This is a genomic window from Pseudomonas gingeri (assembly GCF_013385425.1).
Lineage (GTDB): Bacteria > Pseudomonadota > Gammaproteobacteria > Pseudomonadales > Pseudomonadaceae > Aquipseudomonas > Aquipseudomonas gingeri_D.
The window spans coordinates 1-230,686 of record NZ_JACAQA010000015.1 but is presented as its reverse complement, the minus strand read 5'-3'; the positions used below and the strand labels follow the sequence as shown (position 1 = coordinate 230,686).

Here is a 230,686-nt window from a genome sequence, read left to right as displayed (position 1 = left end):
GGGCTCCACCAACCCGACACACGGCGCCTTGCAGCGCTTGATCTGGTATTGCAGGCAGGGCCGGGTGCGGTTCTTGTAGTAGCTGTCCTCGCACTGGCGGACCAGAAAGGTCTTTTGCAGCAGGCTCAGGCTCTCACGAATCGCCCCAGCGCTCGGGTAAGGCCCGAAATACTTGCCCTTGGCTTTCTTGGCCCCACGATGAATGCTCAGCCGCGGGTAGTCGCCGTCCGAGAGAAACACATAGGGATAGGATTTATCGTCGCGCAGCAGGATGTTGTAGGGCGGCCGCCACTCCTTGATCAGCGTCTGTTCCAGCAGCAGTGCCTCGGTTTCATTGGCGGTGATGGTGGTTTCCACCTGGGCGATACGCCCCACCAATGCCGCCGTCTTCGGCGCCAGGCCGGTCTTGCGGAAGTAACTGGCCAGACGCTTCTTCAGGTTCTTGGCTTTGCCCACATAAAGCAGGCGCGCGTCGCCGTCGAACATGCGGTAGACACCGGGGCGGCCACTGCAGGTCGACAGGAAGGCACTGGAATCGAACAGGTCAGTCATTGTCAGCCGGCATCGACCATGCCGTGGCGAACCGCCAGAAGCGTCAACTCGACATCACTGCTGACCGACAGCTTCTCGAAAATCCGATAGCGGTAGGTATTCACGGTTTTCGGCGACAGGCACAGTTTGTCGGAGATGATCTGGACTTTCTGGCAGCCGACGATCATCAACGCAATCTGGATTTCACGCTCGGACAAGGCGTCGAACGGCGAGTCACTGGCCGGCTGGAAGGACTTGAGCGCCAACTGCTGGGCAATCTGCGGGCTGATGTAGCGTTGCCCGGAAAACACCAGGCGAATCGCCTGGACCATTTCCGCCAGGCCCGCGCCCTTGGTCAGGTAACCGGCCGCTCCGGCCTGCAACAAGCGGGTCGGGAACGGATCTTCTTCGCAGACGGTCACCGCCACCACTTTGATGTCCGGATGACTGCGCAGCAATTTGCGCGTGGCCTCCAGGCCGCCGATGCCAGGCATCTTGACGTCCATCAGGACGACATCGGGTTTGAGCTCCCGCGTCTTGAGCAACGCCTCCTCTCCCGATTCCGCCTGTCCCACGACCTGCAGACCGTCGATATCCGCCAACATCCGCGTAATGCCTGTACGCACAAGATCATGGTCATCGACTACTAGCACCCTAATCAAGCAGACACCTCACGAATTTGGTCTTATCAGGTTATTGACCACCTTAGCAAAAAACCACAGGCCTGACCTAGTTACAAGCGTCACATAAGAGTATCAACGCGCTATAAGCGCTTGCCGGACGGCAAGCGCGTTTCGTCAGGAATGAAATGACTCAGGAGTCACTGGAGCCTGCACGGCCGTTTGGCCCATAAGGCCCGGCGGTTTCAGCCAAGGTAGTGGTCAGTCGATGGATCGCGTCCTGATCTTCCTTTTGCAGCACTCGATAGTTGCCCAATACTTTTTCTTCTACCTGGCTGAGATTGTCCAGTTGCATCGGTGTCGGTTGCCCGGTCAGTACGTAAAGCACATCGACGCCCCGTGCGGCCACACGGGACAAATAGTCAGCCTTCGGTGCGCGGTCACCGCTTTCATATTTGCCCTGTGCGTTGGCCTCAACGCCTCCGATTTCACCAAAAGCCTTCTGCGACAGACCCAGCCGCTCTCTCTCTTGCCGCAATCGCGAACCAATTCCACTCATTTGGATGTAAGATCCCATTTTAAACACCCTTAGGGGTGATATACTCAACAAGCATTAAACACATTTGAACGGTTTTGAACTATGCCCGGTATCCGCACCGCTGCACAAGCCAAGGCTTGGCTGGAACACCAAGGAAAATCGGTTCAGGAGTTTGCGCGCGAGCATGGCGTCGACCCGGCAACCACCTATCAAGTGCTCGCTGGGCGAAAAAAGGGACGGCGTGGGGAAGCCCATAAGGTCGCGGTCCTATTGGGCATGAAGGATGGAATCATCCCATCCGACACCGACAAGTCGAGTGAGTAATTCCCGACTTCTTAAGCCCAGTATGCGCCTCGTGTGGCGATATATAGGACAATTCTCAAACTATCGTCAGTAATTACCAGACGTCGGTCTTGAAGCAGTGAGACTCATGCGCAAAAAGCACTCGTCCTCACCGACTACAGCCAGGCCCTGACGCAGATACAGCCGCTGCGCGGGGTTGCTCTTGAACACGGTCAGGCGTAACTCACGACGCCCCTCTCTGAAGGCGATTTCCCGTGCCTGCCGGATCAGCCAACCGCCCAGGCCCTGGCCTCGGCCCGCCTCGATCAGCTGTAACTCACGGATGTACAACGCTCGGGCATCGCGACTGAAGCTGACAAAACCCAGCACCTGCTCGCCATCACACAACAGCTCGTTCTGGCGCCCGGCCCAGGCCTGGTCAAAGGCTTCGTCCAACCAAAGCAGATTGTACTCACAGTAGTAAGCCATCATGTTCTGGCGCGTGAGCTCCCGGGCGAATGCCAGGTCCGCGCCCAAGGCCGGGCGAAAACGCCAGTGCCCGCTCACAAGCCCGTCACCGACACCACCTCCCCGGACCATTGGCCGGCGACACGTCGTCCGATCACCAACACATCCCCTTCCCCCTCTGTCACCACCACCCGCTGCCCGCCAGCCGCCCAGAGCGCGCTCCGCCCCGCCGACTGCCAGCCGCCCGTCATACCGCCATGGTTGGCCATCAACACCGCCATGCCGTGGTCCCGGGCATAGCCCTGCAACAAGGCCGTATCGGGTCCATAACCGTTCTCAGTGATCAATACACTGGCGGCGTAAAGGTTAGCCTCAGATTGCGCGGCCTGTAGCGGATGACTAGCGTGGGAAAAGTCAGCACAAACCGCAAGAGCAATACGCTCATCGACGATTGTCAACAGCTCACCGCCGCTTCCAGGGATAAATGCGACTTCTTCACCATCGTGTAGATGTTGCTTGCTGTAGACCTGCAAGGAACCGTCGGCACCGAATGTCAGTGCCCCGATCAGCACCGGGCCGCCGGCGAACAGGCGTATCGGCATGCCTACTACGGTCACCAGCTTCAGCTCTCGGGCCAGCTCGCGCAACGGTGCCAGTACCGGGTCGTCCGGGGTAATCGCCAACTCGGCCGCGAGGCGGCGTTCATAGCCGGTCAACGACAATTCGGGGAACAGCAGAAACGCCACGCCACGCTCCGCGGCCTGGCGCATGAACACCAGGTGTCGAGCGATATTGGCCTGCAGATCTCCGGCAATCGAAACGGCTTGGGCGGCGGCAAGGGTAAACACGCTCATGATTCAGTCCTGACAATCAGATCGGAAATATCCGTCGAGTGTGTCATAAAGACCTGTCACATTTAAGCGATAGAGCCTGCTCTCGGGTTCCCATAGAATTTTCTGATTGAACAGGGCGATACCGCTCTAGTAAGCTCGGCGACATTCACACGGAGTTGCACCATGCACCTGACTCAATCCGCCCATCGCCACACCGCCAGCGCCTCGCGCTCGGTTACGGCTGCCCGGATGAGCACGGTCGGCACCCGCGCAAGCTTTTATTTTGGGTATTGGTTTAGCCACTGGCGCGCCTGATACCCAACCGGCGCCCACTGAATACAGGGGTCGCCTACCAGAGAATTCTCAACCCCCGGTCGGCCTCCCGACCGGGGGTTTTGTTTTTCCAGGCTCCACATTTTGCAACCGACTTTTTAAATCAAGGAATACCGACATGAACAACTCCACCTATTACCGCTACGACATCACCGGCGCCTGGCGATTTAGCAGCCTCCGCTCGGGACAGCACGCCGCCTCCGAACGGTCACGCACAGGTGGCACGCACACACTCACAGCCAGTCCGGCTGATTGTCGAACACCCCAGTAGGGCCGCGCGCGGGAAGCACCCGCCGCCAGCCCAGGAAGCCCGAACATGAATTCTTCTCTCTGCGCCCTGCCGTCCTCCGTCCTGCCATCGGCCAACGAGCCGTTGACCCAACGCCTGCCCAGCGCGTTGCAACTCAAGCAGCACCTGCCCCTCAATGCCAGCCTCGGCGAACAGGTCGAGCGCCACCGCCGCGCCGTGCGCGCCATCCTCAACGGTGAAGACCCACGCCTGCTGGTGATCGTCGGCCCCTGCTCGATCCATGATCCGCAATCGGCCCTGGAATACGCCGGCCGACTGGCCGACCTGGCAAGCGAGGTCAGCGACCAGATGCTCCTGGTGATGCGCGCCTACATCGAGAAACCCCGGACCACGGTGGGCTGGAAAGGCCTGGCCTACGACCCGCACCTGGATGGCAGCGATGACATGGCCGGCGGCCTGGCGCTGTCCCGTGAACTGATGCGCGAGATACTGCGCCTGGGCCTGCCGATTGCCACCGAACTGCTGCAACCTATGGCCGCCGGTTATGTCGATGACCTGCTGAGCTGGGTCGCCATTGGCGCGCGGACCACGGAGTCGCAGATCCATCGGGAAATGGCCAGCGGCCTGGCGATGCCGGTGGGGTTCAAGAATGGCACCGACGGCAGTGTCGGGATCGCGGCGGATGCGATGCGTTCGGCGGCCCATGCCCATCGGCATTTCGGCGTCGACAGCCAGGGCCACCCGGCGATCATCCAGACGGCGGGCAACCCGGACACGCACTTGGTGCTGCGTGGCGGCCATCGCGGGCCGAACTACGACGCCCATAGTGTGGCGCAGGTACGGGCCGGCCTGGCCAAGCAGTCGATTGCGCCGCGGATCATGGTCGATTGCAGCCACGCCAACAGCGGCAAGGACCCACTGCGCCAGCCGGCGGTGTTCGCCGATGTACTGGAGCAGCGTTTGCGGGGCGATCGTTCGCTGGTCGGGATGATGATTGAGAGTCATTTGTTCGAAGGCTGCCAGGCACTGAGCCCGAACCTGCGCTATGGCGTTTCGATCACCGATGGCTGTCTGGGTTGGGAGGCGACCGAGGAATTGCTGCGCGGAGCGGCCGAACAGTTGCGTGAGCAGCAGGTGGCGGAGGTTGTCGGCGCCTGAAACCTTGTGGCGAGCAGGCCTGCCCGCTCGCCACAGGTCCGACACACCGCGCCGCCGGGAACTTTTGCCAGGAAAATCCGGCCTGATTCCGGTAATCTCGACACTTTCTAGAAAGGAGCATCACCCCATGGCCAAAGCCACTGCCCGTCACATCCTGGTTGCCAGCGAAGCCAAGTGCAACGAACTCAAGGCCCAGATCGAAGGCGGCGCCGATTTCGCCGAGATCGCCAAAGCGAACTCCACCTGCCCGTCCAGCCGCGACGGCGGCAACCTGGGCTCGTTCGGCCCGGGCCAGATGGTCAAGGAGTTCGACACCGTGGTCTTCAGCGCCCCGGTCAATACCGTGCAAGGCCCGGTGAAAACCCAGTTCGGTTACCACCTGCTGGAAGTGACCAGTCGTCAGGACTGATCCTGCCCGCTTCTGTGGCGAGGGGCTTGCCCCCTCGCCATGGTGCATGTTCCTGCTGATACTCCGAACCGGCTTCTAAGGCTGAAGATGCGACTGGCCCTATCCCTGCTACTCACCGCCCTGACCCTGCTTCCCGGCTTGTCCGCCAACGCCGCCCCGCCACAGCACGCGCTGACCGTCTACGGCGAACCGGCCAAATACCCCGCCGGCTTCAGCCATTTCAACTACGCCAACCCCCGCGCGCCCAAGGGCGGCAGCCTGCGCCGCTCGGCCATCGAGATCGGCCAGTACGACCATATCCTGCCCTATGTCGACAAAGGCACCGGCGTCACCCAGATCGACGGCTGGATCTACTCGCCATTGGCCGTGCGTTCCCTCGACGAGCCCTACACCGTCTATGGCCTGGTGGCGGAAAAAATGCAGCGCAGCGATGACGGCCTGTCCCTGCGCTTCTACCTGAACCCCAAGGCCCGTTTCGCCGACGGCACGCCGATCACCGCCGAAGACGTGCGCTACACCTACAACCTGCTGATGACCCAGGGCAGCCTCAGCTACCGCATGCAGTTCGAAGCGGTGAAAGACGTCGAGGTCGAGTCACCGACCCAGGTCCGCTTCGACTTCAAGAACAACGACAACCGCTCGCTGCCACTGGATATCGCCAGCCTGCCGGTGCTGCCGGAACACTGGTGGAAAACCCGCGACTTCGCCGACGGCGGCGGCTACGAAGCCCCCCTGGGCAGCGGCCCCTACAAGGTGAGCAAGATCGACTCCGGGCGCAGCATCACCTTCGAGCGCAACCCCGACTGGTGGGGCAAGGACCTGCCGGTCAGCCGCGGCCTCTACAACTTCGACCGTTTCTCCCTCGAATACTTCGGCGACACCGATGTCGCCCGCCAGGTCCTGCGCGGCGGCGCCTATGACTACAATCGCGAGTTTTCCGCCACCGGCTATTCCATCGGCTACGACAGCCCGGCCCTCACCGACGGCCGCCTGCAAAAGGCCCACCTGGCCCAGGAAGCGCCGCAATCCGCGCAGGGCTATCTGTTCAACCTGCAAAAGCCGATGTTCCAGGACCGCCGTGTGCGCGAAGCCCTGGCCATGCTCTGGGACTTCGAGTGGAGCAACCGGCAGATGATGCGCAACATGTACATCCGCCAGCAGAGCTTCTTCTCCAACACCGCCCTGGCCGCGCGGCAGTTGCCCGACAAGGCGGAACTGGCGATCCTCGAACCGCTGCGCGGACAGATTCCCGACGAAGTCTTCACCCAGGTCTTCGAAGCGCCGAAAACCGACGCCAGCGGCAATCTGCGGGACAAACAGCTAAAGGCCCTGGCCCTGTTGGAACAGGCCGGCTGGAAACCCGACGGCGACCGCCTGGTCAACGCCCAGGGCGAACCGCTGACCTTCACCTTTCTCAACGCACAGAACGGTATCGAGCGATTGCTGTTGCCATATAAACGCAACCTGGCGCAGATCGGCATCCGCATGGATATCCGCCGCATCGACGCCTCGCAGTACGTCAACCGCCTCAAGGCCCGCGACTACGACATGATCGTCAGCGGCTACCCGGTCACCACCTCGCCGGGCATCGAGCTGTACAACTACTTCGGCTCCGCGGCGGCCAACGACCCCGGCTCGAGCAACTTCATGGCCCTGAAGAACCCGGCCGTGGACACCTTGATCAACGGCCTGATCAAAGCCGATACCCAGGCGCAGATGCTCAGCTACGCCCATGCCCTGGACCGGGTGCTGCAATGGAACTACTACTGGATTCCCAACTATTACCCGCCGGGCACCTCGACGGTCTGGTGGAACCGTTTCGGTTACCCCAAGGAGCAGGCCAGCAATGACCCCGCCGTGGAAACCTGGTGGGAAGTCAGCACGACCCCGCTGACCAACGAACAGATGACCGCCGAGCTGATCAAGCGCGGCAGTTCCGGAGGACAGCACTGATGCTGGCGTACACCCTGCGGCGCTTGCTGCTGATCATTCCGACGCTGATGATGATCCTGCTGGTCAACTTCGTCATCGTCCAGGCCGCGCCCGGCGGCCCGGTGGAACAGGCCATCGCCCGCTTGCAGGGCATCGGCGGCGCGGGTGCCGGCGCCCTCGGCGGTGGTGGCGATGCGGTGCAAAGCGCCTCGCGGGCCAGCCGTGGCCTGGACCCCAAGCTGATCGCCGATATCGAGCGCCAGTACGGTTTCGACAAACCGGCCCCCGAGCGCTTCTGGCTGATGCTCAAGCACTACGCCAGCCTGGACTTCGGCAAGAGCTTCTTTCGAGGTGCCCAGGTCACCGACCTGATCCTGGAAAAAATGCCGGTGACCATTCCCCTGGGGCTCTGGGCCACGCTGATCACCTACCTGGTGTCGATTCCCCTGGGCATCCGCAAGGCGACCCGCCACGGCAGCCGCTTCGATGTCTGGAGCAGCACCGCCATCGTCATCGGCTACGCCATGCCGGCGTTCCTCTTCGCCATGCTGTTGATCGTCGCCTTCGCCGGCGGCACCTCGCTGAACTGGTTCCCGGTGCGTGGACTGGTATCGGAAAACTTCGACCAGCTGTCGACCCTGGGCAAGATCGCCGACTACTTCTGGCACCTGGTGCTGCCGGTCACTTCGCTGGTGATCGGCGGCTTCGCCACCCTGACCATACTGACCAAGAACTCCTTTCTCAATGAGATCACCCGCCAGTACGTGGTCACGGCCCGGGCCAAGGGCCTGAGCGAACGCCGGGTGCTCTACGGCCATGTGTTCCGCAACGCGATGTTGCTGGTGGTCTCGGGTATTCCCCAGGCCTTTATCAGCGTGTTCTTCGCCGGCTCCTTGCTGATCGAGGTGATTTTCTCCCTCGACGGCCTCGGCCGCATGAGCTACGAAGCGGCGGTGTCGCGGGACTATCCGGTGGTGTTCGGTTCGCTGTTCATCTTCACCCTGTTCGGCCTGCTGATAAAACTGGTCGGCGACCTCTGCTACACCCTGGTCGACCCGCGTATCGATTTTGCCGCGAGGAATGCCTGATGCTCAGACTCTCGCCCGTGAGCCGGCGTCGGCTCGACCGCTTCAAGGCCAATCGCCGGGGCTGGTGGTCGCTGTGGCTGTTCGCCGCGCTGTTCGTCCTGAGCCTGGGGGGCGAGCTGATCGCCAACGACAAGCCGCTGGTGCTCAACTACCAGGGCTCGCTGTATTTCCCGGTGTTCAAGCGCTACACCGAACAGGAATTCGGCGGCCAACTGCCCTTCCAGGCCGACTATCGCAGCGACTACGTACGCCAGCTGATCACCAAGGATGGCGGCTGGATGCTGTTCCCGCCGATCCCCTTCAGTGCCGACACGCCCAACTATGACCTCAACAAACCGGCCCCCAGCCCACCCACCACGGTGAACTGGCTGGGCACCGACGACCAGGCCCGGGACGTGCTCGCGCGGGTGATCTTCGGTGCCCGAGTGTCGATTCTCTTCGCCCTTGCCCTGACCGCCGTCAGCGCCCTGATCGGTATTGCCGCCGGTGCCCTGCAGGGCTACTACGGCGGCTGGATCGACTTGCTCGGCCAGCGCCTGCTGGAAGTCTGGTCGGGCCTGCCGGTGCTGTACCTGCTGATCATCCTGTCCGGCTTCGTCGAACCGAATTTCTGGTGGTTGCTCGGCATCATGGCGCTGTTTTCCTGGCTGGCCCTGGTGGACGTGGTACGTGCCGAATTCCTCCGTGGGCGCAACCTGGAATACGTCAAGGCCGCCCGAGCCCTGGGTCTGACCGACCGCAAGATCATCCTGCGGCATATCCTGCCCAATGCCATGAACGCCACCCTGAGCTACCTGCCGTTTATCCTCACCGGGGCGATTTCGACCCTGACGGCCCTGGACTTCCTCGGCTTCGGCATGCCCGCCGGCAGCGCCTCCCTGGGCGAATTGATCGGCCAGGGCAAACAGAACCTGCAAGCACCCTGGCTCGGTTTCACCGCCTTCTTCACCCTGGCGCTGATCCTCTCGCTGCTGGTGTTTATCGGCGAGGCGCTACGCGATGCCTTCGACCCCCGCTCATGAACCAGGCGCCCGCGATGACCGACAACCTGATTGAAATCCGCCAGCTCAACGTCGCCTTCAACGGCCAGCCGGCGGTGCGCAACCTGTGCCTGGATATCCGTGCCGGCGAATGCCTGGCCCTGGTGGGCGAGTCCGGCTCGGGCAAATCGGTCACCGCGCACTCGATCCTGCAACTGCTCCCGCGCAGCGGCTGCCAGGCCGACGGCAGCGTGCGTTATCGCGGCCAGGAACTGCTGGGGGCCGATGACGGCACCTTGCGCAGCATCCGTGGCGACCGCATCGCGATGATCTTCCAGGAACCGATGACCTCCCTCAACCCGCTGCACAGCGTGGAAAAGCAGATCGGCGAAACCCTGCTGCTGCACAAGGGCATGGGCGGCAAGGCGGCCCAGGCACGGATTCTCGAACTGCTGGAACTGGTGGGCATCCAGAAACCCCGGGAACGCCTCAAGGCCTACCCCCATCAACTCTCCGGCGGGCAACGCCAGCGGGTGATGATCGCCATGGCCCTGGCCTGCGAGCCGGAGCTGCTGATCGCCGACGAACCGACCACCGCCCTCGACGTGACGGTGCAGCGCAAGATCCTGCTGCTGCTCAAATCCCTGCAACAGCGCCTGGGCATGTCGCTGCTGCTGATCAGCCACGACCTCAACCTGGTGCGCAGCATCGCCCAGCGGGTCTGCGTGATGAAGGCCGGGGAAATTGTCGAACAGGCGGACTGCGAAACCCTGTTCAACCACCCCGCGCATCCCTACAGCCGCGTGCTGCTGGACGCCGAGCCGGCGGGCCAGCCACTGCCGCTGGACGACAACGAGGTGGTGTTGCAGGCCGAGGGCATGCGCGTGCGCTTCCAGGTCGGCGGCGGACTGTTCCGACGCAAGGAATACCTGCAGGCGGTGGACGGCATCAGTCTCAGTGTGCAGCGCGGCAAGACCCTGGGCATTGTCGGCGAGTCCGGCTCCGGCAAGTCGACCCTCGGCCAGGCGATCCTGCGTCTGCTGGATTCCAAGGGCAGCATCCGTTTCCAGGGCACGGCCCTCGACGGCCTGAACCAGAAGCAACTGCGGCCCTGGCGCAAACAGATGCAGGTGGTCTTCCAGGATCCGTTCGGCAGCCTCAGCCCACGCATGTCGGTGGCGCAGATCATCAGCGAGGGCCTGGAGGTGCACTGCGCCAACACCCCCGCTGAATGCGACGCCCTGGTGATCCGGGCACTGGAGGAAGTCGGTCTCGACCCGCAAAGCCGCCACCGCTATCCCCATGAGTTTTCCGGCGGCCAGCGCCAGCGCATCGCCATTGCCCGCGCCCTGGTGCTCAAGCCGGCGCTGATCCTGCTGGACGAACCGACTTCGGCGCTGGACCGCACGGTGCAGAAACAGGTGGTCGCCCTGCTCCGCGATCTCCAGGAAAAACACGGCCTGACCTACCTGTTTATCAGCCATGACCTGTCGGTGGTGCGCGCCCTGGCCCACGACCTGATCGTGATCAAGGACGGCCAGGTGGTCGAACACGGCGCCACCTGCGCGGTGTTCGATGAGCCGCAGCATCCCTATACTCGAGAACTGCTCGCCGCTACCCTGCTGACCCCGACCTGATCGATCGCCGCCCGCCGGCAATGGACGAACCTGCCATGACCGACACCGAAAGCCTCAAGGACTACCAGCAGGTTCGCCTGCTGGCGATTCGTTCGCTGTTCGAAATCATCGAGCAATCCAGCGAAGGCACGGTGATCGTCGACCGCGATGCCAATATCGTCTGGATGAACGAGCGTTATGCCCGGCGTTTCGGCCTGGCCAATGCCAGCGAAGCCATCGGCCGCGCTTGCGAAAGCGTGATCCCGAGCAGCCTGCTGCGCGAGGTGGTGCGCACCGGCCAGCCGATCCTGCTGGATCTGCAGGACACCCCCAAGGAGCCTCTGGTGGTCATGCGCCTGCCGATCCACGATGCCGCCGGGACGGTGATCGGCGCCATCGGCTTCGCCCTGTTCGACGAGCTGCATAGCCTGTCGCCCGTGCTCAAGCGCTACCAGGGCATGCAGGCCGAGTTGGCGTCAACACGCTCGCTGCTGCGCTCGCGGCAGACCAAATACAACTTTGCCCATTTTATCGGCACCAGCGCCGCGAGCCTGGAGGTCAAGCGCCGGGCCCGGCGTGGCGCCAGCAGCGACTCACCGGTCCTGCTGCTGGGGGAAACCGGCACCGGCAAGGAACTGCTCGCCCAGGCCATCCACAGTGCTTCGCCACGGGCGCACAAGGCCTTTGTCAGCATCAACAGTGCGGCGATTCCGGAGACCTTGCTGGAGGCCGAGTTCTTTGGCACCGCGCCAGGGGCCTTTACCGGCGCGGATCGCAAGGGCCGTCCCGGCAAGCTGCAGATCGCCCAGGGCGGCACGCTGTTTCTCGATGAGATCGGCGATATGCCGTTGCCCCTGCAAAGCAAGTTGTTGCGGGTGTTGCAGGAGAAGGAGTTCGAGCCGGTGGGTTCCAACGAGGTGCTGCGCAGCGATGTGCGGGTGATCGCCGCTACCTCCACTGACCTTGAGGCGGCGATCCAGCGCGGTGAATTTCGCGCGGATTTGTATTACCGGCTCAATGTCCTGCCGATTCAGGTGCCGCCTTTGCGTGAGCGTCTGGAAGATCTGCCGGCGTTGAGCGAGGCGATTCTCGAAGAGCTGCGCAGCCATCATGAGCTGGCGGCCGAGGCCCTGGAGTTGCTGGGCCGGCACGCCTGGCCGGGGAATGTCCGCGAGTTGCGCAATGTGCTGGAGCGGGCGGCGCTGTTGAGTGACGCACAGGTGTTGAGTGCGGCGGATATTCGTGGGGCGATTGGTACGTTCAAACCGTTGCAGCGGCCGCCGGAGCGGACCATGGAGCCGCTGGGCAACGAGACGTTCAGCGCGGCCCGGGAGCGTTTTGATCGGCAATTGATCGAGGCGACGTTGGCGCAGTGTGCCGGAAAGGTAGAAGACGCCGCGAGCAGGCTGGGCCTGGGAAGATCGACCCTGTACAAGAAAATGCTTGCCTTGGGTCTCTCGCATTCTCAATAGCGAGACACAATTCCCAATATGGAGATACTCTCCTGTGGGAGCGGAGCTTGCCCGCGAAGAACGATAACGCGCTCCCCCTGAAAGACCGCGCCGCCTGCATTCGCGGGCAAGCTCCGCTCCCACAGGAAATCAGCGACCCTGATAACGGGGAACACTCTCACGATCGATTCGAGAGGCAGATCGTCTCACTTCAGAGACAAGCCCATGAGACATCATTACAAAAAAACAATAAATCCCTTTTATTTCAATAACTTAAATAAATGGCACAGAACTCGCAAACCCCACAGGAGATTCAGACCTAACCTACAAAAATAACAATTTGGAGACACACCATGAGTGTGATCATCGCCCTCGCGGCGCTGGCATTACTGATGCTGGCCGCCTACCGTGGCTACAGCGTCATCCTGTTTGCCCCCATCGCCGCCCTCGGCGCCGTCCTGCTCACCGACCCTTCCGCCGTCGCCCCCGCCTTTACCGGGGTGTTCATGGAAAAGATGGTCGGTTTCGTCAAACTCTACTTCCCGGTCTTCCTGCTCGGCGCAGTATTCGGCAAGCTGATCGAGCTGTCCGGTTTCTCGCGCTCCATCGTCGCCGCCGCCATCCGCCTGTTCGGCACCCGCCAGGCGATGCTGGTGATCGTGCTGGTCTGCGCCCTGCTCACCTACGGCGGCGTCTCGCTGTTCGTGGTGGTGTTCGCGGTCTACCCCTTCGCCGCCGAGATGTTCCGCCAGAGCAATATCCCCAAGCGCCTGATGCCGGCGACCATTGCCCTCGGCGCGTTCTCCTTCACCATGGATGCCCTGCCCGGCACGCCACAGATCCAGAACATCATTCCCAGCACCTTTTTCAATACCACTGCCTGGGCCGCACCCTGGCTGGGGCTGATCGGCACGATCTTCGTGTTCTGCGCCGGCATGCTGTTCCTCCAACGCCAGCGCAACAAGGCCCAGCGCGCCGGCGAAGGCTACGGCACCGAACTGCGCAACGAGCCGGAAACCGCCGAGGACATCCGCCTGCCCAACCCCTGGATCGCCCTCTCGCCACTGTTGCTGGTGGGCATCATGAACCTGCTGTTCACCCAGTGGATTCCGCTCTGGTACGGCAAGACCCACACCCTCAGCCTGGCGGGCATGGCCACGCCGGTACAGACCGATATCGCCAAGATCACCGCTATCTGGGCGGTGCAGGCCGCTCTGTTGGTGGGCATCATCATGGTCCTGATCTTCGGCTTCCGGACCATTCGCGGCAAGCTCGCCGAAGGCAGTAAAAGCGCGGTGGGCGGTGCCCTGCTGGCGGCGATGAACACCGCCTCGGAATACGGTTTCGGCGCGGTCATCGCCTCGCTGCCGGGTTTCCTGGTGCTGGCCGACTGGCTCAAGAGCATTCCCAATCCGCTGGTCAACGAAGCCATTACCGTCACCCTGCTGGCCGGGATCACCGGCTCGGCTTCCGGCGGCATGAGCATCGCCCTGGCGGCGATGTCCGACAGTTTTATCAGCGCCGCCCATGCCGCGAATATCCCGCTGGAAGTCCTGCACCGGGTCGCGGCCATGGCCAGCGGCGGCATGGACACCCTGCCCCATAACGGCGCGGTGATCACCCTGCTGGCCGTCACCGGGCTGACCCACCGGGAAGCCTATAAAGATATTTTCTGCATTACCCTGATCAAGACCGTGGCGGTCTTCGTGGTGATCGCCACCTTCTATGCCACCGGCATCGTGTGAGGAATCGACTATGAGTCTCAAAGGTAAAACCGCCCTGGTCACCGGCTCCACCAGCGGCATCGGCCTGGGCATCGCCCTGGGCCTGGCCCGGGCCGGGGCTGACGTGGTGCTCAACGGCTTCGGTGATGCCGGTGCGGTCATCGCCGAGGTCCAGCAGTTTGGTGGCCGGGTCGGCCATCACCCGGCCGATGTCAGCGACCCGGCGCAGATCGCCGAGATGTTCGCCTACGCCGAGCGCGAGTTCGGCGGGGTGGATATCCTGGTCAACAATGCCGGCATCCAGCATGTCGCCACCGTGGAAGAGTTCCCGGTGGAGCGCTGGGATGCGATTATCGCCATCAACCTGTCGTCGGTGTTCCACAGTACACGCCTGGCGCTACCGGGGATGCGCGCCAAGGGCTGGGGGCGGATCGTCAATATCGCCTCGGTGCATGGGCAGGTCGGTTCCGTGGGCAAGGCCGCCTATGTCGCGGCCAAGCACGGGGTGATCGGCCTGACCAAGGTGGTGGGCCTGGAAACCGCCACCAGCAATGTCACCTGCAATGCCATCTGCCCGGGCTGGGTGCTCACCCCGCTGGTGCAGAAACAGATCGACGACCGTGCCGCCGGCGGGGTCGATCCGCAACAGGCGCAACACGATCTGCTGGCGGAGAAACAGCCATCGCTGGAGTTTGTCACCCCGGCGCACCTGGGCGAGCTGGTGCTGTTCCTGTGCAGCGAGGCCGGTAGCCAGGTGCGCGGCGCGGCGTGGAATATCGATGGCGGCTGGTTGGCACAATAGTTGATTGCCTGACACCCGCTCTCGAAAACACCACCACACCTGTAGGAGCAGGGCTTGCCCGCGAAGCTTTTGGCGTTCTCGCGGCCCCCTTCGCGAGCAAGCTCAGCTCCCACAATGATCGTGCGCTGCCAAAGATCGGTTAGAAAAAAACAAGGTAAAGACCATGGCCGAAGTCCTCTGGCGCCCCGGCGCCGAGCGTGTCAGCAAGACCCGGATCGAAGCGTTCCGGCGCTTCGTCAATCATCGCCACGACCTGCAACTGGACGACTACCCCGCCCTGCACCGCTTCAGCATTGAGCGCCGGGAGGACTTCTGGCAGGCCATCGTCGACTTCTTCGACGTCGAATTCCATAGCCCGGCCAGCGCGGTACTGCACGAAGGCCCGCAGATGCCCAGCGCCCAGTGGTTCCCCGGGGCCACCCTGAACTTCGCCGAACACCTGCTGCGCCGCCGCGACGAGCACCTGGCGGTGGTCGCCGTCAGCGAAGACGGACGCCGGGAGACCCTGACCCACGGCGAACTCGCCGCCCAGGTCGCGGGTTTGCAAAAAAGCCTGCGGGCCGCCGGTGTCGGCTTCGGCGACCGGGTCGCCGCCTGCATGCCCAACACCTGGCAAACCCTGGTGGGCATGCTCGCCACCACCAGCCTCGGGGCGATCTGGTCCTGCTCCTCGCCGGACTTCGGCACCCAGGGCGTGATCGACCGCTTCGGCCAGATCGAACCCAAGGTGCTGATCACCTGCGCCGGCTATCGTTATGCCGGCAAGCTGATCGACCAGACCGCCAAGCTCAACGAAATCCTCGAACGCCTGCCCGGCTTGCAGCAACTGGTGATCGTCCCTTACGCCCGTCCCGAAGCGCGCGCCGAAGACTTCCGCACCCAGGCCAACGTGTCGCTATGGAACAACTTCTACCAGGCCGGCGGCGATCCCGAATTCACGCCCGTGCCGTTTGCTCATCCGCTCTACATCCTCTATTCCAGCGGCACCACCGGGGTGCCCAAGTGCATCGTTCACAGCACCGGCGGGGTTTTGCTGCAACACCTCAAGGAGCACGGCCTGCATGTCGACCTGGGCCGTGACGACTGCCTGTTCTACTACACCACCTGTGGCTGGATGATGTGGAACTGGCTGGTCTCGGGCCTCGCGGTCGGCGCCACCCTGGTGCTCTACGACGGCTCGCCGTTCCACCCCGGCCCGCAACGCCTGCTGGACCTGATCGACAGCGAAGGCATCAGTGCCTTCGGCACCAGCCCCAAATACCTCGCCGCCCTGGAGGACGCCGGGCTCGTACCACGCCAGAGCCATCGGCTGGACAGTTTGAAAACCCTGCTGTGCACCGGCTCACCGTTGTCGCTGCGCAGCTACGACTACGTCTATCGCCAGATCAAGGAGGAGCTCTGCCTGTCCTCCATGTCCGGCGGAACCGATATCGTTTCCTGCTTCGTCAGCGGAAACCCGACACTGCCCGTGGTGCGTGGCCGGATGCAGAGCAAGAGCCTGGGCATGGCGGTGGAGGTCTGGGACGACAACGGCCAGCCGGTGCTCGATGCCAAAGGCGAGCTGGTCTGCACCCGGCACTTTCCGGCCATACCGGTGGGTTTGTGGAACGACCCCCTGGGCGAGAAGCTCAAGGCCTCCTATTTCAGCCAGTTTCCCGGAGTCTGGGCCCAGGGCGACTATGCCGAAGAATTCGCCGACGGCGGGATGGTGATCCATGGTCGCTCCGACGCCGTGCTCAACCCCGGCGGCGTGCGCATCGGCACGGCGGAAATCTATCGGCAGGTGGAAAAGGTTGAACCGGTGCTGGAGAGCATCGCCATCGGCCAGCAATGGCAGAGCGATGTGCGGGTGGTGCTGTTCGTCCGTCTGCGCGAGGGCGTCGAACTGGACGAGGCCCTGGAGCAACAGATCCGCCAGGTGATCCGCGCCAACACCACGCCACGACATGTGCCGGCGAAGATCCTCGCGGTCACGGACATTCCGCGCACCCTCAGCGGCAAGATCGTGGAACTGGCGGTGCGTAACGTAGTGCACGGGTTGGCGGTGAAAAACACCGACGCCCTGGCCAATCCCGAGGCGCTGGAGCAGTTCAGGGACAGGCCGCAGTTGCGTGACTGATGCCTCCTGTAGGAGCGAGCTTGCTCGCGATGGTCGTCAACGATAACGCTGAGCACCTGATACCCCACAGTGCCTGGGCTACCATCGCGAGCAAGCTCGCTCCTACAGAAAAGCTCACAGTGTTTGCAGCGAGATATTACCGATCGTCGGTGCCGACCCGGGGTTGGGATCGCCCACCGGCACCAGCGTGACCGCGGGCGCATCGGTGAGGGTACCGACCTTGAGCAGTTTCTGCATCTGTTCGCTGACCAGGAAGGCCACGTCTTTGGACCCTGCATGATGACCACCATGCATCGCCTGGTTACCCACTCCGAACATGCTGATGGAGCCCACCCGGTACTCAGGGTCCGGCGCGGCACCTGCCGGCAGTCCCAGATACACGTCATAGCTGTTGCCCGGCTCGCTGGCGGCCGCAATCGCCTCGAACGACAAGGCATATTCACGGATCGCCGGCTGGGCCTTCAACTGCAAGGCAAAGCTGCGGGCCGCCGGTTGCGCGGCGTTGGTGCTGGTACTGAGCGAGTGGGTCACCAGGGCCACCGTCGTCGCCTTGCCACCCAGACTTATAGCATTGGCTGTGGCGGACGGCGTGGCGGCCACCAGGCTTTGCGCCTGCAACTGGAATTTCTTCTGCGTCGTGGCGAACTGCAGGCTTGCCTTGGGCCGCTGCGGATACTCCGAATAGACGTAAGGGTACGGGCAGGTCGTCGTATCGAGCACCTGGCTGACCTTGGTGGTCACGGCCTTGCCCGCCTTGTCGGCAAACACCCAGGACTCACCGAGGAACTTGCTGTCACTCGGGTTTTTCCCGCCGCTTCGGTTCCAGCCGGCCCAGATGCGGTCGATATTGGCGTGGTGAACCCAGAAGATCGGGTCGTAGGCCGCCCATGGCACCGCGCCCATCCCCAAGCTGTTGCCCACGTCACCGTGAAGACTGCCGTGTGGGTTGTTGTCGATGTTGTTGCAGAAACCGAATTTTCCACTGTAGTCCGACCACTTCATGCAGGACAGATCGAGCGGCGAACCATTATTCACCACCGGCTTGCCGGCATTCGAATTGGGATTGCGGTCCGGGCGATAGAGCGAACCGAACACCGGGTCATCCTTGAGCAGGAACTGCTTGGGCATCACGCTGTAATTGTTGCCCGCAGCACTGTACGGCCCGGTATAGTCCCAGAACGGAAGGGTAAATTTCGGTTCCCCCGAGACTTCACGAATGATCTGCTCGAAATACAGGACATACATCCGGTGCCAGGGCAGGAAAGCGTCGTTGTTGCCGCTGGAGTGGGGCTCGCAGGTCCACCACATGGACTGGGCCAAGGCTTTCTGAGGGCTGCTGCCACTGCCGAAGACCTCGGTGATGGTCTGTGCTTTCGGATACTTGGAGGGCATCGCGTGGGTGTACCACTGAAACGTCCAGGACAGCGGATCAGTAGTCGGCTTGGCCATCATCTTCTTCACGGCGGCGGCGTAGACCCTCAACATCTTGTCCCCTTCCGGGGAGAGCACGTTATACCGCACCAGAGCCTGGGTTGAACCCGCCCAGGCTTTTTGCATCAAGCCCAGCGGCAACATTGCCATCCCACCGCCCAACGCACCCGCTTGCAGCAATTTCCTTCGACTGATAGTCATACTTCACTCCTTGACAGTACTAATTGACTTCCCAAATCAACAGCAAGGTCAGATTAGCAGCGAGTGAATATTCCTCAATGAAAGTTGGAACTTTTACATCAGTGCGGAGTCTCGACGATCGACACTGCCTCGATCCTTGGCTTGCGGCCTTGTTCCTCAATGGCCACGGGGATCAGTGTCAGGGTGGGCAGCGCCGCCAACCGTCCGGCTTTGCGCAGACGCTCAAGGGCTTCGTCGAGCAGGAAAGCCACCTCTTTGGGGCGCTGGTTATCGAAGTGGTCGGGGGCCCCATAGAAGCTCACATCGCCGAGATACCCCGGGTCCGAGTCATCGGGTTGCACGTTCGGCGGCAGATTCAGGTAAAGCCGGTAACCGGCCGCCGGTGCTTCGAGCGCCCAGATCCCGGACAACGCCAACGCCAATGGCCGCGCCCCTTTCCAGGCAAGCAAACCGCCCTTCTGCGCGCCGCCACTGGAACGCAACGCCACCTCGGTTCGCACCGCCCCCAACTCGACAGGCTGTTGCGCGCGATAGAGCACGTTTTCCGCCCAGCTGTTGGAAGACAGCAACAACAGCATTGCAGCCAGCGCTTTGAGTCGCCACATGATTCGTTCTCCGCCACCCATCCCTCTTCACTATGGCACTGCCACAGCGTCAGCAGGACATTGCAGCCCAACGGTCAGCCCCGGTAACGCAACACCACTGCCCTGAAACTGCCGAACAACGAATGGCCGGCCACCAGGATCCGCCCATCGTCCTGCACCGCCAGGCTGGTGACAGTGTCCAGGCTGTGGCCCAGGCTCGTGCGCACCCAGCCGCGCCCACCGGCGAAGTCCCGGTCCAGTTGGCCGTCGGCCAGGTAACGCGCCAGTACAAAGTCCGAGCCAAAGCCCATCAGCGTCGAGCCCGCCACCAGAATCGATCCGTCGGCCTGGACCACGAGGTCGGCCCAAAGACTGCCCGGGGTATCGAGCTCAAGCATCGCCGCATCCGTATCATTAAAACCGAAGTCCATGCCGCCGTGGGCGCTGAACCCCTGCAAGGCACCGCGCATGGGATTGAAACGGTTACCAACACAGAGCAGTCGCCCTTCATTGCCAACCGCCAGGTTTGTTACCAGGGAGCTGGCCCCGGCAAAGCCGAACGAGAGAAACCCCAGGTCGCCGAAGTCATGATCGAGACGACCGTCGACCTCGTAGCGCACCATCAGTCCCAACTGGGGAAAGCCCACCGAGCCACCCACCAGGATCTTGCCGTCGGCCTGGACCCGGACGCAGCTCAGCCAGGAGTTCATCAACAAATGCCGCACCACGACAAACCCCCGCCCGTTGAACGCCGGGTCCAGGGTGCCGTCGGGCTGAAGACGGATCAATAATCCGACATAATCGGCGAAGGTGTAGGTGTGGTTGGCGATCAGCAGGATCTTGCCGTCCTCCTGCACCACGCCCGCGCAGGCCTCGACGCCCGGCAGCCCGGGTGGTAACCAGCCGTCCCGCGGGCCCTCGGCGAGGCCGCCGGGCAAGCGCAGCACCTTCACGCCCTGGTCGCCGAAGGTCGGATCCAGGCATCCATCGGCGTCAAACCGCGCCACGCCCGGCAAGGTATGCTCGTCGCCCAGGTAGTGCAGGCCGAACAGCAGGATGCGTCCATCGGCGAGCAACTGCACGCTACTGGCCATGGCCTCGATACCGGCTTGGAAGCTACCGCAGACAAAACCGCCGTCACCGAAGGAAGCGTCCGGCGCTCCATCCTCATGCAGGCGGGCCAGACCAAAACGGCAACCGTCGGCAAAACCCACTTTGAGTGCCACCAGGACCTTGCCATCGGCACAGGCCACTACGTCATTGGCCAGGCTCGACAGACAACCGGGGAACTGCAACCTGACCGTACCCGACTGCCCAAACGTCGAATCCGCTTCGCCCGCCGGGCCAAGTCGATAGCCTCGCAGTTCCTCCAGTATCATGAGCGGGTCCTCCCTGGGAGTGGCGCCCTTCCATACCGTGCCGGCAGGTGGGGCTGCCGGCTATTCAATCGTTCATCGCCGCGCCCCACAACTGTCAGAAATGACAGTTCTACCGTTTTTCCGAGCCAGAACACTGACTTTGCAGCCCTTTTTCATTTCCCCGGGCATCCGAAACACTTTCAGGTCAAGAACAGGCTAGGCAGCAGCCTGTTGCACGCGGCGCGCCGACAAGGTCACGGCACGTACCGAAGCCCCCGCGTCCAACCCCAGCGCCCTGGCGGTCCGGGCCTCGACCACCAGGGTTCCGGCAGCAACCCGAGCGGGCGCAGCCGCAATCCGGCACTCGGCGAACTGGCGATTGTGGATCAGGTAAGGCTCGGCCTGCTCGCCGGGCGTGCCAATGCTCAGTACCAGCACCTGGCTGTCGCGCACGGCGCGAATCTCATCGGTGGCACACTCGATCAACGGCCCGCCGTCGAAGATGTCGACGTAGTCCTTGAAACCGAACCCTTCGGCCTTGAGCATGCCCAGCGCCGGCTCGGTATTGGGATGAACCCGACCAATCACCGCCTGCGCGGCTTTGGGTAGCAGGCAGGTGGGCAGCGGGAACTTGGGCATCAGCTCGGCGATAAAGGTCTTGTTGCCCTGGCCGGTAAGAAAGTCGGCATCGGCAAAATCCATCTTGAAAAAGTGTCGCCCCAGGCCTTCCCAGAATGGCGAGATGCCCTGCTCGTCTGAGTAACCGCGCATCTCGGCGATCACCTTGTCGCCGAAGCATTCGCGGAATTCGGCGAGGAACAAGAAGCGCGCCTTGGACAACAGCCGGCCGTTCAGGCCCTCGCGATGCTTGGCGCCGAGAAACAACGAGCACAGTTCGGAATGACCGGTCATGTCGTTGCCCAGGAACAGGGTCGGCAGATGCTGGTTGATCGACAGGTTTTTCGACGCGGCAACCAACAGGCCGACCCGGTAGTTGTACCAGGGTTCGCGCAGGCCGACCGCGCCGGCCAGGGCGCAGATACCCACGACTTCGCCTTCGGCGGCCTCAAGGACGAACAGGTAGTCGGCATCGCCCCGCTCGGCAACGCCGGCGAAGGTTTTCTGCGCCCACTCCAGCCGATGTTGCAGGCGCTGCGGGTCGGCGGGCAAGGTGGTCAGGCCGGCGCCGGCGCTTTGCGCCAGGGACAACAGGGCCGGAAGGTCGGACAGGCGAGCGGGGCGAACAATCATCGGGCGCACTCCACGGTGACAGGATGTCGGGGCAGGAATACTTCGGCCAGCATGCAGCGGGCACTGCCGCCGCCAATGCGTTCTATGGTGTCGATCTTGACCGGCAAGGGCGTGGCATGGCGTTCGACTTGTCGTCGCTGCCCGGCATCGAGCGCCGCCCAGGCCGTGCGCGACATCACCAGCAGCGGTTCGCCCCGGCGGCTGTGCACTTCCAGCATATTGCCGGCGAAGGACTCCAACTGGCTCCAGTCCAGGGTCAGGACTTCCTTACCGCTGGACTCCAGGCGCTGACGCAGGCCATCGCGTTCGGCCCGATCGCTGACGGCCTGCAGGCACGCCACGGCCAGGTGCCGGCCGACGCTCATCATCACATTGGTGTGGTAGATCGGCACCCCGGCCCGGTCCACGGCATTGAACCCGTAGAGCTCATAGCCCAGGTGATCGAGCACCGGCTGCAACGCCGCGGCATGGGTGCGGGTGGAGTATCCGGCGTAACAGATCCGCTGCTCACGATCGAAGACCATGCTGCCTGTGCCTTCGAGAAACAGGCCCTGGGCCTCCAGGCCGGAAAAGTCCACGCAGTGCAGCACCTGATGCTGCTCACGCAGCCAGTCGAGCACCCCCTTGTTGCGCTCCAGGCGGCGGTTATGCCCTTGCATCGGATAGATCACCAGGGTGCCGTCGGGATGACTGCTCCAGCAGTTGTTGGGAAAGATCGAATCCGGGGTATGCGGCAAGGCGCGGTCGTGGTGCACCAGGACCTCGACATCGTGTGCGCGCAAGACCGCGACATACTGGTCGAATTCCTCAAGGGCCTGCTGCTGAACGTTTTCGTCGAGCAGGGCCTGCTGCTGGAAACGGTTGTTGGCGGCGGTATCGGGATTGAAGGCGAAGCTCGCCGGACGAACCATCAAGACGGTGTGGGTGGTTTGCATGGGCACGAATTCAATGAGGGGTTGAGGTGCTCATTGTCTGTTCGAGACGGGGAAAAACCCGGTTGATAAGGCAGTGGCGAAGGCTGGAAACGGCTGAAAGATTTGCGTGGTGCAGCAGAATCGGCGAGCGGATGAAACACCTCACAAGAGTGACATTCAGCGCCGCTCTTTAGGGCCTCTTCGCGGGCAAGCTCCGCTCCCACAGGATCTCGGTTGTATGCCGACTTTGAGCATGACACCGACATTGTGGGAGCGGAGCTTGTCGGAACGCCGCACCGCCGCGAAGAACGATAACGCGGTCCCCCGCCAGACACCATTGGCTATTCCATCGAGATCTTGACCATGGCCAGTTCAGGGTGACTGACCAGCTTGTCGATATGCAGCTCCGGGTCTTCCAGCCAGGTTTCCGTCAGGACCCGGTAATGCTCCATGTCGCGGCAACGCATGCGCAGGCTGTAGTCGAACGCGCCGCTGATCAAGCGACACTCCAGCACCTGGGGGCAGGCCCTGGTCTTGGCCTCGAAGGCCTTCTGCGCCGCCCGCCCGCTCTGGTTCGACAACGCCACCAGCACCAGCAGCGACAACCCCGCCGAGAGTTTTTTCTCGTCGATAATCGCCCCATAGCCGCGAATCACACCCAGCTGTTCCAGCTTGCGCACCCGTTCCAGGCAAGGCCGGGGGGTCAGGTGCACACGCTCGGAGAGCTTCTGGTAGGTGATACGCCCATCGTGGCGCAGCACCTCGATAATTGCCTGGTCGATACGATCCAGAACGATCGACAGGTCACGAACATCCGCCATAAATGGCTTGCCTCACTTCAAACGGCCAGAAAGAAACTGTTGTAGACGCTCGCTTTGCGGATTGTCGAGCATCCGGGCATCGCCCTGCTCTTCGACCCGACCTTGATGGAGGAACAGCACCTGGCTGGAGACCTGCCGGGCAAAGCCCATCTCGTGCGTTACCATGAGCATTGTACGACCTTCCTCGGCCAACGCCTGAATCACTTTCAAGACCTCGCCCACCAACTCCGGATCCAGCGCCGAGGTCGGCTCGTCGAACAGCAGGATCTGCGGCTCCATGGCCAGGGCCCGGGCAATCGCCACCCGTTGCTGCTGGCCACCGGAGAGAAACGCCGGATGCTGCCCGGCCACCCGCTGGGGCAAGCCGACCTTGTCGAGATAGGCCCGGGCCCGCTCCTCGGCGTCCTTGCGAGTCACGCCCAAGACCCGGCACGGTGCCAGGACAATGTTCTCCAGCACCGTCAGGTGGCTCCACAGGTTGAAATGCTGGAACACCATGGCCAGGCGGGTGCGCAGGCGCTGCAACTGCGCCGGGCTGCTGACCTTCATCCCGCCCGGCGCCGGATGGGTGGCGATCAACTCGCCGTCCAGCTCGATGCGACCTTCGTCGGCACGTTCGAGAAAGTTGATGCAGCGCAGCATTGTACTTTTGCCCGAGCCGCTGGCGCCGATCATGCTCACCACATCGCCGGAGCGGGCCTGGAGCGATACGCCCTTGAGGACTTCGTTATCGCCGAAGCGCTTGTAGAGGTTTTCGATATTCAATTGGTACATGAAAGCTCCCGGGCCAAGCCCTGGAAAAATGGGAGAAACACGCCCCTGTAGGAGCTGGCTTGCCGGCGATGAGGCCAGTGAGTCCAGCGTTGAATTCGAGGACGCCATCGCCGGCAAGCCAGCTCCTACAGGTTGTACGGTGTTTGCAAGATGGATTGGCTCAGTGCGCCGGACCGAGGAAGCCCAACCAGCGCCGTTCCGCCAGCCGGAACACACCCACCAGCCCGAAGGACAAGCCCAGATAAAGCAGCCCGGCAATGCCGAAGGCCTGGAAGGTCATGAAGGTGGCGGAGTTGGCGTCCCGGGCGACCTTGAGGATGTCCGGGATGGTCGCGGTGAACGCCACCGAAGTCGCATGCAACATCAGGATCACTTCATTGCCGTAGTACGGCAGCGCCCGGCGCAACGCCGACGGCAGGATCAAGCGCACGGCCAGGCGCCAGCCGCTCAGGCCATAGGCGTGGGCCGCCTCGATTTCACCGTAGGGAATGCTGCGAATCGCCCCGGCGAAAATCTCCACGGTGTAGGCACAGGTGTTGAGCACGAACGCCAGCAAGGTGCAGTTCATCGCATCGCGGAAAAAAGCTTCCAGCAAGGGTTGTTCACGAACCACCGCCATGCCGTAGACCCCGCTGTAGCAGATCAACAGCTGGATATAGAGCGGCGTGCCGCGAAAAACATAGGTGAAAGCCTGCACCGGCCAGCGCAACAACGGGTTGCGCGACACCCGCAGCAACGCCAACGGCAACGACAGCACAAAACCGATGGCGATGCTCGCGCACAACAACCACAGGGTCATGGCCAGGCCCGTCAGGCCCTCACCGTCAGTGAACAGGAAAGGTTGCCAGTATTCCCGGAACAACTCGATCATCGCGCCGACTCCCGCACACCGAGGTTGAAACGCCGCTCCAGACAACGCAGCACGTAGTTCGAAGCGCTGGTGATCAGCAGGTAGAGCAGCGCTGCCAGCACCAGGAAATACATCATGTTGAAGGTACTTTTACCCGCGTCCTGGGCGACCTTGACCAGATCGGCGAGGCCGATGATCGACACCAGCGCCGTGGCCTTGAGCAAAACCAGCCAGTTATTGCCCAGGCTCGGCAAGGCGAAACGCATCATCTGCGGGAAGACCACGCAGCGAAACCGCTGCCAGGCGCTCAGCCCATAAGCCGTCGCGGCCTCGGTCTGGCCCTGGGGAACGCTCAGGATCGCGCCACGAAAGGTCTCTGTGAAATAGGCGCCGTAGATAAAGCCCAGGGTCACGACACCCGCCACGAAGGGATCGATTTCCAGATAGGGCCAGCCCATGGCCTCGGTCAGATGGCTGAGCCAACCCTGCAGGCTGTAGAAAATCAGCAGCATCAGCACCAGGTCCGGAACACCGCGGACCAGGGTGGTATAGAGGGTCGCCGGCAGATTGAGCAGCCGCAGCGGCGACAACCTGGCCGTGGCACCGAGCAAGCCCAGGATCATGCTCACCAGCAGCGACAGCGCCGAGAGCTGGGCGGTGACCCACACCCCATGCAGCAGCAGCGGGCCATAGCCTTGCAGGCTGGAAGCATCCAGGCCGAAGAATTCGAGAAAGGTCGTCACATCGATCACCCGTCTTCCAGCGCCACGACCCGCCGCCGCACGGCCAGCAGCCGTACGGGGGTCATGGTCGCCGGGATCAGTTGTTGTAGAGGTCCAGGTCGCCGAAGTATTTCTTCTGCAGTTGGGCGTAGATGCCCTTCTCGTGCAGCGCCTTGATCGCGCCGTTGAGCATACCCTTGAGCTCGTCATTGCCTTGGCGCACACCGATGGCAATGTCCGTCGGAATCATCGGATCACTGATCCCCACGCTGTTCTGGAAGGCCGCGCCCTGGGGCGACTTGAGGAAGCTCATCTCGGCTTGCAGCTTGTCCTGGATCGAGCCGTCGAGACGGCCGTAGACCAGGTCGGCATAGACCTGATCCTGATTCTGGTAGGCGCGGATCTTCACCCCGCCCGGCGCCAGACGCGCCTTGGCGTAGGCTTCCTGGATGGTGCCCTGCATATAGCCGATGGTCTTGCCCTTCAGGGATTCGGCGGTCGGTTGCAGCCCCGAGTCCTTGCGGGTGACGATGGCCGTCGGGCCGGCGTAGAGCTTGTCGGTGAAGTCGATCTGCTTCTTGCGTGGTTCGGTGACGGTCATCGACGACTCGATGGCGTCGAACTTGCCGGCCTTGAGTGCCGGAATCAGGCCGTCGAAATCATTGCTGACCCAGACGCACTTGAGTTTCAGCTCGGTGCAGATGGCATTGCCCAGATCGATACCGAAGCCCTGCACGCCACCTTCGGCGGTGCTCGATTCAAAGGGTGGGTAAGACGGATTGGTGCCAAAGCGCAGCTCTTTCCATTCCTTGGCGCTTGCGCCGCCACAGCAAAGCGCCAACGCCAGCACAGGTAAGGTCAGCCATGTATGAGTCATCTTCAGAGTCCCGGATTATTTGGAGTTATTGCGGGCCGGCACGGGCCGACACACTTTTGGACAGGGGCAGAGAATGGTCGCGGCCGATGCCGCGTGATCGTTCTTGTTGTTATTGAATAAGCCCGGATCCGCAAGGATCGGGGCTTGTCCTCTTGCGGCCGTTCGGGGAACGTCACCGCAAGGAGGCCAGAATGCCAACTCGAGGCATCGGGCGGGTGTCGTAAGGTGGCGCCGAAACAGCCGGAAAAAGCCCGTGACGGGGCGGTCACAGCCGATCCTGTTGCGACGCGCTGTCCGAAGGCGGCGTTATTCGCTTTGAGGCCCAGGCACGACTAAGGTCTAGAGACGGCGTATACGCGCAGACTCGACCCAGGCAAAAACGCAGATTCGACCTGCGAATATTCGGGTTGTACACGGCAAATTTGCACTGCTACGATCGGGTATCGTTCGCCCGCCGAACACATCAAAAAAGACAATAAAAGCAGGGAGTTAGCAATGACTGCTCGGGTTTCATCCTCCGCCACCCCGGACCTCGACACCACCGGCGCCGATGTCCTGGCCGACGTGCGCAACCATATCGGTCACCTGACCCTCAACCGCCCCGCCGGCCTCAACGCCCTGACCCTGGACATGATCCGCGCCCTGCAGCAGCAGCTCGACGCCTGGGCCCACGACCCCGAGGTGAACGCGGTGGTCTTGCGCGGTGCCGGTGAGCGGGCCTTTTGTGCCGGCGGCGATATCCGTTCGCTGTATGACAGCTACCAGAGCGGTGGGCGCCTGCACGAAGATTTCTTCGTCGAGGAATACGCCCTGGACCTGGCGCTCCACCACTACCGCAAACCGGTGCTGGCGCTGATGGACGGCTTTGTCCTCGGTGGCGGCATGGGCCTGGTACAAGGCGCCGACCTGCGGGTGGTCACCGAGCGCAGTCGCCTGGCCATGCCGGAAGTCGCCATCGGCTATTTCCCGGATGTCGGCGGCAGTCATTTCCTGCCGCGTATTCCCGGCGAACTGGGCATCTACCTGGGGGTCGCCGGCGTACAGATCCGCGCCGCCGACGCCCTCTACTGCGACCTGGCCGACTGGTACCTGACCAGCGACAAACTGGCCCAACTGGACGAACGCCTCGACCGCTTGCAGTGGCACGAAACACCGCTCAAGGACCTCCAGGGCCTGCTGGCCAAACTCGCCGTGCAAACCCTGCCCGATGCGCCGCTCGACGCGTTGCGCCCGGCCATCGACCACTTCTTCGCCCTGCCGGATGTCCCGAGCATGGTTGAGCAACTGCGCGAAGTGACCGTCGCCGACAGCCATGAATGGGCTCGGGAAACCGCCGACCTGCTGGAGAGCCGCTCGCCCCTGGCCATGGCCGTCACCCTGGAAATGCTCCGCCGTGGCCGCCACCTGAGCCTGGAGGACTGTTTCGCCCTGGAACTGCACCTGGATCGCCAGTGGTTCGACCGTGGCGACCTGATGGAAGGCGTGCGCGCCCTGCTGATCGACAAGGACAAGTCCCCGCGCTGGAACCCACCGACCTTGCGCGAACTGGACGCCGAACAGGTCGCCAGCTTTTTCCATGGCCTCGACACGAGCGGGAACTGAAGCATGCACGATATCGAACTGAGCGAAGAACAAGTGATGATCCGCGACATGGCCCGGGACTTCGCCCGCGGCGAGATCGCGCCCCATGCCCAGGCCTGGGAAAAGGCCGGCTGGATCGACGACGGCCTGGTCGCCAAGATGGGCGAGTTGGGCCTGCTGGGCATGGTGGTGCCCGAGGAATGGGGCGGCACCTATGTCGACTACGTGGCCTACGCCCTGGCCGTGGAAGAAATTTCCGCCGGTGACGGTGCCACCGGCGCCCTGATGAGCATTCACAACTCGGTCGGCTGCGGACCGGTCCTCAACTACGGCAGCCAGGCCCAGAAAGAAACCTGGCTGGAACGCCTCGCCACCGGCCAGGCCATCGGCTGCTTCTGCCTCACCGAACCCCAGGCCGGCTCCGAGGCCCACAACCTGCGGACCCGTGCCGAACTGAAGGACGGCGAGTGGGTGATCAATGGCGCCAAGCAGTTTGTCAGCAACGGCAAGCGCGCCGAGCTGGCGATTGTATTTGCCGTCACTGATCCTGAGTTGGGCAAGAAAGGCCTCTCGGCATTCCTGGTGCCCACCGATACGCCGGGTTTTATCGTTGATCGTACCGAACACAAAATGGGCATTCGCGCCTCCGACACATGCGCGGTGACCCTCAATCAATGCCGCGTGCCTGAAGCCAACCTGCTGGGCGAACGCGGCAAGGGCCTGGCCATTGCCCTGTCGAACCTGGAAGGCGGTCGTATCGGTATCGCCGCCCAGGCGCTGGGCATTGCCCGGGCCGCATTCGAAGCGGCGCTGGCCTATGCCCGGGAACGGGTGCAGTTCGACAAGCCGATTATCGAGCACCAGAGCATCGCCAACCTGCTGGCCGACATGCACACCCGGATCAATGCCTCACGCCTGCTGATCCTGCACGCGGCGCGCCTGCGCAGTGCCGGGCGGCCGTGTTTGTCGGAGGCTTCACAGGCCAAGCTGTTTGCCTCGGAAATGGCCGAGAAGGTCTGCTCCTCGGCCATGCAGATTCATGGTGGCTATGGCTACCTGGAAGATTATCCGGTGGAGCGCTATTACCGGGATGCGCGGATCACCCAGATCTATGAAGGATCGAGCGAGATTCAGCGGATGCTGATCGCGCGGGAACTGAAGCACTACCTGGTGTAACTGCAGAGCACGGCCTTATGGCGAGCGGGCAAGCCCGCTCGCCACACTCACCCACCCTACCCAATCATCCTGCGACTCAACTGTCCTTGAACTGCGCCTCACGCTTGGCGATAAACGCCGCCATGCCTTCCTTCTGATCCTGGGTGGCGAACGCCGCGTGGAATACCCGGCGCTCGAAACGCACACCTTCCGACAGGCTGACCTCGAAGGCGCGGTTGACGCTTTCCTTGACCATCATGCTGATCGGCACCGATTTGCTGGCAATCAGCGCCGCGACCTTCAGCGCTTCCTCAAGCAGCTCATCGGTCGGCACGATCCGCGCCACGATCCCGCAACGCTCGGCTTCCACCGCATCGATAAAGCGCCCGGTCAGACACATTTCCATGGCCTTGGCCTTGCCCACCGCGCGGGTCAGGCGCTGGGTGCCGCCCATGCCCGGCAGCACGCCGAGGTTGATTTCCGGCTGGCCGAACTTGGCGTTGTCAGCGGCCAGGATAAAGTCACACATCAGGGCCAGCTCGCAACCGCCGCCCAAGGCAAAACCGGACACCGCGGCGATAATCGGCTTGCGCCGGTTGGCCACCCGGTCGCTGTCGCTGAACAGGTCGTCGAGGTAGATCCGCGGGTAGGTCAGCTCGGCCATTTCCTTGATATCGGCCCCGGCCGCAAAGGCTTTTCTCGAGCCGGTCAAGACGATGCAACCGATGTTCGGATCGGCTTCCAGGGCGTCCAGCGCCTGGTTCAGTTCGCTGACGATCTGCGCGTTCAGGGCGTTGAGCGCCTGGGGGCGGCTCAGGGTAATCAGGCCGACACGGTCCTTGATGTCCAGCAGAATGGTTTCATAACTCATCGATAGATTCCTTGATCACAGGTTGCGCGAAATGACCATGCGCTGAATGTCACTGGTGCCTTCGTAAATCTGGCAGACCCGCACGTCGCGGTAGATCCGCTCCAACGGGAAGTCGCTCAAATAGCCATAGCCACCCAGGGTTTGCAAGGCTTGGGAGCAGACCTTCTCGGCCATTTCCGACGCGAACAGCTTGGCCATGGAGGCCTCCACCAGCGCCGGCTTGCCGCTGTCACGCAGGGCGGCGGCGTAATGCACCATCTGCCGGGCCACGGCGATCTGGGTGGCCATGTCCGCCAGGCGGAACGCCACGGCCTGGTGCTCGATCAGTGCCTTGCCGAAGCTTTCCCGCTCGCGGGCATAGTCGCGGGCGGCCTCGAAGGCAGCCCGGGCCATGCCCACCGATTGCGCGGCGATACCGACCCGGCCACCTTCCAGGTTGGCCAGGGCGATGCGGTAACCCTCGCCCTCCTCGCCCAAGCGGTTGGCCACGGGCACCTTCACGTCTTCGAAGAGAATCTGGCAGGTGTCGGAGGCATGCTGGCCGAGCTTGTCCTCGACCCGGGCGACGATATAGCCCGGCGAGTCGGTGGGCACGATAAAGGCACTGATACCGCGCTTGCCCGCGGCCGGATCGGTCACGGCGAAGACGATCACCACCCCGGCGTTCTGCCCGGAGGTGATGAACTGCTTGCAGCCGTTGAGCACGTAGTGGTCGCCCTCAAGCCTGGCGCGAGTCTTCAGGCCGCTGGCATCGGAGCCTGCTTGCGGCTCGGTCAGGGCGAAGGCGCCGAGCATGGCACCGCTGGCCAGTGGTGGCAGGAAACGGGCTTTCTGTTCCTCGGTACCGAACTTGAGGATCGGCACGCAGCCGACCGAATTGTGCACACTCATGATGGTCGAGCAGGCACCGTCGCCAGCGGCGATTTCTTCCAGGGCCATGGCATAGGCCAGGTAGCCGGTGTCGCAGCCGCCCCACTGCTCCGGGACCAGCATGCCGAAAAAACCCAACCCGGCCATTTCGCCGATGGCCTCCTTCGGAAAGCGGTGCTCGCGGTCCCATTCGGCGGCGAAGGGTTTCAGGCGTTCCTGGGAAAAATCCCGAGCCGCTTCGGCGATCTGTTGTTGTTCATCGGTGGGTAGCATGGGAACTCCTAGTACAGGCACTCGACGGCCATGGCCGTGGCTTCACCGCCGCCGATGCAAATGGCCGCGACCCCGCGCTTCAGGCCGTTCTGGCGCAGGGCCGAGAGCAGGCTCACCAGAATCCGCGCGCCGGACGCACCGATCGGATGGCCCAGGGCACAGGCGCCGCCGTGGACGTTGACCTTGTCGTGGTGCAGTTCCAGCTTTTGCATGGTCACCAGGGTGACCACGGCGAAGGCTTCGTTGATTTCAAAGCGATCGACCTGATCCAGGGACCAGCCGGTTTTTTTCATCAGTTTCTGGATCGCACCCACCGGCGCCACCGGGAACAGGCCCGGGGTATCAGCGAACGCCGCATGCCCGCGAATCACAGCCAAGGGCGTGAGTCCACGTTTCTGCGCTTCGGACTGACGCATCAGCACCAACGCCGCCGCGCCGTCGGAAATCGAACTGGAGTTCGCCGCCGTGACCGTACCGCCCGGACGGAACGCCGGCTTCAGGCTGGCGATCTTGTCCAGCTTGGCCTTGGGCGGCTGTTCGTCGTCGCTGATCAGCCGCTGCTCCTTGCCCACGGTAACCGTCAGCGGCACGATTTCCGCGCGGAAACGGCCCTCGCTGATCGCGGCTTGCGCACGGGTCAGTGAGGCCACGGCAAAGGCGTCCTGGGTTTCACGGCTGAAACCGTGGGTCTCGGCGCAGTCCTCGGCGAAGGTGCCCATCAGGCGCCCCTTGTCGTAGGCATCTTCCAGGCCGTCGAGGAACATATGGTCGAGCACCTGGCCGTGGCCCATGCGGTAGCCGCTACGGGCACGGTCCAGCAGGTATGGCGCGTTGGACATGCTTTCCATGCCGCCGGCCACCACCACCTCGGCGCTGCCGGCCACCAGCATGTCGTGGGCGAGGATGGTCGCCTCCATGCCGGAACCGCACATCTTGTTCAGGGTGGTGCAGCGGGTCGACTTGTCCAGCCCGGCGCCGAGGGCCGCCTGGCGAGCCGGGGCCTGGCCGAGACCGGCGGACAGCACGCAGCCGAACAGCACGTGCTCGACTTCGTCCGGCGCCAGTTCCGCGCGCTCGACGGCGGCACGGATCGCGGCGGCGCCCAGTTGCGGCGCGCTGAGGCTTTTCAGGTCGCCCTGGAAGCCGCCCATGGGGGTGCGTACGGCACTGACGATAACAATGGGATCGTTGCTGGTCATGATCGTTTCTCCTATTTCGCGGCCATGCGCAAGGCGCCGTCGAGACGGATCACCTCGCCATTGAGCATGCTGTTTTCAATGATATGCCGTACCAGTGCGGCGTACTCGCCGGGCTTGCCCAGGCGCGGCGGGAACGGCACGCCGGCCGCGAGCGAAGCGCGGACTTCCGGGGTCATGCCGGCCATCATCGGGGTTTCGAAAATGCCTGGGGCGATGGTCATGACGCGGATGCCGAAACGTGCCAGTTCACGGGCCGCCGGCAGGGTCAGGCTGACAATGGCGCCCTTGGACGCGGCGTAGGCGGCCTGACCGATCTGGCCGTCATAGGCGGCGGCGGAGGCAGTATTGATGATCACCCCGCGCTCGCCGTCGGCATTCGCCTCGGTTTCGGCAATGGCCGCGGCAGCCAGGCGCAGCAGGTTGAAGCTGCCGATCAGGTTGACATTGATCACCTGGCTGAAGCTTTCCAGCAGGTGCGGGCCGTTCTTGCCGAGGATCTTCTCGCCGCGCACGATACCGGCGCAGTTGACCAGGCCATGCAAGCCGCCAAAGGCTTCGACCGCAGCCTGTACCGCCGCCTGGGCCTGGGCTTCCTGGGTGATGTCCGCGACCACGCTACGGGCTTGCGCACCGAGCTTTTTTGCCTGGGCGGCGACGGCCTCGGCATTGAGGTCCACCAGCATCACCCTGGCGCCGGCGGCCACCAGCATTTCAGCGGTGGCCGCACCGAGGCCGGAAGCCCCGCCGCTGACCATGAAAGCCTTGTCTTGAATGTCCATTGCAGTGTCCTTCGTTAAAACCGTCAATAATTCTGATGAACCTGTATTCAGGTCGCAGCCTGAGCCTTGGCGATTTCCTGATTGCGCAAGATAAAACGCTGCAACTTGCCGCTCGGGGTCTTGGGCAGTTCGTCGACGAATTCGATTTCCCGTGGATAGGCATGGGCCGCCAGGCGCTTGCGCACATGCAGGCGCAACTCCTCGGCCAGCTGCGGCTCGGCACGGTAGCGCGCACTGAGCACGACAAAGGCCTTCACCACCTCGGTGCGCTCCGGGCAAGGCTTGCCGACCACCGCCGCCTCCACCACCGCCGGGTGCTCCACCAGGGCGCTTTCGACATCGAACGGGCCGACCCGATAGCCCGAAGTGGTAATCACATCATCGCTACGCCCTACAAAGCTGATGCTGCCGTCCGGATTCAGTTCCACGGTGTCACCGCTGAGGTAGTACTGGCCAACGAAAGCCTTGGTCTCGAACCCCTGGTAGCCGTTGAACCAGAACATCGGCGATTGGGAACGATCCAGCGCGAGAATCCCCGGCTGCCCGACATCCAACTCGCGCTGCTGCTCATCCAGCACCACGATGCGATGCCCGGGCGAGGCGAACCCCGCCGAGCCGATATGCACCGGATGCTCAAGGCCGTGGTGATTGCACAGCACCATGCCCATTTCGGTCTGGCCGTAATGGTCGAGAATGGTCACCCCCAGGTTATCGGCGAACCAGCGGATCACCTCCGGGTTCAGCGGCTCGCCGGCGCTGCTGACCACCCGCAGGCGGCCCTTGACCTTGCTGGCGAACGCTTCGCCGGCGGCAATCAGCAACCGGTAGGCGGTAGGTGATCCGGTGAGGTTGGTGATGCCGTATTTCTCGATGATCCGGCAGGTGCTTTCCACCGTGAACGGGCCATCGTAGAAGGTGATCGGGTGACCCATGCCCAGCGGCCCGGTGATGCCGAAATACAGGCCATAAGCCCAGCCCGGATCGGCGACATTCCAGAACGCATCTTCAGGGCGCAGGTCAACTGCATCGCGGGTGTAGTTCTGGAACGCGATGATCGCCTTGAGCGGCACCTCCAGGGGTTTCGCCGGGCCGGTGGTGCCCGAGGTGAACATCAGCAGAAATGGGTCTTCACCGGTGAGCAGCACCGGTTCGCAGTAAGCCGGGTAGTTGTCCAGTTCGGCCCAGAAGCTGAAATCACCACGCACGATGCCCTGCCCCTTGGGGCCGCCGACCGTGACAATGGCCGGGCAGTCGGCGACTTCACTGAGTTTGTCGCGGTTAACGACGTCGGTGACTACCAGCTTGGCCCCGGAGCCGCCCAGGCGGTGTTCGATGGACTTGGGGCCAAAAGCGGTAAACAGCGGCTGGTAGACGGCGCCGATGCGCCAGGTGGCGAACAGCGTGATCAAGAGTTCGACATTGCGCGGCAACAGCGCGGCGACCTTGTCGCCACGGCGCACGCCCTGGGTGAGCAGGAAGTTGGCGAAACGCGCGGCCTTGTCCTGTAATTCACTGAACGTGTAGATCGCACTGCTGCCGTCGCGGCCTTCCCAGAACAGCGCGATGCGCCCCGGCAAGGCATACCGGTCGCAGCATTCGACACAGGCGTTGAGCGCCGTCAATGTCCCTTTCAGGCCCGCTTGGGCCGCTTGCTGATAATCGAAGTCCGCAGTGGCAGTCTGATAGTCGCGCATGTCCAGAATCTCTCGGTCTTGTTATTGGAAGGAACCGTAGAAAAATCCTGGAAATAGTCGCGCTGTCAGGGACTTGGGACAATGGTCAAAGCTTTCAACCTGATTGACTGGTTTGGCCAATAAGCGGCCTAGTGCACCTCGTTGAGGATCAGGCTGCGGTAATGCCCCGGGTTGGACCCGGACCATTTGCGAAAGGCCTTGTAGAACGAACTGGCGTCGGCGAAGCCCAGCCGGGTGGCGATCTCGGCGAAGCTGATCGACGGCTCCGCCAGCCAGGCAATCGCCCACTCCTTGCGCACGCTGTCCTTGAGGCCCTGGTAGGTCTGCCCTTCTTCCGCCAGCCGCCGGCGCAGGGTCGAGGCCGACATGCACAATTGCACGGCCAGCCCTTCGGTTTCCGGCCAGTCTTCAGCCGGCTGTTGGCGCAGGTCCTGCTTGATCCGGCTGGCCAGGCTCTGGGCATCGCGGTATTTGACCAGGATATTGGCCGGCGCCAGCGCCAGGAAGCGTTGCAGTTCCTCGGCACTGCGCTTGATCGGCAGGTCCAGGCAGTCGGCGGAAAAGATCATCCGGGTGCGCGGCCGGTCAAAACGCAGGTTCTCGGAAAACATCACCCGATAGTCCTCGCAGTAATCCGGCTCGGCGCAGCGCAGCTCGATGGCCAGGATCGGGATACGCCGCCCGGCCAGCCAGCAGGCCACGCCGTGGACGATCATCCAGTAGGCGAAATAGGTAAACGGCCGTCGCCCCTCGCCTTCCGGCTCCAGCAGGACAATTTCCGCCAGGCTTTGCTGGCGCACCAGTTGAGCCGGCAGACGCTCAAGCATCAACGACAGGAAATCCAGCACCGAGTCCAGCCCGGCCGTCACCGTCGGCTGCGCCATGCCGGCGCGGCACAGGTAGGCGAAACTGCCGGCGCGCAGCTTGCGCGGGTCCATGCCGAAGAATTCATCATCGTTGCGCCGCGCCAACAGGCGCCACAAACGCGCATAGTCACTGGCTGGCACCCGGGCATCAGGCTGTTCCAGCAGCGTCGAGTCGATCCCGACCTTGTCCAGCACCTGCACGGTGTCCGCACCGGGGGCGCAACTCTGCAACAGTGCCTCGTGCACCAGATGGATGGAGATCGTGTCTTTTTCCGACATTGGCCGTCACTCAAGCCCTGTGCTGATCCGTGTGCCGCTATCTTAACAGTGCCGCGACCCAACACACTTCATGAACAAGCGCACCACGCTTTACGCCTTGCCCCCTGCGCTGTGGGTCTTAGGATGTACACAACAATCATAAGGAGTCACTCCATGTTCGCCGGATTCCAGAAAGACCAGCGCCACGTCAACGGTGTGGACATTGCCTACCGCATCGGCGGCAGCGGACCGGGCCTGCTCCTGCTGCACGGCCACCCGCAGACGCATGTCATCTGGCACAAGATCGCAGGCGACTTGGCCAAGCACTTCACCGTGGTCGCCGCCGACCTGCGCGGCTATGGCGACAGCGCCCGGCCAGCAGCCGACGAACAGCACCTCAACTACTCCAAGCGCGAGATGGGTCGCGACGGCGTGGCCCTGATGGACTCCCTGGGTTTCAGCGAGTTCTCGGTCCTCGCCCACGACCGCGGCGCCCGCGTTGCCCATCGCCTGGCCCTCGACCATCCCCAGGTGGTGCAACGCATGGTGTTGCTGGATATCGCCCCGACCCTGTCGATGTACACCCAGACCGACGAAGCCTTTGCCCGCGCCTACTGGCATTGGTTCTTCCTGATCCGTCCGGCACCGCTGCCGGAAACCCTGATCGAAGCCAACCCGGAACAATACCTGCGCAGCGTGATGGGCAGCCGCAGTGCCGGCCTCAAGCCCTTTACCGGCGAAGCCTTCAGCGAATACCTGCGCTGCATCAGCCTGCCCGGTAGCGCCCGGGGCATCTGCGAAGACTACCGCGCCAGCGCCACCGTCGACCTGGAACACGACCGCGCCGACCTCGAGGCCGGACGCCAGTTGAATATGCCGCTGCTGGCGCTCTGGGGCGCCGAAGGCACTGTCGGCCGTTGCTTCAATCCGCTGCACGAATGGCAGCAGGTGGCTACCGATGTACGCGGCAAGGCCCTGCCCGGCGGGCACTACCTGGCCGAAGAAATCCCGGAACAGCTGCTCGGCGAAGTCCTGACCTTCCTGCGCTGAACAGCCTGACGCAAAGGACCTGATCCACCCCTTCCCCCTGGGCCGCCGCCAACGACCCAGGACGGGATCGGCTTGCCCAAAAACTGTGACGAGATAATAACAATGACAATCCGCAAACTGCTGGGAACCCTGTATATCCAGGTGGTCATCGCCATCGTGCTGGGGGTGCTGATCGGCAACCACTGGCCGCAGACCGGCATCGACCTCAAGCCCCTGGGCGACGGTTTCATCAAACTGATCAAGATGATCATCGGCCCGATCATCTTCTGCACCGTGGTCTCCGGTATCACCAGCATGCACGACGTGAAACAGGTCGGGCGGGTTGGCGGCAAGGCCCTGCTGTATTTCGAAATCGTCTCCACCTTCGCCCTGGCGATCGGCCTGGTGGCGGCCCATGCCCTGCATCCCGGCTCGGGTTTCAACGTCGACGTGAAAACCCTCGACACCTCGGCCATCGCCAACTTTGTCGGCCAGGCCCAGCATGGCGAAGGCATCACCGGCTTCCTGCTGCATGTGATCCCCACCACCTTCTTCGACGCCTTCTCCCAGGGCGAGATCCTGCCGGTGCTGTTCGTCTCGATCCTGTTCGGCCTGGCGCTGGTGATGGTCGGTGAAAAGGCCCGTCCGCTGGTCGGCGTGATCCACCAGGCCAGCGAGGTGTTCTTCCGTATTGTCGGTATGATTGCCCGGGTGGCACCGATCGGCGCGTTCGGCGCGATGGCCTTCACCATCGGCAAATACGGCCTGGGCTCGCTGCTGCCGCTGATGAAGCTGGTCGGCACCTTCTACCTGACCGCCTTCATCTTCATTACCTGCGTACTGGGCAGCATCGCCCGTTATGCCGGTTTCAGCATCTTCCGCCTGCTGGGCTACATCAAGTCGGAACTGCTGATCGTGCTCGGCACCAGTTCGTCGGAGTCGGCCCTGCCGCAGCTGATCCAGAAGCTGGAAAGCCTGGGTTGCTCCAAGGGCGTGGTGGGTATCGTGGTGCCCACCGGCTACACCTTCAACCTCGACGGCACCAATATCTACATGACCCTGGCGGTCATGTTCCTGGCCCAGGCGACCAATATCGACCTGACCCTGGAGCAGCAACTGACCCTGCTGGCGGTGACGATGCTCACCTCCAAGGGCGCCGGTGCGGTGGTCGGTGCGGGGTTTGTCGCCCTGGCCGCGAGCCTGGCGGTGGTGCCGACCGTACCGGTGGCGGCGATGGTGCTGATCCTCGGGGTGGACCGCTTTATGGCCGAGTGTCGCTCCCTGACCAATATCATCGGCAACGCCGTCGCCTCGCTGGTGGTGGCCGCCTGGGAAGGCGAACTGGACCGCAGCAAGATGGCACCGATTGCCCTCAGGCGCGGGCGCAAGGCATTGGCCGAGGCCGATACCACGGCGCTCAAATAATCCACGCAACGCCGCGGATCCTTGTAGGAGCTGGGCTTGCCCGCGAAGCTTTTGGCGATCCTGATGGCCTCTTCGCTGGCAAGCCATGCTCCTACAGAAGGCCCGCAGCCTTCGAGCTCGCGACGATCCTCGGCCCTGCCCATCCAATGCTATTCTGGCGGCTCCTGCCGCCAGCGTTCGTTGCTTTTCCCATGAGCCAAAAGAAAGACACCGTGCCCCTGCCCGAAGACCTGCGCGTATTCCTCACCGTTATCCGCAAGGCCGGCTTTGCCGCCGCCGCCGATGAACTGGGACTGTCGCCCGCCTACGTCAGCAAACGTATCCAGATCCTCGAAACCACCCTCGCCACCCGCCTGCTGCACCGCACCAGCCGACGTATCGCCCTGACCGAGGACGGCGAGCGAGTGCAACGCTGGGCCGTGCGTATTCTCGAAGATTTCCAGCAACTCAACGACGAACTCTCCGAAGCCCACGACAGCCCCAGCGGCCGCCTGCACCTGTGCAGCAGCTTCGGTTTCGGGCGCAATCATGTGGCTCCGGCGCTGTCGCTTCTGGCAGAGCGTTACCCGGACCTGGAGATCCGCCTGGACCTGTTCGACCGCGTGGTGGACATCGTCAGCGAAGGTTTCGACCTGGAAATCCGCGTGGGCGACGATATTCCCGGCCAGCATATCGGCCGGCGCCTGGTGAGCAATCGCCGGGTACTCTGCGCGGCACCGGCCTACCTGGAACGGCGTGGCACACCGCAGCAGTTGAGCGACCTGGAGCAACACGATTGCCTGGTGCTCAAGGAGCGTGACAACGCCTTCGGTATCTGGAATCTGGAGCGCGACGGCAGCCAGGACAGCGTGCGGGTGCGCGGCCCGTTGTCGTCCAACAGCGGTGAGATTGTCTTGCAATGGGCATTGGATGGACGCGGCATCCTGCTGCGCTCGCTGTGGGACGTCAAACCGCTGCTGGAACAGGGGCGACTGGTGCGGGTGCTGCACGACTACACCCAGAGCGCGAATGTCTGGGCGGTGTACCCGACGCGGCTGGCGTATTCGGGGAAATTGCGGGTGTGTGTGGAGTTCTTGCAGGAGCATTTTCGACAGCTGTCGATCTAGCTGCCGTCGGGACTCACCACATGACTCTCATGTGATGAGTCCCCTGAATCGGTGAACCGGCCCCGGCTCAGCTCAACCAGGGATTGGCCTGCAAATGCGCCCGCTCGAACGCCCTGATCTCCTCACTGCGCTGCAAGGTGCTGCCAATGGCATCCAACCCCAGCATCAATGCCGTCTTGCGCAACGTATCGATCTGGAACTCGATCACACTGCCATCCTGCAAACGGATCTGCTGACTCTCAAGGTCAATGGTGATCTCGGCACTCTGCGGCTGGCTCACCACCTGCCCCAGGCGCTGCGCCGTCGCCTCGTCCAGGGTGATCAACAGCACCCCGTTGCGCTGGCAGTTATCGTAGAAAATCCCGGCGAAACTGCTGCCGATCAATGCCCGGATCCCCACTTGCTTCAAACCCCACACCGCATGTTCACGGCTGGAACCGCAACCGAAGTTCGGCCCCACCACCATGAAGCTGGCACCTTTCCAGGCCGGCTGATTCAGCACGAACTCAGGATTGGGTTCACCCGACGGCAACACCCGCAGGTCGAAGAACAAACCACGGTCCAACCCGTTGCGATCGATCCCCTTGAGAAACTGCTTGGGCATGATCACATCGGTGTCGATATTGGCCGCCAGCATCGGCGCGGCCTTGCCGGTGACTTGGGAAAACGGCTGCATGCTCATGGCCTTGGCTCCAGATGGCGAATATCGGTCAGGTGTCCGGCAATGGCTGCCGCGGCCACCATCGCAGGGCTCATCAAATGCGTACGAGCCCCGGCACCCTGGCGCCCTTCGAAATTGCGGTTGGTGCTGGAGGCGCAGCGGTCGCCCGGCTCCAGCACGTCATCGTTCATCGCCAGGCACATCGAGCAACCCGATTGCCGCCACTCGAAGCCGGCGTCGATAAACACCGCCGCCAAACCTTCGGCCTCGGCCTGATCACGCACCTGGGTCGAGCCCGGCACGATCATCGCCCGCACATGCTTGGCCACGTGTTGACCACGCACCACACGGGCCGCGTCACGCAGGTCCTCGATCCGCGCATTGGTGCAGGAACCGATAAACGCATGGCTGATCACGATCTCGTTCAGCGGCATGCCGGCTTCCAACCCCATGTAATTCAGGGCGCGGCGCATGTCCTGGCGCAGGATCAGGTCGCTGATGTCTTGCGGGTCCGGCACGTTCGCCCCGATGGGCGCGGCCTGGTCCGGGCTGGTGCCCCAGGTGACCATGGGTTCCAGTGCGCTGGCATCCAGTTCGACTTCACGGTCGAACTGCGCGCCGGCATCCGTGTGCAGCTCCCGCCAACGGGTCACGGCCTGCTCCCACAGTGCGCCCTTGGGTGCCCGGGGTTTGTCCTTGAGGTAGGCGAAGACTTTCTCGTCGGGTGCCATAAAGGCCCCACGCGCGCCCGCCTCCACCGCCATATTGCAGATGGTCATGCGCGCCTCGACGCTCAGGGCATCAATGGTCGAGCCGCGGAACTCGATGGCATAACCGGTGGCCCCGGAAGCGCCGATCTTGCCGATCAGCGCCATGATCACGTCCTTGGATGTCAGGCCCGGCGCCAGTTCGCCGCTGACCGTTACTCGCATCGTTTTCAGGCGCTTATAGACCAGCGTCTGCGACGCCAGCAGATGTTCGATCTCCGAGGTGCCAATACCGAAGCCGAACGCCCCCAGGGCCCCATAGGTGGTGGTGTGGCTGTCACCGGCGGCGACCACCATGCCCGGCAGGATAAACCCCTGCTCCGGAGCGATCACATGCTCGATACCCTGGCGTTTGTCGAGCACATCGAACAGTTCGATACCGAAGTCGGCGCAGTTTTCGGCCAGGTACGACACCTGGCGGGCACCGCCGGCGTCCGGCATGGCGGCGACGCGCTTGGGCGCGGTGGGGTTGACATGGTCGACCACGGCCAGCGCGGTTTCCGCGCGCCAGACACCGCGCCTGGCTTCCCGCAGGCCGCTGAAGGCTTGCGGGCTGGTGTATTCGTTGATGACCTGACGATCGATATACAGCAGGACATGGCCCTGGTCATCGAGGCGACACACCGTATGGGAATCGATGTGCTTGTCGTAGAGGGTTCTTGTTTGAGTCATGGGGGCGCTCGCAGAAATGAAAGTACGCGAGGCTGTCGGATCACGGGCAGGCCGACAGGCGTCACCGTCATCATAGGCGGCGGGAACGGACCATCAATGGCGGGAGGGTGATGGCTGGGAACATGGATCGTGTTTGATCGGCGCTTGCGTTGCGCAAGCGCCTGGCCGACGAAGACGGCCATCAATACCGCAAGGGTTTCAGACTTTCGTATTGATCGACATGCTGGCGCCGGAACTGGCGAACTGCTGCAGGTTCAGCAGCACGTTAATCGCCTTCTTGTATTCCGGGATCATATGGTTGGAGAACTGGTCATTGGAGCTGCCGCTTTGCAGCGTGCTGATCTGGCTGGCGAAATAGTCCAGCGCGTTGAATTTCTCGCCCGACTTGCCTTTCGCCCCGGCGCTGGACAGCAGGCCGGCGGTGGTGGCGCTGATCAGGCCATTCTCCTGGAGGATACTGCTGTACTTGGCCAACTGATCCGGAGTGACCGATTTCGGGTCGAAGCCCTGGAACTGCGACTGCAGCTTGTCCTTCTGCATCTTCGTGGTGTCGAGGGCGGTCGGGTCCCTCGGGATGTTGTTGAGCACCTGCTTGTTCTTGATTTCCTGCAGGTTGGCGTTCTTCGCATCGGAGGCCTTGCGCTCAAAGACCCGGGTGCTGAGCGCCGTGGCCCAGGCGACTACTGATCCGCCGCTCATGCCCGACCTCCGGCCATACGGGCGCGGGTGGTGTCACCGTGCTGCTGAGGTCCTTTCAAGGCGAGCATATGCAGTGTCCTGTCAAAGAGAGAGAAAAGAGATGATTCCAGTCATGTAACATGAATGTACAAATATACAATCTTTGTTACAGATCGCCCATCGAAAAGATGTATTGGAATTGTGGGGAGGCCTGAGACCGTCAACGGACGCCTGGACCTCGGCAGGCGCCCGTGGAAACAGGAAGCGCTGATTACGTCCGATTAATGGAAACGCCACCATCGACCATCAAACACGATCCCGTGGTGAAACTCGATGCTGCAGAGGCGAGGTAGAGCGCTGATCGCGCAATCTCCTCTGGCAGTGCCAGGCGCTTTAGCGCATGTAGTCCTTCGACGAAGGCACGGGCTTGCGGGGTATTGGTAGCGGCGCGCCCCATAGGAGTATCCGTGCCTCCCGGTAGAAGGGCATTGGCTCGGATGCCATGCAATCCATACTCGACAGCGATTACTTGCATCAGGCCGATCAGCCCGGCCTTGCTGGCCGCATAGGCTCCCATTCCCGGGAAGCCGGCGGTGTGGCCAACGAAGGTCGATGTAAATATGATGGAACCGCCGCCGCGCTTTAGCATCGCTGGGATCTGATATTTCGCCCCCAGAAACGCACTGGTCAGGTTTGTATCGAGAATGGCATTCCAGACATCAGCTGAAATGTCGGGAACCGATGCACTCTCCCCTGTCGAACCGGCGTTGTTGAAGGCAATATCGAGCCCGCCAAAACGACCGACGGCGATCGCCACCAATGTTTGCGCGAGTTTCTCGTCTTTGATGTTTCCTGCGACGGCAATCGCTTCGCCTCCGCCATTTTCAATCTCGGCGACAAGTGAGTCCAACTCGACTTGACGGCGCGCCGTTACGACGACTTTCGCGCCCTCCTTCGCGAATAACTTTGCCGTCTCGTAGCCAATGCCTGAACTCGCACCCGTTACAATTGCCACTTTTCCTGATAACTGTTTCATTTTCCAAGCCTTGCATCAATTCCATTTCGGAACCTCAGCCTAGTGACGCAGCGCTCTGCGACCTATCCGTTTCTTGCTGTCACATTCAGCGATCTCTTTCATCTTGTCGCCCTCCCGATAAGGATCAAAATGTTAAAAAGGGGGCAGTTCGAGCCTTTCAGCGCACCGTTGTGCACGACCAAGCCAGGCTTGAATCGTGCCCCCTTATTTACCGCTGGCCTCAGTCCGTGCCGTACTTCGGCGAGCGCGGCCCATACAACAAACCTGCCGGATGCCCGGCGGACAACAGCCGCTGGCTGGTGATCCCGGCAATGGGATGGCTGACGTCGTTGGCACTGTTGATGATCTGCTTGACCGCTGCGGTGATCAACGCACCGACCAGACCGCCGCCACTGTTGTTATTCCCCTCCTCGCTGGAAGCCGTGGCGCTACCGGTCCAGAGCGCGGTCCCGGTCTTGAGGTCCACCAGCCTGGCACTGGCCGTCACGATGGTCGCGCTGCTGATCACCCGGTACTGCGTACCGTACTGGGTCACCGTGATGTACAAGGCCGCATCCGCGCCGAAAATTTCCTTCAGCTTTGCCGGCGAAGTGTTGTGGATGTCGGTTGGCGTGTTCAGGCCGTTCTGCTGGAAAGTTTCATCCACCAGCGCCACCGGCATGACGTAATAACCGGCTTCCGCCAGCGGGAATGTCACCTGGGACAACAGGCTGTAGGTGGCCTTGATATCCGGAGATTCGTTCAGGGGTGGTAATACCAGGATCGTCCTTGGGCGAGCCTGCTTGTAGGCCGAATAATCCACCGTCTTGGGGGCTGCGCAACCACCCAGCAGACTCACCAGCAGCAGAGCGGCCAGAGCACTCAGAAAACGCGAATTCATTGCTTGATCCCCTTCTTGGCGTTGCTCAACAGAAAGTCCATGTAAGCCGTCGATTCAGGGAACAATGCTTTCTCGGTCTGGAACTGCTGCACCATCTGGTCGTCCTTACCAAGGCTGCCGTAGAGCATGCCCAGGTGGGCGTGATAACCCGGCGGCGCGGCTCGATTGGTGGCCTTGATCTTCTGCAAGTCGGCTTCCAGGGCCTCGACTTGCGCCTCCTTGGCCTCACCGTTGAAGTACTGGTAAACCTGAGGCTGATAGCCTTCCCACTGATACAGCGTCTTGACCTGCGGAGCGCAGCCCGCCAACAAGGCGCCGCCTGCTGCTATTGCCGCGATGTAACCTAGCAAACCGAACTTTTTACCCATGACGCGTGAAGCTCCCTGTTTTTGTTGTAGAGGTACTTATGGCCGGCCCGGTTTCCAGGTGCCGCTGTCGATCGCCTGAACCATCTTGTTCACGGCTTCGCGCATGGCCAGGTCCAGGACCTTGCCATTGAGGGTCGAGTCGTAGCTGGCAGTCCCGCCGAAACCGATGACTTCGCGGTTGGACAGCGCGTACTCACCCGCGCCCTGGCTGGAATACACCACTTCCGAGGTGACGATATTGACGATATTCAGAGCGACCTTGGCGTAGGCCACCTGGGTCTTGCCGCGCCCGAGAATGCCGAACAACTGGCGATCGCCGGTTTCCTTGCGGCCGAACTCGGTGACGTCGCCGGTGACCACAAAATCCGCGCCCTTGAGTTTCTGCGACTGGGACTTGATGTTCGCTTCCTGCTGGATCTCCGCCAGGTTGTCGCGGTCCAGCACGCTGAAGCGGTTGGTCTGCTGCAAATGGGTGATCAGGATGGTCTTGGCCTGGCCGCCGAGACGGTCGACACCATCGGAAAAGATCCCGCGCATATAGCTGGAACGGTTATCGAACTTGCCGACAGCGATGGGGGTACGCACACCGGCGTAGGCCTGGTTGGCGGTTTCCACTTGCTGCACCGGCAAGGCTCGGGAACTCTCGGTGGCACAACCACCGATGGAGGTCAGCGTGATCGCTGCCATCCCGAAAATGGCGACCTGTGAGATTTTTTTCATGCAGCACACTCCTGGGGAAAATCGGATCTGGGGATATTGGGAAACAGGCGGACAAAAATTTCAGGCGAACAGCAAGGCAACGGCCTTCACCGTGGGCGAAGCCGGACCTGTGATCATCAAGGGGTTATCGCCGGAGGCTGCTGAAAGCGCTCCAGGGTTTTGAACGGGGGGATTGCGAAGAAACGAAGAGACTCGGGTAACGGCACGGCATGGCCGCGGGGGACCTCATCCCGAGGGTGGAAACACACATGTTCATTCCTTGAAACATTTGATATCAAATTAGTGGCCGCATCATAAAGTGGCGGCTATGAGGCGTCAAGAAACCGGAAAACCGAACCCGGATCAAGCGCATAAGCCGAGTAAGGCCATTTCCGACAAGTGCCGACGATATCTTCCACAAGCGTTTTTATGCTGCGCGCAATTGCGATCAAGGCGCACAGGAAAGACAACTCCCTTTCCCTTGAGTGAAATTTCCTAGAAAATCCAACTCGCTTGCGCCTGCCTATTCCGCTGGCTAGTCTCCTCCTTGTCACTGCTCATCAGTGATCGGGTTTAGTCGCCCGCGAAACTACGGCGCACAGCGCCATCCTTGAGACGGGCGCTTTTTTATCGCCTGCACTTTATGGTGGTCGTGCGCAGGGCACCTTAGGGTGCGCCGGTTCCCTAGTTTCCGGTCGACTAACCTGCGCGCGGCCGCCACCCCATCGTTTAGTCGCGATCAGCGGCGGCTCCAATCAAACTAGGGAGTTATGCGATATGTTCAAGATCACACCCAACCCGCCCGCCTTATCCAGTGCCGAGGCTATCGATCCGCAGGCGGCCGATCGGGCTTTTGCTCATTACAACCTGATGCCTGGGACAAAGGCGAAATCCGCCCGTGCGACATCGATGCAAGACTTGTTGCCTGAAGCGCAAAGCCATGAAGACGCCTTGGTCAACGCGTACTCCATACTGCAATCCGCTGCGGCCACGGCCTATGAGAACGCTGACAACCAGACCGGCGCCAATCGCAAGGTGGCGATGGGTGTGGTGCACTTGATTGAACTGGCGCAATTGTGGGTGGATTCGGTGCTGGATAAGCGTATGGCTAACGTCAGTGGGTGACGTTGTGTAGAAGGCTGGACGGGGAGTCAGGCTCCCCGTTTTGTGCTTCTTTTTGACATTTACTCATCGTAGACCAAGACCAGCCCTTCTTAATTCTTCTGATTTAATTCAGGTGTTTGGCCGTCAAGTAAGTGCCATTAAAATTTATCCCACTTTCCCACTTTCCCCAAAGGTCTAGTCGTTGAATTGGTAACAACATCCTGATCATAGACGTCAGAACGGGCAAAGCCCAGCCGTCCCTCTTGCAAGACATTACCCCTTCAGATGTACGTCGGTCCTCAAGGGGTGAGATCAGGACGAATGGGCATCCGGAGAACGTTCGGAAGCACCATTCAATTCCGTTTTTTTTGCATAAAAAAATGCAAATAAAAACGCATATCAATACGACACGCCACCTCCTGTCAATATATTTTCAATCACAACTTTATCAGCACACCGAAAAACAACCTCTAACTCATGACTCTCGTCATCAACCCACCCAAGAACCGAATCTCTTAGAATTTCTAAATACACTTTTAGATCATCCTCAGGCAGCTGCGGAAGAGATTCATGCACAAGGACAATCTTATGAAACTTAATCCACTCCAAATCTCTCAAACAGTCATACAGCGCATCCCAATTAAACCCAAAATACCCTGGAAACCAAAGCAGATAATACAACGATCTTAACAGTTCACCTGTCAAGCCAATGCGAGGGTCGATCCGAACATAAAAAACCTCAGCAGCATCATATGAGGGTGCGTTTTCCGTAAAGTTGAATGGTGTCATTTTTATCAACCTCAATTTTTAATCGGAATAAATGTTTTGTAGTGATCTGCAGTGTAATACATTTCACCGCTTCCCCCTACAATCACTCGCTGAGGCCCTGGCCCTGAGACGCCTGGGGTTGGGTGCACATATTCCGTATAGTAACCTATCGGTTTTGGCGGTAGATCTCCAGCCCGATTCTGAAATATGGAACCATCATTTCGGTGAGGGAACGTGCCACCTGAGCTTATTCGATCCAAGGTCGGACCAAGGTCAACAGTCCCCTGAAAAACCTGCCCTGTCTTCTGATCAACAACTTTTACGCTATCAATAAAGCGAACTGCTTCTTTTGTACCAGATACACTCGGGGGCCTCATTCCGCCAAGCGTTGCACCAAGAAGGACTGCGCCCAACGCATTCTTAAAGCGAGAACCATCACCCTCTGAAAGAGTAGACAGCTCGGCCGCGATGGTATTCTGTGCCGCGAGATTATTTCCGGTTATAAGATACCCGATTATAAGCGCCTGATCACCTTTCCCCTGCCTAGCCAAGTCATGGGCATACGCTAGAAGCGCTGGATCATCAGCCGCTAACTGCGCGGATAAACGCTCACAAAAACCTGGATTTTTCTGACATAGATCGGGTAACTCTTTATTCCTAGCCTCATCCAGCTCGGCATAACGCTCACGGACCTTGTTTTTTCCCTCATCAGTTGTTTGCTCATCGACCTCACGGATCATTTGCTCAGCTTCGTGATGGAGCAACCAGTTGTATTGCGTAGCGTTTTTCGCAATCCAAGCGCCCTTATCCAGCGAGCTAGCATCTGCATCCTTCTGCGTGGCGGCTGCCAGGACACCTACAATCTGCGAACTCATGGTCAACAGGTTTTTATCGCCGTTGACCAGACTATTCAGGTGCGAAACCAACGCCTCATTGGCACCGGCCGCCAAGGCTCCTGTCGCAAAATCTCCGCCAGTTGCCTGTGACAGCAACCCACCCACCATCGCGTGGATGACAACTTTCTGTGGTGTACCATCGGCAATCGCCCCTTTGGTGTAATCACCCACAGCATTGAAGCTGGCAGCCGCCAAGGTATTGAACAACGCGCCCTGCAGCGCATCGCCCATGTCTCCGCCCTGCCCCAGGGCTTTACTCAACAGTGTTGAGGTGCTGGATTGCAGAGTCTGGTTCGCAGCAAATTGCCCAACACCCGTCCACGTATTGAGAGGAGGACCAATAATTTTCCCTGTTATCGGATCAGTCTTGGTCCCCGTCCAACCATCGAAGTACTTCGCGGTCAGCCCAGCCGTCAGCCCCGAGATGACATATCCCTTGAGGGCATCGGATGAGGTGACATCCTTGAATACCGCGCCCAGGTTTCCGCCATTGTTGATAAAACTGGTGGCCGCGTTTGTTGCAGCACCGGTGGCTATAGCGCCCGCGGCTGCGGAGAGAGCTCCCGCAGTACTTGCGCTGATCGTCCCTGCGCTGACCGCCGCCGAGGTCGCGGTGCCCATCGCCCCCATTGCGGCAGGCCCGACAACAGCCGCCATGACAATAGCAATGATCAACTGCGAAGCCGGCCCAAGTCCCGAATTGCTGTATTGGTAGGAGTCGTGAATTTCCTTCACCAGGTGCCAATCCACGTCACCGCGCTTCTCGGCGTCCTTGAGCCAGGCCATTTGCGGATCAGCCTTCACCATCGCATCGATGGTCTGGCTGACTGACTGCTGGTTAACCTGCTTGAGGTCGATCTTCAGCCCTTCGACAGCCTTGATAGTGATGTTGCCAGCGGCCACCATCTGGGTCTGACGCAAGGTTTCATCGGTCTTGCCGCTGCCTTTGGAAGAAACCCAGAAAGCATTGTTATTGGTCTTCTCGTGACTCTCCTGATGAAGATCCTTCTGCCCTTCGAAGGTAATAGCCCCACCGCTCTCGATGGCCAGATCCTTACCACTTTCAAGCTTGGCCACCTGATAGTGTTGGGAGTCGCCACTTTTGAGCGTCAGATCGCCCCCCGTCTTGATCTCGCTCCCGACATTGGTCACCTGGGTGACCTCATCGTGCTGGGTTTTCTTGCGGCCCCAACTACCCTTTTTCTTCATGTCATACAGCGAGTAGTCGCTGTTTTGCGCGGACAGCAGATCCAGCTTGTCACCCGCCACCAGATAGGCCTCATTACCCGCAGAGACCTTGCTTGCGATCAGCCCCAGATCCTTACCCGCACTGAGATTGACACCCCCCCCAGCCTGGACAGTCGTTGCTACCTGAGCGACATGGTCACGCTGAGTGGTTTCCTTTCTGCTTTTGGATAAGTAATGACTCTCATCCGCCGCCGAGGTCAGCGTCAGGTTCTCGGTCGCTGCCATGGAGATATCGCGCTTGGCATCGATCTGACCGGCGACAACCGTGAGATCCCGTCCAGCCGTCATTTGCAGGTCACGCCCCGCATTGACTGTCGACGCCGTCTGGGTAACGGAACTATCGTTCGCCCCCCGGCCATAGTTCGTGGACGTGTGACTCTCAGTCGCCGCGATATTGATATCGCGCCCAGCACTGATCGAAGTATCAGCACCGCTCCGCAGCACACTGCCGCTGTTGCTGACGTCACGCCCAGCCTTCACGGTAAGATTGTTCGCCGCTTCGATACGCGCGGCGTTGTCGAGCAATTCGCGGTGTGTGCTGACAAAACCCGCAGCCTGGTTGATACCGGTGACATCGCGCTGGTTGAGCACATCGCCGGTGACGGCCGTCACACCCACATCGCGCCCGGCAATGATCCCGCCCGATTTGTTGACAATGTTGTTACTCGCCAAGGCATCCAGACGATTGCTCGCCTCAACCAAGCCGGTGTTAAGCAAATCCTTGCCCGCCACCGCTGACAGGTTGTTGCTGGCACGCAAGGTCCCGCTGTTTTCCAGGTTCGCTCCGGCGATCAGGGTGACATCCGCGCCTTGAATCAAAGCGCCATTTGGCGCCAGGCGATTGGTGGCCTGGGCCAGGTAGAGCACCGGCACCAATACTTCTTCACCGTTGACGACCTGCGTTTCCATCCAGACGATGTCGTGGGTCAGGGCCGCGACCTGCTGCGCAGTCAAGCTCACGCCAACCGACAGATTGAGCTGCTGCTTACTGCTGATGGCGTTGTCCATCAGGTACTTGAACAGCTTCTCATCCGAGGTCTGGCCGTCGATAAAGCGTTGCCCGGTACGCGCAACCACTGCCTGCTGAATCAGCTTCTGCTCATAGAAACCATCGCCCAGGCGCTTGGCGCTTTCATCGGGCTTGTAGCCCAAACCAGCCAACAGGTAGTCCGAGCTCATAAACTGCTTGAGGTCGGTCAACACCGGGTTGGTTTCGATCAGGTACTTCTGCGGACTGGTCTTGCCCGAGGTATCCGGCAAGCCCTGGACACGTGCCAGGCTCTGGCCACCGCTGGCGGCAACCGCGCCATCAGCACTGGATAGCGGGACGCTACGTGCTTGAACATCCGTTGTACCTGCCTGACGCTGGGCGATACCGATGGAGGTGCCCACGACGCTCCAGCCCGGCACTACGGCGCCTTGCTGAGCGGAACCACTCTGCCCGCTCAAGCGGAATAGACCGTTCTGCCCGGTGGGCAAGCTGAAGCCCGGCAGTGCGAGCGGGTTCACCTGCTGCTGGGCAAGGTCCGGAGGTAGTTGAGCATTGAGTCGGACCGCAACGGGCGCACCTGTGCCCGCCACCTGGGTACCCTGGACCTTATTGGCCCCCGCACTGAACCCGTAGTCCTGGTGAATAACGCTATTGTTCAGATCCTGGGTTGCGCTGATCGAGACATTGCCAGCCGCCTGGATAACGGCACTGCGGCCCGAGCCGGCGCCATCCTTGGCGACTTCGACGTCGCTGAGCAAAACCAGGGATTGCAGTCGATCAGGCAACGGCGCCAGGTTGTTACGGTCATACTGCGAAGTTGGGATCTGCTGGTATGCATAACTGAAATCAACGCCGGTCACTACTTGGCCGGTGACAGAATCCTTGAACCGGACTTCCTCAATGGTGTCACCGTCGCGCCCACCTTCACGATGGCGATAGTTCTCCGGGATCGCGATACTCAGGCCACCGGAGCCATTGATGTAGTAGATGTTCGGAAAGTCGGGATTGTTTCTTTGGTTGTAAGCAATCACCTCACCGAAGAATGGCACGGTGAACCCACGCCAGAGCTCTATTTCCTGATAGCTACGGGTTCGTTCGATGGTACCGCCAACCGCACCGACGTTTTTCAGGTTGTCAGCCTGGATGGAAATATTGCCGCCGGCACTGATGGTGCTTTTGCTATTGAGAAAGTTGCCACCGCGAAAAACAAAGTCGCTGCCCGCCGAAAGCGACGCGGAGGCACTGGTGTCGTTGTCCTGCCCTTCGTAAACCTCACGAACGACGGTGCTGAAAATATAGTCGTGCCCCCAGCATTTGGTGCAGTTGTAGGCGATGGCACCCGAGACCAACGTGCGCCCCATACTGAAACTCTCAGTGCGGTTCTCGAAGTTGGCGGCATTGATGCTGAACTTGCCGGTGCTTTCCATCGCCCCGGAGATATTGATGACCTCGGTCGCCTGCGCCGCACCGCCATAGCCGTCGATACTGACCGCGCCAAAGCTGTAGAGCTGGGCCGAATGGTTGGTGAAACTGTTGACCTGCAACGCCGTGTCGCCGCCGCTGAAGATCAGGCCGCCCTGGTTCAACAGGGTGGGCGTGCTCAGCAACAGGTTGCCGTTGCTGCCCAAGGTTCCGTAATTATTGATTGAGCCGGCATTGACGCTCATGCCGCCAGCCGATGTGATGCGGCCGTAGTTATTCAACTGACCGCCGACATTGATCGTGGTATCGCCACCACCGGCAACACTGGCGGTGTTGCCCAGGCTCACCTGCGCAGCACTCAGCCCCAAAGTACTCAGGCTGGTGTAGCGTCCGTTACCGCTGTAGTTGCCACTCAGGGTCAAACTGGCCGCGCCATCGCTGGCAATCAACCCATCATTGTTCCAGTTGACGCCAGTGCCGGTGAAGCTGTCTGTGGCAAGCAGTTGCCCGCTGCCGGTCTGGGTCAGGTTCTTGACATTGACCGTCAGCCGCCCGACCTGGATCACACTGCTGTTGGTCCAGTCATCAGCCGTCAAGGTCAGGCCACCACGGGTCACCAAGCTACCGCCGGCCCTGATGAGATTGACCGTGGCGGTGTCGAAGATGCCGGTACCGGTGTGCAGCACGCTGCCACCCTGGTTCATGAAACTGCCGACGCCCAGGGTCAGATCGCTGTTGGCGGTTTCCAGCTTGCCGTTGCTGTTGTCAAACAACCCGCCGATCTGGAATTCGGTCTTGCCGCTGCCGCCCAGTGCACGTAGCTGGCCGGTCTGGTTATCCAGGCTGGCGGCAGTGATCGAAAGAGTGCTGTCGCTCTCGATAATGCCCAAACGGTTGTTCAGGGCGCCCGCGAGCTTCATATTGATCTGGTGACCGGAGATCTGGCCGTCGTTATCACCACTGTTATCGAAGTTGTTGCCCGAGACCTGGACCAGCCCATTGGCATGGATCGCGCCATTACGGTTGTCGAAGTCCCCTGCCCCGGTATCGACCAGCGCATCACCCGTTAGCGCGGCGATGCGGCCACCGTAGTTATCGAGTCCGCCCCAGGCTTGCAGGTCCAGGCGCTGGGCCTGAATCAGGCCGCCCTGGCGGTTGTTGTGCAGGTCGTAGCCGTTTTTCAGTACACCAACGACTCGGGTTGTCAGTGCACCACTGATGCTCGACAGCAGACCACCACGGCTGTCGAGGTTGGCCGCCTTGATGAACAGATCACCGTCCTGGGCAATCACCTTGCCGCTCTGGTTGTCGATATCGCCACTGACATCAAGGCTGAGCGCGCCCTTGCCTTGCAACGAGCCCTTGCCGTTGCCAAGGCTGGTAGCGCTCAGTTGCAGGTCGCCGTTACGGCTGGCGATCAAACCGCCATTGCCGTTCTGTACAGAACCCGTCGAGGTGATCAGCAATGTGTCGTTGGCACTGACAAGGCCGCCATTGCTGCTATCCAAGCCACCGGTGAGCAAGGTCAACAGACCTTGGCTGGAGAGCTCACCTCCCTGGTTATTGATCTGCGTGCTGCGTTGCACCACCAACGGGCCGACGCCGGAGAGCTTTCCTTTGGTGTTGGTCAATGCACCGAGCAGATCGAGGGTGACCGCGGCACCGCTACTCAGGGTGCCGTTGCTGTTGTCGAGGTCGGTACCGGTGAAAGTCAGCGCCTGTTTCGCCTGAACCGTGCCGCCGTTGCTCAGGGCCATGGCGTTCAGCGTCAGCAGCGTGCCGGCGTCGATCAGGCCACCTTGGCCGTTATTCAACAGGCCGGTGACCGTCAGGCTCTGAGCGCCCGCACTGGAAAGCGTACCGGCGCTGTTATCAAGACTACCCGCCTTGATGGTCAAGGCTTGCTGACTGGCCAGTGCGCCTGCGTTGCTGTTGAGCAGCGCACCGCTGAGCGTCACATCAACGTTACCGCTACGGCTGGAAACCGTGCCGCTGTTGCGGTTATCGAGCGAGCCCGCGTTGAGCGTCACGCCCTGCCAGCCCGATAGCAGGCCGCCGCTCTGGTTGATCAGGCTATCGGCCGTCAGGGCCAACTGGTTGTTGCTGATCAGCTTGCCGGAATTGCTGTTATCCAGCGTGCGCGCCGTCAAGTTCAGGCTTTGCGCACTGGTAACCTCGCCACTTTGGTTATTCAGGTCGCGCAGACGATTGATGCTCAACTGACCATCAGTGGTGACATGGCCGGTGGCGTTGTTCAGATCACCCGTTGCCGCACCGAAATCGAGGGCAATGGCGCTGCCCAGCAGACTACCGCCCTGGTTGTTGAGGCTGGCGCTGTTAATGGTCAGGCCATTGGTGGCGCTGATCAGGCCCAGACTCTGGTTGATCAGTTGACCGTCGATAGTCAGCTCCAGCCCGGCACGGCTGCTCAGGGTGCCGGTGGTGTTATCCAGGCTGCCCGCCCGCACATCAACGGCTGCGGCGGCGATCATGCCCTTGATATTGCTCAGGGCCTGGTCGATACGCAGGGTCAGGGCCTGGTTGCTCAACAACTTGCCGCTGTCGTTGTTCAGGCTAGCGGCGGCGAGGGTAAAGGCCTGGGCGCTGGAGATTTCGCCGCCCTGGTTGTTCACGCCCTTGAGGTTGTTCAACACCAGCAGCGGCGCGTTGATCAGGCCGCCCTGGTTGTTCAGTTGACCGTGATTGAGGTCCAGGGTCAGCGACGCATCGCCTTTCAGCGAACCGCCTTGCTGGTCCAGACCGGTGACGCTGGCGGTCAGGTCCTTGGCGCCGATACGGCCACCGTCCTGGTTGGTCAATTGGGCGGTGGTCAGATCAAGGCGATTGCCACTGCTGAGGAAACCGCTGTGGCTATTGTCGAAGGCACCCGTAGTGATCGACACCGGGCCCTGGCCGCTGATCGTGCCGCTCTGACGGTTGTCGAGACTGGCGCTGTGCAGGTCGATACCGCCGTCAGTCACCAGTCGACCACCCTGGTTGATCAATGCACCATCGCTGGTGAGGCTCAATTGGCCGGCACTGGAGAAACTGCCGCCCGAGTTATCCAGGCTGGCAGCGTGAGCCGTCAGGGTGCCTTCGCTGCTGATCAGGCCGGAGAGCTGATTGGTCAGGGCACCGTCGAGGGTGATCACCAGACCCGACTGCGCGCTCACTTTACCGCCGCTGTTATCCAGGCTGCTGCCGGTCAGCGTGGTGCTGCCCTGGCTGACCAACTGGCCCAGGCTCTGGTTGATCACTTGCGCGACCTTGAGGCCCAGCGCTGTGTCGGAAAGGACCTTGCCGCCTTCGCTGTTGTTCAGGTACTGACCGTTGAGGTTGACCGCCTGCACGCTGGAGATTTCCCCCGCGCGGTTGTCGATATTGCCGACGTTCAGGGTCAGCCGTTTTTTCGCCGAGATCAGCGCCGCATTGCGGTTGTCCAGGGTGCTGCCGGTCAGGGTCAGGTTGCCGTCGGTGACCAGCGCGCCATCCTGCTGGTTGAAGGTGGTGACGTTGGCGGTCAGGTCGCCCTGGCTGGAGATTCGGCCCTTGGCGTTGTCCACGGTGTCGGCGGTCAGGTTCAACGGGCCATCGGTGATAACCGAGCCGCCGGTGTTATCCAGATGGGTAGCGGTCAGGCCGAGGCTTTGCTGCGCGGTGATGCGCCCCTTCTGGGTGTTGTCGAGGGACTGGCCCTTGAAGGTGAAGCTATTGTTCGAACCCAGGCGACCGTTCTGGTTGTTCACCGCGCCCGTGGCGGTAATGTCCAGAACGTTATTGGCCATGACCAGGCCGGTGAGGTTGTCCAGGGAACCCAGGATCAACGTGGTGTTGCCTTGGCTGGAGACTTCACCCGCGTTGTTGTTCAGATGACCGAGGTTGGCGATCAAGGCATTCTGGCCTTTGATCAGGCCGCCCTGGGCGTTGAGCACGGTGTCAGCCGTCAGATTCAGACGATCAGCGCCAAGGACTCGACCTTTGCTCTGGTTGTCGAGGGTGCCAGCGCTGACGGTGGTTTGCCGTTGACCGCTCAGGGTGCCGCCCTGGTTACTCAGGGTTTGCGTGGCCGTGACACTCAAGTCACGGCTGGCGATGATGCTCTGGCCGTTGTTGGTCACGTTCTGCGCAGTGATGCTGACGTCAGCGAGCGCATTACGGGTTTTGTCGGCATTGACCCCGGCTTCAATAATGCCGTTGTTGGTCAGTTGCCCCCCGCTGTTCAGCGTGATGCGGTCCTTGGCCACCAGATTGTTCTGGCTGGTCAGATCGCCCTGGGTTTTAACATCCAGGGTCGTACCGGCGTACATCGGCCCTTTGGCTTCAAGACTGGCAGCGTTGACATTGATCGCCCCGATCGCCCCCGTCTCGACCATGCTCAGATGACCATTGGCATCGAGCTGGATATCGCCCCCGCTGGCGACCATCTTGCCGTCGAGCTTGACCCCCACACCGGCTTCGGTACCGACCAGCCGGATAGCCCCCGCGTACATACCGCCCAACGCCGAGGAGTCGATGGCCAGTTGCGGTGCATCCGCCGGATTGGCCGCACGCGCCGTCGCCTTGAGCGTCTTGGCATCCACATCGTTGGCACCGGCAATAATTGCCAGCTTCTTCGCATTGATCTCGGCATTGAGCTTGGCCGAGCGGGTGATGATTTCGAACTGGTCGATATTGCTGGCGTTGAGGCCGGCGCCGTCGATGGACACGCTGCCCCGATCAACCTGATACCCCGTGAGCTGGCCGTTGGTAATCACCGGCTTGCCCGTGGTCAAGGTCGCCTGCGGGGTATTGATAAAGCCGCAACCGTTGCAACTGATGCCATAGGGGTTGGCCACGATCACATGAGCCGACTGCCCCGCCACTTCGGTATAACCGCGCAACTGGCTCGGGCTGGCGCCATTCACCTCGTTGAGAATGATATTGGCCGCCGTGCCGTTGAGGTTCTGGTTACCCAGAATAATCCCGCCCAGTTGCGTCGACTGGGTCCGCGCGGTGGCGTTGTTGAGAATGACCCCGTTGGTCCCGACGCTGTAATCGGTGAACTGGTTATGCGACAGCCCCTGGGCATTCGGCGCGGCAATATTGACGATGGGTACGCCATTGCCCGCCTGCCCGAGCATCGTACCCGGCGCATTGACCACAATCCCGTCCGCCTGAACCAGCAACGGCTGCCAGAACATCGCGTTCGCCAGAATGAACGCCAGCCCGCGCTTGGGCAGTCCCCAAAAGTGCTCACGGTTTTTCAGGGCAGCAGAAGGCTGGCCCACGAGGAAGGCAAACTGACGAACATCCATGTCGGGATCTCGATGCAACGAAGGCAATGAATTGAGTTAAAAAAGCACGGCACCTCACGCCCGAGCGAACCGCTCATTGAGCAGCACCAGGTCAGGGCATGGATCGATACGGGGCTTGAGCAGGCGCTCGCAAATGCGAGTCAGCACCTTGCAGGTCGATGGTCTTGATGGAGAAACGGCGCCGTGCCTGCCTCCATATCGCAAATCCTTTTGGATGGCCTTGTGCCATCAACGGGCGCGATCATAGGGTGGCCATTTAATGGCGTCAATGAAATGTACCAATTTATTTCAATGTAGATACATAGCTTCTGAAGGGGGAATGTCCCCCTCCATCCGTTACGCCGGAATTTTTAGCGCCTTCTTGTACGATCGTACCTAAAGCTCGCTCAACCCAAGCCGATAACCGAACGAAGCCCTGACTCGATCAGGTGACCGAATAATAAAAGCCGCTTTGCAAGGACAGGTCCTATGCCTATGTTCCGCACGATCCAAGCCCGCTACACGCTGTTTCTGGTCCTGTTCGTCCTGCTGCTGTTCGTCCTGACCGTGGTCGGCATCAGCCAGTTGGTCGCGCCCACGTTGCGCAAGACCGAGGAACAGGTCGTACTCAACCGCGTGGCCGAAGTGGCCGAGCAGATCAAGAACGAGTTGAACAAGGTCCAGGCCCAACAGCGCAGCATCACCCAGACCATTCCCCTGCTCGACAGCGACACCATCGACAAGGTCCTGCCTGGCCTGGTGGATCAGTACGGTGAACTGAAGGTCTTCGGCGGCGGCATCTGGCCCCTGCCCGGCCAGCGCACGCCGGGGCGGAACAAGCACAGCACCTTCTGGCACCGCGATGCCAACGGCCAGTTGAAGGTCAATACCTTCTGGAACAGCGCCGAAGCGCCCAACTATTACGAGCAGCCCTGGTACAAGGGCGGCATGGCCACCCCGCGCGGCCAATGCGCCTGGGCAGCCGCCTACAAGGATGACGCCAGCCAGGAGCCACGCACCAACTGCGCCATGGCCATCCAGCGCGACGGCGTGCCCTACGGCGTCTCCACCATCGACGTGACCCTGGGCTTTTTCAACGACCTGGTGGCGCGCAAGGAAAAAGACATCGGCGGTGAAATGCTGATCGTCGAAGCCGACGGCAAGATCATCAGCAACAGCACCCATATCAACAGCCCGGTGGTGCTCAAGAACATCAGCGACCTGGCCGGCAGCTCGGCCTTCGCCGCGCAGGTCAAGAGCGCCCTGCAGAACCGTGACGCCGCGTCCCACCGCGTGGAATTCAACAACGACGGCGTGACCAGCACCTTCTTCATGCGCCCCATCGAAGGCACCCCCTGGTTCCTCGCCACCGCCCTGCCGACCCAGTTGATCACCGCCCAGCGCGATGACGTGCTCAATACCCTGGCCCTGCTGCAGATCCCGATGATCGTGCTGCTGGTACTGTTGCAGGTGTATGCCATCCGCCAGTTGATCAACCGGATGCGCGCGCTCAAGACCAATATCGACGCATTGTCCGCCGGCGATGCCGACCTGACCCGACGCATCACCATCCGCGCCGAGGATGAGCTGGGGGCCATCGGTCACTCGGTGAACCGCTTTATCGTCTACCTGCAGAACATGATCGGCGAAGTCACCCAGGCCACCGGCGACATGGCCTCCAGCCTGGACAAGCTGCAACAGACCTCGGCCCATACCAACCAGATCCTCACCCGTCACGCCTCGGAAACCGAGCAGACGGTCACCGCCATCACCGAGATGAGCGCCACCGCCGACACCGTGGCCGAGAATGCCGCCGAAACCGCGGCCTTCACCCAGCGCGCCAACGAACACGCCGACCGTTCGCGGGTGGTGGTAGGCGAGGCTTCCAGCAGCGTGGTCGCGCTGATCGACGAAGTGTCCAGCGCCACCCACAAGGTCGAGAGCATGCAGCAGGACGCCCAGCGCATCACCGAGATTCTCGGGGTGATCGGCGCCATTGCCGGGCAGACCAACCTGCTCGCCCTGAACGCCGCCATCGAAGCCGCCCGCGCCGGCGAGCAGGGTCGCGGCTTCGCGGTGGTGGCCGACGAGGTTCGCGCCCTTGCCGCCCGGACCCAGGCCAGCACCTCGGAAATCAACGAGATGCTGACCCGCCTGACCCAGGGCGTCAGTTCGTCGGTAGCGGCCATGGAAAATACCCAGGCCAGCTGTCAGTCCGCGGCCGACGCCACGGCGCGGGTCAACGCCGGGCTCGATGAAATGGCCGGCTCCGTCAGCCATATCAACAGCCTCAGCACCCAGATCGCCACGGCCGCCGAACAGCAGAGTTCGGTGACCGAAGAGATCAACCGCAGCATGGTGCAGATCCGTCATATGGTCGAAGAACTGGTCCAGAGCGGCCATGCCACCGATGACAACACCCGCAGCCTGCTGGACGCCAACAACCGTGTCAGCGCGTTGATGGGCCGCTTCAAGGTCAAGTAAACCCCTGCCGGTCGTGCCTGCCTCTGGGGGGGCACGACCGCCGGTCTTGTACCGACTTTGTACATCACGAAATATTTTGTATCACCTATGCTCATCATTGTTTCCGCCCTTTAACAAGGAACGCAGTCGGAGCAGAGCCATGGGACAACCTTCTTTCCAGCCTTATGCCAAGACGCTCAGCAACGAAATCCATATAGAAGCCGAGATCGAGACGGTCTACGCCTACGTGACCCAGCCCGATCACTGGCATGAATGGCACCCCACCTCCGTCAGCGCCGATAACAGCATCCATGGCCCCTTGCCCAAGGATCATCGCTTCACCGAAATCATCGACCTGCTGGGTTTACGGATCGAGATGAACTATCGGGTGGTCATCGCCGATGCTCCGGTTGAGTTCAAGATGGCTTTCACCTCCCCGGTGGTCGATGGCTGCATTTATTACAGCCTGCACCGTGACGGTTATGGCACGCAGTTCACCCGTACCCTGCAATACATCACCGAACTGAACCTGAGCGGTTTACATGCGCGCATGGTCGAGCTCTCGACCCGGGCGATGGGCAACCTCAAACACTTGCTGGAAACCCCGCGACGCTCCACCGCCTGACACCTCACAACCCTGTGCACAGCGATTTTGTGGGAGCTGGCTTGCCAGCGATGAGGCCCTCAAGTCTTGCGTTGCATCCACCGACGCCATCGCCGGCAAGCCGGGCTCCTACAGGTTCTGCGGTGGTTTTCGGTAAATACGTTAATCCAGGGTTAATCGCCGATCACCAGCATCGGTCCGATTCTTATGGAGATCCGATATGTCGAATGCCCGCGCGCTCATGCTTGGCGGCCTGTTCCTGGCCGCGTCCCTGCCTGTCCTGTCCCATGCCGCCGAAGGCCCGGCCTATGGCCCGGAACTACAAGGTTTCGAATACCCTTACCCGGTTGAGCATTTCGCCTTCCAATCCCAGGGCAAGTCCCTGCAGATGGGCTACATGGATGTCCCGCCCAGCGGCAAAGCCAATGGCCAGAACATTGTGCTGATGCACGGCAAGAACTTCTGCGGGGCCACCTGGGACTCGTCGATCAAGGCCCTGAGCGCCGCCGGCTACCGGGTGATCGCCCCGGACCAGATCGGTTTCTGCACCTCCAGCAAACCTGACAACTACCAGTACAGCTTCCAGCAGCTGGCCAATAACACCCATGCCCTGCTGGAAAAACTCGGTATCGAGAAAACCCTGATCCTGGGTCACTCCACCGGCGGCATGCTCGCTACTCGCTATGCCCTGCTCTACCCGCAGCAGGTCGAACGCCTGGCGCTGGTCAACCCCATCGGCCTGGAAGACTGGAAAGCCCTGGGCGTACCCTATCGCAGCGTCGACCAATGGAACGAGCGCGAACTGAAGCTCAACGCCGAGGGCATCCGCAATTACGAACGCAACACCTACTACGCCGGGCACTGGAAACCCGAGTTCGACCGCTGGGTCGATATGCTCGCCGGCCTGAACAAAGGCCCCGGTCACGTCGCGGTCGCCTGGAACTCGGCGCTGATCTACGACATGATCTTCACCCAGCCGGTCTACTACGAGTTCAAGGACCTGAAGATGCCCACCCTGTTGCTGATCGGCACCGCCGACACCACGGCCATCGGCAGCGATATCGCGCCGCCCGAGGTCAAGGCCAAAATCGGTCACTACGACGTACTCGGCAAACAGGTGGCGAAACTGATCCCGCGCTCGACCCTGGTGGAATTCCCGGGCCTGGGTCACGCCCCGCAGATGGAAGAACCGGCGCGTTTCCACAAGGCCCTGCTCGAGTGGCTGGCCAGCCAACAATAATGAGGAAAGAGTGAATGACCCTACAGATCGCGGTAATCGATGACTGGCAAGGCGTGGCCGCCGAGGCGGTGGACTGGAGTGCCTTGAATGCCGTGGGCCAGGTCAGCTTTCTCCACGACTACCCGGCCGATACCGCGACCATGGCCGAGCGCCTGGGCGGTTTCGAGGTGATCTGCGTGATGCGCGAACGCAGCCCGTTCAACGAGGCCCTGCTGCGCCAACTGCCGCGCCTGAAGCTGCTGGTGACCGGCGGCATGCGCAACGCCGCCCTCGATATCAAGGCCGCCAACACCCTGGGCATCCAGGTCTGTGGCACCGACAGCTACAAGCAGGCCGCGCCGGAGCTGACCTGGGCGCTGATCATGGCCGCCAACCGCAACCTGCTCAAGGAGGCCAACTCCTTGCGCGCCGGGCACTGGCAGCAAGGCCTGGGCGGCGACCTGTATGGCAAGACCCTGGGCATTCTCGGCCTGGGCAGCATCGGCCAGCGCATTGCCGGCTACGGCAAGGCCTTCGGCATGCGGGTCATCGCCTGGAGCGAGAATCTCACCGCCGAACGCGCCGCCGAATCCGGCGTGGAGTACGTCAGCAAAGCTGAACTGTTCAAGCAGGCCGACCTGCTCTCCGTGCACCTGGTGCTGAGCGAGCGTTCCCGTGGCCTGGTGGACGCCGAGGCCCTGGGCTGGATGAAACCGTCGGCCTACCTGATCAACACCGCGCGCGGGCCGATCGTCGACGAACAGGCGCTGATCGCCGCCCTTGAACAAGGCCGGCTGGCCGGGGCCGCCCTGGACGTCTTCGAACAGGAACCTTTGCCCGCCAACCATCCGTTCCGCACCCTGGACAATGTCCTGGCTACGCCCCATGTCGGCTATGTCAGCCAGAACAACTACCGGCTGTTCTACAGCCAGATGATCGAGGACATCCAGGACTGGGCCGCCGGACAGCCAATCCGCCTGCTGAGTTAAACGCGCGACGGCCTGGGTGGCGCAGTTGCTGCCCAGTCACCAGCGCACCATTCTAGAGCACCCGAACTTCGACCCCGCGCCAGTAGCGTGCAGCCGTTCCGGGGCAGCCCTCGCGGATCGCCTGTGACATAGATCAAATGCACCGCACTTTCCCAACATTCGTCTAAACAACGCCCTCCACGGCGGCAACATCTCTCCTACACTGACTTTCGGGCTTGCTGACCGCTCAGTCATTTTGATGAAAAAAAGTCGAAACTTCTGAAACCGCGGTCGGTCAGGTTAAAGGTAGGGCGTCTGTTCCGGGTGTTTGGCGGGCAGGCGCTTCCCCACTCTTTCTTGCCTCCGTGCGACGTGCCTGCTTCGCCCAGTCGCCCGGAACCGGTGTGTCCGACCAAAGGAAGCGGTTTGGGCACGCTGTATGAAAGAAAGGAAGAACCAGATCAAATAAGACGGGAGAGACACATGATCAGCGCTGCGTTGGAAACTCAGGGAGAGCATTTGAATCAGGCCAGCGAAGCGGTCCCCGTGTCAGCCCCCTTGGCGGGAGGAAAGCCTGTGTTGACGGCCCCCGCTGTCAATCCCAACAAGAAAAAGGTGCTGTTCGTCACCTCCGAGTTCGCCGACCTGGTCAAGACCGGCGGCCTGGGCGACGTGTCCGCCGCCCTGCCGCGGGCCATGCATCACCTGCACGATGTGCGGGTACTGATCCCCGGTTATCCGCAGGTGATGAACAGCGATAACCCGATTCATATCATCGGCGAACTGGGGGGCCATGCCGCACTGCCGCCGTGCAAGATCGGCCGCATGGACCTGCCCGACGGCCTGGTGATCTACGTGCTGATCTGCCCCGAGCTGTTTGAGCGGGAAGGCACGCCCTATGGCGCCAATAACGGGCGCGACTGGCCGGACAACCATATCCGCTTCGCCCGCCTGGGCCTGGCCGCCGCCGATATCGCCGCCAACCTGGCACAGATCCACTGGACCCCGGACCTGGTCCATGCCCACGACTGGCCCGCCGGCCTGGCCCCGGCCTATATGCACTGGCGCGGCCAGCGTACCCCGACCCTGTTCACCATTCACAACCTTGCTTATCAGGGCGTGGTCAGCCTTGCCTGCTGCCCGGAACTGGGGATCCCACCCCATGCCCTGCAACAGGAAGGCATGGAGTTCTACGGCAAGCTGTCGTTCCTCAAGGCCGGCATGGCCTACTCCAGCCATATCACCACGGTGAGCGCCACCTACGCCCAGGAAATCACCACGCCGCAATTCGGCTGTGGCCTGGACGGTTTCCTGGCCAGCAAGACCCACCAGGGCCTGCTCAGCGGCATTCCCAACGGCATCGACGAAAGCTGGGATGCCGCCACCGACAGCCATCTGGTCCACCCCTTCAGTCCGGGCGACTGGGAAGGCAAGGCGGTCAACGCCGCCCATGTGCGCAATCTGTTCGGCCTCGATCCCTCGACCGGGCCACTGTTTGCCGTGGTCTCGCGGCTGGTCTACCAGAAGGGCCTGGACCTGACCGAAGCGGTCAGCGAAATGATCGTCGCCGAAGGCGGCCAGATCGCAATCATCGGCCGTGGCGAACCGGAAGAGGAACAGGCCATGCGCCAACTGGCCCTGCGTTTTCCAGGCCGGATCGGGGTGCGCATCGGCTTCAACGAAACCGATGCCCGACGCATGTTCGCCGGCAGCGATTTCCTGCTGATGCCCTCGCGTTATGAACCCTGTGGCCTGAGCCAGATGTACGCCCAGCGCTTCGGCTCGCTGCCGGTGGCGCGTAACACCGGCGGGCTGGCCGACACCATCGAGAACGGTGTCACCGGCTTCCTGTTCGACGAGTCCACCGTGGAAAGCTATGCCCAGGCGCTGCGCCGGGCGTTCAAGGTGTTCGCCTATCGGCCATTGCTCAACGCCATGCGCTGCCGGGCCATGGCCGCGCCGTTCAACTGGTGCAAGGCGGTGGAACCCTACGCCGAGCTGTACCAGAACCTGGTGACCAAGTCCCGGAGCAGGTCGGGCCAGCACTGAGGAGGTCTTCATAGATGCCGTTACGGACTCTGGAAACCTGGCCTCATGGCGCGACCCTGCTGGACGCCGAGCACACCCGCTTCGCGCTGTGGGCACCGGACGCTTACTACGTCAGCGTCGAACTGGACGATGGCCGCTCACTGGCCATGCTACCGCAGCACGACGGCTGGTTTGTCCTCGAGGCCCGCTGCCCGGCCGGCAGCCAATACCACTTCCATATCGACGGCGAGCGGCGGGTGCCCGACCCGGCCTCGCGGTGCCAGGTCGGCGATGTGCACGGGCCGAGCCAGGTGGTCGATTCCCTGGCCTACCACTGGCAGCACAAGGACTGGCAGGGGCGGCCCTGGCACGAGGCGGTGATCTACGAGCTGCACGTCGGCGTCCTCGGCGGCTATCGCCAGGTCGAAAACCAACTGGCACGCCTGGCCGAACTGGGGGTGACCGCCATTGAACTGATGCCCCTGGGTCAGTTCCCCGGCGAGCGCAACTGGGGCTACGACGGCGTGCTGCCCTATGCGCCGCATGCCGCCTATGGTTCGCCCGAAGACCTCAAGCACCTGATCGACACGGCCCATGGGCACGGCCTGATGGTGCTGCTGGACGTGGTCTACAACCACTTCGGACCGGACGGCAATTACCTCGGCCAATACGCCAAGGACTTCTTTCGCGACGACCAGCAGACCCCCTGGGGCGCGGCGATCGATTTTCGCCGCCGCGAAGTCCGCGATTTTTTTATCGACAACGCCTTGATGTGGCTGCTGGAGTATCGTTTCGACGGCTTGCGCCTGGATGCCGTACACGCCATCAACGACAGCACCCTGCTCCACGAACTGGCACAGGCGGTTCGCCGCCAGGTGGACCCGACACGACACGTGTGGCTGACCCTGGAAAACGAACGCAACCAGGCCAGCCTGCTGGAAGAGTCCTTTGACGCCCAGTGGAACGACGACGGCCATAACGCCCTGCACGTCCTGCTGACCGGCGAGACCGACGCCTATTACGCCGACTATGCCCGGGAAACCACCACCAAGCTGGCCCGCTGCCTGAGCCAGGGCTTCGTCTTCCAGGGCCATCCCGACCGCCACGGCCATAGTCGTGGCGAACCCAGCGCACACCTGCCACCCAGTGCCTTCGTGCTGTTCCTGCAGAACCACGACCAGATCGGCAACCGGGCCCTGGGCGAACGGCTCAACCAGCTCTGCCCGGCCCCGGCCCTGCGGGCGGCCACGGTGCTGCTGCTGTTGTCGCCGATGATCCCGTTGCTGTTCATGGGCGAGGAAACCGCTGCCCGTGAACCCTTCCTGTTTTTCACCGATCACCACGGTGAACTGGCCGACGCGGTGCGCGAAGGCCGGCGCGCGGAGTTCGCCGATTTCCCGGCCTTTGCCGACCCCGCGCGCCGGGCGCATATTCCCGACCCGAACGCCGCCGTCAGCTTCAACGACTCGCGCCCCGACCTGAACGACGCCAGCGACGACTTCAACCGCCAGGCCACCGTGCGCCTCTACCGCCAGCTACTGGAACTGCGCCACCGTGAAATCATCCCCCGGCTCCCCGGTGCCCAGGCCCTGGGCAGCGATGTCCTGGCCGACGGCGCCCTCAGCGCGCGCTGGCGGATGGGTGACGGCAGCCTGCTGCGCATCGACCTCAACCTCAGTGCCGAGTCCGTCGGCCATCACCCACCCAGCCAAGCCCGTTTAGTGTTCGAAAGCACCGCCGGCGCCAGTCGCCAATTGGATGAAGGTCATCTGGCCCCCTACTGCGCGCTGGTTACCCTGACCCCCGGGGACGTCCTGCAGTCACCCACCGGAGAGCACCCATGAACGACGCGCAACTGGAAATACTCGCCAGCCGGGCCGGCCTGGCCGTCGATTGGATCGACGCCAATGGCCGACCACAGAAAGTCCGGCCCGAGGTCTTGCGCAAGGTCCTGGCTGGGCTTGGCCATCCCGCCGACACGGAACAGGCCATCGAGAACAGCCTGCTGGAACTGCAACTCGTCCAGCAACACAAATACCTGCCGCCGCTGCTGACCGTGGACGTCGGCAAGAGCCTGGACCTGGCCCACTATTTCGCCGCCGACACCGCTTGCGAAGTACATCTGGAAAACGGCACGGTCCTGCACTTGCACCTGGACCAGGACGCGGTGCTGCCGGGCAAGATCCCGGTGGGCTACCAGACGGTGCATATCGCCGGCCAGCACTTCACCCTCGCCGTGGCCCCGGCCCAATGCCACAGCGTGGCGGCGGCCACCGATAGCGCGACACCTCGCGCCTGGGGCCTGACGGTCCAGCTGTATGCCCTGCAACGCGTCGGCGACGGCGGTTTCGGCGACACCCTGGCCCTGGAGAGCCTGGTCCGCGCCGCCGGCGAACGCGGCGCCGACGCCCTGGCAATCAGCCCGATGCACGCCATGTTCAGCTGCGACCCGCAACGCTACAGCCCCTATTCGCCGTCCAGCCGGCTGTTTCTCAACAGCCTTTATGCGGCGCCGGAAGCGATTCTTGGCGAACAGGCCCTGCGCCAGGCCATCGACACCACGGGACTGGCCGATGAACTGCGGCAACTGGAAGCGCTGCCGCTGATCGACTGGCCCCGTGCTGCCCGCGCCAAGCAACGCCTGTTACGCGCGCTATACGACGACTTTCGCCTCGGCCCCCACCCGCTCGCCACGGACTTCGCGCACTTTCGCCAGGTCGGCGGCGAGGCCCTGGAAAATCACTGTCGCTTCGAAGCCCTGCAAGCGGCCTGCACCGCCCGCGGCGAAAGCACCGACTGGCGACACTGGCCCACGGCCTGGCACCATCCCGACAACCCGGCCCTCGCCACCTTCGCCGAGGAGCAGGCCGAGGAGATCGGCTTCTACGCCTTCAGCCAATGGCTGATCGCTCGCAACCTTGAGCGCGCGCAAAACGCCGCCCGGGACAGCGGCATGGGCATCGGCCTGATCGCCGACCTTGCCGTCGGTGCCGACGGCGGTGGCAGCCAGGCCTGGAGCCGGCAGGACGAACTACTCGCCGAACTCACCGTCGGCGCACCGCCGGATATCCTCAACCGCGCCGGGCAAAGCTGGGGCATCTCGGCTTTCGCCCCGGAGGGCTTGAAGCGCCATGGTTTCCGTGCCTTTATCGAAATGCTGCGGGCCAACTTCGCCCATGCCGGCGGCCTGCGCATCGACCATGTGATGGGCCTGCAACGGCTCTGGGTGATCCCCCTCGGTTCACCACCGAGCGACGGTGCCTACCTGTATTACCCGGTGGACGACCTGCTGCGCCTGCTGACCCTGGAGTCCGCGCGCCACCAGGCGGTGGTGCTTGGCGAAGACCTCGGCACGGTGCCCGAGGGCCTGCGGGAAAAACTCGGTGCCCGGGCAATCCTCGGCATGCGCGTGCTGCTGTTCGAGCAGGACTACGACCATCGTTTCCGCCCCATACTCGACTGGCCGGACGACGCCCTGGCCATCACCAGCACCCACGACCTGCCGACCCTCAACGGCTGGTGGCATGCCCGGGATATCGACTGGAATATCCAGCTCGGGCTGATCGATGATGCCACCGCCGATCACTGGCGCGAAACCCGCGCACGCGAACGCGAGGGGTTGCGTCGCGCCTTGAGCAACGACCCACAGAATTTCCGCGACGAATCCCACGAGACCGACCAGGTCCTCGACGCCAGCGTGCGTTTCCTCGGTCATACCCGCGCGCCCCTGGTGCTGCTGCCGCTGGAGGACGCCCTGGGTGTCGAGGAACAGGCCAACCTGCCCGGCACCCTCGACAGCCACCCCAACTGGCGTCGGCGCCTGCCGGGCGACAGCGGCCAGTTGCTCGATGATGTGGATGCTGCCCGACGTCTCGAACTGCTGGCCTGCGCCCGTCTCCAGGCCGCCGAGCGTGATCGATGAAGCCAGCCTTGCGTGCAACGGTACGTCTGCAGTTTCACAAAGGCTTCAGCCTGGATGCCGCCGTAGCGCTGGTGCCCTACTTCGCCCGACTGGGCATCAGCCATGTCTATGCCTCGCCGCTGCTCACCGCGCGCGACGGCTCCCTGCACGGCTACGACGTGGTCGACCCGACCCGGGTCAACCTACAGTTGGGTGGCGAAGCAGCGTTGCGGCGCCTGGTACACGCCCTGCGCCAGCACGATATGGGCCTGATCCTCGATATCGTCTCCAACCATATGGCCGTCGGTGGCGCGGACAATCCCTGGTGGCTGGACCTGCTGGAATGGGGCCGGCTGAGCCCCTACAGCGAGTTCTTCGATATCCAGTGGCACTCGCCCGATCCGTTGCTCGAAGGGCAATTGCTCATGCCGTTCCTCGGCAGCGACTACGGCGTGGCCTTGCAGGAAGGCAGCATCCCCCTGTGCTTCGATGCCGAGCATGGCGGTTTTCATATCGAGCATTACCAGCATCGCTTTCCCATCTGTCCCCGGGACTACGCGCAGATACTGGCCAACCTGCCCGAACTGGAAACCCTGGCCGGGCACTTCAAGGCCCTGAACAACCTGCCCGACGCCTATGCCCAGGCGCAGCTCCTGCGCGCCGAACTGGCGCAACGCCGCGACCTGCATGACGCCATCGAGCAGAACCTCGCCCGCTATGATTCACGCCAACCCGAAGGTTTCCAGCGCCTGCACCGGCTGCTGGAGCGCCAGCACTATCGCCTCGCCAGTTGGCGCACCGCCGCCGACGATATCAATTGGCGGCGCTTCTTCGATGTCAACGAACTGGGCGGCCTGCGGGTCGAGCGCCCGGCGGTGTTCGAGGCCACCCACCAGAAAATCTTCCAGCTGATCGAGGACGGCCTGGTGGACGGCCTGCGCATCGACCATATCGACGGGCTCGCCGATCCGCGCGGTTATTGCCGCAAGCTGCGCCGACGGGTCGACCGTCTGGTCCCCGGGGAACACCTGCCGATCTATGTGGAGAAAATCCTCGGCCAGGGCGAAAGCCTGCACCGCGACTGGCAGGTGGACGGCACCACCGGTTACGAATTCATGGACCAGTTGTCGCTGCTGCAACACGATAGCCGTGGCGAACAACGCTTGCCCGAACTCTGGAGTCGCCTCAGCGAACGCCCCGGCGAGTTTGCCGAGGAGGCCAAGCTGGCCCGTCAGCAGATCCTCGCAGGCTCTCTGGCCGGGGATTTCGAAAGCGTGGCCCAGGCCCTGCTGCAAGTGGCCCGGGACGACCTGATGAGCCGCGACCTGACCCTCGGCGCGATTCGCCGGGCCTTGCAGGCACTGATCGTGCACTACCCGGTGTACCGCACCTATATCAATGCCCAGGGTCGCCCGGCCGAGGACGAGGTGTTTTTCCAGCAAGCCCTGGCCGGGGCCCGCACCACCCTCGGCGAGGCCGACTGGCCGGTGCTCGACTACCTGCAACAGTGGCTCGGCGGACAACCCTGGCGCCAGCGCCCACCGGGCCGTCAGCGCAAATTGCTCAAGCATGCCTGCGTACGCTTCCAGCAACTGACCTCGCCGACGGCGGCCAAGGCCGTGGAAGACACTGCGTTCTATCGCTCGGCGGTGCTGCTCTCGCGCAACGACGTGGGTTTCTCCACCGAACGCTTCAGCGCGCCCGTGGAAGACTTTCACACGGCCAACCGAACGCGCCTGAAACACTTCCCGGACAACCTGTTGACCAGCGCCACCCATGACCACAAGCGCGGTGAAGACAGCCGCGCGCGCCTGGCGGTGCTCAGTGAAGTCGGCCCGTGGTACGTTGAACAGGTGCAAGGCTATCGCAAGTTGGCCCAAGTGCTGCGTAGCGATCCCCAGGCCCCGTCGGCGGCGGACGAGCTGATCCTCTATCAGGCATTGCTGGGCAGTTGGCCGCTGACGCTGTCGAGCGACAATTCGGCCGGACTGCGGGATTACGCCGAACGTCTCTGGCAATGGCAGAACAAGGCGCTGCGCGAAGCCAAGCTGCACAGCAGCTGGAGCGCACCGAACGAAGCCTACGAGCAGGCCTGCCGCGACTTTCTCGAAGCGCTGCTGACCCGCCCCGTCGGCCTGCCACTGCGCCGGGCCCTGGTCGCCACGCTGGAAAAAATCGCACCAGCCGGCGCGCTCAACAGTCTGGCCCAGTGTTTGCTGCGCATGACCGTACCGGGTGTGCCGGACCTGTACCAGGGCAACGAGTTCTGGGACTTCAGCCTGGTGGACCCGGACAATCGCCGGCCGGTGGATTTCACCGCCCGGCAACAGGCGCTGCAACACTCGACATCGCCCAAGGCGCTGTTGACGGACTGGCGCAGCGGGCGGCTCAAACAGGCCTTGATCGCCCGTACGCTGGCGGTTCGGGCCGAACACGGGAGGGTCTTCAGTCGCGGCGATTACCAGCCGTTGGACGTGCTCGGCGAGCAGGCCGAATACGTAGTGGCCTTTATGCGCAGTACACCGACGCAGCGGGCCATTGTGATCGTACCCAGGCTGGCGGCCGGACTGCTGGCCAGCGATCAACTGCCGTGGGTACCGGCACCGGTTTGGGGCGATACGCGGGTCAAACTGCCGTTCGCCGCACCGGGCGGCAAATTAAAGGGACTTTTCTCGATGTGCGCAGTCACACCCCATAACGAGCTGATGGTTGGTGCGGCACTCGGAGATTTCCCGGTCAATCTCTTTACCCAAAATTGAGTTCAGGAGCATGGCGATGAGTACCGACGAAAAACGTATCCGTGAGTTTGCTTATCAGATCTGGGAATCGGAGGGCCGCCCCGAGGGTGAGGAGGCCCGGCATTGGGAGATGGCGCGCAAGCTGGCGGAAGCCGAGGCACTGGCGCCGAAAAAGCCGACAGCGGCCAAACCCGCCGCCAAGCCCAAGGTCGCCAGCAAGCCGGCGGCGGCCCCGAAAGCAGCGCCCAAGCCCGCGACCGCCACCAGCAAACCGACCGCCGAAAAGAAACCACGAGCACCACGCAAGCCGTCAGCCAGTTGAGCCATGCACGGTATTGAAGACAGCACACCCCTGTAGGAGCAGGGCTTGCCCGCGAAGGCGTCCGGATGCTCGACGCAAGACTCAAGGGCCTCTTCGCGGGCAAGCCCTGCTCCTACAGGTACGTGGTGTTTGCTGGATCGTATTGCCAGCATGACCCTTCGGTTCGTACACCGCCCCACCGAACACACCCGCAGGAGCGCCCATGACCAAGCCGAAAAAGCCCGACCCCACGCCCGAAGCCCAACCCTCGCGAATTCGCGAGGGCCTGCCCTTCCCGCTGGGCGCCACCTGGGATGGCCTGGGGGTCAACTTCGCACTGTTTTCCGCCAACGCCACCAAGGTCGAACTGTGTCTGTTCGACGACAGTGGTGAAGTCGAACTGGAACGCATCGAACTGCCCGAGTACACCGACGAAATCTTCCACGGCTACCTGCCCGACGCCCATCCCGGACTGATCTACGGCTACCGGGTGTACGGTCCCTACGACCCGCAGAACGGCCATCGCTTCAACCCCAACAAACTGCTGATCGACCCTTATGCCAAGCAGTTGGTCGGCCAGTTGAAATGGTCCGAGGCACTGTTCGGCTATACCATCGGCCACCCCGACGCCGACCTCAGCTTCGACGAACGCGACAGCGCGCCCTTCGTGCCCAAGAGCAAGGTCATCGATCCGGCACACACCTGGGGCCACGACCAGCGGGTCAATGTGCCCTGGGAACGCACCCTGCTCTATGAAACCCATGTGCGCGGCATCAGCATGCGCCACCCGGCGGTGCCAGAGGCGGTGCGCGGCACCTTCGCCGGGCTGATGGTCGACGAAGTGCTGGAGCATATCCGCAAGCTCGGGGTGTCCTCGGTGGAACTGCTGCCGATCCACGCCTTCGTCAACGACCAGCACCTGCTGCAAAAAGGCATGACCAACTACTGGGGCTACAACAGCATCGCCTTCTTCGCCCCCGACCCGCGCTACCTGGCCAGCGGCAAGATCGCCGAATTCAAGGAAATGGTCGCGCATCTGCACGAAGCCGGCCTGGAAGTGATCCTCGACGTGGTCTACAACCACACCGCCGAAGGCAACGAGCAAGGCCCGACCCTGTCCATGCGCGGCATCGACAATGCCTCCTACTACCGCCTGATGCCCGACGACAAGCGCTTCTACATCAACGACTCGGGCACCGGCAACACCCTGGACCTGAGCCATCCCTGCGTGTTGCAGATGGTCACCGACTCGCTGCGCTACTGGGCCACGGAAATGCACGTGGACGGTTTCCGCTTCGACCTGGCAACCATCCTCGGGCGTTATCACGATGGTTTCAACGAACGCCACAGTTTCCTCGTCGCCTGTCGCCAGGACCCGGTGCTGAGCCAGCTCAAGCTTATTGCCGAACCCTGGGACTGCGGCCCCGGCGGCTATCAGGTCGGCGGCTTCCCGCCGGGCTGGGCCGAGTGGAACGACCGTTTCCGCGACACCGTGCGCGCATTCTGGAAAGGCGACGACGGCCAGCTCGCCGACTTCGCCAAACGCATGACTGCCTCCGGCGACCTGTTCGACCAGCGCGGTCGACGCCCCTACACCTCGATCAACTTCGTCACCGCCCATGACGGCTTCACCTTGCACGACCTGGTGTCGTACAACGACAAGCACAACGAAGCCAACGACGAAAACAACCAGGACGGCACCAGCAACAACCTGTCCTGGAACCACGGCGTCGAAGGGCCCACCGATGATCCGGCGATCAATGCCTTGCGCCTGCGGCAGATGCGCAACTTCTTCGCCACCCTGCTGCTGGCCCAGGGCACGCCGATGATCGTCGCCGGCGACGAGTTCGCCCGCACCCAGCACGGCAACAACAACGCCTATTGCCAGGACAGCGAAATCGGCTGGGTCAACTGGACCCTGGACGACGACGGCAAGTCGCTGCTCAAGTTCGTCAAGCGCCTGGTCAAGCTGCGCCTGGCCTATCCCATCCTGCGCCGCGGACGCTTCCTGGTCGGCGACTACAACGAACAATTGGGGATCAAGGACGTCACCTGGCTGACACCGGACGGCCAGGAAATGACCACCGACCACTGGCACGACGGCAACAGCCGCAGCCTGGGCATGTTGCTCGACGGCCGCGCCCAGGTGTCCGGGATTTCCCGTACCGGTGCCGATGCAACCTTGCTGATTGCCGTCAATGCCCACCACGACGGCGTCAATTTCCGCCTGCCGGAAGTGCCGCAAGGTCTGGACTGGACGTGCGTAATCGACACCAACGACCCGCAGGTCAAGGGTCAGGAGCGTTTCGCCTTCAACAGCGAATACACCCTCACCGGACGCTCGCTGGTGATGTTTGAATTACAACGTGACGAAGAAAACTGACGTTTTTTCAGCAATAAAAGTCGCATTCCGGTCTGTATGGGCGATACTCACCCACGCATTACCGGGTCGCCAGGCGACACCGAACGCATCAGGGCTGATGGAGGATGCGTGCAAGTCCACACAAGGAAGTGACAAATATCATGAGAATCCAAGCTGCACGCAACGAAGTTGCACCGCTGATCTGGAACTCGCGGCAGTTGGCCCGTGTCCCGACCATTGGCCTGCACCGCCTGATCCGGCCCGGCGCCCGGGTGGTCGTGATCGCCCCTCATCCCGGTGACGAAGTGCATTGTTGCGGCGGCCTGCTGCAACTGCTCGCCACCCTCGAACATCCGCTGCTGTTGATCTCGATTACCGACGGCAGCGCCCTCTACCCTGGCTCCACCCTGTGGCCTTCGAGCCGCCTGAGCGTGGTCTGTCCCCAGGAAAGTGCCGAAGCCCTGCGCCGCCTGGGCCTGGAACTGCACCGGCTGAAATGGATTCGCGGCGGCTTTCGCCATGGCGCACTGGAGCAACAGGAACAGCCGCTGAGTCAATTCCTGCGGCGCTACCTGCGCTCGGGCGATGTGGTGCTGACCACCTGGCGTGAAGACGGTATTGCCGATCATGACAGCGTTGGCCGGGCCGCCGCCCAGGCCTGCGCCGCCAGCGGTGCCACACTGTTGGAGATACCCGTGCATGCCTGGTTCCGGCCCTTGCGCGACGAAGGCCTGCTCCCCTGGCATCGGGCGCGCAAGATTCGCCTCGACACCTGGGGCATCGCCCGCAAGCTGCATGCCGCGCACGCCTACCACAGCCACCTGCAAGGCGATCCGGAACTGGGGCTGCCACCGGTCCTGGTACCGGCCCTGCTCGAACGGGCACGGCAACCGTTCGAGATAGTGTTTATCTGAGAAACACGGGAAAAGCGCCTCTTCCGGGGCTTGCTCAGATCCAGCCTGAATAGACTAAATAGCCGATTGATCAATGACTTGAAAAACCTGATCAAACCAATCTATTTATTCGCTATTTTCTTGACGTCGACCTGCACCTCTCCTTAGCTACAAGTGACTACCCCCGGTTTTAAAACCCAAGGGGCAAGCCTTCGGCCCCCCGCCAAAGCGGGTCGCCGAGGGTTTGCCTCGATGATTTCGGCCGTCCCTCGTTCGGGGGCAGGAGAGACGCTAATGCAGGTATTTATGCGACAGCAAGGAACACCCGATGAAAACGTTCATGGCCCACCCCAACCTGAGGATGACGGTTTATACGGTTTCGACCGCCCTTTTGCTGTGCTCCGCCCTGGAGCTGCAAGCGGCGCCTTTCGAAGAGGACTTCCAACCTTCATACCAGGGCGACACACCCTTGCCCTTGCCACTGGGCCAATTACCCATACTGAGCAACAGCGGCCCATTACCGGGTTGGCGGTTCGCCGGCATCGTCCCGAACATCGGTAATCCCGATCCGACGGTTCACTTCCTCGACCGTACCCTGGGCCAGGGTGAGATCGGTAACCTCGATCCACTGTTTTCCGGCGCTTTTGGCGACCTGCTGATTGTTCCCGGCCTCTACAGCAATCACAGCGGTGGCCAGACACTGACGGCCGGGGTCTTTACCGGGAGCAGCGGCCCACTGGATCGGGTTGACGCTTTTGTCACGGCACCTCGTGATCCGCGCATGGATGGCCTGAGCCCCCAAGGGAACAATCTCGGGGCCTTCTGGAGCCTGACCGGACAACAGGGCTGGCACGTCAACCTGACGGCCATGAACAATCAGACCACGGTTTATACCCGCTCCGACCAGGGCACCTTGCAAGGCCAGGCATCGCGGCAAATGACGTTTTCGCTGGAGGGAGGGTTCCCGATCGGACTGGGCCAGCACTGGATCATCGAACCCCAGGCCCAGGTGGTCAACCAGCAAGGTAGCGTGGACATGCTCGGACAGGCGACTACCTCCGACCCTTCGCTCTGGAGCGGTCGGATCGGCGCCCGTCTCAATGGCAGCTATGAAGTGAACGGCCTGCCGCTGGAACCCTACCTGCGCACCAACTTCTGGCATACGTTCGGCAGCGGCAGCCCGGTGAGCCTGGAGCCGGTCGACAAGATCGCCATGAGTCGCAACAGCTCCACCGTGGAACTGGGACTGGGCCTGGTGGCCAAGGTGTCGCCGACGGTCAGCCTGTATGTCAGCGCGGACTACAGCGGCACCTCCGATGACACCGGTTTGAACGGCATCATCGGCAACGTCGGGGTGCGAATGCGCTGGTAGGCGCTAGCCCTCCGGCCGCAACATCAGCACCGCCAGTGGCGGCAGGTTCAGCACCAGCGACACGGCCTGGCCATGGCTGGCGTGGTCTTCGGTGAAGGCCCCGCCGCCATTGCCATAGTTGGAGCCGGCATACATCGCCGCATCGCTGTTGATCACTTCCTTCCACTGCCCGGCAAAGGGCACGCCGACCCGATAGGCCTCACGCGGCACCGGGGTGAAGTTGGCGACCACCAGCAACGGCCGCCCTTCCCGACTCCAGCGCAGCCAGGCATAGACGCTGTTGGTCGCATCGTCGCCGATCAACCACTGGAAGCCCTGGGGCACATCGTCCTGGTCATACAGCGCCGGTTCCTCGCGGTACAAGCGGTTCAGGTCGCTCACCAGCTTCTGCACCCCGAGGTGCTCGGAATACTGCAGCAGATACCAGTCCAGCTGCTGATCGTGATTCCACTCGCGCCACTGACCGAACTCGCACCCCATGAACAGCAGCTTCTTGCCCGGATGCCCCCACATGAAACTCAGGTAGGCCCGCAGGTTGGCGAACTTCTGCCAGCGATCGCCGGGCATCTTGTCGATCAGCGAATGCTTGCCGTGCACCACCTCGTCATGGGAAATCGGCAGGATAAAACGCTCGGACCAGGCATACACCAGGCCGAAGCTCAGTTCGTTGTGATGGTGGGCGCGGTACACCGGGTCCTGCTGGATGTAGTGCAGCGAATCGTGCATCCAGCCCATGTTCCATTTGTAAGCGAACCCGAGCCCGCCCTGCTGGGTGCCCTGGCTCACCCCCGGCCAGGCCGTGGACTCCTCGGCGATCACCAGGGCACCGGGGGCTTCCAGGGCCACCACATCGTTGAGATGACGCACGAAATCGATGGCCTCGAGGTTTTCCCGGCCACCGTAACGGTTCGGCACCCACTCGCCGGCCTTGCGCGAATAGTCGCGATAGAGCATTGACGCCACCGCATCCACCCGCAGGCCGTCGACATGGAAATGCTTGAGCCAGTGCAACGCCGAAGCCAGCATAAAGCCGTGGACCTCGGTGCGCCCGAGGTTGTAGATCAGGGTGTCCCAGTCCTGGTGAAAACCTTCCAACGGGTTGCCGTACTCATACAAGGCGGTGCCGTCGAACTGCGCCAGGCCATGGGTATCGGTAGGAAAATGCGCCGGTACCCAGTCGAGGATCACGCCGATTTCAGCCCGATGGCAGGCGTCGACAAAGGCGGCGAAGTCATCCGGGCTGCCATACCGCGCACTCGGCGCGAACTGCGACAGCGGCTGATAACCCCAGGAGCCGCCGAACGGATGCTCCATGATCGGCATCAGTTCGATATGGGTGAAACCCAACTGCCGGACATAGGGAATCAGCCGCTCGGCCAGCTCGCCCCAGCTGTACTGGCGGGACACTTCGCCGACTTCGTCGATCTCGCACTGCCAGGAACCGGCATGCAGCTCATAGATCGACAGCGGCGCGTCATGCCGATGCCGGGCGCCGCGCGATTCCATCCAGGCCTGGTCCTGCCAGTCGATGCGCAGGGGCGAAGCGACGCGCGAAGCCGTGTCCGGTGGCAACTGGGTGGCCAGGGCCATGGGATCGGCCTTGAGCGGCAGGATCGCGTCCTTGCCGAGAATCTCGTACTTGTAGGCCTCGCCCGGATGCAGACGCGGCACAAAGATTTCCCAGACGCCGCTGGGGTGGCGCAGGCGCATCGGATGCCGACGCCCATCCCAGATATTGAAGTCGCCGACCACCGAAACCCGCCGGGCATTCGGCGCCCAGACCGCGAAACGCACGCCGTCGACGCCGTCGACCTGGGTCACCTGGGCGCCGAGACAGCTGCTCAGGTCACGGTGGTTGCCTTCGGCGAACAGGTAGAGGTCCATCTCCCCGAGCAACGGTCCGAAGCTGTAGGGGTCCTCGCAGATCTGCTCCCCCGCTGCCCACTGGATGCGCAACAGATAGGGCTGGCGCTGGGCGAAGTGACCGACAAACAAGCCCGGCACCTCGGTGCTGTCGAGACTGCCCAGGACCTCCTCGCTGTCGCGGGCCAAGGCCTGGACGCCCAGGGCACCGGGCAGGAAGGCGCGGATATACTGCCCTCCGACATCGTCGTCATGGGGGCCGAGGATGGCAAACGGGTCCTGGTGTTCGGCCCGTACCAGGGCCTCGATATCCTTCTTCGCGGGCAATGCACGGTTCACCGGTTTACCTTGTTCCTTGCTCAAACTCATCACTGCTCTCCACCGGACAAGGTTTTCACTTCACTCAACAACCCGCTCAAACCATGCAACGGCACGCTGAGCCAGGCAGGGCGGTTTTCCGCCTCATAGACAATTTCATACGCGGCCTTCTCCAGGCTGAACAGGGTCAGGGCCGCTTCTTCGCCGGCCGGATCCTGCCATGCCTGAACAAGATTAGCCGTCGCCCGCCGATATGCCTGGATAAAGGCCTTGCGGGCGTCTATCAGATAACGCTGGGTGACGCGTCGACTGGCCGGCCCGACAGCCCCCGACGATTCAAGGACCGTGGCGCTGTTGTAGGCCATGGCCGCAGCGTAGTCGAACGAACGCAACACACCACTGACATCTTTGTAAGGGCTGTGTTTGCCGCGACGCTCCTGCAACGAACGGGCCGGCTCCCCTTCGAAGTCGATCAGGTAGGCATCGCCCTGTACCACCAGCACCTGGCCCAGATGCAGGTCGCCATGGACCCGCAGGCGCAGACCGCCCACCACCTGGCCGGCCAATTTCTGAATATAGTCAAGAACGGCTTTTTTCTGCTCCAGCAGACGGCCCACCAGCGCCCGCTCATTCTCCGGCAACGCGTGCTGGTGCTGCTTGAGCAAACGCAAGGCATGCTCCATCTGACTGCAGATCGTCTTGCTCCAATGCTGCGCATCCTTGGCCGTACTCGCCTGGGCACTGAAGGCCGGGTCGACGGTGGGCGCCGCGAGCACCAGGTGCATCTCGCCCAGGCGCTGGCCGAGCAAGCCGGCGAAATCCGCCAGTTCACCGAGGGCGTTGAAATGTTGCTCATGGTCCGAAACGGCGTCGGCCAATTCATCGCGGATCGCCCGCTCCAGATTATTCTGGGTCCAGCTCCAGGCATCGCCCTGGTTGTTGAGCATCCCTTGGGCAATCATCAGCAGGCTGTCTTCGCCCTTGGCATCACGACGCACCACCGACCCCAGCAACGGCGAAATATGCTGGAAACCGGCAGCGGTAAGGTAGGCGCTCATTTCCAGTTCCGGGTGCACACCGGCACTGACCTTGCGGATCAGCTTGAGCATGATCCGCTCGGCCACCACCACCGAACTGTTGGACTGCTCGGACGACAGGTAACGCACCGCCATGTCGGCGGACAGCTCCAGGGCCTTGAGTTCGGGTTCGGCCTGGAAGTGCAGCTCGCCATCGCTGCCGACCAATACCGTGTCGCCGCGCATGCCTTCGATGACCGCGCGGATAAAAGGCTCAAGATTGAATGCATCAGTGATCAGGCCCACTTGCCGCCCCCGGCGGACCCGGGCCATGGCCAACTGTTGCGGTAATGCGGCACTGGTCTGGTCCTCGGCCAGAAACCCGAACGGCAACTGGTAACGACTGCTCTGGCCATCCGCCGTGACTTCGACTTCAGCGAGCAGCACGGGGTGCTGCGGGTCACCGAAACGCACGCCATAGACCAGGCGCACCTGTTCGAGCGCCGTATCCTTGCCGGCGAACCAGCGCCGCTTGGGCAGCCATTCCGGCAGGATCGTCTGCTCCAGGGCCTTGCGCGAAGGGCTTTCCAGCAGTTCTTCCATGCGGTGTTTCAGCACCAGGGTGGTGAAGTCCGGCAGGCTCTGCACCGGCTCCACGTGCCAGCTGGGCATTTGCGTTTCCGTGGCGAGCAGGAACCAGTAGAAACCATAGGGTGGCAGGGTCAGCAGGAAATTGAGCTGGCCGATGGGCGGGAACGCATTGCCGCCGAGCATCTCCACCGGCACCCGGCCGGCGAACGCGGACAGCTCCAGCTCTGCCGCCTGGGCGGTGCGGGACACGTTGGCGACACAGAGAATGATCTCGTTCTTGCCGTCGGGCCCGGTGTATTCGCGGGTATAGGCGAGGATGCGGCGGTTGTTCGGCGAGAGCATTTTCAGGCTGCCGCGGCCAAAGGCTTTCTGCTGCTTGCGCACCGCCAGCAGGCGGCGGGTCCAGTTCAGCAGCGAATGGGGGTCGCCGGCCTGGGTCTCGACGTTCACCGACTGATAACCGTAGAGCGGGTCCATGATCGGCGGCAGCACCAGGCTGGCCGGGTCGGCGCGGGAGAAGCCGCCGTTGCGGTCGATGGACCATTGCATCGGCGTGCGCACGCCATCGCGGTCGCCCAGGTAGATATTGTCGCCCATGCCGATTTCATCGCCGTAGTACAGGGTCGGCGTGCCCGGCATCGACAGCAGCAGGCTGTTGAGCAGTTCGATGCGGCGGCGGTCGCGCTCCATCAGCGGTGCCAGGCGTCGACGGATACCGAGGTTGATCCGCGCCCGGCGGTCGGCGGCGTAGTAGTTCCAGAGGTAGTCGCGCTCACGGTCGGTGACCATTTCCAGGGTCAGCTCATCGTGGTTGCGCAAGAAGATCGCCCACTGGCAATTGGCGGGGATTTCCGGGGTCTGGCGCAGGATATCGGTGATCGGGAAGCGATCCTCCTGGGCCAATGCCATGTACATGCGCGGCATCAGCGGAAAGTGGAAGGCCATATGGCATTCGTCGCCGTCGTCGCCTCTTTTGTCACCGAAGTACAGCTGGGTGTCTTCCGGCCACTGGTTGGCTTCGGCCAGCAGCATGCGATCGGGATAATGCGCATCGATTTCGGCACGGATCTTCTTGAGCACCTGGTGGGTCTCGGGCAGGTTCTCGTTGTGGGTGCCGTCACGCTCGATCAGGTAGGGAATGGCGTCCAGGCGCAGGCCGTCGATGCCCAGGTCGAGCCAGTAGCGCATCACTGCCAGCACCGCTTGCAACACCGGCGGATGGTCGAAGTTCAGGTCCGGCTGGTGGGAATAGAAGCGGTGCCAGAAGTACTGGCCGGCCACCGGGTCCCAGGTCCAGTTGGACTTCTCGGTGTCGAGGAAGATGATCCGGGTGTCGGTGTATTTGTCGTCGGTGTCGGACCAGACGTAGAAGTTGCGGGCGCTGGAACCGGGCTTGGCCAGGCGCGCGCGCTGGAACCAGGGGTGCTGGTCGGAGGTGTGGTTGATCACCAGTTCGGCGATGACCCGCAGGCCGCGCTTGTGGGCTTCGGCGATAAAGCGCTTGGCATCGGCCATAGTCCCGTAGTCGCTGTGCACGCCACGGTATTCGGCGATGTCGTAGCCATCGTCGCGGCGTGGCGAGGGGTAGAACGGCAGCAGCCAGATGGTGTTCACGCCGAGGTCGGCGATGTAGTCGAGCTTGGCGATCAGGCCGGGAAAGTCGCCGATGCCATCGTTGTTCGAGTCGAAGAAGGATTTGACGTGTACCTGGTAGATCACCGCGTCCTTGTACCAGAGCGGGTCGTCGATAAAGCTGGCTGGGCGGCTTTTTTTCGCCATGGGTCACTCCTTGGAATTCATTGTGGCGAGGGGACACAGCGTCAGATCCTGGTGATCCGCCAGATCCCGAACGGCTGGTGCCACGGCTCGATACGCATCCACTGGGTCTTGCCGTACCAGGTCCAGGTGTGGCCGTTCATCAGGTCTTCGCCACGGGTGGCGGCATCATCCGCCAGGCCGAATTCCCACAAGGGCAATTCGAAGTGCGCTTCCTGGGCGTTATGGGGATCAAGGCTGACCGCCACCAGGATGAAACTTTCCAGGTCCGCCGTGCGCTTGCCGAAATACAGGATGTTGTCGTTCCAGGCGTTGTAGACCTGCAACCCCAGGTGCGTCTGCAAGGCCGGGTGCTGGCGACGGATACGATTGAGCTGGGCGATCTCGGCGATGATGTTGCCCGGAGCGCTGAAGTCCCGTGGACGGATCTCGTATTTCTCCGAATCCAGGTACTCCTCCCTGCCCGGCAAGGCCGCCGACTCGCACAGCTCGAATCCCGAGTACATGCCCCAGAGCCCCGAGCCCATGGTGGCCAGCGCTGCGCGGATAAGGAATCCCGCACGCCCGGAATGGTGGAGAAAGGCCGGGTTGATATCCGGCGTGTTGACGAAGAAATTCGGCCGGAAGCAATCACGCCAGGGCGACTGGTTCAGCTCGGTGAAATAGGTGGTCAGTTCAGCCTTGGTGTTGCGCCAGGTGAAATAGGTGTAGCTCTGGGAATAGCCGATCTTGCCCAGGCGCGCCATCATTGCCGGCGTGGTGAACGCCTCGGCGAGAAAGATCACCTCGGGATGGACGCCGCGCACATCGGCGATCAACCACTGCCAGAACGGCAGCGGCTTGGTGTGGGGGTTGTCGACACGAAAGATCTTCACCCCCTCCGCGACCCAGCCCAGGACGATATCCCGCAGCTCGACCCAGAGGCTGGGAATCGCCTCGGCGGCATAAAAATCGACGTTGACGATGTCCTGGTATTTTTTCGGTGGGTTCTCCGCGTACTTGATGCTGCCGTCCGGCCGCCAGTTGAACCAGCCCGGATGCTCCTGCAACCAGGGATGGTCCTGGGAGCACTGGATGGCGAAATCCAGGGCGATTTCCAGGCCGTGCTCGGCCGCGGCACTGACCAACCGGCGAAAATCCTCGCGACTGCCCAGTTGTGAATGAATCGCCTCGTGCCCACCCTCCTCGCTGCCAATGGCATAAGGGCTGCCCGGATCGTCGGGGCCGGCAACCAGGGCATTGTTCGGGCCCTTGCGGTAGCTGCGACCGATAGGATGGATCGGCGGGAAATACAGCACGTCGAAGCCCATGTCACGAATCATCGGCAGGCGACTGTGCACATCATTGAAGGTGCCGTGACGGGACGCCCGGTCGGTGACCGAACGGGGAAACAGTTCGTACCAGCTGGCGAACTGCGCCAGGCTGCGCTCCACCTCCAGCGGATAGTCGTAGCTGCGGCTGAGGTAGGCATGGTGATCGGCCTTGCGCATCAACCGCGCCGTGGTGGCCTTGAGAAAGCGCTCGACCTGGCCATCGTTCGACAGATGCAGCAATTCCTCATGCAAGGCCGTCAGGCCCATGGCCACCTCTTCATGACTGCGTTCGATGGCGTGCAGCACTTGCGCCCGCCCTTCCTGCAATTCGAGATCGATGGGCACACCGGCGACGAATTTCTTCTCCAGTTCGTAGCAGAAGCTGGCGAACTGATCGATCCAGGCCTCGATCCGATAGACATAGCGCCCCTGGTCGCCGACCCGCAAGCGGCCCTGCCAGGCATTGTTGCCTTTATCGGTCATCGCGGTGCGTTGCCAGTCGGCGTCGCCCAGGTTTTTCCAGGCCAACAGCACGGCCAGCTTGTCGTGGCCGTCGGCAAACACCTTGGCGCTCACCACCAGTTCCTGCCCCGCCACCGCCTTGACCGCGAACTGCCCGCCATCGACGGTAGGCACCACGTCTTCGATGGCGATGCGCGGCAGCAGCAAGGCCTGGGACAAGGGCAGGACTTCGGTGCCCTCCTCGTCCAACGGTTTATCAGCTGACATCGAGCATCACTCCTTACGCCCCATGGACGCTCTACTCTGCGTAATCTGCATGGCAACCGGCTTCATCCTGAAACAAGGTCACTTCAGTTCGGAGCCTACTGCCGGAATAAAAGTTCAGACCGATTTATCGGGAAACTCCACTCGTCATAAAGCGGGAGTCAAAAGCACTCGGGCAGGGTCCACCGTTATACGGAGTGCCCTGACACATAACAGGGCGCCTATCTGAAGCACGCATAAAGGAGGCCAGCTTCATGAATATTCCGATTCCGGCAGAAACGCCCGATCCCAATATCGACAAACCGACCCTGCCACCAACGGAGCCACAGCCGATCCCCGAGCAGGAACCGCCGGGCAGCACGCCGCCGCCCAGGATCGATCCACCGACGACCATGCCCCCGGTGATCGCCTGAAGCGGCGCGCCTGAAGCATAGACGGGAATGTCGCCCCAACCGCGCCGTCCCCTGAACATAAGGAGAGCACCATGCCCGTGCATATCGAATCCTCGAACCAGACCTGTGCCCTGGAGCAAGGCGATGTCCGCCTCCACGGGCCGGTCAGCGCCGTGCGCATCAGTACCGACGACGATAAAAGCATGTCCCGCGCCGAACTGGACGGTCGGTTCATCTGGATTACCGAAGCGCAAGCCGACGCCCTGACCGTCGCCGGTGCCTTCGACGGCCGCCATCATGTGAAGGCCAGTGACGGTGATTCGGTGATTTGATTGACCTGTGTCAGCACCGGCGCCCGGCATTTACGCCCGGCGCCACAGGGCACGATGGCAGGGAGCGGCACGGGGTAGGACAAGCTGTCGCAGGCCCTCACCCACGCCTATCTGATCCGCTTTTTATTCAAATACCTGAGTCTGTTATGCAAACAGTTCGCTCGGCATAGTGCCCAGGCCTGATGGAGGCTGACGAGCGAAAGACCATGAGCGAGAGAATCCCCGTCCAGAGTGTTGAAACCTTTGAGCCTTTGCGTCCAAAGATGAAGGCCAAATCTACCGACCAACTGATCCATACCCGCAGCTTCAGCGGACTGTTTCGTAACCTGCGCCTGGGTGGCGCGGGTTTTCTGTTCCTGCTGTTTTTCGGCACCGTGTGGCTGAACTGGGGCGGCCGCCAGGCGGTGCTCTGGGACCTCGCCGAAAGCCGCTTCCATATCTTCGGTGCGACCTTCTGGCCCCAGGACTTTATCCTGCTCTCGGCCCTGCTGATCATCTGCGCCTTCGGCCTGTTCGCCATCACCGTGTTCGCCGGGCGGGTCTGGTGCGGTTATACCTGCCCGCAAAGCTCCTGGACCTGGCTGTTCATGTGGTGCGAGAAAGTCACCGAGGGCGAGCGCAACCAGCGCATCAAACTGCAAGCCGCGCCCTGGGGCCCGAACAAACTGGCCCGGCGCGCGGCCAAACACACGCTGTGGCTGGGTATCAGCCTGCTGACCGGGCTGACCTTTGTCGGTTACTTCACGCCGATCCGGCCACTGGCCCAGGAACTGATGACCCTGCAGATCGGTGGCGTCAGCCTGTTCTGGGTGCTGTTCTTCACCGCCGCCACCTACATCAACGCCGGCTGGCTGCGGGAAGCGGTGTGCATGCATATGTGCCCCTATGCGCGGTTCCAGAGCGTGATGTTCGACAAGGACACCCTGACCATCTCCTACGACCCCGCCCGAGGTGAAAACCGGGGGCCGCGCAAACGTGATGTGGCGCCGGCCAGTGTCGGCCTGGGGGACTGCATCGACTGCCAGATGTGCGTGCAGGTCTGCCCCACCGGCATCGATATCCGCGACGGCTTGCAGATGGAATGCATCGGCTGTGCGGCGTGCATCGACGCCTGTGATTCGATCATGGACAAGATGGGCTACGCCCGTGGCCTGGTGAGCTACACCTCCGAGCATCAGTTGCAGGGTGGCAAGACCCATCTGCTGCGCCCACGGCTGATCGGCTACAGCGCCGTGCTGCTGATCATGATCGGTGCGCTGGCCCTGGCTCTGGTGGAACGGCCCATGGTCTCGCTGGACGTAAGCAAGGACCGTGGGCTGTTCCGGGAAAACAGCCAGGGGCAGATCGAGAATATCTACAGCCTCAAGGTCATCAACAAGACCCAGCAGCCCCAGCGCTATCGCCTGGAGCTACTGGACAGCGAGGGCTTCCAGTTGCAGGGCAAGACCGAACTGAACCTGGCGGCGGGCGAAATCGCCGACCTGCCGGTGTCGGTGGCGATGCTCGGCGACAGGCCGAAAAGCAGCTCGCAGGAGCTGAGTTTCAAGGTGGTCGACAGCGACGAGCCCGAGGTCTACAGCGTGGCGAAGAGCCGCTTTGTCGCCCCGCTGAACCGTTGATGCCTTAGAATCCCGAACGCCGATGCCGATCAACCCGAACGCCAGAGTTGCCATGAAACGCTACGAAAAATTCGCCGACGACATCGCTGAACTGATCCGCACCGGCGTCCTCGGCCCCGGCCAGCGCGTGCCGTCGGTGCGTTATGCCAGCCAGACCTACGGGGTCAGCCCGTCCACCGTGTTCCAGGCCTACTACCTGCTAGAACGCCGCGGCCTGATCCGTGCCCGACCGCGCTCCGGCTACTTCGTCAACGCCCACACGCCGAGCTCGTTCTCGGAGCCGGCGATCAGCAGCCAGGTCAGCGAGTCCACCGAGGTCGATGTCAGCGAACTGGTGTTCTCGGTGCTGGACTCCATCAAGGACCCCGCCACCGTGCCCTTCGGCTCGGCCTTCCCGAGCCCGACGCTGTTTCCCCTGCAACGCCTGTCCCGTTCCCTGGCCAGCTCCAGCCGCGAGATGGACCCGCGCATGGTGGTCACCGACCTGTCGCCGGGCAACCCGCAACTGCGCCGGCAGATCGCCCTGCGTTATATGGTCGGCGGGCTGATGCTGCCCATGGAGGAACTGCTGATCACCAACGGTGCCCTGGAAGCGTTGAACCTGTGCCTGCAAGCCGTCACCGAGCCCGGCGACCTGGTGGCCATCGAGGCTCCGGCCTTCTATGCCTGCCTGCAGGTGCTGGAACGGCTCAAGCTCAAGGCGGTGGAGATCCCGGTGCATCCGCGCGACGGCATCGACCTCGGGGTGCTGGCCCAGACCCTGGAGCGCCATCCGATCAAGGCCTGCTGGTGCATGACCAGTTTCCAGAACCCCTTGGGCGCGACGCTGCCCGAGACGAAGAAGCAGGAGTTGGTGGAACTGCTGCGTCTGCATCAGGTGCCGCTGATCGAGGACGATGTCTACGCCGAGCTCTATTACGGCCAGCAGGCGCCAAAACCGGCCAAGGCCTTCGACACCGAAGGCCTGGTGATGCACTGCGGCTCCTTTTCCAAGAGCCTGGCGCCGGGTTATCGCATCGGCTGGGTGGCGGCGGGACGTTATGCGCAGAAGGTCGAACGGCTCAAGCTGATGACCTCGCTGTGCGCCTCGATGCCGGCCCAGGCGGCCCTGGCCGACTATCTGCAAAACGGCGGCTACGACCGGCACCTGCGCAAACTGCGTTATGCCCTGGAGGAACAGCAGAGCGCCATGCTGGCGGCGATTGCCCGCTATTTCCCGGCGCAGACCCGGGTCAGCCAGCCGAGCGGCGGTTACTTCCTGTGGCTGGAACTGCCGGAACAGATGGATTCGCTGAAACTGTTCCAGATCGCCCTGGCCCAGGGCATCAGCATCGCCCCGGGGCCGATCTTTTCGCCGACCCGGCGCTTTCGCAACTGCATCCGCCTGAATTACGGCAGCCCGTGGAGCGAGGTGTCGGAGCAGGCGATGGAGACCCTGGGACGGATTGTGCGGTCGTTGCTGGAGCAGTGAGCCGTATTATTGCGCCAAGGGCCAGTGCATCAGATACGCCGCGCCGGTCACCCGAATCATTGGATGCGGCACGATCTGACATTCGCCAACGATCGTAAAACCATGACGCTGATAGAAACGGCAGGCACCTGTATTCATTGCATAGTCGATCAGGCTCAGGCCCTTGAGCTCAAGCGCCCGGCAGCGCTGGCGGGCATATTCAAGAAAGCGCGCGCCCAGGCCCTGGTTACGCCAGCCCTCGTGCAAGGCCAGGCTGGAGATGTAGAGGGTGTCGGGAATCTCCAGATCGGCATACGGCGCCAGCACCGGATCGCTGCTCGGCGTTGCCTGCGGATCTTCAAACATCGGATAGCTGTGCAACATGCCGATAACCTGGCCATTCGCATCGGCCATCCAGCAGTTCTCATAGGAAAAATCCACACCCTCGCGGGCATAACGCCGCTCGCCGACATCCAGCAAGGACTCATCGCCTTCAGCCAACTGGCTCCAGATATAGTCGCAGGCCCCTTCCGAGGAAATCTGGAACAGGCGGGCAATCTCGCGGGCGTCCGAGCGTAGCGCAGGACGAAAGATAACGGTCATTCGGGGGTCCCTGTAACGGGCCAGGTAAAGCCCTGGCAGCAGCGTTACAGTGTGCGGTGTCTACTCGACGGGGCGTTGTGCCCGAGCGACATGCCTGGCGCAAAAACCGACTTAGCGTCCACCTGCCAGATCGATAAAGGTCCCGGTGGCATAGGAGGCCTTGTCCGAGAGCAGCCAGATAATCGCTTCGGCTACTTCTTCGGCGCGACCGCCACGGCCCATGGGAATGGCCGATTCCAGCTTGCTGACCCGGTCGGCATCGCCGCTCAGGGCGTGGAACTCGGTATAGATATAACCAGGACGCACGCCATTGACGCGAATGCCCTCGCCCGCCAGCTCCTTGGACAACCCCAGGGTGAAGGTGTCTACCGCGCCCTTGGAGGCGGCGTAATCCACGTATTCGTTGGGCGAGCCTAGACGCGCCGCCGCCGAGGATACATTGACGATATTGCCGCCCTGGCCACCATGGCGTGGCGACATGCGCCGCACCGCATGCTTGGCGCAGAGGATCGGCCCGAGGGTGTTGACCTTCAGGGTCTGCAGGATACGGAATTCGGACATTTCATCGACCCGAGACTTGTGCCCGACGGTCCCGGCATTATTGACCAGGGCGGTGACCGGCCCCAACTCGGCGTCCACCCGGTTGAACAGGCGGATCACCTCGTCCTCGGTACTGACATCGGCGCGCACGGCAATGGCCACGGCACCCAGCCCGCGCACCTGTTCCAGCACCCGCAGGGCCGACTCCTCGTCCGCCAGGTAGTTGATACAGATGCGATACCCCTGTTGCGCGGCGAGCAGCGCGGTGGCGGCGCCGATACCACGACTGCCGCCGGTGATGACGATGACTTTGTCCATGAACCCGTTCCCTCGTTCAACCTGTAACTTGCCGCAAAAGCATACCTGTCGACGGCCTTATTTGTGTAGTCGCCAAAGGTCGCAAGCGCGGTACTAAACGCTTACATAGACCCAGGCATCCAGACCGGAGGCCAGACGGACCAAGACGCGTTTGTAGTCGGAGACTTCATAGGCATCCGCCGCCGCCAGCTCTTCGGTGCTGATCTGGAACACCATGCCGCTCACGCTGTCCTCGGGGCTGCCGGGACGGACGATGGGATGGTGGGTCTTGCCGCTGGTGGCGAGGACCTGGGGGTCGGTGATCTCGACCCAGGATTGAGCATAGCCGAGCATGCGGTCGGCGCTGCCCGCCAGTTCGCGCCCGAAATTGGACAGTTGCACAGCCTTGTCCTGCAAGGTGCCGTAGGAAAACAGCAGTACCGGTGTTGCCGTAAAATCGGTCATGAAGGCCTCGTCTGTCAAAGAGGTGAGACAGTCTAAACGCTCCGCGCCCGGATGCCGAGTCGGTCAGCCCAACTCCCGCAAATACGCCCAGGGATAGATGCCCTGCTGGTGCCCGTCATCGAACACCAGCTGGACACCATAGCCCTGACCGAGCTTACTGGTCAGTTGGTATTATCAGGTGTTGATACCGTAGTTTCAGTTGGAACTGCGCATTGAGCCGAGCAAGATACTCAGCAGTCTTGGAGTCGAGTTCTGGCTCGGCAACAATAATCAGCTCATCCGCCTCGAAACCGTGTTCGGAATCTACATAGGCATATTCGAGCAACTGCCCAAGGGCCTCACGCACCGCGCCCAATGCTGTGTGGCTTACCTTGATTTCATAGATAAGGCAGCCGGCCCCCGGCCGAGTGACCAGCATATCTGCGTATCCACCCGAACCTGTAGGGCGCTCACACCAGACCTGTTCCTTGGGGTATATCTGGCACAACTGCTTGTACAGCGCCTCCTGGAGATCGTTGTGCCGCAGACGTATTTTGCGAACACTGGCCGGTAATTCTGCGTATGCACTTGAGGGTCTCGGTTTGTAATCTGGCGCAGCCCCCTCAGGCTCCCCCACTTGTCTATACCCCCTTATCTGATCGAGCACGAACCAGGGAAACATGTTGCGTTGCAAGTCATCATTGAAGCACCACAGGCTGTCCAGATGCTGGCTCAACCAACGCGCTTTGAACGCCCAGTTCTCACTGTCCAGCGTTGCTAATCCAGTGTGGACACGAAACCATTCCAGCGCCTTGTCCAGAACTGTCGCGTCTACCGTTGTCGGATAAAACTCAGGATGCAGCGTGGCAAATGCACGAGCGATCAACAGGCGTGGAATGGCCTTGAGTTCACCCGTTTGCCTCCATTTGGTAAAACGTTCGACGATGGCGTCAAAACATTCGGGACTTGCGTCTTCGGCTATCGTTTCAATCACTGCAAGCAGCTTGTCTTTCAGCGCATCAATGAGCGCGAATGAAGGCATTCCTGAGCCGGCGTTACTGACATTGTTGTCCTTGGTCTTCCAGACAAGATCAAAAATATCTTCTGTCTGCCCGCGGGCAATAGCCTCGCGAACCAAGTCTACAGTCTGCTGGTAACGCGGTTTCCATGACAGGTAAAAATCCAGGTCCGGCGCATTGAATCCCTCGAACATTCGCCGCGCGACATCATCCGCCACCGGCGGCGACCCATCCTCGATATCCACTGAGGAGATATCAAGAAAACCTAAGGCCTGGCCCGCTAAACGGGAACGAGCCGCGAACACTGCGGCCTCAGAAAAGAACTCAGGGAACCGATCAAGCACGGTTTCAAAACTCAACTCTTGCGAACCGGCCTTCTCCAATGCGGCGAAACCACTGGATGGTCGACGTAGTGCAAGCGCCTCAACAGCTGGCAGCGGACCGAGTTTGGCGAACAGACCTCTGATCCTGTTGGCAGGAGATGACCGCCCTTTAAGCCGAGTCATCTCTTCTTCGTAGGCATAAAGCGCGAAGGCGATAGCTTGCTCGACGGGGCTGACAAAACCTTCCTCTGCAGCTTTGAGCTCCTTTGCCCGACTCAATGCCTGAGTCTCAATCAAAGTATTGCCTCGCCACTGGGCATTGCCCGCCAAGACCAAAGCATCCTTTGAGGTTTTCAAGCGTGCGACACGCTGGTCCATTGATGGATCTTCCCTTAAGAGCAACTGAAGCGGCAGATTGCCATCTTATCCAAAGCAGCGTCTATGGTTAGACGAACAAGTTATTTACGAAGTGACATTAGGTACTTATAGGCTATAAGAACCGGACCACCGGCCCCGCCCTTCTCACTGCTGTCTTTGCGAGGTGTCCATGGTCGCCCTGGTTCCCGGCATTACCCGTTCCCGCTTATTGCTTTCAGCACTGGCCATTGCCTTGTCCCTGGCCGCCGCCACCGTCGACGCCAACGAAACCCTGCGCATCGGCTACCAGAAATCCTCGACCCTGATCACCTTGCTCAAGAGCCAGGGCACCCTGGAGAAAGCCCTGGCCAAGGAGCATATCGACGTCAGCTGGCACGAGTTCCCCAGCGGCCTGCCCCTGCTCGAATCGTTGAACGTGGGCAATGTCGATATCAGTGCCGACGTCGCCGATACGGTGCCGGTGTTTGCCCAGGCGGCCAAGGCCCGACTGACCTACTTCGCCCAGGAGGCGGCATCCCCCGAAGCCCAGGCGATCGTGGTCAAGAGCGACTCGCCGATCAAGACCCTGGCCGATCTCAAGGGCAAGAAAATCGCGGTGACCAAGGCCGCCGGCAGCCATTACCTGCTGATCGCGGCACTGACCAAGGCCGGGTTGAAGTTCAGCGATATCACGCCCGCCTACCTGACTCCCGCCGACGGACGCGCCGCGTTCGAAAACGCCAAGGTCGATGCCTGGGTCGCCTGGGAACCCTTCCTCAGCGGCGTCCAACGACAACTGCCGACCCGCACCCTGGCCGACGGCCAGGGCCTGGCAAACTACAAACGTTATTACCTGGCGAGCACGCCCTACGCCCAGTCCCATCCGCAAGTCCTGAAGCAGGTGTTTGCCGAACTGCAAAAGTCCGGGGCCTGGATCAAGACCCATCCCAAAGACGCCGCCGAGATCCTCGGCCCGCTGTGGGGCAACCTGGATGCGCCAACGGTCGAGGCCGCCAACCGCCATCGCAGCTATGACGTGCAGGCGGTCACGGCCGACCAGTTGAGCGAACAGCAGCAGATCGCCGATGCGTTCCTCGCGGCCGGTCTGCTACCGCAGAAGATCAACACCCGGGACGTCGGTATCTGGCAACCCTGATCAGGCGAACACACGACCTCGCACCAGGACAGCAGACTGATTACGACACTCAATCGAGTGATCGGGGGACAGGAATGCGTTGCTGCGGATCATAGAAAAACTGCTCCTCGGCAATACGCTCGCCCTCCCAACGCTGGTGGGCGATTTCCTCCATGCGGGTCACGCTGCCGTCGGCCCATTCGAAGCGGAAAATCCAGCGAATGGCTACATGATCGCCATTGAGAAAGGCCGGGCGTACGCAAGTCGAGCTCATGGAGCGCACCCTGGACATCATCGCCCGCTCCTTGGCGACATGAAAGTCACGCCCGACTCGCGGCGGCTCCTGGTTCTCTTGCAGGGAAGCATCGGCGGTGTAGAAGGCTTCGACCGCTTCGGCGTGGGCATTGGCCTCGACCTGGGCGATAAAGCGTTCGAGGGTTTCAAGGCTCGGCATGGTCAGCTCCTGGCTGGGGTGATCGGCATTCATCACCCCAGCGAGGCTAAGGTCGGCGAGCGGCGATGGAAAGGTCCATTCCGACCGATCTGTGCGGTACCAATCGGCTAACGCCGCCAGACCACACAGCCCAGTGCACTCAGGGCTATCGCCAGGCCGGCCAGGGAATACACCCAACTGGCCGAGGCCACCGGCAACAGCACCCCTGCCAGCAACGGTCCGACACCGGCACCGATATCACGCCACACCGCATTCGACGCCAGGGCCTGGACCCGTCCGCCCCCCGGATTGCGCTCGGCCACCAGGGTCACCACCAGCGGCAGTTGCAACGCCCGCAGAATCAGCACGGCGCCGGCACCAAGGATCAGCCAGTGGCTGCCGAAAGCGGCCAGGGCCAGGCCGCTGAGGATCGAGAACAGCAGCAACATGCGCACCACGCCATAACTGTCGGCCAGGCGACCGCCCACAGGACTGAGGAACATTTCCGAGGCATAACGCAAGGCCATCAATAGCCCGGCAATGATCACCGCATTGCCACCCAATACCGCGGAGGCCTGCAAAGACAAACCGAAGATAAACAGCCCATCCAGCGCCACGCCCTCGACAAAGGACCATATCGCCACGCTGTCCGGCCGCTTGAAGCGCCGCCCGGAAGGTGCTGCCAGTTCATGCCCCACCGTCGGCAGCCCACGCGCCACCCACAGCCCGATCAGCGATGCGCCGGATAGCAGCAGGAAAATCAGCCGAGGCCCGAAGTGCAGGCTCAACCAGCCACCCACGGCCAGCGCGAGCATCGGGCCGATGGCGATCACTCCCCGCGAACGCCCCGCCCGGCGCGCGGCACCGCTGGGTTCCAGGGTCGCCAGCACCTGGGTGGACAGGTTCATCGCGGCAAAGGCCAGGCCCCAGACCAGGCGCAGCAGCAATAACCAGCCGAAGCCGGAAATCAGCGAGTTACCCACGGCACAGAACGCACTGCCCCCGGCCGCCAGCATCAGGGTCGAGCGGTCGCCGTGGCGGGCGTAATAACGCAGCACATAGCTGTAACCGAAGATCCGCACCAGTCGGTTGGCCGCCAGCAACACCCCGGCCTGGGCCAGGGTCACGCCAAAGGCCTGGGTGTTCATCGGCAGCAACAGGTAAAGCAGTACGTCGCTGGGCAGGCACAGGGCCAGGACGGTGGCGGAACGGCGGGAGGCGGAATCGGTCGGGTGAGCAGCCACGGCAGGCATCTGGGACGGGTCTCCGCAGGGGGAAGAAGCCCACCAGCATGCCGGGTTGAAACAATCGCTGACAATATTTTTGTGCAATCTGTTTGCGGTGTTGCTGGAGCAACAGCGCTTCAACAGAGTGTTCACAAGACAACACCCATCCGTACTGCCCCTCCCAACGGTCTGAACGCTCGACTGCAGGAGCTAGCTTGCTGGCGATAGCGACTGATCAGACGCCGCAAGCCTCGCTAGCCCCATCGCCGGCAAGCCAGCGCCTGCAGGTCCGCATTCCAGGCAACTGGCACAGAGCCTGCATTATTCCTTTTAAGCAGCTCATCGGAGTCATGACTGCTTATTCCGAAATAAGCACCGCAGTCCCTCTCCCTGGAGCACCCGATGAAATCCCTCAATCCGATCACCCAGGTCGCCCGCCTGCTGGCCGCCGCCGCGGCGCTGGCGCTGGGCCTGCAACCCCTGGCCCAGGCCACCGAAACCGTCCCGGCCGAAGTCCACCTGGACTATGCCTATTACTCCCCCGTCAGCCTGGTGCTCAAGCATTTCGGCTGGCTGGAAAAAGCCCTGCCCCAGACCAAGGTCACCTGGGTCTTCAGCCAGGGCAGCAACCGTTCCCTGGAATACCTGAACAGCGGCGGCGTCGACTTTGCCTCCTCGGCCAGTCTGGCGGCGGTGCTCAGCCGCGCCAACGGCAGTCCGATCAAATCGGTCTATGTCTACAGCCGCGCCGAATGGACCGCGCTGCTGGTGCGCAAGGACTCGCCCTACAAGACCCTCGCCGACCTCAAGGGCAAGAAGATCGCCGCCACCAAGGGCACCGATCCGTATCTCTTTACCTTGCGCAGCCTGCAACAGGCCGGCTTGAGCAAAGACGACGTGGAACTGGTCCACCTGCAACACCCGGACGGTCGCACCGCCCTGGAAAAAGGTGATGTCGACGCCTGGGCCGGGCTCGACCCGCACATGGCCGCCAGCCAGATCCAGGCCGGCTCCCGCCTGCTCTATCGCAATCCTGCCTTCAACAGCTACGGCGTGATCAGCGTCACCGAGACCTACGCCAAGGAACATCCGAAAGCCATTGAAACGGTGTTAGCCGCCTATGAAAAAGCCCGTGACTGGGCACTGCACAATCCCCAGGAACTGGCCCAATTGCTGGCAACCGAGTCCGGCCTGCCGCTGGACGTCGCCCAGTTGCAACTGTCACGTACCGACCTGAGCAATGCCCGCCTCGGCCCGCCGGACCTGGCGTCGTCAAAAGCGGCAGCGCCGATCCTGGTGTCCGAGGAACTGGTGCGCCGTGGCGTCAACGTCGATCAAGTGATCGACCAGTTGATCGACACCCGTTTCAACAATGCCGCTGTCGCCCAGCAGTGAATCGCCTCGCCCAGGGTCCGCGTCAGGAGTGCCCATGACCAGCAAGAGCAAATCCCTCCCCGCACTCCTCCCGATATCCGCGCGCGGCCCCCTGCGCGCGCGCCGCTGGAAACGCAATCTCAAGGGCCTGGCCGTGCCGGTGGCGATTATTGTCGTGCTGGAAGTGGTGGTACGGGTCGGCTGGATACCGTCCTACCAGATGCCAGCGCCTAGCGAAATCGTCCTGACCCTGCGGGACCTGGCCGAAGGCGCCTTGTGGAAACATATCAGCGCCAGCCTGCTGCGGGTATTGCTCGGCTTTGCCATCGGCACCAGCCTGGCCCTGGTGTTTGCCGCCTGGGTCGGCTTGAGCCGGGAAGCCGAAGCCTACCTGGAGCCCACCTTCGCCGGCTTGCGCTCGATCCCGAGCCTGGCCTGGGTGCCGCTGCTGTTGTTGTGGCTGGGCATCGACGAAACCTCGAAAATCGTGCTGATTGCCATCGGTGCGTTTTTCCCGGTGTACCTCAATGGCGTGGCGGCCATTCGCGACATCGACCGCAAGCTGGTGGAAGTCGGGCAAATGCTCGGATTCAGTCGTTATCGCCTGGTCCGTCGCATCCTCCTGCCCGCCGCCCTGCCCGGCCTGTTCACCGGTCTGCGCAGCGGCATGAGCCTGGCCTGGATGTTTCTGGTGGCGGCCGAGCTGATCGCCGCGACCAAGGGCCTGGGCTATCTGCTCAGTGATGGTCGGGAAACCTCACGGCCGGATATCGTGCTGGCGGCCATCATCGTCCTGGCGGTGCTGGGCAAATTGAGCGACGGCGTACTGGCGGGCCTGGAAAGACGCTTCCTGGCCTGGCGCGATACCTTCACAGGCGAAGACGCGGAGCGACGGACATGAGCGAGACCTTGTTGCACATTCATGTGGAACGCAAGACGTTCGCCCGGCACAGGGTGCTGGAACACCTGAGCCTTGAGCTGGCGGCCGGGGAAACCGTGAGCCTGCTGGGCCCCAGCGGCTGCGGCAAAAGCACCTTGTTGCGGATCGTCGCCGGGCTGGAGAAGGACTTTCAAGGCACGCTGCAACAACACACCGCGGAGATCGCCTTCGTGTTCCAGGAACCCCGGCTGATGCCCTGGCTGACGGTGGAACAGAACATCGGTTTCAGCGAAGACGACCACTACGACCGGGCCTGGGTCGCGCAACTGATCGAGGAAGTCGGGCTCGGCGGTTTCGCCCAGGCGCTGCCCAAGGCCCTCTCCGGCGGCATGGCCCAGCGCGTGGCGATTGCCCGGGGATTGTATTCCAAACCACGGATCCTGCTGCTCGACGAACCCTTCAGCGCGGTGGATGCCTTCACCCGGATGAAACTGCAGGATCTGTTGTTGCAACTGGCCGACCGCCACGCCATCGCCCTGTTGCTGGTGACCCACGATATCGACGAGGCGCTGTACCTGAGTGACCGGGTATTGGTCATGGGCAACCGTCCCGGCTCGATTCGTCAGGAACTGTCGGTGAAGCTGGCCCACCCCCGTGATCGACGGACGCCATTGCTGGCAGAGCTCAGGGCCCGTGCCCTGACCGAGCTGCAGCAGGCCCATGTGATCTAGCCCAATGGGCTATCAATGATAGGGCCTCGGGTGCCAGAGAACGGCAAGTTACTGCCCTTACTGTCCGGCCTTAATATCCAACGGATATAAACTTCGCTCTTTTTAAACCTGTCACTTTTGACAGTAGACGGCCAACCTCTATCGGCACTAACTTGCTCAGGGTCGGATAACCGACCCTACTCCTGATTATGCCTATAAAAGGACATTGCCATGGAACCCTCCATTCTCTATCTTCCCAAAAAAGGACATTCCCCCCAGCACGCTGGCAGATTCGTCTGGCGCATTGATAACGGGCCAGAGACTTACGCAGAAAGAACGAGTTTCGGCTTGGGCGAGTTCCCCCCTGGTTCGGGTCAGAGGTACTGGGTGCTTTCCGGCTCGACGGGAACACCCGAGCAAGAAAACTACTTCTACTTCCAAATCATCATCGACTACCAACGAGGCCCTTTCGAGAATATAACGCTCAAGTTGGGTGATCATAAGTTGCTATCGATGGGCCATACCTATTCGATTCCTGCGCCGGAAGGTTTTTATGGTGTCCAGACGGTTGCAGCCGACGCCGGAGAAACGACACTGTCTCTCGATCTGGAAACAGGGACGATCGACGGTCGATTTGAAAGTGTCTATCGAGCGTTGCGCCTGGCTCCAAAAGGGCACTTCAGGATGACAAGAGATAATCTGCAAGTATGAACGAGCACATCAGCAAGCACCGTTGATCAAGAGCTCCCCGGCCAAAAAAAGCGGGCTCGACTTACTCCCGGAGCGGAGTGCCCGCCCTTTCGTTTCGCTCATTTGTATCGACCTACTTACAATCACCCTACCCCCCACGGGCTAAACAAGCGCCTCCTCTGGCACTTTCCGACAAATCGACGGAAGATCGACTTCACCGATCCAGTCCCGTCGTCCAAACCTTTTGGCGGATCAACCGTCAATAAAGCCCCGAAAGCGGGCGCTTCTTGGTATCGTGTGCGCCGATTTAAATAGCCACCTATACATTTTCTCTCTTAGCAGCTCCGTTCATATTCAATTTTCTTTGCACAACACAGGTTCCTCATGACCGATCCCATTCATATCAAGGATCACGAGAACGAAAAGCGCCTGGTCAACAAGCGCTTGCTGGCCTGCGGCATCCTGGTCCTGGGGCTGGCCGGCAGCCTGGTCGCCCGCCTGTATTTCCTCCAGGTGACCGAGTTTTCCTATAACTCCACCGTCTCGGAAAACAACCGCGTCCACGTCCTGCCGATCCCGCCGGAACGCGGGTTCATCCTCGATCGCAACGGCCAGGTGCTTGCCGACAACCAGCCCAGCTTCAACATGACCCTGACCCGCGAACGCGCCGGTGATGTCGGCCAAGTGCTGGACACGGTGATGAACGTGCTCAACCTGCCGGAAGAAGACCGGTCGATGTTCACCAAGGTCCTCAAGCAGTCGCGCCATCCGTTCGAGCCGGTGACCCTGCTCTATGAACTGACCGAACAGCAGATCGCCCTGCTGGCGGTAAACGAGTTCAAGCTGCCGGGCATCGAGGTCGAGCCGCAGTTTGTCCGTCATTACCCGTTGGGCGATCACTTCGCCCATTCGGTGGGTTACGTCGGGCGGATCAACGAAAAGGAAAGCAAGCAGCTGGACCCGGTGGAATACCGGGGCACCCAGTCCATCGGCAAGACCGGCATCGAGCGGTTCTACGAAAACGAACTGCACGGCCATGTCGGCTACGAGGAAGTCGAGACCAACGCCCAGGGCCGGGTGATGCGGGTGCTCAAGCACACCGATCCGATTCCCGGCAAGAACATCGTCCTGAGCCTCGATATCAATCTGCAGGAAGCCGCCGAGAAGGCCCTCGGAGACCGTCGTGGCGCAGTGGTCGCCATCGATCCGAAGACCGGCGAAGTGCTGGCGATGGTCAGTAAGCCGAGCTTCGATCCGAACCTGTTCGTCACCGGAATCCGCGCCAAGGACTATTCGGCCCTGCGCGATTCCCTCGACCGTCCGCTGTTCAACCGCGCCCTGCGCGGGCTCTACGCGCCGGGCTCGACCATCAAGCCGGAAGTGGCCATCGCCGGCCTGGACAGCGGGGTTATCTCCCCCAGCACCCGGGTGTTCGACCCCGGTTACTTCCAGTTGCCCAATGTCGAGCACAAATACCGCAACTGGAACCACAGCGGCGACGGCTGGGTCGACCTGAACGCGGCGATCATGCGTTCCAACGACACCTACTTCTATGACCTGGCGAGCAAGCTGGGCATCGACCGCCTGCACGATTACCTGAACAAGTTCGGCGTCGGCCAGAAGGTCTCCCTGGACATGTTCGAGGAATCGCCGGGGCTGATGCCGTCACGCGAGTGGAAACGCACGACCCGGCGCCAGGCCTGGTTCCCCGGAGAGACGGTGATCCTCGGCATCGGCCAGGGTTATATGCAGGTCACGCCGCTGCAACTGGCCCAGGCCACGACCCTGATCGCCAACAAGGGCGTGTGGAATCGTCCGCACCTGGCCCGGAGCATCGGCCAGGTGGCGCCGGTGGACCAGAATCCGATTCCCAATATCGTGCTGCATGACCCCCGGCAGTGGGAACAGGTCAACTACGCCATGCAGTTGGTGATGCACGATCCGCGCGGTATCGCCCGGGCGGCAGCGGTGGGTGCGCAGTATCGCATTGCCGGCAAGAGCGGCACGGCGCAGGTGGTGGCGATCAAGCAGGGGGAGCGTTATGACCGCTTGAAGACCTCGGAGCGTAATCGCGACAACGCCTTGTTCGTCGGTTTTGCCCCGGCGGAAGACCCGCAGATCGTGATTTCGGTGATGATCGAGAACGGCGAGGCCGGTGGCCGGGTCGCCGGGCCCGTGGTGCGGGAGATTCTTGATGCCTGGCTGCTGGACAAGGATGGGAAGCTCAAGCCGGAGTATGCGCGGCCGCTCAAGCCCCATGAGGATCCGAAGGTTTAGTTGAGTCTGCTGGCCTCTTCGCGGGCAAGCTCCGCTCCCACACTGTTCGAGTCGAACTCAAATAATGCGTACGACACAGAACCTGTGGGAGCGGAGCTTGTCGGGACGCCGCACCGCCGCGAAGAGGCCTTCAAGAACACCCTCACTCATCAGGCCGCAGCCCCCCGCCGATAAAACGCCAACACCCCGCCCAAGGTCATCAACAAACCACCCGTCACCCGGTTGAACGCCCGCAGATGTCCGCCCTGCAAGCGACTCAACAAGCGCGCCCCGCACAACGCGTAAAACAACATGATGCTGACATTGAGCAAGGTCAGCACCATGGCCAGCAGCGCATATTGCGGCAACTGCGGCTGTGTACTGTCGATAAATTGCGGCAGGAACGCCGACATGAACAGCAGCGCCTTGGGATTGGTCAGCGCCACCACGAAACAGCGCATGAACAAGCCGACGGAGCGCTTCGAACCCTGCTCAACCGGCAGTTCGGCCAGGGTCCCGGTCGAACGAAACATCTTCCAGCCCAGCCAGACCAGATACGCCGCCCCCAGCCACTTCACAGCCTGGAACAACGTCTCGCTGGCCTGCAGCAAAATCCCCAGGCCACAGGCCACCGCCGTCACCAGCAGCGCATCGGCCAACACCGCCCCGCCCATGCCCCAGGCCGCCGCCCGCACACCGTGGTTGGAACCGTTGTGCAAAGCCAGCAGCACCGTCGGGCCGGGCATGGCGATGATCGCCGCCGAGCTGATCAGGAACAGGAGCAACGTTGCCAGCGTCATGAAGGTCGCCTTGAAAATGAAAAATAAGCGTCATTCTGCGGCCAGCCCCGCCGCGCTTCAACCGCCGATACGCCAGCCCGTCGTTTGCGCTGGACGCGACTAAGCTGTTTCGTGATAAAACAGGCTCAAGCACTGAAGCGTTTCAGCGTCCTTTCCATCAGACAGGGTGATCGCCCCATGACCGACCAGAAGCTGCTCGACTCACTGTTTCCCGCCGCCGCGGACATCCCGGAAAAGTACCGATTCGAAGGCCAGCTGGAGCAACGCGAATACCTGGTCAATGGCACCTTGCGCACGTGGGACGGCCCGCTGGCCCAGGTGCGTAGCCCGGTGTACCTCGCCACCGCCCACGGTGATGAGCAGGTGATCCTCGGCAGCACGCCGCTGCTCGATGCCGAGACCGCCCTCACCGCCCTCGACGCCGCGGTTCACGCCTATGACCGCGGCCAGGGCGAATGGCCGACAATGCGCGTGGCCGAGCGCATCCAGCATGTCGAAACCTTTCTGCGGCGCATGCGCGTCCAGCGCGAAGCAGTGGTCAAGCTGCTGATGTGGGAGATCGGCAAGAACCTCAAGGATTCCGAGAAGGAATTCGACCGCACCTGCGACTACATCGTCGACACCATCAATGCGCTGAAAGAACTCGACCGCCGTTCCAGCCGCTTCGAGCTGGAGCAGGACACCCTCGGCCAGATCCGCCGCGTGCCCATGGGCGTGGCCCTGTGCATGGGCCCCTACAACTACCCGCTGAACGAAACCTTCACCACCCTGATCCCGGCACTGATCATGGGCAACACCGTGGTATTCAAGCCGGCCAAGCTCGGCGTGCTGCTGATTCGCCCGCTGCTGGAGGCCTTCCGCGACAGCTTCCCGGCCGGGGTGATCAACGTGATCTATGGCAGCGGCCGGGAAACCGTCAGTGCGCTGATGGCCAGCGGCAAGATCGATATCTTCGCCTTTATCGGCACCAACAAGGCCGCCAGCGACCTGAAGAAACTCCATCCCAAGCCCCACCGCCTGCGCGCGGCCCTGGGCCTGGATGCGAAAAACCCGGCCATCGTGCTGCCCGAGGTCGACCTGGACAACGCGGTCAACGAATGCGTCACCGGCTCATTGTCGTTCAACGGCCAACGCTGCACCGCGCTGAAGATCCTGTTCGTGCACGAGGACGTGATCGAAGGTTTTATCGAGAAATTCAACCGCAAGGTGCAAAGCCTGGTGCCGGGCATGCCCTGGGACAATGGCGTGGCGCTGACGCCCCTGCCGGAAGCCGGCAAGATCGACTACCTCAAGGCCCTGGTGGCCGATGCCCAGGACAAGGGCGCCAGGGTGATCAACCCCAATGGCGGCCAGACCCGCGCCTCGTTCTTCTACCCGGCGGTGTTGTACCCGGTGAATGCCGGAATGCGCGTGTACCAGGAAGAACAGTTCGGCCCGGTGGTGCCCATCGTGCCCTACCGGGATCTGGAAACCGTGATCGACTATGTGCTGGAGTCGGATTTCGGCCAGCAGTTGAGCATTTTCGGCACCGATCCCGCCCAGGTCGGCCGGCTGGTGGACACCTTCGCCAACCAGGTCGGACGGATCAATATCAATGCCCAGTGCCAGCGCGGCCCGGACACCTACCCGTTCAACGGACGCAAGAACTCGGCCGAAGGTACGCTCTCGGTGCACGATGCCTTGCGGGTGTTTTCGATCCGCACCCTGGTGGCCACCAAGTTCCAGGACAGCAACAAGGCGCTGATCAGCGATATCATCCATAACCGCGAGTCGACCTTCCTGACCACCGATTACATCTTCTGACGCCACCCGGGCGGCGCGGCCTGGAAACCGCCCCCCCCTGTAGGAGCCGGCTTGCCGGCGATCCAGGCGACGCGCTCTGATAGCAAACCGCGTCGCTTCTATCGCCAGCAAGCCAGCTCCTACAGGGGCGCAATGGCACGGGATTTTCATGCCTGGGCTAGGGCTGCCGAGCGCTCTGATCTATCATTGCTCCTCAGGCTGCCCGCGCCCGCCATTATTTTCATAAGAAATCCATGCCACGCATCGACCTCCGCCGATTGATCCTGTTGCTGTCGCTTTCCGCCGTCACCCTGACGGCCGGCAATCTTTTCTTCGCCAGCTACCAGACCCAGCGCAACTTCCTGATGGAACAGACCCTGGAAGCCAATCGGATCTATGCCCTGAAGCTGGCCAACACCACCAACAACTTCCTCAAGTCGACCCAGCAGCAACTGGCCTTCAGCAGCGAACTGCTCCCCGCGATCTGGGACCAGCCGGACCAACTGTGGCAGGAAGCGCACCGATTGCGCCGCCAGACCGGCAGCTTCAACTCGGTGATCGTCATCCGCGCGGACGGCAAGATCATCGCCTCCTCGCCCACCTCGATGAACCTGACCGGCACCTTTTCCGCAAGCGAAGGCTTTCGCCAGGCCAGCCTGGCGCGCCAACCCTATATTTCCAGCCCCTATGTCGGGGCCAACAATCACCTGATGATCCAGATCTCGCATCCGATCTTCGACGGTGATGGCAACTACCTCGGCTACCTGGGCGCCGGTATCTACCTCAACGAACCGAACATCCTCCACTCACTGCTGGGCGAACAATACTACCGTGACGGCTCCTACCTCTATGTGGTCGACCCCCAGGGCCAGTTGATCTATCACCAGGACCCGGCGCGGGTCGGCGACGTGATCAAGGGCAACCCGGCCATCGACGCGGTGATCGCCGGCGAAACCGGCAGCCTGAGGTTGAAAAACTCCAAGGGCGTCGACATGCTCACCGGCTATGCCCCGGTGCCGCGGATCGGCTGGGGCGTGATCAGCCAGCGGCCTACCGCCATCACTCTGGAAGGCCTGCAGCGGTTGATGCTGGAAGTCGCCGGTTACGCCGTGCCGCTGTTGCTCCTGTCGTTGCTGGGTATCTGGTGGATTTCGACACTGATCAGCAAACCGCTCTGGCAACTGGCCAATACCACGCAGTATTGGGGTTCATCTACCGCCGCCCAGTCGGTGAGCAAGGTGCGGGCCTGGTACTACGAAGCCGCCCAGCTGAAGAACACCATGCAGAAAGCGTTGATGTCACTGCACCAGCAGTTGGGCAAGCTCAACCAGGAAAGCGTCACCGACCCTCTGACCAGCCTGACCAACCGCCGTGGCCTGCAATTGATCCTCGACGACTGGGAAAGCCGCCGCCAGCCGTTCTCGCTGATCGCCCTGGATATCGACCACTTCAAGCAGGTCAACGACAGCTACGGGCACAGCGCCGGCGACCTGGTGCTGCAACACCTGGCCCAGCAGATCCGCCGCCACTCCCGGGAAAGCGACGTGCTCTGCCGCCAGGGTGGCGAGGAGTTCCTTATGCTGCTGCCCTCCACGCCACTGGCCCAGGCGGCCCTGGTGGCCGAGCGTTTGCGGGCGACGATGGCCTATACCGAAAGCCCGAACGGCATCCCGGTGACCATCTCCCTGGGCGTGGCCGGCTGGCCCCAGGGCGGGCAGACCGTGAGCCAGGTGCTCCAGGCGGCGGACCAGGCCCTCTATCGGGCCAAGGATAGCGGGCGCAACCGAGTGGTGCGCAGCGATGACGAGATCCCACCGGATATGCCGAACAGTTAGACTGACGCCCCCTGGCGACACGCATCGGACCGCCGTCCCAGGCCACGAACACCCGACGCTTTCGGGGATTTCTTTCGAGTTTGACCACCAGCATGACCTTCAACTTCGACACGCTGATCGACCGCCGCGACACTGGCAGCACCAAGTGGAGCCGCTACCCGGCCGACGTCCTGCCCATGTGGGTGGCCGATATGGACCTGCCAGTGGCGGACGCGATCACCGCAGCCCTGCACAAACGCCTGGAACACCCGCAACTGGGTTACAGCGTGGCCCAGGACGCCCTGCGCCTGGCCATCGTCGCCGACCTCCGGGCCAAGTACGCCTGGTACGTGGAGCCCCAGGAGCTGATTTTCCTCCCAGGGGTCGAACCGGGTTTCAACATGGCGCTGCGCGCGTTTGTGCAACCGGGCCAGAACGTCGTGGTGCAGACGCCCAACTACCGCCCGCTGCGCCTGGCGCCGGGTCACTGGAACCTGCCGAAAGTCGAGCTGGCGTTCGAGCGCGATGTCCAGGGTGACTATGTCACGCCCTTCGGTGCCCTGCGTACCGCCTTGCAAGGCGGCGGCGCGCTGCTGCTGAGCAACCCGCACAACCCGCTGGGCAAGGTCTTCCCCCGGGAAGAACTGCAACAGGTGGCGGATATCTGCCTGGAACAGGGCGCGCTGATTATCAGCGACGAGATCCATGCCGACCTCTGCTTCGATGGCCGTCGTCATGTACCGATCGCCTCCCTGAGCCCGGAGATCGCCAGGCGCACCATCACCCTGATGTCGGCGAGCAAGGCCTATAACATCGCCGGGCTGAAGACTGCTTACGCCATTGTCCAGGATCCGGCGGTACGCGAGCGCTTCAACGCGGCACGCGGGGGGATGGTCGACAGCGTCAATGCCCTGGGGCTGGAAGCCACCTGCACGGCCTACACCGAGTGCGGGCCGTGGCTCGCTGGCCTGGTGCAATACCTGCAGGCCAACCGCGACTACCTGCAACACGCGGTGGAAACCCGGTTGCCGGGTGTGGTCCTGCACCCGGCTCAAGGGACTTACCTGGCCTGGCTCGATTGCAGCGCGTTGGGGCTTGCGGACCCGTACCGGTTTTTCCTCGAAGAGGCCAAGGTGGGGTTGAGCGCGGGGATCGAGTTTGGCGACGACGCGCAGCAGTTCGTGCGCTTGAACTTCGGTTGCCCGAGGGCCTTGCTGGAGGAAGGCATCAGCCGGATGGAGCAGAGTTTGCGTCGGCGCTGAAAGCGCGATGCCGGCCAACTACGGAAATGGGCTCTTGAAGACACCACACAACCTGTAGGAGCCGGCTTGCTGGCGATGCGATCCGATGGTCGACATCGCCGTCGCCTGGAATACCGCCATCGCCAGCAAGCCGGCTCCTACAGGGACCGTGTTCAGACCTGGCTGAACGGGGTCAGGCGTGCTTTTTCAAACGCGGCTTGGCCGCCTTGGGAAAATACGGTGGCTTGACCAGCAGCGTGGGCGCGGGCCTCACGGACTTGACCTCAGCCGCCTCGACCGGCACCTCCCCACCAAACTCCGCCACATAGGCCGTCTGGCCGCAACGCAGCCGATTGTTGATCGGAAACTCATCCCCGTTGTCGTAAATGTACGCATCCTTCATAGCCATCTCCTCATCAACATAATGGATCCCCACCGGCAAATCCCCGGCGGCTTCAAAAATATTGAGCGTAGTCGACCGGCAGCGACACGCAGCCCCTGGCGCAAGGTTCCGACGAATGACCACCCGGTCACGAAACTTTCATTTTCCTGGCCGGGCCTTTCACGCCGATTTCACTTCTGCCCCTCTAGGATGGATTCACTCCTCGTTTCAACTTGATTCAGCTCGCCTTCGTTGCGGGCTTTTTTTTGCCCGCGCAACCGGTCGAACCACAGGTAGACCACCGGCGTGGTGTAGAGCGTCAGCAGTTGCGACACCGCCAACCCGCCGACAATGGCGATCCCCAGGGGCTGACGCAATTCCGAACCCGCGCCATGCCCGAAGGCCAGGGGCACGGCACCGAGCAACGCCGCCAGCGACGTCATCAGGATCGGCCGCAGGCGCAGCAGGCAGGCTTCATGCACCGCCTCTCGCGGCGCCATGCCACCACGCTCGGCCTCCAGGGTGAAGTCGACGATCATGATCGCGTTCTTCTTGACGATGCCGATCAGCAGAATGATCCCGATCATGCCCAGCACCGACAGGTCCTGCCCGCAGATGATCAACGCCAACAAGGCGCCGAAGCCGGCCGAGGGCAAGGTGGAAATGATCGTCAGCGGATGGATGGCGTTTTCATAGAGCACCCCGAGGACGATATAGACCGTCAGGATCGCCGCCAGGATCAGCCAGGGTTGCGACTTGAGCGAATCCTTGAACGCCTGGGCGGTGCCCTGGAAACTCCCCGACACCGTGTCCGGCAGGCCCACCGCCAGCGAAGCCTTCTCGATGGCGTTGACCGCATCGCTCAAGGCCTGCCCCGGGGCCAGGTCGAACGACAGGGTAATGGCCGGGAACACACCCTGGTGGTTGATGATGATCGGCGCCAGCTCGTTGCGGATACTCGCCAGCATATCCAGCGGCACCATCTCTCCGGAGGTGGAACGCACATACAGGTGCTTGAGAGTGTCGATGGACATCTGCCAGCGCGGATCGAGTTCGAGAATGACGTGGTTCTGGTCCAGTTGGGTGAACATGGTAGCGATCTGCCGTTGGCCGAAGGCGTCATAGAGCACGTCGTCGATCGCCTGCACATTGACCCCCAACCGCGCCGCCGAGGGCCGGTCGATCACCAGGGTCGCCTGGGGGGCGGCGCGCTGTTGGTCGGAGGTGACGTTGCGTAGTTGCGGCAACTGTTTGAGACGGTCCAGCAGCAACCCGCTCCAATGGTCCAGCTCCTGGCTGTCCGGGTCCTGCAAGGTGTACTGGTACTGGGTCTTGCTGGCCCGGCCGCCGATCTGGATATCCTGGTTGGCCTGCAGGAACAGCTTGATGCCCTGGACCTTGTCGAGGGCCGGCTGCAAGCGCGCGATCACCTGCTGGGCGCTGGCCGTGCGCTGGTCGAACGGCTTGAGGTTGACCATCACCCGGCCCTGGCTGACCGTCGGGTTGGGGCCGATCCAGTAATAGGCCTTGGCCACCGCCGGGTCGGCGCTGACGATATCGGCCAGCAGCGCAACGCGCTGGCGCATGGCCTCCGGCGAGATATCCGAGGCGGCTTCGGCGACGCCCTGGATCAGGCCGGTGTCCTGCTGCGGGAAAAAGCCCTTGGGGATATACAGGTAGAGCATGGCCGTGGCGACGAAGGTGGCGACCGCCACGGCCAGGGTCAGGCGCTGGTGATCGAGCACCCACTCCAGGCTGCGTCGGTAGCCCTCGTGAATCCGGTTGTAGACCGCCTCGCAGGCATCGCCGAAACGGCTCGGGCGCGACTCGTGTTCCGGCTTGAGCAACCAGGCGCAGAGCATCGGTGTCACGGTCAGGGAGACCACGCCGGACATCAGGATCGCCACGCTGACCGTCACCGCGAACTCACGCATCAGCCGCCCGACGATGCCGCCCATCAACAGGATCGGCAGGAACACCGCGATCAGCGACACGGTCATCGAGACAATGGTGAAACCCACCTCGCGCAAACCGTCCACCGCCGCCTGGATCCGCGACTTGCCCATTTCCAGGTGGCGGACGATGTTTTCCATGACCACGATGGCGTCGTCCACCACGAAGCCGACGGCAATCGCCAGGCCCATGATCGACAGGTTGTCCAGGCTGTAGCCCAGCAGGTACATCACGGCAAAGGTCGCCACCAGCGACAGCGGGATGGTCAGGGTCGGGATCAGGGTCGCCGTGGCCTTGCGCAGGAACACGAAGATCACCACGACCACCAGGGCGATGGACAGCAGCAAGGTGAACTGCACGTCGTTGACCGAGGCATTGATGGTCTGGGTGCGGTCGCCGACCACCTGGACCTGCACATCCCGGGGCAAGGACGCGGTCAGGGCCGGCAGGCTGGCCTTGATATTGGCGATGGTCGACAGCACGTTGAAGCCCGGCTGCTTGTGGATGTCGACGATCACCGTCGGCTGGCCGTCGATACCGGCGGCCTGCTGGGTGTCCTCGGCACCATCGATGACCCGGCCCAGGTCGCCGAGCTTGATCGGCACCCCGGCCTTGTAGGCCACCACCAGTTCGCGATAACCCTTGGGGTCGAGCAGTTGGTCGGTGGCATCGAGGGTCACCGAGCGATACTGGCCGTTGAGGTTGCCCTTGGGTTGATCGAGGGTGCTGAGACCGACGATGCTGCGCACTTCCTCCAGGGTCAGGCCACGGGCCGCCAGGGCATCCGGGTCGATCTGGATGCGCACCGCCGGCTTCTGCTCGCCATGGAAATCCACCAGGCCGACGCCGGGCATCTGCGACAGGCGCTGGGCCAGGTAGTTGTCGGCGTAGCGATCCAGCTCCGGCAAGGTCCGCGTCGGCGAGGTCAGGGCCAGGGACAGCACGGTGAACTCCGCCGGGTTGACCTTGTTGAAGGTCGGCGTGCTGGTCATGGTTTTCGGCAAGGTCGCGCTGGCGGTGTTGATCGCCGTCTGCACGTCCTGGGCCGCGCCGTCGATATTACGCGACAGGTCGAACTGCAGGACGATCTGGGTCTTGCCCGAGGAACTCGAGGAGGTCATCGAGGTGACCTGGGGCACGGCGGCGAAGGCCCGTTCCAGCGGCGTCGCCACCGAGGTCGCCATGGTTTCGGCGCTGGCCCCGGAGAGCTTGGCGGTGACCTGGATGGTGGGAAAGTCCACCGTCGGCAACGGCGCCACCGGCAGTTGAAAATAGGCAAAAGTGCCCAGCAGCATCACCCCCAGGGCCAGCAGGCACAGGCCCGTGCGGCGCTGGATCAGACCGGCGAGCAGGTTCATGGCTTGCCTCCGGCGCTGCCGCTCAACGCCACCTCAGGTGCCGCCGGGTCCGTATCCAGGCTGACCGGCTTGACCTTGAGCCCGGGGGCGATCCGCGACTGGCCCTGGACCACCACCACTTCACCCGGCGCCAGGCCGTCCTTGATCCACTGCTGGCCGTCGACCACCGTCGCCGCCGTCACCTGCCGTGGCTCGACCCGCTGGTCGGCATTGACCACATAGACGAAGTCGCCCTTCTGCCCTTGCTGCACCGCATTGGCCGGCACCACGGTGACGGCCTTCTGGGTATTCACCAGCAGACGCGCGCCCACCAGTTGGCCGGGCCAGAGTTGCTGGCCGGCATTGTGAAATTGCGCCTTGAGCTGGATCTGCCCGCTGGCGGCGATCACCTGGCTGTCGATAAAGCTCAGGGAGCCGCTCGCCAGTTGCTGATGGCCGTCGCGGCTCATGGCGAGCACCTGCAAGGGGGCCACGGCGTTTTCCTTGAGGATCCGCGCCAGGTCGTCCTGGGACACCGCGAAGGCCACCGAGATCGGGTCCATCTGCGTCAGGGTCACCAGGCCCGTGGCATCGGTGCCGTGGACAATCGAACCGACGTCCAGCAGGCGTTGCCCGGTCCGGCCGGTGAACGGCGCGTCGATCCGGGTGAAAGCCAGTTGCAGGCGGGCATTCTCCAGGGCCGCCTGGTCGGCCTGGACCGTGGCCTGCTGGGCCGCCAACTGGGCCCGATAGGTATCGACATCCTGGGTCGGGCCGGCCTTGGCCGCTGCCAGCTTGCTGGCCCGGTCGAGATTGACCTTGAGGTTGGCCAACTGCGCCTGGTCCTTGCTGACCAGCGCCTGGGCCTGGGCCACCTGCGCCTGGTAGACCCGTGGATCGATCTGCGCCAACTGACTGCCGGCGTTGACCATCTGGCCTTCGGTAAACAGGACTTTCTGCAGCTCGCCGTCGACCCGCACCCGCACATTGACGGTGTTGAGGGGCTGGACGTTGCCGATGGCGTCGATCCAGATCGGCAGATCCTTTTGCCCCGCCGCCTGCATCACCACCGGGATAGCGCTATCAACAGGAGCTGTCGGTGCCGCCTGGACGCGGTCGATCCATTGGGTCTTGATCAACAGCGAAGCGCCGAGCATGGCGACGACCAGCAGGCCGAGGCGCAGACGACGAGGTTGGGATGGCGCCTGGGGTGAGTGCTTCATGGCTGAACGACCTGAAAGGGAGAAGAAGGAGTGGCGGCGGCCAGGGTCGGCGCGCTGAAATCGCCGCCGATGGCACGAAACAGGCCGACGGCGGCCTGCAGATGCTGGAGGCGCACCTGGAGCAGGCTGTCTTCGGCCTGGTACTGGGTGCGCTCGACCACCAGCAGCGTCTGGAAATCGGTGGAGCCGAGGCGGTAACGAACCTGGGCCAGGCGCGCGGCTTCGCGGGCGGAGCCGACGGCGGCCTGGTTCAGGCTGTAGGCCTGGTCCAGTTGCCGCGCTGCGCTGAGCTGGGTTTCCACATCACGCAGGGCTTCGATGATCGAGGCGCGATAGCTGGCGGTCAGTTCCTGCACATGGGCCTGGTCGGCGTGCAGTTGTCCGGTCAGTTGGCCGCCGCTGAACACCGGCTGGGTCAGGTTGCCGACGATGCTCCAGATATGCCCGCCGGCCAGGGTGTCGATACCACCGAGCAGGTCCAGGGAAAGGTTGGGCAGGAACGCTGCCCGGGCCACGCCGACGTCGTAGTTGGCTGAAACCAGGCGCGCTTCTGCGGCCTGGATATCCGGGCGTTGGCGCACCAGGCCGACGGGCAGGCCGACCTTGGGTTGTGGCACCTGGAGGGCGTCGAGCCCGGTTTGCTGGACCTCGAAGCCTTCAGGCGGCACGCCCACCAGTGTCGCCAGTTGATACTTGGCCGCGTCGAGCTGCTGTTGCAACAGCGGCACGGCGGCCTGGAAGGTTTGCTGGGCATTGCGCTGCTGTTCGACTTCCAGGCTCGACACCGCGCCCTGGCTGGCCTGCACCTGCACCAGATCGAGGACTTGGCTGGCGTCGGCGGCGATGGACTGGGCCAGGCGCACGCGGTCCTGCAGCGAGAGGACCTGGAAGTAGGTGTCGGCGATGCTCGCGCCGAGGGTCATGCGCAGGGTCTGGGCATCGAATTGGCTGGCATTGGCCAGGGCCTGGGAGGAATCGGCGGTGGCCCGTTGCTTGCCCCAGAAGTCCACCTCGTAGGTGGCTTCGGCGAAGACGCTGGATTTTTTCGTGCTGCCGTAATTGTTCTGGCGCTGGTAGTTGCCGCCCAGGGACAGGTTGGGGTATTGCCCGGCACCGGCCACCTGGGCAATGGCCCGGGCCTGGTCGACCCGGCTCACGGCAGCCTTGAGGCTGTAGTTGTCGTTCAGGCCACGGGCAATCAGGCCATCGAGCTCGGCACTGTGGAACTCACGCCACCAAGGGCCGCCTGCCGCATCGACTGAAGCGGCGGACGGGTCCTTGGCCGACCACTGCGGGGCCAGGGGCAAGGCCGGCTGCTGGTAGCCCGGCACCAGCGAGCAGCCACTCAACAGCGTCAGGCCGACCAAGGCCAGGGCGCGGAACAGTCGGCTTGGGGCCTGAGGTGGATGAAAAACCTCGAATCTCGGCGTGAGACGCATCTACGGAATATCTCCAGAACCTGTGTGGCAGAGCCATCGATCAGATTCCGAAGCTATCAGGCAGAGGCCCGCGTCCCGTTCCTCCAAAGCTAAATTTTAGTTTAGGTAAATATCATGTGAACGCGGTTCCTTGTAGGAGCCAGCTTGCTGGCGATGGACGTCAACGATAACGCGGGGCATCTGATACCCAGCGGAGCCTGGACGACCATCGCGAGCAAGCTCGCTCCTACAGAGGAGGCGTTGACCGCAGTGGCGCATCAAGGGGGTCTTCGTCGTCCTGTAGCAACCGGTACCCAACCCCCGGCACGGTCTGGATCAACGAATGGCTGAAGCCGGCATCCAGTTTGCGGCGCAACCGATAGATGTGTTTGTCGATCACGTTGTCGATGGGGTCGAAGTCATAGTCCCAGGCACTCTCCAGCAGCATGCTGCGGGTCACCACTTCATCGCAGTGGCGCATCAGCTTTTCCAGGATCAGCGACTCGCGCTGCTGCAGGACAATGACCTGCCCTTCACGGGTCGCGGTGCGGGCGGCACAATCCAGTTGCAGGCGGCCGACCCGCAAGGTCCGCGACAATCCCACCACCGGATCACGGCCACGCTGCAAGGTTTCGAGCCGGGCAAGCACCTCGACAAAGGCATAGGGCTTGGCCAGGTAATCATCACACCCGGCGCGCAAGCCTTCGACCCGCTGGGCGGTGGAATCCAGGGCGCTGAGCATCAGCACCGGCGTGCGCAAGCCCTGGCGCCGCAGTTCCTGGACCAACGCAAGACCGTCCAGCCCCGGCAGTTTGCGGTCGACGATCAAGGCGTCGTAGATCCCTTCCAGGGCCATGTCCAGGCCACTGCGGCCATCGTCGACGGTATCGGTGACGTGCCCGCTTTCATTGAGACCACGCACCAGGTAGCTGGCTGCCTTGGCGTCATCCTCGATGACCAGGATTCTCAAGACCGGCTCCGCGCTGGTTCAGCTAAACTTTTTTTCATATTGACGCGACCTTTCAGATAAACCCGGTTTGGCACACTATGCCGGTCGACCAGCCAAGCACGATTCACTGGCCAGCCAGACTCCTCCGGGGTCCATGCAAGACTACCACCCTCTCTCATTCTGCGAAGTGCCCATGACCCATGTTCTGGTCGTCGAGGACGACCCCGCCACTGCCCGGGAGATCGAAGCCGCCCTGCAAGACCACGGCTTCGATGTCACCCACGTCGATAACGGTCGGGAAGGCCTGGTGCGCGCCATCAGCGACAGCTACGACGTTATCGTTCTCGACCGCATGCTCCCCGGTGCCCTCGATGGCCTGGGCATGCTCACCGCCTTGCGCGCTTCGGGTATCGCCACGCCGGTGCTGATCCTCAGCGCCCTCAGCGCGCTCGACGAACGGGTGCGTGGCCTGCGGGCCGGCGGTGACGACTACCTGACCAAGCCCTTCGAGTTCATCGAGCTGACCGCCCGCCTCGATGCCTTGAGCCGCCGCCGGGTCGCTCCCAGCGAGGAACGGGTCAACCGCCTGCGGGTCGGCAACCTGGAGCTGGATCTGCTCAAGCGCAGTGTCAAGCGCGGCGAACGGATGGTCGAGCTGTTGCCCCGGGAATACGCCCTGCTCGAATACCTGGTGCAACACGCCGAACAGGTGGTGACACGGACCATGCTGTTCGAGGCCGTGTGGAACTACGCCTATGACGAACGCACCAATGTCATTGAAGTGCATATGGGCCGTTTGCGCCGCAAGGTCGATGGCGACGGCGAGGAACCGATGATCCATACCATTCGCGGGGCAGGCTATGTTCTACGCTCACCTGCGTGAAATCCCCCGCACCATCAGTTTCCGCACGGCGCTGATGTCCCTGGCGCTGTTCAGTTGCTCGTTCCTCGCGCTGTTCGGTTATATCTATTGGCAAACCGCCGGCTACCTGATGGCCGAGGTCGATACCGCCCTTTATCGGCAGATCGACAACCGTAGCGCGCAGCCCGAAGACCTGCGCCTGGCGGAAATCCGCAAGCACTCCGAACAGGATATCGACGGTCGCCTGCCCCACGGCCTCTATGATGCCCAAGGCCAGCTGATTGCCGGACCGGTCATTGAAATGCCGGCCTTCAAGGGCTACGACAAACCCGCCGAATTCAACTGGAAGCAGCCGCAAAAAAAGAGCCGGCCGATCCGCTTCGTCATGCATCGCCTGGACAATGGCCAGACCCTGATGGTGGCCCAGGATATCCATGACCTCAGCGAGTTCGACGAGTTGCTGGTCAACGCGATGGTCTCCGGCGGCTCGCTGCTGCTGCTGGTGGGCCTGCTCGGGGCGGTCGGGCTGGGCTACGCGGCGCGCCGACGGCTGGATGTGCTGACCCGTTCCATCGAACGCATCGTCAAGGGCCACCTCAACGAGCGCCTGCCGACCCGTGGCAACCGTGACGATATCGACCGTATCGCCACTGTAGTGAATCAGATGCTTGACGAGCTGGAGCGCCTGATGAGCGAGGTCAAGGGGGTCTGCGACGATATCGCCCACGACTTGCGCACGCCCCTCACCCGCTTGCTCGCGGGCCTGGAACGGGCCCAGCGCCGGCACCTGCGCGAGGAGGAATACCAGGCGGCCATCGACAACGCCATCGAGGATGCCCAGGGTTTGCTGTCGACCTTCCGCGCGCTGTTGCGGATTTCCGAGATCGAAGCCAGCGCCCGGCGCAGCAGCTTTGCCGAGATCGACCTGAACCGTATCGCCGCCGATGCGGCCGAGTTTTTCGAGCCCTTGGCCGAAGAGCGTGGTATCGAACTGACCTTGAATTGCGCGCCCGCGCCCTGCCTGATTTTCGGCGATGCGCAGTTGCTGTTCGATGCAACCTGCAACCTGCTGGACAACGCCATCAAGTTTTCGCCTGACCACAGCCAGGTACAGGTGACGGTGATGGACGCTCCGGACAGACGCGGCCTGTGCGTGATGGATAATGGCCCGGGAATTCCCGAAGCCGAGCGCGAGGCGGTGTTCCGGCGGCTGTACCGTTCCGAATCCAGTCGGCATACGGCGGGCAACGGGCTGGGGTTGAGCATGGTGGCGGCGGTGGCGCGGCTGCATGATATGCGCCTTGAGGTGCGGGATGCCCAGCCGGGTTGCCGAATCGAGTTGATGGTCAGCGCCTGATTACGGGAGGCGTTGCAGCAATTGCTCGAACGCGGCCAGCACCTGCTGCGGCTTCTCCAACATCACCTGGTGCCCGCATGCCTCCAGCACCTGGAACTGTGCATCCGGCAACTGCCGCGCCAGCGCCTCACCACCGCTGGCCGGGGTCAGGCCGTCGCTGTCGCCGGCCAGGACCTGGACCGGCAACCTCAGTTGCGCCACCCGCTCGGCCTCGGGCCACTGCACACCCTGCACCAGCCCCTTGAACACATACAGCCGATTACGCTCGGTCAACTTCTCCTCATGCGCCAGCAAGCGCGGGTCGACGGACGGATGCCAGGCCCGCTCGCGAAATCCCTTGGCCAACACCGGCCGGATCAGCTCCAGTATCCAGGCCGGCAACGCCAGCAAGCCGCCGCGACTCAAGGGCCGATGCAGTTGCGTGCCGAGCAGCAAGGCGCCACTGACCGAATTCACCTGCAACAACGCGCTGAGGGTCAACCCGGTGCCAAAGGAGTGGGCCACGATCAGGTTGCGCTCACCTCCGAAACGCCGCAGCAGCTCCACGACATCCGCCACCAATTCCTTCCAGGCATAGGCCGCCGCCCGCCGCGGCTTGTCGCTCTCGCCATGACCCAGCAGATCCCAGGCCACCAGGCTGTAGCCCTGCTCGCCGAGGGCTTGCCATTGCTCACGCCACTGATCCTTGTTGCCCCCCGCGCCATGGCAGAAAAACACCACGGTCGCGGCTTTCTCCGTTCCCGGACGATGGGCCACGCTGAGGCGTCGCCCGGGACGGACTTCCAGCCGTTCACCCCGCACCACGGGCAGATGACTAAAGGATCGAAACTCGGTCATGGGTGTGACAGTCCTGTGCAAGAGAAAAAGGGTGCACTCACAGTGCCTCGGCCATCGCCGGTTCGGTGGAAGTATCGGGCAGCGCCAACGCGGCGGCCCCGAGCAAGGTCCGGGTGTAAGGATGTTGCGGTTCGGCAAACAAGCGGGCCGTATCGCCCTGCTCGACAATCCGTCCGCCCTGCATCACCGCGATGCGGTCGCACAGACGGGCCGCGACCCGCAGGTCATGGGTAATAAACACCAGGCTCAGGCGGAACTGCCGTTGCAGGGCCTCCAGCAGTTCAAGAATCTGGACCTGGACCAGGGCATCCAGGGCCGAGACGCACTCGTCGGCAATCAGGATCTTCGGCCGTACGGCCAGGGCTCGGGCTATACCGATGCGTTGCCGCTGACCGCCGGAAAACTCATGGGGAAAACGCTCGAACGCTACGGCGGGCAAACCGACCTGCTCCAGCAACTCGCGGGCCCGCCGGGCCGACTCCGCCCGGGAAACGCCCTGGGCCAAGGGGCCGGTCATAACGATCTGCCCCACTGTCTGGCGTGGGTTGAGCGAGGCAAAGGGGTCCTGGAAAATCATCTGGATCTCACCGCGCATCGGCCGCAGCCGGCCCTGGGACAGGTTCGCCACCTCATGCCCCTGCCACTCCAGGCTGCCGGCGTCCGGTTGCAGCAGGCGTACCAGGCAGCGACCCAGGGTCGACTTGCCGGAACCCGACTCGCCGACGATGCCCAGGGTCTCGCCTTCACGCAGGTGCAGGTCGAGCCCGGCCAAGGCCTGGGTCTGGCGGCGACTCCACCAACCGCCACGACCGACGAAGTGCTTTTCCAACTGTCGCGCGCCAAGGACCTCGGGCGCCTCGGCCAATAACGGGCGCGGCGCCAGCGGCTGCGCCGTGACCGCCGCCAATAGACGCTGGGTATACGCTTCGCGGGGCGCCTCGAGCACCTGTCGGGCCGACCCCTGCTCGATCACATGGCCGCGCTCCAGCACCAGCACGCGGTCGGCAATCGCCCGCACCACGGCAAAATCGTGGGTGATAAACACTATCGCCATGCCCTTGTCACGCTGGATACGACGCAACAGGTCGAGGATCTGCGCCTGGGTGGTCACATCCAGCGCCGAGGTCGGTTCGTCGGCGATCAGCAGGTCCGGATCGAAGACCAGGGCCATGGCGATCACCACCCGCTGGCGCTGACCGCCGGACAGCTCGAAGGGATAGGCCCGCCGTAGCCGGATCGGATCAGGCAGGCCGACATAACCGAGCAGGTCGAGCACCCGCCGCTCGCGCACCCGGGCCGAGCGCTCGCCATGGGCACGCAGGGTTTCATCGATCTGTCGGCCGATGCTCAACAAGGGATTAAGCGCACTCATCGGCTCCTGGAACACCATACTGAGGGTCCGGCCGCGCAACTGACGCATCCCCTCCTCGTCACGGCCGGCCAGGTCCTCGCCGCGAAAACGCAAGGTTCCGCTCTCGACACGCAAGGGGGCTGGCAGCAGGCGCAACAACGCCTTGGCCAGCATGGATTTTCCGGAACCCGACTCCCCCACCAGGCACAGGCACTCCCCCGCCACCAGCGACAACGACAGGTCATACAGCGCATGGCTGCGATCGGCGCCCGCGGGCAAGGCGATACGCAGTCGCTCGATGCTCAACAACGGTGTGCGGTCCTGGCTCATGGGTTGACTCCCTGCCGACGGGTCGGCTCAAAGGCCACCCGCAGTCCTTCGCCCACGCGATTGACCGCCAGCACGCAGAGCAGGATTGCCAGGCCCGGCAGCAAGCTCATCCACCAGGCTTCGCGCAGCAGCCCGCGCGAGGCATTGATCATGTAGCCCCAACTCATGGCATCGGGATCGCCGAGGCCGAGAAACGCCAACGCGGCCTCGGTGAGAATCGCCGTCGCCATCACGAAGGTCAGGGTCACCAGCAAAGGCGCCAGGGCATTGGGCAGGATCTGCCGGGTGATGATCGCCAGCGGCGACTGCCCCAAAACCTGGGCCGCCTGGACAAACTCGCGCTGGCGCAGGCTGAGGAATTCGCCACGTACCAGGCGCGCTACTCCTGGCCAGGCCACCAGGGTGATCGCCAGCACAATGGAGCCCAGCGAGGGTTCCAGTACCGCCACCAGGATCACCGCCAGCACCAGTTGCGGAATGATCTGGAAGAACTCCGCGATACGCATCAGCACACCATCGAGCCAACCACCGAAATAGCCGGCGACCGCGCCCACCAGGGCGCCCACCAGCAAGGTCGCCAGGCTCGAAAGGACGGCCACCGCCAGGGACACCCGGGCGCCGTACAACAAGCCGCTGCCGAGATCGCGCCCAAGCATATCGCTGCCCAGCCAATGGGCCGGGTCCTGGAACGGTGCCAACAGCGGCGTGGTGTTCATCTCCCAGGGCGTACTGTCGGTCAGCCAGGGCGCGGCCAGCGCCAGCAGGCTCAGCAACAGCAGGAAACCGGCGCCGATCAGCGCCGAAGGTTGTGCGAGAAAACGTCGAATCACTGAAACCTCATTCATCAGGACTGACCCTGGGCGCCGATACGCGGGTCCAGCAGCCGGCAGGCCAGATCGGTCAACAGGTTGAAACCGACCACCAGCGTCGAGATCACCAGGAAGCCGCCCATCAACACGCCGTAGTCACGTTGCGCCAGGGCGTCGTACATCAGCCGACCGATGCCCGGCCAGGAATAGACCACCTCCACCAGCAAGGCGCCGCTGGCCAGTTGTCCCAGTTGCAGGCCGGCAAAGGTCACCACCGGCAGCAGCGCATTACGCAGGACATGGGCCCAGAGAATGCGCCGTGGGGTCAGGCCCTTGGCCCGGGCGGTGTAGACATATTCCTGGCCCAGCGCTTCAAGGGTCGCGGCGCGGGTCAGATGGATATACAGGGCCAGGAACAGAAAACTCAGGGACAGGCACGGCAGCAGCAGATGGCGCAGCCGATCCGCCAGCCAGGCCCAGCCGTGGAAGTCCGCGGCCACGGTCTCCAGGCCAAAGGCCGGCAACCAGTCAAGGTGTACGGAAAACAACAGGATCAGCAGCATCGCCAGCCAGAAGGTCGGCACGGCGTAGAGCAGCAAAGCGCCTTGGGAAATCAGCCCGTCCAACCAGGGCCGGCGCTCCCGGCTACGGGCCGCGAGCACGCCGAGGGCGATCCCCGCCAGGGACGAGAGCAGGAACGCCGAGCCCATCAGCGCCAGGGTGGCGGGCAGGCGCTCGGCGATCAGCGACCAGACCGAGGTCTGGTTGCGGTAGGAATACCCCAGGTCCAGGTGCGCGACCTGCCCCAGGTAGATCAACAGTTGCCGGGCCAGCGGCTGGTCCAGGCCCATGTCATGCCGCAGGTTGTCGATATAGTGCACATCGTCGACGCCGGCCTCGCCGGCCATCAGCAAGGCCGGATCGCCAGGGGTCAGGCGGATCAGCAGGAAGCTCAGCACCAGCACCCCGAGGATCATCAGCAGCGCCCGACTCAAGCGGGCGCCGAGGAAGCGCAACAGGTTCATGGCGCCGGGCCGTCGAGGTAGACGCTTTCATCGTCCTCGTTGAGGCTGGTGGCGGTTTGCAGCAGGTTCTTGACCTGGCTGTGGAACAGCGTCGGGTAGCGCATTTCGAAGATCGGCGCGATGGGCAGGTCGATGTTCAGCTGGTTTTCCAGGCGGCTGTAGACCTGGCGGCGCTGCTCGCCTTCCGGGGTGTCGGCGACCTGATTCCACAAGGCATCGGCCTGCGGGCTGTTGTAACCGCTGACATTGGCAAACGGTGAGGTCTTGAGGATGTAGTCCGAGCGATAGAGGTAGGCGGTGGTCAGGTAGGGGTCGCCGATCTGGAAGATGAAGTTGTAGGTCAGGTCGAAGTCCCAGTCGCTGACCCGCTGGAACCAGGTGGCGGCATCCGAGGTGACTACCTGGACCTTGAAGCCCAGGGGTTGCAGGGCCTGCTTGGTGTATTCGGCCAGGCGCTCCCAGGCGCCGCCCTTCTCACCGTTGAGCAGGCGGATACGCACCGCGCCGACATCCACGCCGGACTCGGCGATCAGCGCCTTGGCCTTCTTCAGGTCATAGCTGTACTGCGGCAGGTTCGGGTCGTGATACGGCGTGGTGGAAACAAACGGCCCCTGGGCGACCTTGCCGGAACCGAAGAAAATATTGTCGACGATAAACTGCCGGTTCAGCGCATAGAGGATCGCCTGGCGCACCTTGGGATTGTTCAGCGGTGGCTTGCGGGTGTTGATCTGCAGAAAGGTCAGGCCGGCATACAGCTCCCAGCCTTTCTCCGAAGACTGCACGCCGGGCAAGGCGGTCAGGCGCTTGAGATCGGAGTAGTCGGCGTCGCCGCTGCGCAGTGCCTGGATATCCCCGCGTTCGAACGCCGCGGCCCGGGACGAGGCATCGGGAATCACGTGGAAGACGATGCCGTCGAGGTGCGGCAGGTCTTTTTTCCAGTAGTCCTTGTTCTTGCCCAGCTTGATATAGGCGCCGCGTTTCCATTCTTCGAAGACAAACGGCCCGGTGCCCACGGGCTTGAGGTTGTAGGGGTTGTTGCGAAAATCCGAGCCCTCGTAGAGGTGCCGGGGCACCACGGGGCGCAGGCCGCTGCCCAGGGAAGAGAGCAAGGGGGCAAAGGGTTTCTTCAGGTGGAAGACCACCTGCAACGGCCCCGTGGCCTCGATGGAGGTCACATAGTCGGTAAAGATCCCGCCCAGACGTTTGTCCACCTCCGGGTAGAAGGTCTGGAAGCTGAACACCACGTCGGCCGAGGTGAAGGGCTGGCCGTCATGCCAATGCACGCCGTCCTGCAGGTCGAAGGTGTAGGTCAGGCCGTCGGGGGCAATCGTCCAGCTTTTTGCCAGCACCGGCTTGGGCTGGAGCGCGGTGTCGTAGGTGAGCAGACTCTGGAGGATCTTGCCGCTGACGTACTGGGTCGAGACGTGGCTGACCACCCCATGCATCAACGACGGCGGCTCCGGCTGGGCCACCAGGTTCAGTACGCCGCCCTCCCGGGGCTCGGCCTGGACGCTGCCGGCCAGGATCAACGCACCAGCCGCAAGGCCGAGCAACACCCGGCGCAGGGGCCGGGTGCGAGACGAATGGGTCGGGGTGAGATCAGGCATGGCGGGCTCCGCAGAAAAGATTCATCAGGCAGGCAACCACGGACAGGCGCCCGGCCCTTTGAAGCGGTTTAGCAAGGCCTGTGCCAGGGCCTGGAAGGGGGGTCTTTTGCGGGCTTTTAGCGGTTTTCGAGGGCACTGGCGCTGATGAAAAAACCACAGCCACTGGCCCGACTGTGGAAAAAGCAGCAGCCGTCACGATCCTGTAGGAGCCGTCTTGCTGGTGATGGCGTCCGTATGATCGGTGCAAGGTTCGAGGGCCTCTTCGCGGGCAAGCCCTGCTCCTACAGTCTGATCTCGTACACAAAATCGGTGAACGACTACGTACTGTAGGAGCAGGGCTTGCCTGCGAAGACGTCAGTCCTGACGATGCATGACTTGAGGGATAGGCCTCCTGTGCAGGACTGGCACAAGCCTTGCGAGACCCGCTGCCTTCGAACCACCGAGTCTCAAGAGCATGTCACTGGATTACCTGGGCAACCCCCTCGACACCGAGCACACCGCGACCCGCGAAGGCATCGACGCGTTCATCGGCGGTTTTCTCGGCTACCACCCTCGCGCCGAGTCGATCCTCGCCACCGCCGACGCCGATCCGCAGTCACGCCTGGCCAATGCCTTCGCCGGCATCCTGCTGATGTTCAGCGAATCCCCCGAAGGCCCGGTCCTGGCCGAACGCTACCGGCAGCGGGCAAGCGCCACCCCCGCCGGACATGCCCGGGCCGACCTATACCTGGCCCTGCTGCGCGCCTGGATCGCCGACGACCTGGGGCAAGTGCTCGGCCTCGGCGAACAACTGCTGGAACGCTTTCCCCGGGACCTGTTCGCCGCCAAGCTCACCCAATACGTGGAGTTCAATCGCGGCAACTGGCCGGCGTTGTTGCGCATCGCCCTCAAGGCCCGCGACGCGGCGCCGGATATCGCCCATAGCCACGGCCTGCTGGCCTTCGCCTATGAACAATGCCACCTGCTGGACGACGCCGAAGCCGCCGCCCGCCAGGCCCTTGCCCTGCAAGCCGACGAGCCCTGGGCCCAACACGCCCTGGCCCATGTGCTGCTGACCCGGGGCCGGATCGAGGAAGGCATCGACTTCATGGAAAACGTGAAGGACCATTGGCAGGGCCTCAACTCCTTCATGTACACCCACAACTGGTGGCATCTGGCGCTGTTCTACCTGGCCCGCGGCCATGAGCAACGCGCCCTGGAGATTTATGACCGACATGTCTGGGGCATCCTGCCGGAGTACTCCCAGGATCAGGTCGGCGCGGTATCGCTGCTGACCCGCCTGGAGCTGACCGGCATCGATATCGGTGAACGCTGGCAGGCGCTGGCACCCTATCTGCAGAAACGCACGGAGGATACGGTGCAACCCTTCCTCAGCGTGCAGTATCTGTACGGCCTGGCCAGAGCCGGAAAACCTGAAGCCGATCATCTGCTTGAGTCACTGCTGGCCCACGCCTCCAGGGCGCCGGCGTTCAGCCGCACGACCTGGGCCGAGGTGACGGTGCCATTGGCGCAAGGCTTGCTGGCCCAGGCCCGGGGTGATTGGGAACTGGCTATGCAGCGGCTGAGTGGTGTGCTGCCACGGCTCAACGATATCGGCGGCAGTCACGCACAGCGGGATCTGTTCGCGCAAATCGAACTCGACGCCCGCCTGCGCGGCGGGGACTGGCGGGCGGCACAGCAGACGTTGGAACTGCGCCGTGGCTACGACCCGCTGGATGTCCCGACCAACCGCCATCTGGAACAGGTTTACACCGAACTCGGGCTGCCTGTGCAAGCCAGCCAGGCCCGAGAGCGAATCAAGCAGGTAATGGCAACACAAGTAATTCCTGGCTGAACGCGATCCACTGTGGGAGCTGGCTTGCCAGCTCCCACAAGGTTCGTGACATGCTCAAGATCCCAGACCTACAGGCCATTCGGCGCCTCGCGCCGGGCTTCGAAAACACCCCGGGCAATCGCCCGCGCCACGCAATCGGCGGCGGCGCTGCCGAGGCAGCCGATCTGCACCTGGCGACGCGGCCCGTCCACCAGCTCGACCGCGCCGGAAGCCATGGCAAACACCGTGTCGCCATCAAACGGCAGATGCGCCGGGCGCACCGCGCGGGCAATGCCGTCCTGGGCCATGATCGCCACGCGCTTGCACTCGGCGGTGGTCAACCGGGCATTGCAGGCCACCGCCACCAAGGTGGTATTGGCCCCGGCCTGCAACCGCCCCATGGAATCCAGCCGGGACAGTTCCGGCATCGGATCGCTGGCGTCCATCGGTGCCCCCGGACGCACACCACCAAACTCCCCGGCGATCTCCCAGGGCCAGGCCCAGAACGTCTCGCCATCCGGCATATAGACGGAGCCGATCGGATTGGCGACCACCAGCGCCGCCACCACCCAACCATCACCCAGCACCAGCGATGCCGAACCCAGTCCGCCCTTGAGCACCCCGGCCATAGCCCCCCGCCCCGCTCCCACCGAGCCCTGGGCAAAGTCTTGCGAGGCGTTTTGCAGCGCCTCGAAACCCAGCCGGCGATAAGGCGGCTCCAATCCCCAGTCCTTGTCCCCGCCGTTGGCCAGATCGTGCAGCACCGCCGCAGGAACAATGGGAATCGCTGGCGCACCAGGCTTGAGATGCAAACCCACTGCCTGCTGCGACAACGCCGCCGCCACCGCATCCGCCGCCCCCAGGCCGAACACCGAGCCGCCGGCAAACACCAGCGCATGCAGTTGCCCGACCATGTTTTCCGGCTCCAGGGCCGCCGACTCGCGACCGCCCGGACCACCGCCGCGAATATCGATGCTCGCCGTCCAGGCGCCGTCGGTACGAATCACCGTCACACCAGTGTCGACATGCTCATCGGTGGCATGCCCGACAGACACGCCCGGCACATCGGTGAGCAGATTGCGGGAACCCGGTTGTGGCATAAAAAACTTCCTGACAAGTGGTTGGCTTCCATAGTGGAGCGTGATCGCAACGGTCCAGCAAAGCCTGTGCCACCACTCCCGCACCCGACTTCATTAGCGCCCCCTCCCGTACCACTGTTGCTAACCCACCAGCACCCCCGGGCGACTGCTGGAAAACCAACAACCCACACCCCCGAACCTCCGGCCACGGGCGCGCTGTAGAAAAACCAACAGCCTGAATCGCCGCTGCTAGAAAAACACCAGCCATTGCCCGACAAACGAGCTAACTACTTGTTTAAAAAGGCTTTTAAAGAATGGCACAGGCTTTGCTCTACAGCCCTGACCAGAGCTTGAGACCGCAGGCCGCCCCCCCCGGCCCGGCAACAAGCCGCCACTGACCTCACTGGCGACGCCCCACACACCCGTCGCCTCACCCGCCACGATCGCCCCCCACCAGGGCGCAGAGCGGGGACCACACTGGAGCGATTCACATCATGAGTTCAACACGTGCCGCCAACCGGCGCCCCACCCGCAACACCTTCACCCACAGCCTGCTGTTCCTGGCCGTGTGCGAGGCACTGAGCTACAGCAGCCTGACCCTGGCCGCCGACACCACCAGCGATAACCCCCTGGACACCGTGGTGGTCATCGGCAACCGTGGCCAGGCCCGCACCCTGGCCGACAGCCCGGCGCCGGTGGACGTGATTTCCTCCAAGCAGTTGCTCGCCACCGGCCAGGGCGATCTCACCGCCGCCCTGAACAAGGTGCTGCCCTCGCTGAACCAGCCGACCTCCTCCGGCTTCGGCTCGACCTCGGTGGTGCGCCCCATCAGCCTGCGCGGCCTCAACGGCGACCAGGTGCTGGTGCTGGTCAACGGCAAGCGCCGCCACAACAGCGCACTGCTGAACAACGGCACCTACCTCAACTCCGGCTCGCAACCGGTGGACCTGGACATGATCCCCACCGCCCTGGTGGACCATGTCGAAGTGCTGCGCGACGGCGCCTCCGCGCAATACGGCTCGGACGCCATCGGCGGCGTGATCAATATCGTGCTCAAGCAGACCGACCATGGCGGCAGCCTCAGCACCCGCTACGGCCAGAACTTTGAAAACGGCGACGGCGCCACCACCCGGCAAACCGGCGACCTGGGGCTGTCACTGCCCAACGACGGCTTTATCAACCTGGCCCTGGACGTGAAGAAACAGAACACCTCCGACCGCTCCGACGACGCGCCCTACACCGACAGCGCCGGCAACACCAGCGAGCGCCATACCTACTACGGCACCGGCCTGCCCCAGGCGCGCAACTTCAGCTTCGGCTACAACGCCGAACTGCCGGTGGACGATGCCCTGACCCTCTATTCGTTCTCCACCTACACCCGGCGCAACTCGGAAAAACCCCTGGCCTTCCACCAGCCGGCGAGCTTCGACGGGATCGCCACGCCGTTCCCGGAGGGCATCGAAGACACCCTGCGGTTTATCGAAAACGACTTCCAGGTGGCCTTCGGCGGCAAGGGCAAGGCCGCCGGCTGGGACTACGACCTGTCCAGCACCTACGGCCAGGATCATGCCGAGGCCACCCTGCGCCACACCTATAACCTGAGCTTCGGCCCGGACTCGCCGACCTCGGTGGACACCGGGGCCAAGACCTTCAGCCAATGGACCAACAACCTCGACCTGACCCGCGCCTTCGACCTCGGCCTGGCCAAGCCGACGCAGATTTCCTGGGGCCTGGAACAACGCTTCGAGAGCTACAAGATCGGCAAGGGCGACTATGACTCCTATGCCCTCGGCGACTTCAGCACCGGTGCCAGCGGCGCGCCGATTGCGCCGGGAACCATTTCCGGTGCCGGCACCACCCCGGCCGACGCCGCGGAGAAAAGCCGCACCAGCGTGGCCGGCTATGGCGAGATCGGCCAGGACCTGACCGACAAGTGGCACGTCGACCTCGCCGGGCGCTACGAGCACTACAACGACGGTTCGGGCACCACCACCAACGGCAAGTTCTCCACCCGTTACCAGTTGACCCCGATCCTCGCCGTGCGCGGCACCTTCAGCACCGGCTTCCGCGCGCCGTCGCTGTCGCAGCAGATCTACAGCTCGACCTCGCAGACCAGCGTCAACGGCAACCTGTTCGACTACCGCAATGTCGCGGTGGATTCGACGGTGGCCAAAGCCCTCGGCGCCACCACCCTGAAACCGGAGAAGTCGACCAACATCGGCTTCGGCCTGACCCTGCAACCGATCGACAACGCCAGCGTCACCCTGGATGCCTACCAGATCAAGATCAAGGACCGCATCGCCCAGACCGGCTACCTGGGCGGCACCCCGCAGATCGAGGCGATCCTCGCGGCGGCCGGGCTGCCGACCAACCAGGCGGTGACCTACTTCACCAACGCCCTCGACACCACCACCCGCGGCGTCGACCTGGTCGGCGACTACCGGCAGGACATCGGTGCCTACGGCAACCTGCGCTACACCCTGGGCTTCAACTGGAACACCACCGCAATCGACGCCATCCACGCCTCCGACGCCGCCCAGCAGGCCTTGGGCCCGGACGGCGGTTACGACCGCCAGCGCCAGGGCAACCTCAAGCACGGCCTGCCGGATTCCAAGCTGTTGCTGGGCACCGTCTGGAGCATCGACAAGTTCGAGATCGGCCTGAACCTGACCCGCTATGGCGAGTACACCCAGTACGGCACCGCGGCGATCTACGACCGCAGTTTCTCGGCGGCCTGGATCACCGACCTGAACGTCGACTACCACCTGACCAAGAGCTTGACCCTCAATGCCGGGGCCAACAACGTCTTCAACCTGTACCCGGAACGCACCAACCTGCCCAGTGCCTCGGGGGCCTACCCCTACGGCAACTTCTCGCCCTACGGCACCACGGGCGGCTACTGGTACACCGGCCTGACCTACAACTTCTGACCGTCCTGGCGGCACGCGCGGCCCGATGGCCCGGCGCCGCCACCTTGTTTACCGGGAGCCTGCAATGACCCGTCGTACCGATCAACTCAAGCTCGGCGCCTTTCTCGCCAACAGCGGCCATCATCTCGCCGCCTGGCGTCATCCCCTGGGCCAGGCCGATGCCAGCCTGGATTTCGAGCACTTCAAGGCGATTGCCGAAACCGCCGAACGCGGCAAGTTCGACGCGCTGTTCGTCGCCGATGTGGTTGCGCTCTGGGGTCATCATCACGATGCCCTGAGCCGCTGCGCCCGGGCCGAACACTTCGAACCGCTGACCCTGATGTCCGCCCTCGCGGCCGTCACCCGCCATATCGGCCTGATCGCCACCGCGACCACCAGCTACAACGAGCCCTACCATATCGCCCGCAAGTTCGCCTCCCTCGACCACCTGTCCAAGGGCCGCGCGGCCTGGAACCTGGTGACTTCGGTGGTCTCCGACGAGGCCTGGAATTTCGGCCGGGAAAGCCATATCGACCACGGCGACCGCTATCAGCGCGCCGAGGAATTCCACGATGTGGTCAAGGGCCTGTGGGACAGTTGGGACGATGACGCGTTCGTCCGCGATGCAGGAACGCGGGCTGTTCCGCCGCGAATACGAAGGCCGCACCCTGCGGGAAAACCTCGGGCTGCCGCGTCCGGCCAACCGGTTCAGCCGATCATGGGCGGCGAGCGCCCCATCGAGGGTAGGATGAGTGAATTCGGGCGGCGGGTCTGCGCCCCTTTGACGGAGCCCGTGCATGGCCCTTGAGTTCAGCTGGCAGTTGCCCTTGTGCGACACCGACGGTACCACCTCCTGGGCGCGCCATCCCGCGCAGTGGATTCAACTGGCCCAGGCCGTGGAATACGCCGGCCTTGATGGGCTCTGGGTGCCCGGTGGCGCGCAGTGCGCCGACAGCCTCGGCGTGGCGGCGACCTTGTGCGCCCACACCCGTCGGGTCCACCTGACGGTCAGCGTACCGCCCGAAGTCATGTTGCCGGCGGCCCTCGCCGCCACCGTACAAAGCCTGCAATCGATCAGCGCCAATCGCGTGCGCCTGCACCTGCCCGACGGCGAACAAGGCAGCCTGCGCCAGGTGTTCGGTGAATGGCTCAACCGTGACCAGCGCCATGAACGTATCGGCGAGTACCTGGACATCCTCACGCAGCTGCTGGCCCCCGCCGGCAGCGAGTTCCACTACAACGGACGCTACTTCCAGCTGGAGAGCGCCGGCGTCGCGCGGCGCCAGCTCCCGGCCCCCCCGATCATCCTCGACGACTCTCAGGACAGCGCGCTGATCGCCGGCCACGCCCGAACCTGCCTGCTGCGCAGCCGGGCGCCGAACCCACTGCAACAGGAGATCCAGCGCTTGCGCGCCGATGCCCCGGGCCTTGGCTTCGTCTGCTCCTTCGGCCTGCTGTTCAGGGACACCGAGGAGGAAGCCTGGGAAGCGGCGGCGGCCCACCTGGAAACCCTGGGGATCAAGCCCCCGGACAGCGCCCCGTCGTTGCTCCGGCTCACCCGCGAGCACCAGCCGGTGCGGCACTTCGAGCTGCACCCCAATCTCTGGCAACCACGTGCCGATCAGCCGGTGTTTATCGTCGGCACGCCGCATCAGGTCGCTACCCGGCTACAGGAGCTGCACGGCCTGGGCATCGAACAGATCATCCTGGTCGGTCAGCCGGCAGTGCATGAAGTCCTGCGCTTCGGCGAACAGATCCTGCCGTTGCTTACCGCCCAAGGCCTGCGCAAGGAGCGCACCCAGCATGCCGAATGATCCACGCCAGAACATCAAGATCGACTGGTTCCTGCCCACCAACGGCGACGGTCGCCACCTGACCAGCAGCGGCCTGCCCAAAGTCGGGTTGTTCCAGCAGGGCGAACGAGCGCCGACCCTCGACTACCTGCGCCAGATCGTCCGCGCCGCCGAATACGGCGGCTTCGACGCGATCATGGTGCCCACCGCCAGCGGCTTCGAAGATCCCTGGCTGATCACTGCGGTGCTGGCCCAGGAAGTGCGGCGGCTGAAATTCCTGCTGACCTTGCGCCCGGGCCTGGAGCTGCCCGCCTACACCGCCCATCGCGCCGCGACCCTGCAGTTGCTCAGCGATAACCGCCTGGCTCTGCATGTGGTCAGCGGCTCCAGCCGTTTCGAGCAGCGTTCGCTGGGGGATTTTCTGGAGCACGATGAACGTTATGCGCGGACCGCCGAGTTTCTCGAAGTGTTCCAGGCAGTCTGGGCGGGCAACGGCCAGCCCCATCACGGACGCTACTACCGCAGCGTCAACGCCTCGCCGATTGCCCCTGCGGCGCCCGCCCCGGCGATCTATTTCGGCGGCGCGTCCGAGGCCGCGGAACGGGTCGGCGCGGCCCATGCACAGACCCACCTGATGTGGTGCGAGCCGCCCTTGCTGATTGCCGAGCGTATCCGCCGGATGCGCGAACTGGCGGCGGCCCAGGGGCGGACCTTGCGCTTTGGTTTGCGCCTGCATATTTTCGCCGCGCCCACCGACGATGCGGCCTGGGCCCATGTCGAACGGTTGCTGGCGGAGATTCCCAAGGACGCCATCGACCGCGCCCAAGTACAGATGGCCGCGTATGAGTCCGTCGGGCAGACGCGCCAGACGCGCTTGGCCGAAGGTCGCGGGCGCGGCGCCCGGGAGCTGGAGGTGTCGGCCAATCTGTGGGCTGGTGTGGGTCTGGTGCGTGGCGGTGCCGGAACGGCCCTGGTGGGGAGCTATGAACAGGTGGCGGAACGGATCGAGGAGTATCACCAGTTGGGCGTCGACAGTTTTATCCTGTCGGGCTTTCCGCATCTGGAAGAGGTGATTCATCTGGGGGCTGAGTTGTTGCCGCTATTGCGGCGTATCTCAAGCAGGAGCGTCGAGCAGCGCACGGTCCTGTAGGCGCCCTGATTGGATCTTCGGTCGTATGCAAACTCTCGGTTCGACACCGTCCTGTAGGAGCCGGGCTTGCCAGCGAAGAGGGCCTTGAAATCGCCACAAGCTTCGCGGGCAAGCCCGGCTCCTACAGGTTTGTGGTGTTTTCAAAAAGGGGATCAGGGCTTGGCGCGGCCCTTGAGCATGCCGTGATTGACCAGCAAGGTGCGCATGGCATTACGGGTAATGCCCAGCAGTTCGGCGGTGCGCAGCTGGTTGAAGCCGCAAAAGGCAAACGCCTCGCGCACCAGCAGGTCCTCGATATCATGCAACAGGGTTTCCCCCGGCACTTCGAACAGGCGCAGCAACTGCTCGCGAATCACTTCCTGGGGGACCCGCGACACGCCTGTACTGCTCGCCACATGCCGACCACTCAAACCTGCGGAAAACTTCAGGTGTTCAGGCCGGATCGGCTTGTCGCCGGCCACCAGCAAGGCCAGGTGCACGACGTTTTCCAGCTCGCGGATATTCCCCGGCCAGGGATACTCGAGCAGCGCCTGGGTGGCCGCCTCGGAGAGCATCGGCTCGGCAATCTTCAGCCGTTGGCTGTAGAGTTTTCGAAAATGTTCAACCAGCGGCAGGATATCCAGCGGGCGCTCGCGCAAGGGCAGGACCTGCACCTGGGCCACGTTGATCCGATAAAACAGGTCGAGACGGAAATTACCCGCCTCCACCGCCTGCTCCAGGTCGATATTGGTCGCCGTCACCAGGCGGATATTGATCTTGATCGGCTTGCGCGAACCGACGCGCACGATCTCCTGCTCCTGCAGGGCACGCAGCAGCTTGACCTGCAACGGCAATGGCAGATCGCCGATCTCGTCGAGAAACAAGGTGCCGCCATCGGCCTCTTCAAACCAGCCGACCCGACGCCCCACCGCACCGGAAAACGCCCCGGCTTCATGGCCGAAGAATTCGCTTTCGGCGAGGGTTTCGCTGATGGCGCCGCAGTTCACCGCGACAAAAGCCCCGGTCCGCCCGCTGGAGGAATGGATATAGCGCGCCACCAGTTCCTTGCCGGTGCCGGTTTCGCCATTGATCAGCACCGGTGCGTCACTGGGACCGACGCGCTGCAGATAGTCGAGCAACTGCCGCGAGCGCGGATCGGCGAAGACCAGCGCCTTGGCCCGTATCGACAGGGAATCCTTGTCGCCCCGGGGCAAGGTCAGGATCGGACTGGGCAGCCCTTCAAGCGTGCTCATGAAAATGCACCGCGACGTCAGAGCTTGGCGATCGAGACTTCGGTGGATTTGACGAAGGCGATTACTTCACTGCCTACCGCCAATTCGAGGTCGCGTACCGAACGCGTGGTGATCACCGAGGTGACAATCCCCGACGCGGTCTGCACGTCGATCTCGGACAGCACCTCGCCAATGAGGATTTCCTTGATGACGCCGCGGAACTGGTTACGAACGTTGATCGCTTTGATCGTCATGGGGCTGTTTCCTTTTCGTGGTGGGCGGTGCACCTGGGCTTCAGGTGCTGGAGGCTAAAATGCGCCAGCCCTGCAACTTATAAAAGGAATTAATAATAATGATTTTATTCGATTAAGATATAAGAAAGGGAAAGCTGGCAGGTTTCATTGAGTCGTCACCCCAGAGGTGTAAAATCGATATCCCAGCGCGGCGGCCCATTAAAGTCCCCTGCGCCCCTGCGGAGAGCGCATGAAGAAGGTTATCGCGTTGGTATCGGGCTTGCCCCTGATGCTGGCGCTGAGTGGTTTTACCACCCGGCAACACCCAGGCGACCAGGTCACGCTGGACGACTACACACGCCACAAGATCGAGTTCATCGAAACCCGGATCCTCAAGCACGCCGGCCATGAGCAGGGCGAACGGATCAAGAATATCTCCGCCAACTTCCTCGGCACGCCTTATGTGGCGCATATGCTGGTCGGCTCCGCGACCGCGCCGGAACAACTGGTGATCGACTTCCGCGGCCTGGATTGCTTCACCTATCTGGATTACGTCGAGGCCCTGCGCAAATCCGACAGCCTGCCGCGCTTCGTCGAAAACCTGGTGCGCACCCGTTACGCCGAGGGCAAGGTCAGCTACACCGAGCGCAGGCACTTCTTCACCGACTGGGCCCACACCCAGCCCCTCAATGCCCGGGATGTGACGACCCAGGCGAGCCCCAGGGCGACCACCGTCACCAAGATCCTCAATGCGCAAGGGGACGGCAGCGGCGGCACGCTGATCCCGTCGGTGGGCACGGTCAAGCGCGCCATCACCTACATCCCCAGCGAGTGGATCGACGACGCCGTGGTCAGCCGCCTGAAAACCGGTGACTACATCGGCATCTACACCCCGGCCGAAGGGCTCGACGTCACCCACACCGGCATCTTCATCATGACCGACAAAGGCCCGGTGCTGCGCAATGCCTCCGCCCGCGAAGCCAACCACAAGGTGGTGGATTCGCCGTTCATGGATTACGTCAAGAAAACCCCGGGCATCGTGGTCCTCAGAGCGATCTGACCACCTCAGCCCGACGACGTCAGGCCACTGGCGCAGATAAAATCGATGAACGCGCGCAACTTGGGTGTCAGGTAGCGACTCGACGGCCAGACCACCTGCATCTGTAGCGTACGCAGGATCCGTCCCGGCAGTATCGACTCCAGCTCTCCGGCCGCCAGGGCCTCGCGCACGGCGAACTCGGGCACGCAGGCAATGCCCAGGCCCTGCCGGGCGCTATGGATCAGCATGTCCAGGTTGTTGCAGACCATGGTCTCCGGCACCTTCAGCTCGGCCCCCGCGACCAGTCCCTCCAACGGCCACTTCTCCAGCTTGCCGGTGGAGGGCATCCGATAATGCAGGCACTGGTGCTCCAGCAGTTGCTCCACCGCCTGCGGGTAGCCCCTGGCGGCGAAATACCCCGGTGCGCCGACCAGATGAAACGCGAAACTGCCCAGCTTCCGCGCCATTAACCGCGAATCGTGCAGTTGCCCGGTACGCACCACGGCGTCAAAGCTCTCCTCGACCACGTCCACCAGGCGATCGGTGAAGTCCAGCTCCAGGCGGATTTCCGGGTACTCGCGCATGAACGACGACAACTGCATAAACAGCACATTGCCCTGCAACGGCAGGCTGATGCGCAACTTGCCCCGTGGCGCATCGCTGGAGCTGGACAGTTCCTGCTCGGCCGCCTCCAGTTCGTTGAGCACCCGCCGGCAGCGCTCCAGAAACAGCGCGCCTTCAGCGGTCAAGTTGAGGCTGCGGGTATTGCGATGGAACAACCGCGCACTGAGCTTGTGTTCCAGGCGGGCAATGCTTTTGCCCACGGCCGAGGCGGACACCCCGAGCAAGCGGCCGGCGGCGACAAAGCTGCGACTTTCGGCGACCTGCACGAACACGGTGATGCCATTGAGCTTATCCATCACTCATTCCCTTGATTAAGGACAAAAAGGTCCGTGTAGCCCGGAATTGTAACTTCTTTTTCCCTGATCGGCCCCGCCCTACCATCGATTCATCAGCTTGACCCATCCACCATCCGGGGCCCGATATGACCGTCAACGAACCGCTACGCTCACTGCAATCCCTTCGTCCTGTCGAGACAACCCGCCTGGCGTCGCGCATCGACGCCGTGCTCGAACAGACCCTGCATGACCGGCGCCTGGTCGGTGCCGTAGTCCTGGTCGCCCATCGCGGACAACTGGTCTATCAGCGCGCGGCCGGCCTGGCCGACCGTGAGGCCAGGCTGCCAATGCACCTGGACGCCCTGTTTCGCCTGTCCTCGGTCTCCAAGCCGATCACCTCGGTGGCGGCCCTGGCGTTGATCGCCCAGGGCCGTATCAACCTGGACGACAACATCACCCACTGGCTGCCGCACTTCAAGCCGACCCTGGCCGACGGCACCCCGGCGTTGATCACCGTACGCCAATTGCTGACCCACACCGCCGGTTTCACCTACGGTTTCCTGGAGAGCGATCAAGGCGGCCCTTATCTCGAGGCCGGCGTCTCCGACGGCATGGACCGTACCGAACTCTCGCTGGAAGAAAACCTGCATCGCCTGGGCCAGGCCCCGCTGCTCTACAAACCGGGGAGTCAGTGGGGCTACTCGATTGCCACCGATGTGCTGGGCGGGGTAATCGCCGCCGCCCACGGCACCTCGCTGGCCGAGGCGGTGGAGCAGTTGGTCGCCCGCCCGCTGGGCTGGCGCGATAGCGGGTTCCGGGTGACCGACGTCGACCGCCTGAGCCCGGCCTATCTCAATGACCAGCCACAGCCACGGCGCATGCAGGGGCTGGAAGTGGTCCCGGTGTTTGAAGGCACCGCCGGCATCCGGCTGGACCCGGACCGCGCCCTGGACACCCAGGCCTATGACTCCGGCGGTTCGGGCATGGTCGGCAGCGCCGGGGAGTTTCTCCAGCTTCTGGAAACCCTGCGCAAAGGCGGCGCGCCGCTGCTGCCCAAGCACCTGGTGGCGGAAATGGGCAGCAGCCAGACCGGCGACCTGGAACTGGCCAACTGGCCGGGACGCGGCTTCGGCCTCGGCTTCACGGTACTCAAGGATCCGGCCGCCGCGCAGACCGTCGAATCCGTCGGCACCTGGCGCCTGGGCGGTGCCTACGGACACTCCTGGTTCGTCGACCCGGCCCAGGAGTTGACGGTGGTGGCGTTTACCAACACCGCCTTCGAAGGCATGTTCGGGCAATTCACCGTCGACCTCTGCAACGCGGTCTACGGCCTATAACAACGGGCCGGGGCTGGTGCCACGAGCAGTACCCCGCGCATCAAAACCTGGAATCACTCTGATGAAAATCCTCCACCCGATCTACTTCCTCGCCCTGGGCCTGTTCGGCGTCTACACCCTTGAGTTCGGCGTGGTCGGTATCCTGCCGATGATCATCGAACGTTTTACCATCAGCGCTTCCCAAGCAGGCCTGCTGGTGGGACTGTTCGCCTTGATCATCGCGGTGTTCGGCCCGGTCATGGTGTTGCTGCTCTCGCGCTTCAACCGCAAACACATGCTCAGTCTGGCGCTGTTCGTGTTCGCCGGTACCAGCGTGCTATCAGCCTACGCCCCGAACGTCGAATCGCTGATGCTGCTGCGTATCATCCCGGCGTTGTTCCACCCCGTGTACTTCTCGCTGGCATTCGTCGCCGCCACCGCGCTGTACCCGCCCGAGGAGTCGACACGGGCCGCGGCCAAAGCGTTTGTCGGCACCAGCATGGGCATGGTTTTGGGAGTGCCGCTGACCACCCTGATCGCCGCGCAGTTTTCCTATGAGACTTCGTTCCTGTTTTGCGCGGCAGTCAACTGCATCGCCGGCCTGGGGATCATTGCGCAATTGCCGGATGCCCCGGGCAAGGCGAACGCGTCCTACAAGGAACAACTGGCGATCCTGCGCAAGTTCCCGCTGTGGCTGAATATCACCGCCTCGACCCTGATCTTTGCCGCGATGTTTTCCGTGTACAGCTACTCGGCCGAGTACCTGGCCAAGGAAGCGGGCATGAGCGCACAGTGGATCAGTATCCTGCTGGTGGTATTCGGCATCGGTGGAGTCGCCGGCAACTTGTATGCCGGCAAGCTGATCGGCCAGAACATGGTGCGTACCACCCTGCTCCATCCGATCCTGCTGGCCGGCGCCTATGGCCTGCTGTACCTGTTCGCCAGTCCATCCCTGCCGGCCATGCTGCTGATCGTGCTGATCTGGGGCGCAACCCATACCAGCGGGCTGATCGTCACGCAGATCTGGCTCACGTCCGAGGCACCGGAGGCACCTGAGTTCGCCACCGGTCTCTACATTTCCTTCATCAATCTGGGCGTGAGTCTCGGTTCCACGACCGGCGGCTGGTTCCTGGCTCGCCTGGGCTTGCGGGGAACCCTGTACAGCGGTTGCCTGTTTGCCGGGCTGGCCGTGCTGATCATCGCGATAAAAGTGCTGTTCTTCAGCGGTGCTGCCAAAAGGGGGGCGCATCCGTCGCAGCAGACTGAGTGACGCATCGCTGCGTGGCCATTGACTGATGGGACTTTCGGACAGCGAGCCACCCACCGGGAGGTGGGCTGGCCTGTTACAGGGCATTGATGGAACTCGGACCAAGGGGGAATCGGTCTGCTTGGGGCGCCTAGATCTGGAAATGCTTGACCAGGGTATTGAGTTCGGTGGCCAGGTGGGCCAGGGACTGCGACGCGGCGGTGGTCTGGTTCGAACCTTCGGAAGACTGGATCGATAACTCGCGGATATTCAGCAGGTTGCGATCCACCGAGCGGGCGACATGGGCCTGTTCGTCGGCGGCGGTGGTGATAACCAGGTTGCGGTTATTGATCTCGTCATTCGCCTCGACGATTTCCGCCAGCGCGGTCTTGGCCGCTTCGGCGAGCTCCAGGGTCTGCCGGGTCATGTTGCTGCTGTTGTGCATGCCACTCACGGCAGTGGCGGTACCGGTCTGGATGCTGCCGATCATCTCTTCGATTTCCCGGGTCGACTGCGCGGTCCGATGGGCCAGGGCCCGTACTTCATCCGCCACCACCGCAAAGCCACGACCGGCCTCACCGGCGCGCGCCGCTTCAATGGCGGCATTGAGCGCCAGCAGGTTGGTCTGCTCGGCGATGGTACGAATCACATCGAGGACCTTGCCGATGCCTTGGGCCTGCGCCGCCAGTCCGCCGATCTGCTCGGAGCTGACCTCGACGCCACGGGTCAGCGCGACAATCGCCGTCACCGCCTCGACCATCCGCTGCTGCCCCTTCAGTGCAATGGTCCGGGACTCCTGGGACAGGTCCGAGGTGGACGAGGCGTTCCTGGCCACCTCTTCAATGGCGCTGGTCATCTCGGTCACCGCGGTGGCGGCCTGTTCGATTTCCCCATGCTGCTGTTGCAGGTCACGACTGCCCTCGGCCGTCACCGCGTTCAACTCTTCGGCCGCCGAGGCCAGTTGGGTCGACGAATGGGTGATCTGCTTGAGGGTGGTGAGCAGGCTGCCCTGCATCACCGCCAGGGCCGCGAGCAAGCGACTGGCTTCGTCGTTGCCGGCCGGATTGATCGGTTGCGTCAGGTCACCCTTGGCGATGGTTTCCGCAACCTGCACCGCCTCGATGATCGGGACGGTAATGCTGCGGGTGAGCAGCCAGGCCACCAGCACGGTGCCGATACCCACCAGCAGAATCACCAGGCCGATGCCCGCCACCGCGCTGTCATAGGTGCTGGCCGACTGTTTGCCGGCCAGCTCCGCGCCCTGGTTGGCATGCTCGATCAGGTCATCGAGGTTCTTGGTCATCTGTTCATAGGATTCACGGATGGTCGAGAGGTAGGTGTTGGCACCGGCCTTGTCCCCCAGCCGCGACAGCCTGAGCAATTCGAGGTGATTCTTGGCATAGGCTTCCAGGCTGCGGTTGAAGGCGTCCAGCCGCCCTTTGTCGTCGCCGCTGGTCAGCAAGCCCGCGTAGATCGACATCTGCTCATGCACGCTTTGCAAGCGCCCGGCCGATTTGTCCTCGTAGACTTTCATGTCCGCGGCACTGGAAGACAGGATGTGGGCCATGGAGCCCAGGCGGTAACGGTCCAGCGACGCATTCGCCGAGGCCAGCACCCGCACCCGCTGCAGCCAGTTGTTCTGGATATCGGCGGCCTGGGCCTGCACGTCGCGAATCTGCTTCAACGCGAACAGCCCCAGGAACACACTGAGCAAGGCGATTGCGGCAAAACCGATAAACGCTCGGGGTGCAATCCGGATATTTCTCAACAACATGGGCGGGATCTCGCATTGAACGGGGACGGAAGACAGCAGGCCGCGGCAGGATAGCAGGCGATCCCGGCCATAAGGTTATCGGCTTGGTTGCGATTTTCTGTAGGTAGGCCTACCAACGGGCACAAAGTAGGAAAAAAACCACAGAATTGATAAGATCGCTCCTTTTCGGTGGCCAGTCATTCCTGCGAGCCGTCGCCCTCTCCAAACCCGAACCGGATCCATTGCATGACAACCAGCCCGCTACAGGCCGCAGAAAAAATTCTCCTGGTGGCTCCCCACCGCCTGGGCGATACCCTGTTCGCAACACCCGGTATCCGCGCGCTGCGCCTTGCAAAACTGCATGCCCGAATAGACGTTGTCACGTTATCAGCCCTGTCCCATGAGCTGCTGTCGCAAAATACCTGCATCGATACACTCTACCGTGCGGAAGAACAGCCTATCGAGCAACTGGCCGCCGGATACGATGTCATCTTGCCCCTGCAAAATATCAACCACGTCGTCGAATACCTGGGAGACATTCCGCGCGTCCTGATGCCCCCGCGTTATGCCGGTGCGTTTCATTATTCGGAAAACTTCTATCGATTCCTGATTCAGCAGATGCCGAACGTGGCGCAATTTCCATTGGGCCCCTATGAGCTCAATACGAATGCCCAGGACGAGTCGCTGGCCGATTTACTGTTGAGCCCCATTCCAGCCGCCCCACAGCCGTTTATCCTGGCCTTGCACATGGGCTGCCATCAGATTTCGAAAAAAGGTCAGCGGATCCTGTACAAGCTGTTTCCTTTCCTGATGACAAAAGATACTCGCAGCTGGTCCTTCAAGCGCTTTGATCAACTGATCCAACGCCTGATAAAAGAGCACCCTGCTGTGCATATCGTACTTACCGGCTCCCCCAGCGAAGCCTTCGCGTCCGACGCGCTGACCGCCAACCCGAACATCCTGAATCTCATCGGCAAAACCAATGTCGGCCAACTCGCGGCGGTGCTCAAGCGCTGTGACTTGCTCCTGACCGGAGATACCGGCCCGATGCATGTGGCCTGTGCAATGGAACGACCGATGGTCCTGCTCTGCGGAAAAACCGATCCGGCGCACACCGGGCCTTATCCCGCAAACACCCATCACAGCATTATTCAAAAAGACGGGATGGACAATATTTCGGTGGACGAGGTCTATCAGGCTGTTGTGCGCTATTTACCGGAGACACCGACGCAACAGGATTCAGCGCCCATCACCTCGGCAGTGGCCTGAGGTTCTGATCGATAACGCAACAAGGGCCTGAAAAGGCCCTTGTCGTTTATATCTCGCTCAGCGCTTGAGTTTGCGCTTGTTGCGATACTGGTCGATGACCACCGCCACCACGATGATCAGTCCCTTGATGATGTCCTGGATATAAGCGTCGACGCCGACAAAGGTGAAGCCGCTGGCCATGACCCCGAGGATCAGCGCGCCAATCACCGTGCCGGTAATGCGCCCCACCCCGCCCGCCAGGCTGGTACCGCCGATCACCGCCGCCGCAATCGCGTCCAGTTCGTAGGACATGCCCATGCCCGCCTGCCCGGTGGCGGCCCGTGCCGAAGCGACCACCCCGGCCAGTCCCGACAAGAGCCCGGCGATGCTGTAGACAATCACCAGATGGCGCTTGACGTTGATCCCGGAAGTACGCGCCGCCTGCATGTTGCCGCCGATGGCGTAGGTGTACTTGCCGTACTTGGTGTAGCGCAGGGCGATATGGAAGATCAGCGCCACCACCAGGAAAATGATCACCGGCATCGCGCCGTGGCCGATGGCCGTATAGGAATCCGAGAGCATGCTCACCGGCTGGCCTTCGGTGTAGTAACGCGCCAGGCCACGGGCCGAGACCATCATGCCGAGGGTGGCAATAAAGGGCGGAATCCCGGTCAAGGCAATGATGCTGCCGTTGATCGCCCCCGCCAGCAGCCCTACCCCGAGTCCGACAATGACCGGGATCCACACCGGCAGGTCGGTCAGCGACGGAAACACCGCCCGGGCGAAGTCCGAGGTCTGCGCCAGGCTCGCGGCGATCATCGCCGAGAGTGCCAGCACCGAGCCCGACGACAGGTCGATGCCGGTGGTGATAATGACCTGGGTGACCCCGATCGCCAGCAGGCCGATGATCGACACCTGCAGGATCATCAGCACCAGCCGCTGGGAGTTCATCAGGAAACTCTGGTCGCGGACGATCCAGCCGAACAGTTCGAAGACCAGGCCGATGCCGATCAGTACCAGGAAGATGCTCAGTTCGGTGGGAAGGCGCCGGCGACTCTTGACCGGCACCGTTGCAGGCTTGTTTTCCAGTATCACGTTCATAACCACTCACCCTTCTATCGCGTTACCGGCGCGGAGCACCGCCGCCGGCCTCTGTTCGTTGAACAACTAGTGAACCGCGGTCATCCCGGAGGCCAGTTGCATGACCCGCTCCTGGGTCGCCTCGCCACGGTCGAGGGTGCCCATCAGCTCGCCCTCGTGCATGACCATCACCCGGTCGCTCATGCCGAGCACTTCCGGCAGTTCCGAGGAAATCATGATCACCGCCATGCCTTCGCTGGCGAGGTAGGCGATCAGCCGGTAGATCTCGGCCTTGGCGCCGACATCGATGCCCCGGGTCGGCTCGTCGAGAATCAGGATCCGCGGGTTGGTCATCAGCCAACGGGCGAGCAAGGCCTTTTGCTGGTTACCTCCAGACAAGGTGTCGATGCACTGCTCCAGCGACGGGGTTTTCACCCGCAGCTTCTTGCACATCTCCTCGCACAGGGCGCGCAAGGCTTTCTGCTGGATAAAGCCGTTGCCGCCGACGTAATGCGGCAGCACGGCCATTTCCATGTTTTCCATGACCGAGAGGCACGGGAACAGGCCACTGAGCTTGCGGTCCTCGGTGAGCAGGGCAAAACCCTTCTCGATCGCCAGGTGCGGGTCGCTGATCCGGACCGGCAGGCCGTCGAGGCGGATTTCCCCGCCATCGCTGGGGGTGATGCCGAACAACGCTTCGGCGACATTGGTCCTGCCCGAGCCCATCAACCCGGCGATGCCGAGGATCTCACCGGCATGCAGGTCGAACGACACCCCTTTGAAGATGCCATCCAGACGCAGGTCGCGCACCGACAGCAGCAGATCGCCGATCGGCTTTTCGCGCACCGGGAACAACTGGCTCAGTTCACGCCCGACCATCATCGAGATCAGGCTGTCGCCGTCCATGCTGTCGGCCCGCTGCAGGCCGATATAGGCACCGTCGCGGAATACCGCCACTTCATCGGCGATGGCGAACACTTCGTTCATTTTGTGGGTGATGTAGATGATGCCCTTACCCTGGGACTTGAGGTCGGCAATGATCGAGAACAGGTGGGCGACTTCCTTGTCGGTGATGGCCGAGGTCGGTTCATCCATGATCAGGATGTCGGAGTCGTAGGACACCGCCTTGGCGATCTCGACCATCTGCCGTTCGGCGATGCTCAGGTTGCCGACATGTTCTTCCGGGTCGAGGTTGATGCGCAGCCGTTCCAGCAGTTTCGCCGTGCAACGGTGCATTTCCCGGTGGTCGATCATATGGAAGCCGTTGAGCTGCTCGCGGCCGATCCAGATGTTCTCGGCGACGCTCATGTGCGGCATCAGGTTGAGTTCCTGGTGGATCATCGCGATCCCGGACTGCAAGGCCGCCAGCGGCGTTTCGAAGACCACCGGCTTGCCGCGCAGGCGCAGCTCACCGGCGTCCGGCTGGTAGATGCCGGCGATGATTTTCATCAGGGTGGATTTGCCGGCACCGTTCTCGCCCATCAGGGCCAGCACCGACCCCGGGCGGACCCGCAGTTGTACATCGGACAGCGCCACTACCCCGGGAAAACCCTTGCTGACGTTGACAATCTCCAGCAGGTACGGCTCATCGACAGGTAGGGCGGTTGGCTGGATACCCACCAGCGGGTTGCTCGAAGCAGTCGCTGAAGCGAACATGATCAGGTACTCCATCAGCAAGGCGGGCAGTGCGACCTTGCTTGTTTATTGTTGTTATTGAACGGACTGACTATTTGAACTGAGCAACGTTTTGCGGAGTGATCAGGCGATACGGCACCCACACCGCCTGTTCGACCGGCTCATGCTTGGCCATCTTCACCGCGGCGTCGAGGGAACCGACCGCCTGGCCCTTGGCATCCTGGAACACCGAGACCGTCATATCGCCTTTTGTCACCGCACGCAGGCCATCGGGGGTACCGTCGACACCGGCAATCAGCACACTACCCTTTTTCACCCCGGCCTGCTCCAGCGCCATGGACGCGCCGATGGCCATCTCGTCGTTGTTGGCGACCACGGCATCGAATTTGCGGCCCTGGGTCAGCCAGTCGTTGACCAGGGTCATGCCTTTGTCCCGCGACCAGGTACCGGTCTGCTCCTGCTCGATCTTGATGTTCGGGTACTTGGCCAGGACGTCCTTGACGCCCTTGGTACGGTTGGTGGTGGAGTTGTTGGCGAGGTCACCGAGGAGGATCACGATGTCGCCCTTGCCGTTCATTTTCTCGGCGAGGTACTGCATCTGCATCTGCCCGGCTTCGAGGTCGTTGGAAGCGACGGTGGTCACGCCCTTGGGCAGGTTCAGATCATCCGGCCGGCGGTTGACGTAGACCAGGGGAATCCCCGCCTTGACCGCCGCGTCAGTGATTTTCTTGGTGGCGGCAGTGTCCACCGGGTTGACGATGATGGCGTCGACCTTCTGGCTGACGAAGCTTTCCACCTGGCTCAGTTGCTTGACCACATCGCCACGGGCGTCTTCGAACTGCAGTTTCACACCGTCGGGCATGGACTTGGCTTTCTGGTCCATGGATTCACGCAGGTAGGTCAGCCAAGTGTCATCGAACTGCGACATGCTCACGCCGATCTTCATGTCGGCGAAGGCGGCACCGCTGGCGAGCATCAGGGACAGGGCAAGGGAAGTGAAACGGATCTTGGTTTTCATGAAAAGTCTTTCTCCACATTCTTGTTGGTTTTATGGATCAAACGTGACTCTTTCAGTGACCGGCAAGCGAACGATCGTCAGCAGTCGACAACCTGAAATTGACTTTATTGGAAAATAATTTCCATATCAATCTGTTTTAGAAATTTATTTTCTTTTTCATCTTTGGGCCTTACTGGCAAAGCTCGCGGGTGACGCGTTCGAGCATCATCCGGTTCGATTCGTCCGGGCGATCCTCCCAGGCGAACACCGATACCGTGGCGATGCCATCGAACTTGATCTCGCGCAGGGTGCCGAAAAACGCCTCCCAGTCGACCTCGCCCTGGCCGATATCCAGGTGCTGGTGCACGGTGGCCGTGACCCCCGGTGGATTGACGATATAACGCAGGCTCGACGAGGCCTTGTGGTTGTAGGTGTCGGCGATGATCAGGTGACTGAGCTTGGAGCCGGCGTACTTGAGCATCGAGGCGATGTCACCTTTGCCGTCGTCATAGAAAAAGGTGTGCGGAGCGGCATAGAGGTAGTTGATCCAGTCGCGGTCGAGGCCACGAATGATGTCGACCGACTCGTTGTTGCGCTCGCAGAAGTCATAGGGGTGCGCCTGGATATCCAGCTTGATGCCTTCGCGTTCGAACTCCGGCATCAACTCGTCCATCGAGCGCATGAACTGGTTTTCACAGACCAGCGGGTTGTCCGACTGTCCGGTGAACTCCGTATTGACCAGCTCGCAGTCCATGTCCACGGCGATCTGGATCGCCCGCTTCCAGTTGCGCACCGCCGCCACCCGCAGGCCTTCGTCGGCGGCGGCCCAGTGATACATCGGCAGCAGCGACGAGAGTTGCACCCCGGTGTCGCTCAGGGCTTTGCGAAACGCCTTGATGCGCGCCCGGTCAACCCGTGGCGCCTTGTAGAACGGCAGGAAATCTTCCCGGGGCGACAGCTCGATATGTTGGTAACCGAGCTCGGCGACCTTGTCGACCATCTTGCCCAGGGGCAAGTTGCGGTACATATAGGGGTCGAGGGCAATACGCATGATGGGTTCTCCTTGCGTTCCCACCCGCGGGGTGGGAACGCTCAATGGCAAGGCCTTAGCCGTAGAAGTGTGGGCGCTCCGGCAGCCCGATGCGGACAATCGCCCCGCTGCCCTGGGCTTCGATGCAGGCATCCGCCGCCACCGCCGCCGCCAGGCCATCCCACGCCGACGGGCCGCCGACCTGGCCGGCGCGCACGCCGTCGATAAACGCCTGCAACTCGACGTCATAGGCGGCAATAAAGCGGTCTTTCCAATCCATCAGGATTGCATTGGACAGCTTGGCGCCGCTGCGCAGTTGCACTTGCGAGGGCTCCGGCAACCTGGCAATGCCGGTTTCGCCGACCACTTCGCACTGGATGTCATAACCGTACTGGCAGTTGACGAAGACCTCGACGTCGATCCGCGTGCCCCGGGCGGTTTCCAGCAGGACGATCTGCGGGTCCTTCAGGTGGGCATGAGCCTTGCTGGTCTTGCGCGGGAACACCACCTGCACCGACACGTAGTCATCGGCCAGCAGCCAGCGCAGCACGTCCAGCTCATGGATCAGGGTGTCGGTGATGGCCATGTCGGTCTTGTAGTTCTCACCCACGGTCGGGTTGCGATGGGCGCAATGCAGCATCAACGGCTCGCCGATCTGACCGCTGTCGATCACCGCCTTGAGGGCCCGGTAACCTTCATCGTAGGGACGCATGAAGCCGACCTGCACCAGGCGCTTGCCATGGGCCACTTCGGCGGCGACGATCTTGCGACAGCCTTCGGCGGTGACCGCCAGCGGCTTCTCGCAGAACACCGGCTTGCCGGCCGCAATCGCCGCCAGCACGAACTCCTCGTGGCTCGGGCCCCAGGACGTGACCAGGATCGCTTCGACTTCCGGCGCCTTGATCAGCGCATGACCGTCCGGGTAGACCTCGGCGGTCAGTTGCAGGTCGGCGACCACCTTGGCCGCCTGTTGCAGGTTGATGTCGGTGACCGCCACCACCTGGCTGTTGAGCAGGGTCTTGCTGCAACGACGAATGTGATCCTGACCTATGGCACCGGTGCCGATGACACCTAGCTTTAAAGACATGGGAAAACTCCTGTTGGCGTATTTGTTGTTCGGTGCAAGGGCTCAGTACTGACGCGCCTTGGCCAGTTGCTCGTTAAGGTTTTTGGCCACGGCATCGGTGCGCGCGCTGGTGGAGACTTGCGCCACGCCGACCCGCCACCAGGACAGGTATTTGTGAATCATGGTCTTGGGCAGGACCTTGATATCGATCAGCGTCGACACCGTCTGCAACCGCGCATCGGCCAGGGCCGCCTGCAACTGCTCGACCGTGTTGACCTTGTAGGTCTTGCAACCGTAGGCCGCCGCGCTCATGGCGAAGTCCACCGGGACAAAGTCGCCGTCGAGCTTGCCGGTGGCCGGATCGCGGAAACGGAACTCGGTGCCGAAGCTGTCCATGCCGTGTTCCATCTGCAGGTTGTTGATGCAGCCGAAGGTCATGTTGTCGAGCAGGATCACGTTGATCTTGCGCCGCTCCTGGATCGAGGTGACCAGCTCCGAATGCAGCATCATGTAGGAGCCGTCGCCGACCAGGGCATAGACCTCCCGCGCCGGTTCCGCGAGTTTCACCCCGAGGGCGGCATTGACCTCGTAGCCCATGCAGGAATAGCCGTACTCGACGTGATAGGTGTTCACGCCCTTGCTGCGCCAGCTGCGTTGCAGGTCGCCGGGCAAGCTGCCGGCCGCCGCGACGATCACCGCGTCATCGGCCAGGGTTTCGTTCAACACGCCGAGCACCCGGCTCTGGGTCAGGCAGGAACCGGTCAGCTCGATAAATTCGCGCAGCACCGCCGGGTCCATGTGGTCGTTGATTTCCGGGACGAAATCCTTGGCCTGGTACTCGACCTGATAGACCCGGTCGACCTCCTCGTCCAACCGGGCCTTGGCCTGGCGTGTTTGCTCGCCCCAGCTGGCGCGGTAATCACCCAGCGCCTCGCCCAACGCCTGCAACGCTGAGCGGGCATCGGCCAGCACCTGCACGCCATCGAGTTTCAGGGCGTCACAGGGGCTGATATTGAGGTTGAGGAACTGCACCTCGGGATGCTGGAACAGCCACTTCGACGCGGTGGTGAAATCCGAGTAGCGGGTACCGATGCCGATGATCAGGTCGGCTTCCTTGGCCAGCAGGTTGGCCGCCAGGCAGCCGGTTTCACCGATGCCGCCGACGTTCAGCGGATGGCTGGAGACCACCGCGCTCTTGCCGGCCTGGGTCTCGGCGAAAGGAATGTCGAAGCGTTCGGCAAAGGCCTGCAACGCCGCATTCGCCCCGGAATACCGAACCCCGCCACCACAGATGATCAGCGGTTTGCGCTTGCCCTTGAGCAGCGCCACGGCGTCGCCGAGCATGGCCTCGGTGGCCGGACGGCGGTCGATGCGGTGCACGCGCTTTTGCAGGAAATAATCGGGGTAGTCATAGGCTTCGGCCTGGACGTCCTGGGGCAAGGCCAGGGTTACCGCGCCGGTTTCCGCAGGATCAGTGAGTACCCGCATGGCGTGGATCGCCGCGCTCATCAACTGTTCCGGACGATTGATGCGGTCCCAGTATTTGCTGACGGCCTTGAAAGCATCATTGGTGCTGATGCTCAGGTCATGGAACTGCTCGATCTGTTGCAGCACCGGGTCCGGCTGGCGACTGGCGTAGACATCGCCGGGCAGCAGCAGCAGGGGAATACGGTTGGCGGTCGCCGTCGCGGCGGCGGTGAGCATATTCGCCGCGCCGGGGCCGACCGACGAGGTGCAGGCGTAGATTTTCCGCCGCAGGTGCTGCTTGGCAAAGCCGATGGCCGCATGGGCCATGCCCTGCTCGTTGCGGCCCTGGTGGACCACCAGGTCGCCGCTGTCCTGCTCCAGTGCCTGGCCAAGGCCGAGCACATTGCCGTGGCCGAAGATGGTGAAGACCCCGACGACAAACTTGCTTTGCACCCCATCGACCTCGACGTACTGGTTGTCGAGGAACTTCACCAGCGCCTGGGCCATGGTCAGTCGGGTCGTGGTCATGCTTGCACCGCCAATGCCTGTTGAAGATGGACCATGCTCGCGCCCAGGGCCTGCTGGATATCCGCCCGCCCATGCACGCTTTCGGCAAAGGGTTCGAACGACAGGTAGCCGTTGTAACCGCTGCTGCGCAAGGCTTCGATCTGCGCCGCGTTGCCGAGGATATCGGCCTCGCCCACCAGCACCCGATGGCCGTCACGGATGGTCGCCAGCGGCGCTTGCGCGTCCTCGACCCCGGAGATATGCACCAGGCCGGTCAGCTCGGGGAAGTATTCCTGTTCGCCGGCCAGGTGATGATGAAAGGTGTCATGCACCAGGCGGAACACATCCAGCCCGCCAATCGCCTTGATCGCCTCCACCGCCGTGCGCTTGCGCCGCAATGCGCACTCTTCGAAACCCAGGGGCTCGATAAAACCGAGAATCCCGTACTCACGCAGAATCGGCGCCAGTTCGCTCAAGGCCGTACGCAACCCGGCGTTGCGTTGTGCTTCCGAGCGTGGATCGTCGCGATCATTGAACGGGCACATCACCAGGCCCTCGGCCCCGCAATCACGGGCATAGGCCGCCAGCGCCAGGGTCTGCGCACGGCGCTCGGCATTCCAGACATCAAAGGGGTACAGGGCGTTGATCGACAGCACCTTGATGCCGTGGGCCGCGCACAACTCGCGGACCCGCACGGCCGGTGTGCCATCTTCGATCTCGACACCCATGAGATCGTTGCGGATCTCGATGGCATCGGCCTTCAGGGCCACCGCCAGTTCAATGAATTGCGGCAGTGACAAACGTGGGGCAACCATACGGTTCAGGGCGAAACGCAGGGGCTGGTTCATTATTCTTGTTCTCCGCGGACAAAGATGAAGATCGCCTACTTGGCGGTGGGCATGCTGAATTCAGGGCCTTTGGCAATGCTGTCCGGCCAGCGCTGCATCACGCTCTTGTACCGGCTGTAGAAACGCAGGCCTTCATCGCCGTAGGCATGGTGGTCGCCGAACAACGAGCGCTTCCAGCCACCGAACGAGTGCCAGGCCATGGGCACGGGGATCGGTACGTTGATGCCGACCATGCCGACCTTGATGCTGCGGGCAAAGGAGCGGGCAATCCCGCCGTCGCTGGTGAAACAGGACACGCCATTGCCGAACTCGTGGGCATTGATCAACGCCACGGCGCTGGCAAAATCCGGAACCCGCACGATCCCCAGCACCGGGCCGAAGATTTCCTGCTGGTAGATGCTCATTTCGGTGGTGACGTTGTCGAACAGCGTGGCGCCGACGAAGAAGCCGTTTTCCGCACCCGGCACCTTGAAGCCGCGACCGTCGACAATCAGCCGCGCGCCCTGGGCCACGCCCTCGCCGATAAAGCCTTCGACCTTGGCCTTGTGTTCGGCGGTCACCAGCGGCCCCATGTCGCTGTCGCCCTGCATGCCGTTGCCGATCTTCAGTTGATCGATACGCGGCAGCAGTCGGGCAATCAGCTCATCGCCGACCTCGCCCACCGCCACGGCAATCGAGATCGCCATGCAGCGCTCGCCGGCCGAACCGTAGGCGGCGCCGATCAAGGCATCGGCGGCCTGGTCGAGGTCGGCGTCGGGCATCACGATCATATGGTTCTTCGCCCCGCCCAGGGCCTGGACCCGCTTGCCCCGCGCCGTGGCCTGCTGGTGGATGTACTCGGCAATCGGCGTCGAGCCGACAAAGGAAATGGCCTCGATATCCGGGTGCTGGAGCAAGGCGTCGACCGCCAGCTTGTCGCCCTGCACCACATTGAATACGCCGTCCGGCAGGCCGGCTTCGGTCAACAGACGGGCCATCAACAGACTGGCCGACGGGTCGCGCTCGGAGGGTTTGAGGATAAAGCAGTTACCGGTGACCAGTGCCAGCGGGATCATCCACAACGGCACCATCACCGGAAAGTTGAACGGCGTGACCCCGGCGCAAACGCCCAGGGGCTGGCGCAGGTTCCAGTTGTCGATGCCACCGCCGATATTGTCGCTGAAATCGGTTTTCAGCAGGTTCGGCGCGCCGCAGGCGTATTCGACGATCTCGATACCCCGGGTGACTTCACCCTTGGCGTCGGAAAACACCTTGCCATGTTCCCGGCAGATGATTTCGGCGAGTTCATCGTGGTGTTTATCCAGCAGTTCCTTGAACTTGAACATCACCCGCGAGCGGCGCAGGGATGACTGCTCGGACCAGGCCGGGAAAGCCTTCAAGGCACTGGCGACGGCGTCATCGATGGTCTGCTGGCTGGCCAGCCCGACCCGCGCCTGCACGCTGCCGGTGGCCGGATTGAAGACATTGCTGAAACGCTCGCTACCGCTGTCGCGCACCTGGCCGTTGATGTAATGGCCTAAAACCGGAGCCTCACTCATTATTTTTATTCTCCATCCGAAAGTTGAAATGCCGCCGGACCTACAGGTCCAGCAACCAGCTGTGCCGTGGGTCGTTATGGAACTGCCAGACGCGCTTGGGGCCGGCCATCACATTCAGGTAATACGACTCGTAGCCGTAGGGCACGCTGACCGGGTGATACCCCTTGGGCACCACCACCAGGTCGCTGTTTTCCACGGCCATGGCCTGGTCGATGGAACGGTCATCGGTGTAGACACGCTGAAAGACGAAGCCCTGGGGCGGATTGACCTGGTGGTAATAGGTCTCTTCGAGAAAGCTCTGGTGCGGCAGGTCGTCGGTGTCGTGCTTGTGCGGCGGGTAGCTCGACGAGTGCCCGGACGGCGTGCGCACTTCCACCACCAGCAGCGAGTGCGCAGGCTCGGTGTCCGGCAGGATGTCGCAGACATAACGGGTGTTGGCGCCTTTGCCGCGCACGCTGCGCTTCATGCTTTGCGGGGTGATCAGCCGTGGGCCATGACCCGCCGCTGTTGAGCCGGGCGCGGCACAGACGGCAATCTGCACATCGCTCAAGGCCACCACCTGGGCCTGGCTGCCGGGCGGCAGGTAGACCGCATAGGGGGACTTATCTTCGAACACCGACTGGCGATCGCCGATATTGTCCCAGTCAAAGGCGCCCTGCCCCGGCGCTTCGCCCTTGATGCTGACCCGACCGCCGAGCAGCACCAGGCACAGCTCCTTATCACCGGCGCTGACTGGCAGGTTTTCCCCCAGGCTCAGGCGATAGGCGGCGAAGCCGACATACTCCAGGGTACCGGCCGGCAACTCGACCAGGGTCCGGCCCTTGGCGTGGCTCTTGACCAGCAGGCTCATTGTCCGGTCCTCCGGTCGAGCAAGCCACGCAAGGTGTCGAAGCCTTTCTTGGCGTAGATATAACTCGGCGCGACAGCCGGATCCTGTTCGGCCTCGACCACCAGCCAACCGTGATAATCGGCGGCCAGCAACACATCCAGCAGCGCGGCAAAGTCGATATCGCCATCGCCGGGCACAGTGAAGGTGCCGTTGACGATGCAGTCCGGGAAACTCCAGAGGTTGTTGCGCGCCAGTTGCACCACCGGTTTGCGCACGTCCTTGAAATGCACGTGGCAGATCCGCCCGATATGTCTGCGCAACACCTCCAGCGGCTCGCCTCCGCCCATGTAGCAATGGCCCGAATCGAACAGCAGGCCGACTTCGTTGCCGGTCAGCGCCATCAACTTGTCGATGTCAGCGGGCGATTCGACGTAGGCGCCCATGTGGTGGTGATAGGCCAGGCGCACACCCCGGGACAGGGTGAAGCGCGCAAGCTCAGTCAGTTTGTCAGCGTATTCCTGCCAGGCCTGTTCGCTGTGAAAACGCGGGCGTTCCACCAGCGCAATGCGCTGGCCTTGAATGGAGTCGGCGACTTCGCCGTAGACCAGCACCTTGGCGCCGTTCTGGGCGAGCAACTCGACATGACTGGCGATGGCGTCGATTTCCTCGGCCGCCGAACGCCGGGCCAGGCGGCTGGAATACCAGCCGGAGACCAGTGCCAGGTCGTACGGCCGCAGTACATCGCCGACGCCCTTGGCGTCCTTGGGAAATTTGCCGTTGAGCTCGAACCCTTCGTAGCCGATGTCCTTGCCTTCGCTCAGGGCGGTGCTCAGCGGTGTCTCGCCGCCGAGGGAAGGCAGGTCGTCGTTACTCCAGGAGATCGGGTTGATGCCAATTCGGATAGCGGGCATGGCTGCACCTTTTATTGTTTTCTATATACCGTTGAAAATCGCACCCGTTGTCGTCAAAGCCTGGTGCCTACAAACCTTTACGCGCCGAACGCCAAGCGTCGATCAGACCGACAAACGTCGCCTGCACCTGCTGGATCAAGGCTTCATCATCGATTTCACCGGCCATCCAGGCCCGGCTGGGCTCCTGGAAAATCGTCCGGCCGACGGCAAAGCCGCGGCAAGTCCGGCTCCGGCTGGCCTGCTGGAAACCTTGCGCCAGGGTCGCGGCCGGCGCGTTCAGGCCCAGCAGGACCACGCCTCGGCAATAGGGATCGCGCTCCTGGATCAGGGCATCGAGTTGTTCCCATTCGGCGGCGCTTTGCGCTTCGATCTTCCACCAGGCCGGGTAGATATCCAGGTTGTACAGGCGCTTGAGGGCGCGATACAGCACATCGGGGTAGGTCGATGGATGATCCTTGGGCGGGATGATCTCCAGCAGCAACTCATGGCCACTGACCTGCGACGCCTGGTACAGCGCCTTGATCTGCGCTTCCTGCTCCAGACGCAGCATCGGCTCGTCATCCGGATGGAATTGCACCAGGCACTTGATGATCTGCTCCTGGGGCCAGGCAATCAGGTTGCTGCCGATGGAGCGGCCCTGCTCGAAGGCCAGCGGCCGGGAACCCTGGACTTCCACCGGACGCGCAACCCACCAGCCACGACCGGTGGCGGCGTTCAACGAGTCCTGGCCAAAGCGCTGATCGGCCAGCAGACCGACGTCCGCCTCGATCCCCTGTTGACGCAGCTCGGCCTCGACCCGCTCCACGGCCTTGATAAACAGCAGCTTGAGCTCACCGATGCTATTGAGGTCACGGCCACCCTTATGGGCCAGTTCCACCAATTGCCCGCGATGGTCAAAGGCAAAGATAAACAGTTGCCGCCAGGCTTTGCGCGGCACACTGACCTGATGCAGGCGTTGCAGGGTCATGTCCTGGTCGGGCCGGGTGATCGGCACCGGGCTGTTGAACAGGTAATCGAGTTCGGCGCGGGTCGGCATCGCCGGGGCGCAGGCATGCCGTGACACCACCAGACCGCCACAGGCATTGGCCAGTTGGCAGCAGCGTTCATCGCTGGCCTCCTCCAGCCAACCGCAGAGGAAGCCCGACATAAAGGCATCGCCGGCGCCCAGCACGTTGAGCACCTCGACCCGTACGCCCGGATAAATGGCACCGTCTTCGAGCCGCGCCGGAATCGGCCCGTGAATCACCGTGCAGCCTTGCGCGCCGAGCTTGACCACCAGGGTCGCGGCGGTCAGCCCGCGCACGGTGCGCAGTGCGGTGAGCAAGTCCTGGCTGCCACCGGCGATCAGGAACTCCTCTTCCGTGCCCACGATCAGGTCGAAGCGTGGAAGGATGGCCTGCACATGTTGGCTGACCTGCTGGTCGGCGACAAAACGGGTTTCGCCGTCGGCCTTGCCGGTCAGCCCCCAGAGCACCGGGCGGTAATCGATATCGAGCACGCGCCGGACGTTGTGTTTTTCCGCGTAGTCCAGGGCCTGGATACTGGCCTTGTAGACCCCGGCGGTGGAGAAGTGAGTGCCGGTGATCAGCAAGGCCTTGCTGGAGGCAACGAAGTCCTCGCGGATGTCTTCGGCGCGCAGGGCCATGTCGGCGCAGTTCTCGCGGTAGAACACCAGCGGGAAGGTTTCGCGGTCCTTGAGACCGAGCAGCACCATGGCGGTCAGACGTTCCGGGTCGACCTTGATACCGCGGGTGTCGCAACCTTCACGGGTCAGGGATTCGACCAGGAAGCGCCCCATATGGTCGTCCCCCACCCGACTCAACATCGCCGACTTCACCCCCAGGCGGGCGGTGCCGAAAGCGATGTTGGCGGAGGACCCGCCGAGGTATTTGGCAAAGCTCGAGACATCCTCCAGTCGCGCCCCGACTTGCTGCGCATAGAGGTCGACGCCAAGGCGCCCGAGGCAGATCAGATCCAATTGACGCCCACTGGCAAAACGAGTCTGGCCCATGCTGGCTCCTGTTATTTTTATCAGCCTGCGTTCGCCGCGATGAAGGCACGAACACTTTTGGTGTGAGGCCAGACTAGAACGTCTCAGGGCGATATTCAATATATTTTCTATTATTTTTTATATGGAATATATTTTCCATTACACTCGAATGGGACGGAGCCTACAAGGTGGATCGTTTCAGCATCGCTCTACCTGACTCCGCACTCAAGATTTTATTGGCGTCGCCCCTGTAGACTAGGCGCAGCTACCCAGCCACAAGCACACACCAGAAGGATTTTCTATGTCCCGCACCGATCAGCCGGCCATGACCGACAGCGCACCCGAGGGCGATATCGCCAGCCCTCCGATCAATGCCGAACGCCTGCTGCAGCTGATCACCGAGGAATACGAAAGCCTGCCACGCCAGCTCAAGCGCATCGCCACCTATATGAGCCAGCAGAGCGACCGGATCATGGTCGACCGCATCAGCGATATCGCCCAGGAATGCGAAGTGCATCCCTCGGCCATCGTGCGTTTTTCCCAGCGTTTCGGTTTCAGCGGTTTCAGTGAAATGCAGGCGTTGTTTCGCCAGGCCTATACCCACAAGACCACACCGGCACAGAACTACCAGCAGCGCATTCGCAGCCTGATCGACAACAAGTCGCAGAAAGCCAGCGCCGCCGACCTGGCGCGCGAATGCATCAATGCCACGCTGTCGGGTATCGAACGGCTGGGCCTGGAACTGGACGACCAGGCATTCGACGCCGCCGTGGACCTGGTGGTGAATGCCGATAACATCTATGTGGTGGGGGTACGTCGCTCATTCGCGGTGGCCGATTACCTGGTCTACAACCTGCAGCACACCAACAAGCGTATTCACCTGGTTTCGGGTCTGGGCGGCAGTTATCGTGAACAGATGCGCAGCGTGCGCGCCAACGACCTGGTGATTGCCATCAGCTTCTCGCCGTACGCCAAGGAAACCCAGCAGTGCCTGCGGATCGCGCAATTGCACCAGGCGAAGACCCTGACCATTACCGACAGCAACCTGTCGCCGCTGGTCAAGCGCGCCAGCACGGCGCTGCTGGTCAATGAGGGCAGCTCGTTCGCCTTCCGTTCCTTGAGCGCGAGCCTGTGCCTGTGCCAGGCGCTGTTTATCGCCGTGGCCTATCGACTGGAATTGAAGGTGGACGGGATTCACGAGCAGGTCGGCTTCGACGACTAGCCCGGCAGCGACCAGGTTGCCTAGTCGTCCAGCTGCAGGTTCTCGGTCATCAACGCCACCATCTCCATCGGGCTGCGGCTGTTGATCACGTTGTAGATCAACTCGCGCTTGCCACGGGGCAGTTTCTTTACACAGCTCTTGGCCGATGCCCGCACGGCTTCATCCGTACCATGGATACGGGCCGCCAGCAGGAGGATGAGGACAGCGTCGGTGAGGGTCATCGAAACGCACTCGAGAAATCAGGACAGCAGTGTATCGGCTGCGCCTGGGTTTTCTCCACTGCGTTTGCGCGCTCTTCACTCGATTGTAGCCTCAGAACCGCAATCTGCTATTTTCCACTCTTTCAAACCTGTCCCGCAGCCTGTGGAGCCTTCAATGACAATCCTTTCGCCATCGGCCGAGCGCAAGCCTGACCCGCAAGCGGTCTATAGCCCCATCACCAGCAGCGCGATATTCATCGTCGCCACCTTGGCCCCCGGTAGCGAGGCGGCCGAGAAGGTGCGCGGCTGGTGCGAAGATGTCGCAGCCCTGACGCGGTCCGTCGGCAAGCGTGTGCCCGCCGGCAATCTGTCCTGTGTCTGCGGTTTTGGCTCCAGCGCCTGGGACCGTTTGTTCGGCGGCCCACGCCCGGCCTCGCTGCACGCCTTTCGCGAGATGGGCGTCGAGGGCCGGCGAGCGGTGGCGACACCCGGCGATATCCTGCTGCATATCCGCGCCGATCAGATGGACCTGTGTTTCGAGTTGGCGACACAATTGCTCACCCGTCTTGGTGATGCGATCACGGTGGTCGATGAAGTCCAGGGCTTTCGTTATTTCGATATGCGCAGCATGGTCGGCTTTGTCGACGGCACGGAAAACCCGGCCGGTCACGAGGCGGTCGACTTCACCATGGTCGGCGATGAAGACCCGGCGTTTACCAACGGCAGTTATGTGCTGGTGCAAAAGTACCTGCACAATATGACGGCGTGGAACGGACTGACCGTCGAGGCGCAGGAACGTATTATCGGCCGCACCAAACTGTCCGATATCGAACTCGACGAGTCGGTCAAGCCGAGCTGCTCCCACAGTTCACTGACCACCCTCGACGAAGGCGGCCAGGAAGTGAAGATCCTGCGCGACAATATGCCCTTCGGCCGGCCCGGCGCGGGCGAATTCGGCACCTATTTCATCGGCTACGCACGCTCCCCCGCCCCCGTGGAGCAGATGCTCGAGAACATGTTCGTCGGCAGGCCCGCGGGCAACTATGATCGCCTGCTGGATTTCAGCACTGCGGTCACCGGCTGCCTGTTCTTCGTGCCTTCCGCTGATCTGCTGGAGGAGCTGGCTGAGCGCAAGCCGTAGGCCATCCCCACAGCGTTCTATAAGCAAGCGCCATCATCCGCCTCCGACTGAAAAATTCTCTGCTATGGTTTGAAAAGCGTTACAACAATCACGACGCAAGGCATCTCAAGCCAAGCAGTTCACGGAGAGATCATGAAAGGAAAACTACGCGCTTCCCCCAAGAAACTACTATCCCTCGCAGCCTTGATGGTTTTTTCCATAAGTGCTGAAGCACACGACGTGGGTTTCGGTATTGGGGTCAGTTATATATTCGGTGAGGGGCCGGCTGTTGGAATCAAGGCATTTTCGGATAATCAAGAGAACAGGGGGGTAGGAGCCGTGGGTGTGGATTACGTATTCTCCAATCACTCCATTCGACCTAATATCGGCGTGGCCTACCAGGGCGACGGCTACTTTGGCGATGCGAATATCGGCTATTCGTTCAGCGAACAGAAAATCGACTTCGGCACAGGCTTAGGCTGGTCCAATGCCGATGATCACCATAAAAAATCGGTGCCACCGCCACCCGCTCCGGCGCCCCTGACTTAAACCGTCGATTTTATTCCGTTAAAACACCCGCTGCTGGCATTCGACCAGCGGCGCACTTACCTTCTACACTCTTCGGAGCTTGACGTGTCGGGGCTGCGCGCATGCCTCAACAAGCACCAGCAGACATGATTCAGCGAGACTGAAGACACCCGATTACCGTGTTTCCAGCGAGTCCGCAAAAATCAGCTCTACCGTTATCCCATTCGGGTCCTCAACGAACACTTGATGCTCCAACAGCTCGGGTACCACGCGTTCGCTGAAGTGCAAACCCAGGCTGAGCAGACGCTGCCGATGCCCCTGCAAATCACTGCAGCGGAACGCGACGTGATCAAGCGCACCCGAGCCCGCTGCAACGGCGCGGGTTCCAAGATAGGCGTCAAGCTCCGCGCCACAGCTTTCCAGGTTGGCGATATGCAACAGTGGGCGGCCCGCCGAGTAGAGCCAACTGCCCGGGAATGGGAATGCAGGACGCCAGCCCTCCTCGAGCCCAATGGCATCGCGAAAGAACGCCACCGTTTCCTCGACCTTGGCGGTACGCAGCGTGAAGTGATCGAGATGTTGAATCGTCATGCTCGGCACCCTCTTGATCGTTTGATAGCGACTTCGTTCATGGATGTTCTCATCACTGCGCCCTTCATAACGCCCCCAGTTGCTTCATCAACGTCAGGTTGTCTTCGATATGCCAGTTCGCGGCGATCTTGCCGTTTTCAATCTGGTAGATATCGGTGGCAATGAAGTCCACGGTTTGACCGCGGCCTTTGGTCTCGCCAAAGGTGCCGGTGAAGTGTCCGCGAAAATGCAGGTGAGCCACCACCCGGTCGCCGGCGATGATCATTTGCTCGACCTCGCAACGGAGGTCAGGCACCGCGCCACGAAACGCCCGGGAGGCCAGCAAGGGCCCCTCCGGCCCCTGCTTGCGGCCGGCAGGCGGGGTCTTGTCGATAAAACTGCTCGCCAGCGCTTCACGGGCGAAGGTTTCGTCGCCGCTATTCCAGAACGTGTCATAACGGCGGGCGGCGGTTTCCATGATCTTCAGTTGCGCAGGCGCAAGACTCTTGTCTACGACCAGGACGCCGGGCTTCACCAACTCCACGGGCGCGGCAGATACGGCACCCGACAGTGCCAGGGCGAAGAACACGGCCGCGACGCGGAAACGAAACAGGTTGGAACGTTGTTGCATGATCAGGATTCCTTGATAAAGGGTAAACACGCGAGACCGTGACGATTCAGTCCCTCACGCGCTCGCCAACGGGAGGCGTTTTTTTGTGCCTGTATCAGGCAATAGCGTCGTTGTACGCCGGCCACGCGGGATAGTCCGAGTAACCGCGCTCGTCACCGCCGAACAGCGTGTCGCCGGCAAACTCGGCCAGGGGGAGATTTTCCAGCAGGCGTCTTGGCAGGTCAGGGTTGGCAACAAAAGGACGGCCAAAGGCGACCAGATCGGCGTACCCCTTGTCGATGACCCAATTGGCCCGTTTCAGATCGTACTTGCCGGCAACGATGATGGGCCGTTGGAAACGCGCCCGGATATCGGCCCGGAACGCTTCGGTGAACTGCGGCGCGTCTTCCCAATCGGCTTCGACCAGATGCAGGTAGGCAATGCCCAGCGTTTGCAGGAACGCAGTGGCCTCAAGGATCGTCGGCAGAATATCGGGGCAGTCCATACCGCGTGCGGTCAGGAAGGGAGCCAGGCGAATGGCTGTGCGTTCAGCCCCCACTTCCTCTGCAACGGCACTGACCACTTCCTTGAGGAAACGCAGCCTGTTCTCCCGCGAGCCGCCGTATTCATCGGTTCGGGTATTGGCGGTAGTGCGCAGAAACTGGTCGACGAGGTAGCCGTTCGCACCGTGAATCTCGACACCGTCGAAGCCCGCGTCCATGGCGTTGCGCGCGGCGATGCGGAAGTCGTTGACGATGCCGTGGATTTCTTCTTTGGCCAACGCACGCGGTGTCGGGCAATCCACCATCTCGCCCAGACCAGTCGCAGGATTCACCTTCCAGATCTTGGCTTCGAAGGGAACCGCCGAAGGCGCCACCGGCAACTCGCCGTTGTGGAAATCGGGATGGGATATCCGGCCGACATGCCAAAGCTGCAGAAAGATGCGCCCACCCGCGGCATGTACGGCATCGGTGATCAAGCGCCATCCGGCCACCTGCTCCTGGCTATGAATCCCCGGAGTAAAGGAGTAGCCCTTGCCTTGCGGCGAGATCTGCGCCGCCTCCGAGACGATCAGGGCCGCCGACGCCCGCTGTGCATAGTAACGGGCGTTCAGCGCATTGGGGATGTCACCCGGCTGGGTGCTGCGGGCGCGTGTCATCGGCGCCATCACGACGCGGTGAAGGACGGATTGTTCGCCTACAAGTGTCGGTGTGAACAGGGCTGAGTCAGCAGTCATGGCAAGGCTCCAAACAAGGGATGGGATGAACAGAGGTTTTCTGATCCGGTGTGTGAAGTGTTGCCTCTTGCCTTTAGGATTAGAATACGGCTATTGGTAGATAGATTATTGAACAAGGGTTGATAGTATGTTGGACGACCTCAACGAGCTGCGTACCTTCCAACGGATCCTGGTCTGCGGCAGCCTGTCAGCGGCGGCGCGTGATCTGGGTGTAGGGCTGGCGGTGGTCAGCAAACGGCTCATGGCACTGGAACGACGAGCAGGACAACGGCTGATCAACCGGACCACACGAACACTGTCGGCGACCAATGAGGGCTTGGCCCTGATGGTTCACGTTGATCGGATACTCGAGGAATTGGAGGCGGCGGAGTCCCGCATGACGATGGGCGGTGAAGAGCCGTTCGGCATGCTCCGGGTCAGTTCACCCATTTCTTTCGGGCGTATTCACCTGGTGCCCTTGGTCGCCGAGCTGGTCGAGCGCCATCCCAAGCTGGATATCGAACTCAGGCTCGACGACCGCCTGATCGATCTGACGTACGAACGGATCGATGTCGCGGTGCGTATCGGCCAACCTCGGGATAGCACTGCGATCCTGCGCAAGCTGGCTGAGAATCGGCGGATTCTGGTGGCTGCGCCCGCCTATCTCGAACGTCATGGGGAGCCTGAGCGTATTCGGGATCTGGAGCGTCATGGGTGTCTGCGCTACGACGACCCGTCCCTGCCCTGGCGCCTGGAAGGTCCGGGAAACGAAGTGATTGAGCTGCAGCCGCGCTCACGGCTGCACGCCAACAGCGGGGATGCCGTGCGCGACTGGGCGATTGATGGCCACGGGATCATGCTCAAATCCAGTGTCGATGTGGCAGACGACCTGGCGGCAGGTCGCCTGGTGCATATCCTGCGTGACTGGCACAGCGCTTCTGCGCCGATCTACGCCCTGCTGCCTTCCCGGCGCTTTACGCCGAGCAAGACGAAGGTGTTCCTTGATGCGCTTGGTGCTCGGCTTGCCGCTCTCTGAGGCCAGCAAACCCGTAGGGGTGTTGCCGATCTCAAAGGCTTTAATCAGCCAGCAAACGCTTCAGCCCTTGAGGGGAATATTGCGCATCGTCACCAGTGCGGTGGCACATAGTGTTTCCGTGCCTTGTTTGACGGCAAACAAGTCGGCAGCGGCAATCGTCGTATTGTTCGAGGCGTTGATGACACGCCCCCTGGCCAGCAGCTTTTCACCGTCTGCCGGAGCGATCAGCTTGACCGTGAAGTCTGTCGTCATATTGATCCAGCCCGGCGGCAACAGGGTGCCAGCGGCCGAGCCACCGGCAAAATCGGCCAGCGCACCGATGATGCCGCCTTGAAAGAATCCGTTGTGCTGGGTGAGTTCCTTGCGGGTGGGCTGCTCGATTTCGCAATAGCCCGGCTTCAGGTAGTTGTAGTGAAATCCCAGCAGTTTGGCCGCAGGCATACTGAGCACGGCGCCTTGGACATGTTTGTCAAAATCTGGATTGGTGGCGTGGAAATCTTCCATGTGTCTGGATCCTTTCCTGAATAGCGATTAGTTTGCTTCAGCACTCAGAAGCGAGAACAGCTTACACAGCGAACGCTCAAGGCTTTCATGGGCAGTGAAGACTGCGTATCCACTATCATGCGGATAATAATTTCTACCTTGGACAACAGTCAGCACCTTCATACGAGCTGTTACATATAGCGCTTCTTGATGAGCAAAACCAAGGGATCCAGAGCGAAAATAGGGGGTTTGAATGTCACCCTATAACTGCTCCCACAAAGTGCCGAGTAGACACTTCAACCGCCGACTATCGCGACCGGGCGGGGTATCAAAGCAGCGATGACTCGGCCCACAAGCTAATTCCAACTGTATCAACTTTTGGCATTTCGGACCTTGTCACGCCTCTTTGAATCAAAACACCTTAATTGATTAGCATAAAAAACGCCCCCCCATAGAACGAGAGATATAAAGAAAAACACTTTCCTACAAAAAAGGTAATTTCCGGCATTGCCTGCTGCTTTAGCATCTTGACTTAACGCCGCTATTTCTCCTAAAAACGCACCTTTGATTATGATTGTGTCCATATTACCGATTAGTTTGCTTTCCTTTAAAAATGCAAGAAACATCAAACACTACAAACCTTAAAACCACAGAGAACAGATAAACTGGCATCATGCCCGAGAAACAAAAATATACTGATACTAAGCATGCCGTTAGTATTCCGTTGCTAGCTATCGTAAAAACTTGCCAGTGGAATATGCTATTCAGAAAGCACAATACAATAAATACTACGATAGCGTTTACGCCAATATATATGTTTAAATGCAGCATTATCCACGCTTTTTTTGCCTCCCATTGCTTTCGCTTCATTAGCAATGCATGGGTTTCAATACAACTTAGCCCGGCAAATCTTTTATTTTTTATTATATATATAATTGAGGCGAGGTTATATGTGGCGGCACCGAGAAAAGATAATCCGCTAAGGTTTGTTAAAAAGATTTCGTCAAACGGTCCTACCAAGATGGGGGCGATCTTTATTCCAATGAAGCTAAGCCCATTAATTAGGGGAGTAAGGAACTCGTTCATAACTCCATTTAATCGATGAAAATAAAATCCTGAAAACGCATAAAATACTATAAGTACAGGAAAAACCACATATATTGGAGTGGCGTCAAACCACTGTTCACGAAGTTCTCCTGCGGATGAGCCAGGCACAATTTGCGTCATAGCGGGTTTGCCAAAAATTTTTTTAGCCGCGTACGAATTTTCATGCTGAAATTTCCTTCTTGGTCGATAATGATTCCGGCTTGCAAAGCAGTTATTGCAAGAAAAAGGCAACACATCAGAGACTTCCTTTGGGGTTTAACAAAAAAATAAAAGCACTTTTCTTGCGAAATCTCGGCACAGCCCCAATCCAACTTAACATTTCATCACCCGTCTAGAAAAAATAAGAAAAGCGCTTATGGGAAACCCAAATATCGAATTTACCTTTCTCTCAACGCCTCACGCTGATACTTCAACAACGGCGTCAACAAATATTCAATAATCCGTCGTTGCTCGGTCTTGATCTCCACCGAACTCGACATCCCCGGTTCCAGGTGCTGTGAACTTCCCCCAAAAAATATCGAAAGCTGTTTTTTTCGCCATGACCAAACTCCCTATTTTTTTACAATAAATTCAAAAATTTTCCGAAAATCAAAAAAAACAAGCTGCCCAACAATCGACCACATCGCCACACAGAAACTTGACGGCAAAATCAATGCCAAGCAGACGATCAACGTAAATAGCATGTCATACCTTGAAGGCAAAAATTCGAACCAGCCAAACATACAATTCAAAAAAATAAATGTGGTAAAAGCTGCAATTCCACCTACAATAAAATACACACCAAGATGCAATAACACCCACCCTTTTTTGACACCAACCCCTTGCATAATCATTATATTTTTATGCGCATCTTCGCAACTGGCAGCCGCTATTTTCTTAACCTTAACCATATACAAAGCAGATGCAATGTTATACAAAGCGCTAAAGAGCACACACAACCCCATCAAATTACGATAGTAAATAGGGTCAAGCTCCCCACTCATAGGCGAGGTTCGAATATTCAGAAAAGCCCACCCCAGACTATCAATTATCGGACTTATAAAAACATCCACAACAGCTCTATAATACGGAGAAAAATTACCCAACAATGCATAAACAGTAATCGTAGCTGAACTAATCAGCACAAAGGGCCCGGTTCGAAACCAAGGAATAGGCTTTATCGGACGCCCCGCTTCGGGGGCTGGAGTAATAGGCAAATCCATTATCTTGGTTCCTTTTTAATAAAGTACTGCCATAAAATATGGCCGCAGCGGGCTCAACCGGCCAACGCAATGCACACTGCTTTTTCTCAATTAGCGCTCCCCCAATGCCTCACGCTGACACTTCAACAACGGTGTCAACAAATACTCAATAATCCCTCTCTGCTCGGTCTTGATCTCCACCGAACTCGACATACCCGATTCCAACGAAACATCCTTGCCATCCGCCACAATAACATGCGCACCGAACTGAATCCGAGCCGGATAAATCAATCCCAACTTGTCATCCTTCACCGCATCCTGCGAAATCGACATGACACAGCGCTCCTGCGCCGATCTACGCTCTGCTGCCTTCCAGATGCTTTACGCCGAGCAAGACGAAGGTGTTTCTTGATACGCTCGATGCTCGGCTTGCCGCTCTCTGAGGCTGGCAAACCCGTGCCCCTTCAGTATTTTCTGCTAACAATAAATCGTTGATAAGTGCAACCGACAGACCACCCTAAGGCAAATGGGATTATCGCTGTCGTGCCCCAAGCCAATAATCGCAGGGGTAAAAAACGACTCATTTGATTCATCAGAGGATAGGGGAAATCCCCAATAAACGGAAGAAAAAACGGGATCATAAAGACGATGAGAAAAAACAAAAACCCAATAATGTATCCTAGCGGCTTATTAAGCTTGATTTTCTCATAGCTTTCCTTAGTAAAAAGGAAAAATGTAGACATTGCTCCAGCGGCAAAAAACAGGGGAACCAAACACCAAAAGCTTGCATAAAAAACGCCCCAATAAGGTGTATAGGGAGGGGTGTGATTTTTTAGACCCTGAAGCACTGGAACAACAACAGCTACCGCATCCACAAACGTTCTGGCATTGGCGGACTCCGCCCATTCATGTGGAAAAAAATATGTCATATATATCCCGTGACATAACACCAGTCCAAACGTAAACCACAGGTAACTGGACTGTTTTTTCAAGAGCGAAAATTTCATATTGCAGCCCCCTCATTCAGTTTCAGAAAAAATGGAGGGTAAATTTATTTTCACAGCACATAGCTCCGAAAACAAATCTATCCTCTCGCGGTTTAGCAAACTGACTAGCGTTATAACGTCGGATACAGGCTCCTCAAATCCAGACTGCCCAAACTCGATGCCAGTTGAATGCGTGCATTCTGCCACCCAGCCAAAGCGCTGATCTGTTGCTGCTCGGCGTTGGCCAGTGCCGTCTGGGTCGTGATGACCTCGAGGATGCCAGTCACGCCCTTGGCGTAGCGCGCCTGCGCCGCATCAAAGGCCTGGTCGGCACTGTCGAGAATTTCCTGGCTGGTCCGCACGTTCTGCGTGCCGACTTTCAACGTCTGATAGTCCGACCAGACGCTGGAGGCCACTTGCAACTCGGCATCGTTCAGACTGGCCTCCTTGCCTTCAACTTGCGCCTGCGCACCGCGGACCTGATAGGTCCGGGTAAAGCCCTCGAAAAGCGGGACGCTGACTTGAATCGCCACGGAGCGGTCCCGGACTGTCTCACCCAGAAACTGCTGGCCAACCCCGGAGCTCTGCGGTTGATTGTCGTAGCTGTATTTGCCGACAAAGCTGATGGTGGGCCGCCCTTGCGCACTGATCATGTCCTCGTTCGCCTGCGCCGCCGCCAGTTCCGCGCGGGCAGCAATCAACGAGGGATGCCGCTGCTGCGCCGTTTGCAACAACTCCTCGACCGACTGCTCAAACCTCGTGTCAGGTGGTGCCACGTCATCCTCGCCCAACAGATGCAAAGGCATATTGGGACGTCGCCCCATATCGATAGCCACCTGCCCCAACGCGGTCTTCCAATCCCCTTCCGCTTTGTTGCGGTTGAAGGTGGCCTGGAAATAAGACGTCTGGGCCTGTAGCTGATCACTGACCGCCGCCACACCATGGCGAACCCGGAGCGTGGCCGCGTCCAATACCTGTTTCGCATCAGCTTCGATATGTTGTGTGGCTTGCCGGTTTTTCTGGGCAACGAAGGCCGCATAGTAATCTTTGACCGTACTGGCAAAGACCGTCTGCAAGGCACTGTCCTGCCCGGCCAAGGCGGAAGCCAGCTTGCTCTGGGCATAGTCGACGCTCGCCGAGCGGGCGCCGAAGTCGTAGAGCACCCAATTCAAGGTCAGCGCGGCGTTCTGGTAGCGACTGTCGGACTGGACGACAAAGGGATCGGCCGAGGTGCCATGACTGGTCGAACTGTCTTTCGCCTCTTGCAATGTGCCGTTCAAGGTGGGCAGGTAGGCCGCCTTGGCGACACCGACCTGGGCGGTTTGGACCTTGACGTTGGCCCAGGCCTCCCGGGTTTTCGGATTGTGGCACAAGGCGCTGGAGACGATGTCCAGCAAGGCCAGGTCCACCTGCGAATTATCCACGCAGCCGCCGACTGCCGGCGACGAATCGAACATGTGGTTGGCCGCAGTGGCAGGGACGCTACCAAATTGACGCAGTGGATCTGCGGGACCGAACCCTGCCGCACACACCGAGCCCGTACCGATAAGAAAAGTGACGCCTAACCTCAAATTGAACGACAGGGCTTTACGAATTTTCAGCATGCTTTCCGAACCCATCACGCTCACAGAATCGTCACGCCATGCGTGTTGAGTTCGGCATTGCTCCAAAAGCCGGTCGTTGAATATCGAGCGAAAATATCCGGTGGGATGCAGAGTTTGCGGGCCTGGAACTCGACATTCTTGCGTACGGCATGCAAGCCGGGCATGCCGAGGTGGGCGTCATAATCCGGCTCGTCATACACCACGTTTTGCAAATCGTGCTCAAACAAGGGCTCGCCCAACTCGGCATAGAGCCGACTCAGGGTACGCTGCGGCTCTTTGACCAAGTGATCGTAGGGTACCAGGATCAAGCGCTTCGCCTGCTCGCCAAACCAGGCCTCACGCAGATTGCTCCAGGCCAATCCAATCAGGCCGCTGTCCGAATTCATCAGGATTTCCGCCCGGGCATAGACCGAACTACCCGGCTGAAATTTGAACATGCGTGATAACTGCAAGGGGTTCTTGGCGAGCATTCGTTCGACGCTGTCGATAATCCAACCGACGTCGCGGACACAACAGATAATGCGTGACTGGGGATACATCGCCCCCCATAACGCTGCCCGCCCCGTCCAGGTACGGTTGGTATCGAAGACAACCGGGTTGTCGGACAACGTGCCGATTTTATCGGCGTAGTAAGACTCGACAACAGCGCGCAGGATCGTTGCACGCTTGCTGTCATCAAAAAAACCACCGAATTCGCCACCGCACATTTTCCCGTGCACGGAGCCGACCAATACGGCAACCGGGCTGGTCATCGCCGCCGAAAAGCGCGGGTTCTGGCTCAACAGTGCCGACAGCAGTGTCGACCCCGAACGCGGTAAACCTGATATCGCATGAAACTGAGTAGCCAAGGAATCTCCTTAGGCACTTACGGCCTGCAAGTGTCACAAGCCGCAATCACCGTGTGCTGACAGGCGATACTCCTGGCTGCTACTCGCAGCCAGGAGCTTTTATCGCTTTGATGGAAATGACGTGGGTCGCGCAATCAGGCCGCGTGTGCGGATGCGCTCAAGGTCACGTTGTTGTTCGCCAAGGTGGGCGGCAGCAACGTGGTATCGGCAACCCCGGCATCCGCATTGAACGTGGACATGGCCTGGATCAACTGGCTCACACCGCTGCTACCGACTGGTGAGGTGCCTGCTCCGGCGCCATAGAGCGAACCGATACCGACCAGGTCCGTGCTGTCCAACGTCCGGTTGCTGGCCGTGAGCTGGTAGTTCATCACCGAGTTCTTATCGGCGTTGTCTGCCAAGCCCAGCGCATGACCAATCTCATGCTGCAACACCTGAGAAAGTGTGGCATCGGTGCCGACGTAGGTCTGTTGCCCATCGGCTCCTGTCGTCAGCGCGTTCTGGGTCGGGTCCTCTACCCGGACGATGGCATCGGGGGCTATCTGGCCGTCATTGGCCTGATAGCTGGTGTAACCGATAATCCCGGTGGTGGCCGTGTTGAAATCACCAAAGCCGACGCGAATATCGGACTGCGCGGAATCGGACACCTCTTCGAAGGTCACGCCTGGCATGCTCGCCGCCCAGGTATTGAATGCGCCCTGCACGACCGATTCGTCGGTGCTGTCCATATAACCACTGAACGGTGCGGCCTGAGTGCCCTGGCTGTCCGCAAGGCTCCAGGTGATGACCTTCTGATCGAACTTGGCGCCATCCAGTACGGCCGATCCGTTGCCGGCTGTCGGTATAGAGATCGCCGTGTCGACGGCTTGCTGCAAGGCTTTTTCCGCTGCCACGGCTGCGGCCTGATTGCCTTGATTCAAGTCGTACTGGGCAATGAAACCAATGTTGTTGCCTGCCGTGGGCAATGTCACGGATTTACTAACCGCGAAACCGTAGCCGCCATAGCCGTAGCCATAACCGCCGGGATCAGGATTGGGATTGGGATCACCACCGCCCTCATCGCCACCACCAGAAATGTCCCCGCCGCCGTTGACATCGTAGGCATCCCCATTAGTGATGCCTTCTCCATTCAACGTATCACCGCTACCGTCAGCGGTTACCCCGGAATCAACTCCCAAATTGAAGGCATCGTTGCTGCCTGTTGCATCAACCTGAGTGTTAGCTGACGTATCAATCGTATCGCCCGAGCCACTTACCGAGTAAGTACCGCCAAGAAGCCCGAGGTAATCACCTGTCCCAACGAGGGTAACGCTATCATTGCCACCCGATAGGTTAAGGCTCGCGCCGGAGCCGACGGTGACGCTGTCATTCGTAGCCGAGAAGCTGACACTTCCGTTCACATTAATGCTGTCACCACTACCGACGACGCTATCTTTAGAGTTGCCTGCACTCATATCGATAACGTCGCCAGCCGCATCGACGATATCGGTACTTCCCACCAGCGTCGTAACACCCGCGGACTGGCCCGCCGCCAGATTGCCGCCCACATTGACGGTATCGCCAGAACCAACGACAACATCGTTCGCATTGGTTTCAACTGTCATGCCGGTGCCGTTGGTGGTCAGGGTTTCGCTGCCACCGAGGTACAGCAGATCGTTTGTGCCCTGGACCGTGTCGTTACCCACCACCGACACCGTGCGCCCTGTCGCATCAATGAGATCGTTACTTCCCACCATCGTTGTATCGCCAGCGGACTGGCCCGCCGCCAAATTGCCGCCTATATTGACGGTATCGCCAGAACCAACGATGACATCGCTCGCATTGGTTTCAACCGTCATGCCGGTGCCACTGGTGGTCAGGGTTTCGCTACCACCAAGGTACAGCAGATCGTTTGTGCCCTGGACCGTGTCATTACCCACCACCGACACCGTGCGGCCTGTCGCGTCGATGAGATCATTACTTCCCACCATTGTTGTATCGCCAGCGGATTGGCCCGCCGCCAAATTGCCACCTACATTGACCGTATCGCCAGAGCCAACGACAACATCGTTCGCATTGGTTTCAACCGTCATGCCGGTGCCGCTGGTGGTCAGGGTTTCGTTGCCACCGAGATACAGCAGATCGTTCGTGCCCTGGACTGTGTCGTTACCTACCACCGACACCGTATTGCCAGTACCACCGTTGACCTGATCGTTGCTGCCTATGAGTGTGGTAATGGTGTTATTTCCAAGCGAAACAGCGTCGCCGTTCGCGTAAATCACTTCACCCTGATCGCTGTTCGCGACGCTTACTGTGCCACCAGCGCCCATTGTGACAGTGTCGTTATTGCTCACACCGGCTAGGGCCAGTGCAGTATTGGTCCCATCCGTGATGGTATCGCTTGAACCGGTGAGGGTCGCCTCACTGCCTGCTCCGACTACGAAAGTACTGCTGCTGAGGCTTGCCGTGGTTGAGCCACTCTCAACATCCAGATAGCTGCCAGTTCCCAGCGTGACATTTTCGCCAGCCCCCTGGGTCGTGACGGTGTCGTCGATCCCACCTGTAAGGTTGTCGTCACTACCTGTGAACGAGATAGTGTCATCTCCTCCCGCATTGATAATGTCGTTGCTACCGGCGATGGTGACTTGGCTGCCGGCGGCGATGGTGATCGTGGCGCCACTGATATCAACGGTGACCCCCGTTCCCGCCACATCAATCGTATCGCTGGGGGAGTTACTCGTAGTGCTGAAAGTGTCATTGTTGCCGGTGGCATTCACAGTAAGCCCGGTGCCAGTCAGATTGATCGTGTCACCTGATGCGTTGACCGTATCGCCACTGTTTTCAATAGTGACCGTCGCGCCGCTGCCGCTGATCGTATCGCTACCACCGCTGAGCGTGACCTCACTGCCGGTGGCCGCAGTGACCGAGCCGCTACTGAGTGTGGCGGTGGCGGAGCCGCTTGCCACATCCAGGGTACTGCCAGTTCCCAGCGTGACACTTTCTCCACTGCCCTGAGTGGTGACCGTGTCGTCAATCCCCCCTGTGACCTTGTCATTGTTGCCGTTGGCATCTACCGACAGCCCTGTACCACCCAGATTGATCGTGTCTCCTGATGCGCTGACCGTATCGCCACTGTTTTCAATAGTGACCGTTGCGCCGCTGCCGCTGATGGTATCGGTGCTACCGCTGAGCGTGACCTCACTGCCGGTGGCAGCAGTGATCGCACCACTACTGAGTGTGGCGGTAGCGGAGCCGCTTGCCACATCCAAGGTGCTGCCAGTTCCCAGCGTGATATTTTCTCCGCTGCCCTGGGTGGTGACCGTGTCGTCAATCCCCCCTGTGACCCTGTCATTGTTGCCGTTGGCATCCACCGACAGCCCTGCACCACCCAGATTGATCGTGTCGCCTGATGCGCTGACCGTATCGCCACTGTTTTCAATAGTGACCGTTGCGCCGCTGCCGCTGATGGTATCGGTGCTGCCGCTGAGCGTGACCTCACTGCCGGTGGCAGCAGTGATCGCACCACTACTGAGTGTGGCGGTAGCGGAGCCGCTTGCTACATCCAGAGAGCTGCCAGTGCCCAGCGTGATATTTTCTCCACTGCCCTGGGTGGTAATCGTGTCACCGGCTCCGCCTGTAACGCTGTCGTTGTTGCCGGTGGTATCCAGCGACAACCCTGTACCACCCAGGTTGATCGTGTCACCCGATGCGCTGACCGTATCACCACTGTTTTCAATAGTGACCGTCGCGCCGCTGCCGCTGATGGTATCGGTGCTGCCGCTGAGTGTGACTTGACTGCCAGCAGCGGCGGTGACTGTGTCGCCACTGAGCGTAGCGGTGGCGGAACCACTTGCTACATCCAGGGAGCTGCCACTCCCCAGCGTGATATTTTCTCCACTGCCCAGGGTGGTGATCGTGTCACCGGCTCCGCCTGTAACGCTGTCGTTGTTGCCGGTGGTATCCAGCGACAACCCTGTACCACCCAGGTTGATCGTGTCACCCGATGCGCTGACCGTATCACCACTGTTTTCAATAGTGACCGTCGCGCCGCTGCCGCTGATGGTATCGGTGCTGCCGCTGAGTGTGACTTGGCTGCCAGCAGCGGCGGTGATTACGTCGCCACTAAGCGTAGCGGTGGCGGAGCCACTTGCTACATCCAGAGAACTGCCAGTCCCCAGCGTGATATTTTCTCCGCTGCCTTGGGTGGTGACCGTGTCACCGCTCCCGCCTGTGAGGCTGTCGTTGTTGCCGGAGTCAGTTACGGTCAGTCCTGTACCACCCAAATTGATCGTGTCGCCTGATGCGCTGACCGTATCGCCACTGCTTTCAATAGTGATCGTCGCACCGCTGCCGCTGATGGTATCGGTGCTGCCGCTGAGCGTGATTTGGCTGCCGACGAAAGCACTGACGTCACCCTCGCTGAGCGCGGCAGTAGCAGAGCCGCTTGCCACATCCAAGGTGCTGCCACTCCCAAGCGTAATATTTTCCCCACTGCCCTGAGTGGTGACCGTGTCATCGATACCACCTATGACGCTATCGTTGTTGCCGGTGACAATCATGGACAGCCCTGTGCCATTCAGATCAACGATGTCACCTAATGCGACGACCGTATCGCCACTATCCGCAATATTGACCGTCGAGCCATTGCCCATGATGGTGTCGCTGCCACCGATGAGCGTGATTTGGCTGCCAGCGATAGCACTGACTCTATCGCTGTCACCGCTGAGCGTGACTTGACTATCGGCGGAAGCATAGACCTCACCCCCGCTGAGCGTGGCTATGGCAGAGCCGCCCTCCAAAGACAGAGAACTACTAGTCCCCAGCGTGAAGTTTTCGTCGCTGCCATAGCTGACAACATCGTCTTGGGTCCCACCAGTGAAGTTGTCATTGTTGCCGACGGCAAGCACGAACAGTCCTGTGCCATTCAGATTGATGGTATCACCTGAAGCGTTGATCTCATCGCCACTATCCGCAATATTGACCGTAGCGCCGCTGCCGCTGATCGCATCGTGGTCACCGTTGAGCGTGACTTCACTGCCGACGGCAGCATCAACCACACCATTGATGAGCGTGACAGTGGCGAAGCCGCTCTCCAAATCCAGAGAGCTGTAATTCCCCAACGTAATATTCTCTCCGCTACCCTGGATGGTGACCCTATCCTCGATCCCGCCTGTAAGATTGTCGTTGTTGCCCGTGGCAGTTACAGCAAGTCCTACGCCATTCAGATTGATTGTGTCATCTGATGCGCTGATCGTATCGTCACCATGCTCACTCTCAATATTGACCGTCGCGCCGCTGCCGCTGATAAGATCATAGCCGCCGCTGAGCGTGACTTCACTGTCGGCGGCAGTAGTAATCGCACCGCCGCTGAGCGTGGCGGTGGCGGAGCCGCTTGCTACATCCAGCGTGCTGCCAGCCCCCAACGTGATATTTTCGTCGGTCCCCTGACTAGTAACGGCGTCGTCGATCCCGCCCGTAAGGCTGTTGTTACTGCCAGTGAACGAGATATTGTCATTTCCCACGGCATTGATAATGTCGCTGTCGCCGCTGGCATCCACCGTAAGCCCTGCAACATTCAGATTGATCGTGTCATCTGCTGCGCTGACCGTATCGCCACTACTCTCAAGATTGACCGTCGCACCGCTGCCACTGATCGTATCGCTACCGCCGCTGAGAGTGAGTTGACTGCCGACAGCCGCAGTGACTGTACCGCTACTAAGCGTGGCGCTGGCGGAACCGCTTGCCACATCCAGAGAACTACCAGTTCCCAACGTGATACTTTCTCCGCTGCCCTGCGTGGTGACAGTGTCACCGGTCCCGCCGATGACGTTGTCGTTGTTACCGGAGTCAGTTACGGTCAGTCCTGCACCACCCAGATTGATCGTGTCGCCCGATGCGCTGACCGTATCGCCACTGTTTTCAACAGTGACCGTGGCGCCGCTGCCGCTAATGGTATCGCTGCTGCCACTAAGCGTGACTTGACTGCCAACATCGGCAGTAACCGCGCCGCTACTGAGCGTGGCGAAGGCAGAGCCGCTTGCCACATCCAGGGTACTACCAGTGCCCAGCGTGATATTTTCCCCGCTGCCCTGGCTGGTGACCGTGTCGCCGATCCCGCCAGTGACGCTGTCGTTGTTGCCGGTGGCATTCACCGACAGTCCTGTACCAATCAGATCGATCGTGTCGCCTGATGCGCTGACCGTATCGCCACTGCTTTCAACAGTGACCGTCGCACCGCTGCCGCTGATAATATCGCCGCCGCCACTGAGCGTGACCTGACTGCCGCTATCAGCTGTGACAGTACCGCTGCTCAGTGTGGCGATGGCGGAGCCACTTGCTACATCCAGCGAGCTATCAGTGCCTAACGTGATATTTTCTCCGCCGCCCTGGGTGGTGACAGTGTCGCCGACCCCACCTGTAACGCTGTTGTCACTGCCGGTAAGCAAGAGATTGTTATCTCCCGCAGCGTTGATAAGGTTGTTGTCACCAGTGGCATTTACTGTGAGCCCTGCGCCACTCAGATTAATCGTGTCGCTCGACGCCGAAAAATTATCACCCGCTCCGCTCACGTTGACACTGTCACTTACACCGACAATGTTCACGCCCGTGTCATTCTCACCCAGATTGACAGTGCCATTCGCAAGGTTCAACACCTCACCCTGATCTCCATTCGCGATGCTGACCGCACCATTGGCCCCCAGGGTGACGCTGTCGTTATTACTGGTATCCGTCACAATCAACGCGGAGTCGTTACCGGCCACAACCATGTTGCCCGATCCAGCGAGCGTGGCGACCACGTCATTTCCTGCGGCGAGCTGATTGTCATCGCCGGTCAGGGTCATGCTTGCGCCGTCGGACAAGGTTACGATGCCATCGGTAGCATCAACACTATTGTTCGTTCCAGCTACGCTAAGCTTTGCCCCGTCCCCAATGGCTGTTGCTGTATTGTCGTTACCGTCGATACTGGCGACATTGCCTGCGTGAAAAGTGAATAGATTACCGTCGCCATCAACCGCAACAGTGCTGCCAGCACTCACACTATTATTATCACCTAGAACAGTCAAAAGCGTGCCATTCCGGGTAGTGATGGTAGCATCATCGAGTTCTGCGGTGGCAATGCCGCCAACAAAACTTACATTATCTCCCGTGGAGCCGGATGTTTGTGTGATAATATCGGCCACCGCGAAACTTGCATCACTATCAACAAGAGTAGTATTGCTCGACAAGATAAACTGATTATCTTGCTGCAAGTGCAAAGTACCGTCAGGCAGCTGAGAGCTAAGAGTTGCACCAGCATCTAGAGTAACAATATTTCCCGTGCCAACGATATTTTCCTGAGCCCCCGCTGCCAGTGTGATAGTAGCATCATTTAAATCAACCGTCCTGGCGGACCCGGTCAATAAGGCACTGGTCTCCTCCCCAGTTGCACTGGTGCTAATAACGACTTGTCCCTGAGCTACTCCATTACCGTAAGTTGTATCAGTCTCCGCGCTGCTGCCGTCGACAGCACGCTGATCCGATTCAACTATATTTTGCTGTCCCGCGGCGGTATATGTGGTTGATGTTGCATCAGCACTTCCATCTTGCCCCTCGTGAATGACACCACTCTCTTCAATCAGTCCATTTCCACCGGTCACCTCTTGCGTAATAGCCCCCGTGACTGGGTCTATTGACTGCGAAAGGGTTGTTCCATCAAGACCTTTTGTGATAGTTCCTACGACTTCCCCAGCAGCGTTACTGATATAGGTATTAACCGTCCCGTCCGCATTATTCAACGTTTCTGTCGTTGCTCCATCCCCGGCAATGACAACTGTGACCTTAGAGCCGTCACTCAGTGTATCCGTATTTGTCTGCCCGCCTTGAGCAGCGATTGAAGGGTCGACATCACCATTCTGGTTGAGGCCATAAATACTGTAACCGCCTGCATTGTATCCATTTTGATCATAACCCGCAGCATCGTATACAGGAGTACTGGCCTGGGTTACACCAAATGCCTCTTGCATTTGTGTGGCGGACATTCCGCTCAGCTGGCTGAGTTGCATCTGTCCCAGAACAGTCCCTGATAAGCCATTTGCCAAAGCAACACTGGAATGCGCATCCAAACCATTGGACAGCCCGTCTGCAATAAATGCAGCACCAAGTGCAGTACCTGCGCCAGGTATATCTTGTATCGCCGCGCCTAAACCTATCATTCCTCCGGTCGCCCACATGGATGGCCCAACCGCCAAAGAAACGTCGGTTGTTCCCACCAGATCGCTACCGCCAGACAAATTGACCAAGTCACCCTGTGCCGAAAAATTGTAGCTCGTATATTTACTACTGTCGCCACCAGTCGATAGCCCTGCAATCCCAGGAGCATCAAAGGATACGTTAGTAATTTTGACATCAGAGGAAAGTAACGGGGAACCATCAGGATCGGTGGCCACACTTAACATCGCTGCTTGTGCTTGAGATTCTGCCCCACCCAAGGAGTGACCCGTTGTGTAGACCGCACTGACATCCATCCCAGACAAACTCAGTTGAGCTTGTGCCGCAGCCAACGCCGCTACGGCGTAATCATTCGCTACCTGTTGCGCTCCATTTGCCGTATCCAACGCAATACTGGTATCGGAAAGAATATTTTGTACGTTACCGATGGTGCCGCGATCGGCAATGATGACCTCACCGGTTTGACTATTGACATAGGTTTGGCCAGAAAACCCATATAAATTCATGCCTCTCCAGAGAGCTGTGCCTGGGGGGGCTGCGTTGACAAGTTCCCATTGGCTACCCATAACGGGAGCGTCGGCACCGCCGTAAGTGGCTACAGCAGCTGTCGCAAGATCGTTCAGTGTGGCGCCGGTATCCTGAGTCGTAACGATGTCGTCGACTCCGCCTGTAAAATCATTATCACTACCAATGAACGAGACAGTGTCATTCCCCAAAGCATTAACAATATTGTTACTACCGTCGATGGTCACTTGGCTCCCGGCAGCGATGGTAATAGTCGCACCACTGATATCAAGCGTGATACCGGTACCCGCCATATCAATCGTATCGCCGTGAGAATTACTCGTACTAATAAAAGTATCATTGTTGCCGGTGGCATTCACCGTAAGTCCAGTGCCAGCCAGATTGATCGTGTCATCTGATGCGCTGACCGTATTGCCACTATCCGCAATATTGACTGTCGCGCCGTTGCCACTGATCAGATTGCTGCTGCCGCTGAGGGTGACTTGACTACCGGCGGCGGCAGTGACCGTGCCGTCACTGAGCGTGGCGGTGGCTGAGCCGCTTGTTACATTCAGGGTGCTGCCGGTTCCCAGCGTAATATCTTCATTGGTGCCTTGGGTCGTGACTGTGTTGTCGACGCCGCCAGAAACCTTGATGATGCTGCCATCAAGCGCAACGCGATCTTCCATGCCCATTGAGACATAGCTGTTGGTGGCGTGAACGACTATGTCGTCGTCTGCACTGGCGAGGATGACTTCGCCATTTTTCATCATGGTCACAACGTCCCAGCTCGATCCGCTTGCCAGATTGACTGAGGCGTTAGTATCGGCCGTGACGTCATTGTGGGAGCCGCTGATGGTGGCTGAGCTACCTGCAGAAAGATTTATTGAAGCGCCATTCAAATCAGCTTGTGCGCCAAGACCAGAGACGCTGTCGACAACAGAACCATTGGTTTGTGTATCTATATTTTGAGTATTTTCTACCGGACCCGTGCTGTCTAAGTTCGACTCTACCTCTACATCACCACCACCATTTTTCGGGGTATCAGTAATCGTATCCGTCAGGTTGCCAGCACCATTTGTTACAGACTCTTGAAAATTACCCGAGGCATCGGTTGATGTTGTTGTTCTCGATTGTAACTCTGCCTGACCACCTGTTGGCGCATAGACGTCCGTTTGTGTATCTACACCTGCGCCGGACGCAGATGTAGACATTTTTGTATAGCCGCCATCGTCATTGCTATCAGGGTCAGTCACCGTCTCCTGATACTCATTGGAAACACCGGGTGGTGAATAGGTCAGGTGCCCGACCTGGAGTCCATTCGAGTATGTAAGCTCGCTCCAAACGCTGCCGTCTGGGTCAGTACGCTGGGATACATCCGGCGAAGTTGAACTGTCAGTTAGTGTATTTAGTAAGTCTCGTGTTGCATTTGGCACAAGACTCCCAGCGATCCCTCCTCCCATAACCAACAAACCATAAGCTACCAAGCCAGGAGGTCCTCCGGCTAAAAGAGGAGCAGCATATTCTGCGGCCAATGCTCCCCCCGCCAGTCCATACTCCGTATTGACGGTCCAGTCCAACATCGTTTTCTGAGCCGCCGAGCCATCCCCGCTTTCGGCTTGCTGCAGGGCAGCAGTAAAGGCTCCATAATAAGAAGCCCCTACCGCCACCGCGCTTAAACCCATCTCCGCAAGAGAGGTGAGCGTAATGCCTTCAGCCTTGATAACACTGCTGAGTTCCAACGCCCCCTCTTGGAGGTTGGTTAAATTTTGTCCAGTGAGCGAACCATTATCCGACGGTGAAACAAAAGGATCTGCAGTTGAGCTACCTCCGGGATCCGGGATACTCACGCTACCTGATAGCAGCTCAGACACTGTAGAGAGCGTTGATCCTGCTGGCGCAGAATCAATCGTATTAATTCTAACATCTGAAAATATAGATCCTGTGTCAACACCGATTATTTTACCCTGAGCATCCGTAGCAATTTGAAGATTGTTAACCAATCCCAGAGACGCGCTATTTACAAGATCTGCCGCAGCAGATGGCGAAAGACCTGCCAAATCTGCGGCAGGGATACCATTTACAGACTTATTATTGGCTATCGCCGTTGGAAGCTCAGTATCAAACCAAACACTATCTTGCCCGGCCGTTGGAGTAATACTGATAATATTGTTGGCGTCGGCTGCAAACGCACCTGATGTATTGCTCCACAAACCACCTATTACACGCGTGCCATCAGTTAGCGTGCCACCGTCTATAAGAATTTGCGCATCAAGCTCATTATAACCCGCTGCTTGTGCCGCGGATTTGAATGCATTCTGAACAGCAACTGCCCCTGCGGGCTCTGTTGGACCGTTATAATGTCCCCATTGCTCGCTGAAGCAATGGCATCAGCAACACTACTTGAATACGTGTCACCAAGCTTCCCACTGTAAAACAAAGAGGTAGCATTTGGCGATGCACCAGGCACCGAGATTGAGGTATCAGCAAGTAACTGAGTCAAGCCTGATATACCTTGATACTCCGGGTAAATTGACTGATACTTTAAATAATTTAACGCAATAGACAAAGAAAAACCAGCCATTCAGTTCACCGCAGCATAAGAGTTAAATAAGAAAACCAATCAGCGAATAGATACCTGCACATTCGCGATACCGCTGCGGTGTTTTGAAAGAGCCTCTAGTGCATCTTTAAAAGCACGTTCAATCAGAGCACGCTCTGGCTCAAGCAACGCTGGAAGACTGATACTTATAACATCCCAAAAAACATCGCATAATTTTCCTTCCGTATCTGGAGTTACCTTTAGACTCTCAATTACTTCGGCTCTAACATTCCCATCCCCCTTCCAGCACGCCCCAAAAATTTGATTGGGCCATTCGGGCATACGCCCTTTAATACGCCAAATAAAAACATCAAGTTCGCGATCTATTACCCAGGCATCTGGATGAGCCTTCCACGAATTTTGATATTCAGGGTACGTTTCCCAGCGAACAGCATTCGCTACATCCGCGCCAATACTTTCATAAACAAATGACATCTCGCCGCTCCTTCACACACAAAGTTAGTCCATCATAAAAAGCTAGAAACACGGCTTACTCTAGTTACTATGGCAAGCCTGTCATGCCTCCCCCTTTAGTAAATTTTGGGCACTCCATCAACCGCTTCCAGATAGAGGTTCAAAAAATCAATTCGTCTCTCAGTCTCCTCTATAGCGCAGTCGTCGGCAAAAGTTGTCACCCACCTGCTGCTACCTCCCTGCAGCCCACCTACATAACCACAATTTTCATCTCGGTAGACTCTCCACGCACGCTGCGCTCTTTCAAGCTGCCCTTTGGTTTCCCGAGTGTCCCATTTACTCGAGCGTGGCAACTTTTCCAACGCTTCTTGATAACCCGCATCAAGCTCCTTCTCCAAGGCTTCCAGCTTCTCTTTTTTGCATTGCGTGCTACTTAAAGAACCATTTGGCATCGTGCACGGACTATTATCTGCAAACGCGCTCATGCAACCGCCCAGGCCAAGCAAAACAAACACCAACACTTTCTTACAAATAGTAGAAACAACCATATCTACGCACCTTACCCTTTAAATTTGCGCACTCCAACCACAACAAAACCCCATTCAATTCGACCACATAGACATTTCATTTAAATATTTGAATTGGCTCATGACACACCTTTTAAATTTTTGATCAGTCACTGAAGACTGAAAATCTGAACCGAATGAACGTTGCCAATAGCCAATTGCTTACCGTTTGGATTGACCGCAATGCCTCTATCGCCACCGTCAAACTGAGCAACCTGTTTTCCGGTGCGCGCATCAATAATTGAATTCACAACCGGTTTTCGCCCATCAAACCAAGCTCCAGCCTTTACAAATAAATATTCTCCGTTCGGGCTGAACGCCAATCCCCCCACGCCTGGTGAAACCTTGTCACTCACAATGTCATCCATGGAATAGTAGGTCAGGACATCCATCGTCTCGCCACTAATTATTCGACCTATTCCGAGTGCAATCTGGTTAGCCGCAAAAGTGCCGACTGATAAATCCACGTCAACAGCTTGCTTCCATGGATAGTACCCTGGCCGATTATCGGCTACTGCGGGATACCAAACAGCCTTTGTTGGCGATTTCCCCGAAGGGTCAAGTAATCTCAACCCCACATCGAACGGGGCGAGCAATCTTCCATCCATAGTCTTGTTAACAGTTTTTTTGGTGCCATTGACACCCACCATGATTTTGTCTTCGGCAGTCCATGCTGCCCGTTGAACCGCAAGCCCATCAACATAGAGCTTTTGCAGAGTCCAATTTTTCGTGTCGTAGATGTAAATGTAAGAGGGCTCACCAATCGCCCCGACAATGGTCAGCATCTTGCTGCCATCCTTATTCAACCGGGACGCGCGTCCAATAGCTGGATTGTCTGGTAAGGAATCCCCCGTCATGGGATCCCACTGTCGCTTTGCACCGAACGAAATAATTTTACCGTCACGGCTCCACAGCAGGTCGTGATCAGACATATCGCCATAATCATACGGACAATGAATGTGTGATTGTTTCTTATCATGCTGCATATCCCAGACGACAATATCTGTCGACGAAAAATCCAGGTTATACACTATTGCCAGATAACGTCCTTCAGGACTGAAGGTCAGTTTTTTTACGATTGGCTTGCTTAGAAAATCGCTAAAATCAATGGTTTTTTGCAATTTGGGCAACGGCACCGCGAGATTAACCTTCATCGCTGCGCTCTCACCAGACGCAGCGTCTACTTGGTTAGTCATAACGATTACGCCCAAAACAGTCAGCGCAATTAATGTTGAATATAATTTCACTGAAACCCACCTTGAATTTTCGCATCTTGATTCAGTGCAGCTTCGGCCGAAGAACGCACCACCTCTTATAGACTCACCGCTCCCGCAACGCCTCACTCTGATACTTCAACAACGGCGTCAACAAATACTCAATAATCCGCCGCTGCTCGGTCTTGATCTCCACCGAACTCGACATGCCCGGCTCCAACTGCACATCCTTGCCATCCGCCACAATCACATGCGCACCGAGCTGGATCCTTGCCGGATAAACCAACCCCAACTTGTCATCCTTCACCGCATCCTGTGAAATCGACATGACCTTGCCCGGGATCGTGCCGTAGTGGGTATACGGAAAGGCATCCAGCTTGATTTCAGCCTCCTGTCCCGGGCGAACAAAGCCGATATCCCGGTTGAGAATCTGCGCTTCAATTTCCAACCCCGCATCGTCCGGCACAATCACCAACAAGGCCTGAGCCGGAGTGACCACACCACCAATCGTATGCACAGCCAACTCCTGCACAGTGCCACCCACCGGCGCCGTCAAGTGGGTTTGCCACTGCCGTTGCTGAAACTTGGTTTCATCCCCCTGATCCTGGGCCAACTGCTGCTGCGCCTGATTGAGCGCATCGAGTTGTTCACGGCGAAATTGCGCAATGGCGGTATCGATATCGTCACGTTGCTCCTGAATCGTGGCCTGCAATTCCTTGGCGTAACTCTGCTGCCCGGCCAGTTCCTGCTCTTGCTGAATCCGCGCCTGCTCCTTTTCCAGATAGGCATGGCGCGGCACATAACTTTGCTGGAGCAAGGTCTGGTAGTCCTCCTCTTCGGCGCGAGTCATCGGCAAGGTTTGCTGCAGGCTGCTGATTTTGTGCTGGGTGGTTTGCAGTTCCTGGACACGCTTCTGCAACTCCGAACGCAAGCTGGTGACTTTGCTGCGGTGCTCGTAGAAGGCGCTTTCAGCGAAACGTTGGGTATCCCGCTGCCGATCCTCCGTGGCGTCCGCAACCGCCTTGACCGTTGGTGCCCGGTTAGCAGTTTGCGCATCCAGCAGGGCCTGGGCACGGTTGATCGTCAGCATTGCGTCGACCCGCGCCGTCCTCGACTTGCCGACATCGGCCGTCACCTCGGTCGGGTCCAGCTCGATCAAGGCCTGGCCTTGCGTCACATGCTGGCCGTTGTCCACCAGGATCGCCTTGACGATGCCCACCTCCAGCGGCTGGATGGTTTTGCTTTTACCGTTGGGGACGACCTTGCCCTCCGCCACCGCGACCACGTCAAGTTTGCCGATGGTCGACCAGACCAGGGCAATCGCGAACAGCAGCATCAACGCCCACATCAAGCCACGTCCCACTCGGGACACAGGGGTTTCCAGCACTTCCAGCGCCGCTGGCAAAAATTCGACCTCGTCGCGCTGCCGTTGCAACGGATTACCCCGGGCTTTTTCAGCGTCGAGTGCGGCGCGGGCAATGTCGCGGTAATGCCGCAGTCGGGGGAACCAGCGATCAAGCAGCGACATGTAGATGCCCCGTCTGATGGCGCCACAGAGAGGCATAACGCCCGTCTTGCTGCAGCAGTTCGTCGTGGCTGCCTTCTTCGACGATGGTGCCCTTCTCGACCGTGATAATCCGCTGGGCGATTCTGACCGCGGACAAGCGGTGGGCAATGATGAACACCGTACGGTCCTTGCAGATCTTGTGCATGTTGCCGTGGATGATGGATTCCGACTCCGCATCCAACGCCGAAGTGGCCTCGTCGAAAATCAGGATTTTCGGATTGGTCACCAGGGCCCGGGCAATGGCTATGCGTTGCCGCTGACCACCTGACAAGCCATTGCCGCGCTCCCCCAACTCCGTGTCGTAACCCTGTGGCAGCTCCAGGATAAATTCATGGGCACCGGCCAGTTCCGCGGCTTCGACCACCTGATCAAAGTGCATGCCGGGTGAAGCAAAGGCGATGTTGTCGCGCACCGTGCCTTTGAACAGCATGTTCTCTTGCAGGACCACGTCGATTTGGCGGCGCAGTGAAGCGGGATCGAGTACCGACAAATCCATGCCGTCGATCAGCACCCGTCCGCGCTCGGGCGAATAGAGGCGCTGGATCAGTTTGGTCAGGGTGCTTTTGCCGGATCCGGAAGGGCCGACGATGCCGATAACGCTACCCGCTTCAGCCGTCAACGACAGCCCGCGCAGAATCTCGGGACCGTCGGCGCGGTAGCGGAACACCACCCGGTCGAACACCACCTCACCCTTGACCGGCGGCATCGAAGCTTGCCCGGCAGAGACGCCGGACTCGGCCCGGTTATCGAGGATGTCACCCAGGCGGTCCATCGACAGCCGCACCTGCTGAAAGTCTTGCCACAATTGCGCCAGACGCAGGACCGGGCCGCTGACGCGCCCGGACAGCATATTGAAGGCAATCAACTCGCCGACCGAGAGGTCGCCACCAATCACCAACCGGGCGCCAAACCACAGCAAGGCCGCGGTGGTGAGCTTGCTGATCAGGGAAGCCACCTGATTGGCCGAACTGGAAAGATTGGAGGCCTTGAAGGCGCTGGAAACATAGGCCGCCAACTGCTCTTCCCAGCGCCGCTGCATCAAGGGCTCGACCGCCATCGACTTGATGGTTTCGATACCGGTCACGGACTCCACCAGGAACGACTGGTTTTCCGAGCTACGGCGGAATTTTTCATCGAGCCGGGCTTTGAGCACCGGCGTGACGAGGACCGACAAGACGATATAGCAAGGCAGCGAGATGAAGACGATCAAGGTCAACAAGGGCGAATAGGTCAACATCACCGCGAAGAACACCAGGGTGAAGAACATATCCATGGCCACGGTCAATGCGTTGCCGGTGAGGAAGTTGCGGATATTCTCCAGCTCACGGACCCGCGCCACACTGTCACCCACTCGCCGTGCCTGGAAATACGCCAGCGGCAACCCCAGCAGGTGATTGAACAGCCGCGCGCCCAGTTCGACATCGACCCGGTTGGTGGTGTGACTGAACACATAGGTGCGCAGCCCACCCAGCAAGGCCTCGAACACCGAAATGGTAATCAGGCCGAACGCCAGCACGTCCAAGGTCGACATTGATTTGTGCACCAGCACCTTATCAATCACGACCTGCATGAATAAGGGCGAGACCAGGCCAAACAATTGCAGGAAGAACGAACCGGCCAGCACTTCCATAAATTGCTTGCGGTATTTGACAATCGAAGGAATAAACCACGACATATCAAACTTGCCACCGCCCTGGGCGAGAACGGCACGTGAAGTCACCAGGATTAAACGACCGGACCAGACCGGTTCAAATTCAGCCAAGGTGATTTGAAAAGTACGCTGTTGTACTTCGTCATGTAGCAAGACGTTGTCGTTCGCGCACTTGGCCAGGACCAGAAAACGTCCATCGCGAAGTTCGACGATAGCGGGGAGCGGTGTCTGGGCGAGGCGGTTGACCTGGCTCGTGGTAGAGCGGGCCTTGAGCGTGACCTGCCGCGCCAGACGTACCAGCGTCAGGGCATCGATAGGCCGGGACAGTCCTGACAGGTGCCTGAGGCGTTCCGCGCTGACAGCGACACCTGAAAGTTGGGCGATGACGACGAGTGAGGCGATGCCACTGTCTTCACTTCCTGTGGACTCTAGCGCTTCAGGCGAAACGCTGCTCCCTGCGTTACGATCAGACATGTCAACTCAATGGCATTAACGAAAGATGGAAGTAGACCGTGCAATAACAGGCACGTCAAACCAACCTAGAGCAGGCCAATACATTAAAAAGCGCTATAGCTAAAAATCGGTTTCACCAAAAACCCAACTTGACATCAACTAAAGTCAGACATCAAAAAGCCATCAGAGGCTAGCACCTCTCATTGCCAAGAAGAAGCATTGTTTTCGCCCAGAAAACTTCGCGAGCGGTGAAAAATTTCAGATTTCATATTTGTATCAAAAACAAAACATAAAAATACCAATCGACACATTGAGTGCGCTCTGCAGACTAAAAAACCATACGATTCAGCTGCTGTAGGTATCATCTCGATTAAGTCGACTGGTAACAGCCATCATACAATTGACTCAGGCACCTGTGCCCTGCATGCCAATAAAGCGCTCCCGTAAACAAGAAACGCCCCTTGCTTTCTCCCCTCCAGGTTCGGCAACTTCAAACCCGTTCAGCATTGGTTCAGCATCGCCGGCAACATCGCTTGCGTCCCGCTCAGCCATCCCGCAAAAAACGGTATTGCTGTCCTCGGAAAGTCAGTAATAACAGCTCGGTTCCCTCCGAACTGAGTAAGCCGGTATGCTGCCCAATACATTTTTCAAAGGAATTGAATCCTCATGACCGCACTGGATAACGCTTTTCACAGCCTGCATCAGAATGGACTGCTGGTCCTGGCCAACGTGGCCGATGCGGGCGGTGCGCGCATCGTCGAACGCCTCGGCGGCAAGGCCGTGGCTACCAGCAGCGCCGCCATGGCCTGGTCCCATGGCTACCAGGATGGCAACCAGTTGCCTCTCGACCTGCTGAGCACCACCGTCAAGTCCATGGCACGGGTGCTCGGCGTCCCGCTCACGGTGGATATCGAAGCCGGCTACTCGGATGACCTGGAGCAGGTCGGCCGGGTGATCAACGCCGTGATCGCCGCCGGGGCGGTAGGGATCAATATCGAAGACGGCCTCGGCTCGCCAGAGTTGCTGGTGCGCAAGATCGATGTGGCGAGAAAGGTAGCGAACCAGGCGGGTATCAAGCTGTTCATCAACGTACGCACCGACGTCTACCTGAAAAACCTGTTCCCCGCCGAACAGCGTCTTGAAGAGCTGCTCAAACGCGCCGCACTCTATGCCGGCGCCGGAGCTGATGGGCTGTTTGCCGCGGGCGTGGTCGACTCGAACGAAATTGCCGCGATCTGCCGGGCCACCCCACTGCCGGTCAACCTGCTGTCCCGGGACGGGCTGGCCTCCCCCGATGAGTTGCAGCGCCTGGGCGTCAGACGCCTCAGCGCGGGCTCGAGCATCGCCGAGTTCCTGCATGGCGCCATGGGCACATTGGTCCGCAGCTTCCTGGACAACGGCCAGCTCGATACCCACGCCTTGAAAGCCCATACCTACGGCGAACTGAACGCCTTGATGGCGGCGAAAACCGAGTAATCCCTGCTCCTGGACGGGGTCAAGTGCCCCGTCTGATACCTATGTCCCCATCCCACCCCTGAACTCCCCCGGCGTCGTTCCACTCCAGCGTGAAAACGCCCGGACGAACGCCGGCGGCTCACTGTAGAAGAGCTTGAAGCTGATGGTTTTAATGGAGTCTTCGGAGTGACGCAGCAGGTAGATCGCCCGTTCGAAGCGTATCTTGTCCACCAACTCCGAGTACTGCACCCCCTCCTCCCCCAGGTGCCGCCGCAAACTCCGTTCCGAGCAGTTGAGCTTCTTGGCCATGGCGGCCGCGTTCGGATAGAAATCGATGCACGCCAGAAGGCTGTCCACCCGGCTTTGCCAGGACAACGCTGCACGTTCGGCCTGGGCTTCGCGGCACAGCTTTAGATACAGGTGATAAGCGTGCGGGTTTCGTCGTGCATTGCGCGGGTGGCCCCGTTCATTGTCGTAGGTGACATAGGTGTAGTCATGACCGAAGCTCACGGGGCAATCGAACTCGACCGGATAGCGTTCGGCGTCTTCGGGCTCGGGATAACCGAATGCCACTGCCCGCACATAACCCTCTGCATCCGCACCGAAAATGTCACGTAACAGCTGGCGCGTGCCGAGAATGTCGCGGTCGATAAGAAACCGGTACAACGCGGGCAATCCGCCGACCTGACGGTATCGGACGACCGATTGACCTACCGCGAGACTGCCGATCAGTTCGGGCACGATCCAGGGATTGGACAGCGGATGGAAACGCCTCGACAGATAACCGGCATGGCCCAGGTCGATCGCGTTGGCCAACAGTCCGCCCAGCACACCCACGCTATTCACGTTGGTCAGCCGACCGAGGTCGAGCCCGGCCGCGGTGCCTCGATAAAGACGCTGGATATTTTCGTAGACCGTCTGTTCCTGACGGCTGTTGGGAACCGATTCCGGTAGCGCAAAACTGTCGACATCCAGACCACTCCCCGCCAGCACCTCATGCAGCGAATACCCCCAAGCCTCCATCTGTGCGATGCAGAAGCACAGCGGTGCCTGGCTGGCGCGGGGAAACAGGGAAAGGCTCATGGCAGCTCACGCTTCGCAGAAAGGGCTATTTAATGCCTTTTTGGCCGTGATTATCAATCATCTGACACGTTCGAACATCGCCTCAAAGGGGTCGGTATTGGCTTAATGCCCCTGGAGAAAAACAATAGTGAGGCAGCGTTAATGAGCAAATCGGTCTTCATCACCGGTGCATCTTCAGGCTTGGGGCGCCAGTTGGCAGGCGAATTCGCCAAACGTGGCTATGACCTGGCGTTGGCTGCCCGTCAACTCGACGTCCTGCAAATCATCAAGTCCGAACTGGAGGAGCACCATGGCGTGCGGGTGCGGGTCTATCCGCTGGATGTCAGCGATACCGAACAGGTACGCGGCACCCTGAATACCGCCTGCGCCGAACTGGGCCAGCTCGATATCGTCGTGGCCAACGCCGGGTTGGGCAGCGACGGGCGCATAGGGCGCATCGATTTCGCCAATTCCCGTCAGATGTTCGAGGTCAACGTTATCGGTGCCTGCGCAACCATCGACGCCGCCATCACCCTGTTCAAGAACCAGGGGCATGGGCAGATTGTTGCGATGAGCTCGGTCGCCAGCTGGCGCGGCCTGCCCGGCAGCGGCGCCTACAGCGCCAGCAAGGCCGCCGTCAGCGTCTACATGGAAGCCCTGCGCTCCGAATCGCTGGGCAAGAACCTGACCGTGACCGTTATCTATCCGGGCTTTATCGATACACCGATGAACAACAAGCTCAAGCACCGGCCCTTCCTGCTGTCGCTGGAGGACGGCGGCAAACGGATCGCCGATGCCATTGTGCAACGTCGCAAGCGTGCGGTGATTCCCGGCTATCCCTGGCGGCTGCTGCGCCCCCTGCTGAAACTGCTGCCGACCGCGCTGATCGGCAAACTCTTCTGAGCACACGACCATGACCGCCACCATCTGCCAGATCGCGCTGAGCGTGCGCGACACCACCGCGTCCCTGCATTTCTACCAGAAACTGTTCGGCCTCAAGCATGTCTTCGGCACCCTGTCCTTTCGCGGCAAGCAGGCCGAGCGGATACAAGGCCTGGCCGGCGTGGCATCGCGGGTCAGTTGGCTGATCGACGACCGCGCGTTCTTCCAGTTGGAACTGTTCGAATTCGAGTCGCCGGTCGCGGCCCCCCTCGCCCCCGAGGACGACGAGCGCGTCGGTTATCGGCGAATCCTTGCGCGGGTCGACTCGCTGGAGCGTTTCGAGGCGCTCGCCCAATCCCTAGGCCTGCCCCTGGAGACCCGCCCGGCTGCCAATCGTCGTTTCATCCGGGATCCGGACGGCATTCTCATCGAGCTGATCGAAGACCGCTCACTGCAAGGGTCGCCCTACCCGTGCAAGCTGACAGGCCTGGGCCTGGTTGTCGCCGATTGCGCACGCAGCGTGGCGGCCTTTGTCGGCGGGTTGGGTTTCCAGCGTAGCGACGACAAGGTCGAGCCGGATAACGATACCGTCGCCCAAGCCGGCCTGATCAAAGGCGACATGTGGCTCGAGCTCCGCCAAGCGGCGGCCCCCAAGCCCTGGCCGCCCCGTTACCGACTGAGCGATATCGGCATCATGAACCTGGCCGTCGGCTTCGACAGCCAGGAGGCGTTCAACGCACTGTTCGAACGGGCGCTCGTGGCCGGCTTCGCGCCCAACTACAAACCGCTGGGCCAGGCGGGTCTGGTGCAGTGCGTCTACGTCAACGACCCGCAGGGGTTTTCCGTGGAGATGCTCTACTGCTCGCCGCAACTGTACCCCCTGGTGGGCTTCAGCAAGCCAGACTTGAAGGCCCGGTTGTTCAACCGCCAACGCGAGAAGCTGGCCTACAAAGCGCTGGGCACCCGCCGAGACAGTTTCTTCTCGCGACAGATCAGGACCGAAATCGAGATCGATGCCGCACCCAGTGCGGTGTGGAACTGCCTCGTCGACTTCGAGCGCTACGGGCAGTGGAACCCCATGCTGGAGATCCAGCGGATCGATCACCGTCCGGGCGGCCAGATGCACTTCGCGGTCAAGCTGGGCAAGGAGCGCAAGGCGTCCTTCCAGGCCCGCATCAGCAGCGACGAAGCGCCACGCCGTTTCGCCTGGCGTGGCGGAAACCCGTTCACGGTGGCCGGCGAACATTTCTTCCAGTTGGTGGAGAACGCCGATGGCTCGACCCGTTTCATCCATGGCGAGCGTTTTTCCGGCCTCTTGCTGCCGGCACTCTGGCAGCGCCTGAGCCAGTCGAAACGACTCTATCAACGTATGAACGAAGCGCTGAAACAACGTGTCGACAGCGCCCATCAGGAGGCAACAGATGAAAGACTTGAACGGTAAGGTCAGCGTGATCACCGGCGCTGGCGCAGGCCTGGGTCGTGAACTGGCAATGGCCTGTGCACGCCGGCGGATGAAGCTGGTACTGGCCGATGTTGAAGCCGGTAACCTGGAGGCCACCCGCACCTTGATCCAGCAGAAGCTTCCCGACACCGACATCGCCACCCTGCCAGTAGACGTCTCCAAATTCGAGCAAGTCGCCGCGCTGGCGCAACTGGCCATGCAGCGTTTCGGTGGCGTCCATCTACTGTTCAACAACGCCGGCGTGGGCGTCACTGCCCCTCTCTGGGAAAACACCGTCTCCGATTGGCAATGGGTCACCCAGGTCAATCTTTATGGTGTCGCCTGGGGCGTGAAAGCCTTCACGCCGATCATGCTCGAGCAGGGCGAGGGACACATCGTCAATATCGCTTCGGCGGCCGGCTGGATGTACTCGGCCGGCAGCGGCATTTACAACGCCACCAAAGCAGCGGTGGTGGCGCTTTCGGAGAGCCTGGCCAATGACCTGAAAATGGCCAACAGCGTGATCGGTGTCAGCGTGCTCTCGCCTGCTTTTTTCCCCACCGGCATCATCGACGCCGAGCGCAATCGCCCGGTGGAGTTCGCCGACGCTGCCGTCGACAGCGAGATGAAGCGCCAGTACGAGGAGCGGGTGCGACGAGCCGTGGAAGCCGGCAGGATTTCCGCCCGGGAAATCGCCGAAATCACCCTGAAGGGCGTGGAGGAAAACCGCTTCTACCTCTTTCCCCATGCCTGGGTGCCAGGTGTGATAGCCCTGCGCAGCCAACAAGCGCAGGCGGGCATGACCGCGTTCGACCCCCATGGTGGATCGGCCTGAACGCCGGCCCCGGACGACAGGCCATGAAGTTCGTCTTCAAAGGGCATAGCCATTCAGAGGGGTTATCCGTTGCACGTCACGCTCCTACCATGAAGCGTCCCTTATCAAACGATGACGCTTGAGGGCTAAAAGGAGCGATGAACAAACAATGTCAGGCCAAACCGCACTTATCTCGGACTTGCCGCTACCGCGCCGTAATACTCGTTATGGTATTGCCTTCGGCTCGATAGCGGCGGTTATCTGGGGCACCTTCCTGGCGGCTTCACGCCATGGAATAGGAGCTGGACTGCATGCCAGCGACCTCGCGTTCATTCGCTTCGCCGTCGCCGGTGCCCTCCTGCTGCCCTGGGTGCTGACGCATTCACCGCGCACACTGGCCGGTATCGGCTGGCGCCGAGGAGTGCTCTTGTCGCTGCTGGCTGGCCCCCTGTTCATCCTGATTGGCGCGAGCGGCTACCGGTTCGCGCCCCTGGCCCATGGCGCGGTGATCCAGCTCGGCGTATTGACGCTCATGAGCATCAGCCTTGCCGCCCTGCTGCTGGGCGAGCGACTGAAAACATCACGGCTCATCGGGCTCGGTGTACTCATCGCCGGGCTGATAACCATTGCCGGCCCGAGTCTTCTGGACGGTCAATCGCAGGCCTGGATCGGCGATCTGCTGTTTGCCACGGCCGGATCGATGTTCGCTGTTTTCACGATCCTGATGCGCCGCTGGAAACTCAATGCCTTCGCTGCCACGGCGGTGGTGTCGGTGCTCAGTGCCGTCGTCTACTCCCCTCTCTATATGGCCTGGGTCGGCACTCAACGCCTGTCGGCAACACCGATTGCCCTGCTCATTGAGCAAGGCGTTGTCCAGGGCCTGCTATCGGGCATCGTCGCGCTCTTCGCGTTCGCCCGGACCGTGCATTACCTCGGTGCCGGTCGAGCCGCACTCTTTCCCGCACTGGCCCCCGCCGTCGCGATACTGCTCGGCGTGCCGCTGGTCGGCGAGCTGCCCACGACGGGCCAGTGGTACGGCCTGGCCATCTGCACCAGCGGCCTGCTGATCGCCTTGCGCGGTGGTCCCCCCCGCACTCGCTGAACCAGCGCTCTACCCCTCCTGACTTATCTGAAAACCAAGGAACCCCCATGACTCAATCAATGATTGCGGGCCGCGACACGCCCCCTGTTCCCTACACATTCGACGGACTGTTGATCAACGGAAAATGGTGCACGGGCAATGCCGGCAGCGTACTTGAAGTCAACAACCCCTATTCCCATGAGCGCCTTGCCGAGATCCACGAGGCCAATCTGGGCGACGTCGACCGCGCTTACCAGGCGGCCCGAGCGGCGCAGGTGCAGTGGCAACAGAGCTTGCCGGGAGAACGCGCAGCCGTGTTGCGCAAGGCTGTCGAGGTCCTTGATGCGCGCCATGGAGAAGTGGTCGACTGGCTGATTCGCGAATCCGGCAGTACCCGCATGAAGGCTGAAATGGAGTGGGGAGCCGCCCGCGCCATTATTCTTGATGCCTCCACGCTCCCGAGCCAGGCCCAGGGCCGGATCATCGCCGGCGACATCCCCGGTAAAGAGAACCGTATCTATCGCAACCCGGTGGGCGTAGTCGCGGTCATCAGTCCGTGGAACTGGCCGCTGCACCTGACCTGTCGCACACTCGCCCCGGCGCTGGCCCTGGGCAATGCCGTGGTGGTCAAGCCGGCCAGTGAAACGCCGATCACCGGCGGCCTGCTGATCGCCCGGATCCTTGAGGAAGCCGGCCTGCCTGCCGGTGTACTCAATGTGTTGGTCGGCGATCCGGCGGTAATCGGCGATGGCTTTGTCCAACATCCCGTGCCCCGGGTCGTCTCGTTTACCGGTTCTCTGGCCGTGGGGCGGCGTATCGCCGGCCAGATCGCCAACAGCCCGCGGCTCAAGAAAATGATGCTGGAACTCGGCGGCAATGCACCGCTGGTAGTGCTCGAAGACGCCGATCTCGAGTTGGCGGTACATGCCGCGGTCGTCAGCAAGTTCCTGCACCAGGGACAGATCTGTGTCATTGCCAACCGGATCCTGGTCCATGAAAAGCTCCATGACGCATTCGTCGAACAGTATGTCGAGCGGGTCCGTGAGTTGAAAGTCGGCAACCCCAATGACCCGGATACCGTGATCGGCCCCTTGATCAGCCAGAAACAACTGCACCACGTGCAACGTTCGATCGCGGCGGCCAATGCCGAAGGGGCCCGACAACGGCTGGGAGGTGCGGCGCAAGGCCTGGTGGTGCCGCCACACGTGTTTGACCGGATCACCCCGCAAATGGGGCTTGGGCGCAGCGAACTGTTTGGTCCCGTCGCACCGGTCCTGTCTTTTGCCAGCGACGCCCAGGCGCTGCACATGGCCAACGACACCGAGTTCGGGCTTTCCAGCGCGGTCTTCGCGCGCGATGTATCAAGGGCCGAGCGCTTTGCCGCCGGCCTGCAAACCGGCATGACGCATATCAACGACATCACCGCCGTTGACCTGCCCAACATGCCGTTCGGCGGGGAAAAGAACTCCGGCCTGGGCCGCTTCGGCAGCGAAGGCCTGATTCATGAGCTGACGACTGAACATTGGATGTCGGTGCAGCATACGCCTCGCCAATATCCGTTCTGATCACACAACCCCTGTTCGGAGTGTTCCCGCCCATGAAGCTGACCGGGCGGGAACAGCCGATCCGACTCAGGTATCTGCCAACTGACGGTTATCGACAGGCAACCGCCGCAGACGCTTGCCTGTCGCGGCAAACAGCGCATTGACCAGTGCCGGCGCAATCATCACCGTGGACACCTCACCGATCCCCCCGGGGCTTTCCTCACTGTCGAGCAGATGGGTCTCGATGGCGGGCGTCTCATTCATCCGCAAGACCCGATAGCTGTCGAAATTGCCCTGTTCGACCCGCCCGTCCTTGAAGGTGATGTTGCCGAACAACGCGGCACTCAGACCAAACACCGCCCCGCCCTGCATCTGCGCCACGACACTGTCGGGAACAATGGCGCGACCGCAATCCACCACGCAGGTCAGCTTGTGTACCCGGACCTGCCCGGCAGGATCGACACTCACTTGCGCCACCTGGGCGGCATAGGTGCCGAAGCAGAAGGTCAGCGCGACACCACGCCCCTGTCCCGGCTCCGGGGGCGTTCCCCAGCCGGACTTTAGCGCGACAGTCTCCAGGACCTTGCGCGCCCGCGGATGCTTGCCCAGCAGCGCCAGGCGATAGGCCAGCGGATCCTGCCCGGCGCTGGCCGCCAGCTCATCGATGAAACCTTCGACCATGAACACGTTCTGTGTATGCCCGACTCCCCGCCAGAAACCGGTGGTAATCCCCTCGGGCGGCTCGTGCCGGATATAGCTGACGCCGATATTGGGGAAATCGTAGGGACCGCTCGGGTCGCGGATGGCATCGCCATCGATACCGTTGGTAAAACGCGCCGGCAACCAGCGGGCGAGGATCGACGATCCGGTCACCTTGTGGGTCCAGGCCGTTGGCAGTCCCCGGGCATCCAGCCCGGCACTCAGGTGATTGAAATGATAGGGCCGCAAGGTACTGTGGCGGGTGTCCTCCTCCCGCGACCAGATGACCTTGAGCGGGAACGCGACCTGTTTGGCGAAAGCCACCGCCTGGGCAACGAAATCCACGTCCAGGCGGCGGCCAAAGCCGCCCCCCAACAAATGGTTGTGCACCTGGACCTGAGTCTCGGCCAGTCCGGTCAATTGCGCGGCAACCGCTTGCGCGCGCGCCGGCACCTGGGTCCCCAGCCACAGGTCGCAACCCTGGGCACGAACATGCACAGTGCAGTTCATCGGCTCCATGCAGGCATGGGCCAGAAAGGGCACCTGATAGACCACTTCGAATTTTTTCTCGGCCTGCGCCAGCGCCTGCTCGACATTCCCCACGTTACGCACCGGCGTGCCGGCCGCTTGGGCAGCCTGCTCGATCGCCTGCAACATGTCAGCCGTGGAGAATTGTACATTGACGCCTTCGTTCCATTGGATCTCGAGCAAGCCCAGCGCCTTGCGCGCCGCGCCCATATGCTCGGCCACCACCGCCACGGCATTGTCGATATGCAGTACCTGCAGCACGCCCTTGACCGCCAGCGCGGCACGCGCATCGACACTGGCGAGACGGCCACCGATCACCGGGCAAGCCATCACGGCGGCCACCCTGACCCCTTCCGGACGGGCGTCGATGCCATACAATGCCGTGCCATTGACCTTGGCCGGCGAGTCGGTGCGCTGGTGGGTGAGTCCGATCAGCTGGAAATGCTCCGGGGTCTTCAACTCGACCTTTTCCGGTACCGGCAACGTCGCTGCCCTTTCCACCAACTCACCGTAGGCGAGGGAGCGCTGGCTGGCCTCATGCAGGACAACCCCCTCGCGGGCCATGCAACTGCTGGGGGCAACTCCCCATTGCAGGGCGGCGGCCTGGATCAATAGCGTGCGCGCACTGGCGCCGGCCTGGCGCAACGGTTCCCAGGTACTGCGGATCGATGTCGAGCCACCGGTGACCTGGAAACCCAGCAGCGGATTCACATAGCGCCGGTTATCCGCCGGAGCATGCTCGATCACCACTTGATCGAGCCGCACCGCCAGTTCTTCGGCAATCAAAACCGGGATCGAGGTGTAGGTCCCCTGCCCCATCTCGACCTGGGCGATGGTGAACGTCACCTTGCCCCGCCGATCGACCCGGATAAACGCATTGGGCTCGAACAGCGTGGCGCCGTCGGCCTGGCTTACATTGATCGCCCCAGGCAACGCGAGGCTCAGCAACAGCCCGCCGCCACTGGCCGCACCGACCTTCAGGAAACCGCGCCGGGACCACGCTCCGGTGCCCGGTGTATCGCGCTGGGTGCTCATGCGCCCACCTTGACGAAGGTCGCCCCGGCCGCCTGCCTGATCGCCGCGTGAATACGCACATAGGTGCCGCAGCGACAGATATTCCCGGACATGGCGTTATCAATATCACTGTCACTGGGGTTGGGATTGCTCGCCAAGAGCGCCGTCGCCGACATGATCTGCCCGGACTGGCAGTAACCGCATTGCACCACCTCAAGTGCCTGCCAGGCGGCCTGGATCTTCTGCCCCGCGGCGGTCTCGCCGATCGCCTCGATGGTGGTGATTTCGGCCTGGGCCAGGGCACTCACCGGCATCACGCACGAGCGAATCGCCACGCCGTTCATATGCACAGTGCAGGCACCACACAACGCCATGCCGCAACCGAACTTGGTGCCGGTCATGCCAAGCACATCCCGCAGGACCCAGAGCAACGGCGTATCGTCATCGACATCGAGCCTGTGCACGGTTCCATTTATCTTCAACGTCTGGGCCATATCCACCTCTTGCCGGCCATGGGGTAGCGGCTTGACTGGCTCCGCCACTGAATAAAATGCTACCGGTCATCCTAGGGGCAACTCGCGCCGCGGAGAATTTACCTGACCTTCAGAGGCTTTGAAGCCCAGCTAACAAGGGGGGGACGGCTAAAGAATCCGTAGTGACGTCGATGTCCCCAATGGCGGAGCATTGGAAAAATGCCCTCCCGAGGGATCACGCAGGAAGTCGATAAGCGCCCTGAGCTTGCGGGTCACCCGCCGGCGATCGGGGTAATACAGGCTAAAGCCGGGGAGCTCCGGCCCCCAATCCTCGAACAGGCTGACCAACTCGCCACGCTCGATAAACCGATCGATGTAGCCGCTGATCATGTAACCGATACCGTTGCCATCCAGCGCGCTTTGCACCAGGGCCGCCGAATCATTGACGATCAGCCGGCCGCGCACGGGCAGTTGCAGGACTTCCTCGCCCTTGGCCAGATCCCAGCGCTCGACCACGCCCCCGGAGGAACGAAAGCAGATGCAGTTGTGGTCGAGCAGATCGCTGGGATGCTCGGGCGTACCGTGCCGTGCCAGATAGGCGGGAGAGGCGATAACGCGCATGCGCACGCTGGGCCCGACTTTGATCGCCACCATGTCGCGTTCGACAAAATCGCCGAAACGAATACCCGCATCAAAGCCCAGCCGGACAATGTCGACAAAGGCATTCTCCATGCTGATTTCCAGGTCGATTCGCGGATACGCCTCCAGAAAGGCGGACAGCCTGGGCTGCAGGATCGACATGTACGCCGAGCGAGGCACATTCAAACGCAGCAGCCCGGAGGGCGAGCCCGTCGTATCGCCCAGCTCCAGTGCCGCCGAGGTCAACATATTCACCGCCGGCTTTACCTTCTCCAGAAAGCCGACGCCGGCCTCGGTCAGGCTCACACTGCGGGTCGTACGGTTGAACAAGGCGGCCCCCAGGCGCCGCTCCAGATTGCGGATGACCTGGCTGACCGCCGAAGGCGATACCCCCAACCTGACCGCTGCCGCGGAAAAACTGGAATGCTCGGCGACACAGACAAAGGTCACGAGCCCGTCGAGTTGGTCCTGGCGCATGATCGTCCTCCGCAAAAAGTCATTTTTTATACCACAGGCATTATGAAGATTGACTTCAAAGCCTGAGTCAAGAGCACCGGCTTGTTCGCCCCGTCGCAAGCCCGAACAATCCTCCAACCCACCGGAGGAATCACCATGTCTACCGAACACCTGGCTCACCCCGCACAGAAAACCTGGCTGATCACCGGCGTCAGCTCCGGCTTTGGCAAGGCCCTGGCCACGACCCTGCTGTCCGCCGGCCAGCGCGTCGTCGGCACGTTGCGCAACGAGCAATCGCGCCAAGACTTCGAGCAACTGAAACCGGGTTACTCGTTTGGATGCCTGCTGGATGTCACCGACAACGCCGGGATCCCAGGCGCGATCGCCGAGATCGAAAGCCGCATTGGCGCCATCGATGTACTGGTCAATAACGCCGGCTACGGTCATGAAGGATTGATCGAAGAATCATCGCTGGAAGACTTTCGCCAGCAATTCGAGGTCAACGTGTTCGGCGCGGTGGCCATGATCAAGGCCGTGCTGCCGTTCATGCGTGAGCGCCGCCGTGGTCATATCCTGAACATCACCTCCATGGGCGGGCTGACCACCTTCCCCGGCCTCGGGGCCTATCACGGCAGCAAATTCGCCCTGGAAGGCATTTCCGAAACCCTGGGCAAAGAGGTCAGGCCTTTCGGCATCGCGGTCACCGCCATTGAACCGGGCGCCTTTCGCACCGATTGGGCCGGTCGGTCCATGGTCAGGGCCGAACGCAGCATCGGCGACTACGACGCGAGCTTTGACGGCCAACGCAAGGCACGCCTGGAGCGCAGCGGCCAGCAAGCCGGCGATCCGCTCAAGGCGGCCCTGGCAATCATGCAGGTCGTGGCCTCGCCAATGCCGCCCACCCACTTGTTGCTGGGGCGCGATGCGGTGCAATTGGTGAAGGAAAAACTCACGATGCTGCAAGCTGAAATACAGCAATGGGAAACGCTTTCGCAGAGTACCGACTACAGCTGATTTACGACGCCAGCTCCGAGCTGATGCTGTCAATCAATGCCCGGACACGGCGCGGCAAGACGTTAACCGGCGGATACACGATCTGCAGCGCCGTTTTCCCGGGCGAATAGTCGGGGAGCACCTCCACCAGTCGCCCGGCGGCGATATCGGCCTGGACATCCCAGATGGACTTGTTGCAGATGCCGTGCCCGTCCAGGCACCACTGCCTGATCTGCCCACCGTTGTTCGCCACCCGGCGCCCCCGGACCACAACACGGTAGGCCTCGTCCACCACCCGGAACGTCCAGACCCGATCGATGTTGCTGCCAAAACGCATGACCAGGCAATCGTGCCGCGAGAGATCGTCCGGATGCCCGGGGATGCCATGGCGTTCAAGGTAACAAGGCGCGGCACAGACAACCCGGCGGTTCTCGCCAATCGGCTTGGAGCGTAACGTACTGTCGGCGAGGATCCCGTAGCGGATGGCGAAGTCGATCCCCTGGCTGACCAGGTCGACAAAGCCATCGGTGAGATTGAGATCGACGGTCACGGCGGGATGCTCGGCCAGGAAACGGTCAAGAATCGGCACTATCCGCGCTTGCCCGAGATCGACCGGGGCACTGAGACGGATCAGCCCCGAGATCTTCTGCGTCCCCAGCCGGATACTGCTTTCCAGCTCATCGGCTTCCGCCAGCAGACGACGGGCACCCTCGGCCAGCAAGCGGCCCTCGTCGGTCAGGCTGATCGAACGGGTGGTGCGAGTCAGCAGGCTCGCGCCGTAATAGCCCTCCAGCAGCGCCAGGCGCTCGGACATCGACGCCGGGGACAACCCCAACTCCCGCCCGGCGGCGGACAGGCCGCCCTTCTCGACGATCATCAGGAACAGCGCCAGGTTATCCAGGGTCATTATTCGGAATCTCCGAAATATAATTTCGAATCCTAAGCAATTATCAAATGAATCCGCAATGTCTATCTTCGCCACATCAACCGACTGATCCACTGATTTTTGCGCAAGGAGAACTCCCATGACACTGACCTCAAGAATGCCGATCCAGATCTGGATCCTGACCCTTTCCGCCTTTGCCATCGGCACCGCCGAATTTCTGATCGCCGGCATCCTGCCCCAGGTCGCCGACAGCCTGAAGATCAGCACCGGCCAAGCCGGTAACCTGATTACCGCCTATGCCCTCGCCATCGTGATCGGCGGCCCCCTTCTGACGTTGTGGCTGGCGCGCTTCGAAAAACGCAACGTACTGATTGCCCTGATGGGACTGTTCGTCGCCGGCAACCTGATTGCCGCCTTCAGCAGCGACTACACCACACTGCTGATCAGCCGCGTGGTCGCCGGTCTCACCCAGGGTCCGTTCTACGGCATCGGCGCGGTGGTGGCGACACGCATGGTGGCCGATAACATGGCCGGACGGGCGGTCGGCCAGATGTTTGGTGGCCTGACACTCGCCAATGTACTGGGCGTCCCGGCCGGCGCCTGGATCGGCAATACCTTCGACTGGCATAGCACCTTTCTCGTCGTGGCGGTGATGGGGGTCGTCGCCCTGCTGATGATCGCCGTCACCATTGCCCGCAGCCCCGAAAACAAACCGGCTTCGATGCTGGCCCAGCTTTCGGTGTTCCGTGACCGCAATCTCCTGGCCAGCCTGGCCTTCACCACCCTCGGCTGGGTCGGTTTCATGACGCTGTACGGGTATATCGCTCCGGTTGCCGAACAGGTTGCCGGGTTCGACCGCAGTGCGATCACCTGGGTATTGGTTGTGGTGGGCGCAGGCCTGGTGGCCGGCAACAGCATCGGTGGCCGTACCGCGGATGCCAACCTGCGTCGCTCGCTGAGTGTCTGGCCGCTGGCCATGATCGCCGCGCTGATCCTGGTCGGCTTCCTCGCCCCCTACAAATGGCTGTTCCTGGGAGCGGCCTTCTTTTATGGCGTGACCACGTTTGCCAATCTGCCCTCCATGCAAATGCGCGTCATGAAGTACGGCGCCAAGGCTCCTGAACTGGCGGCGACCGCAAACATCTCAGCCTTCAACATCGCCAACGCCCTGGGTGGACTCATCGGTGGCGCAGTGATCGACAGCCACCTCGGTGCCTCCGCGATCCCGTTCGCCGCAGCCATTGTCCCGGTGTTCGGCCTGCTCTTGATCTTGTCGCAGGAAGCCCGGCTGTCACTACAACCGAAGGTGGCCAGGGCGGGCTTGGCGCTGGGGGACTGAGGTCTTTGTCTGCATCGGTACGTCGAACAACAAAATAACCAAAATCTCATAATGTGGAATATTTTATAAATCCCTATTTACAGAATTTTTGAATGAGCATAAATTGGACTCCATGGCCCATCTGCCGAAACACGGGCCGCAAAAACAAAAAAAAGAGTCCATGCCATGCAAACCGTGCCTGCAACAGAAAACGTCCTGAGCGACGTGATCGACCAACGCCCCATGGGGCGTCTACAGTTCGAGTTGATCGGCCTGTGCGTGATCCTGGCCGCTATCGACGGCTTCGACACCCAAGTCATGGGTTTCCTGGTCGGCCCGATGGCTGAATCCCTGGGTTTGCCGGCGGCCAGCTTCGGCCCGGTGTTCGCCAGTACCCTGCTCGGGCTGATGATCGGCGCGTTGAGCCTGGCGCCCCTGGCCGATCGCATCGGTCGCAAGAAAGTCCTGCTCGGCTGCGTCGCCACCTTCAGCCTGTTTTCACTCTGCACCGCCTTGAGCCACAACTACGAACAACTGCTGCTGGCCCGCTTTCTCACCGGCCTGGGGCTGGGCGGCGCGGTTCCCAACCTGATTGCCCTGGTCTGCGAGTACACCCCCAGACGCCATGCCCGCAGCGCGGTCACCCTGGTATTTTGCGGCATGCCATTGGGGGCCATGGTGGCGGGCCTGGTTGCAGAGCAAGTGTTGCCGGCCCTGGGTTGGCGCGCGGTGTTCATCTGCGGTGCGGTACTGCCGTTGATCTTTGCCGACCTGTTGTGGCGCAGCCTGCCGGAGTCCATCGAATTTCTCTCGCGAACAGCGGCCAACCGCGAGCAGGTGCTGAGGATCGTTTCACGGCTGATGCCGAACCTGAAAACCCTGCCGGACTCGCTGTTCAACCGCCCCCTGGCGAACCTCCCACGCATTTCCCCGCGCCGCCTGTTCGAGCACGGCATGTGGCGCCGCACGCTGCTGCTGTGGCTGCCCTATGCCATGAACCTGCTGATCCTGTACTCGATCATGAGCTGGGTGCCGACGGTGTTGAGCAGCGCCCGGCTACCCGCCCATACCGGCGTCGAGGCGATCGTATTGTTCAGCCTGGGTGGCGTCGTCGGCTCGCTGGTACAGGGCCGGTTGATGGATGTCCTGGGCGCCCATCGGGTGTTGATCGCACAGTTCCTGGCCTATCAGTTGCTGGTTCTGCTGCTGGTGATGCTGCCGCTCGCGGCGACAAGCTTCCTGACCCTGTTGTTATTGATGGGCCTGCTGATTCAAGGCGCCCAAGCCGGGCTGAACGCCCTGGCCGCCGAACTCTATCCCCAGGAAATCCGCTCCACTGGCATTGGCTGGGCGCTGGGCATCGGTCGGATTGGCTCGATCCTCGGGCCCTTGCTCGGCGGCCTGATGGTCGGCCTTGGCTGGCAGGTCCAGCACGTGTTCATGGCGGCCCTGATTCCCAGCCTGATTGCCCTGGGTGCGCTGCTGGCGATTCATTTCAGCCAGCGCCGCGACCACGCTTCCCATCCTACCCCGACTTATTGATCCTTCCAGGAGACACACAATGAAAATTGCCAGCTTCCTCAACCAGGGCATCCCGAGCTACGGCATCGTCGACGGCGATCAGTTGCTCGACCTGCAACCGTTGAAAGCCGAACTGGGCTATGACCTGAAAGCCGCGATCACCCATGGCCTGTTCAGCAGCCTGACCCCGGAGCACCTCGCCGCGCTGCCACGCCTGGCACTCGGCGAAGTCACCTTCCTGCCCGTGATCCCCAACCCCGGCAAGGTCCTGTGCATCGGCATCAACTACGCTACCCATGTCCGCGAAACCGGCCGAGACATGCCGACCTACCCGATGATCTTCACCCGCTTCGCCGATAGCCAGGCCGCCCACCTGCAAGCCATCCTGCGCCCCAAGGCCTCGCACAAGCTGGACTTCGAAGGTGAGCTGGCCATCGTCATCGGCAAGAAAGCGCGCCATGTCAAAGCCGAGAATGCCCTCGACCACGTGGCCGGCTATGCCTGCTACAACGATGGCAGCGTGCGCGACTGGCAAAAGCATACGATCCAGTTCGTGCCCGGCAAGAACTTTCCGCAGACCGGTGGCTTCGGCCCCTGGCTGGTGACCGCCGATGAAATCCCCGATCCGCAGGCGCTGGAACTGACCACCCGGCTCAACGGCGAAGTCATGCAGCACACCTCCACCAGCGACATGATTTTCGACGTGCGCAAACTGATCGAGTACTGCAGCACCTTCACCGAACTGGCGCCCGGCGATGTGATTGTCAGCGGTACCACCGGTGGCGTCGGTGCGTTCCGTGAACCGCCCGTGTGGATGAAGCCGGGCGACGTGGTCGAAGTGGAAATCTCCGGCCTGGGCACTCTGCGCAACACCATCGCGGACGAGATCTGAATCATGACTGACGCAAACAAACCCGCTACCTCCCAGGCGGTGTCCAATGCCGCGGACAGCGCTGCCGACGCCAAGGGCTCGAGCCTGGAGCGCATGCTCAAGGTCCTCGACCTGTTTACCGAACGCCAGCCGGTATGGACCGTCGACGACCTGGGTCATGCCATGGGCTTCACCCGCTCGACGATCTACCGCTATGTGCGTGAACTGGCCGAAGTGGATCTATTGTTCCAGGTCGAAGCCGGCCGTTATGCGCTCGGCGCCCGGATCATTACCTGGGACCGGCAACTGCGGGTCAGCGACCCGCTGGTACGCGCGGCCAACCAACTGGCGAGCGAATTCCCACAGTGGGGCCCCTCACAGGTCTGGCTGACCTGCCGCTTGTTCAAGGACCAGGTGGTCTGCGTACACCAGAGCGGTACCATCGCCAGTGAGGTCAGCTATACCCGTGGCACACCACGTCCGCTGTTCCTCGGCGCGACGTCCAAGGCCATTCTCGCCAACCTGGGTTCACGCCAGCACAACCGCCTGTACCTGGAAAAACACGAAGAAATCCGGCTCAGCTGCCTGGGGCAGAACTGGGAAGAGTTTCGCCGCGCGATGCAGCGCCTGCGCAAGAAAGGCTATGTCGTCTCGCGAGCCGAAGTCGACAGCGGCATCTGCGGGGTCGCGGCACCGATCTTCGACAGCGACGGCAAGGTCATCGGCAGCATCAGTTGCGTGCGTCCGGACAGCGAATGCGATGCCGAGCGCGATGACGAGTACGGGCAGCAAGTCGTGCAATTGGCACAGCGGCTTTCGCAACTCATGCAGGCGTTTTCCGGGCGTCCCCGGCCGCTGGACTGAACAACCTCGGTATCGAACATGACCACTTCCAACATCATCAAGACCGGCGTGCTGATCAGCGGCGCCGGTCCCACGGGCCTGACCTTGGCCAATTATCTGGGTCAGGCCGGCGTGGACACGTTCATCATCGATCGCAAGCAGAGCACGGTTGGCGAACCGCGGGCGGTCTCGATCGATGATGAATCCCTGCGCACCATGCAAGCCGTGGGCATGGATCAAGCCGTGCTCAAGGATGTGGTGCCCGGCTATGGCGTGCACTACTACACCCGCCCGGGCGGCCGCTGCTTCGGCAAGGTCGAACCGACCTCGACCCTGTATGGCTTTCCCAAGCGCAACGCATTCCGCCAACCGCTGTTCGAAGCGACCTTGCATGAAGGCATGCGCCGCTTCGAAAACCTGCGGGTCGGCTTCGCCCATGAGTTGCTGAATGTCGAGCAGGACGCCCACGGGGTGACCGCCAGCGTGCGTAACGCCGCCGGCGAAATCCTCACTGTCCACGCCCGCTACCTGGTGGCCTGTGACGGCGGCCGCAGCCCGGTGCGCAAACAGCTGGGTATCGACCTGGTGGGTTCAAGTTTCCAGTCACGCTGGCTGGTGGTGGACACCGAGCAGGATGACGATCCGTTCTGGCAATGCCGGATGTACTGCGACGCCCGACGTCCGACAGTGGATGTGCCCGGGCCCCATCGTACCCGGCGCTTCGAGTTCATGCTCAAGGCCGATGAAAGCGACGAGCAGATGCTCGGCGAAGAACAGCTCAAGGCGCTGCTCAAACCGTTTCGCGGCGACAAGCCGACCTCGATTGTGCGCAAGACCGTTTACACCTTCCACGCCCGGGTGGCCGAACGTTGGCGCGAAGGCCGGATCTTCCTCGCCGGCGATGCCGCGCACCTGACCCCGCCCTATGCCGGGCAAGGCATGAACAGCGGTGTTCGCGATGCCCACAACCTGGGCTGGAAGTTGGCCGGGGTGTTCAAGGGACAGCTCGGCAGCGATGCGCTGGACAGCTATGAAACCGAGCGCCGCGATCACGCCTGGGCCCTGATCAAACTGGCCCTGGGCCTCGGGGTGGTCATGGCGCCGTCCAGTGTCTGGCGGGCCAACCTGATCAGTGGCGCGTTCCGCGTCATCGGCCTGCTGCCGCCGCTGCGCGACTACTTCCTGCAGATGCGTTTCAAGCCCAAGCCGCGCTTCACCCAGGGCCTGGTGATCGGCAGCGGTAGCAGCGGGCAGTTGAGTTGCGGGCAGATGTTCCCGCAACCCAAGGTCGAGGATGCGGCGGGCAACGGCGTGTTGCTGGATAAAGTCCTCGGCACCGGCTTTGCCCTGCTGCAATACGCCAGCCTGGCCGACAGCCGATTGGGCGCGTTGCAACAGCCCTTGTGGGATCGCCTGGAAGCCCGGCGCATCCTGATCCTGCCCAAGGGCAGCCCGATCGATCCGGCGCGCACGGACGTATGGGTCGACAGCGACGGTGCCCTGGCCACGCTGCTCGGTGAACCCTGCGGCCAACTGCTGCTGTTGCGACCCGACCGCTATGTCGCGGCGATCTTCCCACTCGCCGAGGAGCAGGCCATCGCCGAGGGTTTCACCGCCCTGCTGGGCGTTCGGCCGCCCCCGGCCAGTGCCGCAAGCGATCCGCTCCCGCTCGACGAACCGTTACTGCGAAATTCACGCTAAGGAGACCGTCATGCATACCTTGCAGACCCAGACCCCTGCGCACCTGTTGTACCTGCACCTCTCCAGCAAGGAGCCGCAGCGCCAGGTCGACTTTTATCAACGCATGCTTGATCTACAGGGCTATCGGCAGGCCGATGGCACCTGGGTGCTGACCGGGCCGCAACGCGCCGTGCTGATCAGCCCGGCCGACAGCAACGGTTTTCTCGCCGCCGCCTATGGCGTCGCCGACCAGGCCAGCCTCAGCCAGCTGCGGGTGAACCTGCAGGCCCGCGACTGCCAGATCGAAAACGCCCGCTCGCCCCTGCTGGAAGACAATGCCTTCAGCATTCGTGATCCCCAGGGCCGGCAATTACTGTTCGGCGTCGGCCGCGATATCCCCGATGCCAGTCACCCCGGCATGCCGGGCCGCCTGCAGCATGTGGTGTTCCAGACCACCGAGCTGGAAGCGGTATTGGACTTTTACATCAACAAGGTCGGCTTCACCGTGTCCGACGATGTAGTCGATGAGGCCAACGGCGCGCTGATGACCCGCTTTATGCGCTCGGACAACGAACACCATTCCCTGGCGTTCTTCCGTGGTTCAAGAAACGAACTGGATCACCACTGCTACGAAACCAACGAATGGAACGACATTCGCGACTGGGGTGATCGCTTCGCCGCCGAACACATCAGCATCTTCTTCGGCCCCGGCCGCCACGGCCCCGGCAACAACCTGTTCTTCATGGTGGTGGATGCGGACCGCAACCGCCTGGAGATTTCCTGCGAACTGGAGATCACCGGTCCGCAACGCCAGGCCGGGGTCTGGCCGCACTGCGAATACTCGCTCAACTCCTGGGGCAAAGCCTGGATCAGGAGCTGAGGCGCAACACTCTCGATCAATACGACAAAAACAACCGACAGGTGATCTATGAGCGCTTCATTCACTCAGCAACTGCAAGGTGGCTGGACTCGTTTCATGCATGGCGAATTCGAGTGCACGGTCATTACCGACGGCCCCCTGCATATGGGCGCGCCGCATCCGACCTTTATCGGGGCAGATCCGAAGGAGATCGACCAACTGCTGGAAGACAACTTCCTGCCCAAGGACCGGATGTCGCTGAACCAGAACATCCTGATCGTCAACACCGGCAGCCAACTGGTGCTGTTCGATACCGGTGCCGGGGTCAACGCCGAATTCGGCGTCAAGACCTTCGGGGCGCAAACCGGCCAGGCCCTGATCAACCTCCGTGCGGCGGGCATTGATCCAGCGGACATCGATATCGTCGCCCTCACCCATGCCCACCCCGATCATTGCTGGGGCCTGGTGGACGATGACGATCAATTGCTCTACCCCAATGCGCGGATAGCCATCGACCCACGGGAGCTGGACTACTGGACCGACCTGAGCATCCTCTCGACGCCCAAGGGCGAAGCGATGAACCCGCACATGCGCGACCATTTCCTCGGCGCGCACAAGAACCTCACCCCCTATGTCGAACAAGAACGCATCATCCTGATCGGTGATGGTTTCGAACTGCTGCCCGGTATCACCGCGGTCAGCACCCCCGGCCACAGCCCGGGCCACACCCTGTACATGATCGAAAGCCAGGACCGGACGCTGGTGCTCTGGGGCGACCTGTGTCACCACCAGGTGCTGCTGTTGCAGCGTCCGGAGTGGGGTTTCCTGTTCGACTTCGACAATGCGGCCGCCGCCCACACCCGCGTGCGGGTCCTCGAAGAAGTCGCGCGCAAGCGCTACGCCGTCCTGTCCTATCACTTCCCGTTTCCCGGGCATGGCCATCTGGTCGCCCGCGATGGCGGCTACCGCTGGTTGCCGATCGAATTGCAACTGTACTGAGTCGAGGAGTCCCCATGTCCCTGCCAACCGATTCGACAGCCCGCTGCCACTGCGGCCTGATCGATGTTCATGCCCATTGCCTGTCGCCCACCTACAAGGCCGCGCTGACCGACGCCGGCCTGCTGACCCTGGACGGCGGTTATCCGGTGCCGGAATGGTCGCCGGAAAAAGCACTCGCGGTGATGGACGCCGGCAATATCGACACCATGATCCTGTCGGTGTCTTCGCCCAGCGTCGGCTTTCTCAAGGAAAAGCACGAGCGCGTGGCCCTGGCCCGTGCGATCAACGAAGACACCGCCGCCGTGATCGGGCAACACCCCGGCCGTTTCGGCGGCTTCGCCACCTTGCCGCTGCCCCACGTCGCGGAGTCCCTGGCAGAAATCGCCTACGCCTTCGACACCTTGAAATTCGACGGGGTGGTGATCGAAACCAACGCCGACGGCAAGTACCTGGGCAGCGAGGACCTGGCGCCGATTTTCGATGAGCTGAACCGCCGCCAGGCCACGGTGTTCCTGCACCCGACCTCGCCGCAATGCTTCGATGCGGTCGGCCTGGGCCGTCCGGCGCCGTTGTTCGAGTTCCCGGTGGACACCGCCCGCACGGTGATCGACCTGGTGTTTTCCAACACTTTCAAACGCTGCCCGGAGCTGAACCTGATCCTGCCCCACGCCGGTGGCGTATTACCGTCGATTGCCCGGCGCATCGCGCTGCTCTCCGGCATGCCGGCGATGAAGCCGACGCCCAAGCCGGGAACCGAAGTGATCGAGGAACTGCAACGGCTGTACTACGACGTGGCGATGTCGGCCAACCAGCCGACCTTCGATGGCCTGCGCACGCTGGCACCGCTGTCGCAGATCCTGTTCGGCACGGACTTTCCGTTCCAGCCGGCCGCCAACGTCCAGGCCAACGTAAACCACTTCCGCGCCCTCGAAGGCTTGAGCGCCGACGAGCACGAAGCCATTGCCCGGGGCAATGCGCTGCGCCTGTTCCCGCGCTTGCAACGCCGCTGAGAACGCCAATGAGCGCCCCGCGCTCACCCCTCAAGAGAGCGAAGATCATGAGTAGCAGTCATTACAACGGCTTTGCCGGTCAATTCATCGACGGCCGGCAACTCCCCGGCGGCAGCGCCCACCGGTTGCTGGACAGCAACCCGTACAACGGCGAAGTGCTCGCCGAACTGCAACTGGCCGACCTCGCGGACCTCGAGCACGCCTGCCAGGTGGCTCAAGCCGCGCAACTGGACTGGGCGCGGGCACTGCCAGCCGAGCGTAGCGCCGTGTTCCACCGGGCCGTGCAGATCATGCAGGCACGCCGCGAGGAAATAGTCAGCTGGCTGATCCGCGAAAGCGGCAGTACGCGCACCAAGGCCAACATGGAGTGGGCCGCCGTACACGACGGCATGCTCGAAGCCGCGACCTTCCCCAACCGCGTGCTGGGACGGATCCTGCCGATCGATATCGCCGACAAGGAAAGCCGCGTCTACCGCAAGCCGCTCGGGGTGATCGGGGTCATCAGTCCCTGGAACTGGCCCATGCACCTGTCGCACCGCTCGATCGCCCCGGCGCTGGCCCTCGGCAACGCCGTGGTGGTGAAGCCGTCGCAGGAAACCCCGATCACCGGTGGTCTGCTGTTGGCGCGCATCTATGAAGAAGCCGGGCTGCCGGCCGGGCTGTTGAACGTGGTGGTCGGCCAGAACAGCGAGATCGGCGATGCCTTCGTCCAGCACCCGACATTGCGCTTCATCTCCTTTACCGGCTCGAACAACGTCGGGCGCCATATCAATGCGCAGATCGCCGCCGCCAGTACCCTCAAGCATGTCGCACTGGAACTGGGCGGCAACGCGCCGCTGGTGGTCCTCGACGATGCCGACCTGGAGCATGCGGTGCATGCCGCGGTTGTCGGGCGTTTCCTGCACCAGGGCCAGATCTGCATGAGCACCAACCGGATCATCGTCGATCACTCGCTCTACGGCGATTTTGTCGCGCTGTTCGTCGAACGGGTCGCACGCTTGAAGTTTGGCGATCCGGACGCCACCGACACGGTGATCGGCCCACTGATCAATCGACGTCAACTGGACGGCGCCCTGGGGCACATCGCCCGGGCCCGGGCCGATGGCCTGCCGCAACTGCTGGGCGGCGAGCCGCAGGGGCTGGTGTTGCCGCCCCATGTGTTCGGCCCGGTCGACAATCACTCGGCACTGGCCCAGGCCGAGCTGTTCAGCCCGATTGCGCAGCTCATCCGCGCCGACAGCGAAGCCCATGCCTTGAGCATGGCCAACGACACCGAATATGGCTTGAGCAGCGCGGTCTTTACTCGCGACGAAGGCCGCGGCCTGCGCTTTGCCCAGCAGCTTCAGGCCGGGATGGCGCATATCAATGACATCCCGGCCAACGACAGCCCCAACAGCATGTTCGGCGGGGTGAAAAACAGCGGGCTGGGACGCTTCAACGGTGACTGGATCATCGACGCCTTCACCACCGACCACTGGATCAGCGTGCAACACGCACCACGTCCCTATCCGTTCTGAGCCGAGGAGTGCCTGCTCATGCAACAACCACAGTCAAACCCGCACCGTGCCAAAGCGGCGGTGATCCGGGAAAAAGGCGGTCGCTTCCTGATGGAAGAGATTCAACTGCAAGCCCCCCGCGCCGATGAGGTGCTGGTGCGGGTGGTCGCCTGCGGGGTGTGCCATACCGACCTGATCGTGCGTGACCAGTATTTTCCCTGCCCCCTGCCAATGGTCCTCGGTCACGAAGGCTCGGGGGTGATCGAGGCGCTCGGAGCCGATGTGAAGGACTTCAGCGTCGGCGACCACGTGGTGATGAGCTACCTCTCCTGCGGCCACTGCGAACCTTGCAGTACCGGCGAGGCGACCTATTGCACCCATACCTTCGCGTTGAACTTCGGTGGCAGCCGACTCGACGGCAGCGGCTCGACCCGGGATAGCCACGGGCATGCAATCCACGACCACTTCTTTGGGCAGTCATCGTTTGCCACCTACTCGATTGCCAACCGCCGCAACCTGGTCAAGGTCGACAAGAGCCTGCCGCTGGAGTTGCTGGGGCCCTTGGGGTGTGGCGTGCAAACCGGTGCCGGCGCGGTGCTCAATGTGCTGCAACCGAAGGCCGGTACCTCCTTTGCGGTCTTCGGTGCCGGTGCCGTTGGCTTGAGCGCGTTGATGGCGGCTCGCATTGCCGGGGCGACCACGCTGATTGCCGTGGATATCACCCCCGGCCGGCTGGAACTGGCCCGATCGCTGGGGGCCACCCATGTGGTCAATAGCCTGGAGGTCGACCCCGTGGAAGAGGTTCGCCGCATCACCGCCGGCGGTGCCCATTGCACCCTGGAAACCAGCGGGCGCCCCGCGGTATTGCGCCAGGCCATCGATGCACTACGGGCGCGCGGCACCTGTGCCATTGTCGGCGCGCCACCGGCCGGCACCGAAGCCAGTTTCGACGTCAACGAGGTGATGACCCAGGGCCGGACCATTCGCGGGGTCATCGAGGGCGAAAGCATTCCCTCGGTGTTCATTCCGCGCCTGCTCGAGTTGTACCGCCAGGGTCGATTCCCCTTCGACAAGCTGGTGCGCTTCTACGACTTCGATGACATCAACCAGGCCGTTGCCGACGCCCAGAGTGGCCTGACCGTCAAACCGATTTTGCGTATGGGTTGAACCCCGCGCAGACAACACCCTGCCCGCCGGCTCCCGGCAGACGCCTGATGCGGGCGGGCAGCGGATTCGCCTACCTATAAAAACAAGAGAAAGGCAATGCATACCATCAAGATCTCACGGCTTGGTGCGGTTCTGGCCGCCTGCGTAACGCTCACCGCCCATGCCGCGCCATCCGAAGACCGCGGCGAAGGCGCCCTGTTTACCTCACTTTTCGGTGACAGCCTGGAAAAGGAAACCGGGATCATCGTTTCGGGGCTTTCGGAAACCACCTACTCCAGGAACAATCGCTCCACCGCGAACGAGCGCCAGGGCGGAATGAGCAACTTCCCGGTGATCGGCGCCGGCGACGAAGGCCTGGAGTTCGGCTCGTTGCACTTGTTCGTCGACAAACCGCTGGACTCGAACATGATCCCTCGGGTCACCCCGCTGCCCGGTCCGACACCCGACAAGTTCTCGTTCGGATTTACCTTCGAAGGCAACTACGGGCGCAACGCGCAGTTCGCCCGGACCTTCGGCTGGGACATGCATTGGGCGGCGAACGCCCCAGGCGACAATGACGCGGCCAAGGCCCAACGCGACAAGCAACGGTTTCTGGCGGTGCCCAACCTGGCCGCTACCGCCTACCTGCCGATCGGCACCGGCCTGACCGTCATGGCCGGGATCTTCGGCCCGGGTATCGGCTACGAAATCCCACCGGATATCCGTGAGGCGCGCAATGCCTTCGCGACCAAGACCTACGCCCTGGTCTCGGAGCCGGGGACCTTTTCCGGCGTGCTGATGGGCACCCGCCTGATGAGCAACGATAGCGGCGTGCTGGGGGTCGAGCTGGGCGTGGTGCAAGGCTGGAACAACTTGCGTGACAACAACGACAGCAAAACCCTGACCGGTGCCGTGCGCTGGCGTACTCCGGACATGAAAACCTGGGTCGACTATGAGTTCGTCGTCGGTAACGAGGAGAACTCCAGCACCGACGATGTCCAGGCTCCGATCGAGCGGCTGATCTCACCCAACGGCCAACTCAAGCAGCAGCATTCGTTGAACGGTTGGCATGGGTTCGACGAACACTGGTCGATGGGCGCCGAGGTGCTCTACGGCCATCAGGCCGGCGACGGCAAGCCGAGCACCATCGATATCGTCAACGGCCCGGGTTTCGACGGGGCCCGGTGGTGGGGGGCGAACGCGGTGCTGACGTATCGCTATCGCAAGGACCTGGCGTTCTCGGTGCGTGGCGAGCATTTCAGCGACCCGGACGGCTTCGCCCTGTTCCCGGTCAGCAGCGCCCGTGGCGACTTCAACGCCGTCACCGCCGGCTTTCGTTATGACCTCAACCGCTACCTCTCGCTACGCCCGGAACTGCGTTACGACTGGTTCGACGGCAACAGCCAGGACCACCCCTTTGGCAACGGCCGCGACCGAGATCAACTGACCGCCAGCATGGACGCGTTGTTCTACTTCTAAACCGCTGTTCCCTAGCCGCACCTGGCCCCGGGAACCCCCGGGCCATGGGCACACCTCATCCTCAAATCTGGAAACCCGAACCATGAATGACAACAAGACTGCATGGGACTCGCGTTACGAATGGAAAGCCGTCCTGCTCCTGGCTTTCGGTTTCGGCCTGGTCGGACTGGACCGTTTCATCATCCTGCCGCTGTTCCCCGCGATCATGAAGGACCTGGCCCTGGACTATCAGGACCTGGGCAATATTTCGGCGGTACTGGCCATGGCCTGGGCGCTGTCCTCCATCCTGATCGGGCGCATCTCGGACACCTTCGGCCGACGCAAGGTGCTGATCCCCTCGCTGATCGTCTTTTCACTCCTGGCCGGCGTGTCGGGCTTGGCAACGGGCATCGCCTCGCTGCTGATGATCCGGGCAATCATGGGGATCGCCGAAGGGGCGTTTACCACCACCTCGATCGCCACCAATGCCGAAGTCTCCCATCCGCTGCGCCGGGGTCGAAACATGGGTATCCAGTTGAGCTTCTTTCCCCTGCTCGGCCTGGGGCTGGCGCCGATCATCGCGACCCAGTTGCTCGCCGTGGTGCCGTCCTGGCGCTGGGTCTTCGCGCTGGTGGCGCTGCCGGGCTTCGTGCTGGCCTGGTTGATCTACCGCCACCTGAAGGAAACCCGGCCCCAGGTTGCCAAGGCGGCGACAGTCGCCGCTGAGCCGGTCGAGAAGCACAGCTGGCTGACCGTCCTGCGCCATCGCAACATGCCGCTGAACATCATCGCCATGTGCTGCGCGTTGACCTGCCTGTTTGTCGTCAGTGTGATGACGGCCAATTACCTGACCGATTACCTGCACCTGAGCATCGCGCAGATGGGCTTCGTCATGTCGGCCATCGGCTTCGGTGGCTTCGCCGGGGACATGATCGTGCCCACTCTGTCGGATCGACTTGGACGCAAACCCGTACTGCTGCTGTCATTCGTGGCCACCGCGCTGTTCTTGTGGCTGCTGATCAACACCGGCGCCGAACCGCTGAAACTGTTCGGCCTCCTGTTCATGACGACCTTCTTCAACTTCAGCATGATTTGCGTGATCAACGGGCCGCTGACCAGCGAGTCGGTATCGCCGGCTCAGATCGCCACCGCGACCGGACTGGTGGTCGGTGCCGCGGAATTGTTCGGCGGGGCTGTCGCGCCGGCACTGGCGGGTTTTATCGCGCAGCATTACGGCATTGAGAAAACCCTGTTACTGGCTCTGGGCAGCCTGGGGATCGGCCTGGTGGTCAGCCTGTTCTTGAAGGAAACCCTGCCGGGCAAGCGCAAAGCCATAGCCGCCCAGGCATTCCCGGCCCCCGGGCTGGTCGACAGTAAACCCGACTGAAGCCAGGGTGATGGACTTCAAGGCAGCGACCACGGCGCAAGCGGATTGAACGCATTGACAAGGAAGTCGACCATAACCCGGACCTTCGCCGGCGGCGTTCGGTCGGACGAACGCACCAGGTGAATCCCGCCCATGTCGGCCGACGGCGCGTCCAGGGCGACAGGCTCCAGCTCACCCCGGCGGATGGCGTCCGTGACGATGAACTCCGGTTCGTAAAGCACCCCCAGCCCGGCGACGGCGGCGGCGACCAGGGCGTCGCCGTTGTTGGTGCGCAGGCTGCCCTTGATCGCCACACGCTTGTCAGCCTCCTTGCCGAAGCGCCATTCGTCAGGACGCGACAGGTTCGACAAGGTAAAGCTCAGGCAATTATACGTATGCAAATCGGCCCAGCGCCCGGGACGTCCATGTCGGTTCCAGTAATCGGGAGCGGCACAGACGACCATGGCGCTGTCGGCCAGCTTGCGCGACACCAGACGACTGTCCTTCAAGGCCCCCACCCGGATCGTCAGGTCCCAGCCCTCTTCCATCAGGTCCACCACGCGATCATTGAGCCCCAGGTCAACCGTGACGCCCGGGTGCTGGCGGTTGAACTCCGGCAACAACGGCGCGACGAAGCGCACCCCGAAAGACAACGGCACATTGAGCCGCAGCAACCCGCTCGCCTCCACACGCTGCGAGGCGATCATGGCTTCTACATCTTCAAGGTCAGGCAGGATCCGGCTGCACGCCTCCAGATATTGCTGACCCGCTTCCGTCAGGGTGAGTTTGCGCGTACTGCGATGGAACAGCCGCACGCCCAGGCGCAGTTCCAGCGCATCCACATGCTTGGTCGCCATCGCTGGCGATACGCCCATCTGTCGGGCGCCGGCCGACAGGCTGCCGAGATGGGCGGCATGGGAAAAAATCTGCATGCCGGTAATCCGATCAAGCATTTCAATTCCTCACTCCGATTAAAAACTGAATCGCCAGATCGGCACATTATCACCCTACCAGTGAATAGATAAAGTGTGGAGCAATAACCTCATCATGCTGGAGACAGGAATCGGTCATGAAGCCCACAACACGTCAAAACGCGGCAGACACTAAAAAACTATCCCGGCGCCAGTTACTCGTGACGGCCTCCATCGGTGGTCTGGGCGCGGCACTTGCCAGCCCCCTCTCCAAAGCCCTGGCGGCGGCCACAGGGCAATCGGCGTGGAATCGAGCCGAGGCCATGGACGAGGTTATCTTCAACGCCGTGAGCCGTGGCCAGATTGTCGGAGCAACGGTCATTGCCGCGAAAGACGGCGAAGTCGTCTACCGGCGCGCGGCCGGTTTCGCCGACCGGGAAACCCGGCGCCCGATGAAAGAAGACGAAGTCTGTCGTTTGGCCTCGATGACCAAGCCCATCGTCTGCGTGACGGCTCTGGCCCTTATCGACCAGGGCAAACTCACCCTGGATGATCCGCTGACCCGCTGGCTCCCCGACTTTCGGCCGAAGCTCGCGGACGGACGCGAACCGGTCATCACCGTGCGCCATTTGCTGACCCATACGGCGGGCCTGTCCTATGGTTTTCTTGAAACGCCGGACGGGGCCTACCATCGGCTCGGCGTTTCCGACGGGCTGGATGCATCCGGCCTGACCCTCGAAGAGAATCTTCGACGCATCGCCTCGGCGCCCTTGCTTTTCGAGCCGGGAACCGGCTGGCACTACTCGGTTGCCATCGATGTGCTCGGCGCAGTCATCGAGCAGGTGACCGGCATGACCTTACCCGAAGCGGTAGGCAAGATCGTTACCACCCCCTTGGGTGCTTCCAGCCTCAAATTCGTGGCCTCCCCCGGCACCGTGCTGGCCACCCCCTACGGTGATGCATCGCCTCGGCCCAAGCGCATGAGCGACCCATTTTCGCTTCGGTTCGGCCCCGGTGCGATTGCCTATGCACCCGCCCGGGCCTTCGACAGTGACGCCTTTCCTTCGGGCGGCGTCGGCATGGTCGGTACCGCCAGGGATTATCTGCGCTTCGTCGAAGCGATCCGTACCGGCGGCGCGGGGATCATCCGCCCGGACACGATGGCGGTCATGACGCGCAATGCCATTGGCGATCTGCCGGTCGCGGCGGCCGGTCCGGGGTTTGGCTGGGGCCTCGGTGTGGCCGTGCTGAAAGATCCGCTGGCGGCGAAATTGCCCCTGCGGGCCGGCAGTTGGAACTGGGCCGGCGTCTACGGCACGAACTTCTGGGTCGACCCCGTGCAGCGCCTGAGTGTCGTCACCTTGACCAATACCGCGGTCGCCGGCATGAGCGGGGACTTCCCCAGCGCACTGCGTCATGCCGCCTACTCGGCCTGACTCGCCGCCACGGCTCGCACGGTCAATGCCGTGGCCTTCGAATCCATCACCTGATCGACATCAAGGACACCCAATGAAGGCTTATCAAATCCTCGCCGGTAGCGGCATTGTCGGGCTCGAACCCGTCGAGCGTAGCGCCCGCACGCCCGACGCTCACGAAATCAAAGTGCGAATCGAGGCGACCTCACTCAATCACCGCGACCTCAGTTTCGCCCGGGGTCAGTTCTATAACCCGCCGAGCGAGCCGATCATCCCGCTGGTGGATGGTTGCGGGGAAATCATCGCAATGGGCGAGTCGGTCACTCGCTTCAAGGTCGGTGATCGCGTCATCACCAGTTATTACCCACGCTGGATTGACGGTGCACTGTCACTGGACAAGACCGCTGTTTCGTTCGGTGCTCAATTCGACGGCACCCTCGCCGAGGAAATCGTCGCCAGCGAGACGTTTTTTGCGCGAGCCCCCGCCAGCCTGAGCGCGGCGCAGGCTGCGACCTTGTCCTGCGCGGGCGTGACCGCCTGGAACGCATTGTTTGTTGCCGGAGCCGCCAAGCCGGGCGCAAGCGTGCTGATCCTCGGCACCGGCGGTGTATCGCTGTGGGCGCTGCAACTGGCCAAGGCCGCGGGTCTATTCACCCTCGTGACCTCGTCTTCGGACGAAAAACTCGAACGGGTCAAAGCCCTCGGTGCCGACGCCACGATCAACTATCGCACAACACCGCAATGGCAGGACGAAGTCCTGCGGCTGACCGCCGGCAGCGGCGTCGACCTGGTGGTCGAAGTCGGTGGCGAAGACACCTTGGCCCGCTCGCTCAAAGCCGCCGGTCCTGGCGCAACCGTCGTCGTCATTGGTCGAGTCAGTGGTGGCGGTGGTGTATCGATCGAACCCGGCATGCTGATCGGCGGCGCCAAACGGCTGGTGGGGGTCACGGCGGGCAGCCGAGCCATGCTCGAAGACCTGGTGCGCTTCGTCGACATCAACCGGATCGTGCCGACCATCGACAAGGTCTTCCCGTTCGATGAAGCCGTTGCCGCCTACGAATACCTGCAATCAGGCCAGCACTTCGGAAAGGTCGCGATCAAGGTTCGATGATCGGTTGGCGATTTATATCGGCGATAATTTAACTAAATCCTACAATGTCAGATTTTTGTTGAATTAAAACACCAATATCAGCACTCTCTACCTCTTTACCCTTGCAAAGGTTTTCACATGGAACAGCTAGCAAAGCACTGGATCAATGGCGAGTGGATGGACAGCGGGCAACTGCGCGACAGCCTCAACCCGGCCACTGGAGAAGCCTTCGCCACGTTCTATGACGGTGGCCTGGCCGAAGCGAAAAAGGCCGTGGCGGCCGCCAGGCAGGTCTTTCTCGAAAGCGACTGGAAAGTCGACGCGATGCTGCGTTCCACCGCCCTCAGTCACTTGGCCGATGTCTACGAGCGTCGTTCGCAAGAGGTGATCGACTGCCTGACCACCGAGAACGGCAAGCTGAAAACCGAGGCCGGTTTCGAAGCCATGCAGATCGTCCGCGCCCTGCGTTTTGCCGCCGGCCTGGCGCTGCACACCTTTGGTCGAGTGGCCGAACCGCGCCCAGGTACCCAATCCATGGTGCTGCGCCAGGCAGTGGGCGTGGCAGGCCTGATCGTGCCGTGGAACTCTCCGGCGTTTCTGCTGATCCGCGCCCTCGCCCCCGCCCTGGCCGCCGGGTGTACCGCCGTGGTCAAGCTGCCGGCCCAAGCGGCGCAGACCGCCTGGCTGTCCGCGCAGATACTGGCCAGCGTTCCAGAGATTCCCCGGGGCGCGGTCAATATTTTTGTCGAGAGCGGCGCGCAAGGCGCGAAGTTTCTGGTGGATTCCCCTGACGTTCCGGTGATCAGCTTCACCGGCAGCACCTCGACCGGGCGCCAGATCGCCATTGCCGGCGCCGCGCAGTTCAAGCGCATCGGCCTGGAACTGGGCGGCAAGACCCCACACCTGGTGTTTGACGATGCTGACCTTGAAGCCGCCGTGCCCGCCATCGTTGCGTCCTCGACGGTGTTTGCCGGTCAGTTCTGTGTGACCGGCAGCCGAATCTTGGTGCAGCGCGGCATCGCGGAAAAACTGAAAGAGCGGCTCGCGGGAAAACTGGCGGCCGTGCAACCGGGGCCGGCCGCGGACCCTTCCAGCCAGATGGGCCCCTTGATCGACCGCCAGGCGGCCGAACGGGTGGATCAGATGGTCAAGGTCGCGCTCGACGACGGCGCCACAGCCATCGTTCGTGGTGGCTTGATCAGCGAAGGCCTGCTGGCCGGTGGCGCGTTCTACCGTCCGACACTGCTGGAAGTGCCGGCTGCTGGAATGGCGATTTCCCGGGACGAGGTGTTTGGCCCGGTGCAGACGCTGCAAGTGTTCGACACCGAAGCTGAAGCCATCGCCATGGCCAACGACAGCGAATACGGGCTGAGCGCCTGCATCTGGAGCCGCGACGTCAACCAGCCGATTCGCGTGGCACGTCAGCTCGATGCCGGTCACATCTGCATCAACGATTGGGCCGGCATGCAAGTCGAGTTCGAAGAAGGCGGTTTCAAGAACAGCGGACAAGGCCGCCTCGGTGGCCTGGCTAGCCTGGATGACTTCATGGAGTACAAACAGATTCTGCAGGTTTTCGGCCAACGCTAAACAGGCCAGATAATGGGCGGCGCCCACATGGAACGCCGTCCGCACAGCAAACGCCGAACCGCCGGACGCCCGACTAAGTCGAAGCCTGGCGGTTCGGCGTTTGCCTGCCGACCACTTCTTTTAGATCAAGCCCCTGGTCCTGCAACACGACCTGCGCCGTATTGCGTCCCGGCAAACCGCTGATTGAGCCGCCGGGAGCCGTGCAGGCACCTGTTTGATAAAGCCCGAGGATGCCCATGCGACAAGGGGCGAAGTTCCCGCCGCGATTGTCGAAATGATGCGCGCTGCCGCGCCACATCGAAGGGTTCATCCGTTCAATATCCAAAGGACTCAGCAGGTATTGGGCGAGCAACTTATCCTTGGTCAGGTTCGTCGTGTAACCCATGTAGCGGGTCAAAACGGTATCGGCGATTTGGTCCTTGATCCTATCCCAGTGCTCCGGCCCGGCCTTGAGGTTGTAGGGCATGCAGCCTTCGATTTTCAACAACCCCTGCCCGGCCGGCACCCGCGTCTTGTCGAAAACGGATGGATGACACACCTGAAGCGGGTAGTCGGCAATGTTCAGCTCGCCATGGGCGTCGTCCGGGCTGAGGGTGAAGATGCTCGCGGGGTCTTCCATCAACGACGCCTCAACGCTGGCAATGGTTCCTCCTGAGGCCAGCGCATATTCAGGCTGCTGCGAAAAAGCAAAATGAAACTGGAACATGGCCATTTCCGGTTGCATGAGATCGACGCCATCGAGCACCGGGCTACCAAACAGTTCACGCGGAGCCATATCGATCAGGTGCTTGACATGGATGCTGGAAACCACCCCCTTGCTAGCCCGGTATTGCGTGCCATCGGCGCACTCGACGCCTTTGCATGCAGCGTTTTCTATCACCAGTTGGACAATCGGTTTGCCAGTGAGAATGACCCCGTCGTGCGCCTCGATAAAACGCCCAAGCGCCACGCTCAACATCCCGGAGCCGCCTCTGGGAATGGGCCGCCCCTTGAGGTGATCGAGCATCGAGAACGCCTGCTTGCCGGTGCCGTAATCACTGCCGTTCGGCCCGAAAAACCGCCCGCCCGACAGCGCCGCCGCACGCATCTGAGGACTTTCCCATACCGCCTTGGCGGCGGTGAAGCCGCTCATCTCGCCGAGTCGACGCAGGTAGATCCCGTCACGCGAACTGGCCGCCGCTTCGGCAGTAATTGCGGACAGACCGGCACGGGCCGTGGCTGCACGCCTGAAGGTCTGGGCATCCTTTTTTGATACCTGCTCAATGGTAGCGGCCGTACGCTCTACATCATTGCGGAACACCGTGAAGGACGCGCCATCCAGGAACGGATAGTGCAACACGACATCCGGGTACAGGAGTTCGTAGCCGTATTGCGCCAGGTCCAGTTCATGGTCACGGATCAGGGGATTGTTGAGAATAACGCCGTGGACGCTGGAACACAGGTCTTCCTTGAAACCGGGCAGCAGCGGCTCGGTGGTCTTGCAGCCACCGCCGATCACCGAATCGCCTTCGAGGACCAATACCCGGTAGCCCGCCTTGGCCAGATAAGCGGCGCAGACCAGGCCGTTATGGCCGGCACCGGCAATCACATAGTCGAACTGCCCGGAGGGTAGTGGCGTTCGCTTTACCGCTGCCTGCGGGGTATCGCTGGCGTTGACCAGGGCGGGATCCGCAAGACCGGCGAACGCCGCCGGAATGGCCACTGCGGCCTTGAGGAAGTCTCGACGATCGATCGGCGGCATTTTCTACTCCAGGGGTCGCGATTTTGCAGTGACACTAGCGCCAATCCCCAGGAGGGATTAGGGGTCGGGTATGAAATTCACTTCCTATCGATAGCCAGGAATACAGCATGTTCAAGGCGGGCAATCCGGCCGACAAACCAGGCCGCCCTCTAGGCAATGCCCAGTTTTTTCAAGCGCGACGCCAGGGTCGTCGGCTTGATCCCCAGCAGCTCGGCGGCTCCGTCCTTGCCGAACAACTTGCCGCTGCAGGCCGCCATCGCCGCGCGCAGATTGTCGCGCTCCAGCGCCCGTAGTTCCTGCTCGGTCATGATCCGCGAATTGAGCTCGGCCAGCGGCGCCTTGCCGGGCACCACGGCATTGGGCAGATCGATATTCAGCTCCGCTCCGGGTGCCGTGATCAGCGCACGCTCGATCACATTCTGCAGTTCACGGATATTGCCCGGCCAGTCGTAGGCCTGCAGGCGGGCCATGTCGCCCTTGTTCAGACGGTGCCCGGGCATGTTCAAGCGCGCCCCGATCAGTTGGAGGAAGTGCGAGGCCAGCAAGGGAATATCGGAGCGCCGCTCGCGCAAGCTCGGCGAATGGACGGGAAACACATTCAGGCGGAAAAACAAGTCTTCGCGAAAACGCCGGGCTTGCACTTCAGCCCGCAAATCGCGATTGGTGGCGGCAATGATGCGCACATCCACGCTGCGGGTACGCTCCTCCCCTACCCGTTCGAACTGCCCCTCCTGCAGCACGCGCAACAGCTTGCTCTGCAGCTCCAGGGGAATTTCGCCAATCTCGTCGAGAAACAAGGTACCCCCATCGGCCAGCTCGAAGCGCCCGATCCGGTCGCGCACCGCCCCGGTGAAGGCCCCGCGCAGATGACCAAAAAATTCGCTCTCGAACAACTCCGCCGGAATGGCCGCGCAATTGACCCGGATCAGCGGCTGGTCACGGCGCTTGCTGGCCTGGTGAATGGCCCGGGCAATCAGCTCCTTGCCGGTGCCGGACTCACCATGGATCAGCACGTTGGCGTCGGTGGGGCCGACCACATCGATCTGTCGGACGATCTTCAGGATCGGCTCGCTCTGGCCGACGATATCGCGGTAGTTGTGCTCGATATGGATTTCTTCCTGCAGGTAGGCGTTCTGCTCTTCGAGGCGCTGCTTGAGGGCCTGCAATTCGGCCAGGGCGTTCTGCAGTTGCAGCTCCGTGGTGCGCCGCTCGGTGATATCGCGAAACACCACCACCGCCCCGACAATCCGACTGTCGCTGATCACCGGCGTGCTGGTGAACTCGACGGCAAAGGAACTGCCATCCCGACGCCAGAACACCTCCTGGCGCCCCTCATGCACCAGGCCGTCATGCACCGCCTTGTAGATCGGACACTCTTCGACCGGATAGTGGCTGCCATCGGCGTGGGAATGGTGGTGGATGCGATGGATGTTCTTGCCGATCATCTCCTCGGGAGCCCAACCCAGCATGCGCGCGCCGGCCGGGTTGACGAAGGTGGCCAGCCCTTCGCTGTCGATGCTGTAGATGCCATCCCCCACCGAACTGAGCAGTAACTGCTTGTCACGCTCGGTTTCCTGGAACAGGTTCATGATGTTGCGCCACTCGAGGAGGCCGCCACGCATGGTGCGTTCGGTTTCGGCCTGGTCGCGATGGTAGCGCTGCCGGCTTTGCTCATGCAGCACCAGGATCAGCTGCGGTTGGCCTTTGACCAGGAGTTGCGTGGCGGATATTTCGAGCTCGATGCGTTCTCCGCTCTTGCAGTTGCAACTGAGCCCGTCGGTCCAACCACGGCCCTTGTCCATCACCGCCTGGGTAAAGACGATCAGGTCCGCCAGTTGATGACCGAACAGCTTGCTGACCGGCAGTTCCAGCAACTCCTGGCGGGGGTAACCCAGCAACTGGCAGGTGGCGATGTTCAAATCGCCGAAACGGTCGCCATAGGGATTGAGCAAGGCGATGGCTTCGGCGCAATGCTCGAACACCATATGGCGGGAGGAATAGGCCAGGTCGGCCCAGCCGTTGAGGAAGTCAGTGTCGCTCATGCCTACGAAATCCCGTAACCGTCTGATGTCGAAGAAGCCTATTTATACGGAAATTCGTAACCTCCCGATAGGATCAGATTGATCTGAAAAAAGCCCATCAGAGGCGGGAATCGAACCCGTATCAAGCGACACCCGATAGTTGAGAAAAATGGAATGATGTTGTCCGTTTCAACCTCATTATTTTTTTGAAAATACGGTTCACCATGGCGCCCGCTCGCCCACCCTCCTCCGGAAACACGACATGCCCATTCGATCGCCAGCCAAACCGCAATGACGCTCACCCCACACCCAGGCACGGCGGCGATACGTCGGTGCCTGCTGATTGCAACCCTTGGACTGCTCACAGCGATAACGCTTGTAGCATGCAGTGCAACACGACGCCCCGATGCCACACAGGAGATGACCATGAAACCCTCCATTACGTATCTGCATCTGCTGCGGCACACGCCGTTTTTCACGGCGCTGTCGACTGAGCAATTGCAGTGGGTGATCGATCATTCGCAGGAATGGGAAACCGAGGACGCAACGGTCGTCGCCAAGAGCGATCGGACTGGCACCTCGGCCACGGACTACTGGATCCTGCTCGACGGCGAATGGCGAGTGGACTACCACGGCCGTTGGTTTCCCAGCGGACACGCCGATCCTGGCAAGTGGTTCAATATCCGCGAAGCCCAGGGGGCGAACTGCGCATTGATCACCACCGAACGCAGTTACGTGATGCGTATCACCGAGGCCGACATGAACACGATGCTGGAGAAAGGCTTTGCCTTCGGCCCGCACCTTTATAGTGGTCGCGCCTACTATGGCCCGCTATTTCATCCGAACGCCCAAGCGTTGCAGCCGTCGGCCCCTTAAGGAACCGAGTCACTCGCCCCGCGATACGAACTCTCGTCGAACCCACTACGAAAAATCGTATTACTACGTAATTACGTAGCCGATCCATGGCTCAAAATCCTTTCGAAATCGTCCTGAAATTAAAAAATATCTATATCTTTCAAACAGATAAAAACAGCCTTCAGGCGCCCTAAAAAACTGGCACGTCCTTCGCTCTAGGCCTTGCAACGATCCGCCACTCCCGGCCATCGATAACAGCAACCCTAACGGAGACGACAACATGCCAAACGTGGACATTGCCCATTACCAGGACGGCGATTTTCTCGTCAACTACGAAGAGAAAGTCTTCGAAGACGTCAAAGCCGAACCGGGCGCCAAGGCCCTGATGACCTTCCACACCATCGCCTTCGAAGGGTCCATCGGCCTGGTCAACCTGCTGCAAGCCAAACGCCTGCTGCGCAAAGGCTTCGAAACCAAGATCCTGCTCTACGGACCTGGCGTGCAACTGGGCGTACAGCGCGGCTTTCCGACCCTCGGCGCCGAAGCCTTCCCCGGCCATCTGGCCGTGAACAACCAGATCAAGGCCTTCATGGCCGAAGGCGGTGAGGTCTACGCCTGTCGCTTCGCCCTGCAAGCCCTTTACGGCCAGACCGAAAAAGCCCTGATCGAAGGCATCCGCCCCATCAACCCGCTGGACGTGATGGATCTGCGCCTGCTGATGCGGCGTGACGGCGCCATGATCATCGATACCTGGACCGCGTAAGGCAGCCCCCGGACTCGTAAAAGGAACCGGGTTTGCGTGCGATGGCGCGTTCGAACGCCATCGCCACGTCCAACGCCATTCAACAGCCGATCCCCCGACAGGAATCTCTGACATGCCCACTATCCGCGCCGCCGCCGTCCAGTTCAGCCCCGTGCTGTATTCCCGTGAAGCCACGGTGGCGAAGCTCTGCAGCACGCTCCTGGACCTGGGCCGCGAGGGCGTTCAGTTCGCGGTGTTCCCGGAAACCGTGGTGCCTTACTACCCCTATTTCTCCTTTGTCCAACCGCCCTTCGCGATGGGCAGGGAACATCTGCAACTGCTGGAGCAATCGGTCAGCGTGCCGTCCGATGTGACCCGACAACTGGGCGAGGCCTGCCGGGAAGCCGGGATCGTCGCCTGCATCGGCGTCAACGAGCGTGACGGCGGCACGCTCTACAACGCCCAGCTGCTGTTCGATGCCGACGGCACGCTGATTCAACACCGCCGCAAAATCACCCCCACCTACCACGAGCGCATGGTCTGGGGCCAAGGCGATGGCGCCGGCCTGCGCGCCACCGACAGTGCCGTCGGGCGCATCGGTGCGCTGGCCTGCTGGGAGCATTACAACCCGTTGGCACGCTATGCGTTGATGGCCGACGGCGAGCAAATCCACGCGGCGATGTTCCCCGGTTCCCTGGTCGGACAGATCTTCGCCGAGCAGATTGAAGTCACCATCCGCCACCATGCCCTGGAATCCGGCTGTTTCGTGGTCAATGCCACGGCGTGGCTGGACCCCGAACAACAGGCCCGGATCATGGCCGACACCGGCTGTGCCCTGGAGCCGATTTCCGGTGGCTGCTTCACCGCCATTGTCTCGCCGGAAGGCAAGCTGCTGGGTGAGCCATTGCGCAGTGGTGAAGGCGTGGTGATTGCCGACCTCGACTTCAACCTGATCAATAAACGCAAGCGGATGATGGACTCGGTCGGGCATTACAGCCGCCCGGAATTGCTCAGCCTACTGATTGATCGGCGCCCGACCGCACACCTGCATGAGCGGCGCGAAAGCTTCGAGGGGCAGGCCCATGAATAACCTGATCGCGTCCTCTGCCCGCAGTGACCTGCTGGCCGAACTGCAATGCCACGGCGTGCGCTGGCAAGGCGCCGACGGCCTGTCGCGCAAAGGTGGCGCCGGGCCTTCGGACCATAAGGCGCTGAGCCTGGGCGAACACACCGCCATGGTGCCGATGCTCAACCGCGCCTCCCTGGACTCGCCCTACTCCGCCATTCCCGATGCGGTCGGGAGCCAGGCGTTGATCTTTCGCGAAGGCCTGCAGGTGGGCCAGGTGCAATTGCCCGGGGTGCCGAACTTTTATGCCCTGAGCACCGCGGACGGCACGCCCTACTGGAAAGTCGCCACCCTGCACAGCAAGGACGTGCTGGCGACCACGATCCTGCAGCACTGCATCCGCATGAACGACGCCGCCACTTCATGCCAGTTCTGCGCCATCGGCCAGTCTCTCGCCGCGGGCAAGACCATTGCCCGCAAGCGCCCGACACAGCTGGCTGAAGTCGCCAAGGCCGCCGTCGAACTGGATGGCGTCAAGCACATGGTCATGACCACCGGTACCCCACAGACCTCCGACCGGGGCGCGGCCATCCTCTGCGAGTCGGCGGCGGCCGTGACCGCCGTCGTCGACCTGCCGATTCAGGCCCAGTGTGAGCCGCCGGACGACGATGTCTGGTTCCAGCGCCTCAAGGACAGCGGCGTGGTCTCGCTGGGCATGCACCTGGAGGCAGTCAGCGACGCCGTGCGCCAACGCATCATGCCGGGCAAGGCCGAGGTGCCGCTGGCACGTTACTTCAGCGCGTTCGAGGCCGCCGTCCAGGTCTTTGGCCGCGGCCAGGTCAGCACCTACATCCTCGCCGGCCTGGGCGATAGCGAAGACGCCATCGCGCAGATGAGCGAACGCCTGGCCAGTCTCGGGGTGTACCCCTTCGTCGTGCCGTTCGTGCCCATCGATGGCACGCCCCTGGCCCATCACCCCAAGCCCGACAGCGCCTTCATGCAACGGCTCTATCCGCGCATCGGCGCCAGCCTGCGCAAGCACGGCCTGCACTCGGATCAGATCAACGCCGGCTGCGCCAAATGCGGCGCCTGCTCGGCACTGAAACACCACGAGTAACCGGAGTAGCCGCCATGGCCGAACATGCCTTTGCCTTGATCGACAGCACCTTCAGTGACTTTCTCGCCGACGACCTGCTGGTCAAGCCCGCCGCCGAAGCCTGGGAGCGCCAGGACTATTACGCGTTGCGCCGAGCCGTATTCAGCACCGAGCAACAACTGCTGGCCCAGGACAAGGACGAAAAGGACTTCCAGGCCATCCCCATCGTTGCCGTGGCCCATCACTGCGGCATGCCCGAGCAGGTGGTCGGCGCCGTTCGTATCTATGAGAGCGCCCCCGGCGTCTGGTATGGCGGGCGCCTGTGTGTCGAGCAGGCCTACCGGCGTCACGGCATGATCGGCAAGGCGCTGGTCAACGAAGCCGTATCGCGGGCCATCGACCTCGGCTGCCAGACCTTCCTGGCCACCGTGCAGCACGCCAACGAAAGCTACTTCCACAGCCTGCACTGGCGGACCCTGCAACCCATGGATTTGCTCGGCCAGCCGCACTGTCTGATGCAGGCACGGCTGGAGTGCTATCCCTTCATGCCACGGCAAGTCGCGCTGTTGCCCCGCAAGGTCCGCCAGCATGGCTAATCCGACACTCGCCGAAACGCCCCTGCAAGACCTGCTGGCAACTCTGCGCGACACCCCGGCGATGCGTGCCAAGCAAGCCATCCAGCACCCGGCGCGGGCACTGCCGAGCACGGCGGCCAGCCGCGACGATCTCTACGCCTTGCCAGGCGACGACACCGCGGCGATTCGCTGCGGCGACCAGTACCAACTGCTCGCCATCGAGGGCATGATCCCGGCCTTTGTCGAACAGGCGCCCTGGTTCGCCGGCTGGTCGGCGGTCATGGCCAATGTCAGCGACATCACTGCCATGGGCGGTCGCGCCAACGCCGTGGTCAACGCCTATTGGCACCATGACAGCCTGGCCGCCGACAGCGTGCTGGCCGGTATCCGTGATGCCTGTCAGGCCTACGGCCTGATCCTCGCCGGCGGCCACACCAGCCAGGCCGCGGGCAACCCGGCGGCACTGGCGGTGGCGATCAGCGGCTGGGCCCGCAGTCTGTTGTCGACCCTGCACGTCGCACCAGGCCAGATCATCGCCATGGCCGTGGACCTTGACGGCCAGTGGCACGGTCAAGCGCCCTACTGGAAAGCCTTCGAAAACGTGCCCGCCGAGCACCTGCGGGAAAAACTCGAAGTCATCCCGCGCCTGGCCGAAGCCGGTCTCCTGCTGGCCGCCAAGGACATCAGCAACGCCGGGATTCTCGGCACCTTGCTGATGCTGCTGGAGCCTCGCCACTGCGGTGCGCAAATCGACCTCGGCGCCCTGCCCATGCCCGCCGGTGCGCCCCTGGAACGTTGGCTGCAAGCCTTCCCCAGCTACGGTTTCCTGCTCACCCTGGCGCGCAAGGACCTGGCCACCGTCGAGGCCGCCTTTGCCTTCGAAGGCATTCACTGCGCCGCCATCGGCACGGTCGATGACAGCGCCCGACTGCGGGTCAGCCAGGGCAAGGAACAGCATGAGTTCTGGGACCTGGCCAGCCAGCCTTTCACCGGATTCAGCTACCCCGAATTCCAACATTCAGCCGTCTCAAAGGAACACTGACATGCCCGCCGTCAACATTCGCCTGCGCTGGCCCGATGGCCAGGAAAGCAACGCCTACTCCCCCTCGACCATCATCTACGAGCACCTCGAAGCAGGCCGTTCCTACGTCATGGGCGAGTTTCTGCACCGGGCGGAAACCGGCCTGAACGCGGCTTCGGAACGGGTCAGACTGGTCAAGGGGTTCTATTGCAGTTCGGCCATGGACAGCCTGGGCGGCCTGCGCTTGAGGGCCCGGGCCTTTGCCGATCCGGACGCGCAAGTGCAAGTACTGGACATCAGCAACCAGGGCGCTGGCAAGGTTCACTACTCAGGCTTTGGCGATCTCTGACCGCTCCGCTCATCCCTCAGGAGGATTTCAACATGACACACTACAAAACCATCGTCGTCGGCGGCGGCCAGGCCGGACTTTGCGCCAGCTATTACCTGCAGGAACGGGACATCGACCATCTGGTCCTGGAAAAACACAGCCTGACGCACACCTGGCGCAACCAGCGCTGGGATGCCTTTTGCCTGGTGACGCCGAACTGGCAGTGCGCCCTGCCCGGCCATCCTTATGCGGGTGACGATCCCCATGGCTTCATGAAAAAAGCCCAGATCATCGACTACCTCGACGGTTTTATCGCCAAGGTCAAGGCTCCGGTCAAGGAAGGGGTGGCGGTGCTGCGCATGAGCGCACGCGCCGAGGGTGGCTACCTGCTCAACACCTCGGTGGGGGACTTCACGGCCGACCAGGTGATTGTGGCCAGCGGCGGCTACCACACGCCAATCATCCCGCGACTGGCCGAACGCCTGCCTGCCGCGATCAGCCAGATTCACTCCGAGCAGTACCGCAGCCCCCAGGCCTTGCCCGAAGGCGCGGTGCTGGTGGTCGGTTCCGGGCAATCCGGGGCGCAGATCGCCGAGGACCTGCACCTGGCCGGGCGCAAGGTGTTCCTGGCGGTCGGCGAAGCGCCGCGTTGCGCCCGCTTCTATCGCGGCCAGGATGTGGTCGACTGGCTGGCGCAGATGGGCTACTACGATATCGGCGTCGACACCCACCCACTGCGCGAGGGCGTACGCGATAACACCAACCATTACGTCACCGGGCGTGACGGCGGGCGCGATATCGACTTGCGACGCTTCGCCAGCGAAGGCATGGAACTGTTCGGCCGGCTGGACCGCCTGGACGGCAGCACACTGAAATTCGCCGGCGACCTGGAAGCCAACCTGGATGCCGCCGACGCGGTGTACAACCGCATCAACCGCAGTATCGACAAATACATTGCCGATAACGCCATCGATGCACCGCCCGGCACGCCTTACATCCCGCTCTGGGCCCCCCAGGCCGAAAGACGCGAACTGGACCTGGCGGACAGCGGCATCACCAGCATCATCTGGTGTATCGGCTTCCAACCGGACTTCAGTTGGGTCGATGTACCGGTGTTCAACGGCCGCAGCTATCCCGGCCACCGCCGTGGGGTTACCGCGCAACCGGGTTTGTATTTCCTCGGCCTGCCCTGGCTGCACACCTGGGGCTCCGGCAGGTTCTCGGGTATTGCCCGGGACGCGCAATACCTGGTGGAGCACCTGGCGGCGCGACAAGGCTGATGGATCGGCCCACCCCTTTCTTTACAGTCTGAAATCCTCGACCAGCCCCTGGAGGCCGACGGCCAGCCGGGAAAGCTCGCCACTGACAATGGACGTCTGGTGCGAGCCGGTCGCCGTTTGCGCCGACAGGTCACGAATGCTGACCAGGCTTCGATCCACTTCCCGGGCGACCTGCGCCTGCTCCTCGGCCGCCGTCGAGATCAGCAGGTTGCGCTCGTTGATCTGCTGGATCGACTCGGTGATCTCGCTCAAGGCCTGGCCCGCGGCCTCGGCCAGGCGCAAGGTTTTTTCCGCCTGCACGGTGGTCTGGTCCATGGACGCCACGGCATTGCTGGTCCCGGACTGGATGTCGCCGATCATCGTCTCGATTTCCTCGGTAGAGACCTGGGTACGATGGGCCAGCGCCCGCACCTCGTCCGCCACCACCGCAAAACCGCGCCCGGCCTCGCCAGCGCGGGCGGCCTCGATCGCCGCGTTCAGGGCCAGCAGATTGGTCTGCTCGGCGATGGCGCGGATCACATCCATCACCTTGCTGATATCCACGGCCATCACCGACAGCCTTTTCACATCACTGGACGTGGATTGCACGCTCGACACCATCAGGCCAATGGCGCCGAGGGTGTCATCAACGCGACTGCGACCGCTCGAAGCCGTCACGCTTGAGGTGGTCGCCGCAGCCGAGGCCTGCGCCGCGTTGCTGGCCACTTCATCGACCGCGGCGCTCATCTCGGTGACCGCCGTGGCGGCCATGGCGATTTCATTGTCCTGGCGAACCATCCCCCTGGCGGCCTCCTCCGTCACCGCCTGCAGCTGCTCGGCGGTCGCGGCCAACTGGGTCGACGACCCGCCAATCCGGGTGATGGTCTCGCGGAGGTTGGCCTGCATGGTGGTCAGCGCCAGCAACAGTTGCGCCAGTTCATCCGAGCCTTTCACCACAATGGGCTGGCTGAGATCGTTACGGGCAATACGCCGGGCGATCTCCAGGGACTGGTTCAGAGGCGCCATGACACTACGGGTGTACAGCCAGGCCAACAGCAGCGTGGCAATCAATGACACCAGGATCAGCGCACTGACCATGATCCGTGTTTGCCGATAGACAGCGTTTGCCGCCTCGCCGGCATCCCTGGCCTTGAGTTGACCCTGCTCGATCAGGGCCCGGATACCGGAGGACACCTTGTCGATCCTGGGGCGCACCTGCGCCTGGGTAAAGCGATTGGCACCGATCAAATCGTTGGCCGTCATAAAGGCCAGGTACTGGTCTTCGATGACATTGAAGGCCCGTATGCTGGCTTCCAACTCGTCGAACAACGCTCGATCCTTCGACGTCACAATCAGCGCTGACAGGCGCTTCATCTTCTCCCCGGTACTAACACGTAGCACCGCTATCTCCTCCAGGCTATGGGCATTGACTTCTTCGGTTTCGAGCGGGTTACGCAAGTGGGCATTGTCAGTGCGGACCAGGACAACATTTTTATCGAGTTCTCCCAGGACCTGGACAGTCGGCAGGACACTGCCCTCGACGAGGCCTTCAGCATCATTCAGTGCAGAGGCCTGTCTCAAGGCGAATAAGCCCATGCCAATGATCAACAGGCAAAAAAGTCCAAAACAAACAACCGAACGCGGCGCGAGATTCAGCTTTCTGAGAAGCATATATCACTCCAGGCAAATAAATTGGGCACGAGCGCCGGCCCTCGCGGACGAACAACCTGAACCTGTTGCTCGCCCGCGGAGGACTGTCTGGCTCAACCGCGATGACGTCGGCGGAAGTAGTCGACCAGGCCCTGGGTCGAGCCATCGTCGGCGGGAGAAATATCGAACCCGGTCAGGCGGGTGTAGACGTTCGTGCCCAAGTCCTTGCCCAACTCCACGCCCCACTGATCGAAAGAGTTGATGCCCCACACCACGCCTTGCACAAAAACCTTGTGCTCATACAACGCGATCAACGCGCCAAGACGTCGGGGATCCAGAGTCTCCATCACCAGGGTGTTACTGGGACGGTTGCCCGGGATCACCTTGTGCGGTGCCAGGCGCTGCACATTGGCTTTCGACAGGCCCTTGGCGCGCAACTCGACCTCGACCTCCTTCAGGCTCTTGCCGCACATCAGCGCCTGGCTCTGCGACAGGCAGTTGGCGTACAGCCAGTGATGATGGTCGGCGACCGGCTTGTGACTGACCACCGGAACGATAAAGTCCGCAGGGATCAACGCCGTGCCTTGATGCAGCAATTGGTGATAGGCATGCTGGCCATTGCAGCCGACACCGCCCCAGATCACCGGCCCGGTAGCGCAGGACAGCGGCGAGCCATCCTGGCGCACGCTCTTGCCACTGGACTCCATATCCATCTGCTGCAGGTGTTTGACAAAGTTGCGCAGGTAATGGTCGTAGGGCAGGAAGGCATGGGCCTGGGCCTCCCAGAAATTGCGATACCAAATGCCCAGTATCGCCAGCAGCACCGGCATATTGCTTTCGAACGGCTGATGGAGGAAGTGCAGGTCCATGGCATGGGCACCGGAGAGCAACTCCTTGAAATTCGTCATGCCGATGGCCAGGGCAATCGGCAAACCGATCGCCGACCATAACGAATAACGGCCACCGACCCAGTCCCACATGGGGAAGATGTTCTTCTCACGGATGCCGAAATCGAGCGCCGCCTGGCGGTTGCTGGTGACGGCAATAAAGTGCCGGTAGAGCTTATGCTCGTTACCGCCGCTGCTCAGGAACCAGGCACGCGCAGCCTGGGCGTTCTTCAAGGTCTCCAGGGTGGCGAAGGACTTGCTGGAGACGATGAACAGCGTGGTTTCGGCATCCAGCCGCGCCGTCAGTTCATGGAACTCGCTGCCGTCGATATTCGCCAGGTAATGGCAGCGCACCCCGGACTGCTGGCTGTAGGGCAAGAGCGCCTCGGACACCAGCTCCGGCCCCAGGAAAGAGCCGCCGATGCCGATATTGACCACATCGCTGATCGCCTTGTCGCTGTAGCCACGCCATAACCGGCTGTGAATGCGGCCGACAATATCGGTCATTTTTGCCAGGGTGTCGTGGACATCGCGCATCAGGTTATGTCCGTCGACCATCACCCGATCCCCCACCGGTCGGCGCAAGGCGGTATGCAGTGCCGGGCGGCGCTCCGACGCGTTGACCGGCTCACCGTCGAACATCGCCTGGACAGCTTGCGCCACCCCGGCCTCCCGCGCCAGGCGGACCAACAACCCGCGGGTTTCCCGGGTGATCAGGTTTTTCGAGTAATCCAGGAACAGCCCACAAGCGGAAACGGAAAACTCGTTGAAACGCCCGGCGTCAGCCTGGAACGCCTCGCGCATGTTGAAGTGCTGCATGGTCAGCCGATGCGCCTCAAGCGCCTGCCAGGAGGCCAGGCCGGTCGCATCGAGGGGGTGCAGATAGTGTTTGGCCGGGTAGTGTCCGTCAGGCGCCAGTTGCGGCGCCTGTACGGTCATTCCCCCACCCGCGGCTTGACCAGCAGGGCTTGCGCTGTTTCAAGCAGGTTGTGCAGGGTAATGCCGAAGTGTTCGAACAAGGCTGGCGCAGGCGCCGACTCGCCGTAGGTGGTCATGCCGATCACACGACCTTCCAGGCCCACGTACTTGTACCAGTAGTCGGCATGGGCGGCTTCGATGGCAATGCGCGCGCCGATCTGCAGCGGCAACACCGCCTGCTTGTAGCTCGCATCCTGGGCATCGAAAATGCTGGTGCACGGCATCGACACCACACGAGCCTTGCGGCCCTGCTCGGTCAGCTTGTCGAACGCCTGCACCGCCAGGCCCACTTCCGAACCGGTCGCGATCAGGATCAGCTCAGGCTCGCCCGCGCAATCCTTCAACACATAACCACCGCGGCTGATGTTGTCGATCTGCA

181 protein-coding genes and 3 pseudogenes (1 of these 184 cut by a window edge) are annotated in these 230,686 nt (G+C 61.5%); 88 read left to right on the top strand and 96 right to left on the bottom strand.

Features of this window, described 5'->3' with window-relative positions:
- The 3 genes from uvrC to HX830_RS19260 all read right to left on the bottom strand — a co-directional run.
- On the bottom strand, nucleotides 1–552 hold the 5' portion of the coding sequence (gene uvrC, locus HX830_RS19270; RefSeq protein ID WP_152740293.1) for an excinuclease ABC subunit UvrC. It extends 1,272 nt beyond the left edge of the window; only the first 552 of its 1,824 coding nucleotides appear in the window; the start codon lies at nucleotides 550–552; the stop codon falls past the left edge of the window.
- 2 nt (nucleotides 553–554) lie between these two features.
- Complete coding sequence (gacA, locus tag HX830_RS19265) at nucleotides 555–1,193, bottom strand: response regulator transcription factor GacA (protein ID WP_100939313.1); 639 nt, start codon at nucleotides 1,191–1,193, stop codon at nucleotides 555–557.
- A gap of 151 nt (nucleotides 1,194–1,344) precedes the next feature.
- Nucleotides 1,345–1,710 carry a helix-turn-helix domain-containing protein gene (locus HX830_RS19260; RefSeq protein ID WP_103495340.1) on the bottom strand — a complete coding sequence of 122 codons (366 nt, stop codon included), beginning with the start codon at nucleotides 1,708–1,710 and terminating at the stop codon, nucleotides 1,345–1,347.
- Between the two features lie 81 nt (nucleotides 1,711–1,791).
- Here HX830_RS19260 and HX830_RS19255 point away from each other — a divergent pair, with 81 nt between their 5' ends.
- Nucleotides 1,792–2,013, top strand: coding sequence for a DNA-binding protein (locus HX830_RS19255; protein WP_103495327.1), 222 nt, complete (start codon nucleotides 1,792–1,794; stop codon nucleotides 2,011–2,013).
- A 66-nt stretch (nucleotides 2,014–2,079) separates the two neighbouring features.
- Here HX830_RS19255 and HX830_RS19250 read toward each other — a convergent pair whose 3' ends face one another.
- Together HX830_RS19250 and HX830_RS19245 are read right to left on the bottom strand one after the other, a co-directional pair.
- Entirely contained in the window at nucleotides 2,080–2,571 is a 492-nt protein-coding gene (locus HX830_RS19250) for a GNAT family N-acetyltransferase (protein ID WP_177101952.1), read from the bottom strand.
- Nucleotides 2,535–3,293, bottom strand: a complete 759-nt coding sequence (locus tag HX830_RS19245) for a carbon-nitrogen hydrolase family protein (protein ID WP_177101950.1) — start codon at nucleotides 3,291–3,293, stop codon at nucleotides 2,535–2,537. The genes HX830_RS19250 and HX830_RS19245 overlap by 37 nt, the downstream gene beginning before the upstream one ends.
- Before the next feature lie 628 nt (nucleotides 3,294–3,921).
- On the opposite strand from HX830_RS19245, the gene HX830_RS19240 reads away from it, so the two are divergent.
- From HX830_RS19240 to HX830_RS19195, 10 genes are all read left to right on the top strand, one after another.
- Nucleotides 3,922–5,013, top strand: coding sequence for a 3-deoxy-7-phosphoheptulonate synthase (locus HX830_RS19240; RefSeq protein ID WP_177101948.1), 1,092 nt, complete (start codon nucleotides 3,922–3,924; stop codon nucleotides 5,011–5,013).
- A 127-nt stretch (nucleotides 5,014–5,140) separates the two neighbouring features.
- Nucleotides 5,141–5,422, top strand: coding sequence for a peptidylprolyl isomerase (locus HX830_RS32555; RefSeq protein ID WP_100939307.1), 282 nt, complete (start codon nucleotides 5,141–5,143; stop codon nucleotides 5,420–5,422).
- Between the two features lie 87 nt (nucleotides 5,423–5,509).
- Nucleotides 5,510–7,375: an extracellular solute-binding protein gene (locus HX830_RS19230; RefSeq protein WP_177101946.1), complete on the top strand. Its 1,866-nt coding sequence runs from the start codon at nucleotides 5,510–5,512 to the stop codon at nucleotides 7,373–7,375.
- Nucleotides 7,375–8,442, top strand: coding sequence for a microcin C ABC transporter permease YejB (locus tag HX830_RS19225; RefSeq protein ID WP_177101944.1), 1,068 nt, complete (start codon nucleotides 7,375–7,377; stop codon nucleotides 8,440–8,442). The genes HX830_RS19230 and HX830_RS19225 overlap by 1 nt, the downstream gene beginning before the upstream one ends.
- Complete coding sequence (locus tag HX830_RS19220; RefSeq protein WP_103495332.1) at nucleotides 8,442–9,464, top strand: ABC transporter permease; 1,023 nt, start codon at nucleotides 8,442–8,444, stop codon at nucleotides 9,462–9,464. The genes HX830_RS19225 and HX830_RS19220 overlap by 1 nt, the downstream gene beginning before the upstream one ends.
- A 14-nt stretch (nucleotides 9,465–9,478) precedes the next feature.
- On the top strand, nucleotides 9,479–11,059 hold the full coding sequence (locus tag HX830_RS19215) for an ABC transporter ATP-binding protein (protein WP_177101942.1): 1,581 nt from the start codon (nucleotides 9,479–9,481) through the stop codon (nucleotides 11,057–11,059).
- Nucleotides 11,060–11,094: 35 nt separating this feature from the next.
- Nucleotides 11,095–12,510: a sigma-54 interaction domain-containing protein gene (locus tag HX830_RS19210; RefSeq protein WP_177101940.1), complete on the top strand. Its 1,416-nt coding sequence runs from the start codon at nucleotides 11,095–11,097 to the stop codon at nucleotides 12,508–12,510.
- Between the two features lie 332 nt (nucleotides 12,511–12,842).
- Nucleotides 12,843–14,234: a GntP family permease gene (locus HX830_RS19205; protein WP_103495334.1), complete on the top strand. Its 1,392-nt coding sequence runs from the start codon at nucleotides 12,843–12,845 to the stop codon at nucleotides 14,232–14,234.
- 10 nt (nucleotides 14,235–14,244) lie between these two features.
- Nucleotides 14,245–15,015 carry a 3-hydroxybutyrate dehydrogenase gene (gene hbdH, locus HX830_RS19200; RefSeq protein WP_103495335.1) on the top strand — a complete coding sequence of 257 codons (771 nt, stop codon included), beginning with the start codon at nucleotides 14,245–14,247 and terminating at the stop codon, nucleotides 15,013–15,015.
- Nucleotides 15,016–15,178: 163 nt separating this feature from the next.
- Nucleotides 15,179–17,134, top strand: coding sequence for an acetoacetate--CoA ligase (locus HX830_RS19195; protein ID WP_177101938.1), 1,956 nt, complete (start codon nucleotides 15,179–15,181; stop codon nucleotides 17,132–17,134).
- A 114-nt stretch (nucleotides 17,135–17,248) separates the two neighbouring features.
- Here the strand turns inward: HX830_RS19195 and HX830_RS19190 are convergent, their stop codons facing one another.
- From HX830_RS19190 to HX830_RS19145, 10 genes are all read right to left on the bottom strand, one after another.
- On the bottom strand, nucleotides 17,249–18,766 hold the full coding sequence (locus tag HX830_RS19190; protein ID WP_177101936.1) for a tyrosinase family protein: 1,518 nt from the start codon (nucleotides 18,764–18,766) through the stop codon (nucleotides 17,249–17,251).
- A gap of 98 nt (nucleotides 18,767–18,864) precedes the next feature.
- A complete protein-coding gene (locus tag HX830_RS19185) occupies nucleotides 18,865–19,371 on the bottom strand; it encodes a hypothetical protein (RefSeq protein WP_177101934.1) in 507 nt (168 codons plus the stop codon).
- 74 nt (nucleotides 19,372–19,445) lie between these two features.
- Nucleotides 19,446–20,729 (bottom strand): hypothetical protein, encoded by a 1,284-nt coding sequence (locus HX830_RS19180; protein ID WP_177101932.1) that lies wholly within the window; start codon nucleotides 20,727–20,729, stop codon nucleotides 19,446–19,448.
- A gap of 195 nt (nucleotides 20,730–20,924) precedes the next feature.
- Nucleotides 20,925–21,959, bottom strand: coding sequence for an arginine N-succinyltransferase (astA, locus tag HX830_RS19175; protein WP_177101930.1), 1,035 nt, complete (start codon nucleotides 21,957–21,959; stop codon nucleotides 20,925–20,927).
- The gene (gene ctlX, locus HX830_RS19170; protein ID WP_177101928.1) at nucleotides 21,956–22,894 is read right to left on the bottom strand and encodes a citrulline utilization hydrolase CtlX; all 939 of its coding nucleotides are present in this window, start codon (nucleotides 22,892–22,894) and stop codon (nucleotides 21,956–21,958) included. Before ctlX ends, astA begins: the two co-directional genes overlap by 4 nt.
- 320 nt (nucleotides 22,895–23,214) lie before the next feature.
- The gene (locus HX830_RS19165; RefSeq protein WP_177101926.1) at nucleotides 23,215–23,694 is read right to left on the bottom strand and encodes an Lrp/AsnC family transcriptional regulator; all 480 of its coding nucleotides are present in this window, start codon (nucleotides 23,692–23,694) and stop codon (nucleotides 23,215–23,217) included.
- Between the two features lie 12 nt (nucleotides 23,695–23,706).
- Nucleotides 23,707–24,468: an ABC transporter ATP-binding protein gene (locus tag HX830_RS19160; protein ID WP_177101923.1), complete on the bottom strand. Its 762-nt coding sequence runs from the start codon at nucleotides 24,466–24,468 to the stop codon at nucleotides 23,707–23,709.
- A gap of 160 nt (nucleotides 24,469–24,628) precedes the next feature.
- Entirely contained in the window at nucleotides 24,629–25,339 is a 711-nt protein-coding gene (locus tag HX830_RS19155) for an ABC transporter permease (RefSeq protein ID WP_177101921.1), read from the bottom strand.
- Entirely contained in the window at nucleotides 25,336–26,061 is a 726-nt protein-coding gene (locus HX830_RS19150; protein ID WP_177101960.1) for an ABC transporter permease, read from the bottom strand. Before HX830_RS19150 ends, HX830_RS19155 begins: the two co-directional genes overlap by 4 nt.
- A 76-nt stretch (nucleotides 26,062–26,137) precedes the next feature.
- Entirely contained in the window at nucleotides 26,138–26,917 is a 780-nt protein-coding gene (locus HX830_RS19145) for a transporter substrate-binding domain-containing protein (RefSeq protein ID WP_177101919.1), read from the bottom strand.
- A 495-nt stretch (nucleotides 26,918–27,412) separates the two neighbouring features.
- Here HX830_RS19145 and HX830_RS19140 point away from each other — a divergent pair, with 495 nt between their 5' ends.
- Together HX830_RS19140 and HX830_RS19135 are read left to right on the top strand one after the other, a co-directional pair.
- Nucleotides 27,413–28,519 (top strand): enoyl-CoA hydratase/isomerase family protein, encoded by a 1,107-nt coding sequence (locus HX830_RS19140; protein ID WP_177101917.1) that lies wholly within the window; start codon nucleotides 27,413–27,415, stop codon nucleotides 28,517–28,519.
- A 3-nt stretch (nucleotides 28,520–28,522) separates the two neighbouring features.
- The gene (locus HX830_RS19135) at nucleotides 28,523–29,674 is read left to right on the top strand and encodes an acyl-CoA dehydrogenase family protein (RefSeq protein WP_103494773.1); all 1,152 of its coding nucleotides are present in this window, start codon (nucleotides 28,523–28,525) and stop codon (nucleotides 29,672–29,674) included.
- A gap of 76 nt (nucleotides 29,675–29,750) precedes the next feature.
- On the opposite strand, the gene HX830_RS19130 is transcribed toward HX830_RS19135, so the two are convergent.
- The 6 genes from HX830_RS19130 to HX830_RS19105 form a co-directional block, all read right to left on the bottom strand.
- Nucleotides 29,751–30,524, bottom strand: a complete 774-nt coding sequence (locus HX830_RS19130; protein ID WP_177101915.1) for an enoyl-CoA hydratase — start codon at nucleotides 30,522–30,524, stop codon at nucleotides 29,751–29,753.
- A gap of 15 nt (nucleotides 30,525–30,539) precedes the next feature.
- Complete coding sequence (locus HX830_RS19125) at nucleotides 30,540–31,667, bottom strand: acyl-CoA dehydrogenase (protein ID WP_103494771.1); 1,128 nt, start codon at nucleotides 31,665–31,667, stop codon at nucleotides 30,540–30,542.
- A gap of 8 nt (nucleotides 31,668–31,675) precedes the next feature.
- Nucleotides 31,676–32,866: an acetyl-CoA C-acyltransferase gene (locus HX830_RS19120; RefSeq protein WP_177101913.1), complete on the bottom strand. Its 1,191-nt coding sequence runs from the start codon at nucleotides 32,864–32,866 to the stop codon at nucleotides 31,676–31,678.
- Between the two features lie 11 nt (nucleotides 32,867–32,877).
- Nucleotides 32,878–33,645: an SDR family NAD(P)-dependent oxidoreductase gene (locus HX830_RS19115; RefSeq protein WP_152740277.1), complete on the bottom strand. Its 768-nt coding sequence runs from the start codon at nucleotides 33,643–33,645 to the stop codon at nucleotides 32,878–32,880.
- A 47-nt stretch (nucleotides 33,646–33,692) separates the two neighbouring features.
- The gene (locus HX830_RS19110; RefSeq protein ID WP_177101911.1) at nucleotides 33,693–35,339 is read right to left on the bottom strand and encodes an AMP-binding protein; all 1,647 of its coding nucleotides are present in this window, start codon (nucleotides 35,337–35,339) and stop codon (nucleotides 33,693–33,695) included.
- 128 nt (nucleotides 35,340–35,467) lie between these two features.
- Nucleotides 35,468–36,484 carry an AraC family transcriptional regulator gene (locus tag HX830_RS19105; protein ID WP_177101909.1) on the bottom strand — a complete coding sequence of 339 codons (1,017 nt, stop codon included), beginning with the start codon at nucleotides 36,482–36,484 and terminating at the stop codon, nucleotides 35,468–35,470.
- Between the two features lie 153 nt (nucleotides 36,485–36,637).
- On the opposite strand from HX830_RS19105, the gene HX830_RS19100 reads away from it, so the two are divergent.
- From HX830_RS19100 to HX830_RS19090, 3 genes are all read left to right on the top strand, one after another.
- The gene (locus HX830_RS19100) at nucleotides 36,638–37,513 is read left to right on the top strand and encodes an alpha/beta fold hydrolase (protein ID WP_177101906.1); all 876 of its coding nucleotides are present in this window, start codon (nucleotides 36,638–36,640) and stop codon (nucleotides 37,511–37,513) included.
- Between the two features lie 102 nt (nucleotides 37,514–37,615).
- Complete coding sequence (locus HX830_RS19095) at nucleotides 37,616–38,917, top strand: dicarboxylate/amino acid:cation symporter (protein ID WP_177101904.1); 1,302 nt, start codon at nucleotides 37,616–37,618, stop codon at nucleotides 38,915–38,917.
- Nucleotides 38,918–39,108: 191 nt separating this feature from the next.
- Nucleotides 39,109–40,023, top strand: coding sequence for a LysR substrate-binding domain-containing protein (locus HX830_RS19090; RefSeq protein ID WP_103494762.1), 915 nt, complete (start codon nucleotides 39,109–39,111; stop codon nucleotides 40,021–40,023).
- A 67-nt stretch (nucleotides 40,024–40,090) separates the two neighbouring features.
- On the opposite strand, the gene leuD is transcribed toward HX830_RS19090, so the two are convergent.
- From leuD to HX830_RS19055, 7 genes are all read right to left on the bottom strand, one after another.
- Nucleotides 40,091–40,705, bottom strand: coding sequence for a 3-isopropylmalate dehydratase small subunit (gene leuD, locus HX830_RS19085; protein WP_103494761.1), 615 nt, complete (start codon nucleotides 40,703–40,705; stop codon nucleotides 40,091–40,093).
- Nucleotides 40,702–42,123: a 3-isopropylmalate dehydratase large subunit gene (gene leuC, locus HX830_RS19080; protein WP_177101902.1), complete on the bottom strand. Its 1,422-nt coding sequence runs from the start codon at nucleotides 42,121–42,123 to the stop codon at nucleotides 40,702–40,704. The genes leuD and leuC overlap by 4 nt, the downstream gene beginning before the upstream one ends.
- Nucleotides 42,124–42,321: 198 nt before the next feature.
- Entirely contained in the window at nucleotides 42,322–42,822 is a 501-nt protein-coding gene (locus HX830_RS19075; protein ID WP_152740272.1) for a hypothetical protein, read from the bottom strand.
- Nucleotides 42,823–43,072: 250 nt separating this feature from the next.
- Entirely contained in the window at nucleotides 43,073–43,837 is a 765-nt protein-coding gene (locus HX830_RS19070; RefSeq protein ID WP_177101900.1) for an SDR family oxidoreductase, read from the bottom strand.
- Between the two features lie 220 nt (nucleotides 43,838–44,057).
- Entirely contained in the window at nucleotides 44,058–44,717 is a 660-nt protein-coding gene (locus HX830_RS19065; protein ID WP_177101898.1) for a DUF799 domain-containing protein, read from the bottom strand.
- Nucleotides 44,714–45,085, bottom strand: coding sequence for a DUF4810 domain-containing protein (locus HX830_RS19060; RefSeq protein WP_103494755.1), 372 nt, complete (start codon nucleotides 45,083–45,085; stop codon nucleotides 44,714–44,716). Before HX830_RS19060 ends, HX830_RS19065 begins: the two co-directional genes overlap by 4 nt.
- Before the next feature lie 36 nt (nucleotides 45,086–45,121).
- Entirely contained in the window at nucleotides 45,122–45,805 is a 684-nt protein-coding gene (locus HX830_RS19055) for a CsgG/HfaB family protein (protein ID WP_177101895.1), read from the bottom strand.
- Here HX830_RS19055 and HX830_RS19050 point away from each other — a divergent pair.
- Nucleotides 45,759–45,968, top strand: a complete 210-nt coding sequence (locus HX830_RS19050) for a hypothetical protein (protein WP_177101725.1) — start codon at nucleotides 45,759–45,761, stop codon at nucleotides 45,966–45,968. The genes HX830_RS19055 and HX830_RS19050 overlap by 47 nt on opposite strands.
- A 593-nt stretch (nucleotides 45,969–46,561) precedes the next feature.
- Complete coding sequence (locus tag HX830_RS19045; RefSeq protein ID WP_177101893.1) at nucleotides 46,562–46,909, top strand: DUF6124 family protein; 348 nt, start codon at nucleotides 46,562–46,564, stop codon at nucleotides 46,907–46,909.
- A 378-nt stretch (nucleotides 46,910–47,287) separates the two neighbouring features.
- Here HX830_RS19045 and HX830_RS19040 read toward each other — a convergent pair whose 3' ends face one another.
- Both HX830_RS19040 and HX830_RS19035 read right to left on the bottom strand, forming a co-directional pair.
- Nucleotides 47,288–47,677, bottom strand: a complete 390-nt coding sequence (locus HX830_RS19040) for a barstar family protein (RefSeq protein ID WP_177101891.1) — start codon at nucleotides 47,675–47,677, stop codon at nucleotides 47,288–47,290.
- Nucleotides 47,678–47,688: 11 nt separating this feature from the next.
- Nucleotides 47,689–57,507 (bottom strand): two-partner secretion domain-containing protein, encoded by a 9,819-nt coding sequence (locus HX830_RS19035; RefSeq protein WP_177101889.1) that lies wholly within the window; start codon nucleotides 57,505–57,507, stop codon nucleotides 47,689–47,691.
- A gap of 468 nt (nucleotides 57,508–57,975) precedes the next feature.
- Here HX830_RS19035 and HX830_RS19030 point away from each other — a divergent pair, with 468 nt between their 5' ends.
- The 12 genes from HX830_RS19030 to HX830_RS18975 all read left to right on the top strand — a co-directional run bounded on the left by HX830_RS19030 (nucleotide 57,976) and on the right by HX830_RS18975 (nucleotide 76,335).
- Nucleotides 57,976–59,970 (top strand): methyl-accepting chemotaxis protein, encoded by a 1,995-nt coding sequence (locus tag HX830_RS19030; RefSeq protein WP_177101886.1) that lies wholly within the window; start codon nucleotides 57,976–57,978, stop codon nucleotides 59,968–59,970.
- Nucleotides 59,971–60,109: 139 nt separating this feature from the next.
- Nucleotides 60,110–60,574 carry an SRPBCC family protein gene (locus tag HX830_RS19025; protein ID WP_177101884.1) on the top strand — a complete coding sequence of 155 codons (465 nt, stop codon included), beginning with the start codon at nucleotides 60,110–60,112 and terminating at the stop codon, nucleotides 60,572–60,574.
- A 199-nt stretch (nucleotides 60,575–60,773) separates the two neighbouring features.
- Nucleotides 60,774–61,793 carry an alpha/beta fold hydrolase gene (locus tag HX830_RS19020; RefSeq protein ID WP_177101882.1) on the top strand — a complete coding sequence of 340 codons (1,020 nt, stop codon included), beginning with the start codon at nucleotides 60,774–60,776 and terminating at the stop codon, nucleotides 61,791–61,793.
- A gap of 14 nt (nucleotides 61,794–61,807) precedes the next feature.
- The gene (locus HX830_RS19015) at nucleotides 61,808–62,761 is read left to right on the top strand and encodes a D-2-hydroxyacid dehydrogenase family protein (RefSeq protein WP_177101880.1); all 954 of its coding nucleotides are present in this window, start codon (nucleotides 61,808–61,810) and stop codon (nucleotides 62,759–62,761) included.
- A 462-nt stretch (nucleotides 62,762–63,223) separates the two neighbouring features.
- Nucleotides 63,224–64,789 (top strand): glycogen synthase GlgA, encoded by a 1,566-nt coding sequence (gene glgA, locus HX830_RS19010; protein ID WP_177101878.1) that lies wholly within the window; start codon nucleotides 63,224–63,226, stop codon nucleotides 64,787–64,789.
- Nucleotides 64,790–64,803: 14 nt separating this feature from the next.
- Nucleotides 64,804–66,612, top strand: coding sequence for a malto-oligosyltrehalose trehalohydrolase (treZ, locus tag HX830_RS19005; protein ID WP_177101876.1), 1,809 nt, complete (start codon nucleotides 64,804–64,806; stop codon nucleotides 66,610–66,612).
- Complete coding sequence (malQ, locus tag HX830_RS19000) at nucleotides 66,609–68,690, top strand: 4-alpha-glucanotransferase (protein ID WP_177101874.1); 2,082 nt, start codon at nucleotides 66,609–66,611, stop codon at nucleotides 68,688–68,690. The genes treZ and malQ overlap by 4 nt, the downstream gene beginning before the upstream one ends.
- Nucleotides 68,687–71,428, top strand: a complete 2,742-nt coding sequence (locus HX830_RS18995; RefSeq protein WP_177101872.1) for a malto-oligosyltrehalose synthase — start codon at nucleotides 68,687–68,689, stop codon at nucleotides 71,426–71,428. Before malQ ends, HX830_RS18995 begins: the two co-directional genes overlap by 4 nt.
- 16 nt (nucleotides 71,429–71,444) lie before the next feature.
- A complete protein-coding gene (locus HX830_RS18990; protein WP_177101870.1) occupies nucleotides 71,445–71,729 on the top strand; it encodes a DUF2934 domain-containing protein in 285 nt (94 codons plus the stop codon).
- Between the two features lie 202 nt (nucleotides 71,730–71,931).
- A complete protein-coding gene (gene glgX, locus HX830_RS18985; RefSeq protein ID WP_177101869.1) occupies nucleotides 71,932–74,091 on the top strand; it encodes a glycogen debranching protein GlgX in 2,160 nt (719 codons plus the stop codon).
- A 140-nt stretch (nucleotides 74,092–74,231) separates the two neighbouring features.
- Entirely contained in the window at nucleotides 74,232–74,984 is a 753-nt protein-coding gene (locus HX830_RS18980) for a PIG-L deacetylase family protein (RefSeq protein ID WP_103495078.1), read from the top strand.
- Between the two features lie 307 nt (nucleotides 74,985–75,291).
- Entirely contained in the window at nucleotides 75,292–76,335 is a 1,044-nt protein-coding gene (locus tag HX830_RS18975) for an autotransporter domain-containing protein (protein ID WP_177101867.1), read from the top strand.
- 3 nt (nucleotides 76,336–76,338) lie between these two features.
- Here HX830_RS18975 and glgB read toward each other — a convergent pair whose 3' ends face one another.
- From glgB to HX830_RS18960, 3 genes are read right to left on the bottom strand one after another with little or no spacing between them, the layout of a single operon-like run.
- Nucleotides 76,339–78,567: a 1,4-alpha-glucan branching protein GlgB gene (glgB, locus tag HX830_RS18970; protein WP_177101865.1), complete on the bottom strand. Its 2,229-nt coding sequence runs from the start codon at nucleotides 78,565–78,567 to the stop codon at nucleotides 76,339–76,341.
- Nucleotides 78,567–81,902, bottom strand: a complete 3,336-nt coding sequence (treS, locus tag HX830_RS18965) for a maltose alpha-D-glucosyltransferase (protein ID WP_177101863.1) — start codon at nucleotides 81,900–81,902, stop codon at nucleotides 78,567–78,569. The genes glgB and treS overlap by 1 nt, the downstream gene beginning before the upstream one ends.
- A 41-nt stretch (nucleotides 81,903–81,943) precedes the next feature.
- Nucleotides 81,944–83,941 (bottom strand): alpha-1,4-glucan--maltose-1-phosphate maltosyltransferase, encoded by a 1,998-nt coding sequence (locus HX830_RS18960; protein ID WP_177101861.1) that lies wholly within the window; start codon nucleotides 83,939–83,941, stop codon nucleotides 81,944–81,946.
- A 251-nt stretch (nucleotides 83,942–84,192) separates the two neighbouring features.
- Here HX830_RS18960 and HX830_RS18955 point away from each other — a divergent pair, with 251 nt between their 5' ends.
- The 4 genes from HX830_RS18955 to mapR all read left to right on the top strand — a co-directional run bounded on the left by HX830_RS18955 (nucleotide 84,193) and on the right by mapR (nucleotide 87,752).
- Nucleotides 84,193–84,351 carry a hypothetical protein gene (locus HX830_RS18955; protein ID WP_177101859.1) on the top strand — a complete coding sequence of 53 codons (159 nt, stop codon included), beginning with the start codon at nucleotides 84,193–84,195 and terminating at the stop codon, nucleotides 84,349–84,351.
- A gap of 71 nt (nucleotides 84,352–84,422) precedes the next feature.
- Nucleotides 84,423–84,662 carry a DUF3203 family protein gene (locus tag HX830_RS18950; RefSeq protein ID WP_177101857.1) on the top strand — a complete coding sequence of 80 codons (240 nt, stop codon included), beginning with the start codon at nucleotides 84,423–84,425 and terminating at the stop codon, nucleotides 84,660–84,662.
- 206 nt (nucleotides 84,663–84,868) lie between these two features.
- On the top strand, nucleotides 84,869–86,281 hold the full coding sequence (ccoG, locus tag HX830_RS18945) for a cytochrome c oxidase accessory protein CcoG (RefSeq protein WP_177101855.1): 1,413 nt from the start codon (nucleotides 84,869–84,871) through the stop codon (nucleotides 86,279–86,281).
- Nucleotides 86,282–86,333: 52 nt separating this feature from the next.
- Nucleotides 86,334–87,752 (top strand): GntR family transcriptional regulator MpaR, encoded by a 1,419-nt coding sequence (mapR, locus tag HX830_RS18940; RefSeq protein ID WP_177101853.1) that lies wholly within the window; start codon nucleotides 86,334–86,336, stop codon nucleotides 87,750–87,752.
- A gap of 6 nt (nucleotides 87,753–87,758) precedes the next feature.
- Here the strand turns inward: mapR and HX830_RS18935 are convergent, their stop codons facing one another.
- From HX830_RS18935 to HX830_RS18915, 5 genes and pseudogenes are all read right to left on the bottom strand, one after another.
- Nucleotides 87,759–88,334 (bottom strand): GNAT family N-acetyltransferase, encoded by a 576-nt coding sequence (locus HX830_RS18935; protein WP_177101851.1) that lies wholly within the window; start codon nucleotides 88,332–88,334, stop codon nucleotides 87,759–87,761.
- 111 nt (nucleotides 88,335–88,445) lie between these two features.
- Nucleotides 88,446–89,192, bottom strand: coding sequence for an SDR family oxidoreductase (locus HX830_RS18930; RefSeq protein WP_103495087.1), 747 nt, complete (start codon nucleotides 89,190–89,192; stop codon nucleotides 88,446–88,448).
- A 93-nt stretch (nucleotides 89,193–89,285) separates the two neighbouring features.
- The gene (locus HX830_RS18925) at nucleotides 89,286–89,636 is read right to left on the bottom strand and encodes a gamma-glutamylcyclotransferase family protein (RefSeq protein ID WP_177101849.1); all 351 of its coding nucleotides are present in this window, start codon (nucleotides 89,634–89,636) and stop codon (nucleotides 89,286–89,288) included.
- A gap of 63 nt (nucleotides 89,637–89,699) precedes the next feature.
- Nucleotides 89,700–89,783, bottom strand: a pseudogene (locus tag HX830_RS18920) (gamma-butyrobetaine hydroxylase-like domain-containing protein); the annotation flags it as partial.
- A gap of 7 nt (nucleotides 89,784–89,790) precedes the next feature.
- The gene (locus HX830_RS18915) at nucleotides 89,791–91,335 is read right to left on the bottom strand and encodes a hypothetical protein (RefSeq protein ID WP_177101847.1); all 1,545 of its coding nucleotides are present in this window, start codon (nucleotides 91,333–91,335) and stop codon (nucleotides 89,791–89,793) included.
- A 169-nt stretch (nucleotides 91,336–91,504) separates the two neighbouring features.
- Between HX830_RS18915 and HX830_RS18910 the strand changes: the two genes are divergently transcribed.
- Entirely contained in the window at nucleotides 91,505–92,470 is a 966-nt protein-coding gene (locus HX830_RS18910) for an aliphatic sulfonate ABC transporter substrate-binding protein (RefSeq protein ID WP_177101845.1), read from the top strand.
- Nucleotides 92,471–92,519: 49 nt separating this feature from the next.
- Here HX830_RS18910 and HX830_RS18905 read toward each other — a convergent pair whose 3' ends face one another.
- Both HX830_RS18905 and HX830_RS18900 read right to left on the bottom strand, forming a co-directional pair.
- Complete coding sequence (locus HX830_RS18905; protein ID WP_103495090.1) at nucleotides 92,520–92,903, bottom strand: nuclear transport factor 2 family protein; 384 nt, start codon at nucleotides 92,901–92,903, stop codon at nucleotides 92,520–92,522.
- A gap of 107 nt (nucleotides 92,904–93,010) precedes the next feature.
- Entirely contained in the window at nucleotides 93,011–94,135 is a 1,125-nt protein-coding gene (locus HX830_RS18900) for an MFS transporter (protein WP_103495091.1), read from the bottom strand.
- Between the two features lie 375 nt (nucleotides 94,136–94,510).
- On the opposite strand from HX830_RS18900, the gene HX830_RS18895 reads away from it, so the two are divergent.
- The 5 genes from HX830_RS18895 (at nucleotide 94,511) to mrdA (ending at nucleotide 100,039) form a co-directional block, all read left to right on the top strand.
- The gene (locus HX830_RS18895; protein ID WP_177101843.1) at nucleotides 94,511–95,503 is read left to right on the top strand and encodes an aliphatic sulfonate ABC transporter substrate-binding protein; all 993 of its coding nucleotides are present in this window, start codon (nucleotides 94,511–94,513) and stop codon (nucleotides 95,501–95,503) included.
- Between the two features lie 34 nt (nucleotides 95,504–95,537).
- Nucleotides 95,538–96,383, top strand: coding sequence for an ABC transporter permease (locus HX830_RS18890; RefSeq protein ID WP_152741384.1), 846 nt, complete (start codon nucleotides 95,538–95,540; stop codon nucleotides 96,381–96,383).
- Nucleotides 96,380–97,093 carry an ABC transporter ATP-binding protein gene (locus HX830_RS18885; RefSeq protein WP_177101841.1) on the top strand — a complete coding sequence of 238 codons (714 nt, stop codon included), beginning with the start codon at nucleotides 96,380–96,382 and terminating at the stop codon, nucleotides 97,091–97,093. The genes HX830_RS18890 and HX830_RS18885 overlap by 4 nt, the downstream gene beginning before the upstream one ends.
- Nucleotides 97,094–97,303: 210 nt before the next feature.
- Nucleotides 97,304–97,783, top strand: coding sequence for a hypothetical protein (locus tag HX830_RS18880; RefSeq protein WP_177101839.1), 480 nt, complete (start codon nucleotides 97,304–97,306; stop codon nucleotides 97,781–97,783).
- A gap of 363 nt (nucleotides 97,784–98,146) precedes the next feature.
- A complete protein-coding gene (gene mrdA / locus HX830_RS18875; RefSeq protein ID WP_103495096.1) occupies nucleotides 98,147–100,039 on the top strand; it encodes a penicillin-binding protein 2 in 1,893 nt (630 codons plus the stop codon).
- 149 nt (nucleotides 100,040–100,188) lie between these two features.
- Here mrdA and HX830_RS18870 read toward each other — a convergent pair whose 3' ends face one another.
- Nucleotides 100,189–100,818 (bottom strand): LysE family translocator, encoded by a 630-nt coding sequence (locus HX830_RS18870; protein WP_103495097.1) that lies wholly within the window; start codon nucleotides 100,816–100,818, stop codon nucleotides 100,189–100,191.
- A gap of 177 nt (nucleotides 100,819–100,995) precedes the next feature.
- Between HX830_RS18870 and HX830_RS18865 the strand changes: the two genes are divergently transcribed.
- From HX830_RS18865 to HX830_RS18855, 3 genes are all read left to right on the top strand, one after another.
- Nucleotides 100,996–102,621 carry an NADP-dependent glyceraldehyde-3-phosphate dehydrogenase gene (locus HX830_RS18865; protein ID WP_177101837.1) on the top strand — a complete coding sequence of 542 codons (1,626 nt, stop codon included), beginning with the start codon at nucleotides 100,996–100,998 and terminating at the stop codon, nucleotides 102,619–102,621.
- Nucleotides 102,622–102,854: 233 nt separating this feature from the next.
- Nucleotides 102,855–104,435 carry a sensor domain-containing diguanylate cyclase gene (locus tag HX830_RS18860; protein ID WP_177101835.1) on the top strand — a complete coding sequence of 527 codons (1,581 nt, stop codon included), beginning with the start codon at nucleotides 102,855–102,857 and terminating at the stop codon, nucleotides 104,433–104,435.
- Nucleotides 104,436–104,527: 92 nt separating this feature from the next.
- Nucleotides 104,528–105,676, top strand: a complete 1,149-nt coding sequence (locus HX830_RS18855; RefSeq protein WP_177101833.1) for a MalY/PatB family protein — start codon at nucleotides 104,528–104,530, stop codon at nucleotides 105,674–105,676.
- Between the two features lie 172 nt (nucleotides 105,677–105,848).
- Here HX830_RS18855 and HX830_RS18850 read toward each other — a convergent pair whose 3' ends face one another.
- The 5 genes from HX830_RS18850 to HX830_RS18830 form a co-directional block, all read right to left on the bottom strand.
- Entirely contained in the window at nucleotides 105,849–106,058 is a 210-nt protein-coding gene (locus tag HX830_RS18850; protein ID WP_103495101.1) for a hypothetical protein, read from the bottom strand.
- Between the two features lie 170 nt (nucleotides 106,059–106,228).
- On the bottom strand, nucleotides 106,229–109,348 hold the full coding sequence (locus HX830_RS18845; protein ID WP_177101831.1) for an efflux RND transporter permease subunit: 3,120 nt from the start codon (nucleotides 109,346–109,348) through the stop codon (nucleotides 106,229–106,231).
- Nucleotides 109,345–110,550 carry an efflux RND transporter periplasmic adaptor subunit gene (locus HX830_RS18840; protein WP_177101829.1) on the bottom strand — a complete coding sequence of 402 codons (1,206 nt, stop codon included), beginning with the start codon at nucleotides 110,548–110,550 and terminating at the stop codon, nucleotides 109,345–109,347. Before HX830_RS18840 ends, HX830_RS18845 begins: the two co-directional genes overlap by 4 nt.
- Complete coding sequence (locus HX830_RS18835; RefSeq protein ID WP_177101827.1) at nucleotides 110,547–111,989, bottom strand: efflux transporter outer membrane subunit; 1,443 nt, start codon at nucleotides 111,987–111,989, stop codon at nucleotides 110,547–110,549. Before HX830_RS18835 ends, HX830_RS18840 begins: the two co-directional genes overlap by 4 nt.
- Before the next feature lie 226 nt (nucleotides 111,990–112,215).
- A complete protein-coding gene (locus HX830_RS18830; protein WP_177101825.1) occupies nucleotides 112,216–112,938 on the bottom strand; it encodes a response regulator transcription factor in 723 nt (240 codons plus the stop codon).
- Nucleotides 112,939–113,110: 172 nt separating this feature from the next.
- On the opposite strand from HX830_RS18830, the gene HX830_RS18825 reads away from it, so the two are divergent.
- Both HX830_RS18825 and HX830_RS18820 read left to right on the top strand, forming a co-directional pair.
- Nucleotides 113,111–113,800 (top strand): response regulator transcription factor, encoded by a 690-nt coding sequence (locus HX830_RS18825; RefSeq protein ID WP_103495106.1) that lies wholly within the window; start codon nucleotides 113,111–113,113, stop codon nucleotides 113,798–113,800.
- Nucleotides 113,778–115,136 (top strand): sensor histidine kinase, encoded by a 1,359-nt coding sequence (locus tag HX830_RS18820; RefSeq protein WP_256350545.1) that lies wholly within the window; start codon nucleotides 113,778–113,780, stop codon nucleotides 115,134–115,136. Before HX830_RS18825 ends, HX830_RS18820 begins: the two co-directional genes overlap by 23 nt.
- On the opposite strand, the gene HX830_RS18815 is transcribed toward HX830_RS18820, so the two are convergent.
- The 5 genes from HX830_RS18815 to HX830_RS18795 are packed head-to-tail and all read right to left on the bottom strand — an operon-like array spanning nucleotide 115,137 to nucleotide 121,095.
- On the bottom strand, nucleotides 115,137–115,973 hold the full coding sequence (locus tag HX830_RS18815) for an alpha/beta fold hydrolase (RefSeq protein WP_177101823.1): 837 nt from the start codon (nucleotides 115,971–115,973) through the stop codon (nucleotides 115,137–115,139).
- Between the two features lie 37 nt (nucleotides 115,974–116,010).
- A complete protein-coding gene (locus HX830_RS18810) occupies nucleotides 116,011–117,654 on the bottom strand; it encodes a dipeptide ABC transporter ATP-binding protein (protein ID WP_177101821.1) in 1,644 nt (547 codons plus the stop codon).
- On the bottom strand, nucleotides 117,651–118,499 hold the full coding sequence (locus HX830_RS18805; protein ID WP_177101819.1) for an ABC transporter permease: 849 nt from the start codon (nucleotides 118,497–118,499) through the stop codon (nucleotides 117,651–117,653). The genes HX830_RS18810 and HX830_RS18805 overlap by 4 nt, the downstream gene beginning before the upstream one ends.
- Nucleotides 118,499–119,488, bottom strand: a complete 990-nt coding sequence (locus tag HX830_RS18800) for an ABC transporter permease (protein WP_177101817.1) — start codon at nucleotides 119,486–119,488, stop codon at nucleotides 118,499–118,501. Before HX830_RS18800 ends, HX830_RS18805 begins: the two co-directional genes overlap by 1 nt.
- Nucleotides 119,485–121,095, bottom strand: coding sequence for an ABC transporter substrate-binding protein (locus HX830_RS18795; protein ID WP_177101815.1), 1,611 nt, complete (start codon nucleotides 121,093–121,095; stop codon nucleotides 119,485–119,487). The genes HX830_RS18800 and HX830_RS18795 overlap by 4 nt, the downstream gene beginning before the upstream one ends.
- Nucleotides 121,096–121,549: 454 nt before the next feature.
- Between HX830_RS18795 and HX830_RS18790 the strand changes: the two genes are divergently transcribed.
- A complete protein-coding gene (locus HX830_RS18790) occupies nucleotides 121,550–122,929 on the top strand; it encodes a tetratricopeptide repeat protein (protein WP_177101813.1) in 1,380 nt (459 codons plus the stop codon).
- Nucleotides 122,930–122,997: 68 nt separating this feature from the next.
- Here HX830_RS18790 and HX830_RS18785 read toward each other — a convergent pair whose 3' ends face one another.
- On the bottom strand, nucleotides 122,998–124,008 hold the full coding sequence (locus HX830_RS18785) for a P1 family peptidase (RefSeq protein WP_152741400.1): 1,011 nt from the start codon (nucleotides 124,006–124,008) through the stop codon (nucleotides 122,998–123,000).
- A gap of 473 nt (nucleotides 124,009–124,481) precedes the next feature.
- On the opposite strand from HX830_RS18785, the gene HX830_RS18780 reads away from it, so the two are divergent.
- The 4 genes and pseudogenes from HX830_RS18780 (at nucleotide 124,482) to HX830_RS18765 (ending at nucleotide 129,839) form a co-directional block, all read left to right on the top strand.
- The gene (locus tag HX830_RS18780; RefSeq protein ID WP_152741401.1) at nucleotides 124,482–126,917 is read left to right on the top strand and encodes a TonB-dependent receptor plug domain-containing protein; all 2,436 of its coding nucleotides are present in this window, start codon (nucleotides 124,482–124,484) and stop codon (nucleotides 126,915–126,917) included.
- Nucleotides 126,918–126,981: 64 nt separating this feature from the next.
- Nucleotides 126,982–127,522 (top strand): annotated as a pseudogene (locus tag HX830_RS18775) (LLM class flavin-dependent oxidoreductase); the annotation flags it as partial.
- Nucleotides 127,523–127,693: 171 nt separating this feature from the next.
- Nucleotides 127,694–128,710 carry an LLM class flavin-dependent oxidoreductase gene (locus tag HX830_RS18770; protein WP_152741402.1) on the top strand — a complete coding sequence of 339 codons (1,017 nt, stop codon included), beginning with the start codon at nucleotides 127,694–127,696 and terminating at the stop codon, nucleotides 128,708–128,710.
- The gene (locus HX830_RS18765) at nucleotides 128,700–129,839 is read left to right on the top strand and encodes an LLM class flavin-dependent oxidoreductase (protein WP_177101811.1); all 1,140 of its coding nucleotides are present in this window, start codon (nucleotides 128,700–128,702) and stop codon (nucleotides 129,837–129,839) included. The genes HX830_RS18770 and HX830_RS18765 overlap by 11 nt, the downstream gene beginning before the upstream one ends.
- Before the next feature lie 152 nt (nucleotides 129,840–129,991).
- Here the strand turns inward: HX830_RS18765 and HX830_RS18760 are convergent, their stop codons facing one another.
- Nucleotides 129,992–131,071 carry a sigma-54 interaction domain-containing protein gene (locus tag HX830_RS18760; protein ID WP_152741404.1) on the bottom strand — a complete coding sequence of 360 codons (1,080 nt, stop codon included), beginning with the start codon at nucleotides 131,069–131,071 and terminating at the stop codon, nucleotides 129,992–129,994.
- Nucleotides 131,072–131,088: 17 nt separating this feature from the next.
- Nucleotides 131,089–131,304, bottom strand: coding sequence for a TOBE domain-containing protein (locus HX830_RS18755; protein ID WP_100941607.1), 216 nt, complete (start codon nucleotides 131,302–131,304; stop codon nucleotides 131,089–131,091).
- A 229-nt stretch (nucleotides 131,305–131,533) separates the two neighbouring features.
- On the opposite strand from HX830_RS18755, the gene HX830_RS18750 reads away from it, so the two are divergent.
- A complete protein-coding gene (locus HX830_RS18750) occupies nucleotides 131,534–132,343 on the top strand; it encodes a DUF1460 domain-containing protein (RefSeq protein ID WP_103495107.1) in 810 nt (269 codons plus the stop codon).
- A gap of 5 nt (nucleotides 132,344–132,348) precedes the next feature.
- Here HX830_RS18750 and HX830_RS18745 read toward each other — a convergent pair whose 3' ends face one another.
- A complete protein-coding gene (locus tag HX830_RS18745; RefSeq protein ID WP_103495108.1) occupies nucleotides 132,349–133,242 on the bottom strand; it encodes a LysR family transcriptional regulator in 894 nt (297 codons plus the stop codon).
- A gap of 125 nt (nucleotides 133,243–133,367) precedes the next feature.
- Between HX830_RS18745 and HX830_RS18740 the strand changes: the two genes are divergently transcribed.
- Nucleotides 133,368–134,558, top strand: coding sequence for a serine hydrolase domain-containing protein (locus HX830_RS18740; RefSeq protein ID WP_177101809.1), 1,191 nt, complete (start codon nucleotides 133,368–133,370; stop codon nucleotides 134,556–134,558).
- A gap of 61 nt (nucleotides 134,559–134,619) precedes the next feature.
- Nucleotides 134,620–135,807: an MFS transporter gene (locus tag HX830_RS18735; protein ID WP_152741405.1), complete on the top strand. Its 1,188-nt coding sequence runs from the start codon at nucleotides 134,620–134,622 to the stop codon at nucleotides 135,805–135,807.
- Nucleotides 135,808–135,934: 127 nt separating this feature from the next.
- Here HX830_RS18735 and HX830_RS32550 read toward each other — a convergent pair whose 3' ends face one another.
- Nucleotides 135,935–136,798 (bottom strand): methyl-accepting chemotaxis protein, encoded by an 864-nt coding sequence (locus HX830_RS32550; RefSeq protein WP_370868296.1) that lies wholly within the window; start codon nucleotides 136,796–136,798, stop codon nucleotides 135,935–135,937.
- A pseudogene (locus tag HX830_RS32545) lies at nucleotides 136,793–137,557 on the bottom strand (MCP four helix bundle domain-containing protein); the annotation flags it as partial. The pseudogene HX830_RS32545 and the gene HX830_RS32550, both read right to left, overlap by 6 nt.
- Before the next feature lie 225 nt (nucleotides 137,558–137,782).
- On the opposite strand from HX830_RS32545, the gene HX830_RS18725 reads away from it, so the two are divergent.
- Nucleotides 137,783–138,805, top strand: a complete 1,023-nt coding sequence (locus HX830_RS18725; protein WP_177101807.1) for a glycosyltransferase family 9 protein — start codon at nucleotides 137,783–137,785, stop codon at nucleotides 138,803–138,805.
- A gap of 57 nt (nucleotides 138,806–138,862) precedes the next feature.
- On the opposite strand, the gene HX830_RS18720 is transcribed toward HX830_RS18725, so the two are convergent.
- From HX830_RS18720 to HX830_RS18670, 11 genes are all read right to left on the bottom strand, one after another.
- Nucleotides 138,863–139,885 carry an ABC transporter permease gene (locus HX830_RS18720; RefSeq protein WP_100941611.1) on the bottom strand — a complete coding sequence of 341 codons (1,023 nt, stop codon included), beginning with the start codon at nucleotides 139,883–139,885 and terminating at the stop codon, nucleotides 138,863–138,865.
- Between the two features lie 66 nt (nucleotides 139,886–139,951).
- Complete coding sequence (locus HX830_RS18715) at nucleotides 139,952–141,520, bottom strand: sugar ABC transporter ATP-binding protein (RefSeq protein ID WP_177101805.1); 1,569 nt, start codon at nucleotides 141,518–141,520, stop codon at nucleotides 139,952–139,954.
- 70 nt (nucleotides 141,521–141,590) lie between these two features.
- Nucleotides 141,591–142,517, bottom strand: coding sequence for a sugar ABC transporter substrate-binding protein (locus tag HX830_RS18710; protein ID WP_152741408.1), 927 nt, complete (start codon nucleotides 142,515–142,517; stop codon nucleotides 141,591–141,593).
- 169 nt (nucleotides 142,518–142,686) lie between these two features.
- Complete coding sequence (locus HX830_RS18705) at nucleotides 142,687–143,547, bottom strand: sugar phosphate isomerase/epimerase family protein (protein WP_177101803.1); 861 nt, start codon at nucleotides 143,545–143,547, stop codon at nucleotides 142,687–142,689.
- A gap of 55 nt (nucleotides 143,548–143,602) precedes the next feature.
- Nucleotides 143,603–144,613 carry a Gfo/Idh/MocA family protein gene (locus tag HX830_RS18700; protein WP_152741409.1) on the bottom strand — a complete coding sequence of 337 codons (1,011 nt, stop codon included), beginning with the start codon at nucleotides 144,611–144,613 and terminating at the stop codon, nucleotides 143,603–143,605.
- Between the two features lie 42 nt (nucleotides 144,614–144,655).
- Complete coding sequence (gene iolD, locus HX830_RS18695) at nucleotides 144,656–146,587, bottom strand: 3D-(3,5/4)-trihydroxycyclohexane-1,2-dione acylhydrolase (decyclizing) (protein WP_177101801.1); 1,932 nt, start codon at nucleotides 146,585–146,587, stop codon at nucleotides 144,656–144,658.
- Nucleotides 146,584–147,414 carry a TIM barrel protein gene (locus tag HX830_RS18690; protein WP_103498321.1) on the bottom strand — a complete coding sequence of 277 codons (831 nt, stop codon included), beginning with the start codon at nucleotides 147,412–147,414 and terminating at the stop codon, nucleotides 146,584–146,586. Before HX830_RS18690 ends, iolD begins: the two co-directional genes overlap by 4 nt.
- A 35-nt stretch (nucleotides 147,415–147,449) precedes the next feature.
- Entirely contained in the window at nucleotides 147,450–148,952 is a 1,503-nt protein-coding gene (locus tag HX830_RS18685; RefSeq protein WP_152741412.1) for a CoA-acylating methylmalonate-semialdehyde dehydrogenase, read from the bottom strand.
- 40 nt (nucleotides 148,953–148,992) lie between these two features.
- Nucleotides 148,993–149,802 carry a 5-deoxy-glucuronate isomerase gene (gene iolB, locus HX830_RS18680; RefSeq protein WP_152741413.1) on the bottom strand — a complete coding sequence of 270 codons (810 nt, stop codon included), beginning with the start codon at nucleotides 149,800–149,802 and terminating at the stop codon, nucleotides 148,993–148,995.
- Nucleotides 149,799–150,692, bottom strand: a complete 894-nt coding sequence (iolE, locus tag HX830_RS18675; protein ID WP_152741414.1) for a myo-inosose-2 dehydratase — start codon at nucleotides 150,690–150,692, stop codon at nucleotides 149,799–149,801. Before iolE ends, iolB begins: the two co-directional genes overlap by 4 nt.
- Nucleotides 150,693–150,759: 67 nt before the next feature.
- Nucleotides 150,760–152,703 (bottom strand): bifunctional 5-dehydro-2-deoxygluconokinase/5-dehydro-2-deoxyphosphogluconate aldolase, encoded by a 1,944-nt coding sequence (locus HX830_RS18670; protein ID WP_152741415.1) that lies wholly within the window; start codon nucleotides 152,701–152,703, stop codon nucleotides 150,760–150,762.
- Nucleotides 152,704–152,983: 280 nt separating this feature from the next.
- Here HX830_RS18670 and HX830_RS18665 point away from each other — a divergent pair, with 280 nt between their 5' ends.
- Complete coding sequence (locus HX830_RS18665; RefSeq protein ID WP_100941621.1) at nucleotides 152,984–153,904, top strand: MurR/RpiR family transcriptional regulator; 921 nt, start codon at nucleotides 152,984–152,986, stop codon at nucleotides 153,902–153,904.
- Between the two features lie 20 nt (nucleotides 153,905–153,924).
- Here HX830_RS18665 and HX830_RS18660 read toward each other — a convergent pair whose 3' ends face one another.
- Nucleotides 153,925–154,125: a DUF7740 domain-containing protein gene (locus HX830_RS18660; protein ID WP_152741416.1), complete on the bottom strand. Its 201-nt coding sequence runs from the start codon at nucleotides 154,123–154,125 to the stop codon at nucleotides 153,925–153,927.
- A 154-nt stretch (nucleotides 154,126–154,279) separates the two neighbouring features.
- On the opposite strand from HX830_RS18660, the gene HX830_RS18655 reads away from it, so the two are divergent.
- Nucleotides 154,280–155,245, top strand: a complete 966-nt coding sequence (locus HX830_RS18655) for a Dyp-type peroxidase (protein WP_152741417.1) — start codon at nucleotides 154,280–154,282, stop codon at nucleotides 155,243–155,245.
- A 132-nt stretch (nucleotides 155,246–155,377) separates the two neighbouring features.
- Nucleotides 155,378–155,773 (top strand): hypothetical protein, encoded by a 396-nt coding sequence (locus HX830_RS18650; RefSeq protein WP_152741418.1) that lies wholly within the window; start codon nucleotides 155,378–155,380, stop codon nucleotides 155,771–155,773.
- A 153-nt stretch (nucleotides 155,774–155,926) separates the two neighbouring features.
- On the opposite strand, the gene HX830_RS18645 is transcribed toward HX830_RS18650, so the two are convergent.
- From HX830_RS18645 to HX830_RS18635, 3 genes are all read right to left on the bottom strand, one after another.
- A complete protein-coding gene (locus HX830_RS18645) occupies nucleotides 155,927–156,343 on the bottom strand; it encodes a VOC family protein (protein ID WP_177101799.1) in 417 nt (138 codons plus the stop codon).
- 64 nt (nucleotides 156,344–156,407) lie between these two features.
- Nucleotides 156,408–156,953 (bottom strand): ester cyclase, encoded by a 546-nt coding sequence (locus HX830_RS18640; protein ID WP_152741420.1) that lies wholly within the window; start codon nucleotides 156,951–156,953, stop codon nucleotides 156,408–156,410.
- A 94-nt stretch (nucleotides 156,954–157,047) separates the two neighbouring features.
- Nucleotides 157,048–158,169 carry an alkene reductase gene (locus HX830_RS18635; RefSeq protein WP_152741421.1) on the bottom strand — a complete coding sequence of 374 codons (1,122 nt, stop codon included), beginning with the start codon at nucleotides 158,167–158,169 and terminating at the stop codon, nucleotides 157,048–157,050.
- A 127-nt stretch (nucleotides 158,170–158,296) separates the two neighbouring features.
- Between HX830_RS18635 and HX830_RS18630 the strand changes: the two genes are divergently transcribed.
- Complete coding sequence (locus tag HX830_RS18630; RefSeq protein ID WP_177101790.1) at nucleotides 158,297–159,184, top strand: LysR family transcriptional regulator; 888 nt, start codon at nucleotides 158,297–158,299, stop codon at nucleotides 159,182–159,184.
- 60 nt (nucleotides 159,185–159,244) lie between these two features.
- Here HX830_RS18630 and HX830_RS18625 read toward each other — a convergent pair whose 3' ends face one another.
- The 13 genes from HX830_RS18625 to HX830_RS18565 form a co-directional block, all read right to left on the bottom strand.
- A complete protein-coding gene (locus HX830_RS18625) occupies nucleotides 159,245–159,688 on the bottom strand; it encodes a PaaI family thioesterase (protein ID WP_103498310.1) in 444 nt (147 codons plus the stop codon).
- 564 nt (nucleotides 159,689–160,252) lie between these two features.
- Nucleotides 160,253–161,008: a hypothetical protein gene (locus tag HX830_RS18620; protein ID WP_177101788.1), complete on the bottom strand. Its 756-nt coding sequence runs from the start codon at nucleotides 161,006–161,008 to the stop codon at nucleotides 160,253–160,255.
- Between the two features lie 317 nt (nucleotides 161,009–161,325).
- The gene (locus HX830_RS18615; RefSeq protein WP_152741424.1) at nucleotides 161,326–161,976 is read right to left on the bottom strand and encodes a hypothetical protein; all 651 of its coding nucleotides are present in this window, start codon (nucleotides 161,974–161,976) and stop codon (nucleotides 161,326–161,328) included.
- 90 nt (nucleotides 161,977–162,066) lie between these two features.
- Nucleotides 162,067–162,288: a hypothetical protein gene (locus HX830_RS18610; protein ID WP_177101786.1), complete on the bottom strand. Its 222-nt coding sequence runs from the start codon at nucleotides 162,286–162,288 to the stop codon at nucleotides 162,067–162,069.
- Nucleotides 162,289–162,419: 131 nt separating this feature from the next.
- Entirely contained in the window at nucleotides 162,420–162,962 is a 543-nt protein-coding gene (locus HX830_RS18605) for a hypothetical protein (protein WP_177101784.1), read from the bottom strand.
- A gap of 110 nt (nucleotides 162,963–163,072) precedes the next feature.
- The gene (locus tag HX830_RS18600; RefSeq protein ID WP_218171330.1) at nucleotides 163,073–164,611 is read right to left on the bottom strand and encodes a TolC family protein; all 1,539 of its coding nucleotides are present in this window, start codon (nucleotides 164,609–164,611) and stop codon (nucleotides 163,073–163,075) included.
- Nucleotides 164,566–165,393, bottom strand: coding sequence for a sulfotransferase family protein (locus HX830_RS18595; protein ID WP_177101780.1), 828 nt, complete (start codon nucleotides 165,391–165,393; stop codon nucleotides 164,566–164,568). The genes HX830_RS18600 and HX830_RS18595 overlap by 46 nt, the downstream gene beginning before the upstream one ends.
- A gap of 134 nt (nucleotides 165,394–165,527) precedes the next feature.
- Nucleotides 165,528–176,297, bottom strand: coding sequence for a matrixin family metalloprotease (locus HX830_RS18590; RefSeq protein WP_177101778.1), 10,770 nt, complete (start codon nucleotides 176,295–176,297; stop codon nucleotides 165,528–165,530).
- Between the two features lie 410 nt (nucleotides 176,298–176,707).
- Entirely contained in the window at nucleotides 176,708–177,121 is a 414-nt protein-coding gene (locus HX830_RS18585) for a hypothetical protein (RefSeq protein ID WP_177101776.1), read from the bottom strand.
- A gap of 95 nt (nucleotides 177,122–177,216) precedes the next feature.
- Nucleotides 177,217–177,648, bottom strand: coding sequence for a lysozyme inhibitor LprI family protein (locus tag HX830_RS18580; protein ID WP_177101774.1), 432 nt, complete (start codon nucleotides 177,646–177,648; stop codon nucleotides 177,217–177,219).
- A gap of 128 nt (nucleotides 177,649–177,776) precedes the next feature.
- Nucleotides 177,777–178,913 (bottom strand): hypothetical protein, encoded by a 1,137-nt coding sequence (locus HX830_RS18575; RefSeq protein ID WP_177101772.1) that lies wholly within the window; start codon nucleotides 178,911–178,913, stop codon nucleotides 177,777–177,779.
- Between the two features lie 73 nt (nucleotides 178,914–178,986).
- Nucleotides 178,987–180,408 (bottom strand): HlyD family type I secretion periplasmic adaptor subunit, encoded by a 1,422-nt coding sequence (locus tag HX830_RS18570; protein WP_177101770.1) that lies wholly within the window; start codon nucleotides 180,406–180,408, stop codon nucleotides 178,987–178,989.
- Nucleotides 180,395–182,572, bottom strand: a complete 2,178-nt coding sequence (locus tag HX830_RS18565) for a type I secretion system permease/ATPase (RefSeq protein ID WP_177101768.1) — start codon at nucleotides 182,570–182,572, stop codon at nucleotides 180,395–180,397. The genes HX830_RS18570 and HX830_RS18565 overlap by 14 nt, the downstream gene beginning before the upstream one ends.
- A gap of 645 nt (nucleotides 182,573–183,217) precedes the next feature.
- Here HX830_RS18565 and HX830_RS18560 point away from each other — a divergent pair.
- Nucleotides 183,218–184,027, top strand: a complete 810-nt coding sequence (locus HX830_RS18560; RefSeq protein WP_152741430.1) for an isocitrate lyase/PEP mutase family protein — start codon at nucleotides 183,218–183,220, stop codon at nucleotides 184,025–184,027.
- Nucleotides 184,028–184,066: 39 nt separating this feature from the next.
- Here the strand turns inward: HX830_RS18560 and HX830_RS18555 are convergent, their stop codons facing one another.
- Nucleotides 184,067–185,089 (bottom strand): AraC family transcriptional regulator, encoded by a 1,023-nt coding sequence (locus HX830_RS18555; protein WP_152741431.1) that lies wholly within the window; start codon nucleotides 185,087–185,089, stop codon nucleotides 184,067–184,069.
- Nucleotides 185,090–185,230: 141 nt separating this feature from the next.
- Here HX830_RS18555 and HX830_RS18550 point away from each other — a divergent pair, with 141 nt between their 5' ends.
- From HX830_RS18550 to HX830_RS18530, 5 genes are all read left to right on the top strand, one after another.
- Nucleotides 185,231–185,971, top strand: a complete 741-nt coding sequence (locus tag HX830_RS18550) for an SDR family NAD(P)-dependent oxidoreductase (protein WP_152741432.1) — start codon at nucleotides 185,231–185,233, stop codon at nucleotides 185,969–185,971.
- Between the two features lie 10 nt (nucleotides 185,972–185,981).
- Nucleotides 185,982–187,391, top strand: a complete 1,410-nt coding sequence (locus tag HX830_RS18545) for a VOC family protein (RefSeq protein ID WP_177101766.1) — start codon at nucleotides 185,982–185,984, stop codon at nucleotides 187,389–187,391.
- Complete coding sequence (locus HX830_RS18540) at nucleotides 187,372–188,226, top strand: SDR family NAD(P)-dependent oxidoreductase (protein WP_177101764.1); 855 nt, start codon at nucleotides 187,372–187,374, stop codon at nucleotides 188,224–188,226. The genes HX830_RS18545 and HX830_RS18540 overlap by 20 nt, the downstream gene beginning before the upstream one ends.
- Nucleotides 188,227–188,374: 148 nt before the next feature.
- Nucleotides 188,375–189,307 carry a DMT family transporter gene (locus HX830_RS18535; RefSeq protein WP_177101762.1) on the top strand — a complete coding sequence of 311 codons (933 nt, stop codon included), beginning with the start codon at nucleotides 188,375–188,377 and terminating at the stop codon, nucleotides 189,305–189,307.
- A 47-nt stretch (nucleotides 189,308–189,354) separates the two neighbouring features.
- A complete protein-coding gene (locus HX830_RS18530; protein ID WP_177101760.1) occupies nucleotides 189,355–190,851 on the top strand; it encodes an aldehyde dehydrogenase family protein in 1,497 nt (498 codons plus the stop codon).
- Between the two features lie 66 nt (nucleotides 190,852–190,917).
- Here HX830_RS18530 and HX830_RS18525 read toward each other — a convergent pair whose 3' ends face one another.
- The 3 genes from HX830_RS18525 to HX830_RS18515 form a co-directional block, all read right to left on the bottom strand.
- Nucleotides 190,918–193,092 carry a xanthine dehydrogenase family protein molybdopterin-binding subunit gene (locus HX830_RS18525; protein WP_177101758.1) on the bottom strand — a complete coding sequence of 725 codons (2,175 nt, stop codon included), beginning with the start codon at nucleotides 193,090–193,092 and terminating at the stop codon, nucleotides 190,918–190,920.
- Nucleotides 193,089–193,565, bottom strand: coding sequence for a (2Fe-2S)-binding protein (locus HX830_RS18520; RefSeq protein WP_152741438.1), 477 nt, complete (start codon nucleotides 193,563–193,565; stop codon nucleotides 193,089–193,091). Before HX830_RS18520 ends, HX830_RS18525 begins: the two co-directional genes overlap by 4 nt.
- 147 nt (nucleotides 193,566–193,712) lie before the next feature.
- Nucleotides 193,713–194,660 (bottom strand): LysR family transcriptional regulator, encoded by a 948-nt coding sequence (locus HX830_RS18515; RefSeq protein WP_152741439.1) that lies wholly within the window; start codon nucleotides 194,658–194,660, stop codon nucleotides 193,713–193,715.
- Between the two features lie 135 nt (nucleotides 194,661–194,795).
- On the opposite strand from HX830_RS18515, the gene HX830_RS18510 reads away from it, so the two are divergent.
- Nucleotides 194,796–195,653: an oxidoreductase gene (locus HX830_RS18510; RefSeq protein ID WP_152741440.1), complete on the top strand. Its 858-nt coding sequence runs from the start codon at nucleotides 194,796–194,798 to the stop codon at nucleotides 195,651–195,653.
- 1 nt (nucleotide 195,654) lies between these two features.
- On the opposite strand, the gene HX830_RS18505 is transcribed toward HX830_RS18510, so the two are convergent.
- The gene (locus HX830_RS18505; protein ID WP_177101756.1) at nucleotides 195,655–196,539 is read right to left on the bottom strand and encodes a LysR family transcriptional regulator; all 885 of its coding nucleotides are present in this window, start codon (nucleotides 196,537–196,539) and stop codon (nucleotides 195,655–195,657) included.
- 118 nt (nucleotides 196,540–196,657) lie between these two features.
- On the opposite strand from HX830_RS18505, the gene HX830_RS18500 reads away from it, so the two are divergent.
- From HX830_RS18500 to HX830_RS18445, 12 genes are all read left to right on the top strand, one after another.
- Complete coding sequence (locus HX830_RS18500) at nucleotides 196,658–197,857, top strand: MFS transporter (protein ID WP_177101754.1); 1,200 nt, start codon at nucleotides 196,658–196,660, stop codon at nucleotides 197,855–197,857.
- Between the two features lie 165 nt (nucleotides 197,858–198,022).
- Nucleotides 198,023–199,378 carry an MFS transporter gene (locus HX830_RS18495; protein ID WP_177101752.1) on the top strand — a complete coding sequence of 452 codons (1,356 nt, stop codon included), beginning with the start codon at nucleotides 198,023–198,025 and terminating at the stop codon, nucleotides 199,376–199,378.
- Between the two features lie 19 nt (nucleotides 199,379–199,397).
- Nucleotides 199,398–200,249, top strand: coding sequence for a fumarylacetoacetate hydrolase family protein (locus HX830_RS18490; protein ID WP_152741444.1), 852 nt, complete (start codon nucleotides 199,398–199,400; stop codon nucleotides 200,247–200,249).
- Nucleotides 200,250–200,252: 3 nt separating this feature from the next.
- A complete protein-coding gene (locus HX830_RS18485; protein WP_152741445.1) occupies nucleotides 200,253–201,092 on the top strand; it encodes an IclR family transcriptional regulator in 840 nt (279 codons plus the stop codon).
- 18 nt (nucleotides 201,093–201,110) lie between these two features.
- Nucleotides 201,111–202,772: a bifunctional 3-(3-hydroxy-phenyl)propionate/3-hydroxycinnamic acid hydroxylase gene (locus tag HX830_RS18480; RefSeq protein ID WP_177101750.1), complete on the top strand. Its 1,662-nt coding sequence runs from the start codon at nucleotides 201,111–201,113 to the stop codon at nucleotides 202,770–202,772.
- A 10-nt stretch (nucleotides 202,773–202,782) separates the two neighbouring features.
- Nucleotides 202,783–203,631 carry a VOC family protein gene (locus tag HX830_RS18475; RefSeq protein ID WP_152741447.1) on the top strand — a complete coding sequence of 283 codons (849 nt, stop codon included), beginning with the start codon at nucleotides 202,783–202,785 and terminating at the stop codon, nucleotides 203,629–203,631.
- A 48-nt stretch (nucleotides 203,632–203,679) separates the two neighbouring features.
- Nucleotides 203,680–204,609 (top strand): MBL fold metallo-hydrolase, encoded by a 930-nt coding sequence (locus tag HX830_RS18470; protein ID WP_152741448.1) that lies wholly within the window; start codon nucleotides 203,680–203,682, stop codon nucleotides 204,607–204,609.
- A gap of 14 nt (nucleotides 204,610–204,623) precedes the next feature.
- Nucleotides 204,624–205,619 carry an amidohydrolase family protein gene (locus tag HX830_RS18465; protein WP_152741449.1) on the top strand — a complete coding sequence of 332 codons (996 nt, stop codon included), beginning with the start codon at nucleotides 204,624–204,626 and terminating at the stop codon, nucleotides 205,617–205,619.
- 47 nt (nucleotides 205,620–205,666) lie between these two features.
- Nucleotides 205,667–207,136: an aldehyde dehydrogenase family protein gene (locus HX830_RS18460; RefSeq protein WP_152741450.1), complete on the top strand. Its 1,470-nt coding sequence runs from the start codon at nucleotides 205,667–205,669 to the stop codon at nucleotides 207,134–207,136.
- Between the two features lie 18 nt (nucleotides 207,137–207,154).
- Nucleotides 207,155–208,282, top strand: coding sequence for an NAD(P)-dependent alcohol dehydrogenase (locus HX830_RS18455; protein WP_152741451.1), 1,128 nt, complete (start codon nucleotides 207,155–207,157; stop codon nucleotides 208,280–208,282).
- Nucleotides 208,283–208,378: 96 nt separating this feature from the next.
- Nucleotides 208,379–209,740: an outer membrane beta-barrel protein gene (locus HX830_RS18450; protein ID WP_152741452.1), complete on the top strand. Its 1,362-nt coding sequence runs from the start codon at nucleotides 208,379–208,381 to the stop codon at nucleotides 209,738–209,740.
- An 82-nt stretch (nucleotides 209,741–209,822) separates the two neighbouring features.
- Entirely contained in the window at nucleotides 209,823–211,106 is a 1,284-nt protein-coding gene (locus HX830_RS18445) for an MFS transporter (protein WP_177101748.1), read from the top strand.
- Between the two features lie 17 nt (nucleotides 211,107–211,123).
- Here the strand turns inward: HX830_RS18445 and HX830_RS18440 are convergent, their stop codons facing one another.
- Nucleotides 211,124–212,038, bottom strand: coding sequence for a LysR family transcriptional regulator (locus HX830_RS18440; RefSeq protein ID WP_152741454.1), 915 nt, complete (start codon nucleotides 212,036–212,038; stop codon nucleotides 211,124–211,126).
- Nucleotides 212,039–212,154: 116 nt separating this feature from the next.
- Between HX830_RS18440 and HX830_RS18435 the strand changes: the two genes are divergently transcribed.
- The 3 genes from HX830_RS18435 (at nucleotide 212,155) to HX830_RS18425 (ending at nucleotide 216,088) form a co-directional block, all read left to right on the top strand.
- Nucleotides 212,155–213,432, top strand: coding sequence for a serine hydrolase domain-containing protein (locus tag HX830_RS18435; protein ID WP_152741455.1), 1,278 nt, complete (start codon nucleotides 212,155–212,157; stop codon nucleotides 213,430–213,432).
- 73 nt (nucleotides 213,433–213,505) lie between these two features.
- On the top strand, nucleotides 213,506–214,522 hold the full coding sequence (locus HX830_RS18430; RefSeq protein WP_177101746.1) for a zinc-dependent alcohol dehydrogenase family protein: 1,017 nt from the start codon (nucleotides 213,506–213,508) through the stop codon (nucleotides 214,520–214,522).
- A gap of 117 nt (nucleotides 214,523–214,639) precedes the next feature.
- Entirely contained in the window at nucleotides 214,640–216,088 is a 1,449-nt protein-coding gene (locus HX830_RS18425; RefSeq protein WP_177101744.1) for an aldehyde dehydrogenase family protein, read from the top strand.
- Nucleotides 216,089–216,161: 73 nt separating this feature from the next.
- Here the strand turns inward: HX830_RS18425 and HX830_RS18420 are convergent, their stop codons facing one another.
- Nucleotides 216,162–217,829 carry a phytoene desaturase family protein gene (locus HX830_RS18420; protein ID WP_218171329.1) on the bottom strand — a complete coding sequence of 556 codons (1,668 nt, stop codon included), beginning with the start codon at nucleotides 217,827–217,829 and terminating at the stop codon, nucleotides 216,162–216,164.
- A gap of 149 nt (nucleotides 217,830–217,978) precedes the next feature.
- Nucleotides 217,979–219,871: a sigma 54-interacting transcriptional regulator gene (locus HX830_RS18415; RefSeq protein WP_152741459.1), complete on the bottom strand. Its 1,893-nt coding sequence runs from the start codon at nucleotides 219,869–219,871 to the stop codon at nucleotides 217,979–217,981.
- A 405-nt stretch (nucleotides 219,872–220,276) separates the two neighbouring features.
- Here HX830_RS18415 and HX830_RS18410 point away from each other — a divergent pair, with 405 nt between their 5' ends.
- The 8 genes from HX830_RS18410 to HX830_RS18375 all read left to right on the top strand — a co-directional run bounded on the left by HX830_RS18410 (nucleotide 220,277) and on the right by HX830_RS18375 (nucleotide 226,813).
- Nucleotides 220,277–220,726 (top strand): hypothetical protein, encoded by a 450-nt coding sequence (locus HX830_RS18410; protein WP_177101740.1) that lies wholly within the window; start codon nucleotides 220,277–220,279, stop codon nucleotides 220,724–220,726.
- Nucleotides 220,727–220,985: 259 nt separating this feature from the next.
- The gene (locus HX830_RS18405) at nucleotides 220,986–221,468 is read left to right on the top strand and encodes an MSMEG_0572/Sll0783 family nitrogen starvation response protein (RefSeq protein WP_152741461.1); all 483 of its coding nucleotides are present in this window, start codon (nucleotides 220,986–220,988) and stop codon (nucleotides 221,466–221,468) included.
- Nucleotides 221,469–221,580: 112 nt separating this feature from the next.
- The gene (locus HX830_RS18400) at nucleotides 221,581–222,537 is read left to right on the top strand and encodes a Nit6803 family nitrilase (RefSeq protein WP_177101738.1); all 957 of its coding nucleotides are present in this window, start codon (nucleotides 221,581–221,583) and stop codon (nucleotides 222,535–222,537) included.
- Entirely contained in the window at nucleotides 222,530–223,630 is a 1,101-nt protein-coding gene (locus HX830_RS18395; protein WP_177101731.1) for an MSMEG_0568 family radical SAM protein, read from the top strand. The genes HX830_RS18400 and HX830_RS18395 overlap by 8 nt, the downstream gene beginning before the upstream one ends.
- Before the next feature lie 14 nt (nucleotides 223,631–223,644).
- Nucleotides 223,645–224,205, top strand: coding sequence for an MSMEG_0567/Sll0786 family nitrogen starvation N-acetyltransferase (locus HX830_RS18390; RefSeq protein WP_152741464.1), 561 nt, complete (start codon nucleotides 223,645–223,647; stop codon nucleotides 224,203–224,205).
- Complete coding sequence (locus HX830_RS18385; RefSeq protein WP_152741465.1) at nucleotides 224,198–225,226, top strand: sll0787 family AIR synthase-like protein; 1,029 nt, start codon at nucleotides 224,198–224,200, stop codon at nucleotides 225,224–225,226. The genes HX830_RS18390 and HX830_RS18385 overlap by 8 nt, the downstream gene beginning before the upstream one ends.
- A gap of 1 nt (nucleotide 225,227) precedes the next feature.
- Nucleotides 225,228–225,554, top strand: a complete 327-nt coding sequence (locus tag HX830_RS18380) for an MSMEG_0570 family nitrogen starvation response protein (protein WP_152741466.1) — start codon at nucleotides 225,228–225,230, stop codon at nucleotides 225,552–225,554.
- Between the two features lie 32 nt (nucleotides 225,555–225,586).
- Nucleotides 225,587–226,813, top strand: coding sequence for an MSMEG_0569 family flavin-dependent oxidoreductase (locus HX830_RS18375; protein ID WP_177101729.1), 1,227 nt, complete (start codon nucleotides 225,587–225,589; stop codon nucleotides 226,811–226,813).
- A 21-nt stretch (nucleotides 226,814–226,834) separates the two neighbouring features.
- Here the strand turns inward: HX830_RS18375 and HX830_RS18370 are convergent, their stop codons facing one another.
- From HX830_RS18370 to HX830_RS18360, 3 genes are all read right to left on the bottom strand, one after another.
- Entirely contained in the window at nucleotides 226,835–228,463 is a 1,629-nt protein-coding gene (locus tag HX830_RS18370) for a methyl-accepting chemotaxis protein (RefSeq protein WP_177101727.1), read from the bottom strand.
- A 92-nt stretch (nucleotides 228,464–228,555) separates the two neighbouring features.
- Nucleotides 228,556–230,268, bottom strand: coding sequence for a glucose-6-phosphate isomerase (gene pgi, locus HX830_RS18365; RefSeq protein ID WP_152741469.1), 1,713 nt, complete (start codon nucleotides 230,266–230,268; stop codon nucleotides 228,556–228,558).
- The coding region (locus tag HX830_RS18360) for a transketolase-like TK C-terminal-containing protein (protein WP_305729210.1) at nucleotides 230,265–230,686 on the bottom strand (422 nt) is incomplete at its 5' end. The genes pgi and HX830_RS18360, both read right to left, overlap by 4 nt.

Coding starts and splice junctions, on each gene's coding strand:
- HX830_RS19260 (WP_103495340.1), bottom strand. CDS start 1,710: ATGAGTGGAATTGGTTCGCGATTGCGGCAAGAGAGAGAGCGGCTGGGT.
- HX830_RS19255 (WP_103495327.1), top strand. CDS start 1,792: ATGCCCGGTATCCGCACCGCTGCACAAGCCAAGGCTTGGCTGGAACAC.
- HX830_RS19250 (WP_177101952.1), bottom strand. CDS start 2,571: ATGGTCCGGGGAGGTGGTGTCGGTGACGGGCTTGTGAGCGGGCACTGG.
- HX830_RS19245 (WP_177101950.1), bottom strand. CDS start 3,293: ATGAGCGTGTTTACCCTTGCCGCCGCCCAAGCCGTTTCGATTGCCGGA.
- HX830_RS19240 (WP_177101948.1), top strand. CDS start 3,922: ATGAATTCTTCTCTCTGCGCCCTGCCGTCCTCCGTCCTGCCATCGGCC.
- HX830_RS32555 (WP_100939307.1), top strand. CDS start 5,141: ATGGCCAAAGCCACTGCCCGTCACATCCTGGTTGCCAGCGAAGCCAAG.
- HX830_RS19230 (WP_177101946.1), top strand. CDS start 5,510: ATGCGACTGGCCCTATCCCTGCTACTCACCGCCCTGACCCTGCTTCCC.
- HX830_RS19225 (WP_177101944.1), top strand. CDS start 7,375: ATGCTGGCGTACACCCTGCGGCGCTTGCTGCTGATCATTCCGACGCTG.
- HX830_RS19220 (WP_103495332.1), top strand. CDS start 8,442: ATGCTCAGACTCTCGCCCGTGAGCCGGCGTCGGCTCGACCGCTTCAAG.
- HX830_RS19215 (WP_177101942.1), top strand. CDS start 9,479: ATGACCGACAACCTGATTGAAATCCGCCAGCTCAACGTCGCCTTCAAC.
- HX830_RS19210 (WP_177101940.1), top strand. CDS start 11,095: ATGACCGACACCGAAAGCCTCAAGGACTACCAGCAGGTTCGCCTGCTG.
- HX830_RS19205 (WP_103495334.1), top strand. CDS start 12,843: ATGAGTGTGATCATCGCCCTCGCGGCGCTGGCATTACTGATGCTGGCC.
- hbdH (WP_103495335.1), top strand. CDS start 14,245: ATGAGTCTCAAAGGTAAAACCGCCCTGGTCACCGGCTCCACCAGCGGC.
- HX830_RS19195 (WP_177101938.1), top strand. CDS start 15,179: ATGGCCGAAGTCCTCTGGCGCCCCGGCGCCGAGCGTGTCAGCAAGACC.
- HX830_RS19190 (WP_177101936.1), bottom strand. CDS start 18,766: ATGACTATCAGTCGAAGGAAATTGCTGCAAGCGGGTGCGTTGGGCGGT.
- HX830_RS19185 (WP_177101934.1), bottom strand. CDS start 19,371: ATGTGGCGACTCAAAGCGCTGGCTGCAATGCTGTTGTTGCTGTCTTCC.
- HX830_RS19180 (WP_177101932.1), bottom strand. CDS start 20,729: ATGATACTGGAGGAACTGCGAGGCTATCGACTTGGCCCGGCGGGCGAA.
- astA (WP_177101930.1), bottom strand. CDS start 21,959: ATGATTGTTCGCCCCGCTCGCCTGTCCGACCTTCCGGCCCTGTTGTCC.
- ctlX (WP_177101928.1), bottom strand. CDS start 22,894: ATGCAAACCACCCACACCGTCTTGATGGTTCGTCCGGCGAGCTTCGCC.
- HX830_RS19165 (WP_177101926.1), bottom strand. CDS start 23,694: ATGGCGGATGTTCGTGACCTGTCGATCGTTCTGGATCGTATCGACCAG.
- HX830_RS19160 (WP_177101923.1), bottom strand. CDS start 24,468: ATGTACCAATTGAATATCGAAAACCTCTACAAGCGCTTCGGCGATAAC.
- HX830_RS19155 (WP_177101921.1), bottom strand. CDS start 25,339: ATGATCGAGTTGTTCCGGGAATACTGGCAACCTTTCCTGTTCACTGAC.
- HX830_RS19145 (WP_177101919.1), bottom strand. CDS start 26,917: ATGACTCATACATGGCTGACCTTACCTGTGCTGGCGTTGGCGCTTTGC.
- HX830_RS19140 (WP_177101917.1), top strand. CDS start 27,413: ATGACTGCTCGGGTTTCATCCTCCGCCACCCCGGACCTCGACACCACC.
- HX830_RS19135 (WP_103494773.1), top strand. CDS start 28,523: ATGCACGATATCGAACTGAGCGAAGAACAAGTGATGATCCGCGACATG.
- HX830_RS19130 (WP_177101915.1), bottom strand. CDS start 30,524: ATGAGTTATGAAACCATTCTGCTGGACATCAAGGACCGTGTCGGCCTG.
- HX830_RS19125 (WP_103494771.1), bottom strand. CDS start 31,667: ATGCTACCCACCGATGAACAACAACAGATCGCCGAAGCGGCTCGGGAT.
- HX830_RS19120 (WP_177101913.1), bottom strand. CDS start 32,866: ATGACCAGCAACGATCCCATTGTTATCGTCAGTGCCGTACGCACCCCC.
- HX830_RS19115 (WP_152740277.1), bottom strand. CDS start 33,645: ATGGACATTCAAGACAAGGCTTTCATGGTCAGCGGCGGGGCTTCCGGC.
- HX830_RS19110 (WP_177101911.1), bottom strand. CDS start 35,339: ATGCGCGACTATCAGACTGCCACTGCGGACTTCGATTATCAGCAAGCG.
- HX830_RS19105 (WP_177101909.1), bottom strand. CDS start 36,484: ATGTCGGAAAAAGACACGATCTCCATCCATCTGGTGCACGAGGCACTG.
- HX830_RS19100 (WP_177101906.1), top strand. CDS start 36,638: ATGTTCGCCGGATTCCAGAAAGACCAGCGCCACGTCAACGGTGTGGAC.
- HX830_RS19095 (WP_177101904.1), top strand. CDS start 37,616: ATGACAATCCGCAAACTGCTGGGAACCCTGTATATCCAGGTGGTCATC.
- HX830_RS19090 (WP_103494762.1), top strand. CDS start 39,109: ATGAGCCAAAAGAAAGACACCGTGCCCCTGCCCGAAGACCTGCGCGTA.
- leuD (WP_103494761.1), bottom strand. CDS start 40,705: ATGAGCATGCAGCCGTTTTCCCAAGTCACCGGCAAGGCCGCGCCGATG.
- leuC (WP_177101902.1), bottom strand. CDS start 42,123: ATGACTCAAACAAGAACCCTCTACGACAAGCACATCGATTCCCATACG.
- HX830_RS19075 (WP_152740272.1), bottom strand. CDS start 42,822: ATGAGCGGCGGATCAGTAGTCGCCTGGGCCACGGCGCTCAGCACCCGG.
- HX830_RS19070 (WP_177101900.1), bottom strand. CDS start 43,837: ATGAAACAGTTATCAGGAAAAGTGGCAATTGTAACGGGTGCGAGTTCA.
- HX830_RS19065 (WP_177101898.1), bottom strand. CDS start 44,717: ATGAATTCGCGTTTTCTGAGTGCTCTGGCCGCTCTGCTGCTGGTGAGT.
- HX830_RS19060 (WP_103494755.1), bottom strand. CDS start 45,085: ATGGGTAAAAAGTTCGGTTTGCTAGGTTACATCGCGGCAATAGCAGCA.
- HX830_RS19055 (WP_177101895.1), bottom strand. CDS start 45,805: ATGAAAAAAATCTCACAGGTCGCCATTTTCGGGATGGCAGCGATCACG.
- HX830_RS19045 (WP_177101893.1), top strand. CDS start 46,562: ATGTTCAAGATCACACCCAACCCGCCCGCCTTATCCAGTGCCGAGGCT.
- HX830_RS19040 (WP_177101891.1), bottom strand. CDS start 47,677: ATGACACCATTCAACTTTACGGAAAACGCACCCTCATATGATGCTGCT.
- HX830_RS19035 (WP_177101889.1), bottom strand. CDS start 57,507: ATGGATGTTCGTCAGTTTGCCTTCCTCGTGGGCCAGCCTTCTGCTGCC.
- HX830_RS19030 (WP_177101886.1), top strand. CDS start 57,976: ATGCCTATGTTCCGCACGATCCAAGCCCGCTACACGCTGTTTCTGGTC.
- HX830_RS19025 (WP_177101884.1), top strand. CDS start 60,110: ATGGGACAACCTTCTTTCCAGCCTTATGCCAAGACGCTCAGCAACGAA.
- HX830_RS19020 (WP_177101882.1), top strand. CDS start 60,774: ATGTCGAATGCCCGCGCGCTCATGCTTGGCGGCCTGTTCCTGGCCGCG.
- HX830_RS19015 (WP_177101880.1), top strand. CDS start 61,808: ATGACCCTACAGATCGCGGTAATCGATGACTGGCAAGGCGTGGCCGCC.
- glgA (WP_177101878.1), top strand. CDS start 63,224: ATGATCAGCGCTGCGTTGGAAACTCAGGGAGAGCATTTGAATCAGGCC.
- treZ (WP_177101876.1), top strand. CDS start 64,804: ATGCCGTTACGGACTCTGGAAACCTGGCCTCATGGCGCGACCCTGCTG.
- malQ (WP_177101874.1), top strand. CDS start 66,609: ATGAACGACGCGCAACTGGAAATACTCGCCAGCCGGGCCGGCCTGGCC.
- HX830_RS18995 (WP_177101872.1), top strand. CDS start 68,687: ATGAAGCCAGCCTTGCGTGCAACGGTACGTCTGCAGTTTCACAAAGGC.
- HX830_RS18990 (WP_177101870.1), top strand. CDS start 71,445: ATGAGTACCGACGAAAAACGTATCCGTGAGTTTGCTTATCAGATCTGG.
- glgX (WP_177101869.1), top strand. CDS start 71,932: ATGACCAAGCCGAAAAAGCCCGACCCCACGCCCGAAGCCCAACCCTCG.
- HX830_RS18980 (WP_103495078.1), top strand. CDS start 74,232: ATGAGAATCCAAGCTGCACGCAACGAAGTTGCACCGCTGATCTGGAAC.
- HX830_RS18975 (WP_177101867.1), top strand. CDS start 75,292: ATGAAAACGTTCATGGCCCACCCCAACCTGAGGATGACGGTTTATACG.
- glgB (WP_177101865.1), bottom strand. CDS start 78,567: ATGAGTTTGAGCAAGGAACAAGGTAAACCGGTGAACCGTGCATTGCCC.
- treS (WP_177101863.1), bottom strand. CDS start 81,902: ATGGCGAAAAAAAGCCGCCCAGCCAGCTTTATCGACGACCCGCTCTGG.
- HX830_RS18960 (WP_177101861.1), bottom strand. CDS start 83,941: ATGTCAGCTGATAAACCGTTGGACGAGGAGGGCACCGAAGTCCTGCCC.
- HX830_RS18955 (WP_177101859.1), top strand. CDS start 84,193: ATGAATATTCCGATTCCGGCAGAAACGCCCGATCCCAATATCGACAAA.
- HX830_RS18950 (WP_177101857.1), top strand. CDS start 84,423: ATGCCCGTGCATATCGAATCCTCGAACCAGACCTGTGCCCTGGAGCAA.
- ccoG (WP_177101855.1), top strand. CDS start 84,869: ATGAGCGAGAGAATCCCCGTCCAGAGTGTTGAAACCTTTGAGCCTTTG.
- mapR (WP_177101853.1), top strand. CDS start 86,334: ATGAAACGCTACGAAAAATTCGCCGACGACATCGCTGAACTGATCCGC.
- HX830_RS18935 (WP_177101851.1), bottom strand. CDS start 88,334: ATGACCGTTATCTTTCGTCCTGCGCTACGCTCGGACGCCCGCGAGATT.
- HX830_RS18930 (WP_103495087.1), bottom strand. CDS start 89,192: ATGGACAAAGTCATCGTCATCACCGGCGGCAGTCGTGGTATCGGCGCC.
- HX830_RS18925 (WP_177101849.1), bottom strand. CDS start 89,636: ATGACCGATTTTACGGCAACACCGGTACTGCTGTTTTCCTACGGCACC.
- HX830_RS18915 (WP_177101847.1), bottom strand. CDS start 91,335: ATGGACCAGCGTGTCGCACGCTTGAAAACCTCAAAGGATGCTTTGGTC.
- HX830_RS18910 (WP_177101845.1), top strand. CDS start 91,505: ATGGTCGCCCTGGTTCCCGGCATTACCCGTTCCCGCTTATTGCTTTCA.
- HX830_RS18905 (WP_103495090.1), bottom strand. CDS start 92,903: ATGCCGAGCCTTGAAACCCTCGAACGCTTTATCGCCCAGGTCGAGGCC.
- HX830_RS18900 (WP_103495091.1), bottom strand. CDS start 94,135: ATGCCTGCCGTGGCTGCTCACCCGACCGATTCCGCCTCCCGCCGTTCC.
- HX830_RS18895 (WP_177101843.1), top strand. CDS start 94,511: ATGAAATCCCTCAATCCGATCACCCAGGTCGCCCGCCTGCTGGCCGCC.
- HX830_RS18890 (WP_152741384.1), top strand. CDS start 95,538: ATGACCAGCAAGAGCAAATCCCTCCCCGCACTCCTCCCGATATCCGCG.
- HX830_RS18885 (WP_177101841.1), top strand. CDS start 96,380: ATGAGCGAGACCTTGTTGCACATTCATGTGGAACGCAAGACGTTCGCC.
- HX830_RS18880 (WP_177101839.1), top strand. CDS start 97,304: ATGGAACCCTCCATTCTCTATCTTCCCAAAAAAGGACATTCCCCCCAG.
- mrdA (WP_103495096.1), top strand. CDS start 98,147: ATGACCGATCCCATTCATATCAAGGATCACGAGAACGAAAAGCGCCTG.
- HX830_RS18870 (WP_103495097.1), bottom strand. CDS start 100,818: ATGACGCTGGCAACGTTGCTCCTGTTCCTGATCAGCTCGGCGGCGATC.
- HX830_RS18865 (WP_177101837.1), top strand. CDS start 100,996: ATGACCGACCAGAAGCTGCTCGACTCACTGTTTCCCGCCGCCGCGGAC.
- HX830_RS18860 (WP_177101835.1), top strand. CDS start 102,855: ATGCCACGCATCGACCTCCGCCGATTGATCCTGTTGCTGTCGCTTTCC.
- HX830_RS18855 (WP_177101833.1), top strand. CDS start 104,528: ATGACCTTCAACTTCGACACGCTGATCGACCGCCGCGACACTGGCAGC.
- HX830_RS18850 (WP_103495101.1), bottom strand. CDS start 106,058: ATGAAGGATGCGTACATTTACGACAACGGGGATGAGTTTCCGATCAAC.
- HX830_RS18845 (WP_177101831.1), bottom strand. CDS start 109,348: ATGAACCTGCTCGCCGGTCTGATCCAGCGCCGCACGGGCCTGTGCCTG.
- HX830_RS18840 (WP_177101829.1), bottom strand. CDS start 110,550: ATGAAGCACTCACCCCAGGCGCCATCCCAACCTCGTCGTCTGCGCCTC.
- HX830_RS18835 (WP_177101827.1), bottom strand. CDS start 111,989: ATGCGTCTCACGCCGAGATTCGAGGTTTTTCATCCACCTCAGGCCCCA.
- HX830_RS18825 (WP_103495106.1), top strand. CDS start 113,111: ATGACCCATGTTCTGGTCGTCGAGGACGACCCCGCCACTGCCCGGGAG.
- HX830_RS18820 (WP_256350545.1), top strand. CDS start 113,778: ATGTTCTACGCTCACCTGCGTGAAATCCCCCGCACCATCAGTTTCCGC.
- HX830_RS18815 (WP_177101823.1), bottom strand. CDS start 115,973: ATGACCGAGTTTCGATCCTTTAGTCATCTGCCCGTGGTGCGGGGTGAA.
- HX830_RS18810 (WP_177101821.1), bottom strand. CDS start 117,654: ATGAGCCAGGACCGCACACCGTTGTTGAGCATCGAGCGACTGCGTATC.
- HX830_RS18805 (WP_177101819.1), bottom strand. CDS start 118,499: ATGAATGAGGTTTCAGTGATTCGACGTTTTCTCGCACAACCTTCGGCG.
- HX830_RS18800 (WP_177101817.1), bottom strand. CDS start 119,488: ATGAACCTGTTGCGCTTCCTCGGCGCCCGCTTGAGTCGGGCGCTGCTG.
- HX830_RS18795 (WP_177101815.1), bottom strand. CDS start 121,095: ATGCCTGATCTCACCCCGACCCATTCGTCTCGCACCCGGCCCCTGCGC.
- HX830_RS18790 (WP_177101813.1), top strand. CDS start 121,550: ATGTCACTGGATTACCTGGGCAACCCCCTCGACACCGAGCACACCGCG.
- HX830_RS18785 (WP_152741400.1), bottom strand. CDS start 124,008: ATGCCACAACCGGGTTCCCGCAATCTGCTCACCGATGTGCCGGGCGTG.
- HX830_RS18780 (WP_152741401.1), top strand. CDS start 124,482: ATGAGTTCAACACGTGCCGCCAACCGGCGCCCCACCCGCAACACCTTC.
- HX830_RS18770 (WP_152741402.1), top strand. CDS start 127,694: ATGGCCCTTGAGTTCAGCTGGCAGTTGCCCTTGTGCGACACCGACGGT.
- HX830_RS18765 (WP_177101811.1), top strand. CDS start 128,700: ATGCCGAATGATCCACGCCAGAACATCAAGATCGACTGGTTCCTGCCC.
- HX830_RS18760 (WP_152741404.1), bottom strand. CDS start 131,071: ATGAGCACGCTTGAAGGGCTGCCCAGTCCGATCCTGACCTTGCCCCGG.
- HX830_RS18755 (WP_100941607.1), bottom strand. CDS start 131,304: ATGACGATCAAAGCGATCAACGTTCGTAACCAGTTCCGCGGCGTCATC.
- HX830_RS18750 (WP_103495107.1), top strand. CDS start 131,534: ATGAAGAAGGTTATCGCGTTGGTATCGGGCTTGCCCCTGATGCTGGCG.
- HX830_RS18745 (WP_103495108.1), bottom strand. CDS start 133,242: ATGGATAAGCTCAATGGCATCACCGTGTTCGTGCAGGTCGCCGAAAGT.
- HX830_RS18740 (WP_177101809.1), top strand. CDS start 133,368: ATGACCGTCAACGAACCGCTACGCTCACTGCAATCCCTTCGTCCTGTC.
- HX830_RS18735 (WP_152741405.1), top strand. CDS start 134,620: ATGAAAATCCTCCACCCGATCTACTTCCTCGCCCTGGGCCTGTTCGGC.
- HX830_RS32550 (WP_370868296.1), bottom strand. CDS start 136,798: ATGCAGGGCAGCCTGCTCACCACCCTCAAGCAGATCACCCATTCGTCG.
- HX830_RS18725 (WP_177101807.1), top strand. CDS start 137,783: ATGACAACCAGCCCGCTACAGGCCGCAGAAAAAATTCTCCTGGTGGCT.
- HX830_RS18720 (WP_100941611.1), bottom strand. CDS start 139,885: ATGAACGTGATACTGGAAAACAAGCCTGCAACGGTGCCGGTCAAGAGT.
- HX830_RS18715 (WP_177101805.1), bottom strand. CDS start 141,520: ATGTTCGCTTCAGCGACTGCTTCGAGCAACCCGCTGGTGGGTATCCAG.
- HX830_RS18710 (WP_152741408.1), bottom strand. CDS start 142,517: ATGAAAACCAAGATCCGTTTCACTTCCCTTGCCCTGTCCCTGATGCTC.
- HX830_RS18705 (WP_177101803.1), bottom strand. CDS start 143,547: ATGCGTATTGCCCTCGACCCCTATATGTACCGCAACTTGCCCCTGGGC.
- HX830_RS18700 (WP_152741409.1), bottom strand. CDS start 144,613: ATGTCTTTAAAGCTAGGTGTCATCGGCACCGGTGCCATAGGTCAGGAT.
- iolD (WP_177101801.1), bottom strand. CDS start 146,587: ATGACCACGACCCGACTGACCATGGCCCAGGCGCTGGTGAAGTTCCTC.
- HX830_RS18690 (WP_103498321.1), bottom strand. CDS start 147,414: ATGAACCAGCCCCTGCGTTTCGCCCTGAACCGTATGGTTGCCCCACGT.
- HX830_RS18685 (WP_152741412.1), bottom strand. CDS start 148,952: ATGAGTGAGGCTCCGGTTTTAGGCCATTACATCAACGGCCAGGTGCGC.
- iolB (WP_152741413.1), bottom strand. CDS start 149,802: ATGAGCCTGCTGGTCAAGAGCCACGCCAAGGGCCGGACCCTGGTCGAG.
- iolE (WP_152741414.1), bottom strand. CDS start 150,692: ATGCCCGCTATCCGAATTGGCATCAACCCGATCTCCTGGAGTAACGAC.
- HX830_RS18670 (WP_152741415.1), bottom strand. CDS start 152,703: ATGGGCCAGACTCGTTTTGCCAGTGGGCGTCAATTGGATCTGATCTGC.
- HX830_RS18665 (WP_100941621.1), top strand. CDS start 152,984: ATGTCCCGCACCGATCAGCCGGCCATGACCGACAGCGCACCCGAGGGC.
- HX830_RS18660 (WP_152741416.1), bottom strand. CDS start 154,125: ATGACCCTCACCGACGCTGTCCTCATCCTCCTGCTGGCGGCCCGTATC.
- HX830_RS18655 (WP_152741417.1), top strand. CDS start 154,280: ATGACAATCCTTTCGCCATCGGCCGAGCGCAAGCCTGACCCGCAAGCG.
- HX830_RS18650 (WP_152741418.1), top strand. CDS start 155,378: ATGAAAGGAAAACTACGCGCTTCCCCCAAGAAACTACTATCCCTCGCA.
- HX830_RS18645 (WP_177101799.1), bottom strand. CDS start 156,343: ATGACGATTCAACATCTCGATCACTTCACGCTGCGTACCGCCAAGGTC.
- HX830_RS18640 (WP_152741420.1), bottom strand. CDS start 156,953: ATGCAACAACGTTCCAACCTGTTTCGTTTCCGCGTCGCGGCCGTGTTC.
- HX830_RS18635 (WP_152741421.1), bottom strand. CDS start 158,169: ATGACTGCTGACTCAGCCCTGTTCACACCGACACTTGTAGGCGAACAA.
- HX830_RS18630 (WP_177101790.1), top strand. CDS start 158,297: ATGTTGGACGACCTCAACGAGCTGCGTACCTTCCAACGGATCCTGGTC.
- HX830_RS18625 (WP_103498310.1), bottom strand. CDS start 159,688: ATGGAAGATTTCCACGCCACCAATCCAGATTTTGACAAACATGTCCAA.
- HX830_RS18615 (WP_152741424.1), bottom strand. CDS start 161,976: ATGGATTTGCCTATTACTCCAGCCCCCGAAGCGGGGCGTCCGATAAAG.
- HX830_RS18610 (WP_177101786.1), bottom strand. CDS start 162,288: ATGTCGATTTCGCAGGATGCGGTGAAGGATGACAAGTTGGGATTGATT.
- HX830_RS18605 (WP_177101784.1), bottom strand. CDS start 162,962: ATGAAATTTTCGCTCTTGAAAAAACAGTCCAGTTACCTGTGGTTTACG.
- HX830_RS18585 (WP_177101776.1), bottom strand. CDS start 177,121: ATGTCATTTGTTTATGAAAGTATTGGCGCGGATGTAGCGAATGCTGTT.
- HX830_RS18580 (WP_177101774.1), bottom strand. CDS start 177,648: ATGGTTGTTTCTACTATTTGTAAGAAAGTGTTGGTGTTTGTTTTGCTT.
- HX830_RS18570 (WP_177101770.1), bottom strand. CDS start 180,408: ATGTCGCTGCTTGATCGCTGGTTCCCCCGACTGCGGCATTACCGCGAC.
- HX830_RS18565 (WP_177101768.1), bottom strand. CDS start 182,572: ATGTCTGATCGTAACGCAGGGAGCAGCGTTTCGCCTGAAGCGCTAGAG.
- HX830_RS18560 (WP_152741430.1), top strand. CDS start 183,218: ATGACCGCACTGGATAACGCTTTTCACAGCCTGCATCAGAATGGACTG.
- HX830_RS18555 (WP_152741431.1), bottom strand. CDS start 185,089: ATGAGCCTTTCCCTGTTTCCCCGCGCCAGCCAGGCACCGCTGTGCTTC.
- HX830_RS18550 (WP_152741432.1), top strand. CDS start 185,231: ATGAGCAAATCGGTCTTCATCACCGGTGCATCTTCAGGCTTGGGGCGC.
- HX830_RS18545 (WP_177101766.1), top strand. CDS start 185,982: ATGACCGCCACCATCTGCCAGATCGCGCTGAGCGTGCGCGACACCACC.
- HX830_RS18540 (WP_177101764.1), top strand. CDS start 187,372: ATGAAAGACTTGAACGGTAAGGTCAGCGTGATCACCGGCGCTGGCGCA.
- HX830_RS18535 (WP_177101762.1), top strand. CDS start 188,375: ATGTCAGGCCAAACCGCACTTATCTCGGACTTGCCGCTACCGCGCCGT.
- HX830_RS18530 (WP_177101760.1), top strand. CDS start 189,355: ATGACTCAATCAATGATTGCGGGCCGCGACACGCCCCCTGTTCCCTAC.
- HX830_RS18525 (WP_177101758.1), bottom strand. CDS start 193,092: ATGAGCACCCAGCGCGATACACCGGGCACCGGAGCGTGGTCCCGGCGC.
- HX830_RS18520 (WP_152741438.1), bottom strand. CDS start 193,565: ATGGCCCAGACGTTGAAGATAAATGGAACCGTGCACAGGCTCGATGTC.
- HX830_RS18515 (WP_152741439.1), bottom strand. CDS start 194,660: ATGCGCCAGGACCAACTCGACGGGCTCGTGACCTTTGTCTGTGTCGCC.
- HX830_RS18510 (WP_152741440.1), top strand. CDS start 194,796: ATGTCTACCGAACACCTGGCTCACCCCGCACAGAAAACCTGGCTGATC.
- HX830_RS18505 (WP_177101756.1), bottom strand. CDS start 196,539: ATGACCCTGGATAACCTGGCGCTGTTCCTGATGATCGTCGAGAAGGGC.
- HX830_RS18500 (WP_177101754.1), top strand. CDS start 196,658: ATGACACTGACCTCAAGAATGCCGATCCAGATCTGGATCCTGACCCTT.
- HX830_RS18495 (WP_177101752.1), top strand. CDS start 198,023: ATGCAAACCGTGCCTGCAACAGAAAACGTCCTGAGCGACGTGATCGAC.
- HX830_RS18490 (WP_152741444.1), top strand. CDS start 199,398: ATGAAAATTGCCAGCTTCCTCAACCAGGGCATCCCGAGCTACGGCATC.
- HX830_RS18485 (WP_152741445.1), top strand. CDS start 200,253: ATGACTGACGCAAACAAACCCGCTACCTCCCAGGCGGTGTCCAATGCC.
- HX830_RS18480 (WP_177101750.1), top strand. CDS start 201,111: ATGACCACTTCCAACATCATCAAGACCGGCGTGCTGATCAGCGGCGCC.
- HX830_RS18475 (WP_152741447.1), top strand. CDS start 202,783: ATGCATACCTTGCAGACCCAGACCCCTGCGCACCTGTTGTACCTGCAC.
- HX830_RS18470 (WP_152741448.1), top strand. CDS start 203,680: ATGAGCGCTTCATTCACTCAGCAACTGCAAGGTGGCTGGACTCGTTTC.
- HX830_RS18465 (WP_152741449.1), top strand. CDS start 204,624: ATGTCCCTGCCAACCGATTCGACAGCCCGCTGCCACTGCGGCCTGATC.
- HX830_RS18460 (WP_152741450.1), top strand. CDS start 205,667: ATGAGTAGCAGTCATTACAACGGCTTTGCCGGTCAATTCATCGACGGC.
- HX830_RS18455 (WP_152741451.1), top strand. CDS start 207,155: ATGCAACAACCACAGTCAAACCCGCACCGTGCCAAAGCGGCGGTGATC.
- HX830_RS18450 (WP_152741452.1), top strand. CDS start 208,379: ATGCATACCATCAAGATCTCACGGCTTGGTGCGGTTCTGGCCGCCTGC.
- HX830_RS18445 (WP_177101748.1), top strand. CDS start 209,823: ATGAATGACAACAAGACTGCATGGGACTCGCGTTACGAATGGAAAGCC.
- HX830_RS18440 (WP_152741454.1), bottom strand. CDS start 212,038: ATGCTTGATCGGATTACCGGCATGCAGATTTTTTCCCATGCCGCCCAT.
- HX830_RS18435 (WP_152741455.1), top strand. CDS start 212,155: ATGAAGCCCACAACACGTCAAAACGCGGCAGACACTAAAAAACTATCC.
- HX830_RS18430 (WP_177101746.1), top strand. CDS start 213,506: ATGAAGGCTTATCAAATCCTCGCCGGTAGCGGCATTGTCGGGCTCGAA.
- HX830_RS18425 (WP_177101744.1), top strand. CDS start 214,640: ATGGAACAGCTAGCAAAGCACTGGATCAATGGCGAGTGGATGGACAGC.
- HX830_RS18420 (WP_218171329.1), bottom strand. CDS start 217,829: ATGCCGCCGATCGATCGTCGAGACTTCCTCAAGGCCGCAGTGGCCATT.
- HX830_RS18415 (WP_152741459.1), bottom strand. CDS start 219,871: ATGAGCGACACTGACTTCCTCAACGGCTGGGCCGACCTGGCCTATTCC.
- HX830_RS18410 (WP_177101740.1), top strand. CDS start 220,277: ATGAAACCCTCCATTACGTATCTGCATCTGCTGCGGCACACGCCGTTT.
- HX830_RS18405 (WP_152741461.1), top strand. CDS start 220,986: ATGCCAAACGTGGACATTGCCCATTACCAGGACGGCGATTTTCTCGTC.
- HX830_RS18400 (WP_177101738.1), top strand. CDS start 221,581: ATGCCCACTATCCGCGCCGCCGCCGTCCAGTTCAGCCCCGTGCTGTAT.
- HX830_RS18395 (WP_177101731.1), top strand. CDS start 222,530: ATGAATAACCTGATCGCGTCCTCTGCCCGCAGTGACCTGCTGGCCGAA.
- HX830_RS18390 (WP_152741464.1), top strand. CDS start 223,645: ATGGCCGAACATGCCTTTGCCTTGATCGACAGCACCTTCAGTGACTTT.
- HX830_RS18385 (WP_152741465.1), top strand. CDS start 224,198: ATGGCTAATCCGACACTCGCCGAAACGCCCCTGCAAGACCTGCTGGCA.
- HX830_RS18380 (WP_152741466.1), top strand. CDS start 225,228: ATGCCCGCCGTCAACATTCGCCTGCGCTGGCCCGATGGCCAGGAAAGC.
- HX830_RS18375 (WP_177101729.1), top strand. CDS start 225,587: ATGACACACTACAAAACCATCGTCGTCGGCGGCGGCCAGGCCGGACTT.
- HX830_RS18370 (WP_177101727.1), bottom strand. CDS start 228,463: ATGCTTCTCAGAAAGCTGAATCTCGCGCCGCGTTCGGTTGTTTGTTTT.
- pgi (WP_152741469.1), bottom strand. CDS start 230,268: ATGACCGTACAGGCGCCGCAACTGGCGCCTGACGGACACTACCCGGCC.